Below are 175751 nucleotides of genomic sequence, written 5' to 3'. Positions count from 1 at the left end.
CACCTAGGCAACGGAGGAAAGGCAATGAAAGGCAACGAGGCAATGGAAGAAAGGCAACAAGGCACAGAGGCACCTAGGCAACGGAGGAAAGGCAATGAAAGGCATATAGGCAACGAGTAAAAACTGATCACCTTTCAGGGTTTACGAACTGGTAGAGGTGCGTTGGATCAGGGATGATTTGAAGACGATGTTTTCATTATCGAGGGGGGCATTCTTTTTCTCGAGGTTGTTGAGCAGGCGATGGGCCGCCTCTTTGCCGATATCGAAGGCGGGTTGGGTGATGGTGCTGAGCGAGGGATTGAGGTGGTTGGCGATCCGGAGGTTCGAAAAACTGATCACTTTCACGTCTTGCGGAATGCGCAATTGCAGTTTCGCACATACTTCATAAGCCGCCATGGCATACCGTTCTACTGCTGCAAAAACGCCATCGGGTTTTTCCTGGCGAAATACCGTTTCTATCAACGAAATATCCAGTTCATCGGTATTGGTGCATTCTACCACCAGGTTGTCGGTAGTCAATTGATGGTCTTTCATGGCCTGGAGGTATCCCTGCATCCTTTTATTACCAATGGACACCTTGCTGGAAATAGCGAGGTGTACGATCTTTTTGCACCCTTGCTCAATGAGGTGTTTGGTGGCAAGGTAGCTGGCCTCAAAGTCATCGGTGGTTACTTTGAGGGTATCGATGTCTTCGCAGACGCGATCAAAGAATACGATGGGGAGGCCTCGATCGCGCAGGTTTTTGAAATGCGCATGATCAGTGGTGGTGCTGGATACAGAGATGAGGGCACCATCTACCCGGCCATTAAGCAGTTCGCGGGCAAAGGCGAGTTCGCGGTTATAGTCTTCATGGGTCAGATAGATCAGCACGTGGTAGCCTTTTTCCTGGGCGATGCTTTCGATGCCATTGATGGCGAGGGTGAAATAGTTGTTGGCGATCTCCGGTATGATGACGGCGATGGTTTTGCTTTTGTGCTTGCGCAGGCTGCTGGCGTGTGGGTTGGGCTGATAGTTGAGTTCATTGGCGAGTGCCACGACCTTTTCCTTGGTTTCCTTGCTGATGTCGTAGCTATCGCGCAGGGCCTTGGATACGGTGGCAATGGACAGGTTTAGCAACTGGGCTAGTTTCTTGATATTGACTGACTCCATATGGGTAAACTCAAAATGATCTTTCGTAATCTAAGCATCTTTTCTATATGTATTTTGTACATACTGAAAGATGTGGATAAGTAAGCGGCCATTTTGAGCAGGATGGCTCAGGACGAATTCGCCGTTCGTTGCCGTCTTGTTGTACGCAGTCGTGTAGTGGCGGGTCTGTGGTGAGCAGGTCGCTGTTTTGGCTGCAGGCGTTCTTTCCGTCGAAGGCTGGTGAGCTCAAACCATTCCCGGTTCTTTTGTAACGCTTCTTCTTTGCGTGCTTTTGCTTCCAGCTCGGGGGTATTGTCATAGGTGCTTTTCCAATGGTTGGGCCCCAGCAGGCGCTGGTAGCGGCGATGGTAGGGGTTTTCGGACCGGTGGCGGAGGCGTGGTTGGCGGGATTTGCTGGCGGTACCAGGCTGTGCCGGCAGGAGGTCGTTGAGGGAAGGCCGTACTGCGCTCGCCCGGCAGGCTGCGTAAGTGGTCCATAGATATTCGTATACCTGGCTGGGGGATTGGCCGTCTTTCAGTGCTTTGAAGGCTTCTCCCGTGAAGGCCTGGTACATCCAGAACTGGCGCCAACCGCCTGGCAGTGCTTTGTACACGGCTGACGCGATCTTTGCGGCCGTGGCCAGGCGGCTGGCACTGCGGCGGGTTGGTAGAAAGGCCGGGTGCTGCAGCACTTTCTCCCGCGTCAGGCGACTCTTTTTACGGGCGTAATACTTCCCGTCCATCTTATAAAAGGTGAGGTCATCCCAGGTGGTTTGTAACAATATCGGGCCTACTTGTTTTGCCATCGGACAGGTTTAGCGCGCAAATTACGATCACGAACAGGCGATCCCATGGATTTGGGTCCCTTTCTTCCAAAATGTCATGACATCTGCAATGCGGTTGCGTCTGTTGGGGTTGAACCCTTATAAAATTGCGCCTTTACTACGGGAGCGGGTAGGGAAGGAGTGGGGAGAGGGCCTATAGCGTCCGTGCTCGGGTACCAGATAGATAGGAGGTTTTTAACGGGTTTACCCAATTTGGTGCTTTGATGCTGGCTTCTCTTTTCCTATATTGGCCACCAATATGAATTCCGGCAAACTATTGTGCTTCGCTTTTATTGGGTTTGTGAATCACCTTTACTGGCGATTTGCCGTTATTCCTTATTACCGGGACTATGTACGACTCCGCACCATACGAAGAAAAGGGATCCGTACCAAGGGGATCATTGTTGGTCATGTTGAATGGGAGGATGATGACGAGTTGATCCAATTTGCGCCGGTCATAAAATTTACGGCTGAAGACGGGACCGGGTATACGATAGAATCTGGTGCATTCAGCGTACGAAAGAAGACGGTTGGCGACCGGCTGTCAGTTGCCTATTACGCAGATGACCCGTCTGGTGCCATCATCAATCCAGCGCTGGAAACGCGGTTTGCTTTCTTTAAGGTCTTTACGCTGATCGTTGTCTTTACCCTGGTGAGTTTGATGGCTGCTGTAGGTGTATGGTTTGATCTGATACACTAGGGTAGAAATGATTCCTGGAAACCTGCCATCGCCACACCTCGCTTTGAAGAATACCTGAAAATGGTCTGTACAAAATACAAGTGCCCGCATGTGTTCAGTTTTTATCTCAAAGGGATCCGAAACTGGTTGGTACCAATGCAGCCATACTTGTCGCAGGACTCATCACTTTCTTTTAAAATACTATTGAATATGTGACCGGCGCGGTTTTCGTTTTTAGGACGATCTGCCAATCATATTCCTCTCCCGATTTGTTTACCTCTACCGTATTTTGTGCAGTTTGCCAAGGCCGTATTTTATGCAATGTTTCTAAATAGTATTTTATGCAACACGAGCCCTTCGGCATGAATAACCGAAACTTAATAATGCATCACGTGCATGGTCAATCCGTCTTGGCAAAGTGTGAATAAACTTTTTGCACTATTCTTCATCGTTGTATTTGAAAAGTAACTAGCTTGCTACCTCGTAAAGCGATTCGTATGACAGATGAGCATGATTGCAAGCACTACCACCAGCTGCACACTTTTCACCGGATTTTACGCACTTATCGGATGGATCGACACGGCTATCGGTTTTAGGTTGCTCTTTTAATAGATCATTAGTTATTTCGTTCTCGTTAACTTTTTCAACTGGCACCTGCAGTTGTAAATCCATGTCTTTGTAAAACCGCTTCTTAACCACTATTCATAACCTGAACCAAACCTGGCGGCGTTTATGGGATCACCATATTCGTACATAAACCTCTATTCCTTGATGCTAACTGTGGCCTGTCTCCTGGTCATCAGCACAGGTGTAGCGCAGGATGCAGGCAGGAAAGACGCTCCAAAACAGGTTAAATCACTTACAAAAAAGGCTGCCGATTCTCTTCGTTCCTTCGCAGATACTACTTATAAAGGAGTAAAATCTCAATTGAAAGTTCAGCGGGAGCAATTCCAGCAATCATTCAACAGTAAAAAGGAGCTGCTTACTGCCCAGTCTATTAAAAAGAGCCTGGCCGGGAAAGACAGCCTGTTGTTCGATATACAAAATCCATTCAAGCAATTACTTTTTACGAAGCCATTGTTGAAGATCAATGGAGGTTATGTCAGCTATCAATTCAACTACCGATCGGCTATCGATACACCTTATATCGAGAAAGATATCGCGCAACACAATGTAACGGGTAACCTGAATGTGACGGTTGGAGGGCATATTCCCTTGCGCGTTACGTTCTGGTCGCGCCAGAGCAATTCCGCTGTATTCCGGGATATCAATGACGTACAGGTTTCGTTTGATGGGCGGGCTTTTCAGCAACATTTACAACAATCTTTGCGGCAAAGGTTATTGGCGATGTCGCCCAATTTGCGTGACTCCCTGACGGAAAAACTATATTTCCTCAAGCAGTTTGAGTTGGAGCAATTGAAGTTGAAACTGCGCTCGTTTACTCCGCAGGATTTGGTGGAGGCCCATGAAACGCTGAAAGTGCCACGTATTACCTGGCTTTCGAATCTGGCAGACAGCATCAACCAGGCCCGGGAGGACTCGTTAAAAAAGATGGCGGGCCTTTTCCTCGACCTCTATGCTACCACCAAAGGCAGGTATGACAGTCTGAGCAGAAAGGTCGATTCTCTCAAAGGGTTGTATGATCAAAATATTGCCAAGATCAAAAGATATCAGCAGTTGCTGAATGGCGGCTGGCGGGACCTGATCGCCACGCGGCAATGGACAGACAAGCTCCGGGATTATGGTATGGGTCAGGTGCAAGTGCCGGCAAAGTATCGATGGTTGATGGGACTGAGGCAGTTCAGTGTTGGCCGCAGCGTTACCAATCACAGCGAGCTTACGATCAAAAATACCAGTGTGAATGGGATCAATTTTGAATATAATTCCTGGTATTATTTAGCAGTAACCGCCGGCCTGGTGGATTACCGTTATCGTGATTTTGTGATCAATGGAGCCAACCGTAAACCGCAATATTTATATATGGTACGGGCGGGTCTTGGCAGACTGGAAAAGAATTATTTTATTCTTTCTGCCTTCAGAGGCGATAAGCAGCTTTTCGCTTCAAATGCCAATAAGGTATCTTCTATTGCTGTTACCGGGTTTAGCGCAGAAGGCAGGTTCCAGGTAAACCCCACCACCTATCTAACGGGTGAGATTGCCAAGTCATTAGCGCCTGATTTTCGCCATAGTCCTATTCAGGGCAACACTAAGTTCAGCTTATCAGACAAGACCAACCAGGCCTATGCTATCAAGGTCTATTCCTATCTTCCCCAAACAGGCACAAAGCTGGAAGGTACTTACAAACATACCGGCGCCAATTACCAATCTTTCAGCAGCTTCCAGACCAATGCCGCGCTTGAAAGCTGGACCATGAAGGCCGAGCAGACTTTTTTTAAGCGGAAGTTGCGTATGACGGGTTCGCTGCGCAAGAATGAATTTACCAATCCCCTCCTTCCACAAAACTACAGCAGCAATACAGTTTTTAAAAGCCTGACGGCCAGCTTCCGCATGCGTAAATGGCCTTCTTTTACCGTCGGTTATCAACCCATGAGTCAGTTGACATCGCTGGATAGTGTGGTAGTGGAGAATCGTTTCCAGGTGTTGAACGGAAGTGCTTTTCATACATATAAACTGGGTACACTCCGCACGGCTTCCTCCCTGGTGCTTAGTAAATATTACAATACCAACAGCGATACGGCCTTTTTGTATTACAATGCCACCAATGTTTTCTGTTCACAGCAGTTCTTTTTCGACGCGTTCACCACGCAGACTGCTGTTTCTTATACGCGCAATGGCAGTTACAAGCTGGTCGTCCTGGACGGCGGTGTGCAGCTCAATTTTAAACGTCTGGGTTCAGTTGGTTTTGGCGTGAAGGTTAATTCACTCAATGAGGACGAGGTGAAGGCAGGCGGATACTTCAATGCCAATGTGCGTGTATTCCGGGAGGATTTCATCACTGTGAGTTATGATCGCGGCTATTTGCCTGGTTCTAATAAAGGGTTGATCAGAAATGAAATGGCCACGGTTCAATTTGTAAAGAGTTTTGATTTTTAAAGATGTGTGAAATAATATCTATGAGAAAATATCTACTTATCCTTTTACTGTTGGCTGCAGGCTGTACCGGCTATGCGCAGGTGGTGATCAATCTTCAGTTACCTCCCCTGGGGCTGACGATCAAGCCGCAGTTGTGGAACCTTTCGCTGGTCAACAGCGGCAAAACGACCACCTACGCCCGGGTGGAAGTGGTGATGACCGATGTGGCTACCAACCAGCGTGTGTTGACGGGCACGACGAATATGGTGAGTGTTCCTGCGGGTGTCCGGCAATTGCAATTGCGGGACCTGTTACCGATCACCTATAATCCCGGTACGCCGGGATATGTGGTCGATCCTTCGCCGGAAGGCTTTTTACCTACAGGGGTATTCAATATCTGCTATTCCATCCTGCAAGTGAACAGCGATTATGTTGAGCGGATCGGGGAGGAGTGTGAGACTGTCGAGATTGAACCTATTAGTCCACCGCAGCTGATGACGCCACTGGATGAAGAGCAGGTCGATATCAGCCGCCCACTCTTCGCCTGGGTGCCACCTTCACCCTATAGTACACTCAATGGACTGTTGTATGACTGGATACTGGTAGAGGTGCAGGCGACACAGAGTCCGGCGGATGCTGTGCAACAGAATATTCCGATCCTCAGCCGTCAAAATATTGCGTATACTAATTTTCAGTATCCGTTATCTGCTCCTGAACTGGATTCTACCAGGCTGTACGCATGGCGGGTCACGGCCAAGAACAACCTGCTACCGATTGGGAACAGTGAGGTCTGGAGTTTCAGGCTGCGTAGACCGATTCCTGATAGTGCAGCAATATTCAAGCCGGGTGGGTTTGCAAAATTGAACAGGGAAGAAAACGCATCCTATACAGTTGCGCGCGGCATACTCCGTTTTGAGTACCTCAATGACCTGAACACGGCTTCCGTTCAGTTGAAGCTTTTCGATATCAGCAGCTCGCGCCGTCAGCAGGTCCAATTGGATAACAGCACCGGACAGGTACGTCTGGGCCAGAATCTATTGCAGATCGACCTGCGCCAGCAAAGGGGGATGGTCAATAAACATGTATACCTGCTGGAGGTGACCAATGCCCACGGTGAGAAAGGCTACCTCAAATTCGAATTCCGGGAATAAGTTGGTTTTAGCAGCGCACTCATGGCTTTGCAGCCCTGAAACAGCGCTTTTTCATTGCTACAGGCCGTGGCAACAGGCCAGTTTCTTGCCTGGCCGATCCGATCCATTGACGATTCACGTAAAAATAATACTGCATGTTAGTTTCTCTGGTACGTTATCACAAGTCGATTGCCTGGTTCTTTATGGCATTGTTCTACCTGGAATTTCTCTTGATTCCGGTTTCAGGCAGGAGTGAGGGCAGGGTGCCGTTGTCTGCCCGATTGGCTGCGAAGACGACACGGACTTTTGATAACAGCTTATCCTACTTGCGTGCCAGCAATCTGGCTGACGACAAAAAGGGGCTTTCAGCACTTCCGGCCAGCACTTTACCAAAGCTTGTCTTTTCAGGAGCAGGTGGAGCGATGACTGAACCTGCTGCTGTCGATGGTGGTGGGCCAGGTCAGCCGGAGATGTCAACTTTTTCCTCTGTCAATAACTCGAATCTCGTGGATCTGTTCAGCGGCGACTTTTCGTACAATATACCGCTGATGGATGTGGGTGGGTACCCGGTCAATTTATCGTACCGCGCTGGCGTGTCGATGGAGCAGGAGGCCAGCTGGGTCGGTCTCGGGTGGAATGTCAACCCCGGCACGGTAACCAGGAATATGCGTGGACTGCCGGATGATTTCAATGGTCAGTTCGATTCGATCAAGAAGGAAATGAGCATACGTCCTAATAAGACGATCGGTGTGACGGGAGGGGCTGACCTCGAGATCGCAGGTTTTCCAAAGAATGGTGGCGGTATCGATAGCTCAGTCAGTTTGAAATTTGGAGCCAGTCTCGGCATCGTCCATAATAATTACCGTGGCTGGGGGATTGAACAGGGCCTCAATGCCAGTATCAGTGCAGGCAAACCGGGTAAGGGGCAATTGACCGGTGGCTTATCCATCACCAATAGTTCGATGGATGGTCTATCGCTGGCGCCCTCGCTTTCGGTCAAATTCAAACAAAATGAAGCCGATCAGAATTCATTGGCGCTGGGTGGTTTTTCCATCTCGGCTCCTTACAATTCGCGATCGGGCTTGAAGGCGCTGCAACTAAGTGCAGGTTTCCGGCAAACTGGCAAGGATATCATGAACCAAAAGGCTAGTTACAATGGTTCTATACCTGCTACGATCTCCTTTGCTACGCCTTCGTATACCCCTTCTATTTCCATGCCTTATACCAGTTCGCAGTATTCCTTTACGGGCAAGGTGGGTGGCCTGGGTAAGGTGATACATCCGAGCTTTTACCTGAGTGGCTATGTTTCCAAACAATATATTGCTGGCAAGGATAGTGCGATCTCCTTACCGGCCTACGGTTACCTGCATTACCAGGATGGGGCACAGAATCGTGCTTCGTTGCTGGACTTCAACCGGGAAAAGGAAATCCCTTACAGGGAGAAGCCCGCTGTACCCAATATTGCCATTCCCAGTTATACCTATGATGCATTCTCTATAACCGGCGAGGGTACAGGCGGTATGTTCCGTCCCTACCGCGGCGATATCGGATTTATTCACGATCATTTTATTCGTACGAAGGATGTTTCGGACAGGATGAGTATCGACGTGGGACTTGGCGATATGGTGCATGGTGGTGTTGACCTGAATATCAACCGGGCCTTTACACAGAATGGTCCCTGGCTTGACAAGAACGCCCTTAGAAATGTGATTGACTTCCGGCGTGATTCGGCTGCCTTCCAGTCAGTTTATTTCCGTAACCCGGGTGAAAAGGCCATCAATGCGCAAGATTTTTATGAGGCGATCGGTGGGGACGATGTGGTGACGGTTGGACTGTATCAAACCGATAAGAGCAGTTCCAATATCATGGCTACGAATTACCTGAACCGGTATCGCAATAAGCAATACGTGGGCAGAAACCGATTGACACGCGAAAACGCCGTCAAGAACACCCGCGACAAGCGGACGCAGGTGATTTCTTACCTGAGTGCTAAAGAAGCCAGTCAGGTAGCTTTATCGAAATATATTGAAAGTCACACGATCAATGAATTCAGTGCGGGACTGTGTGCTGAAGGAGAAGTGACCAACATAGAGGGGAAGGGAACCGGTTTGGAGGCCACTTATTTCCGGACAGTCGATCTGAAGGGAGCTCCTTTCTTTTACCGTACCGATACGGGTATCAATTTCAATTGGAATAAAGGCGCTGCCAATGTGCCTTCAATTCCGGGCCCACCAGGCGACTTCTTTTCGATACGTTGGGTGGGGCGTGTGAAAGCGCCGGTTACCGGAAAATATACTTTTCAGACAGAGTCTGATGACGGTGTGCGCCTTTGGGTCAATGATTCGCTCTGGATCAATGATTGGCAGGACCATGCTGCGCACCAGGATAGTGTTCACCTGAATCTGATCGAAGGGGAGTTTTACAATATCAAGGTCGAGTATTTTGAACGAAAGGGGAAATCGTCGATCAAGCTGAGCTGGTCTTATCCAGACAGGGCCTTGCATCCGATCCCCAAAGAGTATCTGTACCTGCCGCTGACCATCGACACCTTCCGGGTGAATAAGTATTTGCTGCGTGAAAAGCGCGTGAATCAATTTCGTAAAGAAAACCATATATCTGAGATCAATGTGCTGAATGCCGACGGCCGTCGTTATGTATATGGCATTCCTGTATATAACCTGCGGCAGAAGGAAGTGACTTTTGCTGTAGATGGCAGGAATAACCGCGGGAATGAGGAGACGGGATTGGCAGGTTATAACCATGGAACGGATAATACGGCGAAAAACAAACAAGGCAAAGATTGGTATTTCAATAGCGAAGAAACGCCTGCGTACGCGCACTCCTTCTTGTTGACAAGCATACTGTCTGCAGACTATTCGGATGTAACCGGTAACGGTATCAGCGAAGATGATATCGGTGACGCTGTCAAATTCAACTACAGCAAGATCGCGGGGGTAGCCAATCCTTTGCAATGGCGTGCACCAGCGGTGCCTGATAGCGTTACCTTCTCGGAAGGGTTAAAGACTGATTACCGCGATGACAAGGGTAACTATATATATGGTGAAAAGGAGTTGTGGTATTTGCATTCGATTGAATCCAAAACAATGGTTGCGACCTTCACGGTGGAAGACCGCAACGATATGCCTGCCAGCAATGAAAGAGGTACGCGGCTGTACAATGGACAAACCAAGCGACTTAAAGAGATCAATCTGTATAGTAAGTCCGACTTTGCCCGCAAGGGTACGGCCGCGCGGCCGATCAAAACGGTGCATTTTCGCTATTCCTATAAACTGTGTCCCGGTGTGAATGGCCCGGGAACCGGAAAGCTAACGCTGGACAGTGTTTATTTTAGTTATAATGGCAACAAGAGAGGAAAAGACAATCCATATGTTTTTCATTATAATGCCAACAACCCTGCTTTCAACAGCAAGTCATTCGACCGTTGGGGTAACTACAAGGATCCACTGGAGAATCCCGGTTCCACAGCCGGCAATGTGATCTCCAATGCTCTTTATCCTTATGCATTGCAGGATAGCCTGAAAGCCGCGAAGAATGCGGCGGCCTGGTCTTTGGACTCCATCTTGCTTCCTTCCGGTGGTGCACTCAAAGTAGATTACGAAAGCGATGATTATGCGTTTGTGCAGAACAAGCGGGCGATGGAGATGTTCCGTGTCATTGGATTAGGTACCAGTCCGGCCATGCCTGCCGTACCTGACAACCTGCTGCACACCCGTAGCAGTGACCAGTTGTACGTTTACGTGCGTGTTCCCTCTTCGGTTACCAATATCCAGGATGTTTACCATAAGTACCTGGCTGGTGTCAGAAAGCTTTATTTCAAGCTTTCGGTAGAAATGCCAGGCGACAATTATGGTGTGGGGTATGAAAATGTTCCCTGTTATGCTGACCTCGATGGCGCCAGTTCGTTTGGCCGGGTAAATGACCGGGTGATCTGGATCAAGGTAGCCGGTATCTCTCTGAAAGGAGACAGTGGTGGCAGTTATAGTCCGCTCGCAAAAGCAGCTATTCAATACCTGCGTCTCAATCTTCCGTCCAAAGCCTTCCCAGGTTCGGAAACAGGCGACGAACTGGACCTGGCAGAAGGGGTGAAGATGTTGTTCTCCCTGGCTACCAATATCGTCACTGCATTTACTTCTTTCGATGCCATTGCCCGTAACAAACGGTGGGCCACGAAGATCGATACGGCCCGCAGTTTTGTACGGCTGAATACACCGATTGGTAAAAAGTATGGTGGCGGACACCGCGTTAAGCGCATCCTGACCTATGACAACTGGAACAAGATGACGAATCAACGTGCGGCCGTGTATGGTCAGGAATATATTTATACCGACGAAAAAGAGGTGAATGGCAAGCTTTTGACCATCAGCAGTGGTGTGGCTAGTTATGAGCCGGGCCTCGGCGGAGAAGAAAACCCTTTCCGCGTGCCAATTGAATATGTAGAAAAGGTGGCTCCCCTGGGTCCTGTAACGATGGGTTATACTGAAGAGCCTTTGGGAGAATCGTTCTTCCCTTCGGCCGGAATTGGCTACAGCAATGTGCGGGTGCGCTCCATTCACCACAAGAACAAGAAATCGGCCAATGGCTACACCGACACGCGTTTTTATACTGCCTATGATTTCCCGACTTATACCGACAGAACACTGTTGGATGACGATGCGAAAAAAAGGTACAAGCCAGCCTTAGCCAACCTGCTTCGTATTAACGCTAAACACCATATCGCACTGTCGCAGGGTTTCAAGATCGAGTTGAACGATATGCATGGCAAGCAGCGCTCCACGGCTGTATTTGCAGAAACAGATCCGAAGAATCCGCTGGCCTATACCGAACAGATCTATAGGGTGGAGGATTCACGTGCCGAGTTCAAACGCTTGAGCAATAAGGCCATGGTGATCAGGCCCGACGGTACGATCGATTCCAATGCGGTGATCGGTAAGGATGTGGAGCTGATGCTGGATATGCGGGAACAGTACTCGATCACGAACGGCTACAACGTGAGCCTGAATACAGATATGTTCTCGGTGCCGTTTTTGCCGCCTTTGTTCCTGATCCCTTCGTTCCTGAACCTGGCGCAACGGGAAGAGAATATCTATCGCTCCGTGGCGACCACCAAAGTAATACAGCGCTATGGCATACTAGATAGTGTGATCAATATCAATAAAGGCAGTAAGGTGTCTACCAAAGACATCTTGTATGACAGCGAAACCGGAGAAGCCTTGTTGAACCGGACGCAGAATGAATTCAATGATCCGGTATATAGTTTCAACTGGCCTTCACATTGGGCTTATGATGGTATGGGTATGGCGTACCGGAATATCGATGTTGTATTGAATGGCATCACCATCCGGGAAGGGAAGATCGCAAACGGCTCTGCTTCAATCGATAGTTTATTCAGCAGCGGCGATGAATTGCTGGTAGCTGGTAAACAAAAGACAGGAGGGGCGAATTGCAATGATGAGTTTTCGACATTCCCGACCTACAACAAGATATGGTCTTTTGATAGCAGTGTAGTGAATGGTGGTACCCGCTCGTTGTATTTTATCGACCAGGAGGGAAAACCCTATAACGGATTTGATATCAGTTTAAAGATCATCCGTTCCGGGCGCAGGAACCTGTCGGGCAACATTGGTTCGGTCACTTCGCTGGCGTCGCCAATAGTAAAGAATGGATCGGGTCAATACGTTCTCCGGTTGGATACAGCTTCCAAGGTCATTGCTGCGAGTGCGGCAGAGCAAAAGCAATTCTGGAAAACTGAAGACCGTAATGTGTTCAAGCGGAAAACAGTATATACCACCTATGATTGTCCGGCGGGGTATACGTACAATAGTCAAGCCGGTACGTGTGTAAAGGATACTATCCCAACCATTAGCGGCTTTTTCCCGGTGTGTCCGGGGGTGGGTAATTCGCGCTACTCTTCCTGCGGTACTTATATTTATACTTCCTACGATTCAACCAAGAGACCATTCAAGAGAATACAGATTCCGGTAAGCAACAATTTTTGGATCAACTATGCTAGTGCGAGTTTCGACTTTTGTAGTCCCATGCCTCCATTAGAGTCGCCAACGCCTGGCGATGGCACAGCAGACAGGAAGATGTTGAAGAAGAATAATCCGGACAGTATTTCGGGGAGAGCTGAAATGAGTGTTTTGAGAGCACCTCGACCATTGTATGATTCGGTAGGTCCACTGAACAGGACTGTGGTTTGGATCTGCCCGCCTTCGACAATTCCAAGTGGTCAGTGGTTTGGATTTACAGTACCTATTTTCTTTCCGCATGATGGAGTCTATTATATTGGAGCGGCCGCCGACAATTACGTGCGCATCACAGTTGACGGAACTGTTATCAGAAAAGATTCCCTGGGTGATCCAGAGCTGGAAAATCACCAGGTGTGGCATGTTTATCCCCGGTTTTTTAAAAAGGGAAATCATTTAATTGGAATAAGCGGCCAGGACCATGCTAACACCGCTACGGGTATGGGCCTGGAGATCTACGATAATACGCAGGATGAGTTGATGGCTGCTGAGAGTTACAACGACCTGCGACTACTATTCTCCACCAAGGACGTTGTTGATCAAACATTCCCTACTGGTTTTAGCTGCCCATTTGGTTACACGTTGTCAGCTGGTGATACCACGGCATTTGTGTGTCGCAAAACGATGCCGCAGCCGAAGGATACCTCGGTGACGGTGAGCTGCGCCAGCCTGGTGAAAGACACTGCCATCAATCCTTATGTATCTGGCATATTGGGCAACTGGCGTGGACATAAAAGCTATGCCTACTACGGGCAGCGGGCAGCCGGCAATCCTTATGTAGCTACCAATATTCGCCAGGATGGCAATTTTAAAGAGTTTGCTCCTTTCTGGGCTTTTGATGCTGGTCAATTGAAGCCGCAATACGATACCGCCCACTGGGTGTGGAATGCGGAAGGAACCTTATTCAGCCGGAAAGGTTTTGAATTGGAGAACAGGGATCCGTTGGGCAGGTACAATTCCGGTCAATATGGTTATAATCAAACCCTTCCGGTGACTGTTGTTCAAAACAGTCGCTTCCGCGAGTCGGCTTTCGAAGGTTTCGAAGATTATGGTTTTATCACCAAGACCTGTGATAATGGCTGCGCACCCGGTAAGCATTTTGACTTCTCTGCTTATGCACAAAAAATAGATACTACCCAGCGTCATACCGGGAAGAGCAGTTTACGCGTAAAGCCCACTGACACCACAGGTATCAGTTTCGGGATCGCGTTGCCGGAAGCAGATGCCATCATTCCCGGACTCAATATTACCACGAAATTGGTTTGTGCGTCGACGGCCCTCGATGAGATCAGAACTACCGACAAAATCCTGCTCCCGGTATTTACACCCATTCCTGGTAAGAGAATGGTGATCAGCGCCTGGGTGAAGGAAGCGCAAGTCTGCACGGGCTCGACGTACGAGAACAACAAGATAGAGGTTGTGTTCGGTGAAAGCAGCGGTTCCATCGAGTTCAATCCTACGGGTTCCATTATCGAGGGCTGGCAACGGTATGAGGGGGTATTTACCATCCCGGCAAACGCGAATACGGTCAGTGTGAGGTTGAAGGCGACCGGATCAACCGATGTCTTCTTCGATGACCTGCGGATACATCCTTTCAACGCCAATATGAAATCGTTTGTCTTCCACCCGGTCAATCTTCGCCTGATGGCAGAACTGGATGAGAACAATTATAGTACGTTGTATGAATACGATGATGAAGGAACCCTGATCCGTACGAAGAAGGAAACACAACGCGGCATAAAAACCATCCAGGAAACCAGAAGCGCTATGGTTAAACCTTAAACCGTCGATCATGAAGAAACAACTAATCGCTTTTTTGATAGCAATTGGTAGCACTATAGCTGGTGCCGCCCAGGACAACCCGGCAGCCGTTGTGTCTGCTATGCAACAGTTGGTTACTACGTATAGCCGTAGCCCGCAACTCAGTTTTTCCATCGAATACCGGTATGCGGCGCTGGATAAGCCCGGTCTATTCCTCGATTCGATGAAAGGTCAGGTTAAGATCAGCCGTGGTCGTTGCTGGTATAGCCTGGCAGAAACCGAGTGTATCCTGAACAATGATTACCAGATCCTGCTATTCAAGGAAGATCAATTGATCTACCTGTCTAAACCCAGTAAGGAGATCGCCCATTCCATGGCGCTCCAGGGTATGGCGCCGCAGGCTTTGGATATGCTCGATAGTCTTTTGCGAACCGGTAAGGACATACAGTCGAGTTTCACGGAAGACGGGACCAGGCGCGTCATCAAGCTTGTGTTCAATCAACACCCGGTATATAAAGAACTTTCCTGGCATATCAGTAAAAAAAGTGGCTATATAGAAAGGATGGTGTCGGTGATGAAATCGGGCCAGTTATATGACCCGTCGGTCCGGTCGCAGGTGAATGACCAAGACAGCTATGCCATCGTCGAGACCCTGTACTCCAATTACTCGTCTGGTGGCGTTGAGGAAAGTGTGTTCACTACTGACCGGTATATCACCCGGGAGGGAACAGAATACCACCCGGCTGCGGCATACAACAATTACAAAATATTTTTTGGTAGCCAGGGGCTCTAAATACCTGGTTGGCACTTTTTGATGAACTATCTATGAGAAAGCTAATGTCCATTAAACGGCTAACTGCACTTGTACCTTTCCTGTTGCTGGCATTGATCACGCGCGCAGGGGGGGACCAACCTATCCTTAAGGTGTTGGATGGCAGTATCGGAAGCCTGAAAGTAGACTCGACGATCATGGTGGAAGACGCCAAGTACTTCGAGGCCAATTATACCAGGTTGCAAAGACCATACGATGTCCAAAACCTGGTGTCATTGGAGATCCATGAAGGATTGCCGGTGTATCTGCGTAGTAGTTTTACAGCTACTGCCAAACTGCGCATCTACATCACCCGTAATGCTACCGGACCGGTAGATTCGATCGACCGGGACTTTACCATCACGTATGACACCGCCAGTAACTACCGGGCGAAGAGTACCTATGTATTTACAGGCGGATACCGGGTGGAGGTAAAGGTGTTGCAGCTTTCCACCAGCGCAGGCTGGAACGTATGGGGGGCATTAAAGGTGACAAACCAGTTGCAAAGCTTTCCGCAATATTCATTCGATTGTGCGGCACAGGTGATTGAGGAGGTTGGCCATACGGCCCTGGCACCCAATACTGACCTGGACGAACTACCGGTATCGTGGTCGCCTATGATTGGGGCAGATGAATACGACCTTGAGTGGACCTATATCGATGCGGATGCCCTGGAAGAGGGGCTGTATGGCAACCCCAGCAACCCCGATGCCGACCGTATTTTTGAAAATAACGCTACCCGTGTAACTATTACAGGTACCAGTTACCACATTCCGCTGTTCTATGACAATACCGGTAAGTTGTTTTACCGGGTACGTGCGGTGCAGGTAAAAAACGCAGATGTAAGGATAGAGGCCTATTGGAGCACAAGCAAGCCCGGCGGGCTGCGCATATTCAGTTATAATGGTCACGAACGCAACCTCAACTGGCAAGCTACTACTTCCTTCGCTGAGGAAGGGAAGCTTAAAACGGTTCTTAAATATTTCGATGGTGGTCTTCGAGAACGGCAAATTGTAACCAAGGAGAATAGCACCAATAGGACAATTGTTGCGGAAACCTTTTATGACTACCAGGGCAGGCCAGTAATCCAGGTGTTGCCTGCGCCTACCTTAAGTTCCGTGATCGGCTACACCCGAAACCTCAATATGGGCCTCAATGGCGTGGTGTACGATAAAAGTTTATACGATACGCTGACAAGTGCAGATATGTATTGTTCCGTGCAGGGTATTCCTATGGATACCACCTCCGGTGCTTCCCGGTATTATTCACCTGCCAATGAGCTGAGGGATTCCGGCATGCACAAGTTTATACCGAATGCCAAGGGGTTCCCTTTTACGGAGACAGAATTTACACAAGATAATACGGGTCGCATTGCGCGGCAGAGTGGCGTAGGAGAGCAGTTCCGGATTGGCAGCGGGCACGAGACCAGGTACTACTATGGTACGCCAGATCAACGTGAGCTGGATGCCCTCTTTGGTACAGAAGTGGGTGACTATACCCATTATACCAAAAACATGGTTCGGGATGCGAATGGGCAATATAGTGTAACCTATGTTGATATGAAAGGCAAGACCATCGCCACCGCGCTTGCCGGCACGCCACCCGATAGTATCAAGCTGGATAAATTGCCTTCCAATAATTCGTCGATGCGGACGGACAACCTGCTGACTGCGCAGTCAGCGGTGATCAGGGATCGTACGATAGAAAGTAAAAAAGGGCTACTGGTGCCTATGGCTGGTAATCACACTTTTACCTATAAGCTTGATCCGCAGAGTCTGCAACTGGAAGGCGCGAGCGCAGCTACCTTCTGCTATGACTGTTTATATGACCTGCAGATCACGATAACAGATGATTGCAATAACCAGAAGCTCGGTGGTCAGCCGTTCGACACCTTGGTTCGCAATTTCTCGTTGTCGCAGATCGATACCACCTGTGGAAAAGACAGTGGCTTTACGGTTACATTTACCAAGTGGCTGCAAGAGGGAAGTTATGAGGTTACCAAAAAGTTGACCCTTAGTCAATATGGTATGGACTACTACCGTGACTCGGTATTCAGCCGCAACAACCTGACGAAGAGCCTGGAGACCTTTGTGCAGGAGCAGCGGGCAGTTGTGGTAGGACAACTGCAGTGTAAACCCAGCTGTGAAAGTTGTGAGCTGAACCTGGGGACCTGGGAGCAGTTTTGGGTGAAATTCAAGAACAATGGGGGAGTCGGCGCAGACACGGCAGCTTATCTCCAGCAAGCTCAATCAGCCTATCGCTACGCTTTACAGGAGTGTAAGGAATTGTGCGACTCGCTGACAGAAGCAGGAGAGATCCGCAAAGCAATGTTGATGGACCTGATGCCTTCGTCGGGTCAATATGCCGACCTGGATCGTGAATCGGACCTGCTTTCTGTATTCTTCAACAGCCAGGATGGCGACGCTCCCGATACGGTAGCGAAGTATACTACCATCGTTGATTACCGCAATGAGGATGGTAATCTGGATTTGGTGTACGATGAAGGCGCTGGTAAGATGGTGTCTCCGGGTAAATTAAGCATAGAATTGTTTGCCCAGAAATTCAAGCCGTCCTGGGCGGAGGCCTTGTTGCCGCTTCACCCTGAGTATGGAAAACTGACGCGGTACGAGCTTTTGACTGAAAGTCATAAATGGGATCGCAGGTTTGAATCCGTGGAGACGTATGCGGAAGCAAAAAAACGTGGATACCTGAACCCCCTCAATATCGGTACAGCGCCATTCAATCAATTTACCGGAACGGCTGGTTTTATCGAAGCTGATCCATTGTATACTTCAAGGGGTACTACCTTCCAGCAATCATTGCGCGACTCGCTAACGAAGTTCAGGAAGAATAATACCCAATTCGTTACCATGTGGAGTGTGGCCTCTATGGCTGCGATGTGCGAGGGGGCAAGTGGTACTTGTTTTGACACCTATGGCGTAGTAGGTAATGCTTTTAACCCTGCTACCATGTGTGAAGGTGAGTTGAACATGGCGTGGTTGTCTTTCCGCCAGATGTACCTGGATATCAAACGAAATGTTGTCAATAAATGGATAAAGGATAGCTGCCAAAATTGTATTACGCCTGCTAATCTTATTGCATCGGGCCACCAACCGCATTTCAGTGATGCCTGGGAAGCGCTGTCCAACAACAATGTCGACCTGCCTTCCGATCAGGCAGGTGCGGATGCCTGGAAGTTAAAGAATGAGAATGCTCTTACTGAATACTACGATGCCAATTGCAGGGCGTATGTTACGCAATGGTTTAATCAGTTAAAAACCTGCGCGGTATATGATTCTGCCAGTATTGTAAATGAGATTATTCCCCGGTTAATTGCAGTTTGTAAAAATGGCGCCGATGCCAGCCATCCGTACGGCTCCAGTACCGTAAAGCCGGGCACCAGCATGATGGTTGATCAAAGTTTCGAGAACGTGATCAGCGATTTCAATGCCCAACACGGGATTGGCGTAGCGCCTAATTGTAATGCCTACGTGATCACAGCGCCCAAGGCTTATCATATGCAGGCGCCGACCAGCAATAAGCCGATCATGAAAAAGCCGGATGATTGTGAGTGTGCCAGGATAGCCGAGGTGTATGCCAAATACCAGCCGCAGGCCGCGCATTATGCCTCCTTCTCCGATTATATGCAGAAATATTACAAGACAAGCATCAGTGATGCTACCTTGAATACTTTATTGTCTTTGTGCCAGGTTACTGGTGGACCTGCTGATTGTAAATATCCTGCCGCACCCCTTACTTTGCCTCCGGTGTTTCAATGTAATACAGGAGATGTATGTGTAGATTGCCAGCAGTTCAAGGATGCCGATGCTTTGTATCACTATACCTATCCCAACAATATTCCAGCATTGGAGTTTGCCGCCAACGATTCTGTTCAGGTGGCTAAAAATCTGCTTTATGAGCAGTATATGAATTATACATTGGGCTTCACAAAGACCAGTTTTGATTATCTGGAATTTGCGCGTTCCTGCGGCATGTATGGCGAGGGGTCCACAAAGGAGGAATTGATCAATTTGCTGACTGACTTCCGAGCTTATTTTAACGTCATCAAGAACAAATATGTCAATAACTACCGCCTGGGGGGACGTGATTGGACTGTGAGATACTTCCCGGCGCCCCCTCCGGGTTACACTGAAAGGGACGGTGTGGCGCGTATGGTCGAAAATGGGGTTTTGAAAATCTTGCCCAGGGATGGGGAGGGAAATATAAGTGCTTACTTGGAATACAATACGCAAAGAAGCTTTTGCGTAGAGAATGCCTTTTCCTGGGAAGTGCGACTCAAAACCGGTGCCCAACAAGGATTGGGACAATCACAAGACGGATTCATTGGATTGTCTACCAATCACAAAAGCCCCGCTTACAACTGGGAAGGGCAAGGCTTTATAGCTGGTTTTTCACCAGGTTGGGGTTATACCTATGATCATCAGTATGCGCCAATCATACATGAGGGAGTAAATGATGCCAGGATACCGCTTGGGTTCCTGGATCGCTGGAGGACCTATAAATATGTGGTGACGCCGGAGAAGTACCGCCTCTTTTATGATGATACTTTGCTGGTTGAGATAGATCACCTTGCAAATGATCAGATACCTGCCTTGGATAAGTTGATCGTGCAGATAAACGGAGAAAACATTGTTGAGGTCGACTGGATCAAATTGTATGACAAAAACGGAAATGTACTGTATTCCGAGGATTTTGAGAATGATCCTTATCTGTCCAAACCCGATACAAATGGTCTTTGCGCATTGCCTTCTTGTGAAGAGGCGTTCAGGCAATTCTACAATAATCATTTTAATGGGCATCCCCAACGAGGCGCTACCCAGTTTCAATACATTAATGAGGAATACATTAAGAAAACAGGCAGAAGTGCCCAGGTTTGCGGCGCAGATACCTGTTTTGAAGGCGAAGGATATATTGGTCGATATTTGCCTACTTCTTATATTACCAATTTTAGGCCAAATGATATTGCTGCCACTTTTGACGGGGGGACGGCGCTTGCGGGAGGTACTAACTGGGCTTATTTCCCCGGTGCACCGGAAGCTAATGTGGCTTTCCTGATGCGCATGGATAATCGTGGCAGGATGCTGTGGACAAAAACTTATAGCGATAGCATTTCTCATTTTTCCACGATCAAAGCAGCCAGTGACGGAGGATTTATTACCGCCGGTGGTCGTGGGATGCATGATCCGTTTTTCCGAGAGGTTGGTGCGGTCGTCATGAAAGTTGATAAAAGAGGTACGGTTCAGTGGGCGCAAACGATCGACAGCGCGACGGCTGTGGATGTCATTCAAATGGCCGACAGGGATTATGCCGTACTGGTACGGGGGGGCATTGATTGTAAAGATGGGTTTGGTGTATACTATTATACCGAAGCGGGAAAATACCTGTCTAATGTATTTATACCTTCCAGTATTTGCCTGGGAGGGGTGTGGCCCGGTCCTGATTCGTGGGATTCCGTAAAAGTGTCTGCGCTGGTGGAAGAGAGAGATTCACTGGTCGTTTTTGGGAGTAAGCTTAGCAGTAATGTTGGATTGGGAGCTGGTTATAGCGGTTTCCTGTTCAAAGTGCCCAAGAAACCTGCCTTTAATGGATCGGGTGTCATTACTGGTGCTTATGTCCCCAAGCTTTATAAGACAAGCGTTGATACCCGTTTCAATGGCGCCCATAAGAATGGAACTGGCTATCTGGTCAATGCCACTTATCGTGATGCAGTGGACGGGGCGGATAAGCCTTATATCCTCGAGATGGATTCCATTGGAGGGGTTATTAGTGCCCGGAGGCCGGTATTAACAGATACTTTGTTGGCGAACCAGCAATTAATCCCCATTGCTGGTGGTGGTTTTGCTGCAAGCTGGGACGACGACCAGTGGGTTAATTATAAAAAAATGATGCTAGTATACAGGGATGGAATCGTTTGGCAAAGAAAGTATACGCTGCAACCCTGGCACACTTCAGCCGGTCTCGTCCAGGATCTGGAGGGTAATTACACCATGCTGGTCGCTTGCTATGACGTAGAATTCGAACCAGGAACAGCCAATATAATGTGGCTTGTTCACACAGACTCCATGGGTGTTGTGGGATGCGACACAGCTTCCAGTCACATTAACTTCACCAACGTCACTGTTGTTAGGCAGGCCGATGTTGCCTCCACCTATGCACAGGCCAATCATTCTAAACCTGCTACGAAAGTGGGTATTCGAAATGAGCCGGACTGGCAAGTAGTTTGTCCGGAGGATCGTTGTGAGGATGAGACCCTGCGCGATCTCACTTTGTGTGGTCGAGTTGAGCCTGTTCTACCGCCAGTTGCCGTTGATGAGATAACCAACTGCAGTGACTCGACCTTCTTTATCGCCAGCAGGGCGCAAGAGTTCTACCAGGCATATAGGGATTCTTTGATCGGTAAATTTGACAGCAATTATCGCGCGAAGTGTCTGGATGCCTATAAGTACGAAAGCTTTACTGTTCATCATCGGGTGAGCGAGTATCACTATACCCTCTATTATTATGACCAGGCAGGCAATCTTGCGAAGACGGTGCCACCTGCCGGTGTAAGGGCCAATTATGATTCGTTGTGGTTGAATAGTGTATCGACAGCAAGGACGGCGCGACAAGTAGTTGTTCCAGCACATATATTGACAACGGACTATCGTTACAATACGATAAATCAGATGGTGGCTCAAAAGACACCAGACGCGGGTGGCTCTTATTTCTGGTATGATCGTCTTGGACGGCTGGTTTTAAGCCAAAATAGCAAGCAGAAAGGTATTAGTACTGCCGGAAGCCGCTTCTTCAGCTATACACGGTACGATTCATTGGGTCGGATTACCGAGGTAGGGCAGATCAGGGATACTTCTTCAAAGCTGATCAATGACGCACTTACGCGCAACGAGTCGATGCTTTCGACATGGTTTACCAACCTGGTAAAGTATCGCGGCCAGGTTACAGAAACCGTGTATGATGCAGCTTACCTTGGATTTGGCACGGTAGAAGCCAGGTTGATCATTCAACAGCAAAACCTGCGCAACCGCGTGAGCTACATGACCTATACAGATTCGCCGGGTGTTGCCGCCGGATTTAACCAGGGTAGTTTCTATAGTTATGATATACACGGCAACGTAGATAGTTTGTTGCAGGATTATGGGCAGGCCAACGCTACGCCGAATATGATGAACAAGAACGGCAACCGGTGGAAGAAGCTGGTATATGAGTATGACCTCATCAGTGGAAAGGTCAATGCTGTTCATTATCAAAAAGGTTGGGCCGATCAGTGGTCGCACCGGTTTTTATATGATGCCTCTAACCGGCTCATAGCTGCCGAAACCAGTACTGATGGAGTCAATTGGGAAAAAGAAGTCAGTTACGACTATTACCTGCATGGACCTTTGGCGCGCACAACGGTGGGCGCGCAGCAGGTGCAAGGACTAGATTATGCTTACACTTTACAAGGCTGGCTAAAAGGGGTGAACAGCGTGGGTTTGAAGGGGAGTCTGGACATGGGTAATGACGGGTTAACCGGAAGTCTGCGTCAATTTGTGGGAAGGGATGTGTTTGGCTTTGGGCTTAATTATTTTGGCGGAGATTATTTCCCGATCAGCGCTACCGTATCGCCATTCCCAGGTTATCTGGCGTTTCTGCCTGACAGCGCTTACCGGCCGTTGTACAATGGTAATATCAGCAGCATGGCGGAGAGCCTGGATTCGGTACATATTCCTGGCCTTTCTTTTGGCAGTACGTTGTTATATAACTATAAATACGACCAGCTCAACAGGATCAGGCAACTCGACACCTATAAGGGTTTCAATGCTACCACCAATAGCTGGAGCGCGGTAAAACAGTTGGACCAGTATAAGGAACGTGTCGCGTACGATGCCAATGGTAATATTCTCCAGTATCGCCGTACAGGTAACCTGGTTGGTACTAATGCGTTGATGGATGACCTTACCTACAGTTATTATCCGCAGACGAATCAGTTAAAGCGGGTGGCAGACAATGCGTCGGCGGGAACCTATAGCATGGACATCGATCACCAGCAAGCTGCGGAGAACTATCGCTATGATTCTATTGGGAATATGATCAAGGATAGTGCGGAGGGAATACAATCGATCAAGTGGACCGTTTACGGCAAGATCCAGGAAATTATCCGCAATCCCAGCATTGGCAACAAAGTGAGCCGGATAGCCTATACGTATGATGCTCAGGGAAACCGGATCAGCAAAACTGTTGAACGACAGGGCACCACTATGAAAGAGTACACCTGGTATGTGCGGGATGCTCGTGGCAATACTGTTGCTGTTTACTATGATAGCAGTAGCGCAACTGATCTGGCCAATTTAACGCCCGTTATCACAGAGCGTACTATTAATGGCAGCAGCAGGCTGGGTGTATTTACGGTACGGCAAATGGTGGACAACGGACCGGCAGCGATCACGCAGTCCGACAGTTCTTATACCTACCGTGGATTCAAACAATATGAGCTGGCCAATCACCTGGGGAACGTATTGGCGACGGTGGCGGATACCAGAAGAGGCATCATTGCCGGGGCAGAAGATACATTGGTGAGTTATTATTATGCAGATGTGCGTAGCGCACAATCTTACTATCCGTTTGGTATGATCATGCCTGGCAGGAGTGCGACAACCACAGATTGCCGGGAAGAACTGCAGGACAATGTGGTGGAATTGGTGACGAGTGACCTCGGAACCGGCGCCTCTCAAAATGGTGTTGATGTGCAACATAATGGTATTCGCTATGCTGGTTTAAGTTCAGCTACTGTTACTTTGAGTAATCAGGCTGTGCTGGTTACTAATGGAGGCGGGGCGAGTGATGGCATTGCAGCTTATTTGCCTGCAGAAGATGTTGAAGCCAATACAACGTATGTCATCGAGTTTGATATAACAGATAAATCCTCTAATATCTTCTATTTTAATGCCCAAGCACATACACCTACCAATGATGTTTATCGTGTTATGAGCCAGAAAGTCGGAGCTGGACATCATTCGATCATGTTTACAAGTCCTGAAGTGCTTCCTGGCTATATCCGGCTGCGCATATCTTCTAATCAGGTGGGTGCAGGGACTTATTTTGTAGTCGACAATTTGCGGATCAGGAAGTTTAAGGTGGTGGATGAGCAACCCGAGTTTAGTACGGATTTCAATAATTCGGTATTGACCAATGGTATCGTAAAGGGCGATGGTTTGGAGTGGAAACCGATCAATTCAACGATCACCAGCTTGGGTTTAACCAATAGCAGCGATAAGCGATTAACAATTACCTGCACGAATACAGATCAGGCTTACTTAAAAACAGAAATTGCGCTGCCAGGCGGAAAAAATTATCTGTTGCGGTTTAATATGGGGCAGAATGCACTTGACAAACGTTTGGCGGTTCGTTGGTTTGCCAAAATAAATGGCGTGTGGTCGCAAACTGAAGCGCAAGGGGTTTTTGTCGTGGGGGCTGGGAACATGATGCTCAATTTTACCCATCCGTCTGGTGCAGATTCGGCCCGACTGGAATTTGCCAGGTCAAACAATGGTAATTCCTATGATGGCTACAATACACCTTACAGTATCGACAACTTCAGCATCACGCGGTTGGACACCATGCCGGTGAGGCCGGTGATGGTTTGTGGAGGCTGCCGTGAGCAAGAAGTTAGCCTGGTAGAAACCAAGATTGAAAGTAACCTGGATAGTGGTGTAGTGGCACAGGCTGGCAACAGATACCTGCACAAGGGGGTTACCTGGCAACCACAGGTCAATGGCATCGTGTCGGTGGTGAACGGCAAATTCAGGGTGGAGAATAGTGGGACTTCCTCGAGTGATGGAATGCTGGTCGTAGTTCCTTCGGCGAACATTGAGCCATTCACCACCTACGAAATGGGGATTGATATCCTGGAGCAATCAAGCGCTATTACAGAATTCAATATCCAGGCTTTGTCACAAACCAATGACAGTTACCGCGTAAGCATGGTACAAAGCGGATTGGGGCGCCGTTCAATTATCTTTACAACCGGCGCTACTGTTGGAAACTATGTGGCGCTTAGGATCTCGGCAAGGCCAACAGCTACTGCTGGTTTGTATTTCATTGTCGACAATTTTACGTTCAAGAAACACCATGGTGTAAACATGGTCACTAATTTGTCTACTGACTTCAACAATGCGACGATGAGTGGCGTGAATGTGAATGATAATGGCCAGATCTGGACGCCAGGAAATAACACCATCACGAGCCTCTCGGTCACAGGCACAACGGACAAGAAAATACAGGTTAACTGTACCAACGCAGCTGACAGCCGGTTGATGACTGATGTGCCGATCGAGGGTGGTAAGCGCTATTTAGTGAAATTTAGCACCACGCAGGCAGTAAACGACAAGCGGTTATTCCTACAGTTCTCTGTTAGAACAGCAGGCGGCCCCTGGACTATAACTGACCAGCGTGGACTAACCTATTTCAATTCCGGTGATTATCAGTTTAATTTTACAGTTCCAGCGGGCGCTGATGAGTTAAAGGTTGAATTCGCCCGGACAAATACCAATAGTGCGGCCGATGGTTTGGATGTTCCTTACACAATTGATAACTTTAGCCTGCAACGGGTTGATGTCGTGACGACTACGAAGGCGATGGTGTGTGATAGCTCGAATGTGGAGGGTAGGGGAATATATAGGTATGGGTTTAATGGTAAGGAGAATGATAATGAAGTGAAGGGGTTGGGGAATCAGCTAGATTTTGGAGCTAGGATTTATGATAACAGGATTGGAAGGTGGCTTAGTGTTGATGCTTATTCAGATAAATATCCTAATTTATCACCTTATGTCTTTGGCGGAAATAGTGTCCTACAATTTAAAGACGCGACCGGAAATTGGCTTGTTGATAAAAATGGGAATATTATTTTTACAGTTGGTAAGGTTGAGTATGAAGTAAATGGAAACTTAGTTTACGAAACACGCCGTTACTATTTTTATACAAATGATGGTCAAGCCGTAGAAGCTGTAAGATATAATTTGGTAAGCACGATTGACAACGTTACCTGGTTAGATGAAGGTAAAACAGTGGTGGGGGAGTATATAAATAGAGGGGATAAGTTGACTGCCTTTCAAAATACGGGAGATCCGAGGATAAGTAATTGTCATGGGAATTCGTTAGATTTTCGTCCTGGAAGATTTGATTTTACTGTTGCCGGCTTGGATGATAATGGTGATGACAATGTGTCGAAAATCTATAAGAATACGGCAGAGTTTACACCGGTAAAAGCAGAGGATGTAAAGCCTGGGGATATTGCAATTTTTGAAACAGATGAAGGGCAAATTCAGCACTCTGCTACAGTTACTAAAGTTAAAAAAAATGGACAAGTAAGACTAAGAAGCAAGGATGATAGAAAGAAAGTAGAAAAAAATCAAACCATTGAAGGTATAAAAAAGGGGAATCCATTATATAAAAAATTCGCAGGATATTATAGGCACAATGGAAATAAAAAAGTCAGTGTTCCTACTGAACAAGGCAATGCAGGAGAGCCGGGGGGAGAAGACATTAAAAAGATTATTGAAGAAGTCAAGTCTGAGAAACAATAGTTTTATAGTTGTTTCGGATTGCTGCTAATTATTGGTTAGATTGTTCATATTGTAAGAACGATTGTTCGGAATTTAAAGTATGAGTCACCTAATACTAGGTTTTATAGGGTTGCTTTTTACAGTGCCGATTTCGGCCCAAAGCGTACTTCCTCAAGGAGAGTCTGATATAAATTGCAAATTTTATCAGGGACGATTAGTTAATAAAATATTAGATAGTGGTACCTATATTTATGCTACATCGGCTCATTACAGTTTCATAGAGTTTGCTTCATATTCAGCCGGAAGAATGAGGGTTAAATATAGGCTTGAAAAGCTATCAAGTCGGAGTGCCTATATTGTGACGAAAACCTATTCGAGAGAAACCGACTCAAATCAGACATTTTTTCTAGCAGTTGATTCCGGAATGTTGAAGAAATTAACTGCGAAAAAAAAACATTACAAGTATTTGAAGGATAGTAATATTTGTATTGACGTTCATTTGGAGGAATCCCTAATTCTTAGCCTAATGTCTAAGTTCATCCTTGAACATGGGTTGCAGGGAGACTATATTAATTTTAATCCTAAATCATTCGTCGCTTGGTTGAGAATTAATATATGATTAATTGCTTGAATGAATGAGCAATGCGGTACTATGTCATTTCGCTATTCATTACAGCGACGGTCCCGACTGGAGCCGTAGTCGACCTAACGGTGCAAATGGATTATCACCTGGGCGTGAGTGTTTTCCTAGTGTTTGAATTCAGAATGATCTGTGTAGGACTTATTTTCGAATAACTGTTCTAAAAATAAAGTGATGGAGGGTTGATGGGGGCTTACTGCTGAAGATTTACAAAAATTCAGAGGCAATCCCCTATTGACCTTTTTTATGAGACTGTTAGGTTGGCTTTAAAACTAGATTGATTGGCTTATTTTCGCGGTCATGAATATCTCTGATGTTCCACATGCAATTTGATCTTACTTACGACACCATATTAAACTTCCCCGGAACGAATTTGTCCTAACTGGGCAACAAGTCGGATTTTCGGTTACTAGCAGAAACTGTGGTGGGTTTGATAGACGGCAGTGCGACACACTAATTTGAGGTGAACGCGCTGCCTTTCGTCAACCCCACACCGGGCGCCAGGTGCAGTTTACCTCCAAGCTCAATGCAGGCAACTCGGGGTCATCGAAGGCCGAACCCTGCTTTTTGAATTGGATCAACGCTACTGGGAACGGCTTTTTAGGTTTTTCGTGCTGATGTCATGGGATATGCGAACTTACTATCTCAACAGCGACGACTCATCTCTTGCTGACCTGAATCTGAGCCAGCAGTGCAACTTATATGAAGTTCGGAGTATGCGCACCTTTCTGCGTCGCAGAAGTCCCAATAATGAACTAAGTCTTAGTCGCTGGTTTGCAAATTTCGGCCTCAAGAGGTAATTTAGGCTGACAATACGCGAACATGAGTACTGACTATACATTCCGCACTGTCGCCTGGCTGCAAACCATTGCCATCAATTGTTTATTGCTGCTGTTGTATACTGTCGGCGTTTATTTCGTGGTCAGCCAGAATTACCCGGGCCGGCTCGGTGAATTGATGGTGGTATTGGGGATGGGGTTTGTCGTAGCCCTGCTGTTCCATCTCATTGCGAACTTCGTGTTCTTTCTGCACCGCAAATTTTCACCGGAAATCATGTCCGGCATCCTCCTGGTGCTGCAAGGCCTTGCCTTCCTGCGCAGCTGGCAAACGATGTGCTTTTTCTGGGGCGCCACGCTCATCAACTATGCGATTCTCGCCATCTTTTTCCGGCAGTCTACCAAAAAATGACCGCCTGTCGTAATTTGCGTGCTCAGCGATTTATCTCATCACCCATGCAACTCAATTTTACCTTCGATACTGTAATGGATTCTTTGGGGCCTAATTTGACCTTATTAGGCAGTAAAGATGATTTCCGCCAATTGGCGCAGGTTGTGACCGACCTGACGGATGCAGGCCGTCCCCATCATTTCGAGTTGAATAATTTGCCATTTGTGGATCCCACACCGGGCGCCAGGGTGGTGTTTGCCTCCAAGCCCAACGCCAATAAATTGGGCATTATTGAAGGCCGCGTTCTGCTGTTTGAACTGGACGCCCGCTATTGGGAACGGCTCTTCAAGTTTTTCGTATTTATGTCCTGGGACAGGCGCACCTATCACCTCAACAGCGATGATGCCTCCCTGGCCGACCTGGAACTGCACCAACAGTGTCATTTTATCTGCAGTTCAGAATATCCCCATCTTTCCAAGGCGCTACAAGAATAAAAAAGGCCGCCATTGCTGGCGGCCAAGGAGGGTACATCATCCGCGTTTTCCGTTTATAGGGCGGGAAAACTATCTTTAAACTGGGCTGGGATGGATTATTTTCCCAGCACCATATCTACCTGCAGTCTTAATTTCATCTCTACATCCGGGCCTTCAAATCCGATATTGGCAAACTGAATATTGCCTTCTTTGTCGATCACATAGGTCGCCGGGATCACGGTAAACTTGAATTTGTCGCCCACCGCCGGATCATTGGTATAGTAAACAGGGAAACTATACTTTTTGTTCCCACTCCATCCCTGTGCATCGGCCAGCGTATTGCGCGCCCCACTGTTCACGATCATGAACTGCACATTGGGATTGCTTTTGTACTGATCATACAACTTCTGGATATACGGCATCTCCTGCATACAGGGCACGCACCAGGTGGCCCAGAAATCAATGATCACCACTTTGTTTTTCCAGGCCGACTCCGGCACCGGATTTCCCTGCATGTCTACAAAAGCGGCCAGCGATGGCGCCGGACGGCTGATGCGCTGTGTCTTCACTTTCGCCAGCATCTGCTGCTCTCTCAATGCTTCCAGCTCCTGTAACTTAGCTGAATTGCCGGTTTCCTTATAGAAGCTGGCAATGTTGTCCAGGGTTTCTTTGTCTTTAGACGCCTGCAAAGCCTTTTCCATGTGCGCAGCGGCCACTTCTTTTCTTCCCTGCTTCATGGCGATCAATCCCAGGATCGACTGCATATTGCCACGTGCCTTGCTGTAGGCTACCTGACGCGTGCTGTCATCCACATAAGGGAAAATATAGCCCGTCTCGGGGAAATAACGAATGACCCCCACCGGAAACTGATCAGCCAAGGCCAGCGTGCGCGTTGCATAGGCATAGGCGGAGTCGAGGGCGATGTTGTTGTCCAGCAACTGCTGGGCAATGCCCTTCAGCGTATGGGGACGATAGGGATTATCGCTCTCCACCGCGATCTTACGGGCGTGTAGCAAAGCCTTGGGGCCATTCTTACGTGCCGCATAGATATTGAACAGGCGGTCGTGCATTTCTTCAAATTCCTTGGCATTAGCCTTCGTCTCTTTCTTCAACTCCTTCTCAAACAAGGCGATCTGCTCTGCCGTATCCTTCTCTTTGCTGATATACCCCGTCCACAATTCGCGACCCAGTTCAGTATTGGGATAGCGCTGGCGAATCACTGTCCGGATAGAATCTACCCGGCTGTTTTCGCCCATGATCAGGTAACCCATCGTTACCTTGTTGACATTGCCCGATACGGTAGGCCCCGTATTGAATTTATCGGCGATCACCTGTAAGGCCTGCTGGCGAACTTTTTCTTTGTCGGCACCGGTAGCTTTGCCCATCTCATAGGCCAACAAGCGCAGCTTTGCTTCGTAGTTGTCGGGATACAGGGCCAATTCTGCCCGGTATTGTTCTGCCTGTTTTGCTGCCAGCTCGGGAGATCGGCCCATTTGTGCACTGAGGCTATACCCTTTGTACAATAATCCATCACGCACTGGCTGTTTGCCGTCATACACCGCTACTTCGTACAGTTTGTTGGGCGCCGGCCGGTCGATGGCTTCCCCGCTTTGCAGGTGAAAGGCCGCAAAAGTGGCGTAACGTGCCAGTTTGAAGCTGGTGGTCCACTTACCTTCCTGCCTGTCCATCGGTACCCGGTACGCTACATCGTACAGGTTGCTATAAGTAAATACAAGGGTCACCGCTTGGGCATCCGCGGGGATGGTAGCGCCTGGTGCCTTCGGATCATAGGTAATAGTCACCGTGGCGCCCCGCTCCGGTTGTTGTGGTGTCATGATCACCCTTTCCTGCGCCTGCATGCGATAAGCGGTCAGGGTGAGCATGATTGCCAGCGTCATATTTCGCATCATCTGCTTGTTCATGTTTGTCTTGCATTTAAAAAATGCCCCGGCAGCAATGGCACCACCGGGGCTGGAGCGTTACTATCCGTTATTTATAACCATCGTTCTGATCCAGGTTGAGGTTCGTTCTGATAGCGTCTGATGGAATAGGGTAGAGGGTGTCTGTCGCCTGCCAATTCGTTCCTTTGATGGGTCCCAGCACTGCGGTGGAGCGGCCGGTACGTTTCAGGTCGAACCAACGATGGCCCCACTCTGCAAACAGCTCTACTTTGCGCTCCTGCTCTGTCGCCAGCAGCAAGGCCGCTTTATCGAGGCTGGCAGGCAATACGCCCAGTCCGGCCCGCACCCGGATCGAGTCCAGGTCGGAGCGGCCATCGCTGAGCTTGTCCTGTTGTATACGTGCCTCGGCACGGATCAGGTACTGCTCGGCGATGCGCAACACCATCGAAAACTCGCTCAGGGTAGTCGCGGTAGACGTACGAACTTTGTACTTGTACGGGAAATAGATGGTGGCGCCGGTGGTGGTGGTACGGGTGCCCGCCCAGTTGGCCAGGCGCTTGTCGCCGGCTTCAAACTTCTTGATCAGGTTGGTCGTATCCAATCTGAATAACGGCAGACCGGTGGCGGAAGCAGGTACGGTAGTAAATCCTTCCCAGGTATTGCGCCCCCCCGATACATTCACCGGCATCAGTTGCCAAAGGGCTTCGCGGCTATTGGCCAGGAAGACCGTATTGAGGTCTTTCAGCAAGGCGTACTTGCCATCCTGCAATACCAGGGTTGCCTCTGCTTCCGCGGCACTCCACTGTTTGGTATACAGGTATACACGTGCCAGCAGCGCCGTAGCGACCGCTTTGTTGGGCCGTACGCGGTTTGCGGATTGATAGTTGTCAGCCAGGCGTTTCTTCGCCTCCGTCAGGTCGCTGATGATCTGCTTGTACACTTCGGTAGCCGGTGTTTGTGGCTTTACGTTGTTTTCGGTGGTATTGGTGGTCAGGATGAGCGGTATGTTGCCGTACATATTGACCAGGTAAAAATGCAGGAAGGCGCGCATGAAATACGCTTCGCCCAGCAACTGGTCGCGTACACCCGCCGATATATTGGGGGATGCTGTAACACCTTCTATCACCGCGTTGGCATGGTAGATAAACGTGTACTGGTCGCGCCACATGCTTTGTACATACTGGCTATTGGGCAACAGGTTGTTCAACCTGAACACATCGTAGCTGGCGAAGGCTGAGAGGTAAGCCATCTCGTCGGCCTGCATGCCACTCAGGTAGCTCATCAATACATTCGCATAGTAATAGTTGAAGGCGTTCATGTTGCTGTACAGGCCGACCATCGAGGCGGTAGCCGTTTTGTCGTCGGAGAAAGCCAGTCCCGATGGGAGCTCGTTCTTTGGCTCCGGTGTATCAACATACTTGTTGCAGGCACTTGCCGCCGCCAGCGCCAGGATGAGGATCGATATATGAATGCGTTTCATCGTTTCTTGTCTTTTTAATCTTTTAATAACCGGTTTAGAAGGAGAATTGCAGACCCGCTGTCAATGTCCTCAACGGCGGCATCACCAGTCCCTGTGTTTCGGGATCGAATCCTTCATAATTGGTAATGGTCAACAGGTTTTGCCCGGTGATATATACGCTCAGGTTGCTGATCTTGTACCGTTTCACATACTTCGACAGGTCGTACCGCAATGACACATTCTTCAACCGGATATACGAGGCATCGCCCCATACGGCACTCGACAGACGATACTGGTCATACAGCACATTGCCAGCGGTTGTAGTAGCGCGTGGTACGGGTACCAGGTCGCCTGGCTTTTGCCAACGCTTCATGCCACTCTTCTCATCTTTGTTGCGGATGATGCCATACGCAGTGGAAAGGTAACCGTAATTGATAGACGGACCTTCCTGCTGTACAAACTGGAACAGGAAGTCGAGTTCAAATCCTTTATAGCTAATGGAGTTCTGGAAACCGCCATAGAAATCGGGCATGGTTTTGCCCAGGATCACATAATCGGAATACTCCGACAGGGCACTGGGGTTACCGTCAACGTCGACGAAGATGGCCTTTCCTGTTTGCTGATCAACACCGGCAGACTGATATCCTCTTACGATGGTCAATGACTTGCCTACCTGGTACAACTCTTTATAACCAGTGGTCTCCAGTTCGGGGAACTCCAACAGCTCGTTCTTATTGAAGGTGATGTTGAAAGACGATTTCCAGCGGAAGTCCTTGTTTTGGATATTGGTGCTCGTGAGGTCAATTTCGATACCCGAGTTAAGCACCTTTGCGGGCAGGTTGGTCACATAGCTGCTGAATCCTGTTTGGGGAGACAGCGGAAAATCGACCAGTTGATTGCCGGAGATATTGCGGTAGAAATTGGCGTTGAGCAATACCCTGTTTTTCGCAAAGCCGAGTTCCAGGCCAGCTTCCAGCTTGCGGTTCTCTTCCCAGCGATAGTAGTCATTGGCCTGGCGGGTTACATTGAGCCCCAGGATGCCATCGTAGTTGAAGTTGACGGGCGACCAGGTGTCGAGGTAGGCATAATCGCCGATCAGGTCGTTACCAGTAGTACCATAGCTGGCCCGCAGTTTACCAAATGACAGGAAATTATTGGCAGGGATGAATTTTTCGTTGGTGAATACCCAGGCTGCCCCGACGGCGCCAAAATTACCAAAGCGGTTGCCGGGACCGAATCGCGTTGATCCGTCACGACGGAAGGTGGCGTTCAGGATATAGGTTTCGTCCCAGTTGTAATTCAGTCTTCCGAAGAAAGAATTATAGCGGTAGAAACGGTACGTAGACGTGCGCGGTCTCAAAGACCCGGCAGACTTTTGGTCTTCCAGCAACGCATCACTGGGGAATTTTTCGCCAATCAGGCTTTCTCCTTCCCGCAGGAACTCTTGCCAGGTAGCGCCTGCCATCGCACTCAGTTTGCCCTGTCCGATAACGAGCTGGTAATCGACCTGTGGTTCTACGCTGTAAGACCGGTTGCTGGCATTGCCAAAATACGTCATGCTACCGGCAGTGGTAACGGGGTTGAAGGTGGCGTCGGGGAATACCTGCAATTGATCGAGTGTCGTATTGGTATAACCCAGGTTGAGTTTCGCATCGAGCCCTTTCAGAATGGTATACCGGATATTCGAACTGGCTACGAGGTTGTTGGTGCGGTTGTGGGACCTGCGCAGCTCATAAGCGGCCGGGTTCTGTTCGTTCTGGAACCAATAGTATTTGCCATTGGCATCGTACAGGGGATAATTGGGCGCCAGGTTGTGCATCGTGGCGAGGTCACTGGCCATCGTCTTGTCACTGGTGTTCGAATAGTTGACCGATGCAGCGATGTTGAATTTACCATCGAGACTGGTGTGGTCGACGTTGAGGTGTACACCGCCGCGTTTCCAGGCCAGGTCGTTGGGGTAAACGGTCGTTTCCCGACGGAAAGCACCGCTCAGGAGGAAGCGTGTTTGCGCATTGCCACCCGATACGGAACCTTGTACGTCGGTTACGCTGGACGTGCCGCCCATGAGGTAATCGACCCAATCGGTGGTTTTGTTCTGGTCCCACACGGTGAGGTCGGGTGCATTGGTTTCATTGTACGCAACGCCGTCGTTGGCATACGCTTCTTTGCGCATTTTGATGTACTCTGGTGTCGACAGCATCTTGAGTTTGTTCACCACCTGGCTGCCGCCGGAATAGGCGTTAAAGTTGAAACGCGTAGTACCTGCTTTACCTTTCTTGGTCGTGATCAGGATCACGCCATTGGCGCCCCGGGAACCATAGATCGCGGTAGCATCGGCATCTTTCAATACATCGATGCGGTCGATATCGGCCGGGTTGATGGAGGCCAGCGGACTTTGGTTGCCATTGGCGGTAGTAAACTCATTGAGGGGTTCGGAGAAATAAGGTACTCCATCGATGATGTACAAAGGTTCGTTGCCACCGGAGATGGAGTTGACACCCCGCAGCATGACTTTGAAGCTGGAACCAGGCAAGCCATTGGAAGAGCTGACGAAGAAGCCGGGTACGCGGCCCTGGAGGGCGGCCAACGGATCGGTAACAGGCTGGGCAGCGATGTCGCGGCTTCTTACCGTCGATACACTCCCGGTGTTACTGCGGCGAATGGCAGTACCATACCCGATCACCACCGACTCATCGAGCGAATTGGAGCCGGGCTTCAGTTGTATGTTGAGTTGGTTCGTAGTGCCAACTTTAACTTCCTGTGTTTCGAAACTAACGGCCGAAATGACCAGTACCTGTCCGGGTTCTGCCTGCAGGGTAAAACGTCCCTGTGCATCGGTCGAGGTACCGTTGGTGGTGCCTTTGAGGGTGATGCTTACGCCGGGCAGGGGTGTGCCGGTATCATCGGTTACTGTTCCGTTTACTGTCTGGGGCAGGGGAGCGGCCATTGCCGTAACCGTTTGCTGGGTTGTTTTAGCAGCGGTTTCACGGCTGATGATGATGGTCTTTCCTTCGATCGCGAAATCGAGCGAGCGTCCTTTGAGGATCTCTGCGAGGAAACTGGTCAACGGCAGGTTAATAGCCTGCACGTTAATAGGTTGCAATCCTTCTACAAGTTTATAGTCGTAGAATACTACGTAGCCGGTCTGTTTCTTGATGGCTGTAAAAGCCCTTTCAATGGGCGCATTCTTGGCAGTAAATGTCACGGTCTGGGAAACGCCTTTGGCGCTTACCTGGAGCATGGCGACCGTCAGTAGCAGCATGGTCAATTTCATCACTAACAGCTTTTGCGGGTGGACCAGGGGATGGTTGAAAATTCTCCTGACCGGCCCCTGATCAAAAAGAGCCTTTAATTCCATACATTCGTAGTGTTTTGGTTTTAACAATAAACATCCATTACATCCCGATTCTTCGGGACATGTTTAACCCGCCCTTCTTTGGTGTTACAGCGGGCTGTTGACCGAAACAATCCCCGGAAAGTGCCGCGAACACTTTCCGGTTTTTTATGCGATCAATGCATTCGATCTTTTACGCAGGCAAATAGGCTACCGGCACCGGGCCGGGCAGCTACGTTGATTCACTTTCTTAGGATGGTGTTGAAGCAGGAAACAGGGTACGGGACTATCGTTTTGTAGTGCCGTGTACAACCAGGATGCCGTTTTCGATCGTACAGTGAACTCCCATTCTTTCCAGTATTTTGATCACCTGCGATAATTGCAGGCTGCGTTCTATCTCTCCTCCAAACAGGCGGTCGGGGTATTCGCCGCGCACCTCTACCCGTACACCGTACCAGCGGGCCAATTGGCCAATTACCTGTGGCAGGCCCGTCTTGTGAAAATTGAAATACCCGTTCTTCCAAGCGATCACCTGTTCTATATTTACCTGCTCTGCATAAATCGGCGGCGTCGTATTTACGTAGGCCAGCGAACTGTTTTGTGTCAACGCCTGTTGACCAGGCCGCAGGATCACGCTGGCAGGTGGCGCTTGCTGATCTGCAGGACCCACGTAATCACTGTAAGAAACTTTCACTTTGCCTTCCAGTAAGGTGGTAGCGATAGATCCTTCTGCCTCATAGGCGTTGATATTGAAATGCGTGCCCAGCACTTCTACGATAGTACTGTTGACCTCTACGACAAAGGGCATGCGTTGCCCGTTGGGTTGGGTGGCTTTGCTAGCTTCAAAATAAGCTTCGCCGGTAATGCTCACGACGCGTTTTTCGCCGGTAAACGATACCGGGTAGGTCAGCGATGAGCCGGCATTCAGCCACACTTTGGTGCCATCCGACAAAACGACGCGGAACTGACGACCCAGCGGCGTGGTGATGGTGTTCATCTCCATGCGGGCTTGCTGGGCGGCTGATTTACCGGGATGGTAACTGAGTGCTCCATCGGCCAATACCAGCTGGCTGTTGCCCTGGCTGGAAATAGCGCCATTCCCCAGGCTGTCGAGTACGATGGTGGAGCCATCTGACAGGGTCAATACGGCTCCATTTTTACCGGGGGCAGCATCGGTAACGGGTGCCGATGCCTGCCCCTTTTCGGTAATTGCCTTGTTATTATTGTCTATCGAAAACCAGAGCATTGAACCCGATAATAATAGGAAGGTGGCAGCAGCCACCCAACGATAACGACGCAGCCAGTGTATCCGGCTGGGCGCGGGAAGATCCGTTGCCGGCAATTGCCGCCGCAGGCGTTCCAGGATGGCTTCCTTTTCGCCCGGCGGAGTTGTGCCGGTGGTTTCCTGTTGCAACAACGCATCGATCATGCCGGCCAGCGGACTGTTTTCCTGCTGCAACAATTGCAGCAATTCGGCCAGCTCTGTGGGGGAGAGCAGTCCTTGCTGGTAGCCTTTCCAAAGTATTTCCAATCTGTTCATACGCTGTGCTGTGAGTAAAGACGGTGATCAGGTTGCCTAGTATGACAAACCCGTAAAATATTTTTTTAAGCTCCCCATTCCAACAGGGCTACGATGAGCAAGAGCCCCGTGGCGTGGCCGGTGAGGTATTCCCGGATGGCGGCCAGGGCGCGGGACATATGGGTTTTGACGGTGTTTTTGGATACGCCGAGGTGTTGGGCGATCTCGTCCTGCGTCCACCCACTTTCGCGGGTCAGGAGGTATACCTGCCGTTGTTGATCGGATAATTGATCCAGGGACTTTTGCAACAGGGTCTGCGATTCCTGGTACAGGAGCCGTTGATCGGCCTGGAAAGGACTTTCGGCAAACCAGGCTGTGAGGTGTTCTACGAACGGTTGTTCGCGTAGTTGTTTGCGTAGTTCGTCGAAGATGTGGTTGCGCGCTACGATGAAGAGGAAGCTGGTGAAATTATCTTTTTCCGGTAGTGACTGTCGTTGCAGCCAGATCTTGAGAAAGATCTCCTGCACCATGTCGCGGGCCAGCTCGCGTGATTTGGTGAGGGTGAAAGCTACCTGGTAGATACCATCCCAATACGCATCGAACAACTGTTCAAAGGAAGCAGCATCACCCTGGGCAATGCGGTTGAGCAGTTCGGCTTCATTATGTAAAGCTTTGATGGGCACGGATTACTGTCCTTCTATTAATGTTGATAGGTGGTAGCGTTGCACAAAGGACAGGTTTAGGTTGGGAAACGGTAAAAATACGGAAAAAGGGGTAATGGCAATCCTCCCGCTATACAGCGGGACAGGCTCCGTCGGGACAGGCTCCGGCAGAAAGGCAACGTAGGTAATACAGGATTAAAAAAAGCCTGCGGCACAGGGTACCGCAGGCCTATAAAAATGGGTGGCCACTTATCCGAGCTTTTCGAGTCGCAGGTCGAGGCGTTTGTCTTTCTTGAAATATTCGAGGATCATGATCGAGCCGGCTTTGGCAGGCAATACGCGCATGGTGCTGGCTTTTGATTTCAGCTCCATTTTGTCGGTGGTAAATTTGGAACCATTGAAACGAATGGCATTGAAGGTCTTTCCTTTGTATTCTGAGCTTCTCACCCAATCACTGAAACATACTGTAAAGGAGCTGTTATCGGTTTCAAAAGTGGTAAACTCGTAATCAAAGGCACCGCCCATTTTCAGCATCATGGCAAGCAGGTGCTGGCTGGCCTGGTCGCTGGCGTAAGACAGGTCGGCATCGCTTTGTGTTTTGTCGTAAATGGTGGCATTGGTCACTTTGTATTTGGCATCAAACTCCATCAGCACCATATCGGTGATCACGATCTTGGTGACGCCGAAGTCACTTCTGCCGCGCGACAATACGGCTGCACCAATACCGAGTGCGCTCACCTTACGCTTGTAGCCTTCACCCACCACATACAGCTTACCGTTTGGCGCCTTGATCAATTTATGGATGAACAGGTATCCCACATCATCGATCTTTCCTTTGGCGTTGGTGGGCAGGTGTTTAGCAAAGTCGCCGCCCCAGGAGTTGAAGGTCTTGCTGACCACTTTACCCTTGCCGTCGATCTCATACAAGGCAAGGCCCTGGCTGGCATCTTTCGCAATATTGGCGTTGGGCGCATAATAACTTCCCATGACCAGGATCTTATTGCTGCCGGGAAACTTTTGCACACTGGAGGGGACGAACTTGTTGTCGGTTTCTTCCGCATCGATCTCAAATTCTTTCTTCTTCGTTACGAAATTGATACCTACCAGACTGGCTGCCATCTTACCACTCAGTGCCCTTCTTTTCTTCATGACCTCCAGAATGATGAGGCTGTCTGTGCTGCCCAACACTTCGGCCTGGGCGTAACGTTCTTCGTCATCAGTGGGTACATAGGTCCATTGTTTCTTGCTGGTCGAGGAATAGAAATCCACTTCATAGGTACGCTGTTTGCCATCGCGTAAAGGCAAGACGGATACATAACCCAGTTGGCCTACGTCAAACACATTCTGGTTGGTACCTTCGTCGGACCGCAGGGTAGCATATCGCTCCATCAGGTCTTCAGTCTTCTTATCGTACTCGCGCGCGTAGGAGTATTTCAATTTGCCATCGAGGCCATACACCTTCATCTCCAGTTGTTTGGTGTCGTCGTTCTTGAACAGAAACGCGAGGGAGCCGCCATTGTAAGCGGCTTCAAGCAGGCTGATCTCTTTGGAGTCCTGGAATTTGATGTCTTTTACTTTGTTCAGGTTCTGGTCGAGGATCTGCAGTGTGTACTCGTTGGTCTTCTTGTCGATCTTATCACTTTGATACAGGAAGAAATACCCTTTGATCTGGTTGTTCTCCATAATGCTGCCGCTGTTGCGCAGGTAGGTGGAGTAGACCTTGTCGATACTTAGTTTTTCCTGGGCGAATAGTGGCTGCCCGGCTGTGCTGAAGCAGAGGGCAGCGATCACAAACTTTTTGAGCATTTTCGTTGGTTTAGTAGAGCGGTTTTGGAAAGTTGTTTATTCTTTGACGATTTGTGCACTGTTGTTGTAGACCGCTTTGAACGGTTCGTAGGTACCAAGCTTCTCCTGGTGCCGGCTAAGGAAGTGGTAACCGATGGCCGCATACTGCTCGCGGTGCAGGTTCTGCACAAACTGCAGCAGGAGATTGTAACTGGCACTGTAGCCTGGCGTTGGCAGGTCGACGTATTTACCAAGGGTATGCGTTTTCTGTGCCGTATACATGCTGTTGAACAGGTTACCCGTATGGGTGACGAGGTATTGATCGCCCGGATGCTGCTGCAATAAGGCCAGGGTCAGGTAAAGGCTTCTCGTATAATTCTTATTGGAAAAGGTATAGGCAATGGTCTCGTAGCGGAAGTGCTGGCGAAACTGTTCAAACCGCGCGACATCGATGGCATTGAGCTGCTTGCCGGATTGCGCCTGTCGTTCGATGGCCGGCATCAACTGGCGGATGCGCAGCTGACAATCGGGGTGCGTTTTCAACGAGTCGGCCAGCACGGTGTCGGCGACCAGGTTGGCGTGTCCACCCAGCAATCCTTCCTCTTTGGCGATCCATTTTTTCTGAAAGGGATAGGCGGGTGTGTGGAACTGTGCCTTCAAAGCTTCTGCCATATCCAGTGGCTCTGCATCGATGGTATCGAGCAAGGCCAGGGTGCTCAGCGCCCCCCGTGGGTCGAATCTCGTATTGGATAGGAGGGCTACGGCTACCGAGTCGGCTTCCGTTTCATGGTCGCGGCTGTGGCGGCGGTGACTGAAGGTCATGTCCTTCACGAGCTTGTCGAACCGGTCACGTTTACCATATTGCGATCCTTTGATGTCGCGCAGTTCGGCCTGTATCTCTTTTGAGTTGACGAACGCCACATATTTGTTGATGGCGTTTTCGCTGTGGTTCATGATGAAATGAGCGATCTCGTGGGCGATGACAAAGGCTGCCTGGCTTTCGTTATCGAGCCGGTGAAAAAGGCCCATGTTGAAGAGGATGATGCCATGGCCGATATAGCTGGCATTGGGCACCGCGGAGCGCGAGAAAAAACAGCGGAAGGTTTTCTGCGCCAATACAGGATTGGTGCGTATCAGTTCGTTGGAGATGGCATCGAGGTATTGCTGGGCGGCTTTATCGGTATAGATCTCTTTGTCGTCGAATTTGGCTTTGATATGATCCCAGCGCGCCTGGTAGATTTTTTTGTAATCTTCCCGGTTCTCTTTGGGCAGCGATGTCACTTGCTGTTTGTGTTGTTCTTCAAAGCGGGTGTACAGCTGGCTGAGGATACCGTCATCGGAGGGCAGTGGTGCAAAAACGGTGTTTTGGGCCCATCCTGTGGTCGCTGCCAGTAAGAGGCAGGCCAGCAGCAGCAGTTGGTGGTAGCGGGCATGCCAATGCCTGGCAGCCGGGTTAAAGGGTTTCATCATTTGGGGTGGTTGCTAACAATACAAATAAAGGCAATATTTCAGACCTGACCATGCCGATGTACTATAACGCAGGTGGATAGGGTTTATTACAGGTTGGGAGCGGTTTGTCCGTATTCGGGCAGGCGCTATCTTTTTAATAACATAACGCATTCAGCCTAAATTCATCTACGATTTAGACCAATCCGGGTATTTTTTCGACAAACGGCAGGACAGTACAGGTCGCCGGCAAGGAAATTTGGCTACCTTTAGTCCACTCAAAATGAAATCCTTATGGCCCTTTTTAAGCTTAACGTCAATGGTAAGGAACGGCAGGTGGATGTAGAACCCGATACACCGCTGCTGTGGGTATTGCGCGACAGCCTGCACCTCGTTGGTACGAAATATGGCTGTGGGGTGGCCCAGTGCGGCGCCTGTACGGTGCATATGAACGGCAATGCGGTTCGCTCCTGCATTCTGCCGGTATCGGCCGTGAAGTCGCCGGTCATTACGATCGAGGGATTATCCGAACATGGCGATCACCCCGTACAGCAAGCCTGGGATGAGGTGGATGTGCCGCAATGTGGTTATTGCCAGGCGGGCCAGATGATGACGGCCGCTGCTTTCCTGAAAACGCATCCCAAACCAACGATGGAAGAAATAGCCGGCGCCATGCAGGGCAATATCTGCCGTTGTGGTGCCTATCACCGTATCCGCGAAGCCGTATTAGTTGCCAGTCAAAAAAAGTAATCCATGGAATCTACTCAACATACTACCAGCAGAAGAGATTTTCTGAAATGGTCTTCCTTTACTGCGGGCGGACTGGTGCTTGGCTTCAAATGGGTCAGCGCCGAAGCACAGACTGCCGACATTTTCGTGCCTGCTGCCGACGCTGCGCAGGTGGCCATCAACCATTACCTCAGCATTGGTACCGATGGTATCGTTACGATCTTTTCACCCAACCCCGAGTTGGGACAAAATATCATGACCTCGTTTCCGATGATCGTTGCCGAAGAGCTCGACGCCGACTGGAACAAGGTGAAGGTGGTGCAGGCGCCACTTGACAAACGTTTCGACCGTCAGCTCACCGGTGGCAGCGGCGCCGTTCCCCATTCCTGGATGTTGCTGCGTAAGGCGGGCGCTACGGCCCGTTATATGCTGATTGCTGCAGCAGCAAAGCAATGGGGCGTTCCTGAATCGGAATGTACGGCCAGCGAGGGATTTGTATTGCACAAAGGCAGCGACAAAAAGCTGTCGTACGGTGAACTGGCTACCGCAGCAGGTGCTATTGCTGTACCGGCCAATGTAACCCTCAAAGACAAGAAAGATTTCAAACTGATCGGCACCGCGGTCAAGAACGTGGCGAACCATGATATCCTGACGGGTAAACCCTTGTATGGGCTCGACTTCTACCGCGAAGGCATGTTGTACGCGACGATCCAGCGCCCGCCATCCTTTGGCACCAAAGTGAAATCGTTCGATGCCGCCGCTGCGAAGCAAGTACCTGGTATCATCGATGTGGTTCAGGTGAAGAATGGGGTAGCGGTGGTAGGTACCTCGACCTGGCAGGTGATGAAGGCGAAGAAAGCGCTGAAGATCACTTACGAGAACAGTGGCAATATTGAAAGCACGAGCGACCACGACCGAATTTTCGGTGAACTGCTCAACAGCGATAAGGCTACAGTACGCCGCAAAGATGGTGATGTCGATGCTGCCTTCAAAAGCGCAGCGAAGGTGATCAGGAAAGAATTTCAATGTCCGTTCCTGTCGCACAGTCCGATGGAGCCGATGAACTTCTTTGCGCATGTGAAAGAAGACAGCGTAGAATTGATTGGTCCCTGCCAGATACCGGGTTCGGCCCGTACGGCGGTGTCCAAGCTGCTCAATATACCGGAAGAGAAGATCACACTGGACCTTACCAGGCTGGGTGGTGGTTTTGGCCGTCGGTTGTACAATGACTATGTCGTAGAAGCAGCGGAGGTCTCCTCCCTGATCAAGGCACCCGTCAAGGTGATCTGGTCGCGGGAAGATGATATGACAGGGGGTACTTACCGCCCGGCTGTTCGCTATCGTTTCGAAGCGGCGCTGGATGCTTCGGGCAATATGATCGGCTACAAGCTCCGTGGTGCCGGTATCAATTCGGGCAATCCCACCCGGGAGAGCAATTTCCCCACGGGAGCCATCGAAAACCTGCTCATCGACTCCATCGAACACCAATCGCCGATTACAACCGGGGCGTGGCGTGCACCGATCACCAATTTCCTGGCTTATGCCGAGCAAGCCTTCCTCGATGAGGTAGCGGAAGCGGCTGGTAAAGACCCGATCGATTTCAGGCTCGAGTTGTTTGAAAAAGTGAAAGCCAAAACCATTGGCAAGATCAATTATAATGTGAACCGTATGATCGACGTGACCAAGCGGGTGCGGGAACGCTCCAACTGGGGCAAAGCGAAGAAAGGGGTTTACCAGGGCTTCAGCGTGTATTTTTCGCACGCCTCCTATGTGGCACAGGTGGCCGAAGTGGTGTTGGAAAAAGGCAAACCAGTGGTGAAGAAGGTTTTTGCTGTATCGGATTGTGGCCAGGTGGTGAACCTGGGTGGAGCGCGACAGCAGGTGATGGGAGCGATCGTTGATGGTATGGGGCATGCTTATTTCGGTAAACTGTCGTTCAAAGACGGTGCTGCGGAACAAAGCAATTTCCACAACTACCGGCTCATCCGCATGAAGGAGATCCCGGAGGTGGACCTATTTTTTGTAGACAGTGGGTTTGATCCTACTGGACTGGGTGAGCCCGCTTTACCACCTACCGGTGGTGCCGTGGCCAATGCCATTTTCAAAGCTACCGGCAAACGGATGTACAAACAACCTTTTACCGAAACGGAAGCTTTTACTACGACGCCTGGTGCCAGTGGCAAGAAAACTTTCTAACCTTCTTTTCAAATCATATTATCAAGAGCGGCGGGTGCCGCTCTTTTTTTTTCTTGTTGTGAGTGTGGTGGCGGATTGAAGAGCCTTTATAGCTTCCCCACCTTCCTTTTGTGGAGACTGAGTGCCACTTGTCAATCGCCAAAAATGGCTTCATGATAATGTATTGACGAAAAACGCTCTCTAATCGACATACTTACTGCACGTTAGTAGTCATGGAAAGGATAGTGCAACAACTATTCATGTTGCTGCAGTTGGTGCGGCGAACTGTTGCTCTTTCTGATCTTCCCGTGTTTTCATTGTGCCGTTGGGCAACTGCAAGCTATTGTTGGTGCGGGGCAACCCGCTGTGGCAGCGGCGTTATAAGTATCCCGGCAAACCTTTCCTGAACCGCTGCGTGCCATGTAATACATCTTCGGGTAGTGCTATAGGCTGGATAATTTCAGGTAGACAAAAACTAATCAATTATGAGAAGCGTGTTGTTCTCTCTCGTAATGCTCGTACTCTGTAGCGCCGTATTGCAGGGGCAGTCGAGGGTGGTGAGTGGTAAGGTAACGGATGCTAAGACGGGCAATGCTATCCAGGGCGCTACCGTATCCGTACAAGGCAGTACCACCGCTGTGCAAACCGATGCCAATGGTCGTTATACCGTGAATAACCTCGCGGCCAATGCGACCCTCGTCTTCAGTTATGTGGGGTATCAATCCAAATCTTTACAACTGGGCAATGGGGCCAATTTCGATGTGTCGCTGGATGAATCGGCGGCGCAGTTGAATGAGGTAGTGGTAACGGCCCTTGGCCAATCGCGCGAGAAAAAATCGCTGGGCTATTCTACCACCACCATCCGTACAGACGATATCAACCGGGTATCGCCTGTGAGTATGTTTGACGGTCTGCAGGGCCGTGTGGCGGGTGTCGACATCTCGAATGTGAGCGGTAACCCGGGAGGCTCAACCAAGGTCGTGTTGCGGGGTTATAGTTCGCTGGGAGGCAACAACCAACCGCTGTATGTGGTAGATGGAGTACCCATCAGCGATGTGCGGCCCGGCTCGGAGGGCATCGATCCAGATGGCACCAACAACAAGGGCACGGGGCAGGATATTATCGGTACGCCGGGCTATGATTTCGGCAACACGGCCAATGACATCAATCCCAACGATATCGAGAGTATGACGGTGCTGAAAGGTGCTGCGGCTACTTCCTTGTACGGTTCGCGTGCCAGCAATGGGGTGATTGTGATCACCACGAAGAAAGGGAAGAGTGGCCGCATCAAAGTAGACCTGGCTTCTTCTACCATCTTCAGCGATCCGTTGATATTGCCCAAGATGCAGGAGCAATTCGGGCAGGGCTGGGAGGCACAGAATATCCCTTCTGAAAATGGCAGCTGGGGACCACGGCTCGATGGGGTACCCCGTTTGTGGGGCGCACCGGTCGACAATTCACAACTGCTGAAGCCTTACTCTTTTATCAAGGATAATTTACGCGATGCGTATGAGACCGGCCGCGAGTTCAACAACACCGTATCATTTCAGGGCGGTAGCAACAACACCACGTTCTTCTTTTCGTACAACAATGTATTTACCGATGGTATCGTGCCATCGGACAACGACTCGTACCGCAGAAACGCCCTGTCTCTACGCACTACCACCCGGCTCGACCGCTTTACCGGCGAAGGTTCTTTCAATTATGTGAACAAGGCGCAGCGCTTCGTAGAAGTGGGGCAGTCGGCTGCCGGGGTGGGTAGTTCGTTCTTCGAACAACTGTTGCAGATACCGGTGGATATCCCCATCAAAGACCACCGTGACTACAAGAACAAATTCTTCAATGTCGATAATTACTTTACACCGTTTGCGGAGAATCCCTACTATACCTTGTTTGAGAACGGTGGGCGTAGCCGCAATGACCGGTTCTTCGGTAATATCAACCTGCAGTATAAATTGTTTGAGGGTGTAACCTTGCAGGCACAACAGGGCATTGACAATACCAATGGGATCACTAAAACCTGGCGCAACAAGAATGCGCCCACACCCGGCAGCTGGAATGCCGGCAACAACCCCGAGAGTGCAGCCCGCTCGGCCGATATCGGCAGTGTACAGGAAGGTTCTCAAAAGTACTACGAGTACGACAGCAAGCTGGATGTACTCATCAAGAAACGGCTCAGTGATGACCTGGACCTCGATGCCATCGCTGGCGCCAACTACAATGAGCGGGGCAGCGATGTATTGTATACCTATGTGGAAGACCTGGCGCTGCCCGGTTTCTTCGATATCTCCAATGGGGTAAACCCGCCGCAAAGCTCCCATTTCAAAAGCAAGCAATCCATCTTTGGGGTGTTTGGCTCTGCCACGATGAATTACAAAGACTATCTCTACCTCACCCTGACGGGGCGCAATGACTGGAGCTCGACGCTGCCCAAGGGAAAGAACAGTTATTTCTATCCCAGTGCGAACGTATCGTTCCTGTTGTCGAGCCTGCTCGATCCCAGCGTGAAGTCGGTGCTCAACTATGCCAAACTGCGGGCCAGCCTGGGCCGCACGGGTAAGGATGCGCCGATCTACCGCGTATACGATGTGATCTCTTCGCAGGTGGTGATACTGCCTTTTGGGCAGATCAGTTTTCCCTTCAATGGTGTGCCAGGTTACACGCTCAACGACCGGCTGGGCAACCTGAACCTGAAACCAGAGATCAGCCGCGAGTGGGAACTGGGTGGTGAGTTTCGCTTGTGGGATAGCCGCATCACGCTCGATCTGGCCTACTACCACAAAGTATCCGACGGACAGATCATCAATGTGCCGATTGCCCCTACTACCGGTTATACGTCGGTTACCCTCAACTTTGGCCAGGTGCGTAACCAGGGCATCGAGTTGAGTGCACAGGTAACACCCGTCAAGACCCGACAATTCACCTGGGATATCAATTATGTATTTACCCGCAACCGCAATGAGGTGCTGGAACTACCTACGGGGCTCGACAAGGTAACACTCAATAATGTGTACGATGCGAACTTCGAAGCAAGGCTCAACCAGCCGCTGGGTGTATTTTATGCACCCACGGTGCGGCGGGATCCGGATGGCCGGGTCATCGTAGATGCCAATACGGGCTTCCCGACGGTAACGACCGAAGATATTTACTATGGTACTTCGCAACGTGACTATACCATGGGACTGCAGAATACTTTCACGTACCAGAACTTCCGCCTGGGCTTCTCATTCGACTACCGCAAGGGTGGCGTATTCTATTCGAGCACGTCGGAGCTGTTGTTGTTTACCGGCAACAATTACCGCACGGTATACAATGGGCGCAATCCCTTCATCATACCCAATTCGGTGAACGAGTCGTTTGATGCCAACAACAAACCCGTGTATACGGAGAACAAAACGGTGCTGGATGAAAGCCACCAGGATGATTACTATTACCAGAACTCGAACCGGGGCATGTTTTACAACTGGACCATTCTCGACAAAACTTTCCTGAAGCTGCGGGATGTAACGTTGAGTTATACTTTGCCCAGCCATTGGGCCAAGAAGATCTCGGCCGACCGCATCGTGATCACGGCCATTGGCCGCAACCTGTGGGTAAGGTTACCAAAATCGAACAGGATCGTAGATCCGGAGTCTTCCAACTTCGGCCGTGATATCGCGAGTGAGTTTGGGGAGTTCCGCGTAGGCCCCACGCCCCGTTCTTATGGCGCCTCGGTGCGTGTTTCTTTCTAACCTAAAAACGAGTGTATGCATCATAAACTACTGACATCGCTGTTGTGCGTGCTTGTGCTCGCAGGTTGCAGCAAGATCACGGAAGACAATGTCGATCCGAACAACCCTTCTATCGATAAGGCATCACCCCAGTTGCTGCTGCCGTCGGCCATGATGTGTACGGCTGGACAGATCGGTGGGGAATATGCCATTACAGGTGGCCTGTGGTCGCAGTACTATACGCAAAGCGCTTTTGCGAGCCAGTACCGCACCATCGATGCCTACAATATGGTATCCTCCGACAACAATACGGCCTACCGCGAAGTGTTTCGCAGTGCGCTGATCGATTATGCGAAGATCCAGGAGCTGTCGAAGACCTCCGAAAGCTGGGCTTTTTACCTGATGGCGACTGTGATGAAAGCGTATACCTATCATATGGTGGTGGACCTGTATGACCACTTGCCGTATTCGGAAGCATTGACCGGGGCCACTAACCTGCAACCAAAGTTCGATGACGGCTACAGCATCTATACGGGCTTGCTGGCTGAGATCAATGAAGCGATGGGGCATAATTATGGGGCTGGCCTGTCGCCGGCCGACCGGAACAGCGATATCGTGTTCGGCGGTGACATGGACAGCTGGACACGCTTTGCCAATACGCTGAAGTTGAAGCTGTACCTGCGTATGGTGAATGCCAAACCCACAGAGGCGCAGCAGGGCATCACGGCGCTTTATACGGCCAATGCCGTTTTCCTGGAAACAGGGGCGGGCATTACCAGCTTCCAGGACAGGCCCAACTACAGTAATCCTTTTTACGAACAGAATATCCGCCGCCTCAATACCAACGACAACCTGCGGGCCAGCTACACGTTTGTGAGCTGGCTGCGCAAGAACAACGACCCACGGGTGGTAGCCTATTTCGGCTCGGCCAATCCCGGCACCATTCACCAGGGCGACTATACGAATAACAACCCGGCTTACAGTTCGGCCGCCGTATTTGTACAACATGCCATCGATCCGGTCTGGTTCATCTCGAAGGCTGAATCTTATTTACTGCAGGCAGAAGCGCGGTCCCGGTATTACAATGGGGCCGGGGCGAAGGCGCTGTACGATGCCGGTGTGACGGCTGCCTTTGCACAGCTCAACCTGGTGCCGGGCAACTTGTTGACAGGCGCGTATGCCTTCCCCGATGCGGGCACGCTGGAGCAAAAGCAGGAAGCGATCAGCGTACAGAAATGGGCTTCTTTTCCCGGTACGCATGACCTGGAGGGTTTCTTCGAGCAATGCCGCACGGGGTATCCTAAAAACAGTGCTGTGTATTCGACCAATGCGGCCTATGTACCGGGGCAGCTGGTGTATTCGGCCAATGGTGTTACCGGTGGTTTGTTTCCCAAGCGGTTGCTGTTTCCCGAGATCGAGCGTAGCCGCAATATCAATACGCCGGCAGAAGAACCGATCACGAAAAAAGTATGGTGGGCCAAATAACCAAACAACCAACACGTATGAAACATCTAGTGATAAAACAATTATGGCCGGTAGTAGGGCTGTGTCTGTTGTTCAGTTGTGCGAAGGAGCCTTCCTTCAACTATCCTGAAGGCACGGTGGGCATCTCGAAGGTGGTCAATTTTCCGTCTGTCGCCATCAAAGGGGAGCGACTGATCATCCAGAACCAGGGCGTGGCGTATACAGAGCCGGGTGTTGAAGCATTTCTGCAAGGGCAGACCGTGCAATATGCTACCAGCGGAACCGTAGACGCCAATACACCCGGTGTGTATGAATTGGTGTATTCGGCCAGTTCGCCCGATGGGTACTCGGCCAGTGACTGGAGAACGGTGGTGATCATGTCTACGGCTGCCGATGTCACCAGCAACAATTATGCGGGTACTTACAAACGCGATCAGAACGGACTGAATATGGTATGGACCAAAACGGGGCGGGGCTTGTATGATGTCGAGAACCCAGGTGGTGCCGATGCGGGTGTAGGCTTTGTAGTGAAGCTGGTCAACTACCAGGGCAGCAAGATCGCCATTCCCAAACAGCAGGCGTATGATCCCTCCATCAGTGGTCTCAATACGATCAAGTCAACGAGTGAAGTATACCGACCTGCGGCGGTACCCGTAACGGTAGACTGGATACTGCAGGCAGGCGGCTATGGCACCGGGTTACGGACTTTCAAAAAACTATAAATCTACTTGTATGTATAAAGTTTCTTTTGCCGGGTTATTGCTGGTCGCTGCGCTGTCGCTGGCCGGTTGCGAGAAAGATGAAGACATTGGCGGTACCGCCGTAGAGAAAATGGCGGGGGAGTGGTGGGTACAATTGTCCATCAACAATACGCTGGTGGTGCCTAACTACTACCGCATCCTGACCTATAATACGGCCGACAATTCGGGCAGCCAGTTTTGGATAGACGACCAGCAACGACTGTGGCCGTTCAAATTTAAGAGTGATGTGAACATCAGTGGGCAAACGTTTTCGGTGACCAATGCCACGAGTGAATATTCCAATATCAAGATCACCGTGCAAAACGGCAAGGTGCTGACCGGGGTCAGCAAGGGGCCGGTATCGCTGGCGGTTACGGACAGTATTTATTTCGAGGCGCAGTTTACCGATGATCCGGGCGTCACTTACCAGTTGCATGGTTACCGGCGTACCCGGTTTTCGGAAGACGACCACTAACCCCCTGATACCGCATCTTTTACAGGCATCCGAAGCGTCGGATGCTTTTTTTGTGCCGGACTGTGATCTTTTGGGCGGCTGTGCGAATAATGTAATAAATGATATTTGCACCATGTCTTTACCAAGGGATGCGCGTTCTTTTCTGGACATCATCGACACGCACAAGGGCATTCTTTACAAAGTGGCCAATGCGTATTGTCGTCACGCCGACAGCCGGCAAGACCTGATCCAGGAGATCCTGGTGCAGCTGTGGCTGGCTTTTCCGCGGTATGACGAGCAATTCAGGATCACCACCTGGCTGTACCGCATTGCGCTGAATGTATCCATTTCTTATTACCGGAAAGAACATCGCCGGGGTGGCATCAACCATCCGCTGCCGGAGGAGCTGCTGCACCTGCCCGAGGAGGCCGGGCGCGACCTGGAGGCTCCGGTGCAGGCCCTATATCGCTTTATCCGGGCACTGAAGGAGATCGACCGGGCGGTGATGCTGTTGTACCTCGAGGGCAACACCCAGCAGGAAATCGGCGATATATTGGGGCTCACGGCCACCAATGTATCGACCAAGGTGGGCCGCATCAAGCAACAATTGAAAAAAGCATTTGACAACCTTCAAACTGATGACCATGCAAGATATTGAGATCATGAATTTATGGCGTTCGTACGACCAACGGTTGCAGGAAAGCCTGCAGCTGAACAAGCGGAACGCGGAGGAGATCACCAAACTGAAAGCACAATCGCTGCTGGGCTCCATGCGGCCTATGAAGTTATTCACCATCATTGTGGGTGTGCTGTGGGTAGTGGCGGTGGATGTGGTACTGATCGGCTCCTTTGGCAAGGCCAGCTGGTTCTTCACGGTATCGATGGGCATCCAGGTATTGCTCACGAAGATCGCGATCGGCGTCTACCTCTACCAACTGATCGAGCTACGCCAAACTGACGTGAGTGAGCCCATCCTGGCTACGCAGTCACGTATTGCCCGGCTGCAGTCATCTACGCTGTGGGTTACCCGCCTGTTATTTTTGCAGACGCCGGTGTGGACCACTTTTTTCTGGAGTAAAGCCATGTTTGCGCACGGCAATGTTTGGCTGCTGGCCTTGCCGGTCGTCATCACCTTGTTGTTTGCCTGGATCGCGATCTGGTTGTTTATGAACATCCGGTTTGAGAACCGTGATAAACGTTGGTTCCGCTTTATTTTCCGGGGTCGTGAATGGGATCCCATGCTGAAAGCAGGGGAGCTGTTGGAACAGGTGGGGGAGTACCAGCGGTTGTAAACGCCGCTTACCATTAACGGCTTATCATTCGTATTCGGCGCAGTATAGCCATAAAAAAAGAACCGGCGATGGAGGTCGCCGGTTCTTTTTTTGTCGAGGTAGTAATGTATGGTTAGCGTTTCAGCACCTTCATGGTATAGTTGATCTTGTTGTTGGCACCTGTGATCTTCACCAGGTAGATGCCTGGTGTGAGGTGTGCCAGGTAGAGGCGGCTACCGCTGGTTTGGTTCAGGAAGGTCTTCACCACTTTACCTTGCAGGTCAACGATGCGGATGTTGAGTTTGGTAGTACCGGTTACGTTGAAATTGAACAGCAGGTAGTCATCGACCGGGTTGGGGTTGAGGCTTACATACTGTGTATTGTCGATGTTGATGATGCCGGTAATCGTAAAATGTGCGCTGGCCGATTGTACGCTCGTACAACCGCTTTGTGTGGTGGTGACGCTGTAATTGCCTGCTTCGGTGGGCTTGTATACCGATGTGGTGGCGCCGTTGATGGCTACCCCTTCGCGGTACCACTGGTTGCCGGTGGCTGCGCTGGACACGAGCTCCTGTCCGTTGGCCGTGATCACGGGGCGTGCAGGAATGGCATTCACCTTGATCGTTTTGGCGGCTGATGGCAAGGTGCGCACTTCCTGTACGACGGCCGTTACGGTATAGTTGCCTGACGTGGTTGCCTTATAGAAATGTTCCGTAGCGCCTGCGATGGCATTGTTGTCTTTGTACCATTGGTTGCCGGTGGTAACAGCAGCCGTCAGCGTCACCGATGTTCCTTCACAAACCTCCGTGGACCCCGTTACCGTAATGGCCGGACCAGCGATCTGTTTGTATACAAAACCCACGGCACTCACCATAAACCTATTCAATCCCTCAACGGGTACGGTTATCTGCCAGCAGCCGGCGGTTTCATTCCAGACGATATTGGCATCGTCGGGGTTGATCACTATTACGGAGTCTGCCAGGACTTCTCCGGCTTTGGCGCCCGTGGTGGGTATGTACTGGTAAATACGCAGGTTGGCTTTGCCGGCATCGTCACTGGCGCTATCTGGCAGGCTGGCACTGCGGTTCGGATGGTCGTTGTACTGGTCGAATTCGTCCTGCGTAAAGTAGAAAGTCACTGTTGCGGTAGCCCCTGGCTGTGATCCTGCTGCAGTCAGTTCATAAGAACGTTGTACATAGGGTGTACCGTTGAGGGTGGGGACTTCGGGGGCAACCGTTACCTGTTGGGTGAGTTTGCCGTTCACCGGTCTGGCGCCGGATGGGATGAGGGTTGCATTGCCCACCAGGTTTTTCAGCAGGGCAATACTGCCGTTATTGGCATGGATCGTAAGCAAATCGGGTCTGCCATCGCCATCGAGGTCGGCAGCGTATACATTTGTTCCGGATTGTGCGATGGGGTAGCCGATTGCAGGCGCCAGCTCGATCCTGCCATTGGGCACCGACTGGTTTCTGCGGATGTCGATCTGCTGTACATTCAATCTTGTGCTGATCACTTCCGGTAATCCATCACCATTCAGGTCGGCCACCGCCAGGCCCGACAAGTCGGGTGTGCTCGCGTGATGTTGGGTCGCGGATATAAAAGTCAGTCCGGCTCCTTCGTACGTTGTAATGGTCTTATACCCGTTGCTGATGGTCACCGCATCTGGCTGGTCATCGCGGTTGAGTTCGTTCACCAGCAAGCGGAATGGACTGCCATTGGTCACTATGTTGAAGGGGGTACTGAATGAGAGTGTGGAGCCCGATGAGGCGTTGGGGTACACTTGCACTCTGCCGTTAACACCCGATTCGAACAGTGCGACGATGTCGGGAAGATAATCGTTCTGTATATCGACCAACTGAAGGTCAATGATCTTCTCGGTATAGGTCAGTGTGGTCGAGTTGACAAACGAAAACTGTGCCCGGCTGCTTTCATTGTGGTAGATATACAGTTTTCCCGAGGTTGGTTCATAGACGGCTACCTCAGGTTTCCCGTTGTTGTCGAGATCAGCAACAGCGATGAGGCTGGTGCCATAACTGGTATTGTAATGAATGGCTGTATCGAAACTGATGGAGCCCGGTGTACTGGTGTTGCGATAGAGGCTGAAGCCCGACTGGTCCTTACTGCTTACTGCTATGTCCGGTTTACCATCACCATCGAGGTCTGCCACAGCTATATCCGACAGGGAACGCTTGCTGTTCAATACCTGTTTGGGCTGCAGGAGCAGGGTGTCGGCATTCGATGTGTTCCGGTACACTTCCAGTGCGCCCGTTGTTTTATCGTGGATCAGCACCAGGTCCTGCTTGCCGTCGTTGTCAAGATCAGCCAGGCTGGCGCCAATAGGCTTACCCCCTGTTGTGGTGGTGACTGGCGGCGCAAACGAGTTGCCGGAGAAGCCTACTTCGCCTCCCGCCCACCATGTGCCGAAGTAAGCAGAGGACACCACCGTGCGCCCCTGCGTAGTGACTGAAAGTCGCTGATTACCGGCCCCCGGCGGCACGATTACCTGAAGGGTTGTTTTGGTAGCGCTCGTTACTGTGCCACGCACACCGCCGAAGTACACGATGTTGCTATCTGCTACAGGCTGGAATTCGGTACCCGATATGGTGATCGTAGATCCGGCTGCTGCCAGTCGCGGCGCGAAATCGAGGATGGAGAGACGGGTGATATACTGAAAATAACTGGTCGCCATTGCTTTACCTGCCGGTGTGGTTACATAGATAAATGCCAGTCCACCCGTATCGACAATGGCTTTGATGACGCTATCGGAGATCACTTCAAAAGATTGCATGGGATCATTGCCAAGCGTTACCGCTGTAGCACCGGTAAAACGCTTACCGGTAATGGTGACTACTGTTCCACGCCCTCCTTTCAATGGTGTAATGCCGGTGATGGTGGGGCCGGTATAGACAAATCCGGCGGCGAATCCGATGCCCTCTAAAGTACCCACCCGGATGGTTCCGCTGGCGGCATTATTGGGCACCGCCGCGCGGATCAAGGTATCGCTCTTAATAACAAATGCGGCTTTATAACCAGAACCGAAGGTCACTTCTTTGGTACGGCCGAGTAAGGTGCCCCGAATGGTGACGGAGTCGCCTGTGGCGGCAGCAGCCGGTGCAAAAGAATGAATGGTAGTAAGTGGCAGGCCCGAACGGTTTTTAAGTATTCCAATGCCCAATGTACTCAACGAATTACCTACAGTGATTTCGGGTCGCTGGTCACCGTCGAGATCGCCAATGACTACCCCGGCAGGCGTTTCAACATAGCCGGATATATGTACGGTTTGATTGAAACTCAACACCCCATTGGCGGTGGTATTTCTTAGCAATGTCAACCTTCCCTGGAAATGACCCGCGAGGGCGAGGTCGATCTTGCCGTCACCATTCAGGTCTCCGGCAGTCAAAGCATAGGAGGTAGACGTACTGCTGCGGGGGCCAACAAGTAGCGGCGTATCAAAGGTTACCAAACCCGGTATGCTCGTATTCTTCATGACCACGATCACATAACCGGTGGCGCTGGTGTTACCAGCCACATCAGGTTTGCCATCGCTGTCCAGGTCGGCCAACACGATATCCCTGATGCCACTGGCTGCTGTAAATTGACTGAGCTGAAACTGTATACTTCCCCGCGAACCGGTATTCCTGAGCACGGAGATGGTGCCACTTGCAAGATTGCTCACCACAATATCGGCTTTGCCATCCCCATCGATATCACCGCCGGCGACCGCATAGGGTGTTTGTCCGACCGGGATATCGGTCTTTGCTTCAAAAGCCAGGAAACCGGGTGTGCTGATGTTTTTATAGACAGACACCAGGGTGGTGCCCGAATTGGCCACCACGATATCTGGCTTGCCATCGTTGGATACATCCACGATGGTGATGCCAAACGGTTGTGCATTGGTGGGCAGGTCCATCCGGGGTGCCAGGGTGATGGTGTCGCCGATGCTGGTATTCCGGAAAACCGATAATCCGGCACTGCTGGTGACTGCCACATCAGGCTTACCATCACCATCCAGGTCACCTACCTCGAGCTGGTAAGTCTGGATGGGGGTCTGGAAGGTAGCTATGGGACCAAACGCTATACTGTCGACGGCATCGATGCGCCGATGGATGCTGATGGAATTGGCCAGGCCGGCCGCATCAACGCCAATGATATCGGCTTTTCCATCTCCATTCATTTCTTTGAGGCGCAGGGACTGTGCCGTACGGGGCACATTTACCTTCAGCGGATAAGCGAAAGCGCTTACAGACAACGTATCTGCGCCGGCAAAGGTCGTGTTGAACATTTGCAGGGACCGTGCCGTCCATTTATTGGTGGTAACGGTAATAGGATGATAAGTGGCCCCCACCGGAATGGTGATGGTCAATTGATTGTTGGATGCTGTTGTCACCGGGGCTTTCACCGCACCGACAAATACCGTATTGTTGGCAGCCACCGGGTCAAAATTAGAACCCGTAATGGTGACCGTGGTGCCCACGGGGCCAGCCAATGGGGTAATCGAACGGATCAATGGTTGCAATTGAAAAGTAACGGCTACGGAGTCCTGACCATGTGGACCTGATATTTTGCACGGGCTTTCTGCCTGCAGGTCCAGGGTGGCGACGATCATGCTGTCGGACAGTATCGTAAATGCCACTGCCGGGTAGTTGCCAAACCTGACCGAGTTTACGCCGGTCAGGTTGTATCCATGTATCGCTACCTGCCCACCCGGTGAGGGTTCTGTTGGATTGATGAGGTTATAGATATAAGGTTCTGTATACCTGAAACCTGGTTTAACGGCTGTACCTCCGGGTGTCGTGACCTTTACAGGGCCCCAGTCTCCTCCCTGAACAGCTACAGTGATCAACGTATCCGTCAGGGTACCAGTGATCGATGCTTTATGACTGCCCAGGTAAACACTTGTAACGCTCTGTAAGTTGTTACCGCGGATGGTGATTAGGTCTCCATGTTTACCAGATTCCGGTGAGAAGGACGTAATGGCCGGCGGAAGGATGTACGTAAAGCCTGCCAGTGTATCCCTGCCGCCATAACCTGCCACGGTTAGGGCTCCACTGCCCCCCGAACCAACGATCGCGATGATACTGTCGGCCCCTGGCAAAAACGATGGTGAGGCGTGACCGCCAAATGCCACATGCGTGACCCCATCGAGGTAATTGCCTTTAATAATGACCGTATCGCCTGTTGCTGCTTGTTGAGGAGCGAAAGACGACAGGATGGGTTTGCCATAAAAGCGGAAGCCCGGAACACTAGCTGACCCTTCGGGCGTGGTGACGGAAATGGTACCTGTATTGCCGGAGCCAACAATCGCCGTGATCACCGTATCTGAAACGACGGTAAAGCTGGCAGCGGGCAGTCCTCCAAAACTAACGGCGGTTGCTCCATTCAAATTGGCTCCTACCAGGCGTACCTCTGTACCCTTGCCCGCATTTAGCGGTGCAGCCTTACGAACAATAGGTCCCAGGGTGGGGATGCTGTGGTAAATGGCGATAGAATTATGGCCCATACCACCTGCAACCAGGTCGGGCTGTGCATCGCCGTTTACATCCCCAATATGCAGTATGGTGGCATTGGCGGATATTTCCAATATAGCGGGTGTGCCGAAAGAAATGCTGCCAAACGTACTTGTATTGGTGTACACGGCCAGTCTGCCATAGGTGAGTGAGTCATACGATATCGCTACATCTACACGGGCATCGCCGTTCAGGTCGCCGATCACCGCACTGACTCCCAGTCCTGCTGTACCCAGTTGAAGCGAGGTTTGGGCAACAAAGGAAACGTTGCCGGGCATGCTGGTATTTTTCAATATGGTAACGCTGCCCTGGCCCGCGTTGGTAACGAGAAGATCGGGCTTTCCGTCGCCGTCGAGATCGCCAATGGCGATGTGCACAGGCGCTGTAGCCGTTGTATAATCGACCGGCGTTGCAAACTGACAAGTTTCGCCGAGTGCTACCACTGTGTTGCGGTACACGGATACCGAGTTGCTGTTGCCATTGGCTACCACCAGGTCTGTTTTGCCGTCGTTATCCAGGTCGCTGGCTGCCACAAAACTGGGGCTGCTACCTGTTGCCAGGGATGCCCGTGCGCCAAAGGTGAGTGCCCCGTAGATCATGGTACTGGGGTACAGCGACAGCGAATTGGAATCGGTGTTCACGACCGCCAGATCGGGCCTGCCATCCACATTCAGGTCTGCCAGTACAACAGCAGCTGGTTGGGGGCCGGTGCCCACCAGGCGGCTGCCATCGAATGGCGGATAAGGTTGCCCCGGGCCAGCGTTTCGCCAGATCGTTATGGTTTTGGATAATTGATTGACGGTTGGCAGATCGGGTAAGCCGTTGCCGTCCATATCGCCAGCCACCATATGATAAGGGCGGTTGCCGATGGGGTAGGTATTGCCTGCCGTAAAATTGGCGACAGCCGTTGTGGTTGTATTGTGGTAGACCTTAATGCCTGCATTGTTGTAGTCTCCGAACACGAAATCGGGCTTGCCATCGTCATCTATATCCTGTATGATGCCTGCGCGTGCAGGTGCCGGAAGATCGATCTGTGTTTTAGGACCGAAAGTTTGACGTGTAATGAGGGCATCGCCGCCACTATGGGTCAGTACAAAGGGCCGCGGACTGATGGCAACATTAAAGCCTCCGGAAACGATCACCGGCTGGTAAGTGGCGCCAGCCGGCGCAATGACCGTGATCGAGTTGGATGTCCACTGTGTCACGGCTGCTCTGACTGCACCAAAATAGACGATCGGCTGTTCGGTATCATATACCGCGCTGAAGTGACTACCCGTAATGGTGACCACGGTGCCCGCTGGTCCGTTGGCAGGACTGATATTGGTTATGATAGGCCGGTAATCCGGGTCGACAGATCCCTGACGGGCTATAGATGGCTGGATGTTCAGTAAAAACAACAGGCCGGTCAAAAGCAGGGCCAAACGTGTTCTGGTACGTATTGTAAGCAGGCGTGAAAGGGACATGGCTTGTTCCAGGTTTGAGTTAAGGTTGACAAGATACCCTCTATCGCCCAAACCCCATAATAAATTGTCCTGATACAGGTCAAAATCGTATACCCGGCACAGATGCCCTTCCGCGCTTAGTCCAGCTATTTACTTTCCACCAGTTGTTTGATCTGGTCGAGAATGGGTTGCCAGCCCACGCCATTGTTCCAGGAATCGTTGTACCGTCTTTCTCCTTCTGCCACTTTGGCGTAGTCACCCTGCGTAACGGTGAAGTGCGTTTGTCCGTCTCTGGGTTCGAGTGTATAAGTGACGGTGAGGTAGTTTTCGGAAGTATCGTCGATGTTGGAATGCGGATCGATGGTGGTGTAGGCCAGGAAATGTCCCGGATCGATCTCCACAATACTGCCTTTTACAAACACCATGGATTTCCCCTCGTGTTCGCCCACCCATTCCAGGCTGCTCCCGGGCTGCCAGTCGGACACGGTTTCGCAACCAAACATGTATTGTTTCGTTTGGGCCGGATTGACCAGGGCATCCCATACGGTGGAAGGGGATGCATCGATGGTTACTTCATTTTTGATGTACAGTGGCTGACTCATATCTTTTTGTTTTAGATGACCCTACAAACTTAGCGGCTTGCCGGGAGGGCGACTTGCATTTTACGGATTATTTCTTGCGGCGGAGGGTGGCATGCCGAATTTCTTGCGGAAAGCATTGCTGAAATGCTGGGGTGTCGCATAGCCGAGTTCATAAGATATCTCTGCGGCTGTTTTGCGGGTGTCTTTCAGGTAGCGGTGGGCCAGGTGCAGGCGCTGCTCGGCGAGGTAGCCAAACACGGTATTGTTGAAGACCTCTTTGAAACCTCTTTTGAGTTTGTATTCGTTGAGGCCCACCAGACGGGCGATCTGGGTGAGGTTGGGCGGGTCCTGTACACGCTCGTTGATGAGGTCGCGTACTGCCACCAGCTTTTCTTTGTCGGCGATGCTCTTGATGAAGGTCTCCTGCTGTGTATGCTCGTAGGCGTCGGCGCACAATACCAGCAGTTCAATACTCTTCGAGAGTAAGAACAGCTTTTTGAGGTCGTCGTTGTATTTACAATGGATGATCTGTTGTAATACCTGCTGTATGGGTGAATCGATCGCCCCCCAGCGTTCGGAGAGCATCACATTTTTACCGGCGAGTATATCCTCCGCAAATCGCTTCAGGCTGTCACTGGCATTTTGGGTAAACTGGATGAACTGGTCTACTGGAAATTGTATACCGAAAGTTTCAAGCACCAGTGTCTTATTCTGCACGGTAATATCAAATTCTTTCGAGTACATGATGTTGTGGTGACCACCGATGAGGTCGTAGGTTTGCCCCAGCTGTTTGTACGAAAAGGCATAGTTGCCCTTCATGCCAAAATGCAGGCGAACGACATCGGCCTGGCTGGCGCCGCTGAAGGAGGTGAGGGCATTGAACCGGGATATGCCATGGCCCAGCAGGATGCCATCACACTGCCAGGTGATCGTTACGCGCGTACCGTATTCAGTGACCAAGGTTTGCCTGTTCTCCATGGGCATAAAGATAGCCCCTTCTGCCGGATTGTACCGGGGAAGGGGCTGAACGACTTGAATGCATGTATGAATATCTGGCTGCTAAATGATACCACCCATGTGCGGATCAGTCTTGCTGTCTTTTCCGGTCTCAACGTGTCCGGCATAGCGGCGTGCATACGCTGCATTCCCTTTCACCGTCACGGTAACATCGTACCAGCCATGGTTGGCGGCCAGGTCGAGTACCACATTGTCTTTGCCACCTGGCGCTTTCACCGTAATGGTCTTGGCTGCCTGGCGGTAGGCATTGTCGGTGATGAGGAAGGTCATCGCTGCCAGACTGTTATTCTCCAGACGTATGATGAGCTTGTTGTACAGGAAACGCTTGTTCTCTGCCGTAGCTTCATAGACGGCCGATATGACTGCCTGCGGATCCTGCGCATTGCCCTTGAATTCCCGGAAGAAGCCATTGGGGGCATGTACCTGTAGCTGATACCGGCTGCCGTCGAACTGATCCAGTGCCCATTCGTCGGAGAGGTGTTTACCAGCGGCGACGGTATAATCGCGTACCCGCATTTTTTCTCCGTTGAATGCCCCCGGCGTATATACCTGGAAGGGGGCGCCGAGTGCCTGCGCGCCAAAATGCTGCGCACTAGCCTGGCAATGGAGGGTCACTGCTTTTTTATCGGCACTCAATTGCGCTTCTGCATACAATTCATAAGGAAGCGCGTTGGCGCTGCGGATCCCTTTTTCCTGTTTGGGCATGAAGAAGGCGGAGGCCGGTTTGGTATTGGCGATCGCGATATCTTCTTTGGTCAGCTTCCTGAAATTGGAAGGCAGGTCTTTGAATTTGGCTTTGTGGATGCCTTCTACAAACGGATCACGCTGCAGTGGGGCAGGGCTGGCTATCTTTTCGCCGTTGTAGGGACGGAATACCGACGTAAGATCACCGCAGACAGTCCGTCGCCAGGTGGTGATATTGGGTTCGGTGACTTGCTTACCGAGTTTGTGCGTCAGGAATTGCTCGAGGAACTGCAGGGAGGAGGTATGGTCGAACACTTCAGAGTTGACCCAGCCGCCACGCGTCCAGGGCGAAGCGATCACCAGGGGTACGCGATAGCCGAGGCCGATAGGGCTTTCGCGCCTATCGTCGTCGTCGGATGATTGCTGGGTTTTGTTGGCCTTTACATATTCAACGTTGGTGGGAATCCCTTCGGTGGTGAAGCCTGTTTCTTTTTTGTCGGGGTGCGGCGCTACAAAAGGCGGCAGGTGATCGAAGTAGCCATCGTTCTCATCATAGGTGAGTACGAGGATGGTCTTCTTCCACACTTCGGGGTTCTTGGTGAGGATGTCCATCACTTCGCTCAGGTACCAGGCACCATACCAGGCAGCACCGGGATGATCGGAGAAATTTTCCGGCGCTACGATCCAGGAAACGGTCGGCAATTTGCCTTCATTGACATCTTCGCGGAACTGGTGCAGGATATCGCCTTTAGGCAATAACACTTCCCGTTCGGTAGCACCATCCTGGTATTTCAAAGTAGCCAGCTCGTGGTAGTGCGGGTCTTGTTTATTGGTTGAAAAGGCTTTTTCGTGAATCGCCTTTTCGCGCTGTGACAAGGCATGGTAGCGTGCTGCTGTGTATTTTTGTTGGTCGGCCTGGTTGGCGGCCAGCCATTTTTTTAACTGGGTCAGGCGTCGGGTGATCTTAGTCGCGGCATCACCGGTAGCAGCGGCGAGCGCAGTTTCCTGAGCCGCAATCTGTCCTTTCAGTTTTGTCTCGTCGTTTGGTAGGTTCTTGATGTAAGCAGGAGCGAGCTTCACGTTGTATTGCGCGAAAAACTCCAGGGGATTGTCGGTGAAGTTGGACAGCCAGCTGTCTTGCTCGCCTTCAAATCCAACGCCTACACTGATCTCATTCTGGTATACTTTCCACCGCACACCGAGGTCTTCGAGTCGCTCCGGGAAGGTGGTCCAGTTGGCCCAGTTCTCATAATCGGCGTCGCCGTTCCAGACGCGGGCCATCACATCGGCTTCCATTTTTTCACGAATGGTGCCCGACCAGAAATACAGGCGGTTGGGGGTGGTGCCGGTAAGCGAAGAACAGAAGTTGTGGTCACACACGGTGAAAGCATCGGCCAGTGCATAATAGAAAGGAATATCCTCGCGGGTATGGTAGCCCAATGTCAGCGGCATGTGTTTATAGGACGGGTTGCCGGAGGCTTTGGCCTGCAGCCAGTGGTCGTATTTGCCGTTGTTACGGGCATCGACCTGGTTGCTCCACGAATGCGGGAGTGAGTTCATCCAGGTAGCCTTGGTATTGCGGATGTCGAGGTGAAAGGGGGCATAGGTTTCGCCGACGGCATTGGTTTGCAGCCACACCTTGTTGTTGTCTGCCAGGGTGATGGCGCGGGGATCATTGAAGCCGCGTACACCCTGCAGGGTACCATAGGTATGATCGAAGGAACGGTTTTCCTGCATGAGGAATACGACGTGTGCTGCATCACGCCAGGTACTACCGGCGGGAGGGTCGATGGCGAGGGCCTGGGCAATGGAGGCGGGGAGTACCTGCATAATTCCGGTGCCGCCTGATAAGATCGATGCTTTCTTTAAAAATGACCTGCGCGTTTCCATGAGCGATGGCAATAATTTACAGTATGGTTAAAGCAATAAAAGTATTGGATAAGGAACGATTCTATACCGTCAAGGTAAGAATTAAACGGATGGTAACATGGTGCAATCGTTAGCCCATCAGTTTTTTGTACGCATGCTCGTCGAGGTATTCGAGGATATCGCCGGGCTGGCATTCGAGCACACGGCAGATCTCTTCGAGGGTGGAGAAGCGGATGGCTTTGGCTTTTCCGCTTTTGAGCACGCTGAGGTTGGCGATAGTGATATCGACTTTGTCACTGAGTTGGGTCAGTGTCATTTTGCGTTTGGCCAGCATGACATCCAGGTTGACTACGATCGGCATGAAGAGGGCGCAAGTTAAAGAGAAAGAGCGGACATTATCGATAAACGATAAACAATTGCCGCTTTTCGAGCTGGGGTGCTGCCGGTCACCGACGATTCCACGGTTCACCCACTCAATCAGGCGATTTATTCACTAAATAAAGAATTATTTTCAGAATATTATTCGGAATCTTTGTAGCTTTACGGAAATTAATTCTGTATGGATATTGAATTGGACGACATTGATCTGCAGATCCTCGACCTGATGCAGGAAAATGCCCGCATTTCCAATGTTGACCTGGCCAAGCAATTGTCGATGGCGCCGTCGGCCGTGCTGGAAAGGGTCAAGAAGCTGGAGCAGAAAAAAGTGATCCTCCAATACAAAACAGCGATCAATCCACTGGCCCTCAACCAACGGCTGCTGGCCTTCATCTTCATCAAAACGAAAGAGCTGGAGTCCGACGCAAAGATTGCCAGTACCCTGGCCAAAATTCCCGAAGTGCAGGAAGTGCACATCGTAGCCGGTGAAGATTGCTTCCTGGTCAAGGTCCGTACAGAAGATTCCGCTTCCCTGATGGCCCTCATGCGCAAGGAGATCAAGAAAGTGCCCAACATCATCTCCACCAAAACAACCATTGTGCTGGAAACCGTGAAAGAGCAACAACAATTGGTGATCAGAAAAAACTAACAGTATGTCATTAGCTGAAAAACAAAAACAAGCCAGTCCTTTACTCATCTTTGTCGCCTTTGCCACGGTATACATCGTATGGGGTTCCACCTATTTCTTTATCGCTAAAGCGGTCGCACATATCCCGCCGTTCATGCTCGGGGCCCTGCGTTTTATCATCGCCGGTGTCCTGCTACTGTTGTGGTGTGTGATCCGCAAGGAAAAAATATTCAATCCCACGCAGATCAAACATGCGTCCATCACCGGTGTACTGTTGTTATTCGTAGGTACCGGCGCCGTGATCTGGGTCGAAAAAACAATGCCGAGCTCCCTCGTCGGTGTACTGATCGCATCACAGGCCCTGTGGTTCGTGTTACTCGACAAACCCAACTGGAAGACCAACCTGTCCAACCGGAACACCGTAGCCGGTTTGTTGATCGGTTTTGGGGGTGTTATCCTGCTGATGTACGAGAGCGCCGCCGACGTGATCGCCGGCCATGGTGCCGTATCGGGCCTCAGTTTATTGATCCTGCTCATCGGTATGTGGAGCTGGGCCGGCGGATCGCTGTACTCCAAGAAAAAATCAACCGGGTCTACTACCGTCAACTCTGCGTGGCAGATGCTGGCGGCCGGCCTCGTATTTCTGCCCGCCAGCCTGCTCAATAAAGAATGGGCTGGTTTCGACTGGCAGGCGGTGCCCGCTTCTTCCTGGCTGGCAACGGCCTACCTCGTGGTATTCGGGTCGCTGGCCGCTTTCAGCGCCTATGTCTGGTTGTTGAGTGTTCGTCCCGTTACCCAGGTGAGTACCCACGTATATGTCAACCCGGTGGTGGCGGTACTGCTCGGCGTTTTGTTTGCCGGTGAGCACATGAGTGGGCTGCAACTGGCAGGCCTGGCCGTGATCCTCGCCTCCGTATTACTGATCAACCTGGCGAAATACCGTAAAACGCCCGATAACAACAACCATACGCAGGCGCCCGCCTCGAAAAGCAGTATGCCCCTGACCGGTACTGCCGGAAAAATTGCCTGCGCCAAATAAGTTCGCGTCTAGCCATGAAAGAGCCGGCTTTAATGCATCACAGCTGGCAACGCAAAGGAGGTCCCCGTGACCTCCTTTTCTTTTTTCCGCCCGCTTCGGAAAGGGCAAACGGTCAACGCCACCGCAAATCCCTGGGGAGGTTGTGAAAACGTTAAACCTGCATTTTTGTCGGCAGATTAGTTTTGACCGCATGGCTTTTTTATTACTTTCACCATTCGATGGTATCACCCGCCATTCTTTTTGTGTGAATATTGATTTCGAGTGAGAAAACAAGATGAGTTTGTTTCCATATCCGGACCGATTTACGACAAAATCCTGTACACTTTCGGGCCCATTCTAAACCAGTACTGTACTTATCCTTATATGAAAGTTTTTACTCCCCCTTATGAATCGTTTCAACTCCGGATCAACAGGTATGCTGTTTCAATGAATTCAGGTGACCCTTCGAACCTGACCTGAAGGTGTTGTTCGGTATGCCGGATATAGCAAATCTCCAATTGTTCACTTTAAAATCAGGTTTATGAGCATTAATGAATCGACCGCAGCAGCTGCGCTGGAAACGCTGTATGCCCCTATTGCCCCTCCAGGCTATGGCCTGTGGTTTACGGGCGAGTACAAAGACATCGTTATCGAGGAATCTACGATCAAACACCGCAAGGAAGCCATCGAGGCTTATTACGCAGGTTATACCGCTGCGTACAACATCGTGAAAGGTAAGTCGTATGCCTGCAAATTTGAGTGGTCGCAGTCGCCTTCCGCCCAACCCAGTTGCCTGTGCTACACCTTGTATGTATTTGTAACACCTCCGCCTTCCATAGCACTGGAGAAATCCAAAGCTGACATGGTTGCCATGGAATTTGCAGACGGCGATGGCGACGGCCAGATCGATCCGCCCAAGCCACCACCACCGCCTCCACCACACCTGTAAGTGAAGCGCCTTAGATAATACCCAACAGGATTTGTCCCGGCAGACCTGCTCGCTGAGCGTTCTGCCGGGATTTTTTTATTTATTATAACTACCTTTAAGCGCGATGGGTAAGTACATCACGCTCCTGTTTTGTAGCTGGTTATGGTTCAATGGCGCAAAGGCACAATGTCCCGGCAGGGATGCATGGGTGCAACGCATTGCTGTATTGAAGGCCGCAGCGCCCCGCAATCCGGACTCCACCCGATGGCAACTCCAACTACTGCAAAAAGAATTGATCCGTTGTGGATACCGCGACGACTCCACGCACATTCAATTGCTCCGGGCTATCGCCACCACCTATGTGCTCCAACAGAAGAATGAAGACGTGATCCGTGTGTTGCAGCAAGCCCTCGATATCCTCCGGCAACCTGGCTACCGGCATACGGGCGACAGCCGGGACCTGGTACAGCTCCATTACTTTATTGCCCTGTATTACAACAAGACGGGTAATATTCCGGAGGCCATGACGGCCTTGGAAAATTGTGTGACCACCAGCCGCTCCTCTGGTTTTGTAGATCCGTCTGCCCTGACAGCCTTTTATGAGCGGGGAGAATATTTTTATGACCTGGGCGACTACCACCGAAGTCTGGAGTATTTCCAGGAATGCAATGACAAGGCGACCCACTACCTGCCCCTGGTGACCAATGCAGCCGATAGTCAACAGGTCATGTCTTATGCACACAGCAGTTTCGTATGGCAGATCAACAGTCATGTCAGGTTGCGGCAATATGATATCGCCGAACAGTTACTCAGCAACCAGGTGGGCAACCAGGCGCTACGACGGCTGTCCGCTTATCAGGGTACCTATTATGGATTACGTGCCGAGGTTGAATTGCACAAAGGCCGTTATGATCTGGCCCTGAGCGATCTCAAAAAAGCCTTGACGCTCGAAAAGAACGCACTGCCCCGCAAGCAACTACTGAATACATTGGCTACGGAGATCTACTTCCGGCATTTGAAACAATACGATCAGGCCCTCGCCATTTTCAAAACGGCCTTATCAACTATCAACAAAGATCCTGGTCTCTATAAGGCAGACTCGGTAGAGTCGGTCAATATCTGGTCCAATATGGGCGAGCTGTATACACAGCAAGGACAATTTGGGCAGGCGCAGTCCTGCTTTAGCCGGGCACTGGATCATATCCACCCGGGTATCACTGCCGCCGAGATCGTGCGCACGCCACCGGCCGACTTTATGCGCCAGAAGAAAACGCATTACCTCACCGGCCTGTTTATGGAAAGAGGCAATACCTGGCAGCGTAAATACCAGGAAACCCACCAGGGGGCCGACCTGGATAAAGCCATTGCGGCGTACCGGGAAGCCGACCAGCTGGTGAACCGCATCAAAACCGAGCAGGCCAACCTCAACTCCAAACTATTCTGGCGACGAAGCAGCCACGGCTTGTACGAGGCTGCCCTGGAAGCCTGTTACCTGTCGGGCAATGTAGAAGAAGCCTTTTATTTCTTCGAGAAAAGCCGCGCCGTGCTGCTCAACGATCAACTGGCCGATCAGCGGTGGATGGGGGAGCAGGATATCCGGTTGCAAACGCAGTCGATGAAGCGTGTCAGTGCCCTCAACCGCGAACTGGAAAGCCCGATCCTGACGATCGCAGAACGCAGCAGCTTACTGGCTGAAAAAGTAGCACATCAGCAAAAACTCGATAGCCTGCGTACCCTGATCAAACAACGCAATCCCTTCTACTACCAGAGTTTTATCGATAGCAATTTCATCACGCTTTCGCAGGTGCAGAACGGCATACTGCGGGATTACGGGGCCCTGGTGGAGGTGTTTGCCGGCGACAGCGCCGTGTATATGCTGGTCGTCGATGCGCAACGTACCCAGTTGCGCCGCATCGACAAACAGCGGTATGATAGTCTGGCCAGTGCCTTCAACCGGTATATCACCACCTACAGTTTGCAGAACGATGATTTTGGTACTTTCTCGGACATTGCCCACCGCTTGCATGCGTTGATCTTTGCCGGTGTACAATTGCCGCCGGGTCGTCTCATCATTTCGCCGGATGGGGCCTATTTCCCCTACGAAGCCCTGCAGACCACGGCCAAGCAAGGTTCTTACCTGTTGCGTGAACATGCGATCAGTTATACCTATTCGGCACGTTACCTGCTCAATGATTTTACGGTGCCGCCGGGCAGGGAAACGCGGAGTTTTATGGGCGTAGCACCGGTACAATATGGTTACTCACAATTGCCCGAGCTGGCAGAGAGCGACCGCTCGCTGCGCATGCTGACCGGTTATTTCAGCAGTGCCGACAACTTTATCGGGAAGGATGCCTCCCGCCACAATTTCTTGCAGCATTTTACCGACTACCGCATCATTCAATTGTATACCCACGCGCTGGACAATAAAGAGGATGGAGAGCCGACGATCTATTTTTCCGATTCTATGTTGCCGTTGTCGGAGCTGGTGAGCGACCGGCGGCCAGCCACCAGCCTGGTGGTGCTTTCTGCCTGCGAAACCGGCACGGGTAAGTTTTACCAGGGTGAAGGTGTGTTCAGTTTCAACCGTGGATTTGCGGCGCTGGGCATCCCGGCCGCCATTACGAGCCTGTGGAAGGCCGATAACCGGAAGACCTATACCCTGACTTCCTTGTTTTATAAGTTTTTGTCGGCGGGTGAACCGGCAGATGTTGCGTTGCAACATGCCAAACTGGAATTCATGACAAATGCTTCGAAGGAAAATATGTTACCTTATTTCTGGGCGGTGCCGGTGTTGACGGGAAAGATCACGGCCATTCCGGCTGCTGAAACTGCTTCGTGGTGGTTGTTGATCCCGGCGTTGGTGCTGGTCCTCATTGTTATTGGCGTAGCCGTAGGGTGGTGGAGGAAGAAGAAAAGGGCCTACACGGGGCAGGCCCTGGTTGACTAACTAACTTTACTCGGTCACGGGGGCTATTTTCCCCAATACTTCTTTGATGGCTATAATTTCTTTACAGATAGCGAGGATCTCGCAGGGGTGTTCGAGCAGGTTGAGCTGATTGAGCTCATGCTCCAGCGTCTGGATATGTCCCTGAAGAAATTCCAGTCGCGCCTCCTGGGAGTCATAAGGCAATGTTTCCGCGATTAGCTGCATGTCTTGGACTTTCATAGACGGTAGTCTTGTATGAAACTTGGTTAATGTTAACCGGATCATTGGCCGGACGTTGTTTGGTTCATGAATGGCTATAAAGCCCTTGCAGAAGCAAGGGCTTTATGAAATAGCACTGCAAATCCCTGCCGCGCAGTATCTTGAAAAAGGTTTAATGCTTAATGGCGTAATATCTTTGTGTACCTGGTCTCCGTTGATCGGTCTGAGGGTTACCCCTGACAGCAAAAAGCAACAATTTCATCATGGAACCGATAAAAATGTTACCGATAGCAGCACGGTTACTGTCATGGATAAGACTAATGGTTGAGGGTCGCTTTCATGATATTAGTCGCGGGACGGATAAATGAGGGAAACAGCGAAGCGAATTATTTTTGGGCATATTTTTGTTATCTTACGGCTAACTGCCACATTTCTATAATGAACGACTCGAAAAATTTACCGGCCGCGGATCTCCGGATCCTCGAAAATCTGACCCGTGGCGGTATAGATAGAAGAAAAGGCGAGGAGGAACTGTTCAGCACCTACATGTATTTCATCCAGGAAGGCATGCGCAAATACCCCCTGATAGAGGATGAATCCTTCGATGCCTACTCCGATACCATTCTCTCCGCCATCGACAAGATTGCCGACGGCAGTTTTGAACGCGCTTCTTCCCTCAAAACCTGGTTGTATAAAATATTTCAGAACAAATGCGTTGACCTGTTGCGCAAAAAGACGACTAATAAGAATAAGGTGCATCAAACGGTTTCTATTACGGACATGCTGTTGCATGTTTCGGACGCCGGTAAATCCATCGTACAAAAGCTCGCAGATCAGGCAGATGAACAATTGTTGAAACAAAGATTAACGGAAATAGGCGCCAACTGCCACCAGCTGTTACAGCTCTCGGCAGAAGGACATACAGACAGGGAAATAGCCGCACTGATGGAATACAAAACGGCCGATGTGGTAAAAACCAGCAGGCTCCGATGCCTGGATAAACTGCGCCGATTATACAATCCGACATAAAGGTCACATGAAACACCTGGAATACATCGACGACTATTTTAAAGGAGCGCAGACGGCTCCCCTTCATCAGCAATTCGAGCAGCGACTGCACGATGATCCTTCTTTTGCCGAAGAAGTAACCTTCTACCTCAGCACCCAAAAACTGCTGCAGCAATCGGCCCGGGCCGAAAAAATAGCCCGTTTCCGCAAAATATACAACGACAGGCCCGCTACGCCCGTCGTAGCCATGCCCGCCAAACGCCGCGTATGGTATTATATATCCGCCGCCGCTGCCATCGTCGCCATCGTACTCTCGGTCACCTTCCTCACCGGCGACTCCAAGCAACAACTGGCCGACCAATACATCAAACAGGAACTCAATGACCTGGGTGTATCGATGAGCGCCACCGTCGACAGCATCGAACTCGTTCGCTCCTTATACAACAAAGGCAAATACGCCGAAGCCCTCCAGATCTCCGAGGCACTCGTTACCCGCAATAACGCCAACGTCAAGGCCCTCGAATACGCCGGCGTCACCAACCTGCGCCTGCAGCAATACGACAAAGCCCTGGCCTGGTTCAAGCTCATGGCCGACCGTGGCGGATACAGCAACAAAGGCACTTTCTACCAGGCCCTCACCCTCATCAAAAGAGACAAGCCCGGCGACCTCGTGCAAGCGAAAGGACTGCTGGAAGTAGTCGTTAAGCAAGACCTCGATGGCCGGGAAATTGCCCGCGAATGGCTGGCCAAATGGTAAAAAGAAACGGTTATCCCTTCATCACACTAAAAGAGAATTTTCTGCCGGTAGAAGCGGCTGCCCGCAACAAAGCGTCAATCACTTCCCTGATCTCTCCAGCCGTTCTGCGCCGGAACGTGATATTGCCCGACTGGGCCATTTCATTACGTGGTATAAACAACTCCTTCTTCATGGCACGGATCAAATGCCGGTAATCGGCCGCACCTGCCTGGTGCAGCTCGACCCGGGCGGTAAAATAGTTCATGGTACTGATTTTCGTTAAACATTGCTGTGTAAATCGCTTTGCACCGGTTTATCAGCCCTGACCGAACTATCGTGTAAAAAATCCAGTATCTCTTTCTCGATAACCTCGAATTCCAGCAAGAATCCATCGTGCCCATACAGCGAGTGGATCGCTGCCAGCTTTGCCCCGGGTATATGTTGTGCCAGGTACACCTGCTCCGCCAGGGGAAACAGGATATCGGTTTCAATACCGATCACCAGCGCGCGCGCCCGGATACTTTGCAGGGCCGTCGCGGCATCCTGGCGGCCACGCCCCACGTGGTGACTATCCATGCTGCTGCTGAGGCGATGATAGCTGTATGCATTGAAACGTCGCGCCAGTTTTTCGCCCTGGTATCGTTGGTACGTGCCCGCTTTGTAACGAGCCGGCGCAAAAGGCGCCTCGTCGCTCTGAAACAGGTCGTAGGTCTGGTAATGCCGGTAGGATAGGAGCGCTACACTCCGCGCCACCTTCATGCCTTCCATCCCGGCATCGGGATGCTCCGTACGCCAGCTGGGATCATTTTCGATACACCAGCGTTGCGAAGCATTGAAGGCCTTGCCCCAGGCCGAATGCCAGGCATTGGTGGCAATGGGGATGATATAGTCAAAGGCTCCCGGTTCTTCAATGGCCCATTCCAGCAATTGCTGGCCACCCATGCTTCCCCCAATGCCGATATGTATCTGCCCGATGCCCAGGTGCTGCCGCAAGGATTGGTACATATGTACCATATCGCGAATGGTAAGCTCAGGAAAAGAATGATAATACGCTCCATCGCTGCCTGGCTTTTTTTCCAGCGGGCCCACACTGCCATAACAACTGCCGGGCATGTTGACACAAATAATAAAATACTGTGCCGGGTCGAATAATTTTCCCGGCCCCACCAGGCCTGGCCACCAACTGACGGCATCACTGTTGGCCGTCAGTGCGTGAAAGACCCACACCACCTTGTTGCCCATGGCATCAGGTTGTCCGTACGTATGGTAAGCGAGGTGAAAACCGGCGAGGGTGTCGCCACTTTCCAGCAAAAATGGTTCGTTGGATACAAAAAGTTGATGATCGCTCATGGTAAATCTGGGCGTTGCTTGGTACAAAAAATACCCGGCACCTTCGCGGCGCCGGGTGGATCCTTGAGCACCTTTTATCAGGATACGAGTTCTTTCGCAAATACTTTATCGATGGCCTGTTCGAAATCGGCGATGATGTCGCTGATGTGTTCGATGCCCGCACTAACACGGATCTGGTTAGGACGTACACCCGAAGCCACCTGTTCTTCTGCACTCAGCTGTTCGTGGGTGGTAGAGACAGGATGGATCACCAGCGTCTTGGCATCGCCTACATTGGCGAGGTGACTGGCCAGCTTCAGCGAATCGATGAGCTGACTGGCTTTCTCTTTATCTCCTTTGATACCGAAGTTGAGGATACCACCAAATCCATTGGTAAGGTATTTAGCCGCCAGTTTATGATAAGCGTTGTCTGTAAGACCAGGATACTCTACAAACTCTACCTGCGGATGGTTCTGCAACCAGGTCGCCAGGGCCAGCGCATTGTCTACATGGCGTTGTACGCGGAGCGACAAAGTTTCCAGTCCCTGGAGCAGCAGAAAGGAGTTGAATGGGCTCAGTGAGGGGCCGAAATCACGCAGCCCTTCTACCCGCGCACGGATCGCAAAAGCGATATTGGGCAGCCCCAGTGGATTGCCTTCTCCAAACACCTCCCAGAACTTCAGGCCATGATAGCCTTCGGAAGGCTCCGTAAACTGCGGGAACTTGCCATTGCCCCAGTTGTAATTACCGCCATCGACGATCACGCCACCAATGGTAGTACCATGACCACCGATCCATTTGGTAGCAGATTCAACGACTACATTGGCGCCATGTTCGATCGGGCGAAACAGGTAGCCACCTGCTCCAAACGTATTATCAACCACCAATGGCAGGTCATACTCACGGGCCAGCTGTACGAACTTCTCAAAATCGGGAATATTGAGGCGTGGGTTGCCGATGGTTTCCAGGTAGATCGCCTTGGTGTTCTTGTCTATCTTTTTCGCAAAGGCATTGACATCATCACCATCTACAAAACGCGCCTCGATACCCAGGCGCTTGAAAGCGACCTTGAATTGGTTGTACGTTCCACCATACAGGAAAGAAGTAGAAATGAAATTGTCACCAGCCTGCAGGATATTGGTCAGCGCGAGAAACTGCGCCGCCTGACCCGAGCTGGTGGCCAGTGCGGCCACGCCACCTTCCAATGCGGCGATCCGCTGCTCAAACACATCGGTAGTGGGGTTCATGATGCGGGTATAGATATTGCCGAAGGCACGCAGACCAAACAGATCGGCTGCATGGGCGGCATTGTCGAATCCGTAAGAAGTGGTTTGGTAAATGGGAACTGCTCTTGATTTGGTGGTAGGGTCAATCTGTTGACCGGCATGCAATTGTAAGGTGTCAAAATGCCACTGCTGACTCATAACGATACTATTTTAATAATTAATGGAATACAATAAGAAGAAACGAAACAGGAATTGGATAGGCGTGCTTATTGACAGCAGCAACCCATCAGCGAGTGACCGCTACAACAACACGTAGAATAATATGTCTTTACTGGTAGCAGGAGAATAATGTATTAGTCCACAAGTTAAGTGGGTTAATAGTTCTCTCCAAATATTTTTTGCGTCCAGGATGTTAAAGGTAGGAGGGGATTATTGCGATTAGTGCCGCTATTGAGTTGACGGGGCCGTTGCTTGAGTAAGCAGGAAGTGACAATGAGTGGAATGGGAGAAAAGGGCAACAAGGCATCCAGGCAACGAGGTAATAATGGACAACCGAGGCCCGCAATCGCTCAGCGGGCGGCGTAGCAGCTCACTAATGATAATGAATCTCAGGAAGTTGCTGCCGTTTGAGTTCGTGCCTGTACTTCTTGATATATTTCTTGTTTTTCTTGGCGCCTATACTGGAACCGGCACCACTGAGGATCATTTTGATCATGTAGTTGAAGATAGAACGATCACGCAGGCGCTCGAAATACACGATACCCGTTTTGCCCCGGTTGCGGCTTTTGATCACGAAACTATTGGCAATAAAGGTGATAGCTTTCGTCAGGAAATTCTTTTTCTGTTCATCGCCCTTGTTCAGGAACTCGACGTTTAGCCGCTGGTATTCCATCTTCATTTCTCCGTAAGAAAGGTACTCCCGACCGATCGCCCGCATGGTGAGGGTATCGAGGTAGCCGGAGCGAATGCGAACCGAGGCGAGGGGTTCTACTGCTGGGTTGAGCAGCAATAGGTTGGCCCGGCCGATGCGGGTAGTCATCAGGAAGGCCGCCAGCGAATCGGTATAGGACTCTTGCAGCCGCATATTCACATCGATGGAGTCGAATAAGGTGGCATGAGCCTGCAGTTTCAGGCTATCCTGGTGTTCGATACCAAAACTCTTGACATGCGCCAGCAACGCGTTAAGGTGCGTGATGGGAATGATGCCCGACTTGTTGGTCTTTTCACTCAGTTCTTCATACTGCACCTGCCCATCGATGACCTGCACACTATCCAGTTGCAACCGGAAAGGTATTTGCCGGATCTGGTTCACCGGTAGGGGGCGTATCACATTCGGCTCACGTGGTGGTCTTTTGTCGCGGTATACCGATATCGCAGGCTCGTGTACCCGCACAGATGGAATGTGTACGATGGAATCGTGCAGCAAAGCGCGCAGGTCGGGCCGGTGAAAATCGATGCGCCCGGTTTGTAGATGTATATAGTCTGTTTGAAAGGGCTTGCTGGCTACATAAGCATCACGGTCGGCGGTGGGCCAGTAACTGAAGGAGTCTATCGACAACAACTGTTGCGCGCGGTGATAGCTGAGCTTTTTCCAGCGGAAAGCGTTTTTTACCGAGAGAAATTCTCCGGAGAGATCGCGCAGGTAAAAACGCGGACTGTGATCGAGCCATTCAGTGGGCGACTGCTTGGCTTGCAGGGCCAGGTGTTCCAGCGTCAGCGAGGCCAGGTGGAGGCGACCGCTGTCTTTGCCGATGCCCTGCAGCGCCATGTCTTTAATATCCAGGTGCTCTAGCAGGCCGGCCCAGGCAACCGCCTGCGGATGGCCGTCCCCCAGGTGCAGATTGGAAAGTGTAAGCTGCATACGCTGCGGCTTCAATCGCAGTATGTCTTTGCCGGTATGGGTAAAGGCGACATCTGTACCGTTGATCTTTACCTGTTGTATGCTGAGTGGGGACTGCCCGTCATGCACGATGTTTTTAATGACCCATTGATTGTCCGCAGGCGTATTGCCCTTGTCCCATAGCAACCGTAGCGACTGCTCAGCCTGTTGCTGGTAGAAATGGATGACCGGCTGGTCCAACTGCAGCTCGCCGATGTGCAGCAACGGCAATTCCTTGCCGGCTTTACGTTCGGTAGCCACAGCCGCCGGGCGGTTGCCCAGGTGTGCCCACAATACAGGCGATTGTAGGGCAATGGAGTTGATATGAATACGTCCATCGAGCAGGGCAGCGATATCCGGTACAAAACGAAGTACCGGCACACTAGCAGCGATCGTATCGTTACCATTGGTGTGCGACACCCGTAGGTAGGTGAGTTGCGAGGATGCGCGGTCGGCAATCTTGTATGGCCCCATATTGGCCTCCAGGCCCTGTCCTATATACTGTCCGTTATGGCCCTCGATGACCAGGGCACCCACCTTCGCATCGGCCCCTTCCTGTTTCGATACGCCACGCAACGATAGCCGGGCAAGATGCGTTTGTAAAGTGCCGTGAGCCGTATGCAGCGTAAGCCGCGTATTGTTGCCATCAACTTCCCTCGCCAGCAGGGAAATCGGGAGACCACGGTTGGCCTTATGGGTAGCAGGTTGCAACGTAAACGATGCCTGCGCTTCTTTCCACGACAACTGATCGATGCGCACATGGTCGCTGCTGTCGTTGAAATCGAGCCCTGAAAGATGCAAGCCTTTAGCCCGTATCTGCATGTTGCCCACCTTGTCGCGGATCACCGCCTCATCGGCACGCAGGTGGGTGCCCTGCGCGAGGAAACTGCCGCCCTGGATGGTTGCCTGCAACTTCGGGGTGGTGATGCTACCCTTGACAAAATGCAGGGAATCGACCGCTTCACCCATCATCGCTGATGAACGAGCCTCCAGCAACTCGTCGGTTGATACGGTCAGGTCTACCTGCTCCAGCAACAACTTGGTACCAGGACTGGGTTCGTACGACACATGGCCGTCGATTACCCGGATGCGCTCGAGCGACATGACATTGTCGAGCGAGTTAAGTATGGAATAGAGAGAAGGCTTTTTATCAGTGCGCTTTGCCTTGAACCGGCGTACATACAGGATCTCCGGCTGATACAGGATGGCTTGCTTTGCTTTGATGTGGCGGTCGAAGAGGAGGGCTTCCCAGGATAAACTGTCGAGCTCCAGCACCGGCAATTCATGGTGCCTTTGTATAGGAGCGCCGGCCAGGCTACTGATCGTAAAATTATTGAGCAGGATATTGGAGTTGACGATGCGGATGCTGTCAAATTTAAATCGATAGGTACTGTCTTTGTTGAGGCTGGAGTAACCGCGGATGGCCATATCGAAACGGCCGATAGATACCGGTTGCGGGGCACGTCGGTCGATGACCAGGTCGCGCACTTCAAAATCATCGCCCCGGGTATTGAAGGTGGCGGCTTTTCCGTTGCGCAGGGTGACAACAGAGGTGGTGGCATTTTTCACCCCCACATACCCCAGTTCCAAATGGATGCCCAGGTGCCGCAATACGGTATCCATGGGTACAGGGGGCAGGTCGGTGCGCTTGCGACCACTGTCGACCTTTACCTGCAGGTCGATGTTGGGATTGGTTGCATACAGCGAATCGGCCTTTATTTCCCCGTTGGCATACAGCGCGGGGAAATCGATATTGGAAAACCGGAGCTTATCGAAATAAAGTTTCAATGACAAAGGTTGCTGCCGCACACCGGTAGATACAATAGTACAGCTATCGAGTGTCAGTTCGCGGTTACGAACATGGATACTGAACTGGCTAAAGCCGAGCCGGTAGCGATTGTCGGGGAAGGTGATGAGCTGGTGATCGGTCCGGAACTCGATGTCTTCTGAAAACTTAAAGGCCGAAGTATCTGCCGCATCGGCCCCTACATGAATATTGTTGATGGCAAAATAGATATTGGAGAGGGCGACTGGCTGCCAGTCGGACCGCGCCTGGTTATCGAGCAGGAAGCGCCCGTTGAGGATGCGGAAATGTTTTACCTCAAACAGGTTCAGGGCATTTTGTATCGAGTGATAGATGTCACCAATTTCGTGGGTGAGGGACCCATGGCGACGCTCCAGCGTGTCGGACTTCATGACGCGGATATCCGGGTTTTGGATCGCCAGGCTGTCGATCACCAGTTCGCGGTGCAGTACCAGGGAGCGAAGGCGGTGCAGGCGCAGGTGGATACGCTGAACGGATACCCGGAAGGCTGATTTTTTGGCGACCGAGTCGGTATTGAAGATCACCGCGTCCTTCAGTTTGAGCTGCCGGGTGCTGAAATCGTAGGTAATGCTTTTCAGCGACAGTTCGATGGTGCCATTGGACCGGGAGCGGACAATCTCGCGCAGGATGTTTTCGGCATGGTGTACAAACCAGAAATAAGCCGCCACCAGCAAAGCCAGCAGCACTCCAAAAACAATACCACCGATCTTCAACAACTTCCTTACCAATGGTTTAACGGCCATACTGTAAGTTACGGTTTTTTCGTTATATGGGTCTGCCCGGTGGCGCCGATCCGTAAAACCAGGCATCGTTGGAATTCGTATATGACATATGTCATAGGCCCGCACCTTGTTTTATCTTGCTGCGGGGGTAACAAAACATCCGTACCGTTTATTTACGACAGATACCACAAACGGCCGACGATATGAAAAGAACCCGACTACTGCTTCAGACCTTGCTTTTACTGGTGAGTGCTGTACCCGTGGCTGCCCAGCTCAACGATACGCTGCCAGCCATCATAGAGCCCTCCATTGACCATAACCGCGTACTGTTCAGGTCGCAGTTGCGCCCATTGCGGGGCGTGGCGGGTGCTCCGGCTCCCTTCTATACCTATTTCTGGGAGTTTGGCGATGGCCGCTACAGTTTTGAAAAAGAACCGGTGCACCAATACAAAGATACCGGCGACTACAACGTACGCCTGTATGCGACCAATAACTACGACGATGGCAAGAAGCCACCTTCCCGCCTCAAAAAGATCAAAGTAGGGAAGAAGGCCCTGCTGGCGACCAATAGCACCCCTGCCTTTTTCAAAGGAACAGGTGCGCTGGAGATGATCACCAACCAGCAGCCACGCCCGGGGGAGGACATGTTGTTGTTGCTCGGTTACCGCAACCGATCGGGCAATAGTCCCGTCAGTGGTTCCGTGATGTTGTTGTACAACGAAAAAGAATTTGCCCAAAGCAGTTTTGACCTGGCAGAAGCACGTACCTATCACCAGGAACGTACCATCGGACTCGATTCGGTGCTGGCCTATGCGCCGGCGGAAGACCGGGAAGAAGCGCCGGCTTTTCGCGAGCGCCGCAGCCTGTTTGCCGCCAATAGTGAGCGCGGGGTACGGGTGGGCAACAAACCGCAACTCAAGCAGTTCCTGCACCAGCAAATGGCTACCTACCGCAAGCACCATATCTGGCGGGTACAATCCGTGGCAGCCGGCCAGGAACAATTTATGTTTGTGCAATTGAACACCCTGCCCGAGATGATCAAAGACACCAATGCCGTGGTGACCATCACCGGACTCTTCATTCCCGACGATCCATCCCTGGAGGTAGAGCAGTACCAACTGGAATTACAGATCGTGGCGTCGCATGATCCCAACCGCCTCCAACTGCGCAACCGGCGGCTCAATTACCGCTTTACAGGTAAGAACCGCGAGAATACCTACAAGATACAGTTTCAGAATACCGGGAAGGGACCAGCCAAACGGGTGGCAGTGACCGTCACCATTCCGGGTATGCTCAATCCCGGTACGGTGGAGATCGTTGATATAAAACCAGCCTGTACCTGGTGCGACTCGGCTTATGCCTACCAAAGTTGCTTCGACACCGTGCTGACCAAAGACAGCATTCAATTCATCTTCAAGAATATTTACCTGCCGGGTACCCAGCAGGAGGGGATCAGTGATCCGGATTCTACCATGGGGTATGTGCGGTACCGGTTGCGGTTCAACAAGGGCATGAAGAAACTGCCGTTTACCAGCCGAGCCTCGATCGTATTCGACAAAAATGAACCCATCTATACCAATCGGTCGGTGGGGCGTTTCAAGAAGGGGCTGTCGCCGGGTATTGTATTGGGCTACGGCTTCATTCCCGGTAAGAAAGCGGTGGATGTATTGTCGCAGCAATATGTAGTAGGCCTGACGTTGTCGGAATATGCGGCTTACCGGCAATACTGGCAATGGGAACTGTACCTGGGCAAAACGAATACGGTCGACACCTACGAAGGACGTTTCCGGGGCGGCGATACCATCCTCAACGGCGTAGGCTACAAGGTGGAGTACCGCGACCATTACAAACACCAGAGCGTGCTGAACCTGGAAGCGGTGCCGGTGTTCTTCCGGTACAACGTCAACAGTTTCCTGGTGGCGGGTGCCGGTGCGCTGGTGGGCGTGGAACTAGAACGAAGGACGGCACATACGATCGATACGTATGTGCAGCAGGCCAACGGGCAGGGGCTGCAGCTGATCAAAGGCAAATATGAACCACATATAGAATCCTTGACGAAATGGCGGGGAGCCATCTTTGCGGATGTGCAGGTAGGCCTGGTGCGCCATGGGCCAGCCGTTGGCGGTCGCTTCCTGCAATACATCAGTCCCTCGCACCAGCGCCTGTTTGTGTATGCGAGTTGGAAGTTGTAGAGAAGGCAACGAGGCAAACAGGCAACCAGGCATCGAGGGAATACAAAATACAAAGGCGGCAAGGGATCAAGAGAATACAACGAATATATCTATGCAGGTTATTCCACTGCTTTTACTCAGTTGCCTCGATACCTTGTTCCCTTTCAGGGAATGACCTACTTTAGCAGTATGGGCATGTCCATAGTCCGCTGCCTGCCAAAGGTGATTTTACTGCTTCTTGTTTACGGCTGTTGCGTGTTGCCGGCAATGGCCGTCACCGACAGCCTGCCACCAGTTGCCTTGCAGCAACAGCTCGACCAATACCGCCAGGCCGATCAACTCGAGGCCTGGATCTATGCCCGCACCGATTATGCAGAAGCAGGGCCACAATCGCGTTTGTCCTTTCTGATGCAGACCCAGGCAGCCGCCTGGCGTTCCTTTACCACCTACGATGAAAGACTGGCCTGGTTCAACCTGTTGTTGTTGCAGGGGTATTACCAACTGCAATCCGGCAATATCCTGGCTTCCATCAAGGGGTATGAAGCGGCCTTGCAGTTTTATGAGGCCTATCCCTTGCCTGATGCCGATAACATCCTCGATTATTTACTCAAGCCCCTGGGTAATAATTATACGCGCCTGGGTGATTACGAAGCCGCGCTTTTTATCCATGACAAAACCATGCAATTGGCCAAAGCGCGGGGCGACCGGCAGGAGATGGCCGCGGCTTACAACAATATGGCCATCAGTACCCGCTGGCAGGGCGATCTGCCCGCTGCTTTGCAGTATTGTCGACTGGGACTGCAACTGGCCGGTGCCTCCACACCGCTTTATAGTTTGTTGCTGAGTACGCAAGCCGAAGTGTACCAGGAAGCGGGCCAATACGATAGTGCGCGGATAGTAGTGGACCGTGCCATTGCCCACCTGCGACGGTTTACTGCCTTGCCGGAAGCCCGCTACTGGTATGGCAGCGCGTTGCAGGCTGCTGCCCAGGTGGCCCTCAAACAGCAACAGTATGCAATCGCACGGCGCTATGTACAGGAAGCAGCCCGTTGGTTCCAACAATATTTCCCCGACAACCGTCCCCGCGAAAAAGCGAAGATCGACGTACTGACCGGTGACGTGTACCTCGCTACCGGACAGCCACAGGCGGCCTTGCAAGCGTACCAGTCGGCCTTGCAGCGTTTATTGCCTGGCTGGCAACCTGCCTCAGCGGCAGCCGTTCCACCAGGTGCACAGTTGTACAGTGAAAGTCTGCTGGCAGATGCACTGACCGGCAAGGGCCGCGCCTTTACGCGGCTGGGCAAGCAGGTCGCCGCACTCGCACAATATGATGGAGTTTTTGCGGCCGTGTACCGGTTGCAGCAAGCCTTTTATCATACTTCCGCCAGGTTGCAAGAACAGGAATTGGCCAAGGCCCGGGCCAATGAAGCCATGCAACTCGCGCAGGCTTTGTGGGTTCAAACAGCGCAACCCGCCTACCGGGATCACCTGCTGCTGATCGCCGAGCAATCGAAGGCACAGGTGCTGGCCTATGAGCGCAACCGGCGTCACCCAACCGGCCGTCAAGCGACAGACAGTACCACACGTAAGGTACATCAGCTGCAGGAAGCGGTGGTTTACTATGAGCGGGAACTGGCTACCCATCCCCAGGATACGGCCACCGCCAGGTTATTGCAGGCTGCCGATTACGAACTCATGACCCTCGATGACCGCCTGCGCTACGCAGCTACAGGCGGTGTACCTGTTACTGCTGCCAGACTGAGCGATTTCAGGCGCCAGCTGCCGCTCAACTGTATCGCCATCGAATTCTTTGCCGGTAAAGACAGTACCTGGCTCATCGAATTTGACCAGCAAACGGTTCATGGGGTGCGTGTGATCGAGGCCGGCAGCCAGACCGAAGCAGTTATCCGGAATTATATGAATACCTGGTATCAACAAGGCCCCCAGGCGATGCTGAGCGATCCGCAAGCTTTTTTTGCAGCGGGTTATGCCTTGTACCAGCGCATTTTTGGCGACCGTACCTGGCAGTCGGACAAACGCTACCTGCTGATCCCGGATGGGCAGTACAGTTACCTGCCTTTTGAAGCATTGCCGGTGCGCAACGCCTTCGTTAATAATTATGGACAATGGCCCTATCTCCTGCGGGAAACCACTTTATCCCAGGCTTATTCCCTGCAAACCTGGTATGAACAGCAAACGACGAAATATGAAAAGAGTGGCTTCACCGGCTTCTTTATCAGCAAAGGAGCCAGCACCCGGCAGGCGACGCTGATGGTGCAGGACGAATATGCGCAATTGCGGCAACAGGTATCGGGCAATTACTACGTCGATAGCGTGGCTACCTGGCAACAATTTATAGACCATGCACGCGACCAGGGCGTACTGCATATCAGTAGTCATGCAGTAGCCGCGGGTAAGGATACACAGGCTTACCTGCAGTTATATGATCAGCCTTTTTACCTGTTCGACCTGCGCTACCGAAGCTTTGCGCCTACATTGGTGGTATTGGGCGCCTGCCAAACGGCAGATGGCGCCTGGCTGGCCGGAGAGGGCGTTAATAGCCTAAGCCGGGCCTTTACCGGAGCGGGAGCAGGCGGTGTCATTGCCGGACGCTGGAATGTCAATGACCTGGCCGGTACCAGTATCCTCCTGCATTTCTATGGGGCACTGTCTCAACAGCAGGATGCAGCTGCCTCCCTGCACAAGGCCAAACTGCAATACATCGACGGGCAGACAGGCAACACACGCCTTCAATTGCCCTATTACTGGGCCGCACTTACGTACAGCGGCCATTGGCAGCCCATCAGGTTGGAAAGGCCCGTTTCGGGCATAGGATGGTATTGGTGGGCCGGTGGTGTATTGCTGTTGCTGGGCGGACTGGCCTACTGGAAATTTGCGTAAATTGCCGGTACAGATCCAGCATCCATGTCCACCAAAACCACGCGTATAGCCGAATATTGTTGCGCCCTGCTGATGATAACCATCCCCCAGCTGTTATGGGCGCAGGCAGATACTACAGCACGCATCGAGGTGCCCAGCGCCTTCAGTCCCAACGGCGATCAGCAAAACGATCTGTTGCACGCCATTCCCCACAACATCAAACGGTTTCGGTACCTGGTGGTCTACAACCGCTATGGTGAGCAGGTGTTCTATACCAACAACCCGGCCGTGGGTTGGAATGGCCTGTACCGGCAGGCGGAGCAACGCGGCACCTTTGTGTGGATGGCTTCTGGCATCGATATTCGTGACCGGCTGGTACAGCGGCGTGGCACAGTGATCATACTGCGTTAGCTATCGGTCGCTGAGCCGCGCCCGGTAGATCACTTCTTTCATGTCCTGCATATCGACGGAGGAGAGCTGGATATCCGGCACCAGTACATTGTCTTTATCTGATTGTTTGCCAGCGGGCCGGATCCATTCTTTCACACCAAAGCGCAGTTCCAGTTTAGTATGCGGCAGTTTGGTGTTGTACATTTCTCCAAAATGGTTGGGATGGCCTTCTACGGGTGTTTGTCCGATCAGGGGCGCGAGCTGATTGTCTTTGATGATCGTGGCAAACAGGATGGCGCTGGAGAACGTGTGCTCGCCGATGACCACCACCACTTTTCCCGTAAAGGGATAAAGTACTTCCTGTGGTGTTACCTGTCGGGGCGCGGAGATGATCGTTTTACCGATCGCGGTATTGGCGTAGAACTCGTTTTTGATGCCCCAGGATTCATAGAGTTGCTGGTATTCTTTGCTGCGCTTCCAGGTATTCTGATAGCCTTTGTAAGGTTTGTTGGTAATATGCGCGATGAGGTAATCGCCAACGGCAGAATTCCCGCCTTCGTTGTGGCTGACGTCGATGACCAGGCTCTTGATGCTGTTGTCGCGTATGATCCGGAAAATGCTGTCAATCTGTTGCTGGATGCGCTCGAGGGTGAATTGGCCGCTGGGCTTCACGTCGAACGAGCAGGCGTCGATCACCCCGGTTTGGCCAACCTGCCGGTAACTGATGCGTTGCGGGCAGTGGGTGCTGGCGGCCTGATTGGCGGTGTACCCATTCCAGGTGGTCAGGTCAATGGACTTCACCCGCAAATTGATCCGCTGCGTCGAAACGGTATGGTCTGTGCGGGTAGATTGATCGATCCAGCCGAAATAATAGCCGAACTGACGGGCAGCTTTTACAGGACGTTGAGCGGGTGTGCCGCTTACCAGTTCAGCAGCTTGGCGTATCCAGGCGCCAGGCGACACATTGTCGATGCTCCGTACAATATCTCCTTGTTGCAAGCCTGTATTGCCAAATGCCTGGTCGATGACATAGTCGTCACCCACCTTCCCGAGGGTAAAAGGCAGGTACAGGGAGGCAGATTGAAGCTGACGTGGCAGCTGATCCTGTTTAAAACCGATATGGGCATGCTCATCACCGAGGTGCGCAATGACAGGCTTCACGAGGCGCAGGAATTCCGCGGTGGTTATAGACTTGTTGAGTTGACGGTTGATGGTGGCGAACAGTTGATCGTATTCGCTTGCGCTGTATTCCGAATACGGGTTGGCATGTACATCGCGCAATTGTTGTTGCAGATAGGCGAGGTCTTCACGCAGGTGTACCGGGGAATAGAGGCTGTCGGCATTGGGTGATTGCGCTGGCAATACATAAGTGGCCAGCAGACATAGGGTCAGCAGTATTGTTTTCATGGTGGCTATTATAAACACAATATCGTCGTCGGGGAGATAATGTTGCAAACCGCTCAACAAATTGCAGGAATTGTCATGCGTGGGAGATGATTGACCTCCCGGTGGATTGGCCTGCGTTGAACGGTTGATCACATGAACATGGTATTCCGTCGATGGCCGGTCCTAATGCGGCCCGCTATATCCCTGCTGGTGATATCGAAGACGACCCGACTGCTGCCTGTTGCTATTGCGGCCGGCTATACCCTTGCTTACGGTATCGCTCCAGCAAGGCCGTCAGCTCCTGCACGATTTCCGGGTGACTGCTGTACAGGTTGTGTTGTTCCTGTGGGTCTTTGGATAGATCGTACAAAGTGCCGGGTGCTTCACCCGCCTGGGGTTGTTGTGTTTTGGGTACGGTAAAGCCGCCCGAGCCTAGTTGTGGCGTCAGTTTCCAGGGGCCTTTGCGGATGGAGAAAAAGCCATCGAGCGAATGATGAATGGTGGCTTCGCGGATTACCTGCGTGGTACCGGGTTGAAGGAATGCCTCGAGCATATTGTAGCTGTCTTCGCCGGCAGCGGCCGGCAAGGGCTGTTGAAGGATGCCGCCCACAGTCGCCAGCAAGTCCGTCGTACACATCGTTTGGTGGCTGGTGCTGCCGGCCGGGATCTTGCCGGGCCAGCGGGCAATGAACGGAATGCGGTGACCGGCTTCGTAGACATCGGCTTTACGGCCACGGTAGATGTAGTTGGCCTGGTGCCGGTTGGCGGTGATGTCTTCCGGCTTCCAGTCGGACCCATTGTCGGAGGTGATGATGATGAGCGTATTGCTGGCCTGTCCGTTTGCTTCTACCGCTTGCACGATGCGGTCAATCTGTTCGTCTACCTCCGCTACAAAGCGGCCATAGCGGCCGGCCTTGGTGTTGGGGTCGAAGCTGCCACGGGGTAGCCAGGGGGTATGGGGCGCAGGAAGTGGCAGGTACAGGAAGAAAGGAGTTTTGTCGGATGCTTTGGCGCGCTCGTTGATATAGGCGACCGACTTGTCGATGACCTGTGGCAGTACACCGTCGAAATCAAATCCGGGCGACATATTACCTGCCCGCCAAAATACACCGCGTTCTTTTGATTTGCCAGGTGTGTACACGGTCGGGACGTCGAGGGTTTTGTTGTTTTCGAGGTAGCAATAGGGGTTCATATCTAGCGAGGCCGGTATGATGTAAGAATAACTGAAGCCATGGTTGTTGGGGCCATCAGTGACTGCTACACTATAATCGACATTGTCGTTGAGATCGGGTTGAGCGCTGTCGGTCTTCGTATTGTTGTTGATGGGTTGTTGCGGGTCTTTGCGCTGCCAGCCTAGACCGAGGTGCCATTTGCCGATGCAGGCGGTATGGTAGCCGTTGGCTTGCAGGAAGGAAGCGACGGTGGTACGGTTGGGTTCGATGAGGGCGGGGGAGTAGCCATTCAATACGCCTTTCTTCAATGAAGAGCGAAAGGCATAGCGGCCGGTGAGGATGCCGTAACGGGTGGGCGTACACACAGCGGAATTGGAATGCGCGTCGGTAAACACCACCCCCTCCTTCGCCAGTTTGTCCATGGCCGGTGTTTGGATCTTCGATTGTTTGTTGAGGTAGGAGAGATCGCCATAGCCCATATCGTCGGCCAGGATATAAATGATGTTGGGGCGGGCGGGGGATTGGGTGGAGGCGGAGGGGCTGCCCAGCAGCGAGGCGCCAAGTGCGAGGCTGCAGGTCAATTTGCGGCCGTTTATATGGTTCAATCGTAGTAAGTGTACCATCATACAGCAAGCTACCGTTTCAGACAGGGCAAAAGTTCAGCTATCCGGGCAAAAAACTCATTCTAATCAGCATGGACGTAATAAAAGGGGTAGCTTTACGACCTATATCCGCAAGCCCTGCCGATGACCCCCAATACGATCAAGCTCCAAACACTCTTTACCCCTTTTCTGGCTCAACTCAGAAATTTATTGGTTGCCTATACGCTATTGCATTGGTTGCTGGTGATCAGGTTGCAATGGTTACCCTTAGGAGGGCATTTGATGACAGAGGTATTGCCTACGCTGCTCAGTATCGTGCTGGTAATTGTGTATTTTCTCAGGCCGATGGAAATCCTGACAGCAAGCATTAACAAGGGACAGTCTTATTTCGGATTTCTGCTGATCACTTTCGCGTCGCTGGCCGGGCCAGTCATCGTGGTTCAATATTTCATCATTCATGCGACGGGTAACCTGAAAGTGTTGGATACCCCGGATGAGTTGTCGAAATTTCCCGCAGCACTTTATATAAAGTTCAACAGATACCAGATCGATAAGAAAAATATCCGGTATAAGATCTTCGATGAGCGAGTGGGTAAAAATTTAAGCCTGCTGAACTATACCATGCGCGTGGCCGTACCTTATTACGGGCCGGGTGCATTACCCGTTGCTGATAGTGCCGAAAGGAGGGGGACGGGCATGCTGACTTTGCAAGGGCAGACGGGGGCAATCAGCGGTAGCGGCGTTACAGTGCCTCCGGCCTGGGTCTGCTACCAATATGATACGACCATTTCCAATAATGAAGATGTCGCCAACAAAGAAGCTGCACGGCAGGCTTTTATCAAAGCTGGCTTTCAACGCTTCTGGCAAAAGGAATGTAATAGTTTCACCTACCTGCGACGCCCCTTGGAAAGCAAGCCAATGGACCAATACAACCGCACTATTGAACCTGCTACAAACACTTTTGCGAATGAACACCTGATCCTGGAAGCTGTTTTTGAACCATACGGGCATCGGTATACCAGGTCTCTGTTCTGGAGTATCGCCAGTATTGCAGGCGCGTGCATCGTGATGTTCATCATGGTGCTTGCCTCCGACTTCAACCAGCTGGGATGGGAGGCGTTGAAACAGCACAGATCGTTGAAAAACTAGTCACAGGCATGCCATAACATATAGAGGTTGTATATCTTTATTGGAGCGCTAAACCCAATGCCCGCTTCCAACGCCAAATACAAAGTCATTTATGGTCGCTTCCTGCTCGTGCTGGCAGCTTTTCTCGTGGGTTACACCTTTTTGCATTGGTGGTGGGTAAGGATGCATAGGGCTTGGCTTGGCTTGCCCATAACGCACTGGTTGTTGCCCACGCTGATCGCAATCGTGCTGTATGCCGTTTGTCTGTACAAAAGATTTCATTTGCTGAAAATGGAAACGAAGCTCAAGGCCGGTCAATACCATAAGCGAAAGGCCGAGCGCATGTACGACAATGCTGATTTCTCCATTGTTGTGATTCCCTTGCTTGCAGGTCCCGTCATTGCAGCACAATACCTGCTTATTGACGTATTGCAGTCTGAGTTGCCCGAAACCTATCCAATGACCTTACACATCACCTGGATCTGCACGGTAGCCTGCTGTCTGATCATCTTGTTAGTCATTGCTTATTCCAGTGACAATCGTGATGCCTGGCAACAATTTGAAGCCGACAAAGCCAACCGTAAACGTAACCCCCTAACAAAGTAGTAAGTACCCAATGCCCCCAAAACGAAAAAGAAAACATCTTAAAAGAGACCGGGCTGTTGAACAAATAACCCTGGCGGTATTAAAGCCTGCCAGTTTCCAGGAAAAATTGTATAACATTTTCCTTCCCTATGTGATCATTACCGTCGCCTTTCTCGCTGTATACTCCTGCCTGCATTGGTTATTGGTGCTACAATGGAACCTGTTTGACCCGCACGTATTTTTTTCCCATTGGCTGTTTCCAATTGTGCTGTCGATACCAATATACAAACAACTGCTATACAAGCGCGTTGGCTTGCTGTTACTCAGCAAGCAGTCACAGGCTTTGGGGGTGCTGTTTGCCTGGTTACTGCTGGCTGCAAACGCGATCACCTGCCAATACTTCGTAGCCGACCTGGCAGGTTCCGTGGCGGAGTTGACAACACCTTTTGAAGTACCCGATCATCCATCTGCAAAATATTATCTAATCCGCGAGCACCGCGTCAATAAAGAACAGATCAGAACGGGCGACTTCGTGACGAAAAAGGGAGGCAAAAGGCGGCGGGCCTACACTGTATTTACGTTCGTCATTTGTGCGCCGCTGGAAACGGCGCAGCAAAAAAGTATAGCAGGTGGTGATATATGGATTCGTAAACTGTACGACACGACCTTCGGGCAGCAACAGCCTGCCAACGGACAGGCCTTCGCCGAAAAGCAATTTAAGGAAGCCTGCCTGCAATCCTTTCATGCCGAAAACCAGGATGAATTTGTTTACCTGCGGAGACCAGACAAGGGAGAAGATTGGGAAAAGCCCTACGAGGCTACCGGATTCTCTCCCGAAAGCCCCGCTGAACTACCATTGATACTGGACCCCGTTAACGCGCCCTTTAACACCCGTTACGAGCGATCGGCGGTGATCCTTTGCATCCTCTCGCTCCCGTCATTACTGGCGCTGTTCATGTTGTTCACCAGAGGAGAGATCGATCCCGCCGCCTGGCAACAATTTAAAGCAGACAAAGCCAACCGTAAACGCAGCAGACTGAATAACTAATCAGCCCCGCTGATCACTTACCCGTCGACTCCCGTACGATCAGCGTCGAAGGCACGACCAGCGTCTCCGCTTTCAGCGGCAGGTGACTTTTGCGCAGACTGGTAAACAAGGTCTCGGCCGCCATCTTACCCATATTGAACGCAGGCTGTGTAATGGTCGTCAGCGAAGGGTTGAGGATTGCCGCCGTATTCTGGTTCGAGAAACTGATCACCTTCAACTGGTCCGGTATCGACACCTTCTCCTGCTTGCAAGCCAGGTATACCGCCGCTGTCAGTTTCTCCACCGATGCAATAATGGCATCGGGCCGGTCGGGTCGCTGCAACAGCCGTGCAATGATCTGCACGTTCTCCGCCTCGTCATCAGTACACATCACCACATTGTCGGCACCAAACGGCAAGCGTTGCGCCGACAAAGCCTGCCGGCATCCTGCCAGCCGGTTGCGACTGATGGGCAAGCTTTCCGATATAGACAGAAAAGCAATATTCCGGCATCCTGCATCGATCAGGTGCTGTGCCGCCAACTGACCACTCTCGCGGTCATTGGTAGTAATGCGTGTGGTAGGCGTCTCTTCGCAAACCCGGTCGAAGAATACGACCGGCACCCCTCTTTGCATCATATCGGTAATATGGCAGTCGGTGGTCGTTTCATTGCTGATGGAGATGAGAACCCCATCCACCCGGCCACTCTGGAACTCGGACAGGATCGCCCGCTCGCGGTCCAGCAATTCATGGGTGAGGTAGATCAATACATGGTAACCCTTGTCGCGGGCTACCGATTCAATCCCGTTGATGGCCACGGAGAAAAAGCTGTCGGCCACATCGGGCAATACCACCGCAATGGTTTTACTTTTCCTTTTGCGCAGACTGCTGGCATAAGGATTGGGCACATAGTTGAGTTGTTTGGCGAGGGCCAGCACTTTCTGTTTCGTCTGTTCACTGATCTCGTGGCTATCGGTGAACACTTTCGATACGGTCGAGAGGGAGAGCTGCAGTTCCTTCGCCAGCATTTTCATGCTGATATTCGGCATACGTCGTTGAGTATGATCCAAATGTAGCCTATTTCCCGCAACCGGTTTCGTAAATAAATATGGTAATTCTCCATCATATACAATGAATTCGTTGCAAATTGAGGATAGCTATCCCGCCTTATTGTATAGATTAAAAACAACGCCGTATGACTCCAGTGAACAAACTGTCTCAAGCCGAGATCAATCCTTTGAAAAGCCTCGATGAATGGGAAGATGCCGTATTGGAGCGCTATCCCGATCCCGAGTCGATTGCCACCAGCAAAAAGACTGATGAGTACCGCAACTACGATACGCCGGTACGCGATACCGTCCGGGAATTTTACCGGCTCAACCATACCTACCAGACCTATGCCTTCGTGCAGGAAAAAAGGGCCGATTACCTCAAGTTCGATAAGAAAGAAATGCCCGTCTGGGATGCCTTCCAGTTCCTCAACCAACTGGTAGATGACAGCGATCCCGATACCGACCTCGACCAGTTTCAGCACCTGCTGCAAACCTCCGAAGCCATTCGCCGCGATGGTCATCCCGACTGGATGGTGATGGTCGGCCTCATGCACGATATGGGTAAAGTACTCTGCCTCTTTGGCGAGCCCCAATGGGCCGTAGTAGGAGATACCTTCCCCGTAGGATGCGCTTACTCGGATAAGATCGTGTACCCCGAATATTTCTCCAACAACCCCGACTATACCGACGAACGGTACAATACCAAACTCGGTGTATACAGCCAGGGCTGCGGACTGCGCAACGTAGATATGTCGTGGGGCCACGATGAGTACGTGTACCAGATGATGAAAGATTACCTGCCCGAAGAAGGGTTGTACATGCTGCGCTATCACTCTTTCTATGCCTGGCACCGGGAAGGTGAGTACGAACACCTGCTCGATGACCACGACCGCGACATGCTGAAATGGGTGAAATTATTCAACCCCTATGACCTGTATTCCAAGAACCCAACGCCGCCCAACTGGAACGAGCTACGCCCGTACTACCAGGAGCTGGCCAATAAATATTTACCCGATAGACTAAGGTTTTAATCATTAGACCGCCGTGCAGCAGGCTTTAATAGTGTGCCTGTTGCACGGGTCTATTTCCGGGCATCTACATTACCAAAGGTCACATCAGATCAGAACGAAACCGAATGATCGTGTGTCGCTATAAGTTCATTAACTTGTAGTGCCGCGATCAGCGGTAATACTGCTATATGAACCAACTACGAACTGCTGACTACATTGTCTTCCTGGTTTACTTTGTCGTGGTATCACTCTACGGACTGTATATCTACACCAAAAAGAAGAAGACGTCTACTGACTCCAAAGACTTTTTCCTGGCCGAAGGATCGCTCACCTGGTGGGCCATCGGCGCCAGCCTCATCGCTTCCAATATTTCCGCCGAGCATTTCATCGGTATGTCAGGATCCGGCTTTGCCCTCGGACTCGCCATCTCCACCTACGAATGGATGGCCGCCGCCACCCTCATCATCGTGGCCATCTTCTTCATTCCACTCTACCTAAAGAACAGGATCTATACCATGCCCCAGTTCCTGGCGCAGCGGTACAACGATAAAGTGAGCACCATCATGGCCGTATTCTGGCTGCTGGTGTATGTGTTCGTCAACCTCACCTCCATCATTTACCTCGGCGCCATCGCCATCAACGCCATTACCGGCATTCCCTTTGCCTGGTGTATCGCCGGCCTCAGCATATGCTCGGTCGTCGTGACCCTGGGCGGCATGAAGGTGATCGGTTATACCGATGTGATACAGGTATTGGTGCTCATCGCCGGAGGCCTCATCACCACGTACCTGGCCCTGACCCTGCTCTCGGAAAAGTTTGGCTACGGCACCAATGTATTGAAAGGGCTCTCACTGTTGCGCGAGCAGGCCGGTTCGCATTTTCACATGATCTTTAAAGAGGATCATCCTTATTATAAAGACCTGCCCGGCATGTCGGTATTGATCGGGGGAATGTGGATCAACAACCTGGCTTACTGGGGTTGTAACCAATACATTACGCAACGAGCCCTGGGGGCTGATCTGAAGACCGCTCGTAGCGGTATCCTTTTCGCCGCCTTCCTGAAACTATTGATCCCGGTGATCGCCGTATTACCCGGCATTGCCATGTATGTGATGCACCAACAGGGTATGTTCCAGGCCGAGATGACCGACGCTGCCGGTAAGATCAAACCCGACCATGCCTATCCAACCCTGATGAATCTGTTGCCATCGGGCTTGAAGGGACTGGCTTTTGCTGCCCTGACAGCCGCCGTGGTGGCTTCATTGGCCGGGAAGACCAATAGCATCGCGACCATCTTTTCGCTCGATATTTATAAGAAGTACTTTAAGAAAGAGGCCAGTGAAAAGCAGATCGTGCGGACTGGCCGTTGGGCAGTGATCATTTCTATGCTGATTGCTGCGGTAGTAGCACCGGCCTTGCGCACGCTCGACCAGGCCTATCAATTCATCCAGGAGTATGTAGGCTTTATCTCACCGGGTGTACTGGCGATCTTTTTGCTGGGTCTGTTCTGGAAGAAAACGACGGCTTCGGCTGCCCTTGCGGGTACGCTGCTCACGATACCCGTTTCCACTGTACTCAAATTTCTCCCCGACTGGACCGGTGGCGCCTTCCCCGACTATCCCTTCCTCGACCGTATGACGATCACCTTTGTATTGATTGTCGCCGTGATGATCGCCATGAGCCTATGGCGTCCGCAGGCCATCAGCAGTAAGCAGGAAGTAACGATCGATCGTTCGGACTTCCGCGTATCACCGGGTTTCCTCATTGGCTCCGTCATCATCTGCGGTATCCTCGCGGCCTTGTATACCGTATTCTGGTAAAAGATAAGTCAAACGCGTAATTATTTCCGAACTATCCCGACACATAGCTGTATAAACAAAAACGCTACCGCTTTAGGGCGGTAGCGCGAAAAGTTCTTTTCATGGCTATAGCGCGGTGAGCGCTGGTACGATAGCGGTAAACACTACCTGGAGGGAAACATTGCGACAATACGAGATGAAACGGTGTCGCCTGCAGTACGTGATTGGCCCTTATAGGCCGCATTTGCCATCGGCCCAATAAGCATCCATCCTGATCTGACTGGCATGAACGCCTTTACCGAGCAGGTATTTCTTGAAGCGACTGATGGAGATCGCTCTGCCGGCCAGGTAGAAGGTAGCGCCCTTCCAATTCGCCCAGCAATCGGGGTGCATCTCATCCATCCAGTCGATGGCGCTGACAGCAGGGGCTTCCAACGTAGTGTCTACATTGTCGATCATGATCTTCAGGTTGTTGAGGGCTGTGCCGTGTGGCGGATGCAGCTCCAGTACACCGAAGTACTCATGACTGCAGGCGAGGGCCGTGGTCTTGTACCAGTTGAAGAGGCCGATCGTTGTTTCATCACCAAAGAAGAAATGATGCCTGGTCTTCTCGTCGTATTTGAGTTTGCCTTGTCCGGCGCGGAACTTCACGGTCTGCCCTGCCTGCAGGCTCGAAGCCCAGTGGCTACCGGGTCCTTTGCCATGCAGGTAGAATAAGACAGAGCAGGTGTTCTGCTGCTTATTGAATGACGACAGGGTATAGTGACGGAAACTGGTGTCATCGACCCGAAACTGCACGATCTTGCCAGGCAGGAAGTGCTCTTCATCGAAGTCACCCTGAAAGGTAATCAGTCGAAGCTCGTCCGAGACCATCGTGGTATCTGTAACCACTGCGTGCCGCAACCAGGGATTGGCCACGGTCATCATGGTGTCGGCGAGCCATTTGGGAATTTGAGGCATTGATTAATGGTTTTGTCAAATGGAATTTTAACTTTACAAAAATATCATTGCCGTGTATAGCCATCTTTATACGAAACGGATAATGATTTACACTAAACGGATTTTATGCAAGTCAGCGTTAGTGATGGAAAGGGCACCGACTTCATCCTGCACGACACCTTCTATGAGGAAAACCTGGGCAGTCTGCTCGTAGCCGAGAAGCGCGAGATCTTCAGTTTTCCCTTTGGCGACGCCGAGCTGGTACGTATCGCGTTTGCCGGCATCTACATCGTATACGGTGATATGCAACTCTACGAATCCCGTCGTTTACATTTCCGGATGGATGATCACCATGACCTGGTAGAGATGCATTTTACCTTGTCGGGCAAGGGCATCATGATCGACGACCTGAGTGGCGGCAAGTATACGTTCAAACAAAACGAGCACAACCTGCACTATACGCCCAGCTTCAATGGGGTGGGTGAGTATGAGCAACAGGATCGTTACAAATTCTTTGAAGTACATTTCAATACGCAGTTCTTCATCGGACTGGCGCAGTCGGGCAGTCCGGGCCTGCGGCGTTTTGCCGATATCATTGCCCGTGGCCGGGCTTCGCAATTTAGTATGCAGAACCTGCCCATCTCTTTTGCCATGCACCAATGCATCCGGGATGTGATGGACTGCAGTTGTGAAGGCGGACTGAAGCTCCTGTACCTGCAATCGAAATGCATCGAGCTGCTGACCTTGCAGGCGCAGATGTATGAGAATGCAGAAAAGCAGCAAAGGATCATTACCAATTCGTCTGATAAAGAAAGTATCTGGCATGCCCGCGACTACCTGTTGCAGCATTCGCTGAATCCGCCCTCGCTGACGGAACTTGCCCGTATAGCCGGTATCAATGAGTTTAAGTTGAAACAGGGTTTCAAGCAGGTGTTCAACAATACGGTGTATGGGTACCTGAGCGATCACAAGCTGGTGCAGGCCCGGGAGCAATTACTGGGGGGCGGTATTGCCATCAAGGAGATTGCAGATGCGCTGGGTTATTCCTCCGTACAGCATTTCTCGACCGCCTTTCGAAAGAAGTTTGGCGTGACGCCAGGAAGCCTGCGGCGGTAAAAAAGGCATCAAGGCATCAAGGCACAAAGGCAACGAGGGAAAGCGGTGATAGCGAGCATCCTCCACTTATAGATCACTCCATTCAGGCAGTGGCTCGGGCGGCCAGTTGCCGAAGATGTAATAGGCGTCATCAATCAGCGCGTAGCGCTTCACTCCGTAGAACTGCAAAAAGTGCATGATGCCCATCATATCACCATAGTTTGAAGTAATACAAAATACCACTTTCAATACTGCACTACTGTCGTGCGTGAAAGTCATCCTTTCTATTTCTCTCCTGATAAAATCTACTTTGGCAGGCTTGGTCCCCCAATTATGGTATTCGTCCAGTTGTACAGTTGTAATATGTTTATGCTTCAGTGCTTCCAATATATAGTATTTGGAAAAGGCGATGCCTGTTTCACTGGGCGTGTTGTCGTCTTTGGGAAGAAACATCCGTATAGGTCGCGGCTGATGCCGGTGTACAAAGTCATAACTATCCTTGCAATAGGTCCAAATGAAAGCGGTGAGCCCTATCAGGCTGATCAATCCGGGATAATAAGGTTTCAGGGGGCGCGGCATGCCTATATGATGCGCCGGCGCCAGGATTTCACACGTACCGGCAATGTATGCCAGGTGTATGCCGAAAGGCCAGTTACTGCGGGAAAGGTCGCACTACATAGTACTAAAGGTCGCACTCCACTTGCCTATACAGTGCTACATTGCTAGTTGGCCAATGTTACCAGTAGTGCTATAACAAGCAGATTCTGAGCGGGATACATGCGTTTTGTCATCTATCCCCTTCAATTTCCAGTGCGACCTTGGCCATTCTAAAGTCCGAAAATATTGTATAGCATTGATAATCAATATCCAATTTATATTTTATAAAAAAAGTCTCAACGATTTCCCTTTCCGTATATACAGAAATCGCTTTACGATGGCCAGGGGCAAGAAAAAATCAATCACCAAGGACAAAAAGAAAGAAAATAAAAAATACGCTTCCCGCTCGGAACGTAGTGAAGAAAACAGGGCGGAATTTGGCAGGGGCGCGCGTGCAAACAGACTGCTGCGGCAGGCATTTCCGGTATTCATCAACCATACGGCGGATCGCTATGTATCAGCTCGGCTAACGCGTCGGATGGGGCGTATTGTGAAGACTGATGCGCTACATAAAAGGGGCGACAGAGATATAACTGTAGAGCCGCTTCGCTTGCTCGAAGGCTACAATTTCAACCAAGCCAAACCTGTAAAAGATGTACTGTATGCGCCTTTTGATGTTCAGATCAATCGATCGGAAGGAATTGTGATCGTGGACTTCCCATTTTTTAATCCACATACGATGACAGTTGGTACTAAAAATAGCTACGATTTCATCCTGATGTTTGGTATCACCAGTATAGATTTTAAGAACGAGGAAATCTTATTTCAAGAAAGTTACAGCAATTTTTTTAGTTCAAATGATCGGCATACCAGACCGCTGCAGTTGACGCTTAAAATGCCCGCCGGATTTCAGTCACCAGTAATTGTGCTACTAGGGGTCGAAATTATTGGTGAAGTCCCTGATACAGAAACTTTACGCCAAAAAGAGCTCAGCGCCCTCTCTATCGTGCGCGTTTTCACCTGATCGCATCAGCTACCGCGCCATCATTGGGCTACGGGATCGTATGGCAGCCTGGCCCCGGCAATGTACCAACACCTGATCTCCCTGCAGCCAGCCCCATCATCGTACCACGATCGAGTGAAGAAAATGATGGTCGCCGCAACACACCGCCACTTTGTAGATGCCGCCGGTGACGTATTGGGGCAAGGGTATGGCATGCGTCGAGAAATGCTCTTTATGTGCGAGCACACTGCGGAACAACAAAGCGCCGCTGAGCGTGTAAAAATAGATCGCGAAAACCGTCCTGTCGATATTGTACAGCTGCAGCCAAAACCGACGCTCTGTGACCAGGGTCGGGTAGAGGGTAATGCGTTGCGTAGCGGATAAGAAACGCGCTGCTGGCAGTAAAGGTTCTTTCATAGGTACCATTTTCCAGGATTGGTTGGATTCGATCGGAGAGCAGGATGTCGCCGATCTGACGGAGCTAAAAGTACAGCCTTTCGACAGCGGGTGCAATAGTAGAGTTATGTGCCGCGGTGGTAAAATTACCGTATCGCAACTTTTCGCATCACCCTGAACCCCGGGGATCAGCAGGCCAGCCACACGGACATTACGCCACTTCAGCTGCTCCGGCAGCCTATCCGGGTGTTTCATCGGCCGGAACGGGGCCTCCATCTTTTATTAACCATCCATTAATTGATTATCCGGTACCTTAGCCCGAAGCGGCCAGGCAATCGCCTCGCCGGAGTTCGTGCTACTTATGGGGAAAATGGATACTATTTGCAACGAAATCTACGGGAGCGCGGTCAATAGGCCTATGCAACGCTGTGTAGCCGTACTGGTACTGATCCTGCTGCTTTCCACCATCTCCCGGGCCCAACCCTGTAGCAATCTTGGGCAAACGCCGGAAACTGCCTTCCCGGTATGCGGCACCAGCACCTTCACCCAAACGAATGTACCCATCTGCGGCTCCGCTGCTGTTACCGTGCCCGGCTGCACCTCCGATGCCGGCTACTCCGATAAAAATCCTTACTGGTACCGGATCGATTGCTTTGAATCGGGCACGCTCGACTTCGTGATCACCCCCAATGACCTCGGCGACGACTATGACTGGATGTTGTACGATATCACCGGACAAAATCCACGGGAGGTGTTCTATAACAGGAACCTGGTGGTCACCGGCAACTGGGCAGGTACCTATGGCCTCACTGGTGCATCTCCCGGGGGCTCCTCCACCATTCAGTGCGCCTCTATACCCTCCGAAAACAGGCCCACCTTCGCCAGATCGCCCAGTCTTATCAAAGGACATACTTACCTGTTGCTGGTAAGCCATTATACGGATTCGCAAAGCGGCTATAAACTCTCTTTCAGCGGTGGCACGGCCGTTATTACCGACAACAAGTTGCCTGCTTTGGAAAATGCCCTCGCTGCCTGTCAGGGTTCTATCATCCGCGTAAAGCTCAACAAGAAGATGAAATGCAATAGCCTGGCCGCCAATGGCAGCGATTTCCTGTTGAAGCCTTCCGCGGGCAATGTTGTCAAAGCAGTAGGCGTGGGCTGTACCACCGGCTTCGATATGGACAGTGTGATCCTGACGGTAGATAGAATGATCGCCCCCGGCAATTATAACCTGGTCATGACCAAAGGATCAGACGGTAACAGCCTGCTCGACAACTGCGACCGTCAGATCGATTCCGGCGCTGCCTTGCCCGTCACCGTGTACCCGGTTTTCCCCACACCCATGGATAGTGTGACGTCGCTTGGTTGTGCTCCCGATGTGATCCACCTGGTCTTTAATAACAATATCCGTTGCAGTTCCATCGCCCCCGATGGCAGCGATTTCATCATCAACGGGCTGCCTGTTTCCATTGTCGGTGCTGTGGGAACATGTGTGGATGGCCTCACCTCCGTCATTCATTTGCGCTTTGCTGCGCCCTTGCAAAAGGCTGGTAGATGGACTGTTCAGTTGAAAAGGGGTACCGATGGCAATACCATCATCGATGAATGTGGCATGGAAACGCCGATAGGAGAATCTGTCTACTTTGTCAGTTATGACACGGTGAACGCCGACTTCTCCCATGCTATACGCTGGGGTTGCGTGAAAGATACAGTGGATTTCTTTCATCCGGGCGGCAATGATGTGAAGATCTGGATATGGCGTTTCGGCGGCACGTCTATCAGTCAGGAACAGAACCCCACCTTCATCTTTCCAAGCTTTGGCGATAAACCCGTTACCCTGCAGGTCAGCAATGGCGTGTGTGCCGATACCGTCACCAAAGTAGTGGTCCTGGACAATGCCATGGATGCAAGATTTGGGGCACCGGATATCTTGTGCCCCGACGATCCGGCGAAGTTTATCGACAGCAGTATGGGCAAAATCATCAACTGGCACTGGACGTTTGGTAATGGCACGATCAGTACGCAACAGTTGCCTGATATGCAACGCTACGCCCGGCCCGCACCACGTTCGGTCAATTATACCATCCGGCTGATCGTGGAGAACGATAAAAATTGCTTTGATACGGCTTATCGTAAAATGGAAGTGGTTCCGTCGTGCTACATTACCGTGCCCAATGCTTTTACGCCCAATGGCGATGGCAACAATGATGAACTGTATCCACTCAACGCCTTCAAAGCGACCGATCTGCAATTTCGCGTGTACAACCGCTTTGGCCAACTGGTCTTCGAAACGAAGAACTGGAGAGTGCGGTGGGATGGTAAGATCAACGGGCAACTGCAGGCTTCGGGGGCCTATGTATGGGTACTCACCTTCACCCATATCGATACCAAAGAAAAGATTACCCAGAAAGGCACGACCATGCTGATACGGTAAGTGGGCTGGTGGTCGGTAGGCGGCTGGTCAATGCGATCATCTGTCAAGGCATCGATACGGGTAGTTACTCCCTCTAAACAGCTTTGCTAGTACTCACGCAAACCATTGCGCAATCGGGCCAGGGAGCGGGCTTTGAGTTGGGGTAAATAGTACATTTGGCTTTTGTTACACTACAAAGATCCCTGCATGTCATCAACTGTTCTACGATCAGCCCTGTTCTGCCTCCTGTTGTCTGCTGCCTGTCAACCGGCCGCTGCTCAAGTCAATATTCCTGCCGATTCTATCCGCGCCAAAATGCAATGGTTTGCCGATGCGAAATTGGGCATCTTCATTCATTGGGGTATCTATGCAGTAAAGGGGATAGACGAAAGTTGGAGTTTCCACAACAAGAAGATCTCCCACAAGGATTACATGCAACAGCTGGACGGCTTTACCGCCAGCCAATACGATCCCGCCACCTGGGCAGCCCTGATCAAAGAAAGTGGCGCCCGCTATGCGGTCATGACCACCAAACACCACGATGGGGTGGCGCTGTGGCCGACGAAGCAATCACATTACAGTGTACCCAGGAACACGCCTGCCAAACGGGATGTGCTGACGCCTTTTTACAAGGCGTTGGACAAAGCGGGCATCAAACGTGGCGCTTATTTCTCGCTGATCGACTGGAGTCATCCCGACTATCCGGGTTTCCTGAAAGACAGTAGCCGTTACCAGGTGGCGGATGATCCGCAACGCTGGTCGAGATTCCAGTCATTCATGATGGCACAGATCGATGAGTTGAACCAGGCATACCATCCGGCGCTCTGGTGGTTTGACGGTGACTGGGAGCACAGCGCCACTGAATGGAATGCAGCCGGCGTACGCAGTAGCATTCTGGCCCAAACGCCCGGTGCCATCATCAACAGTCGTTTGCAGGGATATGGTGACTATGAAACACCCGAACAGAATTTCCCGGTAACCCGTCCGAAATATAACTGGTGGGAGCTCTGCATGACCACTAACAATAACTGGGGTTATCAACCGCAGGATATGGCCTGGAAATCACCTTATGAAGTGATCACGATCTTTGCCGATGTGATCAGCAATGGAGGCAACCTGTTGTTGGATATCGGCCCCAAAGCAGATGGCACCATTCCTCAGCAGCAGGTGCACATCCTGCAGGAGCTGGGCCAATGGAACAAAAAACATGCCGCCGCCATCTTTGGTACCCTGGGCGGACTGCCGCAAGGGCATTTCTATGGCCCTTCCACGCTTTCCAAAGACAGCACGCGCTTATTCCTGTTTGTACCTGGCAAGACCAGTGGCGACCTCGTGATCAAGGGCCTGAAAAACAAGATCAGGTCGATCAGTGTGGTGGGGAGCGGTCATCCGCTGCCACACCGGGTCGTGGGTAAGATCTCCTGGAGCCCGGTGCCGGGCCTGGTTTATTTTTCGGTACCGCCTGCCGTGCAGGATAAATATATGACCGTACTGGTGGTTGACCTGGAGGGGCCGTTACAGTTGTATAATGGGCATGGCGGGCTGCAATAGTGGGTGAATCGTGGCTTTGGGGAGCCCCAGTCTGCACACTTATCGTTCAAATCTGCGCACTTACAGGTTAAAACTGCACGCTTACTGGTTTGTTGTTGTAGGAATAGGTAATTGGCGCTTACTTCGCGCTGGAACTTTGCAGTTAGTAACTTAAACCTGCCGGGTCTTCGCGCATGAAGTATGTATGCATAGCCTTTATGGTAATATTATTGTCCGGCACTGCCAGTTGTAGCAGCATTTCTTCCCATTCGCCGCAAACGGGCCTGATAATGGCCCTCCAGTCTAACGGTAAGAGCCTTTACTTTCACCGGGTGGTGTGGGGTGATGCTGTGCAAGCCTATTTTCTAACGAATAAGTCGGCGGTTTGCGAGGGGCTGCGCAAGAATGAGGACATTTACTATCCTGTATCGGGCAAGGTCAATATTTATTATAAGGCTGGCAACGATACGTTGTTTGTCTATACCAGACAGATCCCGCACAACTATGTAGACCTGGGTCTTACGGTCGTTCACCAGGAAGTGTCGGAAGACCTTGATTCCACCTACGAAAGACGCTATCGACTGGGAGAACTGCAGAAAGTCAGGATCGACTCGTTGAATTTGGTGCGTTGTGACCTCAAAGTGGCCTTTTGAGCCAGTGATGTAGGTGTTATGCTGCGTTAGGGTCTGGCATGGCCTGGCTTCCTGCACCGCACATGAAGAAAATAAGCCAGTACCTGGGCGTCCTGCAGTTCGGGATAGCGCGCCAGCACTTCGTCGGAAGGGTATGGTTCGTTGAGCTTCTCCAGGATGAATCCAGCCTCATTGATCATCTGCACCCATTGCGAGAGTGTCCAATTGTAGACCGGTATTTTGAACTTCGGGTAACGGGCTCTTTCTTGGGGTGGGGTATTGGTAAAGATCCATTCATCGATGCGGCCGGGCGTGAAGTGGAAATAACCACCCAGCTCGATGGCATAAGTAATGCCGTCGGCATTGCGCAGGTTGCGGCGATGCGGTGTGGCATAACAGGGATGTGTAATGTTGAACTGCAGAAATCCACCGGGCCGCAATACGCGAAACGCTTCTTTCAGTGCAGTGGCCGGATCGGGCATATCCATCAAGCACATAAAGGAAGTCGCAAAGTCGAAGGACTGATCGGCAAAGGGCAGTTTTGTGGCACTCGCTACCTGGAATTGGATGCCCAGTGAGCGCGCCTCTTCTTCTGTTACTGCCTGCGCGATGAATTGCTCCGCAATATCTATGGCCTGCAGGCTGGCGCCACGCTTTGCAACGAGGCGCGTATTGCCGCCTTCTCCGCAACCGATATCTATACCGGCTAATCCCTGCACATCGGGCAGCATCTCCATAAAGGCGGGGGTATTGAATCCATCCCTGTAAATATCATAGCCGGCGCGGGCGAGCTTCGTCCAGGTCTCGGCATTGTCGTTCCAGTATTGCGCTACCTGTTGTTCGTTCATGGCTGTTGTTGATTGCTTTAAAACTGACCCAGCGTGGCTTCGTTGATCTCTTTGCGCAACTCTGACAGTTTGAGTGCGTAGGCCTGTAGTTTCTTTTCTTCGTCGGTTTCCGGCGTCCAGACGGGTACCGGTACTGTTTTTCCGTTGTCATCGACCGCCGCGAATACGATCACACAATGGGTGGTCTTGGTTTCTACTTTGGTGCGGGGGTTGATGGCTTTGATATCGACCGCAATATGCATGCTGGTGCGGCCTGTATAGATGATCCTGGCGCGCACTTCTACTATATCGCCGATGTGGATGGGGTTGAGAAAGCGGATGCCGCCTACATACACCGTTACACAATACTCGCTGCTCCAGTTGACCGCGCAGGTATAGGCTGCCTGGTCGATCCATTTCATCACGGCGCCACCATGCACTTTACCGCCAAAGTTCACATCGCCGGGTTCACTTAAAAACTTAAAGGTTACGATCGGATCTGTCATACAAACACATTTGCGGCGTAAGGTAAACAAAAGGGGCCACCTGCGCAATGCAGATGACCCCGAGCTAGCAACACACGCAAACTTTAGTTATGGAGATTCTTTATAGTTTAATTAGTTTGACGGTTTGTACGTTGCCTCCCTGCGTTATTTTCAAATAATACGTACCGCGGGCGTAATTGCTGCCCAATGTAAACGTACCATTGGCGGCCAGTCCGGTGCGCGACTCGATGGTGGAGCCGGTGGCATTGGTGACGAGGATACTCAATGGTTTGTTGGAGGTACTCAGGGTCAGCACGTAGAACTGTCCGGGTGTTGGGTTCGGGAAGGCCTTCACGGTCAGGATACCATCCGGGAACGGATTGCCGGGCAGCGTGGGTACGGTGACCTGCAATTGCTGGCTGCTGCTGTTGCCTGCTGTATCGGTGGCGGTGATCGTAATGGAATAGATGCGACCATTACCCAACAGACCGCGCTCAGCCCGCAGTTTTACATGGTGAGCATCAACGACGACCCAGTCGGGGGCAAAGTTGAAATAACCATTACCGGTAACGGGTTCGTTGCTGGTTACAGCCAGTGACGTAGTAACGCCGCCGCAGTTGTCGGTAGCATCATACGCAATCGTTACATCTTTCAATTGGAAATTAGGTGGCCAAAGTTCAGCCGGATTGGCCGAAGCGTTGGTGATCAGTGGCGCAATAGAATCCTTCACCGCTACTATGAATGTGCAGGTGTCGGCATTGCCGGCTGCATCGGTAGCGATGAGGGAGATGATATTATCCGTGCTGCCATACAGCAAGGTGCCGGGGGCAGGTAACTGTGTCACGGCAATGCCAGGCGGATTGGTTTGTCCGTTGACGAATGCCAGACCGGTATAATCAGGTAACTGGATCGTACAGGAGTCAGTTACAAACAAGGTCTTGTCGTTGGTACAGGTGATAACCGGTGGCAGGTTGTTGACGGTGCCAGAGGTTTCGCTTTCGTTGTGGAAGCGATCGAGCGCCGTGACGGCATAATAATAGGTGATGTCGGGCAGCGCCGTGGTATCAGAAAAGCTGCTCACGGCTGTATTGGTAACGGCCAACAGGTTGTTGACATTGCTGATATCGACGATGTCCGATTCGGAACGATAGATGGCAAACTGGCGGGCGCGGTTGAGTTCACTGGAGTCGATGGGCTTCACCCAGTTCAATACGACAGAGTCACCAGGGTATTTGACGGCGGTGAGTGTAGCCGGCGCTTCTGGTGCGATGGTGTCGCGCCAGGGCATGGTGGGCTGCAGGGCAGGTTTGGCGTAGAAGTCGAGCCGCAGCGAGTCGCGGAAACCCAGTCGGGTGGTGGCGCGCAGGCTGCTGGTATTGTAAATGGCTTGTCCGTATATGTTGGGGTAGCTGCGGTTAAGGCGCATTTCGTTGGGGATCATGGAGGGGTTGGCCCAGTTGACACCCTGAGCGGGATCGTTGACCTTATAACCGGCCATACCGATGTAGATATGGCGACCGGCGGCCTGGTTGTTCCACCAGGGTACGATGACGCTGTAATTGGCGCCGGGCTGTCCGATGTACCAATATACTTGCGGGGCGATGTAATCGACCCAACCTTCCTGCAGCCATTTCTTCGTGTCGGCGAAGAGGGTAGTATAGTGTTCCAGTCCACTGGTAGCGGTACCGATGGCGGGGTTGGTGCTGTTGCGGTAGATGCCGGAGGGGGAGATGCCAAACTTGACCCAGGGTTTGAGTAACTGAATGGTATCGTTGAGGCGCTTTATGAGCAGGCTGACATTGTCACGCCGCCAGTCGGCCCGTACGGTGAAACCACGGGGATCTACATTGTACGATGAATCATCATTATAAGGCGTAACGCCGGCCGCTGCGGCGGGCGGGTAGAAATAGTCGTCGAAGTGAATACCATCTACATCATAGCGGTTGACGATGTCGACGATCACGCTGGTGATGTAGTCACGTACCACGCCGAGACCGGGGTCGAGGACGCGCAGGGTGCCCTGACTGAGTAGCCAGTCGGGGTGTAGTTTGGCGACGTGGTTGGCGGCGAAGCCTGGTAGGCTGCTGGTGTTGGCGACGGCGCGGTAGGGATTGATCCAGGCGTGGAATTCGATGCCTCGCTGGTGGCATTCGTCGATCATGAATTGCATGGGGTCCCAGTCGGGCGCGGGGGCCTTGCCCTGGGTGCCGGTGAGGTCGGCCGACCAGGGGTCGATATCGCTGCGGTATAGGGCATCGCATTGGCTGCGTACCTGGATGAAAAGGGTGTTGAGGCCGGTGGCTTTGTGGTGGTCGATGATGGTGCGGAAAGCGGCTTGCTGCTGGGCAGGCGTCTGGGTGCGGTTGGGCCAATCGATATTGGCGTAGGTGGCGATCCAGGCGCCGCGCATTTCGCGTTTGGGTGGTTGCTGGGCTTGTACCAGCATGACAAAGCAAGCGAGCCATACGGTGAGTATAGATCTTTTCATAAGCGATTAATTTTGCAGGTTTATGCTACAATTTACCGCGCCTATTGCGAGTTTAACCGGATGTGGAGAATAAAATAACCGGCAAAAAGACGCAGGGGAGGGGATGCGAATGGCGAAAGCTTCGGGCCGGCATCAAAAACTGCGTGCACACTTATCCGCTAAATCGACACGGTTTGCCACGAAATGACACGGTTACAATTTTATTTTGCTTTCTGGCGTTGAGCTATCAACTTCATCACTCAAATAATTGGGATTCTCCTGTGAGATTTTCATAAACGGCATAGCGGTATGCATGAATTAATAATAACCCATGAGTGTGTTCAATTAAAACCAATTTGCTGGAAAATGAAAAATGTGCTTGTTACTGTTCTCGCTATTGTCATCTTTCTGGTCGGCATATATCCCGGCGTGTTTTATGGATGGATGGAACGAGGTTCGGAAAATTTGACCCATCACAGTTTGGTCAGGTATCAAATTATAACCCAGGTTTTCTATTTGATATCTTTATTTATTGCTATGTTCCTCACAAAGCTTGTTTCAATAAAGGACAAGCTGTTCCACTTTTTTTGCCTGGCTTATGGCGTTGCGAGTATCTTTTATGACACCCCGTTAGTTCAATTCATAGGAATTCTAATGCTCTTAAAAGGGGTAGTGCACCTGTATTTTCAGTTATTCCCCGAGGATAGAAAGTATTTTAGTTTTAAGAGAAAACAATGAGTGGCTTTGCAGAGGGGGGAGACAGCTTTAATTATTGCCATCTAGTTGCCATCTTGGGAAATTAAGCAGCGTTCCCGCATCTTATTGTAATGAAAACAGTACAATTTTCAGTATTTATTGGGTTATTACTATTGCTGTCTTGCCGGCATAGTCAACCCCCTGGGCCCAGACACCTGAGAGCAGGCACGGTGGTGCCGGGAATTTATGAACAAAAAGCAGTGAATTATTTCATTGATTCGCTATTGCTGAAAAAATATGGACAGGTAAAGGCTATTGATTTCAATGGATATACCGAAGAGACAATGAGCGACTTTGCCTGGTTCAATGACTGCTTTAAGGGAAACGATAGCCTTCCTCTTAAGCTGCGTGTAAGATCGTTCGATAAAATGTTTGCCAGGCATTCTATTGCTACTGCCAATATTGACCAGGTGTCCATTCACCCAATCAAGAAAAAAAACACCAGGCAACTCAGTATGCGTGTTTTCCTGGCCAACGAAATAGCAGACAAGACGTATATAATGATTACTATTCATAAGCGTTACCAGTTTACCGATGCGTACATGTTCGAGTGCTCAAAAAGCGGAGAGGTGTTGCGTTGGTGTAAAACGGGGATGATTCATTGATTAATAAGTGATTGATATTTAACATAGAATTATGCGTATTGGCAGGACCTTATTTTGGTTTAGCGATGGTGATGAACAATTGGTGTCTGTAAATGACGACTTTTTCGGGATAGGAACCTTATTGAATCGCCTGCTAAACGAAAAATATGATGGCAGGAAAATTACATTTATTAATCTTCACTTTTATCCCGATAAGACATTTGCCCTTCATCCAATTATCCCCAAGGACGCGCCCTATTATTATGGTGGGCATTTAAGCTATTACGGTTGGTATAACTTAAAGCTTTTTAATTTAATGAACTGGAATGAAAAGAAGCTTTTTGTTTGGGAAAAGGGATTTGCCTACCTTAAGCAATCTGCTGAGTTCACAAAAAACGAAAAACTATTAGAAGCTGCACAATATGCGTATTCAAAGGGCCTTGAGATGAACTTAAATCCCGACTATCGCCTATTAGATTTAGATTTCGATGTTTCTGGTCAAAAATTTCGGGCGTCATTATGGATAAACTTTGAAGACGATGGTATGTCTTCACTTTTGTCTGTGGAAAAGGATACAACGGTGATTTTTGAGAAACCAATAGACAAAAGCCGGAAAGGCATTGAGTACTTTTTAGTGATGTATAAATCATTATTATTTGATGAAGACCGTATCATCATTAAAGGAGACAGGGATGTTGAATATTTACCTTTAAGGGTTCCTCTATCGGAGTTTTGTAATACCTGATAGTGACGGGTGTACATACTAGTAGAAGTAGAAGAATGAAAAAACAAAAAAGAATACCGGGTTCAATACTAGAGATCCAACTGGAAGATCAATCATTATCTTATGCACAGCTATTGTAGATGGGCGTGGCTTTTTTTGACTTAAACGTCAAAAACCCCGTAACCGATTTGAACGCTTTGCTGGACAGGCCTGTTTTATTTATCATAGAAATATACGATCACATTATTAAAAAGGGGAGGTGGAAAACAGTTGGATGCCTGCCAATAGGAGCCGGTTTAGTGAAACCTCCGCTCAAATTTATTCAAGGCCCATTGGATCCCGATAAATTTGAATTGTATGAGCCCCTTAGCGGAAAAATAACACCCGCAACAAGAGAAGAGTGCATTGGTTTGGAAAGAGCTGCTGTATGGGAAGGGGAGCACGTTGAAGGAAGGCTTCTTGACTACCATAAAAATAGAGAAAATATATGGGTTCAAAGGCTATCTATGAAATAGCCTTAACCCTTATTGCAGTGGATGGAGGTGGAGTTAAAGACAAAGCTCCGGTCGTTGAGGGAGAATTAGGTCACAATACAATCGTGATACATGTCAGTAGTAGAGACTAATGTAATAGATTTTGCAAGCATCGATCCAGAGGGAGCAGTCGTTTTGACTATTACCGATCACCTTGAATGGGATGATAAGAATCATCACCTTCTTGTCTTGCAGGAAAAAATAAATACGTACATATCAGCCATTGAAGGGCAATCTTTGTATGAGCAATACCCGAAAGCTCAAGGGAGAAAGATAAAAATACAAGTTTCGATTAAATATACACCCAATGAGATAGGCAAGGGGTTCTTGCAGCGGGTTGAAGCTTTTTTTAAAGGAGCAGGGGTATGATTTTTCGTATACACTTAGTCAGGAGTGAACGTTCAAGCACTCAATAGTAGGTGTCGGAAAAATACGGTATTGACAAATAAACATGTGCCAAATTTTTGTGCATATCATTTGCGCCCAATTAATTCACATAAACAAATGACTGGGGAGGAACGAGATCGTAATCCTTTTTGATACACTGCGGTTTTTTAAACTTTCTGAGTTTTTTGATTTTAATGGCAAATCCTTGCTTTTTTCCTTCAAAATAACTGGAGAAATAGTCATAGCTAATACCAGCATGTTGATGGGTTGTTTTCCATAATGTCTCCACATCTTGGCAGACTATTTCGTCGATGTCGAATTCGCCAATTACTTTCTGTACTGGCGCAGAGGCATATACAAGAATTTTTTTTACCGATTTATCTTTAAATATGGATCGTCGAAATTCAAACTTCTTCTCTCCGGTAAAAATCTTTTCCGCAAATTCTGGCTTAATGGACAATAATACCCTCATTGCTATTTGATTCCTTTAAAAGCAAATGTAATTGTTTTAGGGAGATCTTTGCAAATCCCCGAGGCACTGCATTGTAGTCGGCAATAATCTCCAGTTGGACCAGGCGTTCCAGGTTTGGACGTCGTGGCAGAGAATAGGCGTACAAAAACTTTACAACAAAAGGCTTCAATGAAGGGTACCTGTCCCAAAATGCCTCAATGTCGGTAGGCTTAAAAAAGGTTCTGTTTTTACAAATACCAATCAACTCTTCAGCAGATTGGACATTTTTATAAACCTTTTCAACAATTCCGATGGTAGTAGCTACACCTTTGTACTTTCCTCCGGTTCGGTAAAAAACAACGATATCTCCAGGAATTATCCCCCTTTCCAGAGAGTGCGATATATATACCTTACTTAGCGCATTCCTATATGGCTCGTTGTCTTTGTAGTGATCCGGAGATTCGTTGTTGAGTATGGAATCTGGTAACAACTCGGTGTGATACTCAGGATATATGGGAACCAGGAAAATGCTGGATGCCGTAGACATAAACGGGAATGTAGATTTGGGCCTTGCTCTATCGGCCACAGGTTGAAATGCCCGTGTATAGACCAGTTCATTACCAGTTGGAGTTACCTTTGTTCCATGCTTAACAAAGCCCCATTCCTCCAATAATTCAATAAGCCTGAGTTGCTCTGGTGTTCGATCAAAAAGTGTGACATAAATCTCATCCACTTTATTGGTCAGAGCGTTATCAAATATTATTTTCAAGAATCTTTCCCCTATACGATATCCATTCAGCCCAACCTTTAAGGTGCCAATTTTCATCCGTCTTTTGGGTTGAAGGATAGGGATGGTATCGGAATAGTTTTCTTCCGGACCTTCTACCTTTATGTACAAAAAACCTACAAGATGTTGGCGAGAATAGCAAACATAGGCTACTTCGTCGGCTTTTCGTAGAAACCACTTGTCAAATCCCGGATAGTCGCCCCTGAACGAATCAAAAAAAGGTAGTCCGAGGTCTGTGTTTCCAAAATAAACCTTTTCAACCGACAGGACTTTGTAATTAACCAGGTCTGGATTCTCTGAGGCGACTTTTTCGACGAAATGAGAAATGGTATATGTTTTATCTCGTACCCCAAGCAACATAGCCTTTCGATGTATGTTGCGATCCTCTGTAATAAATAAATCTACTCTACCTTGCACCAACTCGTTTAGCAGTAGAGAGTCATTACGGTCGTTTGCTGTCTTGTCATAGTTGTCGATGATAGATTGAATAGCAGGTTCAATAGGTGCTTGAGTTTTTAATTCATGATATGCTTCCAACTTTATACCCATGGACCTTACCGTCTCAGCATTGGCATGACTTTTAAGTTCGATAGCTGTAATTGAGTGAATACATTTGGTATACTTTAGCTTGTCCAACCAATTAAACAATTGTCCGATGGCGATGTGGGAGGTTTTATAAGCTTCTCTATGGATTATAACATTCGTATCTAAAAGCACCTTCATAAGCGTGGCGGAAAGTCCCTTTTTAATATATATAGACAGAACCTTCGTAGAGTTGCAATAACGGCCGCATCAACGTTCTAACTATGCATTTTGCACTTTATTTTCGCTAAACCGCATTATTAGTCAAGAATACAGAGAGGCTTCAGGTAAATGTCAATCAATCCACGGATTGTGCCAACTTTTTGGGCGAATTGGCGATATACGTACTCAGCCCCGTATCCTCCAGGAACTTGTTGGAGAATAGTTGGGCGGTGTCTTCGTTGAGGAGCGCACTGCGGTGCTCCATCCAGTCGATGGCTTTGTTGCCATACATATGGTGCACCAGACCGGGGAATGACCAATCGGCATTCTTGCCCCAATGGATCGTAAAGGGAATATTCTCTTCTTTCAGCACCTCGATGGTGCGGGTGCAAAACTCATCCAGACCGATCATCTTGCCTTTCTTCCCCTTCCAGATACATCCATCCACCTCGATCATACAAGTCACGGGAAACTTCGTAAAAGCCATCGTCGCCCGCGACTGCTTCACAAACCGCATCGCATAGATACCGGGAATCGGTCCTTCTTCCTTCGCCAGCCTCGTCAGCCGCTCCAGGGTCTTCGAAGCATTGCTGCTGTCGACACCCACCGCAATCGCATACGCCGGCCCCTGGTAGGGCGCATCCCAAAACAACTCACCCAGCGTACCCGTTGCCTCAAAATCTACCGGCGGCAGTACCGACTTCTCCAATACCTTGATCAGTTTGGGAATACTGCCCTTGAACTTCTCCGCAATGAACATAAACAACACGATCAGGTCACGGTAAATGGCCGTCTTCATCCTGGGCAACGGATCGGGATAGCTATCTGTATAGGGCTTCTTGTACAAAGCCTCCACCACATACTCCTGGTCGTTTACATATGGATTGACGAATACCTTGTAATGAAACGGTCGTAAGCCCTTGCCATCACCGTCCACTTCGCCGGGAACGGTAAAGGCCGACCCGGCAAAATCGAGCGTATCTGCCAGGTGCAAAGCCTGGTCCTTATGGATCCTTTTTACATATCGCTTCAACAGGTAGCGATCCTCCGTACGGATCACCACGCCATGAATAAAGCCAAAAGCGCCAAGTCCCACCAGCGCAGCATTGAACAATCCGTCGTTACGGATAATCCGCGCATTGATGCGCCCCGCAAAGGTGTCATTCAGCGCCGGCTCGGTATGTCGCTCGAGGTAAACGATGTCCTCCGCATTGGGACCAATGATCAGGTTGAGGCCGACGACGGCATCCTGCACGGCGCCAAAATTCAACGCTGAGCCATGTACACCGGTAGAGAGACAGCCGCCAATCGTTTGACCATTGCTGGCTCCCGTCGCCATGAGCGCCTTGCCGTGGTCAAACACAAACTTGTGCAGCTCCTTGATCACATTGCCCGTTTGCACAAAGAACAGGTCTGCCTGGTTGAAGGTCGAAGCTGGGTGCATTTCATCCGGCAGGATCGTTTTCTTCAGGTTCATATCGCCATTGTAATGCATATTGTCTTTCTGGTGAGCAATATGATTCATGGACCAGGATGATCCAAAAGCCCGGAACCCTTGTTGGTTGTCGAGCGCGTCTTTCAGCAGTCGCTGTATCTCCTGCGCGGCATCGTTGTACCGGTCGATCAGCGACGGCATATTGCCTTTGCCAGCAAGGGATGTCTTGTATAAGTTCTTAGTAGGGAAGGGGCCATTGTTGTGAAAAGTATCCCAGGTCTCTATTGCGTGTTTGGTGGTGGTTGCCATACGAATTGTTTTGGAAGGTGGAGTAATGGATCACTGCGCTTTCATACATACGTACTTGATGCGTACCTGTCGCTTGCGGCCAAACGTGATGGCACTTAGCAATACGCCGCCAAACGTAACCCGGTATTCGAAATAATAGAAACCGTTCCCGTTGCAGGATTCGAGCAGCATGGGGCTGCCCAGGTGGGGCTTGAGTTTGATGGTCGTGTCGAGCGTGATGACATCGAGCCCGCGGGTAAACGCATCTTTACTTTGATTGAGTGGATTGGGCTTGCCGACGCCTTGTTTGTCGACGAAGCGCACCGAATAACAGGAGGTTAGGCTGACGCTGCTGCATAAAACCAATACAATAAAGCCTGTCCTGCGGAGGCGGGTGGTTGATCTGTTCATGTAGGGTTGTTTTATTGTCAGTACAGGTGCGGAATAGAGCGATCTGGCGAATGCGTGGTTGGAAGCGCTCTCAATTTCTGCATTAATTCCGTATCTACCGCTACCACTTTGTGGTAATCACCGTAGCCGGTCAATGGTGGGCACTGCCTGGCCCTGTACAGGCTTATCCGCTAGGAATCACTCATTTGAGGTAGATCCGTCAAAGCCCAATTGTTAAAAGATGGCCAAAGACATGGTTCCGGTGCAACATGCTTTTGGCGAACCAGTACTTTAGATTTATCTACACCAACTACTAATAGCATGAAAAAAACAGTAACCACCTTCCTGGCCAGCCTATTTGTCCTGGCCGGTTTCGCACAATTCAAAGACAGCGATTACAACCGCCTCACCGATCTCAAAGGCACCGACCAGGTACTCGCCTCCGTACAGCCCTGGGCCAAAGCCGGTGTATCCTCACCCCATTTCCTGCTCTTTATCAATACGACCACGGGCGAACACAAACGCATCGAATTTCCCCGCGGCGCTTACATCGATCACATCGAGCAATTGAAACTCGATACCCTGAACATCAACCGCGTGATCGTTACGGGTTATACCATCAATCCCGACAACGACAAGTCCATCGACTGGAACGATCCCCGCCAGATCACCATTTTCTCCATCGACGGCAAGGAACAGGTCAAGATCACCGACGATAACTTTTATGCGCGTTTCTGGACCCTCAACCGGCAAACCGGCGTACTGGTCATCAGTGGCCGTATCGACAGCAACGGTAACGGCAAGCTCGACAAAAACGACAAAGCCGAGATCCTGCTGTACGACCTGAAGCAGATGAAACAGCTGACGAAACTCTAGGAGGGAATAATAAAGCATAGCTGGATCGTATCACGTACGATCAGCAGGCATGTCAACGATAATAATGCCTACGCTCAGGATGGCCGGTCTCGTGTGCTGCGCACGAGGCCCATGCCGGCGAAAAAGAAGATAGCGCCCAAGATGGCGTAAATGATGATACTCTTTACATTACGGGTTCCTTCACCACCGTTGATGAAATTGACGGCAGCTAAGACCAGGCCCACCGCGCCCAGCAAGGTGAACAGGATACCCAATACGCGCTTTTCCATAATCGCTTTTTACCGACAGCCGTTTCAAATCCCATGCCCGCCCACTCCGGGCCTAATCACCTGATAATCGACGCCTTTGATGTGGGCGGTAGCCCTGCAGCCGTTTGCCGGCACCTTAAAGACCTGATTTTCCTTATATAGTAAACGAAATTACCGATCGCGCCAAGGGGTGTCCGCCAACAGTTGGAATTTCGCGCCCGAAAACTAATTACTAACTGTAATACGCGCCATGACAACTTTCTTGCGGCTGCTGACGGCCCTGTTACTCGTCAGCAACTTACTCCAGGCACAATCTTCGCAAACCGGTCAGGCCACCCTGAAAGGGACCGTCACCACCAGTGATGGCAAGGCGGCGCCCCTGGTGACCATCCGCCTCGAGCATACCCGCTGGGTCACTACCACCAGTGAAGAGGGCAATTTTATCATCCGGCATATCAAACCCGGCACCTATACCGTCAAGGCCAGTGCCGTGGGCACCAAAACCCAGGAGCAATCCGTCACCCTGGGCGCAGGCCAAGAAACCACGATCCAGTTTTCGCTGAGCGAAAATGCCGAAAAGCTACAGGAAGTGGTGGTCACTACCCGTAACCTCAACAAGGAAAATAAAATGGTGGCTAAGATGCCCCTCAAAAACCTGGAGAACCCACAGGTATACAGCGTCGTATCTGCCGAGTTGATGAAACAACAGGCGATCACCAATTACGACGATGCCCTCCGCAATGTGCCCGGTATTTCCCGCACCTGGGAGTCGACCGGCAGGGCAGGAGATGGTGCGGCGTATTTCGCCCTGCGTGGTTTTGAAGCGCAACCTTTGCTCACCAACGGCCTGCCCGGTGTGGTGAGTGGCAACCTCGATCCCGCCAATATCGAAGAAATAGAAGTGATCAAAGGACCGTCCGGCACCTTGTTTGGCGGCGGCTTCTACGCCTATGGCGGCTTCATCAATACCATCACGAAGAAGCCCTATTTCAAAACAGGCGGTGAAGTAGCTTATAACTTCGGCAGCTTTGGCCTGAACCGTATCACGGCCGATTTCAATACGCCCCTGAGCAAAACAGAGAAGGTCGCCATGCGCGTGAACCTGGCCTACCACAACGAAGGCAGTTTCCAGGATGCGGGCAGCAAGCAATCTTTCTTCGTGGCCCCCTCCCTCGTGTACGAGGTCAACGACCGGCTTAGCTTCCACTTCATGGCCGAGATTCTCGAAGAAGAAAGGGCAGTAGCGCCGGTCTTTTTCCATTCGGACCGTTCCAGTCCGCTCGATTTCAAAACCATTGGCGAACTGAACCTCGATCCCAAGTTGTCGTTCACCAGCAACGACCTTACCATCAAGAACCCGCGGTTCAACCTGCAAAGCCAGATGATCTATAAATTATCCGATCAGTGGACCTCTCAAACCGTGTTCTCCCGTGGCTCTGTACGCTCCAACGGTATCTATACGTATATCTGGGACGATGTGGCCGGCGACAACTGGTTTAGCCAGTATTTCCACAAAGAGCAGCAGCGCCTGAACACGACCGATATTCAGCAGAACTTCAACGGCGATTTCAAGATCGGCAACATGCGCAACCGCTTATTGATAGGCCTCGACTATTTCAACCGCCAGATCGTTGACAATGGCTCAGGTTGGGCCTGGGCGCGCAACGTAACGCCACAGGGGGAAGTGAACTACAAAGATCCCTTCACCGGCGATGAAATGCCTGCTGTATACCTCAATAAGGCGGCGATCGACAACCTGCTTGCCGGTACGGAGAACGCCAACAGCAATATCAGCAACTACAGCTATAGTGCCTATGCCTCGGACGTGCTGAACCTCACGCCGGCCCTGAGTGCCATGGTGAGCTTGCGCGCCGACTATTTCGACAGCAAGGGTGATCGCAATACCAAGGACGATGACTATGATCAGTTTGCCCTGTCTCCCAAATTCGGTATCGTGTACCAGCCCATCCTGGATAAGGTGTCGGTGTTTGCCAACTACATGAATGCCTTCATCAATGTGGCGCCCCAGCAGGTATCTGACGCGGATGGCAGCAATACCCGGGTGAAATCGTTCAAACCAGAGCATGCCGATCAAAAAGAGTTTGGCGTCAAGACCAACCTGTTTTCCGGTAAGCTCAACGCGACGGCTTCTTATTACGACATCAAGCTGTCGGACCGCGTAATGCCCGATGCTACTAATCCAAATAACGTTACACAAGGTGGAAAGGTGCGTAGCCGTGGTTTTGAGGTAGACCTCAATGCCAACCCCGTGCATGGCCTCAACCTGATTGCTGGGTACGCCTACAACCGCACGAAGATCGTGGAAGGCGCCAAGGATGATTTCTATGGCCAGCCCGGCCGTGCTCCCGGCGGTCAGGGTCCGCAGCACCTGGGCAATTTCTGGGCTACCTACCAGTTCCGCGCCAGCAAGATCGCCAATTTCGGGCTGGGGCTCGGTGGCAACTATGCCAGCCAATACCGCGTGATCGACAATGAAACGACTGGCACTTTCGACCTGCCCAGCTATACCCTGGTCAACGGTTCGGTGTTCTATAATTCGCAGGCCGTACGGGTATCGCTCAATGTCAACAACATTGGCGGAAAACAATACTATATCGGCTACTGGTCTGTGAACCCGCAACGCCCCCGCAGTTTTGTGGTGAGCGTGGCGTATAAGTTCTAAAAGCGGTGGTGCCACCCGGTTTTCCCGGGCGCGCTATCTTTTGGGCGAATACGACAACAGCTAAAGAAATCCCGGCGAACGAGATCGCCGGGATTTCTTTTTTCATAAATATTTGCAGAGTAGTATAGAATAGGATAGATTTGTTGCAAACGATGCCATATGGATGATGTTTACAAACAGATCTATGAGATGGAAGGGGTCAACAGCCTTTCTAAACACGAGCAGCTGGTCAATGGCATCCTGAGCGCCATTCAAAACAAATCGCTCTCCCAGGGCGATCCCTTGCCCTCGGTCAACAACCTCATCAACGAATTTGGCTTTGCCCGCGAAACCATCGCCAAGGCTTATAAGGACCTCGTGAAGCGGGGTATCGTGGAATCGAAGAACCGGGTAGGCTTTTTTGTTTCCAACAACGACGTGAAGCAACACCTTAAGGTGGCCCTGGTATTGTTCGCCTTCGACGCTTTCCAGGAAACCTTCTATAAAGCCTTCCGCTCGAAAGTGGGCGCGGGCGTACACATCGATGTTTTCTTTCACCACAACAATATCGACGTGCTGGAAAGCACGATCCAGAAGATCCGTGGGCGCTATGGCATGTATGTGGTAGCCCCCATTCCGCACAAACGTACGGCCGCCATTCTCGAAACGCTGCCGATGGATATGTTCCTGATGATCGACCGGTACGAGCAGTTGGCAGGTGATCCTTCCTATATCGCGCAGGAGTTCAGGGATGCGACCTACCGCATCTTCACAGAACTGAGCGACACCATTAAAAAATACGATGGGATGATCTATTACCATCGCCCCAATGCCGATACGCCCATCGAGATACTGCAGGCCTTCAAGAGTTTCGTAAAAGACTTCAGGATCAAACATGAAGTGCGGGCCGAATACCTGCCCGGCACGCTGGAAAAAGGAAAGGTATATTTCACCATCAACAATACCGAGTTGTGGAGCATGCTCAAAGATTGTAAGGTGATGAAGTTGAAGCCCGGTAAAGATGTGGGCATCCTGTCACACAACGACGAGGTAGTGAAAGAGTTGGTGTTCGATGGCATCACCACCTATTCTGCCGACTTCCAGCTGATGGCAGAAAAAGCCGCCGAATTTGTATTGCGGCGCAAGAAAGTGCAGGAGATCCTGCCGATGTCGCTCATCCGTCGCAAGTCGCTTTAAGTTGTCTGCACCTATACTGCTTTGTCATGAACTTTACAGGCTTACTCTGTTTTCTGCTATTCCTGGCCCTGGTAGCGGTCATCTCTTTCTCCCGGGCGAGGAAGATACGGCTCAATACCACGGCCGCCTACTTTATGGGCAACCGCACGCTGGGCTTCTGGATGGTGGGTTTCTCATTGTTCCTTACCAACCTGAGCTGCAACCAGTTTGTGGGCGAGAATGAATTTGTTTACGTCAATGATATGACGGTGATGGCCTGGGGCATGAGCTCTATCCTGGCCATGCTGGTGGTGGCTGAGTTCTTCCTGCCCATCTACCTGCGTATGGGCGCAGTCACCACGCCCGACTACCTCGAGCACCGGTTTGGCCCACGGCTGAAGAAGATCGTATCCCTCATCTTCCTGGTTAGTTATCTCGTAACGCTCATCCCTACGATACTATATGGCAGTGCTGTAGCACTCAATGGCATCTTTCATATCGATGAAGCGTTGGGCATCAGCTATTTCTCCGCCATCTGGTTATTGATTGTGATGGTGGGTGTGATCGGTTGCTGCTATACCGTATTGGGCGGTTTCAAAGCCATCACCGTATCTGACCTGGTGCAGGGTGCGGGGTTGCTGATTGGCGGCATTGCGTTGTTGTATTTTGCCCTGCGCTATCTGGGCGATGGCAGTGCGGCGCACGGCGTGCACACCTTGCTGGGGTCGAAGAAAGAACACCTCAATGCGATTGGCGGGGCAAAAGATCCCATTCCGTTCAGCACCCTGTTTACCGGCATGTTCCTCATCAACCTGTATTACTGGGGTATGGAGCAATACATCATGCAGCAGGCACTGGCGGCTAAAAGTTTGTCGCAGGGGCAAAAGGGGCTATCGCTGGCCTGCCTGAGTAAACTGATCTCGCCTTTGCTACTCAACGTACCAGGATTGATCGCCGTGCACCTGTATCCTTCCATGACAAATACAGCAGCGGTGTTTCCACGCCTGGTGGGCGATGTGCTGCCACCGGTGATGACAGGTTTTATGGCCGCCATCATATTTGGCGCGGCCATCAGCACCTTTAATGCTGGGCTCAACAGTTCGGGAACCCTCTTCATTATGAACTTGTACAAACCGTGGAACCGGCATGCCAACGACCGGCAACTGGTAAAGGCGGGGCGTATTTTTCAATTGAGCATTACGGCTACTGCCATGTGCTTTTCGCCGTTCATTCTATACTTCGATGGCGGGTTTTATCACTATATTCAGAAGATCTCCAGTTTCTTCAGTGTGCCGGTGTTTACGGTGATGATCGTTGGTTTTCTGACGAAGAAAGTATCGGAGCGGGCAGCCCTGATCGGTCTGTGCTTTTTTATAGTAACCTATATGCTGAGCCAGTTTGTGCTGGAAGTGCCGTTGCATTACCTGCATGTGGTGGCGATACTTTTTGTGGCCACAGTAGGGCTGATACTGGCTGTGAACCGTTGGATGCCCCGGGCACAACCGTACGAGCCGCGCAACCTGGCCGTGGTGGACCTGCAGCCCTGGCGGCAACGCTATCTCTATTTCTTCCTGCTGATCGCGGGTATGGCCGGCGCTTTCCTGTTGTTCTCCAAGGCGGGACTGGCCAAATAAACAAACCCGTCATCCACGCTATAAAACCGTAAACCATGAAGCGTCATCGTATCGACTATTTTCTATTGGTCTGTCTGCTGCTCGCCAGCCAGACGGCCTGCATAGCGCAACCCAGGGCAGCTGCAAAGGCAAAACGGGTAAAGGACAGGGTTGTAATACCGTTACCCCAAGGAGGCAGCATCGAATATGATCTACGACTGGGGGCTTTTAATGTAAACCAACGGCAGTTGGGACTGATCAATGTATACAGTGCCTATGGTGACCGCGATACGATAAAGACCATTCAGGAGGGAAAACATTTGTATAGTAGTGTGGACTTTGCAGACAATATCGGCCGGGGTACTGTGCATAAGTTTGACTGGCATGCACAAAACCTACATCTCCAGCAGCTATTCTATGTATACGACAATAAGCCTTTTTTTCTTGCCCAATTGAAAGTGCGTGGCGAGCAGGTGGCTGCGCGGTATATATCGCCGCTGACGGTGGGAGTTATCGAAGAGTCACCAGAGGAAAGCGACTTGTATCAATTGAATGTTCCCTTTGATAACGACATGTGGGTGCGGTTCGCTGCAAGGCCGGTAGATGGCTCCGCATTTACAAGCAGTGAAGTGACCGCGTTGTACAACAACGAATCCCGTCGTGGGGTGGTCATCGGGTCGGTAGAGCACGGCATCTGGAAAACAGGGATCGCCGTCAATAAGGACAAGCCGCTGACTGTTTACGGCGGTTTTGCGGATACCACCCTCACCCACGATAAAATAGCACACGGCAAGGTGTCTGTCAACGATACCTTATGCGCCTCTCCCAGAATATTTGTCGGTTACTATGAAGATTGGCGTGACGGGATGGAGGAATACGCCGCCGTCAACAGAAAACTGGAACCACCGGTGATCACCACCTGGAACAAGGCCACGCCGATGGGCTGGAACAGCTGGGGCGTGATGCAGACCAAACTAACACTTGACAAAGCAAAAGCAGTCGTCGACTTTTTCGCGGATTCGCTCAAAGGTTTTCGCAATGCTGATAATACCCTGTACATCGACCTGGATTCTTATTGGGACAATCTTGTAAAGGGCGGGTTGAAAGGCGATGTCAGTCAGCTGAAAGCCTTTGCCGATTATTGTAAGCAACATGGATTTGTACCGGGTATTTACTGGGCACCTTTTGCCGATTGGGGTAAACATGGGCGCACGATGGAAGGCAGTCAGGAACGGTATGAAAATGCCTGGATACTGCAACACGGGAAACCGGTAGACCTCGATGGGGCCTATGCGCTCGATCCCACCCATCCCGGCACCAAAGCCAGGATACTGTTGCACCTCAACACCTTCAAGGAACTGGGTTTTCAAATGATCAAGGTCGACTTCCTGGGTCATGCTGCGCTGGAAAGCGAGCGGTTTTATGACCCGGCCGTTACCACCGGCATGCAGGCCTATGCGCAGGGGATGCGGTTCGTAGACAGTGTGCTCGACAACAAGATGCTGATCTATGCAGCCATATCACCAACGATGGCGACCGGCCGTTATGTACACATGCGCCGCATAGCCTGTGATGCCTTCAGTGCGATCGACAATACCGAGTATACACTCAACAGCACCGGGTATGGCTGGTGGCAGGGCCAGCTCTATGATTATGTCGATGCCGATCATGTGGTGTTTGGCAATGAGCCCTGGAATGTGAACCGGGCCAGACTGGCTTCGGCCCTGGTGACCGGTACACTCATCACCGGCGATGATTTCTCGGTGCCCGGCGAATGGCGCCGTACTGCCCAGGTGTACCTGCCGGTCAGGATACGGAACGAAGTGATGGCGGATGGTAAACCCTTCCGCCCATACGATACTAATACCGGCCATATAGCGCCTACCATTTTTAGCAAGCGTGCCGTCGATAAACTCTACCTCGCCGTATTCAATTATGGAAAGGACTCAACTTCCCATACCATTGACCTGGGTAGCCTGGGACTGGCGCCGAACAAAGATTACCCGTACTTCGATCTGTATACCGGTGCAGGCGGCGCCGTGCGCGAACGCATGACGGTGCAGGTACCGCCGGCCGATGTAAAGCTCTATCAACTCGTTATTGCGCAATAGCAACAGATTGCCTGCACCATGAACCAGAGAACAAAGCAGTACTCTGGTTCATGGTATCTCTCCAGGCATTGGCCCTGTCTTCTCTGATCAAATTATCATTTCTTGGAAAATTGATTTTCTTTACGTGCGTTGAAGCCTATTTGCCTTGCGGCCATGTGTTTGTATTCCTCCGGTGCCTCGTTGCCTATATGCCTCGTTGCCTTAGTATTCCCTCCAATTGTTAACGGACCTTAAACGCCCCGCTTTTTTTGCCGAAAAGTTTTGGCCGGTAAAAAATAAAACTATATTTGTGGTAGTATAGTATAGGATAGTACAGATGATCAGCGTCCGATCTCCCGTACATCATTCGATCAACTAACATTGCTTAATTTATGATTACAAGACCTGCTTGCCGTGTGAGGAGCCCCCGCGCCCGTTCGCGCTATTCCCGCATCGCCCTCCCGGCATTTTTCACCTTATTTTCCCTGCTCTCCGCTGTCCTCACCCAGGCCCAGGATCTATCGGGTACGGTGGTCGACAGTGCCAGTCTTCAACCCTTACAAGGTGTGTCGGTGGTGATCAAAGGCACCAAACAAGGTACCAGTACCGACGCCAAAGGGTATTTCTCGCTCGACATTACCGCCAACCAGGCCATGCTCGAGATCTCTTTTGTTGGCTATGCCAATAAAGAGGTGCTCGCCCGTAAAGGGCAACCCGTACGGGTGCAATTGTCGCTGGCGGCCGATACCACCGGCGACGTGATCGTGGTGGCCTACGGCCGGCAGAAAAAACAAAGTATGGTGGCTTCCATCACCTCCATCAACCCCAAAGAATTGCGTGGACCTACCAGCAACCTCACCAGTATGCTGGCCGGCCGTATTTCGGGGGTCATCGCCTACCAACAGAGTGGCGAACCAGGGGCCGACAACGCCGCTTTCTTTATTCGTGGGGTGGGTACTTTCGGCGCCGGTAAACGCGATCCGCTCATCCTCATCGACCAGATGGAATCGAGCAATACCGACCTGGCCCGCCTGCAGCCCGATGACATCACCGGCTTTTCAGTATTGAAAGATGCGGCGGCCGCCTCGCTCTATGGCGCCCGCGGTGCCAATGGGGTGATCCTGGTGACCACTAAACTGGGACAGGAAGGCAGAGCCCGTTTTAGTGTACGCCTGGAAGCACCGGTGTCCACCAATACCCGCAACTTCAAGTTTGCCGATAATATCACCTATATGAAGTTGGCCAACGAGGCCGTCTTGACCCGCGAACCGCTGGGTGTATTGCCTTATTCACAAAACAAGATCGACCACACGGCCGCCGGCGACGATCCGCTCCAGTACCCCAACAACAACTGGATCGACATGCTGATCAAAGACCGCACGGTAAACCAGAAAGCCAATATCAACGTGAGTGGCGGTGGTAAAACTGCCCAGTATTATATAGCCGGCACCTGGAATGTGGACAATGGTATTCTCAACACCATTCCGGGCAAGGGTTTCAACAGCAACATCAAACTGAACAATTACAGCGTACGCTCCAACGTCACGATCAATATTACACCCACCACCAAGGCCATCGTACGTACATCGGGTCAATTCGATGATTACAATGGTCCCGTTGGTTACCGCGACGAATGGGGCAACTGGGTGAATGGTGGTCGCGCCGTATTCAACAGCGCCATCTGGAGCAACCCGGTGATGTTCCCGGCCTATTATCCGGCCAGCTACGCACCGTACGCACAACACGTATTGTTTGGCAATGCCTTTATCGGCAATACCACTTCGCTGTACAGCAATCCTTTCGCCAATATGGTGAGCGGTTTCCAGCAGTACAATACCTCGTTGCTCAATGCGCAGATCGAATTGAACCAGCAGTTCAACTTCATCACGCCAGGCCTGTCGGCCAACCTGATGGCGTTCACGCAACGTTATTCCTTCTTCGATGTTAGCCGTCGCTACAATCCGTTCTACTATACCTTGCTGCCCGATCCGAATGGCAAGCTCACCGTACTCACGCCGCTCAACAAAGGGCAGGGGACCGAGTACCTGAACTATTCGCCCGGCGACAAGGTGCTCAATACCGTCACCCAGGCACAGTTATCGCTCAACTATAGCCGTACCTTCAAAGATAAACATGCCGTATCGGGTATGCTGATCGGACTGATCCGCAATTTCCTCAATGCCAATGCCGGCGACCTGCAGCGTTCACTGCCGCAGCGGAACCTCGGCCTCAGCGGTCGCTTTACCTATGGTTTCGACAGCCGCTACCTGCTGGAAGCCAATTTCGGGTACAATGGTTCGGAGCGCTTTGCGGCTAACAATCGCTTCGGCTTCTTCCCCTCCGCAGGCCTGGGCTGGATCGTATCCAATGAACCCTTCTTCGAGAAAGCGAAAGATGTGGTATCGAACCTGAAGTTCCGCGCTACCTATGGTTTGGTGGGTAACGACCAGATCGGTAATGTGAATGACCGCTTTTTCTACCTCTCCAATGTGAACCCCAACAACTATGACCGTGGTTTCCATTGGGGCAGCAGCCAGAACTACTGGCTACCCGGTTACACCGTCAACCGCTACGCCAACCCCGATATTACCTGGGAAAAAGATGTGATGACCAACTACGGTATGGACCTGTCTTTTGCCAATGGGATCAATGTGACCGTCGATGCCTTTCATGCCACGCGGTCCAATATTTTGATGGACCGCAGCACCATCCCTACCACGATGGGCCTCGAAGCGGGTGTGCGGGCCAATATGGGCAAGGCATCGCGCAAGGGCGTAGATGTAGCCATCGACTACAACAAGACTTTCAACAAGCACCTCTGGATGCAGCTGCGTGGTAACATGACCTATGCTACCAGCAAACTGCTCATCAATGAAGAGCCAAATTACCCCACCGATCTCAAATACCTGTCGCGGGTAGGCCAGTCGCTCAACCAAGTGTATGGCTTGCTGGCGGAGCGACTTTTCGTCGATGATATCGAAGCGCGCAATTCACCGACCCAAAGTTTTGGTGGCAACCCGCCCATGGGTGGTGATATCAAGTACCGCGACATCAATGGCGACGGACAGATCACCGGCCTCGACATCGTGCCGCTGGGCCATCCCGACAATCCTGAGATCACGTATGGTTTCGGCTTCTCGGTGGGCTACCGCAACTTCGATTTCAGTGCCTTCTTCCAGGGTAATGCAAGAGTATCCTTCTTCATCAATCCTTACAATATTTCTCCCTTTGTGCTGAATGGCGGTTCACAGAATGGCTTGCTGGCCGCGATCTCAGAAAGTCATTGGTCGGAAGAGAACCAGGACCTGCATGCCTTCTGGCCCCGACTCGATGCGCGCTTCAACAACAATAACTCGCAAACCTCCAACTGGTGGTTGCGCAATGGAGCCTTCATGCGGTTGAAAACGGCGGAAGTGGGCTATACCGTACCCGGTAAGATCCTGAAACGCGCCGGCTTCTCCAATTTCAGGGTGTATGCCAACGGGCAAAACCTCTTCGCCGTGAGTGCGTTCAAACTCTGGGATCCGGAGATGGGCGGCAACGGCTTGGGTTATCCGGTACAGGCCGTGTATAATTTCGGCATCAATCTCGGTTTTTAATACAAGGCACAAAGGCAACGAGGCATAAAGGCACCGAGTTGGAAAGGCAAGAGATACCTGAACTTTTAAAGTAAAACAATGAACAAAAGATATTATATACCCGCGCTGTTGATGATGCTGACGGCAACAGCCTGCAAAAAGAACTTCCTCGATGTGGTGCCAGATAACGTCGCCACCCTCGACAACGCTTTCACCATGCGGTCGGAAGCGGAGAAATACCTGGCTACCTGTTATTCTTACCTGCCCAATGATGGCGACCCGGTAGGCAATGTCGCTTACCTGGCGGGTGACGAATTCTGGTTGGCTTATCCGCCCGCCAGTATCACGGCCACGAACTGGAATATTGCCCGTGGCAACCAGAACGTGGTACGTCCCTATGGCAATATCTGGGATGGCGATGGGGTAGAGCAGAACGTGCGGTACGACAATATGTTTACCGGCATCCGTACCTGCAACACCTTCCTGGAGAATGTGGGCGACGTGAAAAAGATCCCCGACCTCACCAGCGATGAACGTGCCCGCTGGCTGGGCGAGATCAAGTTTCTCAAAGCGTACTATCATTTCCTGCTGCTGCGCCAGTATGGTCCTATTCCCATCATGGATAAGAGCATCCCGGTAAATGCGCCGCTCACGGAAACCAAGGTGCGCCGCCAGCCTGTCGACTCGGTGGTGAATTATATCTCCAACCTGCTCGATGACGCTACGGCCGACCTGCCGGTAGCCCTGCTGACACCCTCTACGGAACTGGGTCGCATTACCAAGGCCATCGCCCTCAGCATAAAAGCCAAGGTACTCGTACTGGGAGCCAGTCCGCTGTTCAACGGCAACCAGGACTACATCACGTTCAAAGACAAGCAAGGCACCCAACTGATCAATACCACTTATAGCATAGAGAAATGGCAACGTGCAGCTGCCGCCGGCGCCGCCGCCATCAAGGCCTGTGAGGACGCGGGTATCTATCTGTATAAATTCATCAACACAACCGGCTTCAACCTGACGCCGCAGACTGTTACCCAGATGAGCATCCGCAACGCGGTGTGCGAAAAATGGAACCAGGAATGGATCTGGGCCAATGCAGAATCTTCCACCTGGCAATTGCAGTACTCGTCGATGGCCCATATCGACCCCAACAACAGTGGCAACTCCAGCATCTATGGTACCCTGGGGCCAACGATGGCCGTGGTGCGCCAGTTCTATACCAAAAACGGCGTTCCCATTACGGAAGATAAAACGCTCGACTACTCCAATGCCAACGCGCTGCGTACGGCTGTCAACAGCGAGCGCATCGACTTTGTGGAAGGCTACCAGACCGCCCGCATCAACTACGACCGCGAGCCCCGCTTTTATGCCGACCTGGGTTTTGATGGCGGCCGCTGGTACATGCAGAACAGTCCGAGCCGTACCGACGAGAACACCTGGAGTGCACAATTGCGCCTTGGTCAGTTTGGCGCTGGCGTTGCGGTGACGATCACTACTTACTATCCCAAGAAAATGGTGAACTGGAAGTTTGCCTACCAAAGCAACAACAGCAGCAATATCGAAGATTATCCGCTGCCTACCATGCGCCTGGCCGACCTGTACCTCTTGTACGCGGAAGCGCAGAATGAGGCCAGCGGTCCCTCTGAAGAGGTCTACAAATACCTCAACCTGATCCGCGAGCGTGCCGGACTGCCCACCATCCAAAACAGCTGGACCAATTACTCTTCCAATCCCGGTGCATTCCTGTCGAAAGAAGGCTTGCGCACCATCATCCGGAACGAGCGCAACATCGAACTGTCGTTTGAGGGGCATCGCTTCTGGGATCTGCGTCGCTGGAAACTGGCTGGCACCCTGCTCAATGGCAATATTACCGGTTGGGACCGCAGCGGCACTGCCGACCGGCCCGACCTGTTCTATACACCTACTACTTATTTCAACATGAAGTTTGTGGTACCGCGCGATTACCTGTGGCCGATCAGGGAATCGAACCTAACGGTAAACGAAAACCTGGTACAAAATCCCGGCTGGTAAACCCATTTAACGCATTGCAAACTGATTGATATGAAGAAGCAATTACTGATCATGGCAACCCTCTCCGTTCTCCTGGGCGTTGGTGGGTGCACCAAAGAAGAAGCTAACGGCATCAAGGAAAACAATCCCAATCCGCCGGGCATGGTATCGAATGTAAAAGTGACCAATGACAACGGCGCCGCCGTTATCTCCTATACTTTGCCCGGAGACGGGGACCTATTGTACATCAAAGCGCTGTATACGCTGGCCAACGGAACCAAACGGGAAGTGAAGGCTTCTACCTATACCAACCAACTGACGGTGGATGGTTTCTCCGATACGCTGAAACATACGGTGCAATTGGTGGCCGTCAACAAAAGCGAAGTGGCCTCAGCTCCTGTGGAAGTGACGGTGGAGCCGCTGGTATCGCCGATACAACTGGTTTACCGCCATCTGCAGGTAACTGCCACGGCGGGTGGTATCCGCATCAAATCACTCAACGAGCACCGCGGCAATGTCGTGATCGTGCCGCTGATGGACTCGCTGAAAAGAGGGGAGTATATCAGCCTGGACAATATCTACACCAGCGATTCGGTCATCGCCACCAGCATCCGCGGCCTTACGCCGGTAGAGAAGCGCTTTGCGTTCTTCGTGCGTGACCGCTGGCTCAATACGACCGATACGATGTACGTAAACCTGACACCAGCCCGGGAAGTATTGTTGCCCAAATCGGGCTTTACTTCTTTCGTGAGCGACAATGACACCAAGATGTCGTTCAATACCACGGTAGAGATGATGTGGAGCGGCCTGTTCAACAACGAATGGCCTTGTACCTATACGGATGAAAGTTCGGGTGTACCTACCACGCTCACCTTTGGTATCGGCCCGGTGCCGGTGAAGCTGACGCGCTTTAACCTGCTCACACGCCGCGAAGGCAGCCTGTATTATGCAAAGGGTGCCCCCCGTCGGTTTGAAGTGTATGGATCAAACGAACCTACGCGTGATGGCGACTGGAGCAAGTGGACCAAGATCCAAACCTTCGAAGTGGTAAAACCATCGGGCTTGCCACTCGGTCAGGAAACCAGTGCCGATGCGGCAGCGGGTGCAGCGGGTTTCACCTTCGACTTCAACGAAGACACGCCCAAGTACCGCTACCTGCGTATCAGGTGCCTGCAAAACTGGATCGGTTCTTATTTCATCGTGATCCAGAATATCAATGTGTGGGCGACGGAATAAAGGCAACGAGGGGTAAAAACAATAGACGAGCGGGAAAAAGTGGGGCAGTAGCCCAGCATCATTTAATCAAGCAAAAAAGAAGTTCATGAAACGATATATTGCCCATATAAGTTACTGTGCGGCCGCCGCCGCCCTGCTGGGGATCGGTGCCTGCAACAAAATGGACGAATACAAAGAATTTGCGAACGGGGGAGAGGTAGTCTATCCCTCCACCTTCGATTCGCTGAAAGTGATCGCCGGCAATGGCCGTGCGTTGATCACCGGCACGCTTAAGGGAGATCCCCGCGTTGCCAAATACCGGGTGTTCTGGAACAGTGGCCGCGACTCGCTTGAAGCCAATTTCAGCCGCAGTGGCAATGTCGACACGTTGAAACAGGTTGTTTCCAACCTGCCCGAAGGTCCTATCACCTTTACCCTGCGTACTTACGATGCGAAGGGCAACCGGTCGATCCCGATGATCGTGACTGGCAACGTGTATGGACAGAGCTTTCAGAGCTCCGTTGATCAACGGGGCAACCGGGTGGTGCTGAGCACAGGATTCAACCAGGACGGGTCGGCAACGATCCGCTGGGCCAATGTGGATGCTTACGTAGGTGTACTGGCCATGCAGGTACATTATGTAGACGCGCAAAAGAGAACACGCGACACCATCGTGCCGGTACAACTGGTAGACCAGGAGACCACCATCCCCAATATGGGCATTCAGCAAAAGATCAGTTACAATACCCTGTACCTGCCCGAAAAAGCAGGCATCGATACCTTCAAAGTTACCAGTAAGGAACTGGGCGCCTTCACCGAGGTGAAGTTGCTCAATAGTATAACGCCCATTGCCAACGCCTCCAATGACGGCAGCCGCTGGGCTACCATCCGCGACTGGACGGTCAACGATGCGGCCAAGAACCACAACAACCAGGGTGGAACCAGCATTGGTAATGACGCCAAGATCTATTTCGAAGCAGGCTGGGGGGCACGTTCCATCGAGAATGGCAAGATGTACCAGGTGGTGACCCTGCCGCCCGGCAAGTATAAATTTGAAGGCTCGGTAGACTGGTGGCATCGGAGTAGCCGCAATGATGTGTACCTGATGGCAGTGCCCGGCACCGGTGGATTGCCCAACGTAGACAATCTTGGTGCGGCCCTATCGTACGGCAAACTGGAAGGCGGCTGGTGGTGGGACACCACCTTCGAACTCACGCAGCAAACCACCTTGTCGCTGGGTATGTTGCTGTGGATGAGTGACCAGGGTGAAGCTACGCGGTTGAACAGCCTGCGCTTGTACATCGTCAACTAATGAACCCGATTCGTACCCTTTATTTTATCTATTTGAACATGCGGAAGAACAGGATATACCGGATTGCAGCGTGGGTGTTGTTTACGACGGCGATCTGTTTACCGGGCGCACTGCTTGCACAGCAGGCCGCCCCGGCGAAGAGTGGTACCGTACCTACGCAACCCATGCGGTTATGGTACAACAAACCAGCCAGCCAGTGGGAGGAGACCTTGCCCCTGGGCAATGGCCGGCTGGGCATGATGCCCGATGGCGGCATTGCGCGCGAGTCCATCGTGCTGAATGATATTACCCTTTGGTCGGGCGCGCCGCAAGATGCCAACAACTACGAGGCCTACAAGAAGTTGCCTCAAATACAGCAGCTGTTGCTGGAAGGCAAGAATGACCAGGCGCAAGCCCTGATCGATAGGGATTTTATCTGTACCGGTAAGGGTTCCGGCGCCGAACCTTTTGGCTGCTTTCAAACCCTGGGCAAGCTGGATATCACCTATCACTATGCTACGCAGGAACCGCTTACAGAAGCCAGACCCTATATCCGTTCCCTGTTGCTGAACAATGCCAGTGCAACAACGACATTCAAGCTGGACGGCGTGCAATATCAGCGGGAATATTTTACGAGTTTTAGTGATGATGTTGGCATTGTCCGCATCACCGCCGACAAACGCAAGTCCATCAACCTGTCTATCGGTATCAGCCGCGAAGAGCGGGGAACTGTCACGACTGTAGGTAATACGCTGGAGATGTATGGTCAACTGGAGAATGGCACCGATGGCAAAGGGATGGAATACCTGGCTGTTGTGGGCGTGCGCAACAAAGGCGGTCGCCTGCTTACGGGGTCTGGTCAGCTGGTAGTAGACAGCGCGGATGAAGTAGTGATCTACTTCTCCAATAAAACAAGCTTTAAAGACAAGGCGTTTCGCCAACAGGCGCGGACTTTGTTGACCAAAGCGATGCAGGGCAACTACCTCGACCAGCGTACCCGGCATGGTAACCAATACCGCCGGTTGTTTGGCCGTACGGCCATCTACCTGGGGCCTGGTGACCACGACGAATTGCCGACCGACCAGCGCCTGGAGCAATTTTACAACGCCGCTGTTCCGGATAACCACCTCACGGTATTGTTTTACCAGTTCAGCCGGTATCTCTCCATCAGCAGTACCCGGGTGGGTTTATTGCCGCCTAACTTACAAGGTCTTTGGGCACACCAGATCCGCACACCCTGGAATGGCGATTACCACCTCGATGTGAATGTGCAGATGAACCATTGGGGCGTAGAGCCGGGCAATCTGTCGGAATTGAACCTGCCGTTGGCCGACCTGGTGGGTAACCTGTTACCGCATGGTGAACGTACCGCCAAGGCCTACTATAATGCGGAAGGCTGGATTGCCCATGTGATCACCAACCCCTGGATGTTTACCGAGCCTGGCGAAAGTGCCTCGTGGGGTGTGAGCAAATCCGGCTCTGGCTGGTTGTGTAACAATCTCTGGGATCATTATGTATACAGCAACGATAAGAACTACCTGAAGAAGATATATCCCGTATTGAAAGGATCGGCGCAGTTTTACAAAGCCATCCTCATTAAAGAGCCTAAGACAGGCTGGCTGGTGACCTCGCCCTCCTCTTCGCCCGAGAACTCGTTTTTCATGCCCGATGGCAGTGGCAAACATGTGAGCATTACGATGGGGGCCACCATCGATAACCAGATCATCCGGGAGTTGTTTACCAATGTGATCCACGCGTCGAAGACACTGGGTATCGACGCATCCTTCCGGCAGCAGCTGGAGGCTACGTTATCGCAAATCCCTCCCGCTGGTGTGGTGGCGCCTGATGGCCGATTGATGGAGTGGCTGGAGAATTACCAGGAAACCGATAAGGAACACCGTCATATATCGCATTTGTATGGCCTATATCCTGCCAACCTGATCACGCCATCGCACACACCCGAGCTGGCGGAAGCCTGCCGTAAATCGCTCAATGTACGCGGTGATGATGGTCCCAGTTGGGCCATTGCCTACAAGCAATTGTTTTGGGCGAGGCTACATGATGGCAACCGGGCTTATAAATTGTTTCGGGAGATCATGAAGCCCACGCGCAAAACGGATATCAACTACGGCGCCGGTGGGGGTGTATATCCCAACCTGCTCTCAGCGGGACCGCCCTTCCAGATCGATGGCAACTTCGGCGCCGGGGCAGGTATTGCCGAAATGCTATTGCAAAGCCATGAAGGGTTTATCAACCTGTTGCCGGCGATACCCGATGCCTGGAAGCCGACCGGTGCCGTGAAAGGCATGAAGGCCCGTGGCAATATCACGGTGAGCTTTGCCTGGAAAAACGGCCAGGTGACGCGTTATCAGTTGACATCGCCGCAGACACAAACCGTGCAACTCAAGCTCAACGGCAAACTGATCACTGCCACCACGACTAAATAGCAAGATCATCCATTCAATCATCACACAACGGAAAACACGTACCATGAAACGTATTTGTGCAGCCAGCTGGCTGATCAGTGCAGCGCTCCTCTGGCAAGTGCCGGCAACGGCGCAATCGGTCACCATTCCTGTAGAGACCAGGAACAATGCCCTCGTCTTTCAAACAGATGCCAACAAAAACGTCGGCATCATTTACCTGGGCAGCAAGCTGGCCGACCAGCAGGAGTACAACCAGGTGGCGGCTGCTTATAAGCAAACGACCGACTATTCGGGTGTCGCCAACGCGCTGTATAGTACAGCGGGTACGCGTAACCTCTTCGAACCGGCACTCAGCGTAACCCACGCAGATGGCAACAACTCGCTCGACCTGCAGTATGTACGACACGAGACCAAACAGCTCGACAACAATACCTCGCTGTTGTCTATCTACCTGAAGGATCCGGTGTACCCGTTTGAGGTGACGTTGTACTGCAAGACCTGGTTCAACGAAGATGTGACCGAACAATGGAGCGAGATCCGTCATACCGAGAAAGGCAAAGTGACCTTGCACAAATATGCTTCTGCCGGACTCTACCTGCGGGCCAATAGTTTCTGGTTGCGTCAATACCACGGTGATTGGGCACGCGAAATGCAGCCCGAAGAGGCCAGGCTGACCCATGGTATTAAAACCCTCGATAGCAAATTGGGAACGCGGGCCAACCTGTTTCAGCCATCTGCCTTTATGGTGTCGCTGGATCAACCCGCTACCGAAGATGCGGGCACTGTATTGTACGGCGCCGTAGAATGGAGTGGTAACTTCCGGGTAGACCTGGAGCTCGACAACCGCGATAACCTGCGCATCATCGCCGGGGTGAACAACTACGCTTCACCTTATACCCTGGCATCCGGAGAAGTATTTACCACGCCCGCCTTTTTATCGGTTTTGTCGACGAAGGGCAAAGGGGAAGCCAGCCGCAAGCTGCATAGCTGGGCACGCAATTATAAAATCCTCGATGGCAAAGGCAACCGGCTCACGCTGCTCAATAATTGGGAAGCCACTTATTTCGACTTCAATGAAGACAAGCTGAAAGCCCTGCTGAAGGATACGAAGAAACTGGGAGTAGACCTCTTCCTGCTCGACGATGGTTGGTTTGCCAACAAGTACCCGCGCAACGATGATCATGCGGGATTGGGCGACTGGCAGGAGAACAAAAAGAAATTACCCAATGGCATTGCCACCCTGGTGCAGGAAGCGCAAGCCAATGGGGTGAAGTTTGGTATCTGGGTAGAGCCTGAAATGGTGAGCCCTAAGAGCGAACTGTATGAGCAACACCCCGACTGGGTGGTAAAGCAGCCCAACCGGCCCGAACATTATTTCCGCAACCAACTGGTGCTCGACCTCAGCAATCCGGCTGTACAGGACTTTGTGTTTGGGGTGGTCGACAACCTGTTTACGAAGAATCCCGCACTAGCTTATATCAAATGGGATTGCAATGCTATTATCTACAATGCGCATGCTGCGAAACTGGGCAATCAATCTCATTTCTACCTGCAATACGTGCAGGGCTTGTACCAGGTATTGAAACGCCTGCGGGCCAAATATCCGACCGTGCCGATGATGTTGTGCTCGGGTGGGGGAGGCCGTGTGGATTATGCCGCGCTGCAATACTTCACGGAGTTTTGGCCCAGTGACAATACCGATCCGCTGGAGCGGGTGTTCATGCAATGGGACTATTCTTATTTCTATCCTTCGGTGAGCATGTCGGCCCACGTGACGGATTGGGGCAAGCAACCCATCAAGTACCGTACGGATGTGGCGATGATGGGTAAGCTGGGCTTTGATATCGTAGTGAGCCACCTGGAAGAGAAGGACCTGCGCTTTTGCCAGGAAGCACTGAAGAACTATGAATCCCTAAAGCCGGTGATCTGGCAGGGCAACCAATACCGCCTGCAGAGTCCACACGACCATGCGGTGGCAGCCATTGCGTACCTCAATACGCAGCAAACGAGGGGCGTCGTGTTCAATTACCTGGTGAACAACCGGTATGAGGCGGGCAGTGTATTGCCGATCAAACTCAAGGGACTTGATCCGGCCAGGCGATATCGTTTGCAAGAGCTGAATGTATATCCTGGTACAAAGTCTACGATCGATAGCAGCAAAACCTATAGTGGCGAATTTCTGATGACGGTGGGATATAACCCCGATGTGAAAGCGAGTCGGGCGAGTGTGGTGCTGGAGATCATCGCCACCAACTAGGCAGGCCCGATGGTCGACCTTCAACATGGCTTTTCTGTACGGCAGTTGTTTACAATAGAAAGGCAGGGCCGGTTCCGCAAGGGGCCGGCCTCTTTTGTGGTGACATGGGCGTGTTGCATCCGCTTAAAGGGGCTATTGCGACTATTTTCACTGCCATTGAACAATACTACCCGTTGGCTGTTTTACCCAGCAAAAGGCGCAAGCCGACTCTCTGCAGAGCCGGCTTTTTTTATGGTGATCGCAGCAACATTCTCTTCCAAATTGCGGTCTGCAACCTCATCGACCCTTACCTTCAGTGCCGCGTTTACCTCATCACACAAACAATCACTATGCATCCTTTTGTTATCGACTTGCGTGCTATCAACTCATCCACGGCAGCCCTGGTAGGCGGTAAAGCAGCAAACCTGGGTAAACTTATGACGGTAGATGATTTGCTGGTGCCGGATGGCTTTTGTGTTACCACCGAAGCGTTTACTACGATGCTACGTACTGTGCCAGGCATCGATGCCTGGCTGCAGACGCTGTCGCAAGTGAAGGCGCATGACCGTGTTGCTATGATATCCGTATGCGCATCGATCCGGGCGGCCATTACGGCAACGCCTATTCCAGTCAATATCGAACGCGCGATCGGCATGCAGTTGCAGCAATATGGTGCTGATAAAACGTATGCGGTACGCTCCAGTGCCACGGCAGAGGATTTACCCACGGCTTCTTTTGCGGGCCAACAGGACAGCTACCTCCATATCACTGGCCTCTCTTCGGTGCTGGAGCATGTGCGCTTTTGCTGGGCTTCCTTGTTCACGGAGCGGGCAGTGAGTTACCGGCAGCAACAGGGATTTGATCATCGCAGCGTGCAGCTGGCGGTGATCGTTCAATACATGGTGCACCCGCAGGCAGCGGGCGTATTGTTTACGGCTGATCCGGTGTCGGGTCACCGGAAGGTATGCGCCATCGATGCCGTACGTGGATTGGGCGACGCACTGGTGAGCGGACGCGTGAATCCCGATCACTACAGGGTGCGCAATGGTGAGCTGTTGAGCCAGCAGATTGGTACGCATCAGGCGGCGGAGGCAACGAGTGTTGTGTCGTCGGAGCCGGTACTGTCGAAAGAGGAGGTATTGCCACTGGCGGCTATTGGCCGGCGTATCGAACAGTTCTTTGGCTGTCCACAGGACATCGAATGGTGCCTGGCCGATGGCCGGTTTTACATTGTACAGAGCCGCCCCATTACCAGCTTGTTTCCTATTCCTGCGGTAGAGGGTGATCAGCCGCGGGTCTATATATCGGTGGGCCACCAGCAGATGATGACAGATGCGATGAGGCCCCTGGGATTGTCTTTTTTCCTCATGATGGCGCCACCCACGATGCGTACGGCGGGTGGGCGTTTGTTTGTGGATGTTGCCCCGCTATTGCAGTCGGCGGAGAGCCGGGCGGCCGTCCTGAACTCCGTGGGCAAATCGGATCCGCTCATTAAAAGCGCGCTGGAAACCTTGATTGCGCGGGGAGACGTCATTCCCCGGGAGCCTGTGCAACCCGCAGACGCTGTACAACCGCGCGTGGCTGCTCTTTCATCCCAGCAAGCGTTTACAACGCTTGATCCTTCGGTAGTCAATCATTTAATCGGGGAGGGGCAGGCTTCCATCGCCAGCCTGCGGGTGGCGATCAAAGAACTGTCGGGGGGAGCCTTGTTGTCGTTCATTGAGGAAGACATGCAACGATTGAAATCGTATATCCAGGGACCTGCCTGTTTGCCCGCTATCATGGCTTCGATGAATGCCGCCGTGTGGATCAACGAACACATCGAAGCGTGGTTGGGTGATGTGCATGCAGCAGATCCACTGGCCCAATCGGTGCCCAACAATATCACGGCCGAAATGGGGTTGGCCCTGTTGGACGTGGCCGATGTAGTGCGACTCCATCCACCTATTATCCATTATTTACAGGAAGCACAACACGATGATTTCCTGGAAGGACTTGCTGAGATGGAAGGTGGCGCGTTGGTAAAAGCGGCAATCACTTCCTTCCTGGAGCAATATGGTATGCGTTGTCCGGGAGAGATCGATATTACCCGAACACGTTGGAAGGAGCATCCCCTGGCACTGGTGCCGCTGCTATTGGGGAATGTTCACCAGCAGACACCTGGGGCCAGCGGGCGCAGGTTTGCGGAAGGACTTACGGCAGCTTTGCAACACAAGGCTGCTTTGTTGGAACGATTGCGCGCGTTGCCAGACGGAGTACAGAAAGCAATCGACACGGAACGCATGATCGATCAACTGCGTCATTTCGCCGGTTACCGGGAGTACCCCAAGTACTTTATCGTAAACCGGTATGATTGCTATAAGCAAGCCTTGCTGCGCGAAGCGAGGACATTGGCGGAAGCGGGCATATTGCAAACGCCGGAAGATATTTACTGGCTGTATTTTGAAGAGCTGCGAGCCGTAATGACAACCAGGCAGGTCGATCGATCGTTGATCGTTGAACGCAAAACAGCCTTCCAACATTTTGAACAACTGACACCTCCCCGCGTGATGACGGGAGCGGGGGAGATCATTCAGGGATCGTATCAACACGCTACGCTGCCAGCTGGTGCCCTGCCCGGGCTGGCGGTATCGGCCGGAGTGGTGGAAGGGCGCGCACGGGTCATTACAGACCTCTCTGCAGCCGATCTGCAGGAAGGAGATATCCTGGTCACCACTTTTACCGACCCCAGCTGGACGCCCTTGTTTGTGTCTATCAAAGGACTGGTGACTGAAGTGGGCGGATTGATGACACATGGTGCCGTGATCGCACGTGAATATGGACTGCCGGCTGTGGTGGGCGTACAACTTGCCACCCGACTGATCAAAGATGGCCAACAGATCCGTGTACAGGGTACCACCGGTTTTGTAGAACTTTTGTAACGAATCCACCTATATTTTCCCGTGGCGTGGGGAGCCTCTCCCGCCACGGGCCATTTCCGCTACGGCATCCTCCTTGCACCTTTTTTTACCCTGCCTCATATACCCCCTGATAATGTCGCGAACGCCCCCCGCGCAACCAACGGGTTGCACGTAGATTTGCTACCAGTGAGTTGCAGATAAAATAAACGACCATGAAAAAAGATGTTTTCCAGGCCATTGCCGACCCCACCCGCCGGGCCATCCTGTTGTTGATGGCTGCACAGGCCATGACGCCCAACGCGCTGGCAGCGCATTTCGACACGAGCCGACAAGCCGTATCAAAACATATCCGGGTATTGGCAGATGCAGGATTGGTGAGGCAGGAGCAGGCAGGCCGGGAGATCTATTATCACTGCAACGCGAAAAAAATGAAGGTAGTGGCCGATTGGCTCGAACCTTTCCGGCAGTTGTGGGAAACCCGCTTCAATCAATTGGACAACGTATTGAAAAACATAAAAAACAAAAAATCATGAGTACCAACAAAACAGCACAGTTCACCAAAGACCTGGCCAACAAAAAGATGCAGGTCATCAAAGAATTCAATGCACCGGTAGCCGATGTATGGGCTGCCTGGACGAAAAGCGAATTGCTGGATCAGTGGTGGGCTCCCAAGCCCTGGAAGGCAGAGACGAAAAGCATGGATTTTACAGAAGGAGGTAAATGGGCTTATTTCATGGTGGGTCCTGAAGGCGAGAGACATGGTGCGGTGATCAATTATAAGAAGATCGAATCCGGCAAAAGCTTTACTGGTGAAGATGCTTTTACCGACGACAACGGCCAGGTCAACAAGGAAATGCCAGTCATGACGTGGCATGTGCAATTTGTGTCTGTAGCCGACGGCACCAAAGTGACGATCGATATCACCTCGCCCACTGAAGAGGGCATCGAAACCTTGCTCAAGATGGGCTTCCAGGAAGGCTTTACGATGGGCCTGGGCAACCTCGACGAGCTGTTGGCGAAGAAAGCGGCGAAGGCGTAAAGGCGTCGAGGCAACTAGGGAACAAGGCAGCAAGGAATACAGGAATACAAGGCGTGAAGGCATCGGGGAATACAGGCAACAGGAGGTGCGCCAGAAAAGCTATTACAGCCATGAAAAACAATACAAGTTCTCTCCAGCTGGAGGGAACTTTTTATTTATGGAAAGTACATAGTACACCAAATGCTGCCCGACACCTAGGCACTTCGTTGTTGCGTGTGCCAAAGGGATCGGCCAATAACAATAAAAGCAAGCTGCCAAGGGCAGCCTGCTTTTGTGCGATGGGTGTAACCCCGAAAGCTATATTAACCTAACCTACTTCTTACCATCGGCATCGGGCGCCTGGCCAATGAGCTCCATAAACTGGTCGAGCTTGGGCGTAATGATAATTTGGGTGCGGCGGTTCTTGACCTTACCATCTTCCGTGTTGTTATCAGCAACCGGATTGTACTCGCCGCGTCCGCCTGCAGTGAGGCGTTTAGGATCTACACTGTACATGGTCTGCAGCGCCTGCACCACAGACGATGCCCGGAGCGCACTCAGGTCCCAGTTGTTGCGGATATTCGGTTTAGAGATGGGTACATTGTCTGTGTTACCTTCGATCAGCACGTCGTAATCTTTGTAATCAGTAATGATCTTGGCAATCTTAGAGAGGGTAGCGCCTGCCTTGTCGGAGATCTCATAGCTGCCGGATTTGTACAGCATATTATCGGATAGCGATACATACACGACTCCTTTCAATACCTGCACATCAACATCACTCAGCTCTTCGCGACTAAGGGAGCGGGTGAGGTTGTTGGTGAGCACCATGTTGAGCGAGTCGCTCTTGTTCTTGGTATTCACCAGGTGTTGGATATACTTGTTGGCTGCGGTGATCTCATCTACCAGTTTGGATACATTGACATTACCCTGGTTGGCACCGGCCAGACATTTTTCGAGGGCGGATTGCAAAGCTGTCAATGCAGCCTTTTGTTGCGCGATCTGGTCTTCCAGGCTGGTGACGCGAGCTGTGGCACCGGCCAGACTTTGTTGACTGGTTTGGTATTTACTGTTAATGTCGCGGGTCGATTCCCGGAGCTTTTCATAATCGGTGTTCAGGGCTTCATACTTCTTCTTACTGATACAACCCTGACCAATAACGGCCAGCAATAGCAGGGCCAATGACAAACGAATTAATCTCATATTACGTGGTTTTATACAACAATGCTGTTTCAATGATGGGCAGTCAGGCCTGGCAGCGACCGCCAACGAGGATAAGAGAGTGGGCCATCCACGCAAGAGATAAATTTATTGTGCCAGCATGCTGGCAGGTGTTGAATGACAGTGGGAGTAAATGAACAGTTGTTGCAACAAAACAACCATCGAGGCAAGAAGATAAGGGAGAAGCAACGTTTTCAAAGTAGGTGATTGAGTTGGCTGCTTCATTGATTGTCAGCTAGTAGTTGTATTAGGCGGACAAGTAAACAGGTGTGGGTAGCGATCTTGTGCTGATAGGTTGGAAAAATTCTCTTCGTGGCCGTTAAGCTGAAGGTGAAACCTCGGTACATGTCAACCAAGCCCTGGTGTTGTAGAAAATAGGGGACAATTATGCCAGGAGACTGGCTATAGACCTGGTGCTCGTGACTACGCTAAACGAATAGCACATCGATAAAAAATAATAGGGCGCCACGTAGAAACGTCCGCCCTGTCTCCCATTAAACCCCTTTGGGCTATTTCGTTTTTATCTATTCAGGTTAAAGCTCATGCAGGCGTATCCATTTCTCGGCATTCTAAACATAAAGGTGTCGATCACCTTGTTGTTGTCGTAATCCATGATGCGGAATATATAGCGCACCTCCTGCAAGAGGGTGACTGATTCGAAGGCTGAATCCCGGCAATGCGGCAGTTTACTGCTGTACTTGATCGGGATGTCGCTGCCATTGTCGACCGTCAGCCAATAGTTTTTACACATTAACGAATCTGTAGAATAAAAGCGGACAATAGTTGTGAATTGATTATCGGGGGGATAGTTACCTCCTGTATAGCCTCCGCCCGGTTCCGGCTCATACGTTACGGTAAAAGGAGGTTCATCTTTGGAACAACCCAATAAAAGTAGCGCGATGATCAAATATTTCATAAAATGGTTTAATGGAATAAATGATGGTATCCATGGGGGATACGAAAAAACGCTACTAATGTTTGGTGCTGTTCTAACTACTGATGGTTGCGAGAATCGATTAGACGCTGGAGATTCGAGGTAGACGAGTTGATTACGACACTAATTTAGTAAGAAACTTAATACAAAGATCATACCGCTCAAAATATATTTCACTTCGTCCAAGTATTGCTATCGGTTCATTTTGAATCATGCATCCGGGAATGGTTGTCATTCGTACATATAATAGTAATCCAATATCATGAACTATTATAAGCTGTCTTTTTGTACGGTTTGCATGAACCGTACCGAGCACCTGAAACAAACACTGATCCGGAATATCCGTGACAATATCGACTACCCTCAACTAGAGTTTGTCTTATTAAATTATGGTTCCAAAGATGATCTGCATGAGTGGGTGATGAACGAGTTGGCAGAATACCTGGCGACAGGTACCCTGCAATATTATAAGGCCGATTTTCCGGAGTTGTTCAAAATGAGTCACTCCAAGAATATGGCGTTTCGCCTGGCAACCGGCGATGTGTTGATCAGTGTGGATGCCGACAACTATACCGGCGCCGGATTCGCCCAGTATGTGAACCGATGGTTTCACCGTAGTGAGCAGTTGTTCCTGGCACCACCGTGGACGGATGTGGGCCGCAAGTGGTGGGATGTACAGGGCAGGCTTTGCCTTCGCACCAGCCATTTTGCCCAGTTCCATGGCTATGATGAAACCATCATTGACTACGGGTTTGAAGACCAGGACCTCAAGCACCGGATGATCCAGTCGGGTATCCGGAAGACGGTGATCCGTAATGTACAATACCTCTCGGCTATACAGCATACGAATGCCTTACGGGTGCAAAGTGGTATTACCCGCAAACTGATGGCCACGATGCTACTACGCGCTGGCGAGCGAACGGGGTGGGAGCTTTGGTACCTGCGCACCGATAACCGTTTCGAACGATTTAAAGTAATCGCCCCCACCATCAGCATTCAAACGCCCCCGCTGATGGACAGTCTGCCGGGTGCCCATCCCTGCACCGTTCGGCTCACCGATCTGAAGACAGGGGCGTATCAAGCCAGTCACCGGGGCATTACGTTCCTGAGTCATCAGGGAAAAGTGATCGACGAGTTGACGCATGAGTCGGCTACGGAACTGACGGCCGCTACAGGAACTGCCTTTTACCGTTTGCAGCCGGGCGAATTGATGGATCAACTGCTGCTGGGCCGATCCTGTTTCCTGGGCAGGCAGCGGTTATTGCACAACCGCAAGCACCAGAACAAGGTAAACCCGTTAGGGTATGGTAAAGGACTGCTGACGCATTGGCCGGAGGGCCGTGTTGTACAACTGGACTAACTACTTACTGCTTATACGATCACAAAATCATTCATCTCTTTTCTGTCTGCCAGCGACCTTTTGTCGAGGGAGAACAGTTTGTTGACCAGTTTGAGCATCTTGTTGTAGCCATGCTGTTTACGTACGAAGTAGGCAGCGCCTTCATCGAGCATCATTTGCACCAGGGCAAAATTGTCGGAATTGGAAAAGATGATCACCGGCAGTTGCTGCAGGTTGGGATCCGCTTTGATCTCGCGCAGGCAACTGAGGCCGTCTTTCTTGGGCATGTTGAAATCCAGGAAAAGTGCGTCCGGGAGTTGTTTGGCGTTATTGAGCCAGGTCATGAGTGCTACGCCATCGTCTACCGTATGCAGGGCGGGTCTCAATCCAAGGTCTTTCAGGATGTCCCTGAAAAGGCTTCTGTCATCGGCATCATCATCTGCGAGCAATACGCTCTGTAAGGTATTCATGAAAAAAAGAATGGGTTTGGTAAAACTTTGGAGACCTCCCTAAAAATTTTGTGCCACGACACGCTGCAACGATGAAAAACACATTAAAAACGATGATTGTTGGGAGGGATGGAGGCTTGCGAACAGCGCTGGCGGCAAAGTGGCAGCGGGTGAAAAGACCCATTTTACGTAAACAACAGGATAAAGGTGTTTTAACGCTTTCCCCAACATGGGATAAGCGATTATTTTGATTTGCCAATCAGTCCATACAATAAGTAATGCTTTTGCGGCCTGCATCGGTAGGAAAACAAATTCAATCATACTCAATATTTATATTTATGCCACTCAAAAACTATGGGGTATTAAAAGGTCACGCGACAGAGGTTCGTTTGGCCACCAATCAAAATGCCCATTACCAGGTGCGACTGATTGCGAACGACCTTAATTATCGCATCGCCATCAATGTCAAGTCGGCGCTCGAGCCTTCAGAACTGGAATATCTGGTCCTTGAAAACTTTGCCCATCCGATCATTGACACCATAAAGAATTTACCTTTTGGATTTACGGCGCTGGCCCCCAGCCCGGTAAGCGGAGCGCTGGATTACATTCGCGGTAATCTTTTTGAACGATCCCAGATGCGTCCGCTGCCGTTCAATGTACCGGGGCCGGACAACGATTTGAACGACAAAATCAATTCGCTGATGCAGCGAGCCATGGCCGACGAAGCCGCAGAAGTGTATGCATTCGGAGAGACCTGGGGACCCGAAACCAGTCAACGGGATAGGTTTTTTGCCTTTCTTCCCGGCAACGGCATTCATGATATACACATGAACCAAAGCAACGTCGGAAGGTTTGTTGGTGATGATGGGGTTTGGCAGGATGGGGGGGTGTTGATCCATTTTCCGCAACAACATCAATGGGTAGCCATATTCCTGAAATTTCAATCACAAGGTTGGCACACAGACAATGCTACTGGCCACAAAATTGGAGATGCCGTTACTCCGGGAGCTGTGTCGCCGGGCAACGTGCCTGCCATCGGTGGCGCGGAGGGACCTGTTTTCAACCCTACACCTGGCGAATCGCAGGGCCTGGTTCGTATCATTGGCGCACTGGTCAACTCCATACAGTCGCCAGAGGTAGAAAGCGTAACACTGCTGAATACATCACCTGGTGAATTGGACATCACGAATTGGGCTATTCTGGATTCACAAAAGAAAAAGCAAGTTTTAGTGGGTAATATAGGACCTGGAGAATGTCTCCAAATCCAGATCAGGCAACCTCTAGCGCTCTCCAACAAAGGAGGCATTATTACCTTGATCGACGACAACGGTCTGAAAATCGATGGTGTGGCTTATACAAAAGAGCAGGCATCTCACCCAGGCTGGACTATTGTTTTTTAGTAGTGGACCGGTAGGTCTGGCGCGCCCGTCCAGGCGGTTGACATCAAGCTGGCAAGGCTGACTGCAGGCCCCGCCTAAACGCAAAATGCCTCGGTCTAAGACCGGAGCTTCATTAGTTGATTTGGGCGGAGAAAGGGATTACCACTTCGTTCCGGATATCCTTGGGGAGGGGGGCTTTAAATAAAACAACTGAAGTGTCCAACTGTGTGCGCCATTTTTCATTTCCCGTCCGCTTAGGTAAGCCCGCTTGCCACGCTGCCGAAAACGGTCCATTCCGGGTTTCATTCCGGGTTTTAAAGAAAAAAGACACAACAAGTTATTAGGTAACAAGTTGTGTCTTTTTTAGCGGAGAGAGAGGGATTCGAACCCCCGGACCTGTGACAGTCAACGGTTTTCAAGACCGCCGCATTCGACCGCTCTGCCATCTCTCCGCGGCAAAAGTAGTATTTGCAGATATACTTCCAAAAAAATCTATAGAAATTATTTTCTTTCAGCGAATTAGGTCAGGTTTTCCCTAAAAACGGCACAAGGAATAAGCGTCATATTTTGCCCGGAAATGCCCGATTTATTTGGACTATTGGCCCCCAATACCATATCTTAGCCACTAAGACAATCAGTCGCTAATCAAGATGGAAAGTTATTCACACCCTCCCTTCAACATCACTATTCAGGCTGTCCGGACCGTCAGCCGCCAATTTGCCAACACCACGACGTTGCTGCACGAAACAATCGCCCGGCAAGCCGGCCTGTCACCGACCGACCTCAAGTACCTCGAACTGATCATCCAGAAAGGACAGATGACCGCCGGTGAACTGGCCCACCTCACTGGCCTGACCACCGGCGCCATTACGGGTCTTATTGACCGCCTGCAAAAGAAGAAGCTCGTAAAACGGCAGTATGCCAAGGATGATCGTCGCAAAGTGTTTATCGTGCCCATCACGGCCAATACCTCCCGTATTTTAGAGCCCCTGACGCACCCGCAATCAGAAAAGATCCTTCGCCACCTCCAATCTTTCGACGAAGGCGAACTGCTGACCATTCTCCATTTTTTCAATGGCATCAACGAGGCCAACCTGTCGGCTATTCACCAGATATCCCGGGCGAAGGGTGGGCAGGGGGCGACATTGTAGGTCTTGCAGGCTTACCCGATTAATTCCAGCTCCTTTTGTATCAGCTTGCAGTGCCTTGTGGTTTTCTATTAATCTATTATTATATATCCCGGTAGCAGTCCTAAAAACATGGGACTAAGAAGGGTTACCCCTATATTAAAATCCCGTGTTTACACGGTCTCCCACCCATGGATCATTACCTATTTTGCGCCTGAACGATACCAGGTAAGCCCAAAAGAAACCTTTTAACCACACTATGCTCAATCTGTTAAGAAAAGGAAAAGCAGGCAGGAATTTCGAATTTGACAATAGGGCAATCGGCTGGCGGGAGGTCCTCAATAGTTCGGAAGATTTCATTACCTCCAACTTCTTCGAGCGACTATTCTATTTACCCGAATCGATGATCTGGGAAATACTGGACCGGTCGTTGCTGGACAGGTCGACACCATTGCCACGTCCCGAGATCCTGCAATATGAGTTTTGGCCAGGCTGGACATTGGACAATCGGGTGGAGCCAGACCTCTTCATTCGATGCAACAACCTCGACATCATTGTAGAAGCTAAAGCCCGTGATGACAACAACGCTCAAAGCCCCGCCCAGTGGGAAAGAGAAGTGAAAGCCTATCAATTGGCTTATGGATCCGACGTCTGCCACGTCATTCTATTGGCGATCGGCGGCAACGATCCACTCAACAATAAGAATGAGACGATCGACATAGAAGGCCGATCCGTGACTGTTTTCAAGATCCGGTGGCGAGCATTGCTACAGACGTTGAAAGCTGTGAAGGAAGTCCGTGATACACTACACCAGCCTGTCGAACTCCCGATGGTGGGCAACATCTTAACGGATATGATCGAATACTTAAACTTCCACGGTTATTATCCGCGTGAACTATTCAACAACTTCCATACACCCTATACCATTTCGGCTGATTCTTTCATGGCACTGACAAAGGGAAGACCAGGCATGTTGGATGGCCTGTCAAAGGACTTTAACATCAACACAGTATCATTAACTACTCTTAAAACTTCGCCATAATATATGGAAACAACTGATCTGCAAGCAGCACTGATCGATGTTCGCAAGGCCTATCGGCTCCTGTATATGTATCAACGCCGATTGGTCGATACGGTAGACTATATATCACAATCTATCGGCGTCCAGATCGAAAATACCTATTGCTGCTTCAGCGGCAGCTTTTTCGATGGCAGAAAACATTACCGGGATTACTGGGCCTGGGATTGGTTACCCATGTATTTTCATGAATTCTATTGTGGAGCGCATAAGCGGCTGAATGGCCTGGTCATTAATGTTGGTATTGCTATTCAAAGTGATACCGGTTTCTACGATGCCCAGTTATCCAACAAACAAAACATAGAAGCTTACGCGCCCGTAGAGGATTCCGAAACGCGGCTACTATTTTACCTCGCCCGAAATGGCTGGAAACAGGATTTTCCAGAGTTTGAGAAGCTTTGGGAGCGGTCGCAACGAACCTTCGCTCTTACAAAAGGCGATAAGCAGTTTGCCGCCATCGCGCTTCCCCTTAGCGATTTCATGCATGAAACATTGATCCATGCAAGCCTGAAAATAGTAGCGGAGTTCTTTCAAAACAATGGATTTCCCGAGTTTATGGTGGGCGAAGGAATAAGGAAGCAAAAGGTCTAGCTTATGTTTTCGACTCAGGAATCGATGAGGCGGGGCAATAGCCCACCTCATCGGCTTTCAATGCACTGCCCGAGGTTAGAGAAGCGTTCCCGTTTGCCGGCGGACAGGTGTAATTGTACCTGAACTATTATGACGTACCATGTAGACCCAACGAGAGCACGTAGTGTTAATCATTTGCTTCCAGCTTAAATACATCCTCCACCTTTTTGCCGAAAGCCTTCGCCAGTTTAATGGACAGGACGACAGAGGGCACATACTTGTTGATCTCTATGGAAAAGATCGTTTGCCGGGACACGCCCACCAACTCTGCCAACTGAACCTGGGTAAGTCCTTTCTTTAACCGTTCTTCTTTGACCGTATTCGTCATTACCTGTATTTGAAATGGAGTATGTAGTTGAAGCGGCCAATGAAAGCAACCCAGAACAGCAGCACCAGCGCAACAAAGAATAACATGATACCGCCTTCGCCCGGGTCACCGGCCAACAACACAAAAAGAAACCCGGCTATCATAACGATGATCTGTAAAAACGCCGCAAATTGAAAGCTCTGCAGTCTTGTGCTTTGGACCATTTCATCCTCCACCTTTTCTTTTGAAAAGGCGATAAAATATAGCCCCGTCAGGAGGGCAAAGAACCCCAGGATGGCTGCAACTATATTAACCAACTGAAACCATGTGCGATCATCACCGGGAACAGGTTGCCCAAAGCAATAGGCCAGCAGCTTATTGATATAGCCTTTTTGCATCAGCAACCACAGCAAAAATCCGAGTGGAGCCATGGCGGCTCCTAACCGCTTAAAGCGGTGGGGGAGTAGCAATTTCATGATGTTTAATTTATACAACGAATGTAAAGCATACTTTACATGACTGCAAATAAAAGTTTCTTAAAACAGGAGGCATAACCAGCCTGGATACCAGAAAAAGCATTTCTTTGGCTTCTTCAACCAACCCCAACTATGACAAATATCTTTAAAGGACGATTCTGGAAATACGGCAGGTGGTTTGTCGTATTGTTTTTTGCCCTGTTAGCCCTTCGACTGGCGTATGGATATGTCGCCAGTGGCCTGTCGCAGAGTGGTGATGATGCTGGCAATTATTTTGACAGGATTGAGAACCTACGGAAAAACTATGCCAGTGAAAAGCAGTTGATACAGCACGACGTTCCTGCAGATGGCATGGGCGTCTCTTCGCAGAAATACGAAAAGACGGCCTCCATCAAATCGAAAAGCACCCAGTTTGAGGAGGGTTTAAAACAGATCAACGCCGACATCAAGCAATTTGGAGGTGTGATTCAATACGAAAAAAATACGGGTAATAAAGGAAGCCGGGAAGTTCACCTGCTGATCGGTATCGTACCAGACAAGTTTGATGCATTCTATGAAAAGATCCAACAAATCGGCGATGTAAAAGCCCGACAAGTCACCAAAGTAGATAAGACGAATGAGTACCGGCAGTTGAATGCCAGGAAAGCGTCGCTGGAAAAAACGCTGGCATCGCTGAATGAACTCAAGGCCAAGGGAGGCGTGATCAGTGATTATGTTACCCTGCACGACAAGATACTGGAGATAGAATCGCAGCTCCAGGAACTAGGGGTGGAGTTGGGCAACTTCAATACCGAGAATGAATTTTGTACGGTGAAGTTTTCGCTGTATGAAGGTGCCACGCAAAAGGGCATACCTTTTCTACAACGACTTAAAGTGGCACTGGAATGGACCATCGAGTACTATGTCTATTTGATGATCGGCTTGTGCGGAGCAACAATCACCGTACTGTTCATACTGCTTATCGTAGACAAGCTGGGTGTCATGAAAATATTGAACAAATAAGCGCCCGCAAGCGGGCAGGAGCGTCCAGTAATAGGGGCGGTAGTCGATAAAATATTTGGACTACCGCCTTTTTCAATTGTATATTAGTCATCCACTATAAACCGCCCGACAGTGTGTCAAAACAGACACTTTTCTATATTCTCCATTTCGATCAAACCCGCCATGGGATTGACTATGCCGTTCCAGCAACATATAAACCCGCATCCCACCTGCATTTGAGCCCTCCCGACATGGGGTTGACCTGGAATTGACCTGGGGTTAACCTGCCGTTGACTACCGGCTGGTACGGAGCAGCCAGGGAGTAGCTACGGAGCGGCCAGGGGAGCGCTATACGGGAGACTGCAGGCTACTCATACGTAAAGTGATACCCCGTCAGATGCTCCGTCGGCATGATCTTACTGAGTAGATCAAAGAGACGGGTATCATAGGTGCGGAGTTGTTCGCGGGTTTTTAGTTTGGTGCGGACACCATTGATGAGCACATACATATTGCAGGTATCGAACCAGGCCTGTACACCTTCGGCAAAATACTCGGCATCGTTCTCCATCGAGTAGGTGCCCGACCACAACCCATTGTTTTTAGCATAAGCAAAGGCAGCCAGCAGTTCGGCCTCAAAGCCGGTACGTGCTTTACGCAGTCCGTAGTCAACATTATGTGCAAACTCATGCACCATGATGCTTTCATACAGGTACCGATCACCGCCGCCTGGCAGCTTTATGATGTTCTCCTCGCCGCAGGTCATCAGTGGCAACCATTCCGTAGCGCCATATCCTCTGCCACGCGCATCCCAGTCTGTTCCCGGCCACCAGATATTCATCATCCTGTTCTCGGGCATATCGGTTACCTTCTCCCGGGCGCCAATCACACCCACCCGGAAATTAGCCTTCAGCATCGCCGCCTTTGCCTCCGGTATACGCGTAAGCATTTTCTGAACGATCATTTTTGTCTGTACCAGCGCCGAGTCTGCCACAAAACGAGACGCTACGATGGGAAAACCATCCGCGTCGATATACTTTCTATAATAGGTATCGAGGTTGGATTCTTTTCCTTCCAGCCATTGTTTCAGGCTGATGGGAGGCAGGCTAATGCCGTGGCTATTGGCGGCGATAGACCTTTTACCCCATACTGCTTCCATCAAAGAAAAGCCAGTGGGATCATGGCGCTGCAGCTCGTGGTAATCGAAGGGATAGTAATTGTTCTCCGACAAATAGGCCTCTGTCAATTCAGCAAAATAGTCTGCCGCGCTTTTTGACGCATCGGGTACGGCGTCTTTCACCAGCACTAAACCCGTCGTGCCATAGGCTTTCGCATATTTAGGAGCACGAACCGCATTGTAATTGGATTCAAGGCTGCTTTTTTCAGCACCGCCCAGGTATTTCTCCATATGCTTCTTCGCCAGGAAATGGTAGAGTATGCCGGGCTCTGTTTTTGTCTTTCTGTCATGGTAACCCAGCAGGTCGCCGATCACTAAAGCATTTTTAGTGCTATTGTAGATGATCGTACCTCCACTACTTTCTATCCAGATCGTATCCTGCTTCCACTTTTCGGTGGCCGATGCGGTCACTATCGTGGAGAAATTGCGCAGGTCGTCTTTTATCAGTTGTATCGCGGTAGCAGGCGTTCCGGAACGTGCTGCCTCCGTTTTGTGTATTGCGAGGGTAATATTGCCTTCGCGCGCGTACACATAATGCTCTACCACTTCGGGTGGTGTAGGAGGAGGCACAACAGGATCGGGGGGCGGCGTATCATTTTTGGAACAAGCGGAGAATAAACAGGTAATGGCAAACAGGGACATCATCATTTTGTGATGCATGCAGGGAGCAGTTTTATGATTTGGTTAGTAGGTTGACCAATCAAATGTATCGACTATCGCTCTGTAAGTATTCAGGCATGTTGATGCGTTGTATGCCTATTTTACCCAGTAATCGATTGCTCCAACATAAGCTACTTCGCCCTCACCTTATCCATCGTATAATACGTGAAGATCCCCAACCCGCCAGTGATATTGGATATGATCTCCTCCGGGTTCAGCAGTGGATCACTAAATGCGCTGTTGGCGTTTTCGACGGAAGTAAGATAGTCGTAGTATTCTTTTTGAATATGAAACAAGGTTACGGTAATGGAGTCGGTGCCGGATTGGTAGTTGGACAGTGGCATTACACAGGAGGTGCCTGTGCCCGGGCCTTGCTGGTACAACATAGATTTGGACATCGCCACCTTGCCCTGCTTGTAAGTGGCTGCATACATCCTCAAATAGCGCGGCTCGTTGCCAAGCAGGTCATGGTGAGTCACAATATTTTCTTTGTTCAGCTCTACTGACTTTATTCGAACGGGGCTCACCACCTTCGTAGCTGCCCGCAACGTCCTTCCATCTTTGGTGGTAATATTGAGCTTGAAGTAGGAGTGTGCTCCTTCCCGCATGGTATCCACACTGCCATAATTGATCATGATCCGCCGGTCGGTCTTTTTGTACAGTATATTGCGCGTCGCTATGGTACCTGTATCGGTATCCATCGACACCCTGGCATTCCAAACCGCCAGCAACACCAACTCGTCCTGCAATGTGTTGCTCTCCGTGAGCATCACCTCTGCGGGATATCCCGGTGTCAGCAATCCCTCTACCACCAGGCGGCTGGGCCCCTCGGGTATCTGCACCTCCACATCCAATTTGGCACAACCTGTCATCACCCCGGCAATCAGCCCCAACAAGCATAGCGTCTGTTTCATCCTCTTTAGAATTCTGTGTGTAGTGAAATAAAAGGCACCATGGGCAGAATAGACTTTGTCTTCGCCTGCAAATACCGTTCTCCATCTTCTGTTTGCCTGATCTTGAAATAAATGAAATAAGGATTCTGGTACGAATAGGTATTGTAGATACCCGCCGTCCAGGAACAGCGGATCTTACCCAGGTCAAATGCATGTTTGACCGACACATCCATCCGGTGACTCAGCGGCATCCGGTAATTGTTTCTTACTGTATATACCGGCACCGGCTGCAATCCTCCATCACCCAGGTCTGCATCCTGGTGTATGTAGAGTCCGGTAGGCATGGTGATCACACCGCCACTCTGCACATACTGCGATAAAGAAAAGGTCCAGCGGGGTGTAAACTGCCACTGTATCACCATATCCGCCTTGTGGCGAATATCATACGGCAGCGGGTACGCCTGCCCTTCATTGATACCCGGGAATCGCCCTGTGGTTTTTCCATACGTGTAGTGCGCCTCCAGCCGCCACTGGCTGCTGGTATAATAGGCATTCAGCTCCACGCCGCGTGAAGCTCCGGCACCCTGGACCGTCTTGAAATCGAGGGATGAGAAATAGTTCTTGTCCAAAAACTCCGTCTGGTGCGGCTGCCGTATATAATAGGCCGCCATACTGGCTTTTATTTTGTGGCCAAACGCCCTGCTGTAGCCAGCGGTGACATGCCAGGCGTCTGCCGGCGGCGCATTCTTCACCGAGGGATACCATATGTTGATGGGCAATTGTATGCCCGTAGGCACATACAGGTGTGCATATTGCAATTGCCGGTTGATACTCACATTGATGGCTTGCTGGTACCAGGTGTACGTCATATTGAAGGTTGGAGCCAGCGCGGTAAAAGGTTTATCTGACTTATAACGACTAACGGTGGTGCCGAGCCTCACCTGCAGGTGACGGGTCACCGCGATAGTGGTGTATATATAGGCCCCTATGTTTTCCGCTCGCTTGTCAACTGTAATGTGCTGTTGCGTGCTATCTGCGGCATCGAGGGAGGAGCTGGTCATACTCAGGCGATAGCTCTTTGCAAACAGTCCATAATCCAGCGAATAGCTTTTATCCAACTGCCAATGAAAATCGGCTCCTGCGCCCGACTCCCTGACTTCATTTTGCAACTGACGACCGATGCTTTTATAGGAGGCGTCAGCCTGGTAACGGGACGTCCCGGCATTGACGGTCAGGCACAGCCCGCTAGTTAATTGATATTGCCAATTGATGCCAATCGTCAGATTCTTCCAGTGCCCATCCAGGTTGAGTTGCGAATCATCCATGCTCAACCGGTCGCCGGAGCTCATGGTGTTCAACTTAAACAAGCCTGCCCGGCTATTGAGCACGATGGTATTGTTCCAGTCGTAGAAACCATACACCGGCAGCGGCGAATAATCGGCTTTGCCTTTATTGAGTCGGTTGTAGGTGTTGGAGATGAGGTCAAAATACGATCGGCGTACATTACTGATGATGCCTAGTTTGTTCCTGATCACCGGTGCCTGCACGCCCAGTTTGGAGGTGAGTATACCCAGTTCAGCCTGGCCCCGTACACTATCCGGCACCTTATCTGGTGTTTCCAGCAACAGGTACGACCCCAGGAATCCATTGTACTTCGGGTGGATATTGTCTTTCAGTAATTGCACTTTGCTAAAGGCGTCCGCATTCGCCGGGGGATAGATACCCAGCAGGTGATTGCCCGAAAAGGTATTGACGCCATCCAGCAGCATACCCGTGTTGCCCGCATTCAAACCGCGCACAAACAAACCGCTGTTGACTTCAGTCGTATGGATAATGCCAGCTTGCTTTTGCAATGCTTCATAAATATTGGCTTCCCCCAGCACACTGCCTGTGCGCACGATATCTTCCCGGCTGAGGGTAATATTGGCGGAAGGGGTGGGGGCCTTTACACCAATGACCGTAACCCGCACCAGCGTATCGCTCTTGCGAGGCTGCGCGGTATGCTGACTGGTGTCTTTGGAAGTGGTGGTGACCTGGGCGGTGGCCGTGCCAGTAGCCAGGAGCAGCACTATAAAACAGGCAATGATGCGCATAGTTCTATCCAGGAAATATTTAGAACAGAAAAACTGCCGTAAACAAGTAGCCTCGTTTACGGCAGTCGGCATTATAGAAAATGCGGAATGCTAGTTCGTCTTCTTGGTATAGCTGGCTGTCAGCTCGATGCGGATACTGCCGCCACCATCTGTAGTGCTCGCACCATTGGTAACGATCGTTTGCGGGTAACCAAACTCGTTGAAATCTTTGTACTCAATGGAACCAAATGCTGCACTGTTGGCATAGGCCACTTTTTTAGGCGCATTGACCGGGCTGAAAGCTCCTAAGCCAGGAAATACAGATCCGATAGAATTGCCAAAAAAGTTTTTGTAGCTGGTATACTCAAGGGTAGCGTAAAGATACAAGCCCTTGGGGCGAACGACATGTGGCCCATAAGGGTTTACTGGATTCTCCCAGGGGTCAAATTCGCTCCATCCATAGGAATACAATTCACTTTGATAAGCATAAATTTTAACCGGATTACCATTGGCATCATACTCTGCCTTCATCATCTCCGTAGTGGTTCCACCCTCTACTTGTTTTACAGATACCAGCTGGTTGGCAGCGTTGTATTCGTAATTCATTGTTCTGGCAACCGAGCTATTGATGTATTCTACCGCCTGGGACAGTTTTTTGAGCGAATTATACGCCAGACTAATATAGCGTTGCTCTCCAGTCCGGGTTACTTTGGTGACCAGGCCATCTGTATTGGTCTCGAGCGCATAGGTATCTGAAGAAACAAGATCACCCGGATTGGTTACACCAGTTTTATCATACCTGCCATAGGTTTTATACCAGTTGTCGGTAGAGCCAGGTACATAAATCTGCGCATTAATATTGTACACGACGGTTTCGCTGTATACATAGTCGGAGTAAGCCGGTAAGGGTGTGGCGAGCTTTACCACATTGGTGTACTTACGGTAGATAGAGCTACCACCGCCACCTGACGTTAAATAAACATATAAGGTATACAACCCATCGGTTCCTGTTTCAGAAAAGAAGGATCCTTTATAGGTAGCGTACGTCACCTGGTCTCCATCTATACTTTGGAAGTAATTATAGGTATAGGCGATATCTTTTCTTAGCGCAAACCGCTTCACCGTTGCACTGGTCAATTTGCCGGCCGTATAACTTTTGCTGACCTCCATGCTTTTCCTGACCTGACCGTCCACGATGTCACTTGATTTGGCCGTAGCCGCCTCGAAAGTAGTTGGATCATAGGTCATCTCCAGGTAAGGCGCTGCGCCTGCGTACAGGGAAGCAATCAACTGCTTGCCTTTGGTATCTGACAACAATACCGCCGATAAACTGCCATCCGTACCTGTCACGACCTGGAAGGAAGATTCATTGCCATTGGTCAGCTTGATCTTTAAGATGCCGGTCGTTTCATCGTAGGTGATGGACGCGATGCCTACGCCAGTGGCACCTGTGGGGCCGGCAGGACCAATAGGACCGGCAGGGCCCGTTTCGCCTTTTACGCCCGCCGGAATAGGCGTCGTGATCTTTTCTCCCGTGCTATACGTAATCACCATATTGGCGCCCTCGAAAGTAATCGCGGTCACCGTTTTTCCTTTTTCAATGGCTTCCAGCCTTTTTTTGAGTTCTGCAATTTCGTCGTCGTTGTCGGAGTCTTTCTGGCATCCAAAGAGGATGCTGCTCAGGGCGATGGACAAGAACAATACTTTCTTCGTCATTGTTGCTTTTTATGGTTTAGGAATGAAGTCTTACATAAGAACGAATTCTCATGTGCTCGTCGTTACTTGATTAAAAATCTTCATGGATAGCGCCCTCTATAGTTTTCCCGCCGTAAAAACGGCCGGATGGTGTATACAACACCGTTTTTACCCTTTTATTGTTTAGGGCATGGCGACAAGGAGGTAAATATCAGGTATGGCCATTTCCCGCTGTTACGGACAACCGTAATAGAATTAATTTTTACCCGGTAAAACATATGGAACTGGGTGAAAATATCGGGACACTATTCCCGCCCCGGGATCCGGATAAGGACCCCGGGGTTCAGGAACAGCCAGCGATAGCTATAGCAGGCGGCTACCTGCACCCGGTATAGCGCCACATTTCGAATACACACTATTCGGTGCCATATCCACGTAGCCGCCGCTGGAGTACACACTACTGGATATACTCTCTAAACACCGTCATCTCAATCTCCACCGGACCCGTCCATGACGCATACGCGGAGGAGATAGCATTCTTGAGGCCCACCAGGTTGTCTTTGTCGACCAGGGCGCCGCTCACAAAACCTGCTCCAGCCGTTTCGGCCAGACTGGTGGCGCTCGGAAACTGATGATTCAGGATCTCCGAGGCCACGATCTTGCCCGAGACGTTGCCGATTGCCCCCGCAACACCCTGAATGGCCATGCGGCCAAACAAGGAATAATCGGAGAGATTGACCATCGCCGTCAGCTCGCCGGAAACGACACCACTCACAGCGCCGGATAGGGCACCCAATTCCGCGGCTTTCAGCAAACCGCTCCACGATCCTTTGAAGCCCGATTCCACTTCGTACTCCACGCTATTGGTCACGGCACCCACGACGGCGCCCTTGATCGCATTGGTGCCCAACCGTACACCTACCCGTACCAGTGTCTTGCCCAGGCCGCCACCACTTTCTGTGCTGCCCGCCGCGGCTTCGCCACCTGCATCGGCCACCACGTCGGTGGCCGCATCCACACTGGCATCGGCCGCTGCGTCTGCGCCGGCATCTACCGCAGCGCCGCCCACTTCCGCTACTTCCAGCGAGCCCAGATCCACTTCCAGTTCTGCAGCTGCCGCATCGGAGGCGCCGGCAGTGACAACCGTCAACGCTATGCCTACCGCCGCAACCGCCACCATGGCCACCGCCCCCGCAGCAATGCCAATATCCGCCCAGATGCTCAGGTGCCCACTGGGGTCACGTTGGTTTACAGGATTGTTCAGTTCAAAAGCAAAACGGTTCCAGGCACCTGCCCTCAACTTGTTGCGCGCACCCAGCCGGCTGTCGGGCGCCAGGAAGAGACCCAGCGTAGGATTGTAGTACCGGGCGCCAAAATAATACAACCCTGTTCCCCGGTCCAGGTCACGCCCTTCGTACAGGGGAGCCGGCTTATTGGCCGAAGTCAATGCTGTCGGATTGCCCAAACCGTCATAGGCATAGGCACTCAGCAACACCCCGTATTCATTGTAAATATGGGTGATGTTCTGCTTTTGGTCGCGGCGGTAAAAAGCAGTTTCGTTCTCGGAGGTAAGCGTAGCCACCAGGCCACCACTGTCTACCATATTTTTAAGAATGGTGGTATTACCCGCAACATCGGTATACACCCGGTAAACAGGATTCACATACACCATGCTGGAACCATCTGTAAAGAGCTCGAAGATGCGATTGCCCGACTCATCATACTGCATGGTACGTAGCGGCGTGCCGCCGTCAATAATAGATATCAGGTCGCCGGAGGCTGCATACACGAAATAATTGGTAGCGCCATTTACGGTGAGCCCACCGATCCGGCCACAACCATCCTGTTGTGTTGTGTATTGCGTAGTGCCCATCGTCATCGTTTGCGGACAATTGGAACCCTGGTAATTGTAGGTATAGCCGCCATTGGCTGTTATACGCCCGCCTGTATCAAACGTGTAGGATCCTGTAGGCATGCCAGCCGATCCACTCACCGTTTGTATCTTTTTAGCGGTATAGGTATAGGCCTGGCTGTCGCCGGCCACCGCCTCATCGCTGGTCAACAGTTCATGGAGTTGATCGTAGGTGTAACTGAAGTTCAGCAGGGGCTCCTCTTGGCGATTGGCAAAGGTTTCCGTATACAGCGTTCCGGCACTGTTGTAGGTATAATTGGCCGTCAGGGCTGCTGCTCCGTAGCTGAAGTACTGCACCTCCCCATAACGGCTATTGGCGCTGTAACTGTCGATCGGGTAAAGGATCTCTACCGCTTCCAGCTGCTGCGACACCAACAACCCACAATCGTAGGTCCGGGTCAGCAACATGCCGTCATCGTAGGTTTGCCCCACCATTCGCTTCAGTGGATCAAAAACTGTACTGGTCGTATAAGACTGGTCATTGACCGTGAGGGTTTCGGTGGTGGCGTTTCCATACACATCATATCCAAACGATTTTTGTGAACTGCCATTGCCGTTGGTGGTGGTACTCACTGTGGCCAGTTGCCCCAACCCATTCGTTGCCGTATCGTACGTGTAAGCGATCTGGCGCCCATCCGTATACACTTGCGTCAGCACCCGCCCCAGCGCATCGTAGGTGTAGGTTACCGCGGCCGGCATGGCATTGGTAATTGTTTGCACAGCACCCGTAACGGGGCTGTATTGGTACGACAAAGCCCCCGAAGCAACACGTCTGGGATTCTGATCCGCATTATCGTACCCGATCTTCCGGCCTAACGAGTCGTAGGTTAGTGTGTTTTTTAGACCCTGCGGATCGGTCACCGTTAGCTGCCGTCCCAGGGCATCATAACTGAAGAGCGTGGTGGCATTGTTGTCGTTCACGATCACCGATTGCACCTGTTGCTGCTTGCCGTTGTATAGTTGTCGGCTCACCACCTGCACATAGGCTTCCGGAGCACCGTACGCCTCGGTAATGGTCGTTTGCCCCCATTTGGTATAGGCCCAGGTGGTCAATACCAACTCATCGTTGTTGGCGCCTGCGGGCGTTTGCCTCGATAAAGGACGCTCCAGCGCATCGTAGGTATATACGATCATGGGCACTTGCACGGGTGGTGTGGGTGACACCGTAGCACTGAAGAAAGGCAGGGTCTTGGTATGCGGCCTTTCGTACGCGCCATAGCTGGTCACCTGCACGGAATACCCATTGTTGCCGCCGGCCTGAACGGCCACCACCGCCGTTCTTCCCTTGCCATCGACGTATTTCCAGTGATCGGCCCACACCGGGCTATTGTTGTTGGGAAACTGCTGCAGTACGCTGCCCTGCAGGTAGATGCCGCCTTCGCCGTCGTTCTGGTAAACGATGGTTGATAGTGTGAGGACTGCCGCCGATCCGAAAGCGACCGTGCCGGTCACATAAGGTGTGCATTGATTGGTATCAGTCTGCGTGCATCCGGGTGGGATGGGGCCTTGCTCGGTTATTTTCCGGCCAAATCCGTCATAGGCTACAATGGACACTACATCATTACCATTTTGCTGGGCCACCAACTTGCCAAACCGCGGGTCATATCCATACTGGGTTACCAGTTGGGTGCCCTGGGCATTGGCCGGTGAGGTCATCGATGCCTGGTAGCAGTTGTAGGTTGCATCAAACGTGTATTGTGTGGTACAATTGCCGGGCCGGGTCTCCGTTTTCCGATTGCCATAGCTGTCGTACGTAAAGGAAGTGGTCAATAGCACGTTGTTCTGATCATCCCAGGCGCCACGGGTGAGCAGGTTATAGGTTTGTGGCGTATACGTACAGGCCGACAAATTATAATCACCCGGCAAAAAGCTGGTAATATCGGCATCGCTGCTGTTGGCTGACTGCTTTTCATACAACAGGTAGCCCAATGCCCAGCCATTGGCCAGTACGTCATTCTGGTATTGGCGGTACCTGTATACGACATACTCGGGCGACTGTGGTGTTACGACCGGGAAGGCAACGGTGTTGTCGATGCCAACCGGATCGATGTAATCGATGTAACCCCACCAGGTCTTTTCGGTTTGATTGCCATAGCTGTCGTACGCAAAGCTCCTGGCCGTCAGCGACTCGAAATTGGTAACGCCAGCCTCGATGTAATAGTAGTAGTCGAGCACACCGGTTTTCAGCACGGCAACAGCTGCGTTGGATGACAGGCTGCCGGCACCAGCCACGGTATTTGCCTGATAAGTACTCACCGTCGACCGCAGCAGTTGATTACCCTGTTGGATCTTTAACACGGATGCCAGGGCGCCTGTAAATGGAAAGGACTGAAGATAATTCCGCACGACCGTCAACCCCGTTCCTGTATTGGTATGTTGCACCGTCTGGAAGCCCAGCCAGCCCCGGCCGGTAAGGTCGATGGCGGCATTCCGGTACTGCTGCGTGAATGACTGTTCATAAGGAAATTTATTTAAAGCCGTATTATTGGTGAGGGTATAGGCCGATACCACATAGGTCGCCATACCCAGCACCCCCTGCACGGGGTATTGCACCGGCGACAAGATGAACGGATACTGGCGCGGTGTCGTCAGGGGGTAAGCGGGAGCCGTTTCCGTATACACGCTGGCATCGGTGAGCGGCGCATACTCGATGGTCGTGGTATTGCCGAGCGCATCGCTGATGCTGCTGGCGAGGTCGGGGTAGGGCCCGATGGACGGAAATGGCTGTATGTTGCTGTAACTGCCGGAACCGGTAAAGTTGTACAAGAGATCTCCCTTTCCATCCCCGTTGACATCGCCCGCAAAAAAGGATATCGTGGGAATATTCAGGTTAGTCGGGATGGAAGCCCCTTCAGTAAATACCCCAGACGGGTCGGCCGCATAAATGGTGAAGTTCAGGAAACTATTGGGGTCGAGCCAGGCGGCGACGATATTGGTTTGTCCGTTACCATTGAGGCCCAGGGGATACAGGTTCGAAGCATTGAAACCCTGCGGGTCGAAACTGCTTTCCGTACCTGCCACAAAGCTGCCGGTGCCCGTCGAGAAATAGGGTTGAAGCTGGAAGGAATTGTCCGACTGGCTTTGGATCAGTTGCAGTATGTCCAATACGCCGTCGCCATTCACATCAACCGGCAATATCGTTACCGTACCGTTGGCCCCGCCCAGGTTGGTGTTGGCCTGACCGGCCAACAGGTTGAGGCCGCCGGTGGTGCTCGTGGTGATAAACGACGTGACCTGGTACGCCCCTTCCGTATTCTCCGAGAGCACTACCATATCGATAATGCCATCGTTGTTGACGTCCATGGGCCAGAATGCCGGATTGGGATAAGCTCCCGCTGTATTCGTATTGAACGCTGTGGCGGAATAACTGCCATTGCTGCCTACAAAATCAGACAACCAGACATTGAAGTTCAACACCCCGGCATCGTTGTAAGCCTGCACCAGGTCCACCCGGCCATCGCCGTTGGCATCGATGGCAAAGCATTGCAACAGATCACTGCCCAACCAGGGATTGTTGGTGACGGTTGTACTCGCATTGCTGCTGAACGAGCTGCCGTCATTGATAAACACGTCTATACACAGGTATTGGTTATTGCCGCCCCCCGGGTATACAATCATGATATCTGTGAGGCCGTCGCCATTTACGTCGGCCGGGTAGATATAGTAGTCGGTATTGATCGTGCCATCATAATATCCCAATTGCAGGCCATCCGGATCGGGGCTGCTGTAAGTAATCTGCCCGCCTGACTGGCTGGCCAGAAAGGTCACCACATTCAGCGCCTTATCCGCCAGGTAAAACTGCAGGATATCCGTGATGCCATCACCGTTTACATCTACCGGGGAGGTTTGTAGCAGACCAGCCTGGTTCAACAACTGGGTAGCTGGTTGACTGGTGTCGAATCCCGGTTGTGCTACATCCTGCCAGCCTATTTCTATCGCCGGCAGGGTATTGCCATCGGCATCGGTGAGGGTAATGGTTTCTATCCGGCTGAAGCCGGTGGCGGTGCCTTGCCCATAGGTAAGGGTGTAGGTGAGCACGGGATCGCTGCCCATCATCGTTTGTATACCCGTTAGCACAAAGCCGGTTTGCACCGGGTAACCACCCAGGAAGGTGGTGATCACATCTGGTCGCGGCGAATACGCAAACTGGATGGAAAAATTGGCTGCATTGTTATTGGTGACGGTATAGAGGATCTTACTGAGGTAACAAGCGCCCATATCGCTGCTGCCGGCCACCGGCGTATTGGTATACTGGTATTCGATGCGGTTGCCGTTGAGGTCCTGGATGGAAGCCAGGGCCCATTCGCGCACGTTGCCGGATCCCAGGGCCATGATACAGCTATCGGGTGTAGTTCCGTAACTCCAGACGGCCCCACTTTTCGTATACACGGTGAAACCGTCTTGTGGTGTGGCGCCTGCAACGACCTGCTTCCATTGGTTGTTTTCCGTGTAATACGTGGTGCCTGCCGCACCATAGTCTCCGATGATGTTGATGAGCCGCTGTCCATCGAGCGCAAAACGGTCGGTATCCTGGTAATTGATGCTGCCCCAAAAACCATCGATGGCAGGGATGGCAGCGATACGGGTAATGGCGGAAAGACCCGAAAGTCTCCAGCCGATGCCGCATTCGCCATTGCCGGCGCTGTGGTTGTAGACGAGTTTCAGGTTGGGTTGTGCCTGGGCGATGCCGGGCGGTACCTGAATGGGGAGTTGGTAGTTGGCTGCGCCATTGGCGTCAACGCTGAAAGAACCTTGTTTGATGCCAAAGGCGGAAACGGTAGTGACTGTGTCCATGGTATTGAATTATAAAATGCCCCATGCCGCTGGCATGGGGCTACTGGTAAAAAAGTGAATCTGTAAATTTCAACAGGTAAGCTTGGGTATAGCGGGTGTAATGGCAACGGGATTATTGCGGCACAATGTCCCAGGCTGTCACTGTCGTGGGATAGCCCGAAACGGCATAGCAGACGCCCGAATTGGGCAGTTGAAATACCGTTACATCGCCCGTTGCCTTGCTGTTGTGATCGGCCCAGATATAATTACTGGTCGTCGTCAGGGTGACTTGTGTGGCCAGATCGCTTCGTACACACATGAAGCCGGGGAACTGGTCTACCGTGGGGGGTGCCTTGAAATCCATGACCGCTACTGACCCAATGGCTACGTACCCTTGTGGCGGTGTGGGTGCATAGATGCCCAGGTAGCTGGGAGAACCGTTGCCCGAACAGGTCCACACTGGTACAAATTCCAACGGAGCCGCAAAGCAGGGAAGGGTACCTGGCTGGTTCCAATTATTCGCCTGGTAGATGTTCATGGAACCGCTGGGTGGATTCTGATAGCTGTCGGTAGCATAATACCCTGTGTACGCATAGGAACTGAGTGTGGCAGTGGGTACTACGTTCTGGATGGCGGGGATCCAAAAACTGACCTTCTCCGTGGCATAAGATTCCATGTCATTGATCACCACATTCAAAAATGAACTGACGGGTGTGGGAGACAGGAATTGTTGCACGGAGGGTTCTACGCGTTTTTCGCGCGGTGCTTGCGTTGTTTGCATGGTTATTGTTTGAAGTAAAAAAATACATGCTGGCGAAGGGATCGTACATCCCACCGAATAGGCCTACCATCAGGCCTTTGACAATTGCTACTAAAAAGGAAATATTCAAACAGGTATCCATGCTGTCAACTACAGCATACAAAAGGATAGAAAATTACGCAGGCGGCGTAAATGTATGGCAAAAGCGATATACAGTGTTTGATGTGGTGCGACTTTTTTCGCGCTTTTAATACGGTATGGCAGCCGCTCCACAAAAGATGGCGCATGTTGTGCAACACAACCTGCAGGCTACTCATAACGCCAGGTTTCCGGTCGCACTTATCCTATGACATACCCATAAACGAACAGTCTGTTGCGTTCGGCAGTCTGGAAACGGCGACGTTCCCGGAATCCCCCCTGCCACGCATACCGGCCTCAACCGCCAACGCTTCCTTCGGGGGCCTTCAACCAGGTCCTTTTCAAAGTTCGACCCCTCCGGCTGCCCGGATGGCCGGCTAAAAAGTTTTTTTTCGCCCCCTGTACGTAAAATGGCGGAAATTGTTGTCCCATGAAGGGGTAACCCCCAAACCCGATCCGATACCCATGTGAAATCCGGCTCCAAAAACTGCCGAACTGTCTATTTTACAACGATTGCTCATGAGACCAGACGAAATACACGTTAAGACGCTGCAGCTCCAGATCCATGGGGGGAGCCAACCCGCGTTTGCCAGCCTGTTCCGCCTTTTCTATCCCAAACTGCACAGCTTTTGCCTGCAATATGTACACGTCAAGGAGGTCGCCGAAGAGATCACCAACGACGTGTTTGTGAAGCTCTGGAACCGCCGGGCCGACCTGCTGCCGATCGACAACCTCTCGACCTACCTGTTTGTGGCCGTCAAGAACGGCGCCCTCAATTACCTGAAGCAATACTCTCATATACATGTAGCCATCGAAGACCAGGAAGGCACCAGTGGCCTCATCAACCGCAACAATCCCGAGCAGGAACTGGAATGGAAAGAGATCAGCTTCGAACTGAACCAGGCCATCGAGCAATTGCCCGATCAATGCCGTACGGTGTTTAAATTGATCAAAGAAGATGGCTTCCGGTACAAGGAAGTAGCGGAGATCCTGGGCATTTCGCCGCGTACCGTGGAGACACAGCTGTTCCGGGCATTGAAAAAGTTGCAGGTGGTGGCCAATAATTACCTCGACAACAACGACCGGCAACGCCGCAAGCAACCACCACCGTTCAGCAGCCTGCTGATCATTCCCCTGTTGTCTATCTTTTTTTAGCCGCTTGTAAGTAATCCGGCTGCTTTCACTGTCCTTCTTATAGTAATACCGACAAAACAATAGAGATGTACGACAATCGCTTTTTGCTGCTCATGACCCGTAAACTGTCTGGCGAGGGTACACCCGAAGAACTGGAAGAATTGAACGGGTTACTATCGGCCCATCCCTCCCTGCAGGAAGAAGCCGATCTGTATACGCGTTATTGGGAGCAACAGCAGGAGCCCTATGCCGATACCGAACCTGCCTTGCAAAAAGTGTTGCGGCAGATCGACAGCGACGCCGTGCCCGGGGCGGTATCACCTGTCGGTATCGTTACCAGGATGCCCCTTTGGAAAAAGATCAGCCGCGTGGCGGCCATCCTCGTGGTAGCAGCGGGGGTGGGGGCAGGAGCGTACCAGTTGGTAGCCCGCCAGTATGAAGACCCCACCAGCCTCGTGCAGAAACAGAACAGCAAAGGCGTCAAAAGCACCATCGTACTGAGCGATGGCAGCAAGGTGTGGTTGAATGCCGATAGCAAGGTGCAATACCCGGCCCTGTTCACTGGCAACAGCCGGGAGATCTACCTGAACGGCGAAGCGTTTTTCGATATCGTGCGTAATCCGGCTAAACCCTTCATCATACACCTGTCTAACGGCACCGTGCGTGTGCTCGGCACTTCTTTTAATATCAAGGCCTACGACAACCAGCCGGTGGTGGAAACCTCGGTAGCTACGGGTAAAGTGGCTTTCATTCCCCGCCTCAAAAATAACCGGCCCGGCGATACCGTATTCGTGGTGCCCAACAACAAAGTCGTCTACCGGCTCAACCTGGAAGAAGTCACAACGGCCGCTACGGTCAGTGCCGACGATAAAGCCTGGACGGAGGGCAAACTGATCTTCCGCAGTCAGTCTTTTGAAGAGATCGCCATCGAGCTGGAAAGGAATTTTGGCAAGCGGATCGTATTCGACAACGATACCGTGAAGCAGTACCGGCTCACCGGATCATTCCAGAACAATACCCTCGTGGAAATATTGGAGTACCTGTCAATCACTAAAACATTCTCGTATAGCGTGTCCGACGAAGCCATCGTCATTTCCCGGTAAATACATTCAACTACCAAAACGCCTGCCGCCAATGAAGCGAATACTTATCGATTGCCGTTGCCTGGAATTGCTGTATCCCAAAACAGCTAAGAACATGCTGTCGACCGTACTGTTGGTCACCGCCTGTTATACACTCCCAGCGCAAAGCGGGTATGCATTCAATACCCGCCACCACCAGGCTATTCTACAGCAAAAGAAAGAGCCCAGGGTGGCCCTCAAAGTCAAGAACGAAAAACTATCAGTGGTCTTACTGCAACTCGAAAAGCAGATCCGCTATGTGTTCGTCTACTCCGATGATGATATCAACGCCAGTCAGCGTGTGAGCCTCGACACCAAGGGTGATCTGAGCAATGTACTGGAAGCCCTTTCCCGGCTCACCGGTATCAGTTATGAATTTGTCAACGACAAGATCATCCTCCGGGGCAAAGGTCAGCCAGAAAGCAAAACCACGGGCATTCCACCTGCTTCCAGCCTCAGCTTTACCCCCCAGGAAGAAACAGTCCTCCGGGCCGATCTGCTGCTTTCCGGCCGTGTCACCGACGAAGCCGGTGCCCCCATTGCCGGGGTCAATGTGACCCTGAAAGGGTCGCCCCTGGGCGCCACCACCAATGCCAACGGCAACTATTCACTCACCATTCCCGACAACAGCCAGGAGCCGGTATTGCTGTTTTCCTATATCGGGTATGTGAACCAGGAAGTAGCCGTCAGCAATCGTAAAACCATCAACGTGGTCTTACAAAAAACGGATCAGGTATTGAGTGATGTGGTGGTGGTAGGGTATGGTACGCAACGCCGGGCTTCCGTGACCGGCTCCGTGGACCGCATCAGCAACAAAGCGATCGAAGGACGCCCCGTCACCAATGTATCACAGGCCTTACAGGGTGTATCGCCCAACCTGATCATACAACAAAGAAATTTTGAACCCGGTCAGGGTGTCAACATTAATATCCGCGGCCTCGGTACCCTCGGCGACAACACGCCGCTGGTGGTCATCGATGGTATTCCCGGTGGCGATATCAACCTGCTCAACCCGACCGATATCGAAAATATTTCTATCCTGAAAGATGCGGGTTCGGCTGCCATCTACGGTTCCCGGTCGGCCAATGGCGTCATCCTCATCACCACGCGTAAAGGCCGTAAGAACGAAAAGCCTACCGTCAGTTACCACGGTATTTACGGTGTACAAACACCGCGTATCACCTACGAACCCGTGCATGCCTGGGAAAATGCCTGGTACAAAAACGAGTCGCTTGCCAACTCGGGCCTGCAACCCGTGTTTTCGCCTACACAGATCCGCGACCTGCAGGCGAAGGGAGATGGTGACTGGAGGCTGGAATCCATTTTACAGGATGCGGCCCAGCAATCGCACAACCTCAGCATCAGTGGCGGCTCGGCCAATGCTACTTACCTGTTGAGCCTGGGTTACCTCGATCAGCAAAACAGTTTTATAGGTCCCGATTACGGCTACAAGCGGTACAATATCCGTTTCAACCAGACGACGGAGCTGGGAAGACTGAAGTTGAACACCATCCTCAGCTACGCCAAAGTGCAGGGCAAGGATCATTCTTCGACGGCCGGTACATTGATCGTGGATGCAGGCCGTGTGCCCTTGTATTACTCCATGCAGGACACCGCCGGCAACTACCTTACCAATGCCGTGTCGGCCGAGCTCAACCCCAAGGCCATTTTAGAGCAGGGGGGCTTTCGGCAATCCGATAACGACGAAGTGTTTGGTAATATCTCAGCGGAATACACTGTGATCAAAGACCTGAAAATACGGGGTGTGTTTGGCGGTACCCTGCGAGCCAACAAAGGATTTGGCCGCAAATTGCCCCTGACCTTCTTACCCGGCGGTGCCTATGGCCAGGACCGGGAAGTGTACGACGATAACTTCAAATCCCTCTTCACCAACCTGCAGTTGCTGGCAGAATACGATAAAGACATCAAGCAGCACCACATCAAGTTACTGGTTGGCGCCGCCAACGAATCGTACAAAGAAGAGATGAGTGCTTTGTACAAAACGCTCACCGACCCGGTATTGGGCATCCCGACTACCGGTACCATCATCGATCAAAAAAGAAGTTACAATACCAACGGCACCCGGCCCGATAATCGCCCGGCCACCATTGAAACGAGCATCAACTCCCTGTTTGGTCGCGCGGGCTATTCGTACGACGATAAGTATTTTGCGGAGTTCAATTTCCGGTACGATGGTTCGTCGAAGTTTATGAAGGACAACCGCTGGGGCTTTTTCCCCTCGGCAGCCCTGGCCTGGCGCGTAACGCAGGAAGACTTTATGGAAGGGTTCCGGGACTATGTCAACGACCTGAAAATCCGCGGCTCTTATGGCATACTCGGTAACCAGAATGTGGATGCCTATCAGTACCAGACCGTATTTTTCAACTATCCCAATGCGTATGGGTTCAACAACAACGCTGTTGGCGGATCGGGTTACTCGCTCGGCAATCCCGACCTCACCTGGGAAAAAGCAGCGACCTTCAACATCGGGTTCGACGCTACCATCCTGAAAGGCAAGCTCGATTTTTCGTATGACTATTTCGATAAGACCACCAAGGATATCCTCTATGCCCGCCGGGATGTGCCCCAACTGTTTGGCGCCGGTTTCCCCGACTACAACGTAGCCGAAGTACGCAACCGCGGTTGGGAAATCAAGGTGACCTATAACTGGCGGGGCAGGGTACTCAACCAAACCTTCAGCGCCAACGTAGCCGACAACCTCAACGAGCTGGTATCCCTGACCTCGGGTGCTACCCAACAGGTAGAGCGCAAAGAGGAGTTTGAACTGATCCGCAAGGTAGGGTACCCCATCACCATGTACCAGGCCTACCGCCGTGATGGCTATTTCCAAACCCTCGATGATATCAACAAGGCGCCCCGGTTTGCCGGCTCTACCGTAACGGCGGGTGACATCAAGTTTGTCGATAAGAACAAAGACGGCGTCATCGACGACAAGGACAAGTTCATCATGGGCAATCCCTTCCCTCGTTATACTTTTGGATTTACCTATACCGCAGCGATCAAAGGATTCGATGTGTCCATCTTCATCCAGGGTGTTGGCAAAAGATCGGCCATGCTGCGGGGTGAACTGATAGAGCCATTCCATTTCGGCTATGGTGGTACCATGTACCGGCACCAGACGGATTATTGGACGCCCACCAACCCCAATGCGAAATACCCACGTCTGGCAGAAGCGGGCTCCCCCTCCAACACCAACAATTACAGAACCGGTTCGGATATCTACCTGTTTGATGCGGCCTATGCGCGGTTGAAGAATGTGCAGGTAGGGTACACCATTCCTGCTTCGGTGACGAAGAAAGCCCATATACAGAAAGCAAGGATCTATTTTACCGGCCAAAACCTGCTGACCATCAGCAAGCTCAATTTCTTCGATCCGGAGATCACGGAGTTTGACAACAGTACCCGCTTCAACACGGGGGCCAACAGTGCCCGGGCCTATCCCTTGCCGGTATTTTATGGCGGCGGTATTGACATTACTTTTTAACGATGCTAATTGCTAACGATATGCGTATCAACACTGCAAAAAAAATAGTGCTGGCCAGCCTGGTAGCCCTGGCCAGTTGCAAGAAACTGGACCTGGCCCCCTCAGACCGGTTTACCGAACTCAACTTCTGGCAATCTTCCGAAAACGTCAACAATGCGTTGAACAATGTTTACGGAGGTATGTATACCAGTCAGCCCTTCTTTTACAACGAAGCCCTGTCGGATAATGCCTTTACCAAGCTGGGCATCAACAGCGGACAGCCCGATGCCATTGCCAGCGGCAATTTCACCAGCTCGCTGCCAAGGTTTCAGAATGACTGGGCCAATTATTATGGCGGCATCAAGTCGTGTAATATCTTTCTGGAGAACGTCGATCAAAACACCACGCTGAGCGAGGCCGTCAAGAACCGGATGAAAGGGGAGACGCGTTTTATCCGTGCCTTCCACCATTTCAACCTCACCAAGTGGTGGGGCGATGTGCCCATCCTCAGCAAGGATATCACACCCGACGAAGCGAAAACCGTGAGCCGCTCGCCCAAAGCCGAGGTGGTGAAGTTTGTGCTGGACGAACTGGATGCCGCTGCTGCTGCGTTACCAGCCAAAGAACAATATGCGGCCGGCGACCATGGACGCATCACCAAGGGGGCAGCCCTGGCGTTGAAAGCGCGGGTATTGCTCTATGAAGTCAACAGGATGGCAGAAGTGGTGACCGTTTGTGAGCAGCTGATCAACAACGGCGCGCAGAATGGCAATTATAGCCTGGCCGCTTCCTATACGGACCTGTTCAGCGGGAGTGCTTTGAATAAGAACAATACCGAAACGATTCTTTCCCTGCAATACGTGCCTGCGTTGAGAATGTGGGGCGACTACATCGACTTTGCCCCGATCTCTGCCGGTGCGCGCAGCAATAACCTGGCACCGACCCAGGAGCTGGTCAACAATTACCTCATGCTGAATGGAAAGCAGATCACGGAAGCGGGCTCGGGGTACGATGAAGCCAATCCTTATGCCAACCGCGATCCAAGATTGTCGGCCACGGTAGTGTACGACCGGTACAATTGGGTAAACCCCAATGGCACTTCCCAAACCATTTATATCAAGCCGGGTACAGCACCAGCCGGACAAACAGCGAATGAATACAGTGCCGCCGGACAGGGTACCGCCACCGGCTATTACTGGAGAAAATACTGGGATCCTGCTTTTGTAGCGCCCGGCATCAGTTCGGGTTTGAATATTCACCTTATCCGGTATGCCGAAGTATTGCTGATGTATGCCGAGGCCAAACAAGCCCTGGGCCAAATGACGGAAGAGGTCTGGAACAAGACCATCAAAGCACTGCGGCAACGCGCCGGCTTTACCGACGCTGGAGCGCTGAACTATCCGGGCAACACCAACATGACGGACATCATCCGCGCAGAACGGAGAACCGAGTTGGTGATGGAAGGCATCCGCATCGACGATATCCGTCGCTGGAAGATTGCCGAGACCGTATTGAACGGCTGGGCGCATGGCGCCAAATTTGGTGAGGCGTCCATCGACAATGGCTACCTGCGGGTGCAGCTGCGCCAGTTCGATAAAAGCAAACACTACCTGTGGCCTGTACCGCCTTCCGAGCGGGCTCTAAATACCAACCTTTCACAAAACGATGGCTATTAATTGTCAAAACACCTGCATATGAAAAATAAACTATTCGCCAGCCTGGGGCTGCTCGCACTAACGATCATCGGCTTGACGGGCTGTGATAAAGACGAGCGCGACATCAATATGGACGTAACGGAAGTAAAAACATTCTTTACGCCGGCCGATAACTTATCCGTGAAACTGAACCCCGCCGGGGGAGAGGTCGTCGCCTTTGAATGGGAGCAGGCCAAGGCAGCCGACGGCTCCCTGGTATTGTACGAAGTAGCATTTGACCAGGCCAGTGGCGATTTCTCGCAGCCATTCTATACCGTAGTCTCCGACAACAAAGGCGTGTTGAATAAACTATCGCTATCGCATGGCGACCTGAACAATATCGCCAAACTGGGCGGCTCTGCCTTCTTCGAAAAGAAGAAATTCAAGTGGATGGTATTGTCTTCCAAGGGTACTAATGTGAAGAAGTCGGCGGTAACGCGGACCATCGAGCTGGAACGCCCCGGTGGCTTTGATGTGTTGCCCGGTAACCTGTACCTGACGGGTGCGGCGACAGAGGGCGGAGCCGATATGGCAAATGCCCTGAAGATGCGCCAGGTATCGCCTGGTGTGTTTGAGATCTACAGCAAACTGAAGGCGGGCACCTACAAATTCCTGGATGGCAATACGGGTACGCCCAAAGCATATTACATTTTTGCCAAGGATGGTATCAATGCCATCGGCATGAATGGGGAATCAACCTTTACCGGGGCGGACAAGATCATGCGGGTGCGTTTGGACTTCAACAATATCAATGCTTCGTATGCCGAAGTGAAGGAAATGAAGATGTGGTATTGTGCCGGTAACGAATTCTGGTTTACGCTGCCATATACGTCGAATGGGGTATGGCGTAAGAACGGACATACGGTCAATTATACGCAGATGCCCTGGGGTTTTGAAGAGCGGCACAAGTACATGATGGTGATCAATGAGGGCGCGGGCGATAAGAATTGGTGGTTGAATGGCAATTCGGGCGATCCTGCGGGGCAGGATGGTCAGTACCCCAGCTCGGTGGCTTACCGCACGATCAACATGACCGTCAACAACGGCAGTCAGTGGGATTGGGGCTGGAAGTTTGACCGCACTTACCTGCCGCAGGGCAGTGTAGCCGATTTCTGGATCTCTTTGCGCGGCAGTGAGACCGCTTATACCATGAACTATCAAAAACCTTAATATGCGTCGACCTTACAGTGTGCCCGTTATATTATTGACGTGGGGGTGTTTATTGACAGCCTGTTTAAAAGAAAAGCAAGACGAAGGTTATACGGAGCCACCGGGCGGCGGCAATACCGTGACCTATGATTGGGCGAAGATTGCCGATTCGGCCCAGTCGTCGATGAACTATTTCTGGTCTGCATCCGGAAAATACTATCTCACCAGCAATGCCTCGGCCGACTGGGGTCAGTACTGGCCCAATGCACATGCCCTGGATGTGCTGGTGGATGGTTATCTCCGTAATCCGTCGCCGGCTACCAAGTCGAGGATGGAAGAGCTGGTGAATGGGGTGAAAACCAAGAATGGCAATACCATGATCAATTATTATTACGACGACATGGAGTGGATGGCCCTGGCTTGCCTGCGGGCTTATCAGGCCACGAATGATGTGCAGTTCAAGAACATCACCGATCTGTTGTGGACGGATATCAAAGCGGGCTGGAGCGAAGACCTGGGTGGTGGTATCTGGTGGCGAAAAGACAATGGATCGAAGAATACACCTTCCAATATGCCGGCGGCGATCCTGGCAGCGCGGTTGTACAAGGCGTTTAATAAGCCGGAAGACCTGGCCTGGGCCAATAAGATCTATGACTGGGGGAAAGCGACCTTGTACGAACCAGGTACGGGATGGGTGTATGACAATATCGAGAAAAACGGTAATAAGAACACTACCTGGAAATTCACGTACAACCAGGGTACCTTCCTGGGGGCGGCGCTGGAGTTGTTCAAGATCACCAATAACCAGACCTACCAGACAGATGCGCTGAAGGCGACGGAGTTTGCGGTGAGCTCGGGTCAGCTGACGACCAATGGGCTGTTGAAGGACGAGGGTGGGGGCGATGGCGGCCTGTTTAAGGGGGTGTTTATCCGTTATTTCACCCGGCTGATCGTTGATGGCAATTTATCGACTGATAAAAAGACAAGCTATATCGCCTTTCTGCAAAAGAATGCCGAGAGTTTGTGGAGTAAGGGTACGAATAAAAGTCTGATCCTGTTTGGCCCGGCCTGGGATAAGGCGCCGGGTAATAGCAGCGAGCTGGGTACCCAGCTGAGTGGTTCGATGCTACTGGAGGCAATGGCAGAGCTGAAGAAACTGGACCTGTTGCCGAAATAGGGCAGTCATTACAAGAAAATTCTACGGGGAATAAACATCGAAGAGGAGTGGACAGTTGGTCCATTCCTTTTTTTGTGGGGTCGTAGTCGATTTATTATTGATTTCTCTATAGTTACGGCGCAAGATTATACGTCATTACCCATGCGCCCTTTTGATCTGCAAATTATTCCCCATGGTTTATTGAACGCGTACGGTTCCGTGGTGGCAGTGGACACCTTGGCGGAAGCATTTGCGCTCTTGCAAGATGCCCAATTGTCGACGGAAGGATTTAGCTTTCACCATGCCGTAGCTTCCGTTTACTCTGGCAAAATAGAAGGCGAACCTATTGAACTTGATTCGTACATCAAACACAAGCGTTTTCATATAGAATTTCAGCCAGACTTTACCCGCAAGATAGATGACCTATACCTGGCCTATCAATTGGCGACAACCAAGAGGCCGGATAAAGCGTCTATCGGCGCGATGCATGCTCAATTGGCTCAACACATCGTCCCTGCTCATTGGTTGGGAAAATTCAGGAACCAAAATATGTACGTAACAACCAAAGATGGGCGTATTGAATATGTTTCGGCTTCGCCTTTTGAGTTGGTTCGCGAGATGGATAAATTCTATTCTGATCTTGAGACGCTATTGGCAACAACAATGACCATTACCGAGGCGTTCTATTTTGCGAGCATGATACACCTCGTTTTTGTCAAGATCCACCCGTGGAATGACGGGAACGGGCGAAGTGCCCGGTTGCTGGAAAAATGGTTTCTTGCAGTGAAACTGGGTCCCAAAGCCTGGTTTGTTCAGTCAGAAAAATACTACTACATACAACACGACACTTATTACGCCAATATCAGGGCGTTGGGCTTGGAATATCCCTCTTTGGATTATACAAAGGCGCTACCTTTTTCGCTGATGCTGCCGAAGGCGGTATTGGAGGCGGAATAATTTAGTATAACCTTAGTACAACCTTTCTCAAAATTGAACTCTATGGCTAATTCTAAACCAACGGGCAAAGACACCGTTTCCTACAATATGAGGATTAGATTTCGTATTGCTCGTGGTGAAAGAAACTCACCCATTACTTCTCTTAGTGAAGTAGAAGACGGAAAAGACCCTTCATTTTGGCATAAAGTAACCCGAGATGCTGCAGCAAAGGCCATTAATGAAAACCTTGCATTGAACATTCCTATAACAGTTTTGGAAGATGGCTGGGTGGTGCAAAAGTATAAAGATGGCACAATCGTTAAAGTCAAAGAAATTGAGAATGAGGGTAAAGAAATATTCTCAGGTTTAACTAAAGGATCTATTTTGCATATCAAAAAGACAATGGGATTTTGACAGAGTAAACTCTTTTTTCATTCCCAATTTAAGAGCTTATGTTTTAAAAAACAAGCCAGACCCTACATCGTAGAGTCTGGCTTGCCTGCTTACAGCAGTAATGCGGGGGCTGGTGTTTTTATAAGGTAGCGCTACGTTGGATGGTAATGTTTCTGGCTTTCATCACCGTATTGCCGGTAGGGCCAGGTGTACCGGAAGATCCTTCCATTTGCAGGTCGATGATCAGGTTGAGTGGCTCATTGACGAAGTTCTGACCAGTCTGGTTCGATACGTTTACGCCGTCGATCCAGTATTCGATGGTCACGTTGTTGGTGGTGCCAATCCGGTACAGGTAGGCGGTATACGTATGCCAGTTGGAGGGGGTATTGATGACGGTGCCTACGCTGGACCACTGACCGTTCTGGTTCTTGTAGGTGTTGGTCCAGTTGGTGGTGCTTCCTTTAAACTCCATGATATCGCTTTCTGGCGGCCACTGGTTGGCACCGTTGAGCCAGAAGGCTGGCCAGGTACCAGTGACAGACGGGCATTGAAACTCGCCGGAAACCCGCCATTTGGGCCAGGAGGCGCTCACGGTCACCTGTTGTTTGGCGTAGCAGGTGTAGGAGTAGTAGTGGATGCTGGGTTTGTCGGCTGCGGTGCCCGGGGTAGCCGTAATGGTCATTACGCCGCTTGAAATGCTGTAGTTCTGCGTCCGCATACGGGCCGATCCGTTGTGGTCGATGGCGCCCCAGGGGTAGAAGTTGCTCCAATAGGTGCTGAATGAATTTAAAGAATTGGTAGGCAACATGGTAACCCAAGTGGGCGCATTGTCTTGGGTCTCTTCCGGAGTGGCTGGCTGTTGCTGCGGTTCTACGGCAGTTTGTTTCTGACAGGCGGTGCCGATCAGTACGCACAATGATGCGAACAGGAATTGGTTTAATCTTTTCATAATGGCTTTTTGATGTTAGGTAATGGTAGCTCCCTAATGCATTACTGCTGAACAGGCATGACAAATCTCAAGGATAATCCGATAGGGCAGGGGGCCGAATCGGTAAAATAGCGGGGGTACCTGGGGGATATTACTGATCGCATTATCCAAGAGTGTTTTAAAAAGTGTGTCAGTGGAAAGTTAAGTAACTTTAAACTGACATTATGGACAAGCAAAATTTTGATTTCGAAGCCTTCAAAAAGCAGGCCGCTACCCGCTTAAAAAGCGGAGAAACTTTGCTTGGTAAAGACGGTGTCTTTACCCCATTATTGAAGGAGTTTCTGGAAGAAGCCCTTGAGGGCGAGTTGGAAGCTCACATCGACCAGGATGAAGACCCTAACCGCAAGAACGGCAAGGGAAAGAAGAAGATCAAAACACCGGTTGGTGACGTCGAGCTGGCTACTCCCAGAGACCGTAACAGCACCTTTGAGCCGGAGATCGTTCCCAAGCGACAGAAGACCTTAGGTGTTGATTTAGACCGACAAATAATCGCTTTGTATGCGCGTGGCGCCAGCTACAGCGATATTCGCGACCACCTCAGTGACATGTATGGGCTGGATATATCGCCGGCGACCATTAGCCGGGTAACAGACAAAATCCTACCGCTAATTCAGGAGTGGCGTAGCCGGCCTTTAGAACGGGTTTATCCCTTCGTCTGGCTGGATGCCATCCATTACAAAGTCCGCCATGAGGGACGGGTGGTCAACCGCGCCGTTTACTGCATAATAGGGCTTAATCAGGAGGGTTACAAAGAGTTGCTGGGTATGTACATCGGAGAACATGAAGGTTCCAAATTCTGGCTCCAGGTTCTTACAGATCTGCAGAACCGGGGCATCGAGGATATTTTCATTGCTTCCATCGACAATCTACAAGGGTTTGCCGATGCCATCGAAAGTATCTTCCCCCAAACAGAAGTTCAGCTCTGCGTGGTCCACCAGATCAGGAACTCCCATAAGTATCTACCCTACAAAGATGTAAAGCCGTTCATGAAGGACCTGCAGGGCGTTTATAAGGCCAACACCAAAGAGCAGGCTGAACGTAATCTTGACCAGGTTGCGGCTAACTGGGGGCAACGTTATCCCAAGGTTATAGAGTCCTGGCGGAAGAACTGGGATCGCTTAAGCCGTTACTTCCAGTACAACAAGGATATACGCCGCATCATGTACACCACCAATATCATCGAAGGCTTCCACCGACAGCTCCGAACGGTCACCAAGACCAAAGGAGCATTCCAAAGCGAGGACGCTCTCATGAAACTACTGTTTCTGGTTCAGGAGAATATCAGCGTCAAGTGGAATAAACCGGTACACAACTGGAACCAGACTTTGGCGCAATTATCGATTATCTTTGGAGACAGGCTAAAACTAAACCTCTGAGTAATGAAGCCTCATCGTCATATGATGTCTTTTGCATCTCTTGCATCACCCATCAGCTCCATCAGAAAAGAACATCAAATGCCGATGAGTACAGAAATTAAAACTACTGACACAGTTTATGGAACACTACCGATACTACTGATCGCATCATAACATACACTCCTTCATCACTCTTTGTTTCATAAATGATTACACGATAGACTCTCTAAATTAGCAATAAATGATGGCCCCATTTACTATTAAACTTTATTTAACAACTAGGGGCAGAATTAATGAGTTTTTGGACAATCATATTCTGATTATGCGGTAAACATTCACGGTCCTCATGTAAGTACATTCCTCCCATGGCAACTAAAATGGTTGTTTTTCCGAGAAAACCGTTATAGTTTGGTTCCTCGTTTATTTCTCTAATGATTTTCAGTAATATCAATATTGCCGATACAAAAATAAAATATCCTATGCACCACAAAATGGACATTCGATTCGCAAACACATCA

114 protein-coding genes and 1 tRNA gene are annotated in these 175751 nt (G+C 51.1%); 68 read left to right on the top strand and 47 right to left on the bottom strand.

Annotated features, from left to right (window positions below; all coding sequences use genetic code 11):
• Positions 1–141 precede the first annotated feature (141 nt).
• Together P2W70_RS17470 and P2W70_RS17465 are read right to left on the bottom strand one after the other, a co-directional pair.
• Positions 142–1149, bottom strand: a complete 1008-nt coding sequence (locus tag P2W70_RS17470) for a LacI family DNA-binding transcriptional regulator (RefSeq protein WP_276482788.1) — start codon at positions 1147–1149, stop codon at positions 142–144.
• A 107-nt stretch (positions 1150–1256) separates the two neighbouring features.
• A complete protein-coding gene (locus tag P2W70_RS17465) occupies positions 1257–1934 on the bottom strand; it encodes a hypothetical protein (RefSeq protein ID WP_276482787.1) in 678 nt (225 codons plus the stop codon).
• 277 nt (positions 1935–2211) lie between these two features.
• Here P2W70_RS17465 and P2W70_RS17460 point away from each other — a divergent pair, with 277 nt between their 5' ends.
• From P2W70_RS17460 to P2W70_RS17425, 8 genes are all read left to right on the top strand, one after another.
• Positions 2212–2652, top strand: coding sequence for a DUF3592 domain-containing protein (locus P2W70_RS17460; protein WP_276482786.1), 441 nt, complete (start codon positions 2212–2214; stop codon positions 2650–2652).
• A gap of 747 nt (positions 2653–3399) precedes the next feature.
• Positions 3400–5685, top strand: a complete 2286-nt coding sequence (locus P2W70_RS17455) for a hypothetical protein (protein WP_276482785.1) — start codon at positions 3400–3402, stop codon at positions 5683–5685.
• 20 nt (positions 5686–5705) lie between these two features.
• A complete protein-coding gene (locus P2W70_RS17450; protein ID WP_276482784.1) occupies positions 5706–6815 on the top strand; it encodes a hypothetical protein in 1110 nt (369 codons plus the stop codon).
• 134 nt (positions 6816–6949) lie between these two features.
• Positions 6950–14623: a PA14 domain-containing protein gene (locus P2W70_RS17445; RefSeq protein WP_276482783.1), complete on the top strand. Its 7674-nt coding sequence runs from the start codon at positions 6950–6952 to the stop codon at positions 14621–14623.
• 10 nt (positions 14624–14633) lie between these two features.
• Positions 14634–15395, top strand: a complete 762-nt coding sequence (locus P2W70_RS17440; RefSeq protein ID WP_276482782.1) for a LolA3 family protein — start codon at positions 14634–14636, stop codon at positions 15393–15395.
• A 32-nt stretch (positions 15396–15427) separates the two neighbouring features.
• Positions 15428–26995 carry an RHS repeat-associated core domain-containing protein gene (locus P2W70_RS17435; RefSeq protein WP_276482781.1) on the top strand — a complete coding sequence of 3856 codons (11568 nt, stop codon included), beginning with the start codon at positions 15428–15430 and terminating at the stop codon, positions 26993–26995.
• 1441 nt (positions 26996–28436) lie between these two features.
• Complete coding sequence (locus P2W70_RS17430) at positions 28437–28802, top strand: hypothetical protein (protein ID WP_276482780.1); 366 nt, start codon at positions 28437–28439, stop codon at positions 28800–28802.
• A 44-nt stretch (positions 28803–28846) separates the two neighbouring features.
• Positions 28847–29275: a hypothetical protein gene (locus P2W70_RS17425; RefSeq protein ID WP_276482779.1), complete on the top strand. Its 429-nt coding sequence runs from the start codon at positions 28847–28849 to the stop codon at positions 29273–29275.
• A 95-nt stretch (positions 29276–29370) separates the two neighbouring features.
• Here the strand turns inward: P2W70_RS17425 and P2W70_RS17420 are convergent, their stop codons facing one another.
• From P2W70_RS17420 to P2W70_RS17390, 7 genes are all read right to left on the bottom strand, one after another.
• Entirely contained in the window at positions 29371–31176 is a 1806-nt protein-coding gene (locus tag P2W70_RS17420) for a TlpA disulfide reductase family protein (RefSeq protein ID WP_276482778.1), read from the bottom strand.
• 67 nt (positions 31177–31243) lie between these two features.
• Complete coding sequence (locus P2W70_RS17415; RefSeq protein ID WP_276482777.1) at positions 31244–32635, bottom strand: RagB/SusD family nutrient uptake outer membrane protein; 1392 nt, start codon at positions 32633–32635, stop codon at positions 31244–31246.
• Between the two features lie 34 nt (positions 32636–32669).
• Positions 32670–35972: a TonB-dependent receptor gene (locus tag P2W70_RS17410; protein WP_276482776.1), complete on the bottom strand. Its 3303-nt coding sequence runs from the start codon at positions 35970–35972 to the stop codon at positions 32670–32672.
• Positions 35973–36234: 262 nt separating this feature from the next.
• The gene (locus P2W70_RS17405; RefSeq protein ID WP_276482775.1) at positions 36235–37488 is read right to left on the bottom strand and encodes a FecR family protein; all 1254 of its coding nucleotides are present in this window, start codon (positions 37486–37488) and stop codon (positions 36235–36237) included.
• Between the two features lie 65 nt (positions 37489–37553).
• A complete protein-coding gene (locus P2W70_RS17400) occupies positions 37554–38150 on the bottom strand; it encodes an RNA polymerase sigma factor (RefSeq protein ID WP_276482774.1) in 597 nt (198 codons plus the stop codon).
• Between the two features lie 228 nt (positions 38151–38378).
• Positions 38379–39935, bottom strand: a complete 1557-nt coding sequence (locus P2W70_RS17395; protein WP_276482773.1) for a DUF6770 family protein — start codon at positions 39933–39935, stop codon at positions 38379–38381.
• Between the two features lie 36 nt (positions 39936–39971).
• The gene (locus tag P2W70_RS17390) at positions 39972–41384 is read right to left on the bottom strand and encodes a M48 family metallopeptidase (protein WP_276482772.1); all 1413 of its coding nucleotides are present in this window, start codon (positions 41382–41384) and stop codon (positions 39972–39974) included.
• Between the two features lie 270 nt (positions 41385–41654).
• On the opposite strand from P2W70_RS17390, the gene P2W70_RS17385 reads away from it, so the two are divergent.
• From P2W70_RS17385 to P2W70_RS17350, 8 genes are all read left to right on the top strand, one after another.
• Complete coding sequence (locus P2W70_RS17385; RefSeq protein ID WP_276482771.1) at positions 41655–42110, top strand: (2Fe-2S)-binding protein; 456 nt, start codon at positions 41655–41657, stop codon at positions 42108–42110.
• A 3-nt stretch (positions 42111–42113) separates the two neighbouring features.
• Positions 42114–44285, top strand: coding sequence for a xanthine dehydrogenase family protein molybdopterin-binding subunit (locus P2W70_RS17380; RefSeq protein ID WP_276482770.1), 2172 nt, complete (start codon positions 42114–42116; stop codon positions 44283–44285).
• 464 nt (positions 44286–44749) lie between these two features.
• The gene (locus tag P2W70_RS17375) at positions 44750–47995 is read left to right on the top strand and encodes a SusC/RagA family TonB-linked outer membrane protein (protein ID WP_276482769.1); all 3246 of its coding nucleotides are present in this window, start codon (positions 44750–44752) and stop codon (positions 47993–47995) included.
• A gap of 15 nt (positions 47996–48010) precedes the next feature.
• Positions 48011–49459: a SusD/RagB family nutrient-binding outer membrane lipoprotein gene (locus tag P2W70_RS17370; RefSeq protein ID WP_276482768.1), complete on the top strand. Its 1449-nt coding sequence runs from the start codon at positions 48011–48013 to the stop codon at positions 49457–49459.
• Between the two features lie 17 nt (positions 49460–49476).
• Positions 49477–50160 carry an immunoglobulin-like domain-containing protein gene (locus P2W70_RS17365; protein ID WP_276482767.1) on the top strand — a complete coding sequence of 228 codons (684 nt, stop codon included), beginning with the start codon at positions 49477–49479 and terminating at the stop codon, positions 50158–50160.
• Positions 50161–50170: 10 nt separating this feature from the next.
• Complete coding sequence (locus P2W70_RS17360; protein ID WP_276482766.1) at positions 50171–50653, top strand: lipid-binding protein; 483 nt, start codon at positions 50171–50173, stop codon at positions 50651–50653.
• 112 nt (positions 50654–50765) lie between these two features.
• On the top strand, positions 50766–51290 hold the full coding sequence (locus P2W70_RS17355; RefSeq protein ID WP_276482765.1) for an RNA polymerase sigma factor: 525 nt from the start codon (positions 50766–50768) through the stop codon (positions 51288–51290).
• Positions 51277–51924 (top strand): hypothetical protein, encoded by a 648-nt coding sequence (locus P2W70_RS17350; protein WP_276482764.1) that lies wholly within the window; start codon positions 51277–51279, stop codon positions 51922–51924. The genes P2W70_RS17355 and P2W70_RS17350 overlap by 14 nt, the downstream gene beginning before the upstream one ends.
• 112 nt (positions 51925–52036) lie before the next feature.
• Here P2W70_RS17350 and P2W70_RS17345 read toward each other — a convergent pair whose 3' ends face one another.
• From P2W70_RS17345 to P2W70_RS17325, 5 genes are all read right to left on the bottom strand, one after another.
• Positions 52037–58831 (bottom strand): FG-GAP-like repeat-containing protein, encoded by a 6795-nt coding sequence (locus P2W70_RS17345; RefSeq protein WP_276482763.1) that lies wholly within the window; start codon positions 58829–58831, stop codon positions 52037–52039.
• Positions 58832–58998: 167 nt separating this feature from the next.
• The gene (locus tag P2W70_RS17340; RefSeq protein WP_276482762.1) at positions 58999–59454 is read right to left on the bottom strand and encodes an SRPBCC domain-containing protein; all 456 of its coding nucleotides are present in this window, start codon (positions 59452–59454) and stop codon (positions 58999–59001) included.
• A gap of 60 nt (positions 59455–59514) precedes the next feature.
• On the bottom strand, positions 59515–60411 hold the full coding sequence (locus tag P2W70_RS17335; protein ID WP_276482761.1) for a helix-turn-helix transcriptional regulator: 897 nt from the start codon (positions 60409–60411) through the stop codon (positions 59515–59517).
• Positions 60412–60492: 81 nt separating this feature from the next.
• A complete protein-coding gene (locus P2W70_RS17330) occupies positions 60493–63024 on the bottom strand; it encodes a phosphocholine-specific phospholipase C (RefSeq protein ID WP_276482760.1) in 2532 nt (843 codons plus the stop codon).
• A 109-nt stretch (positions 63025–63133) separates the two neighbouring features.
• Complete coding sequence (locus tag P2W70_RS17325; protein ID WP_276482759.1) at positions 63134–63364, bottom strand: helix-turn-helix domain-containing protein; 231 nt, start codon at positions 63362–63364, stop codon at positions 63134–63136.
• Between the two features lie 198 nt (positions 63365–63562).
• Between P2W70_RS17325 and P2W70_RS17320 the strand changes: the two genes are divergently transcribed.
• The 4 genes from P2W70_RS17320 (at position 63563) to P2W70_RS17305 (ending at position 68902) form a co-directional block, all read left to right on the top strand.
• Positions 63563–64030 (top strand): Lrp/AsnC family transcriptional regulator, encoded by a 468-nt coding sequence (locus P2W70_RS17320; RefSeq protein ID WP_276482758.1) that lies wholly within the window; start codon positions 63563–63565, stop codon positions 64028–64030.
• Between the two features lie 4 nt (positions 64031–64034).
• Positions 64035–65048 (top strand): EamA family transporter, encoded by a 1014-nt coding sequence (locus tag P2W70_RS17315; protein ID WP_276482757.1) that lies wholly within the window; start codon positions 64035–64037, stop codon positions 65046–65048.
• 520 nt (positions 65049–65568) lie between these two features.
• On the top strand, positions 65569–65976 hold the full coding sequence (locus P2W70_RS17310) for a hypothetical protein (protein ID WP_276482756.1): 408 nt from the start codon (positions 65569–65571) through the stop codon (positions 65974–65976).
• 103 nt (positions 65977–66079) lie between these two features.
• Positions 66080–68902: a CHAT domain-containing protein gene (locus tag P2W70_RS17305; RefSeq protein WP_276482755.1), complete on the top strand. Its 2823-nt coding sequence runs from the start codon at positions 66080–66082 to the stop codon at positions 68900–68902.
• 6 nt (positions 68903–68908) lie between these two features.
• Here the strand turns inward: P2W70_RS17305 and P2W70_RS17300 are convergent, their stop codons facing one another.
• On the bottom strand, positions 68909–69121 hold the full coding sequence (locus tag P2W70_RS17300) for a hypothetical protein (protein ID WP_276482754.1): 213 nt from the start codon (positions 69119–69121) through the stop codon (positions 68909–68911).
• 417 nt (positions 69122–69538) lie between these two features.
• Between P2W70_RS17300 and P2W70_RS17295 the strand changes: the two genes are divergently transcribed.
• Together P2W70_RS17295 and P2W70_RS17290 are read left to right on the top strand one after the other, a co-directional pair.
• On the top strand, positions 69539–70129 hold the full coding sequence (locus tag P2W70_RS17295) for an RNA polymerase sigma factor (RefSeq protein ID WP_276482753.1): 591 nt from the start codon (positions 69539–69541) through the stop codon (positions 70127–70129).
• A 7-nt stretch (positions 70130–70136) separates the two neighbouring features.
• A complete protein-coding gene (locus P2W70_RS17290) occupies positions 70137–70865 on the top strand; it encodes a tetratricopeptide repeat protein (protein WP_276482752.1) in 729 nt (242 codons plus the stop codon).
• A gap of 10 nt (positions 70866–70875) precedes the next feature.
• Here the strand turns inward: P2W70_RS17290 and P2W70_RS17285 are convergent, their stop codons facing one another.
• The 4 genes from P2W70_RS17285 to P2W70_RS17270 form a co-directional block, all read right to left on the bottom strand.
• The gene (locus P2W70_RS17285; protein ID WP_276482751.1) at positions 70876–71109 is read right to left on the bottom strand and encodes a hypothetical protein; all 234 of its coding nucleotides are present in this window, start codon (positions 71107–71109) and stop codon (positions 70876–70878) included.
• A gap of 14 nt (positions 71110–71123) precedes the next feature.
• On the bottom strand, positions 71124–72194 hold the full coding sequence (locus tag P2W70_RS17280) for a homoserine O-acetyltransferase family protein (RefSeq protein ID WP_276482750.1): 1071 nt from the start codon (positions 72192–72194) through the stop codon (positions 71124–71126).
• A gap of 77 nt (positions 72195–72271) precedes the next feature.
• Complete coding sequence (locus P2W70_RS17275; protein WP_276482749.1) at positions 72272–73597, bottom strand: O-acetylhomoserine aminocarboxypropyltransferase/cysteine synthase family protein; 1326 nt, start codon at positions 73595–73597, stop codon at positions 72272–72274.
• A gap of 394 nt (positions 73598–73991) precedes the next feature.
• A complete protein-coding gene (locus P2W70_RS17270) occupies positions 73992–77846 on the bottom strand; it encodes a hypothetical protein (protein WP_276482748.1) in 3855 nt (1284 codons plus the stop codon).
• 182 nt (positions 77847–78028) lie between these two features.
• Here P2W70_RS17270 and P2W70_RS17265 point away from each other — a divergent pair, with 182 nt between their 5' ends.
• The 3 genes from P2W70_RS17265 (at position 78029) to P2W70_RS17255 (ending at position 83287) form a co-directional block, all read left to right on the top strand.
• Positions 78029–80017, top strand: coding sequence for a PKD domain-containing protein (locus P2W70_RS17265; protein ID WP_276482747.1), 1989 nt, complete (start codon positions 78029–78031; stop codon positions 80015–80017).
• A 174-nt stretch (positions 80018–80191) separates the two neighbouring features.
• Positions 80192–82897 carry a CHAT domain-containing protein gene (locus P2W70_RS17260; protein WP_276482746.1) on the top strand — a complete coding sequence of 902 codons (2706 nt, stop codon included), beginning with the start codon at positions 80192–80194 and terminating at the stop codon, positions 82895–82897.
• A 24-nt stretch (positions 82898–82921) separates the two neighbouring features.
• On the top strand, positions 82922–83287 hold the full coding sequence (locus P2W70_RS17255; RefSeq protein ID WP_276482745.1) for a T9SS type B sorting domain-containing protein: 366 nt from the start codon (positions 82922–82924) through the stop codon (positions 83285–83287).
• Here P2W70_RS17255 and P2W70_RS17250 read toward each other — a convergent pair whose 3' ends face one another.
• Both P2W70_RS17250 and P2W70_RS17245 read right to left on the bottom strand, forming a co-directional pair.
• Positions 83288–84673 carry a S41 family peptidase gene (locus P2W70_RS17250; RefSeq protein ID WP_276482744.1) on the bottom strand — a complete coding sequence of 462 codons (1386 nt, stop codon included), beginning with the start codon at positions 84671–84673 and terminating at the stop codon, positions 83288–83290.
• Positions 84674–84896: 223 nt separating this feature from the next.
• Positions 84897–86450 carry a sulfatase family protein gene (locus P2W70_RS17245; protein ID WP_276482743.1) on the bottom strand — a complete coding sequence of 518 codons (1554 nt, stop codon included), beginning with the start codon at positions 86448–86450 and terminating at the stop codon, positions 84897–84899.
• Positions 86451–86570: 120 nt separating this feature from the next.
• Here P2W70_RS17245 and P2W70_RS17240 point away from each other — a divergent pair, with 120 nt between their 5' ends.
• The 3 genes from P2W70_RS17240 to P2W70_RS17230 are packed head-to-tail and all read left to right on the top strand — an operon-like array spanning position 86571 to position 89187.
• The gene (locus tag P2W70_RS17240; RefSeq protein ID WP_276482742.1) at positions 86571–87575 is read left to right on the top strand and encodes a hypothetical protein; all 1005 of its coding nucleotides are present in this window, start codon (positions 86571–86573) and stop codon (positions 87573–87575) included.
• A 57-nt stretch (positions 87576–87632) separates the two neighbouring features.
• Positions 87633–88160, top strand: coding sequence for a hypothetical protein (locus tag P2W70_RS17235; RefSeq protein WP_276482741.1), 528 nt, complete (start codon positions 87633–87635; stop codon positions 88158–88160).
• Between the two features lie 10 nt (positions 88161–88170).
• Positions 88171–89187: a hypothetical protein gene (locus P2W70_RS17230; protein WP_276482740.1), complete on the top strand. Its 1017-nt coding sequence runs from the start codon at positions 88171–88173 to the stop codon at positions 89185–89187.
• Between the two features lie 13 nt (positions 89188–89200).
• Here the strand turns inward: P2W70_RS17230 and P2W70_RS17225 are convergent, their stop codons facing one another.
• Positions 89201–90214, bottom strand: coding sequence for a LacI family DNA-binding transcriptional regulator (locus P2W70_RS17225; RefSeq protein WP_276482739.1), 1014 nt, complete (start codon positions 90212–90214; stop codon positions 89201–89203).
• A 146-nt stretch (positions 90215–90360) separates the two neighbouring features.
• On the opposite strand from P2W70_RS17225, the gene P2W70_RS17220 reads away from it, so the two are divergent.
• Both P2W70_RS17220 and P2W70_RS17215 read left to right on the top strand, forming a co-directional pair.
• Complete coding sequence (locus P2W70_RS17220) at positions 90361–91248, top strand: inositol oxygenase family protein (protein WP_276482738.1); 888 nt, start codon at positions 90361–90363, stop codon at positions 91246–91248.
• Positions 91249–91415: 167 nt separating this feature from the next.
• The gene (locus P2W70_RS17215) at positions 91416–93047 is read left to right on the top strand and encodes a sodium/sugar symporter (protein ID WP_276482737.1); all 1632 of its coding nucleotides are present in this window, start codon (positions 91416–91418) and stop codon (positions 93045–93047) included.
• A 210-nt stretch (positions 93048–93257) separates the two neighbouring features.
• Here P2W70_RS17215 and P2W70_RS17210 read toward each other — a convergent pair whose 3' ends face one another.
• Entirely contained in the window at positions 93258–93986 is a 729-nt protein-coding gene (locus P2W70_RS17210) for a siderophore-interacting protein (RefSeq protein WP_276482736.1), read from the bottom strand.
• A 105-nt stretch (positions 93987–94091) separates the two neighbouring features.
• Here P2W70_RS17210 and P2W70_RS17205 point away from each other — a divergent pair, with 105 nt between their 5' ends.
• Positions 94092–95081, top strand: coding sequence for a helix-turn-helix transcriptional regulator (locus tag P2W70_RS17205; RefSeq protein WP_276482735.1), 990 nt, complete (start codon positions 94092–94094; stop codon positions 95079–95081).
• Between the two features lie 66 nt (positions 95082–95147).
• Here the strand turns inward: P2W70_RS17205 and P2W70_RS17200 are convergent, their stop codons facing one another.
• A complete protein-coding gene (locus P2W70_RS17200) occupies positions 95148–95639 on the bottom strand; it encodes a hypothetical protein (protein WP_276482734.1) in 492 nt (163 codons plus the stop codon).
• 355 nt (positions 95640–95994) lie between these two features.
• On the opposite strand from P2W70_RS17200, the gene P2W70_RS17195 reads away from it, so the two are divergent.
• The gene (locus P2W70_RS17195) at positions 95995–96681 is read left to right on the top strand and encodes a hypothetical protein (protein ID WP_276482733.1); all 687 of its coding nucleotides are present in this window, start codon (positions 95995–95997) and stop codon (positions 96679–96681) included.
• Between the two features lie 96 nt (positions 96682–96777).
• Here P2W70_RS17195 and P2W70_RS17190 read toward each other — a convergent pair whose 3' ends face one another.
• Positions 96778–97077 (bottom strand): hypothetical protein, encoded by a 300-nt coding sequence (locus tag P2W70_RS17190; protein WP_276482732.1) that lies wholly within the window; start codon positions 97075–97077, stop codon positions 96778–96780.
• Positions 97078–97474: 397 nt separating this feature from the next.
• Between P2W70_RS17190 and P2W70_RS17185 the strand changes: the two genes are divergently transcribed.
• The 3 genes from P2W70_RS17185 to P2W70_RS17175 all read left to right on the top strand — a co-directional run bounded on the left by P2W70_RS17185 (position 97475) and on the right by P2W70_RS17175 (position 101652).
• Entirely contained in the window at positions 97475–99490 is a 2016-nt protein-coding gene (locus tag P2W70_RS17185; RefSeq protein ID WP_276482731.1) for a T9SS type B sorting domain-containing protein, read from the top strand.
• A gap of 186 nt (positions 99491–99676) precedes the next feature.
• A complete protein-coding gene (locus P2W70_RS17180; protein WP_276482730.1) occupies positions 99677–101020 on the top strand; it encodes an alpha-L-fucosidase in 1344 nt (447 codons plus the stop codon).
• A 269-nt stretch (positions 101021–101289) separates the two neighbouring features.
• Positions 101290–101652, top strand: coding sequence for a hypothetical protein (locus P2W70_RS17175; protein WP_276482729.1), 363 nt, complete (start codon positions 101290–101292; stop codon positions 101650–101652).
• A 26-nt stretch (positions 101653–101678) separates the two neighbouring features.
• Here P2W70_RS17175 and P2W70_RS17170 read toward each other — a convergent pair whose 3' ends face one another.
• The 3 genes from P2W70_RS17170 to P2W70_RS17160 all read right to left on the bottom strand — a co-directional run bounded on the left by P2W70_RS17170 (position 101679) and on the right by P2W70_RS17160 (position 105431).
• Positions 101679–102479 (bottom strand): class I SAM-dependent methyltransferase, encoded by an 801-nt coding sequence (locus P2W70_RS17170; protein WP_276482728.1) that lies wholly within the window; start codon positions 102477–102479, stop codon positions 101679–101681.
• A 17-nt stretch (positions 102480–102496) separates the two neighbouring features.
• Positions 102497–102964, bottom strand: a complete 468-nt coding sequence (locus tag P2W70_RS17165) for an acyl-CoA thioesterase (RefSeq protein ID WP_276482727.1) — start codon at positions 102962–102964, stop codon at positions 102497–102499.
• Between the two features lie 100 nt (positions 102965–103064).
• A complete protein-coding gene (locus tag P2W70_RS17160) occupies positions 103065–105431 on the bottom strand; it encodes a family 10 glycosylhydrolase (protein ID WP_276482726.1) in 2367 nt (788 codons plus the stop codon).
• 935 nt (positions 105432–106366) lie between these two features.
• On the opposite strand from P2W70_RS17160, the gene P2W70_RS17155 reads away from it, so the two are divergent.
• From P2W70_RS17155 to P2W70_RS17140, 4 genes are all read left to right on the top strand, one after another.
• Entirely contained in the window at positions 106367–106771 is a 405-nt protein-coding gene (locus P2W70_RS17155) for a hypothetical protein (RefSeq protein WP_276482725.1), read from the top strand.
• 31 nt (positions 106772–106802) lie between these two features.
• Complete coding sequence (locus tag P2W70_RS17150) at positions 106803–107495, top strand: hypothetical protein (RefSeq protein ID WP_276482724.1); 693 nt, start codon at positions 106803–106805, stop codon at positions 107493–107495.
• Between the two features lie 119 nt (positions 107496–107614).
• Positions 107615–107989, top strand: coding sequence for an Imm26 family immunity protein (locus tag P2W70_RS17145; protein WP_476704111.1), 375 nt, complete (start codon positions 107615–107617; stop codon positions 107987–107989).
• Between the two features lie 90 nt (positions 107990–108079).
• On the top strand, positions 108080–108376 hold the full coding sequence (locus tag P2W70_RS17140) for a DUF6572 domain-containing protein (protein ID WP_276482722.1): 297 nt from the start codon (positions 108080–108082) through the stop codon (positions 108374–108376).
• Between the two features lie 118 nt (positions 108377–108494).
• On the opposite strand, the gene P2W70_RS17135 is transcribed toward P2W70_RS17140, so the two are convergent.
• The 4 genes from P2W70_RS17135 to P2W70_RS17120 all read right to left on the bottom strand — a co-directional run bounded on the left by P2W70_RS17135 (position 108495) and on the right by P2W70_RS17120 (position 112510).
• Positions 108495–108866: an ASCH domain-containing protein gene (locus P2W70_RS17135; protein WP_276482721.1), complete on the bottom strand. Its 372-nt coding sequence runs from the start codon at positions 108864–108866 to the stop codon at positions 108495–108497.
• On the bottom strand, positions 108844–110355 hold the full coding sequence (locus P2W70_RS17130; RefSeq protein ID WP_276482720.1) for a PIN domain-containing protein: 1512 nt from the start codon (positions 110353–110355) through the stop codon (positions 108844–108846). The genes P2W70_RS17135 and P2W70_RS17130 overlap by 23 nt, the downstream gene beginning before the upstream one ends.
• A gap of 157 nt (positions 110356–110512) precedes the next feature.
• A complete protein-coding gene (locus tag P2W70_RS17125) occupies positions 110513–112120 on the bottom strand; it encodes a hypothetical protein (RefSeq protein WP_276482719.1) in 1608 nt (535 codons plus the stop codon).
• 30 nt (positions 112121–112150) lie between these two features.
• Positions 112151–112510, bottom strand: coding sequence for a hypothetical protein (locus tag P2W70_RS17120; RefSeq protein WP_276482718.1), 360 nt, complete (start codon positions 112508–112510; stop codon positions 112151–112153).
• Between the two features lie 300 nt (positions 112511–112810).
• Between P2W70_RS17120 and P2W70_RS17115 the strand changes: the two genes are divergently transcribed.
• Positions 112811–113365, top strand: coding sequence for a hypothetical protein (locus P2W70_RS17115; protein ID WP_276482717.1), 555 nt, complete (start codon positions 112811–112813; stop codon positions 113363–113365).
• 74 nt (positions 113366–113439) lie between these two features.
• On the opposite strand, the gene P2W70_RS17110 is transcribed toward P2W70_RS17115, so the two are convergent.
• Complete coding sequence (locus tag P2W70_RS17110) at positions 113440–113634, bottom strand: hypothetical protein (RefSeq protein ID WP_276482716.1); 195 nt, start codon at positions 113632–113634, stop codon at positions 113440–113442.
• Positions 113635–113863: 229 nt separating this feature from the next.
• Between P2W70_RS17110 and P2W70_RS17105 the strand changes: the two genes are divergently transcribed.
• From P2W70_RS17105 to P2W70_RS17045, 13 genes are all read left to right on the top strand, one after another.
• The gene (locus P2W70_RS17105) at positions 113864–116296 is read left to right on the top strand and encodes a TonB-dependent receptor (RefSeq protein ID WP_276482715.1); all 2433 of its coding nucleotides are present in this window, start codon (positions 113864–113866) and stop codon (positions 116294–116296) included.
• A gap of 159 nt (positions 116297–116455) precedes the next feature.
• On the top strand, positions 116456–117472 hold the full coding sequence (locus P2W70_RS17100) for a GntR family transcriptional regulator (protein WP_276482714.1): 1017 nt from the start codon (positions 116456–116458) through the stop codon (positions 117470–117472).
• A 26-nt stretch (positions 117473–117498) separates the two neighbouring features.
• Positions 117499–119085: a solute:sodium symporter family transporter gene (locus P2W70_RS17095; protein WP_276482713.1), complete on the top strand. Its 1587-nt coding sequence runs from the start codon at positions 117499–117501 to the stop codon at positions 119083–119085.
• 35 nt (positions 119086–119120) lie between these two features.
• A complete protein-coding gene (locus tag P2W70_RS17090; protein ID WP_276482712.1) occupies positions 119121–121175 on the top strand; it encodes an alpha-galactosidase in 2055 nt (684 codons plus the stop codon).
• Positions 121176–121546: 371 nt separating this feature from the next.
• Entirely contained in the window at positions 121547–124753 is a 3207-nt protein-coding gene (locus tag P2W70_RS17085) for a SusC/RagA family TonB-linked outer membrane protein (RefSeq protein ID WP_276482711.1), read from the top strand.
• Between the two features lie 78 nt (positions 124754–124831).
• Entirely contained in the window at positions 124832–126763 is a 1932-nt protein-coding gene (locus P2W70_RS17080) for a RagB/SusD family nutrient uptake outer membrane protein (protein ID WP_276482710.1), read from the top strand.
• 30 nt (positions 126764–126793) lie between these two features.
• On the top strand, positions 126794–127978 hold the full coding sequence (locus tag P2W70_RS17075; RefSeq protein ID WP_276482709.1) for a DUF5000 domain-containing lipoprotein: 1185 nt from the start codon (positions 126794–126796) through the stop codon (positions 127976–127978).
• A gap of 85 nt (positions 127979–128063) precedes the next feature.
• Positions 128064–129269 (top strand): DUF4998 domain-containing protein, encoded by a 1206-nt coding sequence (locus P2W70_RS17070; protein WP_276482708.1) that lies wholly within the window; start codon positions 128064–128066, stop codon positions 129267–129269.
• Between the two features lie 38 nt (positions 129270–129307).
• Positions 129308–131695, top strand: a complete 2388-nt coding sequence (locus P2W70_RS17065) for a glycoside hydrolase family 95 protein (RefSeq protein WP_276482707.1) — start codon at positions 129308–129310, stop codon at positions 131693–131695.
• 43 nt (positions 131696–131738) lie between these two features.
• Positions 131739–133931, top strand: a complete 2193-nt coding sequence (locus P2W70_RS17060; RefSeq protein WP_276482706.1) for an alpha-galactosidase — start codon at positions 131739–131741, stop codon at positions 133929–133931.
• Positions 133932–134260: 329 nt separating this feature from the next.
• Positions 134261–136831: a rifamycin-inactivating phosphotransferase gene (rph, locus tag P2W70_RS17055; protein WP_276482705.1), complete on the top strand. Its 2571-nt coding sequence runs from the start codon at positions 134261–134263 to the stop codon at positions 136829–136831.
• 191 nt (positions 136832–137022) lie between these two features.
• Entirely contained in the window at positions 137023–137343 is a 321-nt protein-coding gene (locus P2W70_RS17050; protein ID WP_276482704.1) for an ArsR/SmtB family transcription factor, read from the top strand.
• A complete protein-coding gene (locus P2W70_RS17045) occupies positions 137340–137849 on the top strand; it encodes an SRPBCC family protein (protein ID WP_276482703.1) in 510 nt (169 codons plus the stop codon). The genes P2W70_RS17050 and P2W70_RS17045 overlap by 4 nt, the downstream gene beginning before the upstream one ends.
• Positions 137850–138161: 312 nt before the next feature.
• Here the strand turns inward: P2W70_RS17045 and P2W70_RS17040 are convergent, their stop codons facing one another.
• Positions 138162–139028, bottom strand: a complete 867-nt coding sequence (locus P2W70_RS17040) for an OmpA/MotB family protein (RefSeq protein ID WP_276482702.1) — start codon at positions 139026–139028, stop codon at positions 138162–138164.
• Positions 139029–139566: 538 nt separating this feature from the next.
• A complete protein-coding gene (locus P2W70_RS17035; protein ID WP_276482701.1) occupies positions 139567–139962 on the bottom strand; it encodes a hypothetical protein in 396 nt (131 codons plus the stop codon).
• Positions 139963–140242: 280 nt separating this feature from the next.
• Here P2W70_RS17035 and P2W70_RS17030 point away from each other — a divergent pair, with 280 nt between their 5' ends.
• Positions 140243–141340: a glycosyltransferase family A protein gene (locus P2W70_RS17030; protein WP_276482700.1), complete on the top strand. Its 1098-nt coding sequence runs from the start codon at positions 140243–140245 to the stop codon at positions 141338–141340.
• Positions 141341–141351: 11 nt separating this feature from the next.
• Here P2W70_RS17030 and P2W70_RS17025 read toward each other — a convergent pair whose 3' ends face one another.
• Both P2W70_RS17025 and P2W70_RS17020 read right to left on the bottom strand, forming a co-directional pair.
• Entirely contained in the window at positions 141352–141789 is a 438-nt protein-coding gene (locus tag P2W70_RS17025; RefSeq protein ID WP_276482699.1) for a response regulator, read from the bottom strand.
• Between the two features lie 39 nt (positions 141790–141828).
• Positions 141829–142089 (bottom strand): hypothetical protein, encoded by a 261-nt coding sequence (locus tag P2W70_RS17020; protein WP_276482698.1) that lies wholly within the window; start codon positions 142087–142089, stop codon positions 141829–141831.
• Positions 142090–142106: 17 nt separating this feature from the next.
• Here P2W70_RS17020 and P2W70_RS17015 point away from each other — a divergent pair, with 17 nt between their 5' ends.
• Entirely contained in the window at positions 142107–143168 is a 1062-nt protein-coding gene (locus P2W70_RS17015) for a DUF2278 family protein (RefSeq protein ID WP_276482697.1), read from the top strand.
• A gap of 346 nt (positions 143169–143514) precedes the next feature.
• Here P2W70_RS17015 and P2W70_RS17010 read toward each other — a convergent pair.
• A tRNA-Ser gene (locus P2W70_RS17010) sits at positions 143515–143599 on the bottom strand.
• Positions 143600–143797: 198 nt separating this feature from the next.
• On the opposite strand from P2W70_RS17010, the gene P2W70_RS17005 reads away from it, so the two are divergent.
• From P2W70_RS17005 to P2W70_RS16995, 3 genes are all read left to right on the top strand, one after another.
• Positions 143798–144298, top strand: coding sequence for a MarR family winged helix-turn-helix transcriptional regulator (locus P2W70_RS17005; RefSeq protein ID WP_276482696.1), 501 nt, complete (start codon positions 143798–143800; stop codon positions 144296–144298).
• A gap of 235 nt (positions 144299–144533) precedes the next feature.
• Positions 144534–145316 (top strand): hypothetical protein, encoded by a 783-nt coding sequence (locus P2W70_RS17000; protein WP_276482695.1) that lies wholly within the window; start codon positions 144534–144536, stop codon positions 145314–145316.
• 3 nt (positions 145317–145319) lie between these two features.
• Positions 145320–145943, top strand: coding sequence for a hypothetical protein (locus tag P2W70_RS16995; protein ID WP_276482694.1), 624 nt, complete (start codon positions 145320–145322; stop codon positions 145941–145943).
• A gap of 166 nt (positions 145944–146109) precedes the next feature.
• On the opposite strand, the gene P2W70_RS16990 is transcribed toward P2W70_RS16995, so the two are convergent.
• On the bottom strand, positions 146110–146310 hold the full coding sequence (locus P2W70_RS16990; protein WP_276482693.1) for a helix-turn-helix transcriptional regulator: 201 nt from the start codon (positions 146308–146310) through the stop codon (positions 146110–146112).
• Positions 146310–146765 (bottom strand): hypothetical protein, encoded by a 456-nt coding sequence (locus P2W70_RS16985; RefSeq protein ID WP_276482692.1) that lies wholly within the window; start codon positions 146763–146765, stop codon positions 146310–146312. The genes P2W70_RS16990 and P2W70_RS16985 overlap by 1 nt, the downstream gene beginning before the upstream one ends.
• Before the next feature lie 132 nt (positions 146766–146897).
• Between P2W70_RS16985 and P2W70_RS16980 the strand changes: the two genes are divergently transcribed.
• Entirely contained in the window at positions 146898–147767 is an 870-nt protein-coding gene (locus tag P2W70_RS16980; protein WP_276482691.1) for a DUF4349 domain-containing protein, read from the top strand.
• A 346-nt stretch (positions 147768–148113) separates the two neighbouring features.
• Here P2W70_RS16980 and P2W70_RS16975 read toward each other — a convergent pair whose 3' ends face one another.
• The 6 genes from P2W70_RS16975 to P2W70_RS16950 form a co-directional block, all read right to left on the bottom strand.
• Positions 148114–149580: a hypothetical protein gene (locus tag P2W70_RS16975; RefSeq protein WP_276482690.1), complete on the bottom strand. Its 1467-nt coding sequence runs from the start codon at positions 149578–149580 to the stop codon at positions 148114–148116.
• 131 nt (positions 149581–149711) lie between these two features.
• Complete coding sequence (locus P2W70_RS16970) at positions 149712–150494, bottom strand: DUF4249 domain-containing protein (protein ID WP_276482689.1); 783 nt, start codon at positions 150492–150494, stop codon at positions 149712–149714.
• Positions 150495–150499: 5 nt separating this feature from the next.
• On the bottom strand, positions 150500–152566 hold the full coding sequence (locus P2W70_RS16965) for a TonB-dependent receptor plug domain-containing protein (RefSeq protein ID WP_276482688.1): 2067 nt from the start codon (positions 152564–152566) through the stop codon (positions 150500–150502).
• A 90-nt stretch (positions 152567–152656) separates the two neighbouring features.
• Positions 152657–154261, bottom strand: a complete 1605-nt coding sequence (locus P2W70_RS16960) for a collagen-like triple helix repeat-containing protein (RefSeq protein WP_276482687.1) — start codon at positions 154259–154261, stop codon at positions 152657–152659.
• Between the two features lie 436 nt (positions 154262–154697).
• On the bottom strand, positions 154698–160946 hold the full coding sequence (locus P2W70_RS16955) for an FG-GAP-like repeat-containing protein (RefSeq protein WP_276482686.1): 6249 nt from the start codon (positions 160944–160946) through the stop codon (positions 154698–154700).
• A gap of 112 nt (positions 160947–161058) precedes the next feature.
• Entirely contained in the window at positions 161059–161706 is a 648-nt protein-coding gene (locus P2W70_RS16950; RefSeq protein WP_276482685.1) for a Vps62-related protein, read from the bottom strand.
• Between the two features lie 636 nt (positions 161707–162342).
• Between P2W70_RS16950 and P2W70_RS16945 the strand changes: the two genes are divergently transcribed.
• From P2W70_RS16945 to P2W70_RS16910, 8 genes are all read left to right on the top strand, one after another.
• Entirely contained in the window at positions 162343–162978 is a 636-nt protein-coding gene (locus tag P2W70_RS16945) for an RNA polymerase sigma-70 factor (RefSeq protein WP_276482684.1), read from the top strand.
• A gap of 65 nt (positions 162979–163043) precedes the next feature.
• Positions 163044–164060: a FecR family protein gene (locus tag P2W70_RS16940; protein ID WP_276482683.1), complete on the top strand. Its 1017-nt coding sequence runs from the start codon at positions 163044–163046 to the stop codon at positions 164058–164060.
• Between the two features lie 31 nt (positions 164061–164091).
• Complete coding sequence (locus P2W70_RS16935; RefSeq protein WP_276482682.1) at positions 164092–167583, top strand: TonB-dependent receptor; 3492 nt, start codon at positions 164092–164094, stop codon at positions 167581–167583.
• A gap of 20 nt (positions 167584–167603) precedes the next feature.
• Positions 167604–169238 (top strand): RagB/SusD family nutrient uptake outer membrane protein, encoded by a 1635-nt coding sequence (locus P2W70_RS16930; protein ID WP_276482681.1) that lies wholly within the window; start codon positions 167604–167606, stop codon positions 169236–169238.
• A gap of 18 nt (positions 169239–169256) precedes the next feature.
• Positions 169257–170426 carry a SusE domain-containing protein gene (locus P2W70_RS16925; RefSeq protein WP_276482680.1) on the top strand — a complete coding sequence of 390 codons (1170 nt, stop codon included), beginning with the start codon at positions 169257–169259 and terminating at the stop codon, positions 170424–170426.
• A 1-nt stretch (position 170427) separates the two neighbouring features.
• The gene (locus tag P2W70_RS16920; protein WP_276482679.1) at positions 170428–171582 is read left to right on the top strand and encodes a glycoside hydrolase family 76 protein; all 1155 of its coding nucleotides are present in this window, start codon (positions 170428–170430) and stop codon (positions 171580–171582) included.
• 141 nt (positions 171583–171723) lie between these two features.
• Positions 171724–172518, top strand: a complete 795-nt coding sequence (locus P2W70_RS16915; RefSeq protein ID WP_276482678.1) for a Fic family protein — start codon at positions 171724–171726, stop codon at positions 172516–172518.
• Between the two features lie 42 nt (positions 172519–172560).
• The gene (locus P2W70_RS16910) at positions 172561–172911 is read left to right on the top strand and encodes a hypothetical protein (RefSeq protein ID WP_276482677.1); all 351 of its coding nucleotides are present in this window, start codon (positions 172561–172563) and stop codon (positions 172909–172911) included.
• A 118-nt stretch (positions 172912–173029) separates the two neighbouring features.
• On the opposite strand, the gene P2W70_RS16905 is transcribed toward P2W70_RS16910, so the two are convergent.
• Complete coding sequence (locus tag P2W70_RS16905; RefSeq protein ID WP_276482676.1) at positions 173030–173839, bottom strand: LamG domain-containing protein; 810 nt, start codon at positions 173837–173839, stop codon at positions 173030–173032.
• A 203-nt stretch (positions 173840–174042) separates the two neighbouring features.
• Here P2W70_RS16905 and P2W70_RS16900 point away from each other — a divergent pair, with 203 nt between their 5' ends.
• Positions 174043–175254: an IS256 family transposase gene (locus P2W70_RS16900; RefSeq protein WP_276482675.1), complete on the top strand. Its 1212-nt coding sequence runs from the start codon at positions 174043–174045 to the stop codon at positions 175252–175254.
• Positions 175255–175751 lie beyond the last annotated feature (497 nt).

The organism is Paraflavitalea pollutisoli, from assembly GCF_029360705.1.
GTDB classification, from domain to species: domain Bacteria; phylum Bacteroidota; class Bacteroidia; order Chitinophagales; family Chitinophagaceae; genus Paraflavitalea; species Paraflavitalea pollutisoli.
The sequence above is the reverse complement of the archived record's forward strand: the minus strand, read 5'-3'. Positions and strand labels throughout refer to the sequence as shown.

Bases quoted from the DNA above. Each gene is read 5' to 3' on its own strand.
- P2W70_RS17075 (WP_276482709.1), top strand. From the start codon at position 126,794: ATGAAGAAGCAATTACTGATCATGGCAACCCTCTCCGTTCTCCTGGGC.
- P2W70_RS17015 (WP_276482697.1), top strand. From the start codon at position 142,107: ATGCCACTCAAAAACTATGGGGTATTAAAAGGTCACGCGACAGAGGTT.
- P2W70_RS16900 (WP_276482675.1), top strand. From the start codon at position 174,043: ATGGACAAGCAAAATTTTGATTTCGAAGCCTTCAAAAAGCAGGCCGCT.
- P2W70_RS17070 (WP_276482708.1), top strand. From the start codon at position 128,064: ATGAAACGATATATTGCCCATATAAGTTACTGTGCGGCCGCCGCCGCC.
- P2W70_RS17425 (WP_276482779.1), top strand. From the start codon at position 28,847: ATGCAACTCAATTTTACCTTCGATACTGTAATGGATTCTTTGGGGCCT.
- P2W70_RS17420 (WP_276482778.1), bottom strand. From the start codon at position 31,176: ATGAACAAGCAGATGATGCGAAATATGACGCTGGCAATCATGCTCACC.
- P2W70_RS17245 (WP_276482743.1), bottom strand. From the start codon at position 86,450: ATGATGGTACACTTACTACGATTGAACCATATAAACGGCCGCAAATTG.
- P2W70_RS17265 (WP_276482747.1), top strand. From the start codon at position 78,029: ATGAAAAGAACCCGACTACTGCTTCAGACCTTGCTTTTACTGGTGAGT.
- P2W70_RS17410 (WP_276482776.1), bottom strand. From the start codon at position 35,972: ATGGAATTAAAGGCTCTTTTTGATCAGGGGCCGGTCAGGAGAATTTTC.
- P2W70_RS17125 (WP_276482719.1), bottom strand. From the start codon at position 112,120: ATGGCAACCACCACCAAACACGCAATAGAGACCTGGGATACTTTTCAC.
- P2W70_RS17150 (WP_276482724.1), top strand. From the start codon at position 106,803: ATGCGTATTGGCAGGACCTTATTTTGGTTTAGCGATGGTGATGAACAA.
- P2W70_RS16970 (WP_276482689.1), bottom strand. From the start codon at position 150,494: ATGAAACAGACGCTATGCTTGTTGGGGCTGATTGCCGGGGTGATGACA.
- P2W70_RS17445 (WP_276482783.1), top strand. From the start codon at position 6,950: ATGTTAGTTTCTCTGGTACGTTATCACAAGTCGATTGCCTGGTTCTTT.
- P2W70_RS17085 (WP_276482711.1), top strand. From the start codon at position 121,547: ATGATTACAAGACCTGCTTGCCGTGTGAGGAGCCCCCGCGCCCGTTCG.
- P2W70_RS17340 (WP_276482762.1), bottom strand. From the start codon at position 59,454: ATGAGTCAGCCACTGTACATCAAAAATGAAGTAACCATCGATGCATCC.
- P2W70_RS17000 (WP_276482695.1), top strand. From the start codon at position 144,534: ATGCTCAATCTGTTAAGAAAAGGAAAAGCAGGCAGGAATTTCGAATTT.
- P2W70_RS17285 (WP_276482751.1), bottom strand. From the start codon at position 71,109: ATGAACTATTTTACCGCCCGGGTCGAGCTGCACCAGGCAGGTGCGGCC.
- P2W70_RS16915 (WP_276482678.1), top strand. From the start codon at position 171,724: ATGCGCCCTTTTGATCTGCAAATTATTCCCCATGGTTTATTGAACGCG.
- rph (WP_276482705.1), top strand. From the start codon at position 134,261: ATGCATCCTTTTGTTATCGACTTGCGTGCTATCAACTCATCCACGGCA.
- P2W70_RS17325 (WP_276482759.1), bottom strand. From the start codon at position 63,364: ATGCCGATCGTAGTCAACCTGGATGTCATGCTGGCCAAACGCAAAATG.
- P2W70_RS16935 (WP_276482682.1), top strand. From the start codon at position 164,092: ATGAAGCGAATACTTATCGATTGCCGTTGCCTGGAATTGCTGTATCCC.
- P2W70_RS17190 (WP_276482732.1), bottom strand. From the start codon at position 97,077: ATGAAAGAACCTTTACTGCCAGCAGCGCGTTTCTTATCCGCTACGCAA.
- P2W70_RS17380 (WP_276482770.1), top strand. From the start codon at position 42,114: ATGGAATCTACTCAACATACTACCAGCAGAAGAGATTTTCTGAAATGG.
- P2W70_RS17120 (WP_276482718.1), bottom strand. From the start codon at position 112,510: ATGAACAGATCAACCACCCGCCTCCGCAGGACAGGCTTTATTGTATTG.
- P2W70_RS17105 (WP_276482715.1), top strand. From the start codon at position 113,864: ATGACAACTTTCTTGCGGCTGCTGACGGCCCTGTTACTCGTCAGCAAC.
- P2W70_RS17260 (WP_276482746.1), top strand. From the start codon at position 80,192: ATGTCCATAGTCCGCTGCCTGCCAAAGGTGATTTTACTGCTTCTTGTT.
- P2W70_RS17020 (WP_276482698.1), bottom strand. From the start codon at position 142,089: ATGATTGAATTTGTTTTCCTACCGATGCAGGCCGCAAAAGCATTACTT.
- P2W70_RS17220 (WP_276482738.1), top strand. From the start codon at position 90,361: ATGACTCCAGTGAACAAACTGTCTCAAGCCGAGATCAATCCTTTGAAA.
- P2W70_RS17175 (WP_276482729.1), top strand. From the start codon at position 101,290: ATGGCCCTCCAGTCTAACGGTAAGAGCCTTTACTTTCACCGGGTGGTG.
- P2W70_RS17030 (WP_276482700.1), top strand. From the start codon at position 140,243: ATGAACTATTATAAGCTGTCTTTTTGTACGGTTTGCATGAACCGTACC.
- P2W70_RS17440 (WP_276482782.1), top strand. From the start codon at position 14,634: ATGAAGAAACAACTAATCGCTTTTTTGATAGCAATTGGTAGCACTATA.
- P2W70_RS17040 (WP_276482702.1), bottom strand. From the start codon at position 139,028: ATGAGATTAATTCGTTTGTCATTGGCCCTGCTATTGCTGGCCGTTATT.
- P2W70_RS17115 (WP_276482717.1), top strand. From the start codon at position 112,811: ATGAAAAAAACAGTAACCACCTTCCTGGCCAGCCTATTTGTCCTGGCC.
- P2W70_RS17360 (WP_276482766.1), top strand. From the start codon at position 50,171: ATGTATAAAGTTTCTTTTGCCGGGTTATTGCTGGTCGCTGCGCTGTCG.
- P2W70_RS16910 (WP_276482677.1), top strand. From the start codon at position 172,561: ATGGCTAATTCTAAACCAACGGGCAAAGACACCGTTTCCTACAATATG.
- P2W70_RS17160 (WP_276482726.1), bottom strand. From the start codon at position 105,431: ATGAAAAGATCTATACTCACCGTATGGCTCGCTTGCTTTGTCATGCTG.
- P2W70_RS17405 (WP_276482775.1), bottom strand. From the start codon at position 37,488: ATGAACAGATTGGAAATACTTTGGAAAGGCTACCAGCAAGGACTGCTC.
- P2W70_RS17415 (WP_276482777.1), bottom strand. From the start codon at position 32,635: ATGAAACGCATTCATATATCGATCCTCATCCTGGCGCTGGCGGCGGCA.
- P2W70_RS17275 (WP_276482749.1), bottom strand. From the start codon at position 73,597: ATGAGTCAGCAGTGGCATTTTGACACCTTACAATTGCATGCCGGTCAA.
- P2W70_RS17350 (WP_276482764.1), top strand. From the start codon at position 51,277: ATGCAAGATATTGAGATCATGAATTTATGGCGTTCGTACGACCAACGG.
- P2W70_RS17025 (WP_276482699.1), bottom strand. From the start codon at position 141,789: ATGAATACCTTACAGAGCGTATTGCTCGCAGATGATGATGCCGATGAC.
- P2W70_RS17450 (WP_276482784.1), top strand. From the start codon at position 5,706: ATGAGAAAATATCTACTTATCCTTTTACTGTTGGCTGCAGGCTGTACC.
- P2W70_RS16930 (WP_276482681.1), top strand. From the start codon at position 167,604: ATGCGTATCAACACTGCAAAAAAAATAGTGCTGGCCAGCCTGGTAGCC.
- P2W70_RS17365 (WP_276482767.1), top strand. From the start codon at position 49,477: ATGAAACATCTAGTGATAAAACAATTATGGCCGGTAGTAGGGCTGTGT.
- P2W70_RS17240 (WP_276482742.1), top strand. From the start codon at position 86,571: ATGACCCCCAATACGATCAAGCTCCAAACACTCTTTACCCCTTTTCTG.
- P2W70_RS16960 (WP_276482687.1), bottom strand. From the start codon at position 154,261: ATGACGAAGAAAGTATTGTTCTTGTCCATCGCCCTGAGCAGCATCCTC.
- P2W70_RS17200 (WP_276482734.1), bottom strand. From the start codon at position 95,639: ATGCCGCGCCCCCTGAAACCTTATTATCCCGGATTGATCAGCCTGATA.
- P2W70_RS17295 (WP_276482753.1), top strand. From the start codon at position 69,539: ATGAACGACTCGAAAAATTTACCGGCCGCGGATCTCCGGATCCTCGAA.
- P2W70_RS17330 (WP_276482760.1), bottom strand. From the start codon at position 63,024: ATGGAAACGCGCAGGTCATTTTTAAAGAAAGCATCGATCTTATCAGGC.
- P2W70_RS16990 (WP_276482693.1), bottom strand. From the start codon at position 146,310: ATGACGAATACGGTCAAAGAAGAACGGTTAAAGAAAGGACTTACCCAG.
- P2W70_RS17305 (WP_276482755.1), top strand. From the start codon at position 66,080: ATGGGTAAGTACATCACGCTCCTGTTTTGTAGCTGGTTATGGTTCAAT.
- P2W70_RS16975 (WP_276482690.1), bottom strand. From the start codon at position 149,580: ATGCATCACAAAATGATGATGTCCCTGTTTGCCATTACCTGTTTATTC.
- P2W70_RS17140 (WP_276482722.1), top strand. From the start codon at position 108,080: ATGTCAGTAGTAGAGACTAATGTAATAGATTTTGCAAGCATCGATCCA.
- P2W70_RS17035 (WP_276482701.1), bottom strand. From the start codon at position 139,962: ATGAAATATTTGATCATCGCGCTACTTTTATTGGGTTGTTCCAAAGAT.
- P2W70_RS17300 (WP_276482754.1), bottom strand. From the start codon at position 69,121: ATGAAAGTCCAAGACATGCAGCTAATCGCGGAAACATTGCCTTATGAC.
- P2W70_RS17255 (WP_276482745.1), top strand. From the start codon at position 82,922: ATGTCCACCAAAACCACGCGTATAGCCGAATATTGTTGCGCCCTGCTG.
- P2W70_RS17005 (WP_276482696.1), top strand. From the start codon at position 143,798: ATGGAAAGTTATTCACACCCTCCCTTCAACATCACTATTCAGGCTGTC.
- P2W70_RS17395 (WP_276482773.1), bottom strand. From the start codon at position 39,935: ATGCTCAAAAAGTTTGTGATCGCTGCCCTCTGCTTCAGCACAGCCGGG.
- P2W70_RS17130 (WP_276482720.1), bottom strand. From the start codon at position 110,355: ATGAAGGTGCTTTTAGATACGAATGTTATAATCCATAGAGAAGCTTAT.
- P2W70_RS17460 (WP_276482786.1), top strand. From the start codon at position 2,212: ATGAATTCCGGCAAACTATTGTGCTTCGCTTTTATTGGGTTTGTGAAT.
- P2W70_RS17210 (WP_276482736.1), bottom strand. From the start codon at position 93,986: ATGCCTCAAATTCCCAAATGGCTCGCCGACACCATGATGACCGTGGCC.
- P2W70_RS17230 (WP_276482740.1), top strand. From the start codon at position 88,171: ATGCCCCCAAAACGAAAAAGAAAACATCTTAAAAGAGACCGGGCTGTT.
- P2W70_RS17370 (WP_276482768.1), top strand. From the start codon at position 48,011: ATGCATCATAAACTACTGACATCGCTGTTGTGCGTGCTTGTGCTCGCA.
- P2W70_RS17435 (WP_276482781.1), top strand. From the start codon at position 15,428: ATGAGAAAGCTAATGTCCATTAAACGGCTAACTGCACTTGTACCTTTC.
- P2W70_RS17135 (WP_276482721.1), bottom strand. From the start codon at position 108,866: ATGAGGGTATTATTGTCCATTAAGCCAGAATTTGCGGAAAAGATTTTT.
- P2W70_RS17465 (WP_276482787.1), bottom strand. From the start codon at position 1,934: ATGGCAAAACAAGTAGGCCCGATATTGTTACAAACCACCTGGGATGAC.
- P2W70_RS16905 (WP_276482676.1), bottom strand. From the start codon at position 173,839: ATGAAAAGATTAAACCAATTCCTGTTCGCATCATTGTGCGTACTGATC.
- P2W70_RS17315 (WP_276482757.1), top strand. From the start codon at position 64,035: ATGTCATTAGCTGAAAAACAAAAACAAGCCAGTCCTTTACTCATCTTT.
- P2W70_RS17385 (WP_276482771.1), top strand. From the start codon at position 41,655: ATGGCCCTTTTTAAGCTTAACGTCAATGGTAAGGAACGGCAGGTGGAT.
- P2W70_RS16950 (WP_276482685.1), bottom strand. From the start codon at position 161,706: ATGCAAACAACGCAAGCACCGCGCGAAAAACGCGTAGAACCCTCCGTG.
- P2W70_RS17170 (WP_276482728.1), bottom strand. From the start codon at position 102,479: ATGAACGAACAACAGGTAGCGCAATACTGGAACGACAATGCCGAGACC.
- P2W70_RS17375 (WP_276482769.1), top strand. From the start codon at position 44,750: ATGAGAAGCGTGTTGTTCTCTCTCGTAATGCTCGTACTCTGTAGCGCC.
- P2W70_RS17145 (WP_476704111.1), top strand. From the start codon at position 107,615: ATGGGCGTGGCTTTTTTTGACTTAAACGTCAAAAACCCCGTAACCGAT.
- P2W70_RS16945 (WP_276482684.1), top strand. From the start codon at position 162,343: ATGAGACCAGACGAAATACACGTTAAGACGCTGCAGCTCCAGATCCAT.
- P2W70_RS16995 (WP_276482694.1), top strand. From the start codon at position 145,320: ATGGAAACAACTGATCTGCAAGCAGCACTGATCGATGTTCGCAAGGCC.
- P2W70_RS17180 (WP_276482730.1), top strand. From the start codon at position 99,677: ATGTCATCAACTGTTCTACGATCAGCCCTGTTCTGCCTCCTGTTGTCT.
- P2W70_RS17205 (WP_276482735.1), top strand. From the start codon at position 94,092: ATGCAAGTCAGCGTTAGTGATGGAAAGGGCACCGACTTCATCCTGCAC.
- P2W70_RS17250 (WP_276482744.1), bottom strand. From the start codon at position 84,673: ATGAAAACAATACTGCTGACCCTATGTCTGCTGGCCACTTATGTATTG.
- P2W70_RS17195 (WP_276482733.1), top strand. From the start codon at position 95,995: ATGGCCAGGGGCAAGAAAAAATCAATCACCAAGGACAAAAAGAAAGAA.
- P2W70_RS17045 (WP_276482703.1), top strand. From the start codon at position 137,340: ATGAGTACCAACAAAACAGCACAGTTCACCAAAGACCTGGCCAACAAA.
- P2W70_RS16925 (WP_276482680.1), top strand. From the start codon at position 169,257: ATGAAAAATAAACTATTCGCCAGCCTGGGGCTGCTCGCACTAACGATC.
- P2W70_RS17280 (WP_276482750.1), bottom strand. From the start codon at position 72,194: ATGAGCGATCATCAACTTTTTGTATCCAACGAACCATTTTTGCTGGAA.
- P2W70_RS17185 (WP_276482731.1), top strand. From the start codon at position 97,475: ATGCAACGCTGTGTAGCCGTACTGGTACTGATCCTGCTGCTTTCCACC.
- P2W70_RS17430 (WP_276482780.1), top strand. From the start codon at position 28,437: ATGAGTACTGACTATACATTCCGCACTGTCGCCTGGCTGCAAACCATT.
- P2W70_RS17080 (WP_276482710.1), top strand. From the start codon at position 124,832: ATGAACAAAAGATATTATATACCCGCGCTGTTGATGATGCTGACGGCA.
- P2W70_RS17225 (WP_276482739.1), bottom strand. From the start codon at position 90,214: ATGCCGAATATCAGCATGAAAATGCTGGCGAAGGAACTGCAGCTCTCC.
- P2W70_RS16955 (WP_276482686.1), bottom strand. From the start codon at position 160,946: ATGGACACAGTCACTACCGTTTCCGCCTTTGGCATCAAACAAGGTTCT.
- P2W70_RS17355 (WP_276482765.1), top strand. From the start codon at position 50,766: ATGTCTTTACCAAGGGATGCGCGTTCTTTTCTGGACATCATCGACACG.
- P2W70_RS17090 (WP_276482712.1), top strand. From the start codon at position 119,121: ATGAAGCGTCATCGTATCGACTATTTTCTATTGGTCTGTCTGCTGCTC.
- P2W70_RS17065 (WP_276482707.1), top strand. From the start codon at position 129,308: ATGCGGAAGAACAGGATATACCGGATTGCAGCGTGGGTGTTGTTTACG.
- P2W70_RS17095 (WP_276482713.1), top strand. From the start codon at position 117,499: ATGAACTTTACAGGCTTACTCTGTTTTCTGCTATTCCTGGCCCTGGTA.
- P2W70_RS17060 (WP_276482706.1), top strand. From the start codon at position 131,739: ATGAAACGTATTTGTGCAGCCAGCTGGCTGATCAGTGCAGCGCTCCTC.
- P2W70_RS17235 (WP_276482741.1), top strand. From the start codon at position 87,633: ATGCCCGCTTCCAACGCCAAATACAAAGTCATTTATGGTCGCTTCCTG.
- P2W70_RS17270 (WP_276482748.1), bottom strand. From the start codon at position 77,846: ATGGCCGTTAAACCATTGGTAAGGAAGTTGTTGAAGATCGGTGGTATT.
- P2W70_RS16920 (WP_276482679.1), top strand. From the start codon at position 170,428: ATGCGTCGACCTTACAGTGTGCCCGTTATATTATTGACGTGGGGGTGT.
- P2W70_RS17290 (WP_276482752.1), top strand. From the start codon at position 70,137: ATGAAACACCTGGAATACATCGACGACTATTTTAAAGGAGCGCAGACG.
- P2W70_RS17310 (WP_276482756.1), top strand. From the start codon at position 65,569: ATGAGCATTAATGAATCGACCGCAGCAGCTGCGCTGGAAACGCTGTAT.
- P2W70_RS17215 (WP_276482737.1), top strand. From the start codon at position 91,416: ATGAACCAACTACGAACTGCTGACTACATTGTCTTCCTGGTTTACTTT.
- P2W70_RS17390 (WP_276482772.1), bottom strand. From the start codon at position 41,384: ATGATGAAACCCTTTAACCCGGCTGCCAGGCATTGGCATGCCCGCTAC.
- P2W70_RS17320 (WP_276482758.1), top strand. From the start codon at position 63,563: ATGGATATTGAATTGGACGACATTGATCTGCAGATCCTCGACCTGATG.
- P2W70_RS17110 (WP_276482716.1), bottom strand. From the start codon at position 113,634: ATGGAAAAGCGCGTATTGGGTATCCTGTTCACCTTGCTGGGCGCGGTG.
- P2W70_RS17165 (WP_276482727.1), bottom strand. From the start codon at position 102,964: ATGACAGATCCGATCGTAACCTTTAAGTTTTTAAGTGAACCCGGCGAT.
- P2W70_RS16940 (WP_276482683.1), top strand. From the start codon at position 163,044: ATGTACGACAATCGCTTTTTGCTGCTCATGACCCGTAAACTGTCTGGC.
- P2W70_RS16980 (WP_276482691.1), top strand. From the start codon at position 146,898: ATGACAAATATCTTTAAAGGACGATTCTGGAAATACGGCAGGTGGTTT.
- P2W70_RS16985 (WP_276482692.1), bottom strand. From the start codon at position 146,765: ATGAAATTGCTACTCCCCCACCGCTTTAAGCGGTTAGGAGCCGCCATG.
- P2W70_RS16965 (WP_276482688.1), bottom strand. From the start codon at position 152,566: ATGCGCATCATTGCCTGTTTTATAGTGCTGCTCCTGGCTACTGGCACG.
- P2W70_RS17100 (WP_276482714.1), top strand. From the start codon at position 116,456: ATGGATGATGTTTACAAACAGATCTATGAGATGGAAGGGGTCAACAGC.
- P2W70_RS17050 (WP_276482704.1), top strand. From the start codon at position 137,023: ATGAAAAAAGATGTTTTCCAGGCCATTGCCGACCCCACCCGCCGGGCC.
- P2W70_RS17470 (WP_276482788.1), bottom strand. From the start codon at position 1,149: ATGGAGTCAGTCAATATCAAGAAACTAGCCCAGTTGCTAAACCTGTCC.
- P2W70_RS17335 (WP_276482761.1), bottom strand. From the start codon at position 60,411: ATGGAGAACAGGCAAACCTTGGTCACTGAATACGGTACGCGCGTAACG.